Here is a 222,947-nt window from a genome sequence, read left to right as displayed (position 1 = left end):
AACCTCAAGATGCTGTTGTTTTGCGTCCTGCTCTTCAAGGAATTGAGCCATCTCAGAATATGTTGTCAAAATCGAGGTATTAATTGTTTCAGTTCCGCCATAGCCCGGACCTTCTCCAACTGCCTGTGCTGAAGGTAATGCAAATGATACTCCGCCGAATGTAAGTGCGCCAGCTACTGATAATGCGATAACTTGTTTTTTCATTAAATTCCCTCCTAATTTTTGATCATATTTAGCGTATCAAAATAATAGAGAACGCTTCCATCAACCTAAAGATAGATTTTGTTAAAATATAAACCTTTGTTTATGGTATAAAATGGATAAAAATGAACATCGAGATCCTTTTTTTAAAATGACGGACAAAAAATAGCACCTTCCTGAGAAGGTACTATAAATAGGAGATTTTAATGCATCTTACGCAACTGATCTTCAGCCATCTTACCCGCCATCGGCAAGTGATATCTTTCACCCTGATACGCTTTAAACATTAATAATAGCCAAAGAACAAGCGCAACAGGACCGATCAGCAGACTGATGATGAAACCGATGACCGGAATAAAATTGAGTACAATACTCAAAATGAAAATTGCACCAAACACGATGATGGACTGCATTGCATGAAACCTGATTGTTTCATTTTCCTTCTCCACAAGCAGCAGCACGATTCCACTAATAAAACCTACAAGATAAGCAAGCAAACCACCCACATTTTCCTGAAGTCCAGTTGATGATTTTTTCATTCCCGGTGTGCCCTGTACCACAATTTCCTCTCCTTTCAATTTGGGCTAAGAACGAACGCTGCATTAATTAACAAAATATTCTGTCTTTTAATTATATGACAGCCTCCAGTGTTCGTCAATGCGAACTCTGATGAATGTTCCCGAAGCTTCAGGACTTTTATATTTCTTTCTGTTCATAACAATTCAAAACATACCCAAAATTGCTGCTAAGGAAGCATGGTGCTACATTAAGTACAAGAGAAATGCATTAGTTTTTTGACATCTGAAGGAGATGAACACTATGGCAGAAAAAGCGATTTGTATCTTAGGTGCGGGGCCTGGGATTGGTCTTAGCGCAGCAAGAAAATTCGGTCAAATCGGATATTCAGTAGCATTAGTAGCACGTGATGAAAAAAAAATTAACACGTTTGCTGAACAGCTGAATCAGGAAGGCATCGAAGCGATTGCAATCCAGGGTAACGCAATGGCAAATGAAAGTGTCCGCAAAGCGATTCGGATTACTTATGATACCTTTGGCCGCATTGATGTACTGCTTTATAACGCTTTTACTTTCAGAAATGAACTGCCTTCAGAGATGGATCCAATAGAATTTGCAGCCGACATGCAGGTAGATGTGATCGGTGCATTAACTGCTTATAAATCAGTTTTACCTTTGTTAAAGGAAGGAAGCTCAATTCTGTTTACAGGTGGCGGTCTTGGTGTAAAACCAATGAAAGCATTCACTTCTGTTGCTGTCGGTAAAGCTGCAATCAGAGCACTTGCGCTTTCTATCCATCAGGAGTTAAAAGGAAAAGATATTTATGCAGGCACTTTAACTATTAACGGATTTGTAAAAGATGATACACATTTCTCCCCTGAAAATATCGCTGAAAAGTTATTTAAAATGACCGAGAAGCGTGATCAGGGAGAATGGACATTTGACAGAGAACCGATTAAAACCTCTCATAACAAATAGCATCACGAAAAGCCGGCCCAGATGGCCGGCTTTTTATGTAATCATGTTTTTTAGCCGTGCAACAATTACCTGCACTGCCTCATTCATATCATTAATCTGTTGATTCATTTTACTTTCGAAATCTGTGATTAAAAAAGCATCCGACTCTTTTTCATAGTTCACAAGCAGTTTTTGCTGATCTTCGCTGCTGATCGTCTGGGTGATTCCACTTTGGTTATACTGCCTCATTGTCTCCAGCAAGGTCCGAACATGATTTTCGTTCATCATCCATTCTCCTCTGCTTTTATTTCGAATTCAAGATATTACTTTTTGAGTATAATGGAGAAAATTGTCTTGTTCGAATTTGGATGTGCTGGAATTTCAATTGAATGTTTACATATGAAAAAGGATGGGACAATAGATTGTCTCATCCTTTATAAACGTTTCGCTGCGCTGCACTTAGATTTCAATCTTCACTTAATCTGTCTCTTTATAATAATGAATAATCCGCTCACTCATTTTGCTTACTGTTTGTATGCCGGAAGCTTTTTCAAGTGCTGCTGCCGGACCGTCTTGTGCAATCCATTCCTGGAGTTGGACTGCTTCAGGGTCTTCTCTAACATCAAACTTTAGTGCGGCTGCAATCGTTTTTTCAAGGTAGATCGGCTCAATGTTTTGTTGATCCAGCGCTACAGCAGGATACGTCAGACGGTCACCAGCTGAAAGCTTTCTGAGCGGCGCCCGCCCTACACGGTCAAGACCGTCCGAAATATATGGGTTTTTATAACGCTCAATAATTTTTCTGACGTACATTTGATGCGCTTCTTGATCCAGCTCAAATTTGCCCGTCAAAAATGTACTTGTTTCACTCAATACGCCTTCAAGCACATCAAGTATTTCCTGATCATCCATTGCTTCTTTCACTGTATGATAGCCTTTCAGTAAACCGTTATAAGCAATTGAAGCGTGGCCTGTGTTAACTGTCAGCAGCTTTCTTTCAATAAAAGGCACCAGATCCTCTACAAAGATTGCACCTTTTAAGTCCGGCTGTCTGCCTTTCAGGTTTGCTGTTTCAATCACCCACTCAAAATAGCGTTCTACTTCAATTGTTAACAGGTTATCATGCTGCTGAATCGGGACAATACGGTCGACTGCTGAATTTGGGAAACCCGCTATTGTAAAAATGCGCGCTGCTTCATCTGATGAGAGGTGCTTTTCCACTTCACTCTTCAGCTGATCGCTTCCGCCAATCATGTTTTCGCATGCAATGACATTTACTTCGTCTTCTCTTGCACTCAGCCCTTTTGCGATGACTGGTGCAATAAAAGGCAATACATGCGGTCCGACAGATGCCGTGACAAGGTCCGCTTCAGCAACAGCGGCTGCGGCCTGATCAGGATGCTCTTTACTGTTAATTCCGTTCACACCCGTGACAGTAAATGATTCTTTCTTTTCATCTGCAAGCACCACTTCATATGAGTGATCTTCATTCAGACGGTCAATCAATTCTGCATTTACATCAATAAATGTGACGTCATAACCTGACTGTTGAAGAATCGCACCAATAAAACCGCGACCGATATTTCCCGCTCCAAAATGTACAGCCTTCATTATTCTGCCTCCTCAAAAATAGCGATGATCTCCTCTTCTGATTTAGCATTGATCAGTCGTTCTACATTTTCTTCTTCAGAACATGTAATGGCGATTTTCGATAAAATCTCGAGGTGTTCGCCGTCTTTACCGGCAATCCCCACGACAATATTGACTTCATTATCATCAAACATGACGCCTTCAGGAAGCTGCAGTACTGAAATGCCCGACTGCTTCACAAGTTTTTTAGAATCTTCTGTGCCGTGCGGTATCGCAATTTTATTACCGATATAAGTAGTCGAGATCTCTTCACGCTCGAGCATGCTTGTCACATAATCAGCATCTACGTATCCTTTCTCAGCAAGTACCTTCCCTGCCTTTTCAATCGCTTCAGCCTTAGATGATGCACTTTCGTTTAAATAGATGTTTTCCTTCTTAAAAATTTCACTCATGATGAACCCTCCATTAGTTGTTGTGATTTTGTTGTGTAAAATTGGTTCAGTGTTTTTTGCAGGAATTGAAACACTTCCTGCTGATTGCAGTTTCTGATTAGATGCATTGTATATTCCTCCTCCACCAGACTTCCGCTGATTGAGCTGAGTACTTCAGCGCCTTTATGATCCGGATCAGATGGTGAAATCATCAGAATTAATCTGCTGACCTCTGTCGGTGTCCCGTCCATTCCTTGAAGAATATGTGGGGCTGTAAGGTCGTACAGCCTGAACACGGGCTGCCTCACCGCCTGATCTTTACAGTGGTAAAGCGCAAGACCCGTGTCAGGTATCGCCATCCCGCCAAGCGATTCACGCTCCGTCAGCTTTTTGGCAACTGCACCTCTTTTATGAACCAGCTCTTCTTCATAAAGTGAAGTATCAATTTTACTTAATACTTTTTCAAACTTTTTATGATGTTCAACTGTTTCTATCCTGAACTGCCTCAGAATTTGTTCTACTGATGTTGCATATTGATTCATTAGTTTCAGTCTGTGTAAAAATGGGACAGGATCATCAGGTTTCTGCTTCATTGCTGATGGTTTTTTCATCGGCTTAATCGTCTGAATTGCGCCTCTGATCCGGTCTGCATCCTGTTGCGGCAGCAGCGGATTCACAAGCAGGTAATCTTCTGCCAGACCGCTCAGCCCAACCGTCGAGACAATCAGGTCATAATGCGCCTCCTCAAGATGCTTCTCTACTTCACTAATGCTTGAAAGTGTAATAGATTTAAACTCATCAAACTCTTTATTCAGCCTGCTGCCAATCATTTTTGATGTCCCAATACCGCTTGCGCATACGACTAATACATTCAATGAGTCCGGTCCTGTGACACCTTCAAGTGCTGAGCCGAAATGAAGCGCCAGAAATGCGATCTCACCATCTGGAAACTCATAGGCCGGCAGCACTTCTGAAAGCCCCGCCCTGACTGCTTCAAATAGCTCAGGATATTCTTTTCTAATTCTTTTTGTAAGCGGATTGTACGTATAGTTTTTTTCCTTTGCACGCTGAATGCCTGGTTCAATATGAGCGATCAGCCCTTCTATCAGGTCGGGGTCGTCAATCAGGTTCACATTCATCCGGTCGGAAATGGCACGGACGAGCTGATGCACGGTTACTGCGAGCTCCGGATCTGTAAGCTGATCAACAAACTGTTCCTGAAAACGTCTTTTTGCTGTTTTTAAATGGATCGTAATATAGCCGACTTCCTGCTCTTCTATTTCAAGATCAAATGCCGCTGAAATCAGCTGCGTGATCTTTTTTGCAATTTCATATTCCTGCAGCTCTTTGAATTCTGTCAGCAGTTTTTCCTGATGCTCTACTGTCGCACCGGCGCGGATCCGCTCAAGCGACAGGCAGATGTGCAGGAGTAGTGATACATAGGCGCTATCCGTTAGAGGATAAGGAAGACCGCTGATTTCGGGCTTGATCAGCCTGTCCACCTGGTCAAATTCCTCTCTCGATACGATTGAAAATACTCTGTGATCAAGTGTCCGCTGATTAAACAGCTGACCTTCATGAATTGAATAAATGGACGAGCTCTCAAGCTCCTCCATCATTAAGTTTGCAAGCGACCGCCGCTTTGCTTTTTCATCACCGGATAGTTCGATACCATACCCTCTTCTCCGGATAATCGTCACCCCGTAAGGATTCAGAAACTCTTCCAGTTCATCAAGCAGCTGGCTGAGCGTAGCATTTGTCATCTGGAATTCATTTGCAAGGCCCGACTGCTTTACGACTGCATTCTCTTTCATTAGGTAATGGAGCAGCAGAATTTTTCTTTCTCCCGGGTCAAGCTCTGATGAAGGAACCTGGAGCAGCGCAGATTCCAGTTTTTCGAAATCTGCGCTATCACCAGTGAGCCTCATGCCTCTTCCCGCCTGTTTATCGATTTTCAGGTTAAACTGAGTGCAGATATCTTCAAGCTTCTGAAGCTCCCGCTGGACAGTCCGCTGACTCACCTGAAGATGGTCAGCAAGCTCTGCAAGCGTTGTATACTGGTGCTGAGCGGTCAGCAGTATATGAAGCATTTTGCGTTCTCTTCCTGTCATGTACACGCCCAGGCACCTCCTTTTGATTAGGCTTTATTACATTGGCTGATGATTTCCGCTTCAGGGGGACGCTTTCCGCGGCCGGGCGGTGAGCCAGCAGGCTTCGCCATGCTCCGTCTCACCTGTCCCTTCCTGCCGCAGGAGTCGCCCCCTTCCGCTTCAATCATCAGCTGTGAAGAAAAAATAATGGTACTTTTAAACCTTTTATCAAGCTGACTCATTCTTCTTCAGTTCATTTACCAGCTCATCGTACTTTGGACTGCCGAGGAAGTTATCGACTGAAATGTGTCTTGCATCAGGTCGCTTATCTTTTGCACGGTCAGTTAAATCTTTGTGTGTAATAATAATATCTGCATCGTCTGGAATCTGATTGATTGCAGTATTGGAAACCGGGATATCAATATTCGCCTTTTTAAATTTATTTCTAAGAAGTGAAGCTCCCATTGCACTTGAGCCCATTCCGGCGTCACATGCAAAGATGACTTTCTTTACCTCTCCAAGCTCCGCAATTGATGCGTCAGCAGCTACTGGCTCCTGAGATCCTCCAGTCAAATGAGACGCAGCCTGGCTCTTCTTGCCCTTCATTTCCTGCATACGTTCAGTTGCTTCTGTCAGATCACCTTCTTCTTCAGTAGACTTCGTGAATTTTAACAGGAAGCCAGCTGAAGCAAATGATACTGCAGTTGCTGCAAATACACCGGCTAACATACCAAGATAATCCCCACGCGGTGTCATTGCCAGATAAGCGAAAATACTACCCGGTGACGGTGTTGCAACAAGACCTACATCAAACAATGTGAATGTCATAATACCAGTTGCGCCGCCCAGAATCGCTGCAATAATTAAAATTGGCTTCATCAGGATGTAAGGGAAGTAGATCTCGTGAATCCCTCCAAGGAAATGGATCACACCAGCGCCTGAAGCTGATACTCTTGCCATACCCTTTCCAAAAACCATATAAGCAAGCAGGATCCCAAGACCAGGTCCAGGGTTTGATTCAACCATGAACAGGATTGATTTCCCTGCATCCGCTGCCTGATCCAGTGCAAGCGGTCCTAAGATACCGTGGTTAATTGCGTTATTTAAGAATAATACTTTCGCAGGTTCAATAAATACACTTGCGAGTGGTAATAGATTTGCGTTCACAATTGCCTGTACGCCTGTAGCCATCACCTGGTTCAGTCCCTGTACAACAGGTCCGACTCCTGTAAAAGCAACAAGTGTTAAAATCCCTCCGAGAATACCTGCTGTAAAGTTGTTGATCAGCATTTCAAACCCTTGTTTTACTTTCCCTTCAAACAGTTTGTCTATCTGCTTGATCAGGTAACCACCAAGCGGTCCAAGAATCATTGCACCAAGGAACATTGGAATTTCTGTTCCTACAATGGCACCAATTGTGGCAGTGGCACCAAGTACCCCGCCCCGGACACCGTAGATCATATGTCCACCGGTGAAACCGATCAGTAACGGAAGAAGATAATTAATCATCGGACCGACGACAGTTGCTAAATTTTCATTTGGCAGCCAACCTGTCGGAATGAATAATGCCGTAATTAACCCCCACGCGATGAAGGCACCCATATTCGGCATAATCATACCACTTAGATAGGACCCAAACTTCTGAATCTTTGCTTTTACACCTGACTTATTTTCCGCCATCTTCTTTTCCCCCTTAAAATTTTTTTGGCTTAAGTGATGTTGTTAACTTAATAATAAAGCGCTTACTTATATAACACAATGAATAGAAAATTCAACTTTGTCACAGGGGAAGTGGACATTTTTTAATTAACAGTTGTTTGAAATGATCATATCAGGCGTACGCGGGTCAGTGTACATACTAAATAAGCTGCCTGATCATCCGGATCCCGGCAGCTGTAACCCATTATTTTTGATGTGCAATCAGTAATACAATAAATGCGATCGACATACCCATTGGCAAGACAGTCACACCGTACAACCAAAACAGTACGATCGGCACCATCGAAATGGCAAGGAAGCCAGATATCGTGTACTTACGAGTCAATCCAAAAGTGATTCCCATCACAATGGCTGCCGCTGCAAGCGATAAAGGTTCAACCCATAGCGCACCTGCAAGATACACAACAATCCCTTTTCCGCCTTTGAACTGTAGATGTACAGGATAAAGGTGACCCAGCAATACAAATAAAATGGCAGAGAACATCACCCATTCTGAGACGCCAAACCATAACATTCCCAGATATAACGCGATCCATGTCTTAACTGCATCAATCAACACAGTCAGTAAAAACCCTTTTTTCCCGAGCACCCGGCCGGCATTTGTAGCACCAGCATTTCCACTTTCAAGTGTGCGAATATCCTTCTTTTTTAAAAACTTCGTGATATAGTATGCGCCATTTAGACTTCCCAATAAATATGGAAGTATGACTGAAAATAGTAGTGTCATATTGTCAGACTCCAAAGCTTGTAATAGTTATCTATTCTTCATTAAACAGGTTGAATCCTTCAAATGAAAAAAGCACCTCTTAAAAGAGATGCTCATTGCTTAAGCCGGGACAATAATATAATAGATGCTTGCCAGAAATACGAAAGAAAGCAGACTCGAAAGGTAAGCTTTTTTGGCGTCAAATCCCTGCGTTGCTTTTACGATCTGTACACTGATCAGATACATCCAGATCAGACCCGCTGCAAGCAGGACAGCCACTGCCGGATTAAATGTCCCGGTCAGAAATGGCACGCTTAAAATCCCAGGCACTAATGAAACAGAAGCTGCCTTATTCACCTGACCCAGCAGTCCTTTTCCTCCAAAGCCTTTTGAGGATGCCCACAATAATAGAGACAATCCAAGCCTTGTAATAAGTGCCGTCAGCAAACCAAAAATAATAAAGATCGCCGGCACGATGAAAAATTTAAGCGCCTGTGATTCAAAGCTTGCTACATAAGCCCAGTTTGATGCAATGGAAATCATTCCGTACAGGACCCCAACAGCGATCAGCAGAAGACGGCTGATTCTATCTATTTTTGGTGACTGCAGGAAATCATGAAATGCAGCACCATCTAACATCATCATTCTTCCGATCATTTAACCCACTCCAATAAACAGACCGGCTGAGCGCATTGCACTCAGCCTTTCATTTTTACATTCCCCAAGGCATTAGTGCCCAGATTGCAACGGCTACTGAAATCACAACTGTAATCGCAGCTCCGAACGTACTGTTATAGCGATAAGGCTGAACATCCTTCCAGCCATGGATCTGCTCGATCAATTCACTGTCTTCTTTCTTCGTCAGACGACGATCTAACGAAGGAATACGGTTTGTGATATACGAGACAACAATCAGTAAAGCAAAGCTGATTGGTACCGCAAGAAGTGCACCTGAGATTCCCATACCGTCTGTTACTGCATGTCCAGTCAGTACGATATTCGGGAAGACGAATGGTGAAACAATAATATAGATTGCGCCACCCACAACAGCTGCTGCCATTGCACCGTATTTATTTGCTTCCTTCCACCAGACACCCACAATAATCAGCGGCGCATTTGTAACACCAGCAAGTCCGAATGCCCACAGGATACTAACAACAAGGAAAGCAGGTGGTTCGATCGCAAGAAAAATACTGATTACCCCACCAATAAAAATAGAGATATAACCTAATCGAAGGCTGGTCTTTTGTGAGATATTCGGCTTAAGCGTCGAAACGATATCCTGCGAAAGCAGCGCGCCAATTGCAAGCAGGTTTCCACTTAATGTTGAAAGGCCCGCAGAGATCGCTCCTGCAATAACAAGTGCTGTCACCCACTCCGGATTATATACAAGGTTTAAAATGATCGTCAGCTTATCTGCATCAGCAGCTGATACGTCTAATCCCTGTGTTGCTGTTGCGAATACGCCAACGAAGCCCATTGCGTATGTTGCTGAGAATACAAGTCCCAGAATAAAAGCGAACCATACCATCGCTGAACGTGCGCTCTTTAAGCTTGATGCTGTATACACACGCATTGCCAGGTGAGGCAGTCCAAGCGCGCCAATAGTCAGCGCAGGGATAATTGCAAAATACCACTTAGGTGAAAATTGATAATCAAAAAATGTTGGTACTGCTTCAAGCATGGCAGGAACCATATCTGCATAAAGTAATGGCGGGAAATACCAGCCGCTGCCGCCAACAGCTTTCATAATAGCCGCAAGTGGCACAATGAACATCAGCGCCATAATAACCATTTGAATTGCAGCGTTATTCGTTGCCCCAGCCATTCCACCGATGGTTACATATCCTACAATGATTAAACCACCAACGATCAGGCCGGTCATGTAAGGAATACCAAGCAGTGTTTCAAATGTCACGGCAATTCCAATCATCTGTCCAAGTGCATACATAATCGAAACAAGAATCATAAATAAAGCAGCAATAATTGAAGCTTTTACACCATAGCGGTTACGGATAAAGTGTGTTGGTGAAAATGCACCCATGCGTCTGAGACTCGTCCCATAGATAATTGTAATCAAAGGAATTGCTAAAATCAGCTGAATCCATAATAGAATAAATGGTGCCTGTAAATTAAGAATAAGTGCTGTAATGCCAAGAAAAGTAGCAAGACTCATATATGTAGAAGCCATTGCAAGTCCATTTGTAATCGGACCGACATTTGATTTTCCAACGTATAGTTCCTGGGCTGAGGCACTTCTCCTGTTAGAAATGTAACCAACCACGTAGAAAAGTAAAAATGTTAGCCCAACCATTGCAATCCCCATAACAGGATTTGATAACTGCCATCCCTCTCCATTCATCTGTTACGCCCCCTTTGCCTTTTCAGATGATGAAGCCGCTTCATTCTCAAGCTCGATTTCCTCATCAATTTTATTGCCGATCTTACCTGCAACAATCGTCAGGAAGAATACACCAAACCACCCCATCAGGATTGGTACAATATACTTCACCGGAAAACCGAACATCATTGCCTCTGTAGGAAAAATCGAAAAGATCAATCCTACATTCCCCACGAGTACAAATGCAGCAGTCATCCAAATTGTGAACTGGACTTCTTTCTTATAAGCCTTCATTTCATCCCTCCGTTATAAAAGTTTCTCCCATATTGTTCTTTCGACTCGATTGAGCGTTCGCTCGTTTTTCGTGACTGAGCGTTCGCTCAATTTTTAAAAATAAATTTCTCCTTCACATTTTTGTAACAAGTTGATTGTAAGCGCTGTCATATAACACCGTCAATCATTATTTTAAATTTTTAGAAAACTTACTCTAGGACGTTATATTGCTAAAACAAAGGGGATTGAAAGACTTAGACAGCTATTTCTTAAGAATAGTGAAAAATTTAGTTGTAATCAGATTCAACTCTATCTATGGGATTCAGCAATGTAATCGAAGTGCTATTTTAGAAATCTTTAATATGAGGGAGTTTAACAGTGAATAAAAAATGACCACTGCTCCCTAACAGAGCACCAGCCATTTCTATGATTCTATAATGTTTCTGAAAATTTTGCAATCACTTGTTTATACCAGTTGAGGATTTTTTTAACCTTCCGATCCAGATCATATGATCAAAGCCGCCTCCCCAGTAGTCCCGCAGCAGAATATCAGGATCACCAAGCCGCTTTTTCCAATACGTCTGTGAGCTGACAAACCCTGCATCAAGATAGAATGTTGAATGGTTCTTTTTAAGCAGCCATCCCTGCATGTGCTGCAGGAGCGCGTGACCAATCCCTTTGCGCTGATGTTCAGGGTGTATATAGATACTGCCTACTTCAAAGACTCCCTCTTCCGGCTCAAGCCCGCACGTAATTAATTCGCCCGGTATCATACCCGCAATGGTACCGATCACCTGATTATTTTCTTCAGCGACAAACATTGTCTCTTTGTCAGATACTAAAATTCTTCTTGCCACTTTGCACAGGCGCTCAGTCTCTTTTTGAATGAGCCATTCTTTATCTTCTACATTTTCAGCGGAAATCAAGTTCGTCTGACATGCCAAAAGCATGCTGTCCAATGATGAAAGGTCGCTTTTCTTTAATTCTCTGATTTGCATATTCTCACCCTGTTTAGTTCGTGATGCTTCTATTATACTGAAAAACTGCTTATGATTCGCTCTCTTTCACTTCTTTCAAGTATGATATTGAAAAGAGGTGATGAGATGAAGTTTATCGTGATTTGGTTATTGCTCCTTGCATACGCTGTTTTCCTGGCACCCGGGTCTGAAGGATCAGATCCCGTGATGGAGCAGGTGTTATCCGGAAATCTTGATGGCATTGACCCGCTTGTTTTAACGGTTTTTAACTCGTTAGGTGTTTTCCCTTTAGTTTTTCTTACGATTTTATTACGCAATGATCAGCAAAGTTGGCCTGCATGGCCGTTTTCATTAGCTTCATTTGCTGGAGGAGCGTTCGCGCTGCTCCCTTGGTTTGCATTTGGTGACCGTCCAAAAGATCGAGGATTAAGAACACCAAATTGGATACTCCGCATCCTGAGGTCAAAGATCTGGCTGAGCTTATTATTGATCTTCTTTGCTGGCAATCTGCTTACCCTTTTGCAAGGAATATCTCTGTCCGGTTACCGTGAAGCCTTTATGGAATCCAGCCTTGTCTCTGTAATGACAGTAGACTGGTTTATTTTATGGTGGCTGTCTGTGTATGTAATTCACCGGTTTTATCCAGATGCCAAGAAGAAAGGCCTGGCCTGGATACCGATTGTGGGACCGGTGCTGGTGCTGTTTTTTGTAAAAGAGGATCAGTAAAAACTGACCCCGTAGAAAAAAGGCGGGTTATCCCGCCTTTTGCTCCTGCTTTACCATTGACTGTTCTTCTTTTTTCTTCAGATAAAGGGTCAGTAATACTGCACCTGCAACCATAACCGCACCAATCCATGGAGTATGAATCAATCCGATACTGTCTACGATCATGCCCCCCACAAATGAACCAATGGCAATCCCAACATTAAATGCAGCAATATTTAAGGCTGATGCAACATTGACAGCTGTAGGCACGTATTTTTCAGCCAGATTCACAACAAGCACCTGAAGACCGGGTACATTCATGAAAGCAAACAATCCCATTAGAAAAATCATGATCAGACCGGCTATTTTAAATGGGGCTGCGAATGTCAGAAGTACCAGAATGGTTGCCTGCAGCATGAACATGATCGATAAGGCTTTTAAAGGGTTGCGGTTTGCTGCTTTTCCGCCAATCATATTACCTGCTGCTACAGCAATACCATAGATCAGCAGCAGTACACTGACCCATTTCGCATCAAACCCTGTTACTTCCTCAAGCAGAGGTGCCAGGTAAGTGAATGCGACAAACGTTCCTCCGTAGCCTAATGCAGTGATGGCAAATGCCAATAATAGTCTGCTGCTTTTTAATATTTTTAATTGATCTTTGAATGAAGACGGCGGTGCTTCCTTAAGGTTCTTAGGAACAAGAATTGCACTTGCCGCCATACCAATAACCCCAAGAATCGCCACACCCCAGAACGTCGCTCTCCAGCCGAACTCCTGACCAATAAATGTGCCAAGCGGTACACCTGTTACCGTAGCAACCGTTAGTCCTGTAAACATAAATGCAATTGCGCCCGCTCTTTTATGCGGCGGCACAAGGTCTGCTGCAATGGTTGAACCAATCGAAAAGAAAATACCATGTGAGAATGCCGTAATAAACCTCGCTGTCAGTAATAAAACAAAGCTATCCGACATGGCTGCCGCCGCATTTCCAAGAATAAAAACAACCATTAATGCCATTAGCAGCGTTTTTCTGCTGACCCTGTCTGTTAAAGCAGTCAGGATTGGTGCACCAATTGCTACCCCTATTGCATAACCGGAAATTAATAATCCTGCCAAAGTGATTGATATTGATAAATCATCTGAGATTGATGATAATAACCCAACAGGCACAAACTCAGTTGTCCCAATTCCAAACGCACTGATTGCCAGTGCAATTAATGCCAGCGTGCCTCCTTTTTGCTGAGGTTGCTTAATTGATTGTGTATTCATCTTTTATTTCCTCCTTAACAAAAGTGAACACGAAGGCGCCTTTCGTGTAGTCAATCGTTATTATGCATCCCTTCATACCGCTTGAGAAGTACGTACTTTAAAGTGCGATAGGCACTAAAAAGTACCCTATGGACGTTTTTATACCTTTTGTTTATGATGAAGGAAATATGATAAGCGATATTAAAAAAGGAGGAAAAGATGTGGGTTATAACATACCTGTTGAAGCAACGCTTGAGGTAATCGGCGGCAAATGGAAGGTCGTTATTCTCTGCCATCTGGATAAAGGCGAAAAACGCACCAGCGAGCTGAAAAAGCTGATGCCAAACATCACCCAGAAAATGCTGACACAACAGCTGAGGGAACTTGAAGCAGATGGCGTGGTTCAACGCACAGTCTATGACCAGGTCCCGCCAAAAGTTGTATATTCTCTCACTGAATATGGCTGGTCACTCAAGCCGATTCTTGATACGATGTGCAGCTGGGGAGAATCCCATATTGAATTGACTGACAAAGCGCTTGCTGAATAATAGCCGCCTGCCACCTGCAGCGCGGCTTTTTTCAACTGTCTTTCGCAAAAAAAAAGCAGTCTCTATAAAGAGACTGCCCTTTAAAACTTATGCCTCAGAAGAAGATGATTCGTCTGAGGAGTTAGCTGTATGATCAGCTTCACTCGCCGGTGCCGCTTTAGCAGCTGCCTGCTTTTCACCCTGATTTGTGACAACCGTATGCGTGTTACCACGGTTCACCATATCAGACAGAAGCTTGGATACGTCAATACCTGTCAGCTCTTTTAACGGCTCCTGAATCTCAACCATCGTCTGTGTCACACTCTTGCCGTAAGAGGAAACGCCGTTGCCGCCGCCAGTATCGAGAATTTTAACAGAATCGATATTCTCCATTGGCTTCGCAACCTTTTCTGCAAAGACAGGCAGCATTTCAATCAGCTTCTCTGCAAGGATGACTTCACCATGTTCAGCAATCGCTTCTGTCAGCAGTCGTCTTGATTCTGCTTCTGCCTTACCGCGTTCTAAGATAACCTGTGCTTCAGCCAGACCAGCTTCACGCTGAATTCTCGCTTTCGCTTCCCCATCGATCTCTGCTTTACGTGCTTCCGCTTCCGCCTGACGGGTAACAGAGTAGTAATCTGCATCCGACTTGGCTTTACGGATTTTGTTTTCTTCCTCTTCGATTTCAACCTGTCTTGAACGTTCAAGCTGCTGAATACGTAGCTCTTCTTCTTTGCGTTTGGAGATCAGCATTAATTCTTCCTGCTGAACTTCTTTATCAAGCTTTGCTTTTTCAAGCGTATAAGATTGTTCAGACTTCGCACGTGCACGTTCTGTTTCTTCCTTGATCGCTGCGTCTTTCAAGTCTTTATCTTTTTGCGCTGCAGCAATCTCGGTTTGACGCTTATACTCTTCTTCTTTTGCTTCCTTATCTGAATTGGCACGCTGAATACGTGTTTCCTTCTCAGAATTAGCTTCAGCGATTTCAGCCAGCTTGCGGACCTCTGCAATACGCGGACGTCCTAGATTTTCTAAGTATCCATTCTCACTGTCAGCATCACGCAGATCAGTCAGTCCAAGTGAAGTGATACGGAATCCCATGTCATCAAGCTGCTTCTGTGCAACTTCAGTTACCTGTTTGTTAAATGATTCACGGTCTTCATTAATCTGTTCAACTGTCATTTTTGATAAAATGGCACGCAGATTTGCACTTAATACCTCTGCAATTTCATCTTCAAGCTCTGCAGATTTCTTTCCAAGAAACTGCTCCGCATAGTTTGCAATCCCTTTTAACGTATCAGCAACCTTTACCATCGCTACAGCATCAGCGACAATCGGTACGCCGCCATTCGTGTATACGCGTGGTGTTGTCAGCTTCAGCTGGAATGACGTCAGTTCAACCGGTGTAGCGGTCTGGTGCATTCTTAAAAGGTGTCCGCCACCACGGATGATTTTCATTGAACGACCTTCATTATCGGTGAAAATATTTGTTTCCTTCTTAGGGTCACCAAGCTTCGGTCCAGTAATAATCAGTGCCTGATTCGAGCGTGCTGTACGGTAGCGGATTTTATAATAGATGAATACAACTGCTCCCACAATCGCAAGCACAACCAGGATCGGAATAATGATCGATAACGCTGCAAATAATTCCATTTATGTAGCCTCCTCAATAAAATTTGAATCTTCTAACTATATGTACGGTTTAATTGATGAAAGGTTCCATTTTTAGATAAAATTTTCATCTTTCAATTTCAATCTCATCACCCGCTGCTCTCCAACCGGCCCTGTAATCCGTCTGCCTGTATCTTCAAACCCTGTACGCGCATACAGTCTGAAAGCAGCATCATTTTTCAGGTTGACCGATAATACAATTTCATTGCACGAAGGAAATTCTTTTCCAACCCAATCAGGCAGCAATTGCATGGCCTGCTTTGCATAACCTTTTCCCTGCTGACTTTTCGTAATTGATAAAGACGCCAGCAGATAAGCAGATTCATTCTTTGTATAATGCTTTAAGCGCTCTGACTTCTCCATCACGAAAAAGCCGATTGCTTTCTGACCTGCTTTAATGACAACAGGCGACTGTTCTTCGGTGAGACGGATTAATTGATCTGCAGGGTGCGTTGTAAATTGCTCCTGTTCTTTTGGCAGAAGAAAGTTTGTCAGGTCTTCCTGGTATTGATCTGAATAATGTTCCAGTGCAACCTTCATCAACTGCTGACACGCTCCCCATCAAGCACTTCAATCATTTTCTTCATAAACGGAAAGGCAGCAGATTCTGCTCCAAGCATTTCTTCAAGCCAAATGGATTCGGTCTTCAGGAGGTCAACAGTCTTTCTCATTGCCTGCTCATGACGCGCCGGCGTGATGGTTTCGAGTATATCTGTTAATGCATGCAACGGCTCTGCTCCTATCTGCTTATTCATTTCTTCTACCTGCCTTTCTAACATAATAAAAAACCCTGTTCATTCCATTGTAACGAACAGGGTTTCCAACTACTACCTTTTTTAAGTTTTAAACAATAAAAAACGTCCACACAGACAATACAGCAGATACAGTCAAAATAATTAGAAATGGCTTCATGGCACGGCTGCGAATATCCTGCAGGCTTACATTTAACCCGAGCCCAACCATTGCAGCTGTCAGCAGCCATGTTGTCAGACCTGACACAAACTCAAGTACTTCAGCAGATACAGGAATCACTGGTCCAATCACATATGTTCCTGCAATACTCATCAGTAAGAATCCAATCAAAAACCATGGAAAACTTACTTTTGCTTCAGCGGATTCTGCTGATTTTCTATTCATCCAGTACATCAGGATAAAACATAATGGAATCAGCAAAAACACTCTACCAAGCTTTGCGAGAAGGGCCATCGCGAGACCGTCTTCCCCTGCCGGCTCTCCTGCAAGCGCCACATGCGCAACCTCATGCAGACTGAGTCCTGCCCACATGCCGTATTCAAGATCAGTGAGTGGCAGAACGGGACGCAATAATGTATAAATAATGGCAGATATAGTGCCAAGCAGCGCGATGATTCCTACACTCATCGCCGTATCCTTTTCTCTTACCTTTAAAATTGGTGCCACAGCAGCAATCGCCGCCGCTCCGCATACACCAGTCCCGACAGCAACCAGCATCGATATGGCTTTATCTGCCTTAAACACTTTTGCAAGCCAGACCGTTGCAGCAATAGCAAAGACAATGACCGCTGCATCCCTTAACAGCAATCCGAAACCGTCCTGCAGTACAATCTCAATGTTCAGCTTTAGTCCATACAAAACAATCGCTGCGCGAAGCAGACGCTTTGTTGAAAAAGTAATCCCTTTTCTTAATCTATCCGGATACCCGAAGATCTGTCTGTAAAATACCGCAATGACAATGGCGGCAGCCAGCTGTCCTGCGCGGTCAAACCCCGGTACCATCGCAAGAAGATACCCAAGACCTGCAATCAAAAATGTAAATAACACACCTGTCAGCCAGGCTGTTTTCGAAGATTCTCTCATTATCTCACCCCAGACTATACTATACGCGCCGTTGTATGATTAGGAAAATTAATTATAATAATATTAACTATAAGTAAAACCGATAGAGAGGAATGATATGTGTGGATCAGCAGCTCACTGTGTTTATCGCCGTTGCAGAACACCGAAGCTTCTCCCGTGCAGCACAACAACTTCACATGACACAATCGGCAGTCAGTCAGCACATTAAAGCATTTGAGAGAGAAGTTGGCGTCACACTACTGGAGCGGACAAATAAATATGTCCGACTAAATCAGGCCGGTGAAGTCGTCTATCAACACGCGCTTGAAATCACCAACCTTTATAGCAGAATGCAGCGTATCGTCGATGATCTGACAAACCACGCGGCAGGCTTACTTAAGATAGGCGCAAGCTATACATTTGGTGAATACGCACTGCCACCTCTGATTGCGAAGCTTCATCAGCTGTACCCGGATATTGAACCTGTCGTCACGATTGGGAACACAGCTCATATTGTAGAGCTGGTAAAGAACAATCAGCTGGATATCGGAATCGTCGAAGGACATGTAAAAGAAAGCAAATCCCTTACTATTGAAGCATTTGCTGAAGATGAAATGGTGATTGTCGGTGCAGCCGGCAGTCATACTAAGATGGCAGATCCCTCTCAGCTGGCCGAACAATTGTGGGTGTGCAGAGAACCCGGTTCAGGCACACGTGAAGCAGCGGAAGTTGTATTCAGGCAGCTGGGAATCATGCCGGATCGCATGCTGACATTCAGCAGTACACAGGCAATCAAACAGGCAGTAGAGGCCGGACTGGGTCTGACCCTCTTATCAAAGCTTGCGATTCAAAAAGAGGTGGAATATGGGACACTTAAGGTGATCAAAATTGATGGACTTCCATATAAGCGGACGTTTTCCACGGTCAGTGTGTCGGCATTTCAGACGAAGGCACTGCAGGAGTTTTTGCGGCTTTTGTATGAGAAGTAAAACCTTTAGGGAGCTAAGTGTGGTTGCCGGTCATGACCCCAGGACGGCTCCGGCTTTAAAAAACGGTTGAACATTCCAACAGGTAATGTAATGACATCTGCATTTACAATATCAGTGATCAGGTGAATAATAGAAGAAAACTTTTTTAAAAGGAGCAGGTTATGAGTTATTCAATTTTCAGATGGATTCAGATTGTCTTAACGGGCATTATCACCATTCCAATCACTTTATTCATGGCGTCAGGCGCTATTGGGGAGAATGTTGAAAATGAGTTGTTTCCCGTCCCTGGATTCCTCATTTTTATCGCAGTATGGCTGGTTGGTGCAGTTCTGATGTTTTTTAATAAGACGAAAGTCATTGGTGTCATTTTAACGCTACTGCCTGCAATCTTCTATGTGACGATCATTATTTACTTCCTGGTGATTCCTGCGCTGACCATCTGAGTCTGCCTCCGCTTTATGGTTTATAAATCCTGAAAAGTGGAAAGCAGAAAATAATATGCTTTTACAGGAGAGGATGCAGACCATGAAAACCATTGATGAGTATTTTCCGGATACATATGAAGAGTCGAGAGAAACCTTCCGGGGTAACCTTGAAAAAATCAGGTTGTATTGGCCAGGCGCAGAACTGACAACGCGTCCGATCGGTCAAGAAGAGGACAATACAATTGATATGATTTATTCGCCAGGCACTGAAACAAATGAAAGGGTCTTACTGATCACTGCAGGCGAGCACGGGATCGAAGGCTATGCAGGCGCTGCAATGCTTGACGTTTTTGTACAGGAGATGGCAAATCAGATGGATCCGAAACGCACTGGTATCTGTCTGATTCATGCTGTAAACCCATGGGGCATGCGGAACTTCCGACGTGTGACTGAAAACAATGTTGACCTGAACCGCAACTATCTCGTTGACCCAGAGCAGGTACCGCATGATGTAAATGAACATTATGAAAAAGTAATGAAAGTCTTTTTGCCTGACGGGGTGATCGATAATTATCACCTGGCAAGAATTGACCTGCAGACAAAACTTGCGAAAGGACTTGTATCAGAAGGTTATTACGGCCTGACAAAAGCGAAGGGAATGGGTCAGTATGAGTTCCCGACGGGCGTCTATTATGGTGGTAAGGAGAAAGAGGAAAATGCCCAGTTTCTTCAGGCGATTCAGGAAAAACTGCTTTATGAGTATCCACGCGTGATTCATATAGACTGGCACACTGCACTTGGACCAACAAACGAGGTTACAATGTTGATGAGTGAGGATGATGGACGGACGTTAAAAGAACTGAAGAAAACCTATGGGCTGAAAAATATTGAGCAGTTCACTCCTGAAAAAGCCAAAGGTGATTCCACGCACCACTTTTATGCACTAAAGAACCGTCATTATCCCGATACTTATCTGTTTTCAGCATTATTTGAGTTCGGCACATTTGGTACAAGTATAAGCGCTTCGCTGCGTGAATTCATGACCATTATCTTAGAGAACAGACTTCACCATGAAGGTGCTGTTCATGAAAAAGACAGGCAGGCGATTCTGGATGAATTTAAAGCAATGTTTTATCCGGAAAATCACGAGTGGCGGCTTGCTGTACTGACTGAGGGTCGCAAAGCGATGAAGCGTCTGCTGCAGAATGAAGGGCTTTTTACCATTAAGGGCTGATATATAAAAGGGTTTTCCCGGATGTCTGGGGAAACCCTTTTTGAATTGGATGATTAGTCTGGTGATAAGATTAAGCTGACATACAGCATTGGCGTTCGCATGGTTTTCGGATCGGGTTCACGAGCCCATACGCATGAACTCTCTATCCCCAATGACCTCTCCGCTCTTTCTGTAAAAACTCAATAAAAAGATCCACGCCCTGCAGTGCATTATTTCTCACACGTCTCAGATATTCATCTCTATAATCACTATCGCTCTCCGCAATCCTTTTCAGCATAAAATCCTGAGTCTGGGTAACGACTTCTGTCCGTTTCATTTTTGCCTCTTTTGATAAAGCCATGCCAATAGCTCCGAGTACAGCAAATAACAGAATTGCAGGGATAATCTCAGTTGATACCCCAAACGGCAGAATGATTAAAAACAGGTTCAGTACAGATACGACAACAAGCGGCGTGCCCCAGAGTCTGTATTTTAAAAACTGTTTTGTGATCGGCTCGATTTTGTCATTCAGCTTAGATAACTCCTGCTGGATATAAGGCGGGTATTGCTCAAGCTTTTTATCCATCATCTTTACCCCTCCTCTATATATCACATCATAATTTAATTATACTTTTTTCAATCTTCCGACGTCAAAACTGCTGTCTTCTGAAAGTTTTGTTTCACTTTAAAAAATATAATAATAAACCATATGAAAAAACACAGGCGCTGTATAAGTCAGACTATCAACCTTATTAATCGTCTTACTCTCAATCACCCTGCCATTCATTGTTTCTTTTAGAAAGAAATTGCGCTTCAGCACAGACATGACCACTGTTCCGAAAAAGCCTGTGACACCAATGAGAAGCCCGGACAAGATACTGAAGGTAAGAGACATCGGTGTGATATAAGGTGCGATGATCACTGATAATAGAACAGTTCCCGCGACTCCTGCAAGAAACCCTTCCCACGTCAGATCAGGGTTGGCAGAAGCAAGCACTTTCTTTTTGCCGAACTTTTTTGATACAAGCAAGTGAATGACGTCATTCGCCTGTGTAAGCGGAACTAAATAAAGCACCATTAATACCCCATACTGCTCAGCAATCCGCACATCATGCCTCGTAATTTCAGGCATTGTCGCAAAAAGGGCAAGGTGACTGATCCCGAACACAAGCAGCATCAGTCCCCACTGCGTCATACTCACTGACTTTAAAAAACCGGCACTGCCATTCCTGAAAATTCTCACGAGCGGCAGGAATAAGAACACATAAATTGGAATAAAGACAATAAACATTCCGTACCAGCCGATATAAATCCAGAAGAAATTGATCGGAATGGCAAGGTAAGCCCAAATGAAAATCCGCCTGTCCTGTTTTCTTGTTTCAAGCATCGAAAAATACTCACGGAGTGCCAGGAAGCATAAGATCATCAGAGAGATCAATGAGATCGTCGGGTGAAAAGCCATAGAGAGCACGAAAATTATCGCCATACCCCACCAGAGCTTTGTTCTGATCGTTAATTCATCATATTTATCGCTGCCCTTATTTTTCCTTTTATGAAAGTATGTTATAACTGAAACTATAAGACTAGCCAAAATAAGGATTAAGAAAATAAAGTATATGTATTGCAACACATCGTTCAACTGCTTCACCTCAACTTTTCTGAAGGGAGTGACTACTTCTTTGAACACGAAAAAGATTTATATTCTGCTGACAGACACCGGCACCGCTTTTACCAAAACCATTAAACGCTATACAAAAGCACCTTACAATCATGCTTCTCTTTCATTGGACAGGGAGCTGACTCAATTATATAGCTTCGGAAGAAAAAATCCTAATAACCCTTTTAATGGTGGTTTTGTACAGGAAGATGTGTTAAAAGGCACCTACAGAAAATTCCCTAACACGACCTGCGCTGTATATGAAATGACGATCACTACCCGTCAATACGAAAAAATCATCAGAATGATTCGTTTATTTGAGAAAAAAAACCGAAAAACAATTTATAATCTGCTTGGCGTTTTCGGCGTAGCTTTTAAAGAACCGTTTGAACCACACGGCTCTTACTTCTGTTCGCAATTTGTTGCAGAAATTCTACACCGGGCAGGCGTGAAGCTTTGGGATAAACTACCGTCGCTCGTTGAACCGGATGATTTCAGAAGCTCTGATAAAACTGAGCTGATTTACGAAGGACTTTTGACTGCATATGAGCCTGTGTCCAGACGGCAAAAAGCAGAGTGACTGTGCACTCTGCTTGATGTTAAAAATCATATTCTTCAATCATTCTCTTCGTAATCAGTTCATAGCCTTTCTCGTTCGGATGCAGAGCATCACTGAAATACTCTGCGCTTTTCTCTTTTAAAATGCCATCTGTAGCGATAAATTTTACGCTCGGATATTCTTCGACCATACCTTTGCTGAGCTTATTCCAGTTATCAATCACCTGCTGGATTTCTTCATTTTCAGGATAAGGATTGAACAACCCTAAAAACAGAATCGGCGCTTCCGGATTTTCTTCACGAATGATTGATAAAATATCTTCAAGGTTTTTTTCATAATCCTCTTTACCTGCCTGAATACGATCATCATATAAAGGGTTCAAATCTCCACCGTTTGTTTTGATCAAATCATTTGTGCCGATAAAAACAGTAAAATATTCTGCATTCTTTAAGGTTGCTTTGACTTCTTCATCTTCAAGCTGGGCAAGCAATCCATCTGTCTGCTGACCCGGAATGCCGTAATTATAGACAGTCAGCGGTTCTTCTCGATTTTCATTAATGACTTCTTCCAGGTTTTCTGCATAACCTGCTCCTGACTGATCACCAACGCCATAGGTTAGCGAATCACCAAGCGCTACCAGCTCCTGCCCGCGCTCAGGAGTATGACGGTCATATATCCATAACCCGCCGGCACCCGCTGCCAGAACAACCAGTGCCAGGATTGTGATTTTTACTTTATTCATTTAAAAGACCTCCTAAGGAATATGGATTCCCCGGGAGGTTCTGATCAAACATATCTATTCATTTTGTTATTAAAATGTTATATTCTCCTTCGAGCTCCGAGCGCTCATTGCGACCTCCTACTTCTCCTTCACCAGAACAGCTGCATAGCGGTCATGCGCCATACTGCTGCCATCCACACCTTCATATGCTTCTTTATCCTTAAAATATTTAAATCCGCCTACTGTATCACGGTAAGCCATTCGCTTTAACAGCTGTTCAGTCGTCAGTGGAAATCCATCTTCACTTTCAAGCTTCAGCCCCATGGCGCGGTAACCTACTGTCTGCCCGCAGCTTTTCAGCTGAACAAGTTCAAGCCCCCACATGACTGCGGTTGGTGTAACCAATGCGTGAAAAGCTTCATTTTTAATTTTCTTTCTCAGCGCATATTCTACGCCTGCTGTCACAGCACTTGATATTGCCAAGTCAATTAAGATCGCTTTAAGTCTTCTTTTCGTCACATCTTTCATTGCTCATTTGCTCCTTCCGCCGGATACGCTTTCTGTAAAAATTCAATGGACTGTCTGATCAGATCCTTCAGAACGTCCGTGTGTACATCGTCCAGTTTATTGATATACACACAAGCTTTACCCGAAGTATGCTTGCCGAAATCCTTCAGCAGTGCCTCGCGTTCAGTATCCCCTGTCGCAAAATACAGGCTGATCTTCGCCTTCCGCGGTGAAAAGCCTACAAGCGGGGCATCGCCTTCGTGACCGGTCGGATACTTATAGTGATAAGACCCAAACCCAATGATACTCGGTCCCCACATTTTCGCTTCATAGCCTGAGGTTTCCTCAAAAATTTCAAGCAGCCTGTATGCATCCTCACGTTTTTTTGGAGACTCCACTGCTTCAATGAATTCGACCACACTGCCGTCATGTTCTTTTGTTTTTTGTTCATAAGCCACTATCCTTGCACCTCCAGTTTTTTATCAAATGATCCCATACTACACTTCTATACGATTTATGGGAAAGAAAGATTCACCAATTAAGTAAAGTACATTCTACAAAGTACATCTGATATCCTTCATATAAAAGTGTATATTTCGTTTGCTTGCCCAGTCTGAACCAACAGCGTATGCTAAAAAACAGAGACTATCTTCAGGAGGGGCACATATGATTGATTTACGCAGTGATACAGTGACAAAACCGGATGAAAGAATGCGAAAAGCAATGTATAAGGCTGAGGTTGGGGATGACGTGTATGGTGAGGATCCGACCGTTAACCGCTTAGAAAGACTGGCAGCTGAAGTACTTGGAAAGGAAAATGCACTATTTGTGACAAGCGGCACGCAGGGTAACCAGATTGCAGGGCTTGTCCACTGCAGGCAGGGTCAGGAGGTTATCATGGAGTCCCAGGCGCATCTATTTTTGTATGAAGCTGCGGCGATGTCTGCTTTAGCTGGCGTGCAGATCAAGACGCTCAAAGGGAAGCGTGGTGCCATGAATCCGGCTGAAGTTGAAGCAGCGATTCGCGGCGCAGATATCCATGAGCCTGAGACTGGATTGATCACACTTGAAAACACACATAATAAAGCAGGCGGCGCAGTTCTCCCGCTTGAAAATATGCGTGAGATTTATGAGATTGCAACGAAGCATCAGATCCCTGTCCATTTAGATGGGGCAAGACTCTTTAATGCCCAGGCAGCAACCGGGATTTCCGTGAAGAAATACGCACAATATACCGACACCGTTCAGTTCTGTTTATCAAAAGGACTCGGTGCACCGGTCGGCTCCATCATCGCAGGGTCAGATGAGTTTATTAAAAAGGCACGCAAATGGCGTAAGCGCCTCGGCGGCGGTCTCAGACAAGTAGGCGTGATAGCGGCACCAGGAATTATTGCGTTAGAAAATGCAGAGCGTCTGAAAGAGGATAACGCTAATGCAAAGAAGCTGGCGGACGGCCTGCTGAATATTGAAGGTGTAGTGATTGATAATGAAGTGGAAACAAACATTATCCTGATGAACCTGTCTGATTCAGGGGTTGAAACAGCAGTATTTCTTGAGCAGTTAAAAGAAAATGGCATCATTGCAGGCGGTTTTGGACCGGGCATTGTGAGATTTGTTACGAACAATGGCGTGTCGGAAGAAGATATTAATAAGACGTTAAAAGTGGTTGAGAAGATTATGCAAGCATAACTAAAAAAGGTGTCCGGCACTCAACAAGCGCCGGACACCTTCTTCATATCAGGAAGTCATTCTCTCTTCCTCAACAGACTCCGCTTTTACAGCATCTTTTCTTCTCTCTTTTAAAAATAAGACGAGAGCCGCACCAACCAGTGCCATACCGGTTGCGACTGTAAATGTCAGCCCGTACCCTGAATACAGTGCATCAGCTGCCACTGCTGCTTCAAGCTGTTCAGCACCAAGATCTGCGTAATTGGACATGTCCGGTTCAAAATTCAGAGAAACCTGCGTCATTATCGTAATCAGAATCGCCGTTCCAATCGCGGCGCCTACCTGCTGCATCGTATTTGCCATTGCTGAACCATGTGCATTCAGCTTTGCAGGAATCTGATTTAATGCATGCGTCATAACAGGCATCATGCCAAATGATAATCCGAACATACGGATTGCATACACAATTGTGATCGTTGTAACCGATGTTGTCGCGTCGAGCGTTGTGAAAAAGAACGTTGTGACAACGACAATCAGCATGCCTGGAATCGCAAGCTTCTTCACACCGAATCTATCAAAAAGGATCCCTGTAATCGGAGACATAATGCCAATCACAATCGCCCCCGGAAGCAGCATCAGCCCTGAATCTAACGCACTCAGTCCTCTTGCTGTCTGCATATACATTGGCAAAATCGTCTCCGCACTAATCATCGCAATGATCACAAAAACAGAAACAACTAATCCAATAGAAAAATCCCTGTTCTTAAATACTCTGAACTCAAGCAGAGGTGTCTGGAGTCTAAGCTGACGCCACACAAATAGTCCGATAATCAGGAAACCGCCGGCAACACAGGAAATCACAAGCGCATCATCCCATCCGCGTTCAGACCCTGTACTGAAACCGTACAATAATCCCCCAAAACCAAGTGATGACATCACAATCGAAATCACATCAACACGCGGGTTGGTCTGTTCTGTCACATTTTTAATGAAAACAAGCGCCATGATCCACGTCAGAACTGCGATTGGAAGCACCGCGTAAAATAGCATACGCCAGTTATAATACTCAATCAATAAACCGGATAACGTCGGTCCGATCGCTGGTGCAAATGAGATCACAAGCCCCATCAGCCCCATCGCAGTCCCCCGTTTTTCAACCGGAAAAATATTCAAGAGCACCGTCATCATAAGCGGCATCATCACGCCTGACCCCATTGCCTGTACAATTCTTGCTACAAGCAGCAGTGCAAATGAATCGGAAAATGCAGCGACTGCTGTTCCGAACGTAAAAACAGTGATCGCCGTAATAAAGATCTGCCTCGTTGTAAATTTACCGATGAAAAACGCTGAGATTGGAATCATGATTCCGTTTGTCAGCAGAAATGCCGTTGTCAGCCACTGTACCTCGTGCGCACCGATATCAAAATGCACCATAATTTCAGGAAGTGCCGTTGCAAGTAGCGTCTCATTTAATAATGCAAAAAAGGCACCCAGCAGCATAACCGCTACCATCGGGCCTTTTCGTATATGCTGAAAAGATTCTGCCATTCGAATCATCCTTTCTGTATAAAAATCACAACGTTTATCATATAAGATTTAAAGCTGGTTTTGTATGATCAATTTACCTATAATGTACAGATAAACGACAGTGTAGGAGATGTGTCTATGAAAAAAGAAGATTTGCGTGTAAAGAGAACGAGGAAAATGCTGTTTGATTCGCTGATCCGTTTACTGAATAAACCCGGCATGACATTTGAAGGTGTCACAGTCCAGCAGATCTGTGAGGATGCAATGGTCCACCGTTCAACGTTTTATTCCCATTACACCGATAAATACGACTTATTTATCGTGGAGCTTGGGAGGCTGGATGACAGACTGGATGAGGCTGATCGAGTGATGAGGCTGAAAAAGCCTTTCACCATGATGCAGAAGCTGGACTATCTGGAGGAGCTTGAACATGTGTTTTTAGCGAATCAGAATGATACGTATCTGGCTAATCGACTGCAACAGTCCTTTAAGAAGAATATTGAACGAGACCTGACGATGCTGAGCACTGAAGCAGACAGACTGGATGTGCCGCTTGATATGTATGCTGAATTTCATGCAGGTACGGTTGCGATGCTTCATATGTGGTGGCTCAGGCAAGGGAAGGCTTATTCGGCTGAGGAGATGGATGTGTATTTTGAGCGGTTGATGGGGTGAGTTGGTGGTTGGTTCTGGGTAGTTCGTAGATAAATCGTAGTTGTTCTTAGAAAACAGGCTTATGTTCATAGAATAATATGGCTGTTTCGTAGAACAACACGGTCTGTTCGTGGAAAAAACATAATGTTTCTTAGAAAAGTGCCAAAAGACCTATCCCCTTACGCCATCAAAAAAAGCCGCCCTCCGAAAGGCAGCTTCATTCGATGATCACTATCAAGTCCCACAAAACGTCCGGTAAGGCCCCGCATCCGGTTCCGGTCCTGCACAATAAGGCATTTGTTCTTCACTATACGCATATGGATCCCGCAGCACATCAAGCAGCCGCTCCATCACGCTCAGATCTTCGCGCTCAACAGCCGCCGCAATCGCTTCTTCCACACGATGATTACGTGGAATCACATTTGGATTATGACGCTTCATCATCTCCCGCACTTCCTCCGCTGACGCCGCCTGACGTTCAAGGCGCTCATTCCAGCGCTTCAGCCAGTCAGCGAATGCTTCACCCTCAATCGGCACTTCACCAATCGTCAGCTTTCTGAATGTATTTGTAAAATCAGCTTTGTTTTTATGCATCAGATTCAGCAGCTGCTCAATCAGTTGTTCATCCCCAGCTTCCATCTCAAGTAATCCAAGCTTTTTACACATACCGCTGTGCCATGCATCAAAATAAAGGTCTTTATACTTGTTCATCTCATTCTGCGCAAGCTCAATCGCTTTTTCCTGATTATCATCCAGTACAGGAACAAGGCTTTCTGCAAAGCGCGCCAGATTCCATCCGCCGATATGAGGCTGATTCCCATAAGCATAACGCCCTTGCACATCAATGGAGCTGAAGACTGTTGACGGGTCATATTCATTCATGAAAGCACACGGCCCATAATCAATTGATTCACCGCTGATCGTCATATTGTCTGTGTTCATGACGCCGTGAATAAAGCCGACCAGCTGCCATTTCGCAATCAATTCTGCCTGCTTTTTCATCACTTCCTGCAACAGCCCGAGGTACGGGTTTTCATGCTCCTGCACATGCGGATAATGACGCTCAATCGCGTAGTCTGCAAGTGCTTTTACATTTTCAGATTCTGTCAGTCTGACCGCATATTCAAACGTCCCAACACGCAGATGACTGGAGGCAACACGCGTCAATACTGCACCAGTCAGCAATCTCTCACGCATCACCGTCTCCCCTGTGAGTGTCACAGCAAGACTGCGGCTCGTCGGAATCCCGAGTCCATGCATCGCTTCACTGATCATATATTCCCTCAGCATCGGCCCAAGCGCTGCACGTCCGTCACCGCCGCGTGAAAAATTTGTACGTCCCGATCCTTTCAGCTGAATATCCTTCCGTTTTCCAGACGGCGTGATCTGTTCTCCAAATAATAACGCGCGTCCATCTCCAAGCATGGTGAACTGCCCAAACTGGTGACCTGCATATGCCTGTGCAAGCGGCTCAGATCCTTCAGGGACTTCATTTCCTGCAAGGATCTCTTCTTCATCTGCCAATACTTCCGGATCCAGTCCGAGTTCTTTTGCGAGCGGTTCATTCAGTATAAATAACTCCGGACTTGCAACTGAGTTTGGCTCCATTGCTGAATAAAAGATGTCCGGCAGCTTTGTATAAGTCTGCTCGAGCTGCCATCCTGCTTTCGTTCGCTGTGTCATCGTGCATCCCTCCTCTGGCTATTATCTCCTGACTTCAGTGTATCATGCCGGGGAGTCATTTCCGGTTTAAGTGCTTGCTATTTACATTTAAAATAGTCGCTTTAAATCGGTCAATCGCTCAATTTCATATTCAAAATCATCCACTTCTCCAAAACCATATTTCGCATACACAAACGGCACACCGGCTTTACGCGCTGCGTCACGATCGCCCTGTGTATCCCCTACATATACAGGATTCTCCAGGCCATTTCGCTCAATCACAAGCTTAATATTCTCACCCTTGGAAAGACCCGTTCTGCCTGGATTTTCAAAGTCATCAAAGAATCGGTCCAGCTTATGGTACTGATAAAAGGCTTCAATATAGCCTTCCTGGCAGTTACTGACGATAAATAAACGGTATTTACCTGAGAGATACACCAGTATTTCCTCAAGCGCAGGATATAACTCTCCGCCGTTTTCAGCGACATAAGGGATTTCAATCTCTGTTAGATAATCCATGACTTCCTTTTGATCTTCCACACTTAACTGCGGGAAAAAAACTTGAGAAATCTCATGCATCTGCTTTCCCATCGTCTTCTTCAGATCATCAAGCGTCAGCTTTTTATCTGCTTTCGGATGGTCTTCAATTGCTCTATTCCATGAAGTTAACACGGTCTCCCGCGGGTCCCATAGTGTGCCATCCAAGTCAAATATGATACTGTCCATATGTCATTCCTCCAAAAGTGCTTTTGTTTTGGGTTTACCCAAATTTTGCAGTGCGTATGTATAATGATATTTTACATGATAAAAGCCTGACAGCAACGAAACTGTCAGGCTTTTAATTAGCGCTCCCGAAACTGCTTCAGCATTTCAAGACCCATCGTTACGCCATGACTCATGGCAGCCCCCCCGCCGTAAGCTGCTGCGACCATCATGGTTTCGTGAATCTGCTGATCTGAGCAGTCATGCCCGACACATTGATCCATGTGGTAGGCAATACTTGATTCGTCGCCATCACTCACAGCAATCGCAAGTGCGGTCAGATGCTTTTGAGAGCGTTCGATTTCGCCGCTTTCGAATGCTTTTCCTGTGAAGCGGTTATATTCACTCACTGCTTCAGGAAGTGCTTCATGCACCTCTTCAATTCCTTTTCTGTAACGATCTAAAATTTCTTCTCCGTTAATATTCATGTTCCCACTCCTTCACTAAATTCAATATTATGCCATTCCTTTTTAATGACATGGCTAAACGTTTGAATGTGTTCAGGAATTAGGATGACCTGAAGAACATACGTGTATACCTTAATGAATTGAAAAATACAGAAGGCCTGCAATCAGAAGATTCGGCAGTGCCAGCAAAAACGCTCCCTTTGTAATCTCCATGCGGTCTTTTCGGCCTTCTTTGGTTTCAGTCGCATAATTCGCTCTCATTTCACTGCCGCTGACCATCGCGCCAGAAGCAAATACCATCAAGATCAGAAACAATAATCCGAGCCCCGCCGGAATTGTGTAGCTCTCCTCTAAGCCCCAGATGATCCAGGATAGAATGAGTCCGGCAAATGCAAGACCTGTTCCGATACCGATTGTTTTCATTTAATTCCCCCTTCGTTAATAGTAGTGATCTAAGTTATAATACTCTTTCAGTATGTCTGCCATCACCGGGCTCCCATGCAACTCCCCATTTCGGTACTGAAGCATGAACGCCTCGCTGCACTCCTGTTGTGTTAAAGCGAACCCGGTATATATTAAATCTATTTCTTCATTTTCACTTGTCTGATAGCCCCCGGTGCCGAAAATACTGACACAATGGTCGTCAATGGCAGTTCTGTTCCCCGCCTGATCCACATAGAAGTATTGATCTGTCACAGTCCCGTAGTCCATGTCAGGTGTTGAAGTAACATAGTATCCTTCTTCATTAATCGGAATGACTGAATAACCATTCTCTTCTTCGAGCTCCGGTGCTCCTTTCACATTGTAGACAATATATACGTCTCCTGTATAACCTTCAGGCAAAAGAAACAGCCGGTTCGTCACATTTTTTCCTTCATACCATACAATAACGCCAACAATTGTACTCACTATGAGTACAGGACTCAACACACCGGCCATCATGCTGCGCAGCTTCATTTTTCTAAACAGGAGATAGAGTAGATAAGACCCTACAGCAGCGCCAAGAGCATATGGAATGGTGATCATGAACATGAATAGAAAGGAATCCAGTCCGGATAAATAATGAGTACCGGGCTGCTGTTCATCAGCAGGAACTATATCGATGATTGATAAAACGGCAACAAAGACGATCCATACAGCTGTCACCAGTACCATCAGCTTTAAAAAATTCTTCATACAGCAAATCTCCAAATCGATTTTTTAAAACGCACCAGATCCTCCACCGCCTCCACCCACTCCGCCTGCAGAGCCGGTGGACGTTGTTGAAGCAGCTGTCGTTGAAGCCTGGGCATTCGCTGATTCGAACCCTGGTGAAATCGCAACCGATAACAATAGTAACGTTGAAATATCTACGCCACCATGGTTCATCGAAGGGTTGAAACCTGCGAATTTCTTTTCAATCGGTCCTGAAATCTTTTCGTCCTTCGTTCCGATTCCATACAGGTAAACCCTCATTTGATCATCCTCTGACCAATGATCAGTGTCCGGATTCTTTTTCACATACTGCCACTCTCTATTGATCATGACACCTTCAAGTGTTCTCGGATGGTAAGCAAGTATATATGTTACAAATCCGCCGACAAGCAGTATTGAGAAAAACAGTCCTGGCAGTAGGTCATACATTGGAAATAAAACAAGGAAAGGCAGCAATACTGAAGCTGCAGCAATCACCAGTTTGCGATGCGTGCTGATATCCTTACTGAACTGAGCTGCGTCCACTTCTTCTTTTATCGCGGCATGCCACTTCGCTTCATAGTCCTGATAGACCTTCTGGTTAGATTCTTTTTTAGCAAACGCTTCTACTTGTTCAACCGTGAAGGTTTCTCCATCACCAATCGTATCAAACAGCCATTCTGCTAAAATGCGTTCATGATCCAGCAATCCGTCTCTGCTCACGATATGGAATTCACGTTCTGTTTCCTGAATGACATGCCCTCTTCTCACAAGCTCTAAAAGTGCTGCGTTAACGGCCTGCCCTGTCATCATATGATAATAGTTGAACGAAATCGTCCCCATCAATGACAGAATTTCACGCGGAGGTCCGTTTGGCGACAGCTTTTCATCCGCCTTACGCTTCACTCTGCGCGCTCTGATCCAGACTTTGATACAGAGTACAGCCAATAAAATGGCTGCAAGCCCCAGGATGACAATCCCAATATTCATCACCCATCCACGCGTCTCAGCAAAAGCCGCAGCTTCTTCCTCCTGTTTCTGAATGGCTGTCTCAAAGTCGGAACGAATTTCTCCATTACCTTCAGCTGCAAACACATCTGAATTCCAAGCCGCTCTGATGTCACCATTTTCACCGCTGGAGACGTTCCCAAGATTAAACACGACTTTGCCAGATGCATCAGTAACAGCCGTTCCTTCAGCCTCATCATACCCGAGTGCCAGCACATCATCCGTTGGTACTGGAGGCGTCACTGTAATAACCATATTTTCATAATCTGACTCATTCTCTTCACTGAAAAACGGCCAGAAAAACTCACCCATATCTTCATACACTGTTACAGCATTTTCAATGACATAAGTCAGCGTGATCGTCACGGTTTCATCTTTACCACCGCGGTAAATCCGATAAAAATTGTTATCTTCTTCAACGTTTAAAGGCCCCTCATTTTCAAAAGCCTGCACATTCGTAACTTCCGGTCCATCAGCTTTTGATACAAGCGAGCGGGTGATCCCGTTAAATTCACCGTCAAATTCATAAGTATGATTTTCAGTCACATAGACATCCCCGGATTCCTGAACTTCAGCATCTATCATTGATCGCTCAATGGAAAACTCGACTGCAAGCGCCTGTCCTGGGAATAAAAGAAATACCCCCAGCAGGATGGTCATTGTGATTCTCAGTACGTTCATTTTAAGTCACCTCTTACATGAATTACGTGTGTAGAAGGGGAAAGGTTTCAAGTTCCTGTCATTTATATTGATTAATCCGGTCCAGGACAGTCAGATAAAATTCTGCCTGGTGGGGAACAAATGACTCTTTTCCAACAGATTCATCTATGGTGATTTTATTTCCTTCACTGATTTTAAATCCCTGGATCCTGATCCTGTCATCCTCTCCACTGCAAAGTCTGTGGAATGCTGCAAGATCAGTTTTGACAATGCCGATCACCTCTTCATCTTCCAGATCAAAGTCCGCCTCACTGAAAGTCCCTTTTAAAAGAAAGGTGTGGGCAAATTCACGATCAATAAAGCCTTCTCTCTCAGCTGTGCACTCAATCACACCAAGCGGCTGAAGCTGTTCAAATGGAGCCTGAATACCAATCTCCTCCTGCATTTCTCTGACACCATCACGAACGGTTTCTTCTGCCAGCAGATGTCCCGCAGCTGTAATATCAAGCAGTCCCGGATAATCCTTCTTATTCTCGCTGCGCAGTTGAAAATAAAGTGAATCTCCTTCAACGAGCCAGCAATGAAAGGTTTCATGCCAGTAGCCTTTCTCATGCACCTCTGCCCTCGTTTTTTCACCTATGTATTGATGCTGTTCATTAAAAATTTTTAAGCGTTCTGATTCCATGGTGCCTCCTCCTTCATATCCCAAGTTCAAATTCAGTATATAGCTGCTTGATCCACAGTTTTGAATGTTTCCTTTACTTTATATATTTTACCATTCACACTAATTAGGACATATGTCCTTTTGACAGCTGTGACAAAGTTATAAAGTTGGGCTAACAGAAAGGTGGGAAATGAAATGAAAGGTGTAATATTTGCACTGGCAGGCGGATTTTTTCTGACCTTTCAGAGTGTAGCGAATGCAACAATCAGTGATCAGATCGGAACGTGGCAGGCCGCTGCTATGACCCAACTGACAGGATTTGTTCTTGCTGTTCTGATTGTACTCGCACTAAGAGACCGTTCATATAAAGATCTCGGACAGGTGCCAAAGCTGTACGCTTCCGGCGGCGCGCTTGCTGCGATTGTATTATTTAGTAACATTACTGCTGTACACCTGATGGGCGTGACGCTGACAATCGGTATATTTCTAATCGCTCAGCTTGTGGCGGCGATTTTTATTGATAAATTCGGCTGGTTCGATATGATCAAAAAGAATATCAGCAGAACGCAGATTATCGGGGTATGTCTGATGATTTTAGGCGTCATTGTGCTGAAGATCTAGGAGGCATCATGAAAAAGCAGCTTAAGGATTATCTGAAAACGTATCAGCTTGATGAACTGTTCACTCAAAAAGTTTGTGATTCAATGAAATTGGAGACCTATGCAGCCGGAGAGCGGTTGTTTTCGCAGGGTGAAAAGTCAGACAAGATGCACCTGTTAGTGGACGGGAAACTGAAAGTCTCGATGCTGACACCGGAAGGAAAGCGGCTGATTCTTGCTTTCAAAACACCGCTTGATATTGTCGGTGATATTGAGTATGTAAGGGATTGCCCACTTATTAACACTGTTGAAAGTGTCATGGAAACAACCGTAATTGAAATCCCTTATGCCATTTTGCGAAAAGAAATGGCTCAGCATGCGCCGTGGTTGCAGTTTCTGCTTAATACAGTGACAAAGAAATTTGAAATGAAGTCACACACAATGAATTTTAACCTGCTATATCCAGTTGACGTCCGGCTTGCAAGCTATCTGCTTTCCATGACACCCGTTCAACCTGTTATCACATCTGCTTCACTGATTGATATTGCAGATCTGATCGGCACAAGCTACAGACATTTGAACAGAGTGCTTCAGCAATTCCAGCAGAACGGCTGGATCGTAAAGAAGCGGGGGTCAATTGAGATTTTAAATCGCCAGGCGCTACTTGAACTCGCCGGTGAAAACATTTATGAAAAGGAGGCATTCTGATGGTCATAGGAATTTTACTAGCCTTATTAGGCGGAACACTGGTCTGCCTTCAAAATACTTTTAACGCGAACGTGAAAAAGCAGGTCAGCGTCTGGTCAACGACGATGCTTGTCCTTGCACTCGGGTTTCTTGCTTCATTCGCAGCCGGGCTTGTATTTGAAGGAACCGCATTATTTCGCTTTGAAGCAGATTTATGGTTCTGGTTCAGCGGCGTGGTTGGGGTTGGTGTCGTCGCATGTGTCACGCAGGGCGTTCAGTCGCTTGGTCCGGGACGTGCAATCTCACTTGTTATGGTCTCACAAATTTTCTTCGGACTCGTTTGGGATTCGCTTGGATGGTTCGGACTGGAGCAGGTACCTTTTACATTCCAGTCGTTTTTAGGTGTGCTGCTGATTTCTGCAGGGGTCTTATTGTTCCAGCTTGGACCCGCGCTGGAAGAAAAAGTGCGCGGACGCAAGCAGTCAACTGCTGCGAGGCGTACGGTGAAGGTGAATGGATAGGAGTAGCAGGCGTACCGGATATCTTGAGCACCCGGTACGCTTTTATGTGATCATGACTTTTCACGATTCATGAAGTTTTTTTTTGAACTGATAAGCAGTAACACCAATAAATAACAAAAGACCTGCACTAAAATATCTGATTGTTCACTGAATTTATAAATCTCAGATCGTGTACATCATCACGAAATGCAAAACAGCTGTCTCCCCGGCGTGATTGATATAAGCATGCGGCTGATCCGCATTAAACTTAATAGAATCAAACCGCTCAAGCTGGTACTCCTCTTCACCTACCTGCACTGTCACCTTGCCCTCCATCACCGTTATATATTCTTTCACACCCGGTTGGTGAGCCTCAGCTTTATAGATGCTTTCAGGATGTAAAAACCCTTTGTGAGATTCAATTAAACCCTGGACCTGCGTGGTAAAAACCGGCTCAAGCTTCAATGAATGATTTTCACTCATCACACTGTTTCCGCTTTTTTTAAGTAGCGTAACCTCCTGGCTTTCCACGAGCAATGATGAAATCGGGATGCGCAGTCCGTTTGCAATCTTCCAGATAATTGTGAGTGAAGGGTTCGCTTCACCGCGTTCAATTTTTCCAAGCGTCAACTTACTGACCCCTGTCAAATCCGCCAATTCCTCAAGCGTCATCTCTCTTTCTTTCCTCAGTTTTCTGAGGACCTTCCCGACCTGTTTTGTAAAATCATCAGGACTTACATGTGGCATCTCAGTTCCTCCTTTTGTTAAATAAAGCTTGCACTCTTTTATGAAAAGTATATTATAGTATACATTATATCACTTATATATTATCAAAAGAGGTGTTCTATATGAAAGCGCTATTAATTGGCATTTGTTCTTCTATGTTTTTTGCAGTGACGTTTATATTGAATCGTTCAATGGAAGCGGATGGAGGCAGCTGGCTGTGGAGTGCTTCGTTACGGTTTATCTTTATGGTGCCGTTTTTAGTGGTGATTGTGGGTTTAAGAGGAAATCTTCGTGAGCTGTTGAGTGAAATGAACAAGCATCCGTTCGAGTGGATTAAGTGGAGTGTCGTTGGTTTTGTGTTGTTCTATGCGCCTCTGACATATGCAGCGGCATACGGTCCGGGCTGGCTTGTAGCCGGAACATGGCAATTCACGATTGTTGCGGGACTGCTGCTGGCACCTCTTTTTCTGAAGCCTGACGGAAGCAGACATTTTATTCAATTCAGGGCATTACTCATTTCAAGTATCATACTGGCAGGAGTGGTGCTGATCCAGATTCAGCAGGCTGATCAGATGAGCGTTGCCGCATTAGTACTAGGCGCTTTGCCTGTTGTGGTTGCAGCCTTCTGCTATCCGCTTGGGAACCGCAAAATGATGGAACTGTGCGGGGAGCGTCTGGATACTTTTCAACGCATTCTTGGTATGACACTGGCAAGCCTTCCTGTCTGGCTGCTCTTAAGCGTGATTGGGCTGGTGCAAACCGGGCCACCTTCATCAGGACAGCTCACCCAGACATTTATTGTTGCAGTCAGCTCCGGCATTATTGCCACTGCACTGTTTTTCATTGCAACAAACAGCGTCCGGCATGATCAGGGAAATCTTGCTGCAGTAGAAGCCACGCAGGCAACGCAGGTTCTTTTTGTGATTGCAGGAGAGGCTATCCTTTTATCGAGCCCGCTGCCATCAGGCGTTGCAGCAGCCGGAATCGGACTGATCGTTGTTGGGATTGTGGTGCATACATTGAATATGAGAGTAGCTGGGCGCAGGGTGGTTGTAGTGAAAGGGAGCTGATTTTTGCTCGCGCGATTCGGTGGTTCGTAGAAAAATAGCTGATGTTCATAGAACTACGTGGCTTGTTCGGAGAATCTCATTTGACGTTCTTAGAAAAACATACAGAGTTCTTAGAAAAAACGGGGTGGTTCATAGAATAGTGACAATATACCCACCCCAAACCACCACAACACTGCTCAAAAAATCTCCTCCGCATCAACCGGCAGCTCCCGTACACGCCTGATAAAATGCAGCATCCGCCGTTCATCTTTCTTCGCAAAATCTAAAATCAGCGCCATCATTTCCTGCTCTGATCTCATTTCTGCTCCTGCTTTTCTTCCAGCAATGAAATAATCCGGTCCAGCTTTTCATTCGTCTCATCTGATTGTCTGTTTTGTACAGTTCTCGTAACAACCATTCTTCTGATAAACAGACTAAATGAAATGATAAATAAAGCAATGAACCCTAACATTACGAGCTGAAAAATCATATCCCCAAGGCTAAAACCATCCATTTAAATCCCCTCCAATCAACTCATATCAATGATGACCCGTCCCCAATACAGTACACTCATCACTAGAAAAACCACACCAAACGTCACTAGAACGGAAGGCAATTTTGATCTGAAATAAATCAGCCCCAAGCCAATGATCAGATGTACGATAAAAAATAATACGATACCCATGACTCATATTCACTCCAATCTTATAATCTCATCACCCATTGATAGGACACCCGGCTTCCTCACAGTCGCATACATGCCAAAGTTGTTCCCGTGTTTTTGATAAACCGTTTTTAACACTAGTGGATCAATCGCTGTTGTCACAGGATCAATATTGATAATACTGCAGCGCTCACAAGGTCTGACGATTTCAATTTCAGCAGATCCGATCAGTAGTCTCTTCCCTGCAAGGTGCTCTTCTGAAAAAGGGATCTCATCATTCAGTGAAACGACTAGATTTGGCCGAAATCGTCTCCAGTCAATCAGTTTCCCCGTCTCGTCCTCCAACGCTTTCACTGAGTTCTCATTAACAATCAAAACATGCTCTTCTTCTATTGCACCAAGCGGAACGTGTTCAGGCGAATACACTTCTTTTCTCAAAGACTTGCCTGCAAGTTTCTGAAATTCATCCAGACACACATCTTCATCCCAGTAAAAAGCCCGGCCATCTGGTGCAGTGATCCGTACTTTTGGATATTGATCCTCAGACTCTTCTCCTTCAAAAACAGCGCTATACCCAACCATCTTAGGATTTTGAGTCGCTGTATGATAACTTCCTTCTTCTAAAAGCGCATGACTGCGATCTCCATAAACACCATAGGCCATCAGCTTCGTGGACTTCACCTGTTCGCCGCTCAGTGATTTGACCGGGTGACGCATAATCGTGCCAATTATACCAATTTGTTCCATCATCATTCCTCCCCCGGATTTATTTCTTTTGATCTTATCACAATTAACCACCAAATTTTTCTATAACTATGTTATTCTTTTAAACACATTTATTGCTTCGTGCACGATCAGATTAGATTGTTAGGAGACTGACTTACGTAATGAAAAACGTCTTAAAGAAGATGACACTTCCACTATTGATTATATTTGTCGCTACGACGATCGGCTTATATATTCAATACCAATCACAAAAGCAGGAAATTTATTATCAGACATATATTATGACGCAAAATTTTTTAATGCACCTTGATCGTTTCCTTGCCTATCAGAAACCATTAATAGATGCGGAATGGTCAGATGAACTGACAGACGAATATAACGATAGACTTCGTGCAATTGTACTGCACAGCAACGGAACAGTTATGCTGATTGATATGGATGATGAGGAGGTTCAGGAAAAGCGTTTTATTTTCGGTGATATCAGACTGGAACTTTATCAGTTCGGTGAAGTAGAAACCCCTGATGAACGCAAAGATCGCTACGAAAATCTATTGAATATGCGTGATGAACTTCAGGATTATCTCGACTATTTGAACGAAAACTACCCAATACCAGATGCCTAAAAGTTAAAAACAGCATTCGTCTGAGGTGACGAATGCTGTTTTATTACCTTCTAAGCCCCTGCACAAGCACCAACATCACAAATGAAATCCCAACCATACTCGCAACCCACAGCCAGGCCATCTGCATATTGCTTGATTCAATTGCCAGGTAGATCGCTGTGGAAGCGGTCTGTGTCCGTCCCGGAATATTCCCGGCAAACATGAGCGTTGCACCAAATTCACCAAGCGCGCGGGCAAAACTTAAAATAAACCCTGCAATAATCGCTTTCCAGGCAAGCGGAATGGATATGTAGGTGAAAAGCTTCCACTCACCCGCTCCATCCACGCGTCCTGCATGCTCGATTTCTTCATCGATCGACTCAAAGCCGGTCTTAGCAGACTGATACATTAGTGGAAATGCAACAACAACAGCGGCAGTCACTGCTGCCCACCATGTAAAAATAAGCGGCTGCTGAAAAATCCATTCAATCGCCTGACCTGCCGGGCTGTTCCTGCCAAAAATTACAATTAAAAAGAACCCCACAACAGTCGGCGGCAGCACAAGCGGCAGTAAAAACAATGTTTCAACAACGGCTTTTCCTCTAAAATTGCGTACAGCCATCATTCTGCCGGCCGCCAGTCCAAGCATCAGTACAATCAGACTCGCAACCGATGCAATTTCTATTGATAATCTAAGCGGTGACCAAAAATCAACAGGCATAAGTTAGTTCAGCCTTTTGAAACCGAGCTCTTCGAAAAGAGCCATCGCTTCTTCACTCTGCAGATACTCAAAAAATGCCTCAGCATCTTCACGATAATCAGTATCTTCTATGATTCCTGCCGGATACACAATTGGCGTGTGCCACTCCTCTTGTGCAACTGCAGCAATTTTCAGCTGCTCACCTGCCAGTGCGTCTGATTGATAGACTACGCCCGCGTCCACATTGCCTGATTCAACGTATGTTAAAACCTGGCGAACATCTTTTGCAAAAACAATCTGTTCCTGCACATCCTCCCAGATTCCAAGCTCCTCAAAAACTTCCTGACTGTACATGCCCGCCGGAACAGTTTCAGGGGTTCCGATTGATAAGCTTTCCACTTCAGTTAAACCTTCAAATGTTGCAATATCAAAATCATCCCGTGGTACGACGAGCACAAGTTCATTTCCTATTAACCTGACGCTCTCTGATTCACTGATCACACCGTCTTCAACCAGCTCATCAAAATGATTTTCAGCGGCAGAAATAAATAGATCAACAGGCGCACCCTGTGAGATCTGCTGCTTCAGACTCCCTGAGCTTCCATAATTCAATGTCACTTCAATCCCAGTTTCCTCTTCAAACTGCGCTTCAATTTCTCCAAGGACATCCTGAAGACTTGCAGCAGCAGATACTGTTAATTCACTGCTTTTACTCTCTTCCTGCGTAGCTGAACAGCCACCTGCAACCAGAAGCGCACCCAGACTCAAAAATAATTTTTTCATCACAAGTCTTCCTTCCAAAAATAAGTTGCATTAAGTATAGCAGAATTACGCAGGACTGGGTCAGCCCCTTGTACTCTGCCTGTTCAAAAGAAAAACCCTTCCATTTAGGATGGAAAGGTTTCTAGCAGATGATTCAGTCTGCGAGTGTACATGCAGATTCACGATAGCTCATTGATGGCATGAGTACGATATTTGCTTTGCGATTGATCATTAATTTGCACCGTGCCTCAAACTGATGCACAAGTTCAATCATATTTAATACTTCTTTAGCTGAAGGATGAATTAATCGTGCATATTTTTTTAGAAATTTTTCTGTCTGGAGGCTAATGTAGGTCGTGAGTTGAGTTAAATAGGTGGCTTTATAACCCTGGACGATGATATGTGAAGTCAGTACTGAGATTTCACGTTCTTCTTTGATGCTGAGTCCATATCCGCGGTGAACAGAGGCGTTCAGAAGTGAAACCATTGTTGAAGTCCATGATTCAAGTAATTCCTTTGCCGGGTAAAGCCGAAAGTTTTTTTCAGGTGGGCACATGTCTAAAATCATTTCTACTGACAGCGGCATCGCGGAAACTTGCGAATGAACTTTCTGATCAATTCCCATATCATTTTCCTTTCATTGTATATTTAGTCCTATTTTACATCTTTTAGAATATTCAATATACTGTATTACTATTAATTTAATCTTTTTGTAATAATTGTAATGATTTGTATTATTCCCTCCACTTCATCGCTTTTCGCTCCAAGTTTTTCACGAACTGATCCTTGCCGTTCATATATGCTTCTATGTCTCTTGGATAAGATTCAGCCAACTGTTGCTTAAGATTCCCGTATCGTAATGCTTCTTCCGGGTGCGACATGAGATAGTCCCGCACCGCCACATGCCGATCAATTTCATCCTGACCAGACAGATCATACATATGAACATGATGGGTCCGCTTTTCTTTCCCCTTTCTAAAGTATCGTCTGCCTGGAAGTCCGTATTTTCCTAAAGCCTCATAGCCCAGCTTTTCCATTTCACCTGCCAGGCGATCTGCTTCTGCGATTTCTTTTAGCACAGGCATCATATCAATAATCGGCTTAGCCTGAAGACCGGGTACTGATGTACTTCCAATATGATGAATATCAATCAGTTCGTCTTTGAAAATAGATCGGATCTTTTCAGCTTCTTCTTCAAATAACATTGGCCACTTATGATTATATGAGCTTACAGTCACTTTCATTCCTGTGTTCTCCCTTCATTTTATCCATCCTCTAAGCTAAGTTTCTTTTCTCGAAATAGTTTTGTGTAAAGGTTATGACTCTAGTATAATGAAAAATGAAGATTTATTCAGGGAGGATGATCAGATGAAACATTCACTTCCAGACCTAATTGAAACGAAAAGAAATGTCCATGTTCTTTATGCCTACGGTGCCATGCAAACGTATCTACAGACCGTTGTCAGTTATATTCTGGACAGTATTCAGGCAAAAGAAACGATTATTTTAATTGAGAATGAACGTATATATCGTCAAATCAAAAAAGAACTCCAGCCTCTTTTATCAAAAAAAGACATGGAATTCATTCATTTTATTAACAGCTTTGACTTTTACTTTTCGTCTGGAAGCTATCACCCGCCAGCGATCGCAGCTTACTTCGAAAAAACAGTCCAGCCTTACTTAGAGAATCAGGAAGCCTTTCGCTCCTGGGCGCATGTAGAGTGGAGCTCAATGGAAGAACCTCACCACCTGATTGATGACCTCGAAAAAATTATTGATCATGCGGTGAATGAGCTTCAATTTCCATTAATCTGCGCTTATAAAAAAGCAAATATGCCGATTCAGCTTGAAACCATGCTGATTCATACTCATCCGTATAAGCTGATAGAAAATCCTTTGTTAACCTCTGTACCTGACCCACTGACTGTTAAAAAAAGGGTCTCTCAGCGTTAACGCCGGAGGTTGTCCAGCAGATTTCCTGCCGCTTTTAGACCGGACCAATAAGCACTTTCAACCCTGGTGTTCCCGGATGGATCATCAGGTCGCAGGAACACGTCCCCGCAAAGCCATACCGGCTGATCACTCAACTTGTAAAAAGGTGCCTCGAACACCTGCTTCGCCTGTGCATAGCGCCAGCGTTTCAATTGCTTAGATGCAACTTTTAATTCTCCAAGTTCCTGTGATAACAGACGCTCAATTTCAGCGATTGCCTCATTCTCACGTTCATACCACTTTTCACTCCAATCACCCGTCATATATATGCTCAGGATCGGATTTTTAGAAATGCCTTTTTCAAAATTATTCACGATTTTTAAGACCTCATCCGGAAGGTTTTGATCCAGCAGTCCATATTCTCCTGTCGGCACATTATGCGCTAATTCAATTAACCCGACAAATGCAGGTTCAAATATGTAGGACTGCAGCTTTTTATCTTCTTCTGTCAGCAGAATATCTGATGCTTCAAGAAGCTCCATTGCCTGGGGCAGTGGTGCTGTGAGCAAGACTGCATCATACTCATAACACGCTGAGCCGGTTAATGTCATCCCCTCCTCTGTAGCAGTCACATTCACTATTTTCTCATTCAAATGAACATGCAGCGGTTCAGCAAGAAACTTTGCAAGTTTATTCATACCGTTTGTTCCAATATATTTCGGATGAGGATCTGCAGCCCATTTCTTCACTACACCAGCTAATACCCATTCCTGTACTTCCAGATCAAACGCTTCATCGCGTACGGTGAAATAGACTGCGCCATGATCCGCCTGCCCTTCCCCGATTCTTCTAGTTGCCAAGCGTCCACCGACGCTTCTGCTTTTTTCAATCACTTCCACTTCATGGCCTTCAGACTGTAATTTTCGTGCAGCAATCAGACCTGATATCCCTCCGCCAATTACTCCGATTTTCATCAAAAACACCTTCCATTCATTGTCTATTTCCTTAATTTAAACATAAAGCACCCTTTCTTTCATTCAATAATCTGTTGAAGAAGGAAGGGTGCATGATATTTATATTATATACACTGTCTGTTGACCTCTTTATCTTTATACATATTCTGATCCGCTTCAGAAAACAAGGATGTCATTTGTCCTGTTGATGATGGCGTGAAAGCGGCTCCGATTGACAGAAATACTTCTGCTTCCCTGCAGGTCTTTCTGACCCGTTCCATTTGGTCAAGCAGTTCCTGTTCATCAATATTGTGCATTAATACAACAAATTCATCTCCACCGATTCTGGCCGTAATTGCCTCATCTCCTGTCGCAGCTTTCAACTGATCAGCGGCTCTTTTAATCAGCTGGTCACCCACTGAATGTCCAAATGTGTCATTCGTAAATTTCAGCTGGTCAAGGTCACACAGTAATAATCCGGCTGACTGCGACTCATCCTGGTCGAGCTTAGTAAATACCTCTTTAAAATATGTACGGTTGTAAAGATCAGTTAAACTATCATGATAGAGCTGGTACTGAAGCTTTTCCTGCATGACAATCCGCTCATCAATATTTCTGAGCATGCCCTGCAGTGCAACGAGTCTGCCGTCTTCATAAATGGGCGTTGCGTATTCCTCAAACCATCTGTATTCTCCGTTATGATCCTTCCAGCGCTGAATAATCGGCTGACTATAATCAACGTCGCCGCTAATTTTCTTTAACAAAAGCGCCTGATCCTCCGGATGAATGTCTCGAAAAGCCACTTCCGGACTTAGGTACGCATTGTCATTGCTTCCTTTTCCAAAGAAATTTTCGGCTGACGGGCTCAGGTATTTAAATGTGACAACCGGATAAACATCAGCGTAATACATAAAGTCATTCTGCGTTTCAACGAGATGAATGAACTGCCGGTGCTGTTGAGTCAGCTTTTTGTATTTTTGCTTAAGCTGAAGGTATAGCACCAGATTTACCACACCACTGAACAACCCAATGCCTACCGCTAAGATCACAATTTGGATCCAGTCCATCCATTCTCACCGCCTTCTATTTCATAATTTTCCCTGACATTTACTATACTCTGCTAAAGCAGTCAGGGCAACCAGATATTGGCGGTATAAATGAAGATTTATTTAACAGGGAATTTAAAAAAGATGCCCGGCAGTAGACCGGACATCATCTTTTTTGACTTATAAACTTTTTATAGCTTCAGATACTTCAATTTCTCCATTAATCACCTGAAACTCTTTTCTGATCGTTGAATCATTTTCAAGTACGGCAAGCAGGACACGGGCAACATCTTCACGCGCAATTTCGCCGCGATCCACTGATACATCTGCTTTTACTTTGCCTGTACCCTCATCATTTGTAAGTCCGCCCGGATGAACGATTGTGAAGTCCAGTCCTGTGCCGCGCAGCCATTCGTCAGCATAGTGCTTGGCAATGACATAAGGCTTGAATGAATCTGGTGCATTCTGAATTTCTTCACGTGTTGTATCATATGAGCTGACCATCACATAGCGTTTCACGCCTGCTTTTTCTGCTGCCTGAATCGTTTTAACTGCCGCATCAAGGTCGATCGTTGCTGTTTTATCATCGCCTGTATTCGGCCCTGATCCAGCTGTAAATACAATCGCATCAACACCTTCAGCAGCTTTTACCATATCTTCAACTTCACCTTCAAGATCGACAAGTGCAGTTTCAGCGCCAAGATCCTCAAAATATGATTTTTGTTCTTCTTTACGGATCATTGCACGTGCTTCAAAGTGATCTTTCTCCTGAATCATCTTTGTTAAATGCTTTCCTACCTGTCCATTTGCTCCAATTACTAATACTTTCACGTTTAACATCCTCCTAGTCATTTTAACGGTCAACTAAAACATTTCCGTTCTGTTATTTCAGATTTTTTCTGATGTACTGAATGGTTTTTCTCAGTTCTTTTGCATGAGGTCTGCCAAACGGGTTCGTCTGCCTTTGCTGATACAGCACTTTCCCTTCTTCATTTAACAGAAAATATGCCGGCTCAGCATGCTCGCCGTGATCTTCATATGGCGCATCCTCACCGTGATAGTACACGTCATAGCTTTTTAAAAAGCTGAAATCTTCATCAAGCAGTACTGGAAAGCTGAATTGGTGTTCCTTTATCATCTTTTCCAGACTGGTCTTTTCATCATGTGTGATGGTTAACAGACTGATGTTATGTTTGTCAAAGTAGCTGATTGTATCTTCAAGCTCATCCAGTTCCTCCATACATGCCGGGCACCATGAGCCGCGGAAGTAGATCAGCAGAAACCATTTCTCATCATTTTGTTCAAGCATATCTGATAAATGATATTCTTTTCGATCCAGACCTGTCAGCTTAAAATCAGGTGCCTGATCGTTCAGTTTAAATACACTCACCAAACCACTCCTTAAAAAGTCAGTATGTGAGGTGTTTACCCGATTCGAACATTTTCAATCAGATGAATGTGCCGGAGAGATCATCCAACTTAACTGTGTAATACATCCTGATATTCCTCGTGCTTATCAAACTCCGCCTTGGCAAACGGGCAAAGCGGCATAATTTTTTGATGATCTTCTCTCGCTTTTTCAACGATATGTTTGACGAGCTTCCCGGCAACACCCTGCCCTCTGTAGTTATCTTTGACGCTTGTATGATCAATAATCAGGATATTATCTCCTGCTCTGCTGAAGGTTGCTTCTCCTGCTTCATTATGCTCCTGATCATAAGCTGCAAACCGATTTTCTTCCTGTTTAAATGTAAAATCCATCATCCACGCCTCCTTTTTTAATTTGTCTTTTCCCTTTAGTGAAAATTTCAACCCCTGAAAGATTACGCGGATGCTTTACAGGGAATATAGGAGGATACGATCGAAGGAGGATGAACCATGATCAAACACAGTGAATGGAAGGAAACAAAATTTACACTGCATCTCCTCTCTCAAATTCTCGGGAAAATAAAGCTAAAAACTGCGCCGCAGCAGCCTCAGTGGGGCCATGTCACACTGCCGGTCACAGCTGAAGGCTTTTCAACTGGACTGCTTTCGTACAACGACCGCTTTTTTCAAATCGATTTATCAATTTCACAGGCTACAATCATCATTAATGTAGACGGAAGCCTCCATACAATCAGGATGACTGATCAGAAATCAATCAGGGAGTATTATGAAGAGATTTTTTCTGTCCTTCACAAGAATCAAATCAGCCTGACAATCAACACAACTCCACAGGAAATGCCCTATACGACTAAATTTGATGAAGACAACATCCCGCGCGAATTTAATCAGGAAAAAGCCCTGAGAGGATTGAAGCTGTTTCAATTTGCTTATCATCAGGAACTCACCTTTATCAGTCCATATCGCTGCAGAAAGCTGATGCCTGCATTGTTCTGGGGAACCTTTGATATATCAACGCTCATTCTTCACGGTAAGATGGAGCCATTCTCTGAAAATAAAGTGATTGAAAAAGCCGCCTTTGATGAGCATTTTATTGAGTTTGGGTTCTGGCTTGGGGACGACAACACAGATGATCCGTCATTTTTCATTCTTCCGTACCCGTTTCAATTCCATCCGCTCGAGCATGAAGATGATATCGAACCCGAGACAGCTTATTACAATGCAGACGCCAGTGAGTTTTTCCTTCACTTAAAAGAAGAGAATGACATGAATCCAACAGATATTCAGGCTTTCTTCCGTTCTTCTTATCATATTTTAATTCGCGAGCTCGAATGGCAGGGCTGCTCTTATTATGAAATTCCACTGGATATGCCACCTCAGCCTTAGCTGGTCAATACATGTTAAAATAAAGTTATCATTAAGATCAGGGTGGTATTATATGAAACTCGCACTTGGACTGTTTATCTGTTTCATCGGTCTTGTGCTGACCAACTTTACATTCAATGAAGTCAGTCCGACCGGCAACATCGTCATACAAACTGCCGGATTTTTAGTCATCATTTTCGGGCTATACATGATCGTAAAAGACCGGAGGCAAAAATAAAGAGAAGCCTGAATGAAACCAGGCTTCTCTTTAGCGTTTTAACCAGTATTTAATTCTTGCACTTCCTAACACTGCGATAATTAGCAGCGTTACAATCATCAGCGCCCATATGCCCATCTGACCTGCTTCTCTGATCTCCTCTGATTGTGTAAAAACGAAAATCAGCGCGGCGATAAAGGCGATGTAAAATAAGATATTCGGAATAATCCAGAAGATCACTAACCTTTTAGGACTCACAGTCATCACACTCCTTCAGACTGAACGACACCATTCTTCTATATACAGTTCTGGTTTCTCCCTGCTAATTCCTTCTATTTATTAAATATACTGATCTACAAATACCCAAACCTTATTCCAGTAAGCTTCAGGGTCCACTTTTTCAGCTTCGCCATGACCTGCTCCTTCAATAATTAGCTGATCCTTCTCCACATCAGCCGCTTCATACACATCACTCAGCATATCAAAAGGAACAAAGGTATCTGCATCTCCATGGATAAACAGCATAGGCGTTTCACTTTTAGCAACCTGATCAACCGCTGACGCTTCATAAAGATCATAATTGGCACGAATATTCGCTACAGTATTGGCTGCATTTAATACTGGAAATTCAGGCAGTCCGAACAAATCATCCAGCTGGTAGGTAAAGACATCACTGACAGATGAATAACCACAGTCTTCCACAATGACCTTTACATTTTCAGGAAGGTCTTCACCGGACGTCATCATCACTGTTGCCCCACCCATTGAAATTCCGAATAATGCAATCTCGGCATCCGGATTAAGTGCTATTACTTCATCGATCCATTGAAGCATATCCAGGCGGTCATGCCAGCCCATACCTATGTAGTCACCTTCACTGTCCCCGTGCCCACGCAGGTCAGGCGCAATGACATTGTAGCCCTGCTCATAAAAGTTCCGGATATACCTCGTCATCCCTGAGGCATCCATCATATAACCATGTGCCACAATCACCCAGGCGTCACCGGCTTCTTCGTTCTCATAGAGATCAGCAGAAAGGCTAAGACCATCATTGGAAGTAATCGAAACTTCTTCCGGCTGGTGCTCCTGTTCGAACGCTTCATCTGCTGTATCCAGTGCTTCAGCGACTTCAGCCATCACAGCCTCACTTTCAGCCAGATTTGGATTCCCCTCTAAAAACTCTTTTTCATCCTTTGCACTAAGGGCATAATTATAAAAGTAATTTCCGACAGCACCGTACATAACAACTATTAACACGACCACAACTGCAGATATCACAATCCACTTCTTTTTCATCCAGACATCCTTCCATTATTTCCTTGTCATCTAATTATAACTTTAATTGAATGAAGAATCTGCTTTTACTGCTTAAAAAAACATCTCCCACACCTCCAAATTCGTAAATGCAGCATATGTTTTTTAAGATGAAAGCAGGTGGTGATTCATTTGGTTAATCAGCGAAATCGCAAATGGATTATGGGGCAGACCTGGAATGACCTGCTGTTTGCCCATTATCCAGTCGATACTCATGAACTTCGTCAGCTTCTTCCAGACTGTCTGCAAATTGATACTTACCAAGGACAGGCCTGGGTCAGCGTTGTACCTTTTGAAATGAGTGATATTCACTTCAGAGGATTATCCGCAATCAAATATAAAAAGCGTTTCAGTGAACTGAACGTGAGAACCTATGTGACGTTCAACGGAGAACCCGGCATTTACTTTTTCAGTCTGGATGCCAACAGCCCGCTTGCTGTTCAGCTTGCAAACCTGTCTTATGCACTTCCTTATTTACACGCAGACATGGAAGTTTCAAGCACCGGGGACCGGATTCATTTTAAAAGCAGCCGGAAAGACAGGCGTGCTGAACCTGGTGAATTTGATGGACTTTATGCACCTTCAGGAGAACCTTTTCAGACCGAGAAAGGATCTCTTTCCCACTGGCTGACTGAACGTTATGCGTTATTTACCGTAAAGCGTAACAAAGTTTTAAAAGGTGCTATTTTTCATGAACAGTGGACGTTGCAGGAAGCAGAGGCTGCGTTCCGGATAAATGACGTAGCTGAAAGTGCAGGAATCACGCTGCCATCAGAACCGGCACTGCTTCATTTTGCTAAAAGGCTGAAGGTGCGCGTCTGGCCGCCGGAGCAGATTGGGATTTTTCATGATGAAAAAAGATCCGGCACGTAGCCGGATCTTTTGATTAAGACATATTCAGTTCTTCACCTTTAAACATTTGAATAGATAATGGCGCAGCAAGAAATGCAGGTGCCTGTTCAGCAAATGCTTTAAAGTGTGCACTTTCATTGTGACGCTCGACAGCATCCATATCAGACCAGATCTCTACCATTGTAAACATATTTGTCTGCTCTGTATCTTTTTTCAGGTCGTAAGAAACGTTGCCTTCTTCCTGTTTTGAGGCTGCTGTTAAAAGCTTTGCAGCAGCGAGAAATGCTTCTTCTTTTGAAGATTGTATTTGTAAATGTGCAAGTGTAATGATCATATGAATCTCCTCTTTTCTTTTACTTCCACTGAGCGATTTCTTCAATTGGCAGACGGACAGACTGGTAACCTTCTTCTGCTGCTTTCCCAATCGAAATGAGCATAACCGGCTGGTAGCGCTCTTTATCCATGCCGTAGGCTTCAGCAATCTGATCTTTTTCATAACCGCCAATTGGATTTGTATCATAACCGTGAGCACGTGCCGCAAGCATCAGCTGCATCGAAACCAGACCTGCATCGATCAGGTTCATTTCCTTCATTTGTTGTTCAGGTACAGAGCTGAGCATACCCTTGATGCCAGGCACTTGACGATCTCTTACTTCAGCGGGCATAAGTCCTCTCTCAACAGCTGTATCATAAATCTCTTCAATATATGCAAGACTGTTCATGTCTACAAATACTGCAATGACAGCTGAAGATGTTTCTACCTGCTTTTGATTAAACATTGCGAGCGGCTTCAAGGTTTCTTTTCCTTCTTTACTATCAATCACCAGAAAACGCCATGGCTGAAGATTAACAGATGAAGGTGCAAGCGTCGCTTCTGTTAAGATTTCTGTCATTTCTTCTTTACTAATCTTCACTGAAGGATCGTACTCCCGAATTGAGCGTCTGCCCGTAATAATCTCTTTAAAATCGTTTGTCATCGTTGTATTCATGTCAAAAACTCCTTTATTGCTTAATTAATATTCGTTACATTCTGCTGAATTCTTGTCAGCTTGTCTGACAGATCACTGATCTCATCCTCTGAAAAATCCTTTAATACCCGATCAATGAACTGCTGCTTCTCACTTTTAAATGAATCAATCTGATCTCTTCCCTGTTTCGTCAGCCTGACAAAGGTAACCCTGTTATCTTCAGGATTCTTCCTTCTGGCCACCATGCCTTTTTCTTCAAGCTGTTTCAAATGCCTTGTAATAGCTGCGTGATCAATGCTGATTTCTTCACGCAGTGCCGATTGATTAATCTCATCCACTTCAAATAACACATGAAGTAAATCCATCCTCGACTGACTCAACCCTGTACATTGCTCGAATTTCGGGCTCATGAATTTATAAATATCATTTAATTGATAAATAATTTTTCCTTTTTCAGAACAATTTCTCCTCAAAGCATGCACCTCCGATAATCATTGAGGGGTCAATTAATCAGTTAAAGCTTTTCGTAAAAGCTGACTTCGAGAGTATATTACATCACTAATTGATGGGTCAACGTTTTTGCCTGAACATCACAAAAAGCACAAAAAACCGCTTAAAACACAAGCGGCAAAACTCCAATTTGTGCTTTAAGCGGATATGATACGAACTCATTTTAATAATGGTTTTCGTGCTCACCCTCAGCTGTCATTGCATCAGCTTTTGTCTGATGCACAGTGCCAAACGGGTGATTTGGCGGAGCATAAATCGAATACAGCTTGAGCGGCACACACCCTGTGTTCGTCAGATTATGCCAGGTGCCGGCAGGAATGACGATCGCGCAGTCATCGAATACGTGACTCATGTAGTTCATGGCATCCTTCCCGGCCCCCATCTGAACGAAGCCCTGTCCGGACTCAATTCTCAAAAACTGATCAAGGTTCGGGTGCATTTCTACTCCGATACATTCCCCAGGCATCAGACTCATTAATGTGATTTGAAGATAATCCCCTGTCCATAAAGCTCTGCGAAACGCATGGTTCTGACATGCATCTTCATGAATATTTGTCACAAATGGTTCAGGACCATGGTCTCTCAGCTGGTCATAACATGGACAAGTCCAGTGATGCCCCTGCATACCCATCATCTGATAAGGCTGATTCATATGGTGCAATCCACTCAAATCCTTTCACACGTGATAACCTATCATATGCCCGGTTTTTTCAGAGTGTTCATGAATCAATTATAGAATGGAAAACTCATCATTCTTCACGTCAGTGATCAGCATATGACCAGGCGAGTGTGTGATCATCAGACTCGGCTTCACCTGCATGGCCACTGCCTGCGGAGTCACACCGCACGCCCAGAATACAGGTACCTCACCTTCTTTTACAGTCACCGCATCTCCAAAATCAGGATGGTTCAAATTCTGAATGCCTATTTTAGACGGATCTCCTATATGGACCGGTGCACCATGTACGGATGGAAATCGACTCGTTACCTGAACCGCTCTGATCGCCTGCTGTTCGGTCATCGGACGCATACTGACAACGGTCGGCCCTTCAAAACGTCCGGCTTTTGTGCAGGCAATTGATGTTTTATACATTGGTACATTACATCCTTCTTCAATGTGCCTGATTGGAATCCCATTTTTCAATAGCGCTTCTTCAAACGTGAAGCTGCAACCGATGAGAAATCCGACCATGTCATCTGTCCAGATATCCGTTACATCGCTCCGCTCTTCAGTAAACTGCCCGTCACGATAAACCCGATATTTTGGTATATCCATTTTTACATTACTGTCAGGAGCGGCAAGTGCAGCAACCGCAGATCCTTCTTCAATGACATCAATAATCGGACAGGCCTTTGGGTTACGCTGACAGAATAACAGAAATTCAAAAGCCAGCTCTTTTGGCAGTACAGCCAGATTTGTCTGAATGTAGCCGTTCGCCATTCCTGAAGTCGGTTTTGTCCATTCTCCTTTTCTGATCAGTTCCCGCGCCTGTGATGGTGTTAGTTCTGAGATGTTCATTCTGTCGATTCCTCCGATTCTACTTAATCTAATATCATCATGACCTGATCATATCACACCTTCTCTAACTGGCATTTCATTACCTAACTATTTCCATTACAATAGAATCATGATGAATATGAGGAGGAGTTAGATGAAAATTGCGTTCGGGATCTTCATTGCTTTGTTTGGCATATTTCTGATGAACCTTACTGTTAACAGCTTTGGGCAATTAGGAAATGATGTGATGCACGGAGCGGGATTAATCCTGTTGATGGGCAGTATGTACTTTATTTATAAGGGAAGAGAAAAAGCTTCTGATCAGCAGGGGGCACCAAAATGAAGGATCTCACAGTTTCGTATAGAGAAAGCGCTTGAAGGGTTGTACTAATATGAAAAAGTGTCTCAAAAGCAGTCGAATGAGCTTGGAAGCCTTGAGTAAAGCGAAAAGAGAGTAGATTCAACTGTCAGACCATAGATCATTTTTATTTAAATATTAACTATGACAATATGGTTCTTTCTTTATCTTCGGGCGAAAGTGCCTCTGCACCATCATCCGGTTATAAAAACGGTGATGAATTAACTAAAGCAAAAGCATTGTATGTAGATCATGGTTATACATATTGGGAAATGGGGCTCGGCAAAGCAACAGTTTATACAGACCAGGAAAACAAGATTTCATTAATGTTTTGGAGTCAGGAGGATGAAACCATTTCAGGGATTTGGTTATCAGGGGAGTAAAAGGGCTAGAGTGGAGCCGTTTTTATCATACCCACCCAGATTGCGATTTCACACCTTTCCCTCAAAAACCACAAACACCCCTTTGCCATACTTCTTCACTTTCTCCACTTCAAACCCCGCCTCTTTGAAAAGCTGAATCGTCGGACGATTCAGGTGGCAGCCGTCACATACGGCTTTCCAGGCAGGTGTGAGGAGTTCTTGTGCTTTGGCTGCGGTTTGGTGATCGACTTTTACATGTTCAAAAAAGTGAAAGGTTGCGCCAGGCTTGCTGACTCTTTTAATTTCCTGTAGCGCTTTGACCGGGTCAGGTATTGTACAAAAGACAAGCGTACCGGTGATCGCATCGAAGGACTCGTCAGGAAACGGCAGCTGCTCTGCTTTTGCCTGATAAGTCTGGATCGGAACTGATGCACGCATGATTTTAGCGTAGGCCAGTTCAATCATTTCAGCGTTCGGCTCAATTGCTTCTACATATGCCGCATCCCGGTAAAAAGGGAAATTAGCGCCTGTACCAAAGCCAATTTCGAGCACATTTCCTTTTACGTGCTTCAGCAGATTACTTCGAATTCTCGCAAAACCTGCATTTTCAAAGGGTTTCATTGCAACATCGTATACTGAAGTAAATAATTTCCCCATATCCCTCACCCTTTCCTTCGATCAAAAATTTCTACTCATATTATTTCATTCTTTAGCAGGATTATCCAAAACGAAGCTAGAAAGATGTACAGAACCTTTTTCAAAAGGAAAAATATAAAGCGAGGTTATGTAATGAAAAAGTCCACTTGTCATACCGCTATACCGTTTGAGCAGGCTAGAGCTGACAGCAAAGTCTTTCGTACTGCCTACCCCCTTTCAAAAGAGCTGCGCAATCAATTCTTCACAGATGTTTTTAAAAAACTCGAGCAACATGTCATCAAACAATCGATCGCCGGTATCTACCCTGACTTTTTGAGGTTCGCTAAAACCTGTGAAGCCCGCCCCGAAAAGGCAGATGATGCTGCGCAATTATTTTACTGGTGGCGACTCCTGAATGACGCACATCAAAACCCCTCATCTAATATTTTCACGAAATTCCACTATGAGCATTTCACCTTCTTTAAAGATCACCCTCTATTTTTATCCTGGCTTCAGCTAACTCAACATGTCATCCCTGACTTTTTTTACGTAGCAAAAGGTGTTAGCCCTTACGGCTGTTACCTCGTTAATCTGAAAAACAAAGAAACAATCAAAATGATACTCCATGATTCGAATCATGCACTTCCGGAAGTCGGATCTATTATCTCCGCTGTTCTGCTCCCTTTCTCCAATCAGCTTCATCTCCCTGTAGCAATGTATGAATTTGATACGGATGCAACAGAAGACATCGCCCCAACTCTCAAACATCTTTATATCGAATATGCAGAAGAACCTGATCCGTTTCAGGTTTGGCTGAAAACCTTTATGTCACTACTGCTGGTTGAAAAATATTCACTTTCAGGGGAAGAGCCGTGGAAGGATTCGGAAGGTCCAGCAACTTAAATTATGATTAGACACTTATACTTCACTGCGTTAAATCAAAGAAGTAATAAGACTCACTGAAAATCCAATAAATAGAACTCTCGTAGCACTTATTCACTTTTATACGGAAATCGAAATAAAAATTGTCAGAATCTATTGATTTTTGTCTATTCGAACCTCTATAATTTCAATAATCTAAATTTTCGTAAGTCTAAAGATTATAAATTGGGGGTCATTTTTTTGAAGAAACATGTACTTGGGGTTTCTGCTTTATCAACATTTTTACTGCTTTCTGCCTGTGCCGGCGGAAGTGATGAGAGCACATCATCAGGCGTATCATCTGAAGGTGTAAGTGCTGATGAGATCGTCCTTGCGACGATGTCTGACGCTGTATCAATGGACGTTCATATGACAAATGATATTCCTTCTGCCAATATGCAGGTCCAGGTATATGAAAAACTGTTTACACTTGATGAAAACAGTGAAATTCAGCCTCAGCTGGCTGAGGACTGGGAAACAGTTGATGATGTCACGTGGGAATTCAAGCTGCGTGAAGGCATCACATTTCACGATGGTGAACCGTTTAATGCAGAGGCTGTAAAAGCAAACTTTGACCGCATTCTGGATGAAGATATTGCTTCACCACGCGCTGTTCAGTTTGAAATGGTCGACAGTGTGGAGGTTGTGGACGAATATACAGTACGCTTCAACCTGAAGTATCCATTTGCACCGCTCCTTGCCAACCTGACAAATATGGGTGGGTCCATCATCAGCCCGGCAGCGATTGCGTCTGATTATGAAGCAATTGAAAATGGCGGTGAACCGGGTTCTTATATTAATGAAAATCCGCTTGGTACAGGATTCCTTGAATTTGAAAGCTGGTCACCTGGTGAAGAAATGACGCTTGTAAAAAATGAGGATTACTGGGATGGCGAAGTCGCTTATGATTCGTTTGTCTTCCAGATCGTACCTGAAGGCGGAACACGTGTAGCTAACCTTGAAACAGGCTATGCCCACATTATTGATCCGCTTGCACCAAACGAAGCAGCACGCGTCGAACAGATGGACGGTGCATCGCTTGCAACGCAGGATAGTGTTGGCCTGAACTACATTGGATTTAATACTGAAAAAGAACCTTTTGATGATCCAAAGGTCAGACAGGCTGTATCAATGGCAATTAATAAAGAAGAAATTATCAATGGTATTTATGATGGATATGGTGAAGTAGCTACCGGACCTCTTGCGCCGGTGATTCCAAATGCTGCTGACATTCCGGGACTTGAATACAATGTTGAGGAAGCACAGGCTCTTCTTGCTGAGGCAGGATATGAAGACGGCTTTGATACAACAATCTGGACCAACGATAACCCGCAGCGTATGGATATCGCGGTCGCAACGCAGGATGCACTGAGCGAAATTGGTGTCAATGTTGAAGTAGAAGTGCTTGAATGGGGCGCTTACCTTGAACAGACAGGCGAAGGCATGCACGACATGTTCATTTTGGGCTGGTCAAATCAGAATGCGAATGCCGATACGGGTCTATACCCACTGTTCCACTCTTCACAAATCGGATCAGCCGGCAACCGGTTTATGATTCAGGATGAACAGCTGGACGGCTATCTGGATGACGCACGCCAGACAACGGATGAAGCAGAACAGGAGCAGCTTTATGCGGATGCACAGGAGCGTCTGATTGAATTGTCACCTGCCATTTACCTGCAGCACCAGACGTACCTTGCAGGACACCTGGATGAAGTAGAAGGATTCTGGATGAATGCGAGTGGATTGTATCAGTTGAAGGATGTAGAGATAACAGAATAACCTTATAAAAGGAAGTCTGGAATGGTCTAATTCCAGACTTCCTTTGCCATTCAAAACTTCACACTAAACCCGTTAAACTCATGAACACCCGTCCCAAACCTTGCCAGGTCATGCTCTCTCAAAAAGATGGCGGCATTCTTCGCTTCAAGCAGGATCTCAGGCTCTAACCCGACTGAATTATGTGAACCAAATACCTTTTTGACACCCTTAAGCGTAGCAATCTTCTCCCATGACTCAATCAGCGCCTCAGGGTCAGTTGATGGATAAAAAGCATACACTGGCGTCTCATCATATAAAAGATCGCCCGTGAATAAATAACCGTTCGTTTCATCAAACACAGAAATATGTCCTGGTGAATGTCCCGGTGTATGAATAATATGAAGCTTTCTGTTCCCAAGATCCATTGTATCTCCATCCTCAAGCAAACCAGTCGGCTCACCTTTGAATGGCTCATACGTTTCAGGATCAAAGGATGTCGGCAACGGCTTGGTAATCGCTTTTCTGATGCCTTTTCTCACCTGCTCAATAGAAAGCCCTTCAATCCCTTTCACAAGCCATCTCTGATCCGCCTTATGAACGTATATATGTTCAAACGCACCGTGACAGCCGATATGATCTGTATGCACATGCGTGGTTACTACATAGATCGGCAAATCAGTAAGCTGGTCTGTGATTCTTTTAATATCATCAATACCAAGCCCAGTATCGATCAAAACAGCCTTTTTTTCTCCAATCAGCAAAAAAGAATGAACTTTTTCCCAATGACCGTACTCGCTGATCGCATAAGTGCACACGTCAATTTGCTGTATTGTGAACCAGTCGTCTGTGAGCATAAGGAACCCTCCCCTTATTTCAATCATTTTTAAACTTAGTTCTATTATGAATAAATTTTACACTTCTCATACCGAAAAGTGGTAATCGCATCCAATTTAGTCGTTTCTCTAAACCTGTCCCCTCTGTGCATATTTCATGACACTCTAACCTCCGTCCCCACTACGTACACGACAAACAATAACTCCCTCTTCCTTAAAGGTACATACCTCTGTTATAATATCTGATGGAGAGTTTTGAACAACTCTGCGCCATCAGGTTATTCCTGCAAAATAATATGATAGGTGGAAGAAAAAAATGGATTACAGAGTTTTACTTTATTATCACTATACAAAGATCGAAGACCCTGAAGCAGTTGCTGCAGAGCACCTCGATTTCTGTAAGGAACTTGGTCTGAAGGGCCGCATTCTTGTTGCACATGAAGGCATCAACGGTACTTGCTCAGGTACAATCGAGCAGACGGATGCTTATATGGAAGCAATGAAGAACAACCCTCTTTTTGAAGGGATCGTATTTAAAATTGATGAGGCGGAAGGTCACACATTTAAAAAAATGCACGTGCGCCCTCGTCCGGAGCTTGTGAATTTGAGTCTTGAGGATGATATTAATCCAAACGAATTAACAGGCCGTTACCTGTCACCAAAAGAATTTTACGAAGAAATGCAGCGCGAGGACACAATTGTTCTTGATGCGCGTAACACATATGAATATGATGTAGGTCACTTCCGCGGCGCAATCCGTCCGGATGTGGAAACATTCCGTGACCTGCCAAACTGGGTAAGAGAAAACCGTCATATGCTTGAAGGTAAGCGCGTGCTTACGTATTGTACAGGCGGAATCCGCTGTGAGAAGTTCTCCGGCTGGTTAGTGAAAGAAGGATTTGAAGATGCTGCACAGCTTCACGGTGGTATCGCAACTTACGGGAAAGACCCTGAAGTGAAAGGTCAGATGTGGGACGGTCAAATGTACGTATTTGACGAGCGCCTCACTGTGCCGATCAACCAGGTTGAACATGTCGTTGTCGGCCGTGACCACTTCGACGGTACACCTTGTGAGCGTTATATCAACTGCTCAAATCCGGACTGCAACAAGCAGATCCTTGCACATGAAGAAAACGAAGCGAAATATCTTGGCGGCTGCTCAATTGAGTGCGCGAAGAACGTCCGCAACCGTTACAGCATCCGCATGGGGCTGACGGGTGCAGAAGTTGAAAAGCGCCTTGCAGTACTTGAAGAAGAACTGACTGCAAAACAATAAAACCTAAGATAAAGCTGCAACGGAGCCTGTCTCCCTGCAGCTTTTTTTAGTTCATTCTTCAATTGAGCGATACTCTTTGATAAAGGATCTGCCGGCAAAGTATGTGATAACAGTCAGCGCGACCGTCCCTATGATTCCTCCTGCTATCCTATTTTCATCAAAAGTCTGATTGTAAAGGTCAGCAAGTGAAAAACCCAGCCATTCAAACCCCATTGGCACTACAAATAATCCAGTCAATAATCCCAATACCAAGCTCATGAGGTACCTCTTTCTTCTACTCATTTCACTCTCCTCTCAGATTATACCGTGATTATTTTCAGAATTTACTATACAATTGTATCATGTGAGCACTTTACAAAAAATATTTTTCCATATTAATTTTTTAAGTGTTTTTTCTTTTACTTTTTTCAGTAATTTATTATAATTATAATCTGAGAATAGTTATTATATTATTCTCTGTTTTAAATGATCGTAAAATTTTTTACTACTTATTTCTTAATTAAAGAAAGGGGAATAATATTCATGGATAACAACGATATGAACCACAGCAAAGCAGGTGCTGAACAGTGCCCATTCACTGGTCAGAAATCTAGTGAGGAAAGTGCAATCACTACCGCAAAAGTCGGTACCACAAATAAAGACTGGTGGCCAAATCAATTAAACGTAAGTATTCTTCACCAGCATGACAAGAAAACAAATCCGCTTGGTGAGGACTTCGATTATACAGAAGAATTCAAGAAGCTTGACTACGATGCGTTGAAAAAAGACCTTCATGACCTGATGACAGACAGCCAGGACTGGTGGCCGGCTGACTATGGTCATTATGGTCCTTTATTCATCCGTATGTCATGGCATGCAGCCGGTACATACCGTACTGGTGACGGACGTGGAGGAAGCTCAACAGGGCAGCAGCGTTTCGCACCATTGAACAGCTGGCCGGATAATGTAAACTTAGATAAAGCACGCCGTCTACTATGGCCAATCAAGCAAAAATACGGTAACAAGATCTCATGGGCTGACTTACTTGTACTGACAGGAAACGTCGCGCTTGAATCAATGGGACTAAAAACATTTGGCTTCGCGGGTGGACGCGCAGATGTATGGCACCCTGAAGAAGATACGTATTGGGGTCATGAAAAAGAATGGTTGGAAGACAACCGATACTCTGGCGACCGAGAGCTTGAAAATCCTCTTGCTGCCGTTCAGATGGGTCTGATCTATGTAAACCCTGAAGGTCCTAATGGCAATCCGGACCCGCTTGCAAGTGCACGAGACATCCGTGAAACATTCGGCCGCATGGGTATGAATGATGAAGAAACAGTTGCACTTGTTGCAGGTGGACACACATTCGGTAAATCACACGGTGCCGGAGACCCTGAAAAAGTCGGAGCTGCACCGGAAGCAGCTGACATCGAAGAACAGGGTCTTGGCTGGAAGAGCTCACACGGCAGCGGTAAGGGCCGTGATACTATCTCAAGTGGTGTTGATGGGGCATGGACAGCTAATCCTACTCAATGGGACAACGGATATTATGACCTGTTATTCGGATACGAGTGGGAACTGACAAAGAGCCGTTCTGGTGCTCACCAGTGGAAGCCTGTGAACCCTAAAGATGAAGACCTTGCACCTGATGCAGAGGATGCTTCAATCAAAGTTGAAACAATGATGACAACAGCTGATATGGCGCTGCGCATGGATCCTGATTACGAAAAGATCTCTCGCCGTTATCACCAGAATCCGGACGAGTTTGCTGATGCATTCGCACGTGCATGGTTCAAGCTTCTTCACCGTGACATGGGACCAAAAGATCGTTATCTTGGACCAGAAGTACCGGAAGAAGAATTAATCTGGCAGGATCCGGTACCAAAAGTGGATTATGAGCTTTCTGACAGTGAAGTTGCTGATCTGAAAGCAAAAATTCTTGATTCAGGTCTGACAGTAAGCGAGCTTGTTAAGACTGCATGGGCTTCAGCAAGCACATACCGTGGATCTGACTTCCGTGGCGGTGCAAACGGAGCGCGCATCCGTCTTGAACCACAGAAGAACTGGGAAGCAAACGAGCCTGAACAGCTTCAGAAAGTGCTTTCAGTATATGAAGGTATCCAAAGCGGACTTGATAAGAAAGTCAGCCTTGCAGACCTGATCGTACTTGGTGGTACTGCGGCAGTTGAAAAAGCAGCTAAAGATGCAGGCGTACACACTGATGTATTGTTCTCACCTGGACGTGGAGACGCAACAGCTGAGCAGACAGATGTAGAAAGCTTTGACGTACTGGAGCCGGAATCAGATGGCTTCCGTAACTATCAGAAGAAAGAATACACGCTAAGCCCTGAGGAAATGCTTGTAGACAAAGCGCAGCTTCTTGGCCTGACTGGTCCTGAACTGACTGCACTGATCGGCGGAATGCGCGTACTTGGCGCTAACCACGGCGATACGAAGCATGGCGTATTCACTGACCGTGTAGGCGTTCTTTCAAACGACTTCTTTGTAAACCTGCTTGATATGAATGTTGAATGGAAAGAAGTTGGCTTCAACTTGTTTGAAGGCCGTGACCGCAAGACTGGTGAAGTAGTACGCACAGCTACACGCTTCGACCTTGTATTCGGTTCTAACTCAATCCTTCGCGCTTATGCAGAGGTATATGCACAGGAAGATAACAAAGAGAAATTCGTACGTGACTTCGCTGCAGCATGGGTGAAAGTGATGAACGCTGATCGTTTTGATTTGAAATAAGGTTTTGTTGCGGAATCCGGAGAGCGCATTGTGCGCTTTCCGGGTTTTTTGGTTAGGTGTATATTGGGTAAATGTACCCAAAGTGGCGAAGGTGGCGTGTTGAGCGTCGAACACTTGCGACTGAACGGCGAACCGGGGGTATTTCCCGTCGAACCCACGTGATTTCCCATCGTACATCACACCACGAACGTCGAACTCGGTCACTATACAAGCATACCCTCACCCTTCCTCCCCTCCACCCAAACCTGTTATACTAAATAAACGAATCTGAAATAGGAAGTGACACTATGCGTTTAAATAAATTTATCAGTGACTCAGGCAAAGCATCACGCCGCGGTGCTGACCGCCTGATCGAGGAAGGCAAAGTAAAAGTCAACGGTAAAAAAGCCAAAATCGGTATGCAGATCGAGCCTGGCGATGAGGTTCTTGTAAATGGACAGACCATCCGCCTTGCAAAAAACAATGTCTACATTGCACTCAACAAACCGGTCGGGATCACATGCACATCTGAAAAAGGCGTTAAAGGAAACATCATTGACCTGGTCAACCACCCGCTCCGCATCTCACACGTCGGCCGTCTGGATAAAGAGTCTGAAGGCTTGATCCTCCTGACAAATGATGGGGACATCATTAATGAGATCCTTCGCCCTGAAAATGAGCACGAGAAGGAATACATCGTCTCAGTCGACAAACCGATTACACCTGACTTCGTGAAGCAGATGTCTGAAGGCGTTAAAATTCTCGGCACAAAGACAAAGCCTGCAAAAGTCGAAGAGCTTTCCAAATTCGACTTTCAGATCACATTAACACAGGGTATGAACCGCCAGATTCGCCGCATGTGTGAAGCGCTTGGTTATGAAGTGTACCGCCTGCAGCGTACGCGGATTATGAATATCCAGCTGAACAACCTGCCAGTTGGCCAGTGGCGTGACCTGACGAAAAAAGAACGCACACAGCTTTTTAAAGAATTAGATTATGAACCAAAAGAATGGTAATAAACACCCGGACTTCCCCCGATGTTAGATCAGCGGGATGTCCGGGTATTCTTTTACCATTAACGTATTACTTTTGATGGAGGTGAGTACATGTTTTCAGGAGAAGTCCAGGAACGATTTATACTCTTTTCAACCGAACACATTATCATGCTCGCCATCTTCATCCTGATCACCTTCTCAGGGTTAATCCTGTTCCTGCGTAATGATTTTGTGAAGCGCACAAACCGCTGGACGCTCCTCTTCGCCGGCATATTCATCATTTCAGAATTGAGTTATCAGATCTGGGCACTGTCAGTCGGCATCTGGAAGGCTGCCAATTACCTTCCGCTCCAGCTCTGTTCATTCAGCACTTTTTTCGGCTTATTCCTATTATTTAAACCAAACAGACCAATCTTTTATTTCTATTTTTATATCGCGATCTTCCCGCCCATATTTGCACTTTTAACACCGGATCTGGCTTATGCCTTTCCACACTATTTTTACTGGAAGTTCTTTATTCAGCATATGGCGATTCCCCTCTCAGCTATTTTCCTGTTGAGACGTGACAATTACACCCTTCCGAAAAGTTCAATTGTCTATGCACTTGCGCTATTGAACGTATGCGCACTCGGAATCTGGTGGGCGAACACAGTAACAGGCGGTAACTATTTCTTTTTAAATGGACCTCCTGCTTCTGATACAGCGCTCTCCATTTTCGGTGATGGCGTCATCTATATCATCGGGCTCGAAATCACTGCACTCATCGTGTTCATCATTACCTGGTGGCTTGGCAACAGAATGGTTCACCCCAAAGCATCTGAGCGTATTCAAAATTGAACCCCTTCCCCACTGTTATTAAGCTTTAGTTAAAGGAGTTGGACGAGATGGCACGTGAAGAAATCATTGTAATCGGTGGCGGGATTGGCGGACTCACTGCAGGCGCACTGCTTGCTCAGGCGGGCAAAAGTGTAACAATTCTTGAAGCATCGCGGGAATGGGGCGGCTGCGCCGGGAAATTTCAGCGGAACAAGTTTCTATACGCAGCAGGCGCAACACTTGGGATGGGTCTTGAGAAAGGCGGGATTCATGAGAGAGTGTTTCGTCATCTTGGCATTAAAGCTGATGCATTCAGACTTGAAGATGTCATGAAAGTGAAGCGCGGAGAACGTACGCTGACGTTTTATGCTGATCGTAAAAAGCACGTGCAGGCCATGCAGGAGAACTTCCCATCTTACGCAAATGAGATTGCTGATTTTTATAAAGAAGTGTATCAAAAAGCGGCGAAGATTCGCTTATTAATGAAAAAGCTGCCCATTTTACCGATCAACACCGGTAGAGAAGCGCTTGAACTACTAACGTCTCTAAAGGCAACGCACGTGACACTGGCCCCGAACTTTTTCAAAACAGTCCGCTCACTGCTAAAAAAGCATCAACTGCTTGATTGTAAAGACTTCATCCATTTTCTCGACGGTCAACTGATTGACAGTATGCAGACAACGACTAAAGACTGCGCGATGTTGATGGGCGTGCTCGCGCTAGATATTTATCATGAGGGTGCTTATTATGTGCAGGGCGGCCTGTATCAATTCGCTTATGATCTCGCAGATGCAGCAAAACGTAATGGAGCAAAAGCAATCCTTGGCAGACGTGTGACTGAGGTTAGAAAAGTGAGAGACCGCTATGAAGTCGTGGATCACCGCGGCAATACCAGGACTGCAGATCATGTGATTTGTAACGCACCGATTCAGGCGCTTCCTAATCTTATGAATCAGGACCTGTATGATCAACTTTCTTCCGGTTTAAAAAAGCGGTCAAAACAGGATACATGGGGTACGATGACACTTTATATCTCACTTGATGAGACGTATCTGCCGGAAGACTTCCCATTGTTCCAGCAGCTGATGAGTCCTGAAGGCAGCAGTCATGATGAAGGAAACCATCTATTTCTCTCTATTTCCGATCAGTACGACAGAAAGCGTGCACCGGAGGGTTACCGGACGATGACGGTCAGCACGCATATCAACCTGTCTAGCTGGAAAACAAAACTCCAATACGATTTAAATAAAACGCTCTTTACTGAAAAGATGCTGCAGACAATCAGGTACTATTATCCGGCCATTGATGAAGCCATTGTTGATATTTATCCCGGTGCACCAAGAGCATGGGAGCGCTATCCACATCGTCCAGGGGGTGTAGTTGGCGGTTTTGCACAAACAAGAACGCACTCTCTTTTCTTCAGTTTGTCACACCGCACCTCACTGAAAAACTTCTGGCTTTGCGGAGACTCAGTCTTTCCCGGTGGCGGAACAATTGGTGTATCAGTCAGTGGCTATCATTGCTTCCATTCCATCACAGGGCGCAGGTTAATTCAGTGACTGTGCCTTTTTGCGTTTTTAGGCAGGCAATCAGGGGAATGCATACTGTAAAACTTAAAGGACGTGAAGCAGTATGCTGGATACTTTGAAATCAATCCCCTCCAGGACTTACATATTAATAGTGACGGCGCTGGTGATCATCGGCGCTGGATTTTACATTTTCACGGAATTAGGTGAAGATGTCCTGGAAAACGAAAAATTTATGATCGACCAGCACGCTGCTGAATTCGCAGAAAGTATTGCAACCCCTGGGGTAACTGCCTTTTTTGCCTTTATTACTGAGCTCGGTTCAGTATGGGCACTGACAACCGGGTCCATTATTATGATTGCTGTCCTCGCTTATTTTTATAATCGGAAAAAATGGAGAATTATCTATTTTGTCATCGCAATGGGTGGGATTTCGATTCTGATTACGGGGCTTAAAGCAGCTTTTGGTAGAGATCGTCCAAATCTGATTGAGCAATATGACGGTACCGGATACAGCTTTCCAAGCGGTCATTCCACCGGTCCGATTGTGTTTTACGGTTTCATCATTTATCTGGTTCTCAGGAGCCGGATGAATAAGCTTGGAAAATGGATCATCAATATTGCGCTTGGCACCCTGATTCTGCTGATTGCTTTCAGCCGTCTTCCGCTGGGCGTTCATTATTTTACTGATGTGATCGGCGGGTTAACGCTTGGACTGACATGGCTCGTTACCTGTATTGCAATTTTAGAGATTACACTTTGGCGATCCGGGTTGAAGAAGAAAAAGGAATTATGATATCTAACTGGAGATAGAAAAAGAAGGCTCATTTTTCGAGCCTTCTTTTTAGTCAGTCTGAACAACCATTAAGATTGACGCGCTTTAACATCCCTTTTAAGAATGTACGTACTCTGAGACATTTCAGTATGTCCATTCACCTGGGAGTGTGTCCTCTTAGGCCTTGTCCAGTTGTGGTGAAAAAGCTGAGAATGCTGATCCAATTGACCTTTATAGCTCATCTTATCCCACCTCTTTCAAAGGGTTCAAACCTCATATCCCAGCAGGAATATGTACCATAGCTTTTGTTAAAATAAACAGGATTATAAGTGGGCGATAGTGGAAATTCATTTAAAGATAAACGGGAGGTCCAATTTTTGGTATAATCAGTTAAATGCTTATCTGAAAGGAGCAAAACACATGTGGATCTTCTTCAGCTTTATTGCAGGTGTATGATTACTGGGTCTTTATGCAGACCGCAGACAGAAGAAAAACAGGGGGACTGCCAATCATCACCCGGCTGCGCACCCTGACGCAAATCCCGGAAGCAGTTCAACCCATATTGCAAGCATTCATAGAGAAAGCGGAGGGGAAAACAGCGGATTTTAACCCCACTATTCCCCAGCCACTGCAGCTTCTGTACAGGAACCGCCGGGCTCATAGTTTAACTCCATCGCCCGCTCCATATTAGACTGCTCGATATAATTCGACGGTTCATCCTGTTCAAAGCATTCCGGCAGCACATAGGTACCGTCTGTATGATCCAGAATGACCTGCGGATTCGGCTCTTCAGTCATAATGTTATACGTTACAATTCCTCCGATGACAATAATGGCTACTACACTTAAAGTGATTAAAATTTTCTTCATGAAGACTCCCTGCCTTTTAAAAAATAAAACCCTATATTTTTATCCCGTTACAGCATATATCCAATATCTGATGCAGTACTAGGGTATGAAAAGATCATTTTTTTAAGCTCACTGACAGAAATTTGATAACGTATAGCCATTGCAAAATGATTGATCAATTCATCAGCAGACATACTTAATATGTGTGCGCCCAAAATTTGATCTGTATCTTCATTAATAATTAATTTGACTGCAGCATATTTTTCATTTGTTCTTTTATACGTAAACCACTCAGATACATCCATATGATTTACTTTGATATGATCGTATTGCTTCCTGGCTTCTTCTTCGCTCAAGCCCACTGCGGAAAGCTTTGGCACAGTGAACACAGTCGATGGTACCGCTGTATAATCAGGCTCCTTGCTGTTACCATCCAATATATTGGACGCTGCAACATGAGATTCCATACCTGCTAGTGGCGTCAAAGGTTCTCCAATCGTCGCTGAGACATCACCCGCTGCATAAACAATAGGGTTGCTGACGCTCTGAAGATACCGGTTAACAGTAACACCACTTCCTTCATAGTCTACCTGTCCTTTTTCTAAATTTAAACCCTTTACAGCCGGCACTCTTCCAGCACCATGAATAATTGCATCTGCAATAATCGTGTGATCGCCTGCTTTTTCATTATTCACAAAGACAGATAATTGAGTTCCTGACTTTTCAATTTTACTTAAAGAGGTTTCAAGGTGGATATGAATCCCCAGCTCCTCTGATTTCTGAACCAGCAAATGCGTCAGATCCTGATCAAACTTTTTCAAAGGCCGATCACTTCTGTGCACGATATGAACTTCCGATCCTGCTCTCGCCGCAATATGGGCGAATTCAAAAGAAATAAATCCCCCACCAATGAAGACAATCTTTTCAGGCAGTTCTTCAAACTCCAGAAAATCATCGCTGTACTGAACAAACTCTTTCCCTTCAACAGATAGAGGTGCAGGCTCTGCGCCTGTAGCAATTAATATATTCTTTCCAGTGAGCAGGTAATCTCCTACGACAATTTCATTTTCACTTTCGAAAGATGCTTGCCCATGATAGATATCAATTCCCTGTTTAAGAAAACTCTTTTCTTTATTTTCAGGTACCGGGTCAGTAAACTGCCGCTTAAATGCCATTAGTTCGCTCCAGTTAATTGAAGAGCCTGCGACATTCTCATGTCCTTTCATTCGCTCGTTCCAATCAATAAGTTCAGCAGCGCCGACCAGAACTTTTTTAGGGTCACAGCCACGATTAGCACACGTTCCTCCAAATGGGCGTGAGTCGATCACTGCAACACTCCATCCATTTTTTCGTGCTTTAGAAGCTGTAACTGACCCCCCGGAACCAGAACCAATAACAATTAGATCGTATGACTTTTGCATGTTTGCGACCTCCTTACAGAATTTTAGAATCCTATTATAAAAGTAGCACATATTAACAGCAAAATCGTTTTTCTTACTTCCGGTTGTAAGCTATCTTACAAAACTGCGCATCTTAAAACGGTTCATTGTTAGCCAGCTAACTTTTTGAACGTCATTCCCCTGATAGGATTAAGACGTATTAAAGAAAAGGAGATGTTATGTATGGCGAATAAAATGTCATTTGAAGTAAAAGGATCAACTGAAAATATGAAGACAGAGCTGACAAGCGGGCAGCACCTGATGATTATTGATGAGCCACCTAATATGGGTGGGCAGGACGAGGGTCCGGACCCTTTAACAAATCTTCTGGCATCTCTGGCCGGCTGTGAAAACGTCATTGCTAATATGGTAGCAAAAGAAATGGAATTCTCTCTCGATAAAATCGAATTTAATGTACAAGCCGAACTTGATCCCCGTGGCTTAATGGGTGATCCTGAAATAAAACCATATTTTGAACTGGTTAAGATTCGTGCCACTGTGCACACAGATGAATCACAGGAACGCATTGATGAACTAAAAGAAAAAACGGATGCAAGATGCCCTGTTTACACTACTTTTGAGGCAGCTGGCATTCCAATTGAAGCTGAGTGGGTTAAAGCATAAGCTTTATGAATGTGTCGGAAGATCACTTCTATTACAAAGTGACTTTCCGGCATTTCTGCTATTTAACCTTTTTCAATTAACTGCTGAATCTCATCTGCTTTAATCGCATATCCGCGAAGCGTTTTTTTAATGAGGCCTTCTTTTTTGAGGCGGCTCATTAAAAGTGAAATGGATTCCCTTGATGAACCTACCATTGTAGCAAGATCCTCATGTGTCAATTTCATCTGGATCGACTGCCACTCCTTTTCACGCTTTCCGCTTTTCTCACTCATTTTCAGCAGCAAAAACAATGTGCGGAAACGGACATCTGCCAGTGCAATCTTTTCACTGAGATCATACGTTTCTTTCAGGCGGTTGGAAAGAATTTGAATCAGCTTCAATGATACATCTGGTGATGAACGGATAAATTGCTCAAACTTCTCTTTATTCATTGTGCAAATATATGAATCAGTCATTGCTTCTGCATAAGTATCCTGGTCCGTTAATGTAAAAGAATCCGTTTCACCAAAGACATTGCCATCTACCAGGATATCGGTAGTGAACTGTTTTCCATTTGGCGTCATCCGGTACAGTCTGACCTGCCCTTTTTTTAAGATAAAAAGAATATCGAGTGATTGTCCTGGAATTAAAAGCTGTGTCCCTTTTTTAACAGGGGTCATCGTACTGCTTTGATCAATTTTCTTCAATTCATTCATTGGTAATTCATCAAAAAGGTTAATATGGGAAAGGAGCGTCAGTTTGTCCATGAGATTCCCCTCTTTCATTCATTATTCACACACACAATTTTTTACGATACCCGGCTGTTCTGACTGTCAAAAAGCGATCAGCTTATTGCATAATCACGGCATTCCTTTTTCAACTATTCAAGTGTTTGAAAATCGTCAAAAAGCGTTAACGATCCCCTATGAAGTCCGAAAAGACGGGTTCCCCATACTATACTATAAAGATGAGTTTTACTCAGGGGATGACCTGTTCCGTCTATTAGATTCTTTTTCTGAACAAAAAAATACAGATGGGTTTACCCATATAAAATGAATCGCATTTATTTTAATATGAGTCATAAAAATCAGGCTGTCAAAAGGATATTCACCTTACGACAGCCTGAATTTGTCTGCTTAATTCTCCTGAGTTTTGCCCTGTAAATAAGACTTAATCTTTTTTCTGAACAGTAATGGGATAATAAAAATGATCGCGAAAATGGTTACAGCAATGATAATGGTCTCTGCACTGTCTGATCCGGTACTAAACCCGAGAAACGTGTATGCAAAAGTCCCAGGTGCTATTCCGATCAGTGTGGCAAGTGCGAAAGGTAATAATCGCACCTTAGATGCACCCGCTGCATAGCTGATCAGATCGAAGTTAAATATTGGAACAAGCCGCAGCAACAATACGATCAAGAAACCATTATGCTCGAGCTGATGCTGCAGCTTTTCGCCTCTTTGGCCAAGCTTCTCTTCAACCCTTTTCGCTCCCGCTTTCTTAGCAAACATAAAAGCAAGAATGGCTCCAGTTGTCGCACCTGTCATTGTCAGCAGTGTGCCGTACAATGGCCCAAACGCCAGACCTCCGGCCAATGATAAAACAGATGCCGGAAACAAAATGAAAGGCCTGAACGTATAAAGAATGACGTATAAAACTGGTGCAATCATCCCTACTGATAATATCCAATTGCGGATCCGTTCAGGAGATAGATCGAGCACCGTCTGATTTAATATGATTAGTCCTGCGACGATTGCCGCAATCAAAATCCATCCGCCCCACTTTTTCATGCACTTCACCTCATCTATCTACATTATTGTTTATTCAAGAATAAAGCTGTTAAACAGCTCACAAAATATTTTTTCAGAATTGTTAGTTATCTTACTTTTTTAACATTGATATGTGATTAAACTCAAATAAAAAGGAGTGATAGCTTTATGGTAACGGCAAAACGTCCCCCCGTCACATTTCCAGTGTCCAGAACTGTTACAGCCTCTCTTGTTGCAAGTACGGTCGCAGGTATTGCGTTTGGCTTCTTTATGCAGATGATGGGCATGATGGCGATGATCGCTTCGATGGCTGGTTCTGAAAGTCTAGCAGTCGGCTGGACCATGCATATGACAATCAGCTGGATATTCGGCCTTGGTTATGGACTGATGACCCGCTTCTCGAACCGTTATTTATTGCTTGGCATTGCACATGGTGTGCTGATCTGGCTGATTGGTCCAATTATCGTGATGCCACTGATGATGGGGATGGGCACGATGTTAGGTGAGATCTTTACAGGTACCCAGATGATGAACCTTCTAACGCACCTCGGCTTTTCACTCATTACAGCGGCAATATTCCTCGTGCTTACGAAAAGACAACAAGCATAAGTTCTCAAAGCCATCTCTTTGTAGAGGAGAATGGCTTTTTTCATTTTACCTTTACTTGTATACTGGAATTAAAATGGCAGAGGTGACGACATAATTTAATATAAATATATAAAGCTCTTGAAATCAGGCTCCCGGGGGTGTTACAACTATAATCATCAAAACTTGTTATTAATACATATGATAGTTTAAAACAAACGTTTGAACACCAGTGAGGGCACCATATTGTGTGGTGATTCTCTATTTTAAGGAAGGAACTGAAGTTATGGAGACGTTCGGCAGAGGGTGTCTGTATCTTATCATTGGTGCGGCCGTTCTATTAGGGCTCGCATTTATTACGCAGAGCCATATACAAATACCATGTGTCATATTCATTCCACTCGTTGCACTAGCTTTTTACGTGGCGAAAAAGAAAACGGAGAAAAAACGTGAGGACGAATGGTAAAGACTACAAAAAGACGCACTGCAGGCGTCTTTTTATTTTGCTTCTATTTGTTTCTTTCTTATGTAGTGACTGAAAATATATACTGCGATCACACATAGCGTTGTGATGAGCGTTGCACTTAGCGCGTAGTTAACATCAAGTTGTGCCAGACTTGTTGGCTTAGTGTCCCCTATTCCCACCAGCTGATAGGCGATGCCTTTATGGTCGATCACGATTATAGAAACAATGATGCCGATGATCAAACCGGCTGATAATTTCTTTATTGCTCTCACCTCTTCCACTTCGTCATTTTCCATTATTTTACCACAAAAAACCTCGTTTGTTACCAATATATTCTATGTCATGATCGTGCAAATGATGCGAAACATTTATTTCCCTTTATAAAGCGCCAACTTATTCACCGCATCACCATTCACTGTGAAATACCAGTTTTGACCCGACCGGAAGTCTATATCATACGAGTGCTCAACCGCAATGCGCTTATTACCGCTTTTGTCTCCAAGCATAAAAACTTCAAAAGTCCTGGAATCAGGCATCACAACATCTTCCTTTAACAGCTCAATGACCATTGTTTCACCTTTCCCCATTTTGTTACCGTCCGCGTTAACAATCATATGGGAGCTATTCTCCATGTTTACCTCCAGTCCATATACATCGAATCCTGTATTGTTCGTAATGTGAATATATATACCGTTACCTCTTTCTTCTAATCCAGTGCTGCACCCACAGCCTGAGACCAATAGTAAAGTGAACAATGTGAGAAAGACCTTTTTCACGACGCAGCCCCCTTTTCCAATAAATTCATTATATAGGGTTGTTTATTGATTATCAATAAATTATTATTGAATTATAAATAAAATTGATTGATAAGCGGAGGTTCTTTATGAAAAACACTCTCTATGCCTTACTGAGTCTTATGGTCATTACAGCCATCATTTTCATAACAGTATTGGTCCGGCAGTACGAAATCAGATCTGCTGTCCTTGAGCAGGAGAAAGAGGTACAGATTTTATCAGTCGTTCAGCTCGGCAGATGGGGTGAATGGTTTCAGGAGTATTCACTTATTGTTGAGGAGGATGGGCGGAGGTATAGAATTTGGACGGATGGAGATGGGAAAATCGTTGATTCAGAAGTTTTTGGGAGTGATTCAGGAAATAACGAGGGTGGTCCATGAGATTTTGGTGGTGGTTCAGGAGATTACATATGGTGTTCAAGAAATATCAGGTGCGTTTCAGGACAAAGTATCAACGTACCTACGCGGTGAAAAGAAAAAATCCGTCCCGGCGAACCCGGAACGGATCTTTTCTAAGGTTTCACAATGTACATGGCACGGTCATCGCCTTCACCATTCAGTATTAGTGTACCGTCATCTGTAAATCGCGGCACCACTAATCTTTCTTCTATTTCATCCAGCGTATTTAGCGGACGCACCTTCAGTTCATCAAATTCATATAACATGATCGTGTCACTATCACGGTCTGGAACACTTAACGCAACAGAATCCCCTTCAACTGCAAACTCATCAAAGCCCGGCGTTTGAATTTCCTGCACTTCCCCGGTTGTACGGTCAGCCTGGATCAGTACTGGCAATTCATCTTCATTATGCCCCTGACCATAAATATACTTCCCACTCCACTGAACCTGTGTTACACGCTCATATGGCACTTCGATCTCATTGACCTTTTCTAATGTCTGAATGTCATATACGATAAGCCTTGTTACTCCCTGACTTTCTTCAGGAATCACAATAAAGTTCCCCTGCACATCAGCCAAACTGCTGCTGCTAATCCGTTTATCTAATTCATACAGTAGTGCCGATTCCCGGGTTTCAAGGTTCATACGATAATAGCCTTCACTGCCTCTGTGATAAACCAGCGTATCCCCTTCAATGGCCAAGTTGAAATAGTAGTCTCCTTCAAGTGTCATAGTCTCCTGATTCGTTCTATTCATCATATACAGGATAGAATCCCCTTCAGACGGGTCTGTCCAGACAATCCAGTCCTCAGTCGCAGCAAATTCATATGTCACAGAAGATAACTCCGCCAGCTGCTCCTTCGTCCCTGATTCTTCATGATAAGCATATAACCCGTTCTCTTCAGAAAAAACCAGCTCTGACGTCTCATCTATATACAGCGCACGTACGAGTGATGGATATGGCGTATCAGGCACAACCACTTTTTCAATTGTCATATCCTGCGCTGTGCGGTTCGGCATCATTTCAGGCGCAACCAGGATGGCGAGCATGATCAGCGCAATTGCACCTGCTAATGCCGGAAGTACCTGAAACCGCCTTTTTTTCCGCTTATGAATCCGGTTATACACACCTTCTTTTTCAGCAGCAGTGAAATGAAGATTCTCAGGCAAGGATTTCTCAAGTTCCTGCTTAATACTCATAATCACCCTCCTCAATCGAGATTCTTGCAAGCTGCCTTCCTCTCGCAAGCCTCGTTTTAACCGTATTTGAAGAACACCTCAGCACCTCTGAGATCTCATTAATTGATAGCTCATCATAATAAAACAGCCAGATGACCTCTCTATACTTCACCGGCAACTCCTTCACCATTTCTCCGAGTGTGCGATTTCCTTCGCTTTTGATATAGAGTTCTTCTGCAGATGAGCCCTGGTTAAAGGAACGCAGCTTGTCGGTAAACCCTATTTTCCGAAAAGACCAGCTTCTTAAATAATTCTGGGCTTCATTTACTGCGATTCTATAGAGGTATGTCTTAACGGAAGCGCGCTTTTCAAACTGGTCAAAGCGTGAATAGAATTTAACAAATGTGTCCTGCAGGATGTCTTCTGCTTTTTGTACATCTTTTACATATGTATAGATCAGCCTTTTCAAATAGTTTCCGTGGTCCTCCATTGCCTGGTTGAGGATGCGGTCTTTTTCATTGTTTTTCAAGCGGGCGCCTCCTTTCTATATACGTTGGACAAAGTTCAATACATTGAGGTTTCATTTACAAACAAATTCTTTACTTTTCATAAAAATCGGATTATTATATCATTAAGATATATAACTAAAAGATATAGGTGGTGGAACCTTGCCCAAAGAAAATGACACACCTTATGTATTACTTGGCATGATGACAACAGGCTGTAACACCGGGTATTCCATGAAACAGATGATTGACAACAGCCTGAGCCACTTTTGGAAAATCAGCTACGGACAGATCTACCCTTCCTTGAAAAAGCTGACGGATGAAGGGCTTGCAGTGGCAAGAAAAGAACCTCAACAGGATAAGCCGGATAAAATCACGTACGAGATGACACCTGCAGGAAAAGAAGCGCTTGAGAACTGGCTGACTTCTCCGATTGATAGCGGTCTGCCTGTGCAAAAGAATGAATGGTTGCTGAAGCTGTTTTTCAGTAGACATGAAGCACCTGCCTCTGCAATTGAAAAAATCAGGCAGTATGAAAACCAATTGGAAGAGAAGCTCGCAATCTACAGACAGATTGAACATAACATCCATAATGCTGAGATCCGGTCAGAGGATGAGCGATTCTGGTTATTCACACTCCACCACGGTTTCAAGACGACGGCTGCTGCAATTGAGTGGTGCCGCGAAGTCACGGAAGAACTTCAAAACGGGGAGGAATAAAAGATGGGTAAAAAGCTTGAGCAGGGAAGATTTATGGCGACGCACGGTCAAGAGAAGACGGTTTTCATCATCGGCATGAAGATCAATAAACTTTGGGCAATTCATAAGTGGCTTCCGGCATTCATGGCAATGGGTCCGATGCTCAAGGAACTTTATACGCATAAAGAGCTCGGCTTTTTATCCACTGAAACGTTCCTTGGCTGGAGAATGGTCACACTTGTTCAATACTGGGACTCTAAGGATCAGCTCTACGCCTATGCAAAAGGGCAGCAGCATATGAAGGCATGGAAAGACTTTTACCAGAAAGCTGCCAAGTCTGAAGCTGTCGGCATCTTTCATGAGACGTATACGATTGCACCTGGCACATATGAAACTGTTTACAACAAAATGCCGGCTTTTGGTTTATCTAAAGCCATTGGGGTACAGCCTGTTGGAAAGAAAATGGATACCGCAGGAGATCGATTAAAAGCCCAGTGAATTCTGTATGTATAAACTTTTTACTGTTGGGCAGACTAATGATATCCCCTATTTATTAAGCCGGTTTCAATTTAATTGGAGCCGGTTTTTTTATTGGTTTAAACGGTAACTGTCCTTTATCTTTTCAGTGGTTAATTGAGTGATGAAAATCAATACGATGATCATCAAAATAGAGAAACACAGATTAGCTAAACCACTCAGCTGGAGGAAACGGTTCGTGATGGTTCTCAAAATCGTAAAGTAGAGTAGAAAAATAGCTGCAAACTGGAGCAGTAAATAGCCTTTATTACATAAGGCATTCATCGTGATCACTTCTCTTATGATGTCTTCTTCCGTTGCGGGCACGGCGCTTGCAGGAGGCCCCATAAAGGAGCAGGAGAGTATTTGGCACTGCCTCATAAAGCAGTGCCCTCACCTTATTCCAATTCCTCTTCCATCACACGATTCAACATCGAAACATAATCTCCATTATACCTTCCACCACCGCTGTACTTTTCGGTTTGTTCAAGCCTGGAGACTTCTCCTTCGCTATCTAACGCCTGCCATCTGATTGGATACTTCATTGAAAATGCTAAAGATTCAGGTGGTGATTGAGGATTTGTTGTAACTGCCTCTGCCGTTTTTTTCACTTTCTCCGGAAGTTTTGCATAGCCGTAGCTCTCACTTCCCGTGTTGAGCGTTTCGTTTACTTGAACGTGCGGCATATACAATGTCCGTTCATTCTCGCTGCCACGAAAATGCTCTGCATAAGTACGGTTGTATAAAAAGGTAAATTCCCACTTTTCTACCTCATCATCAGGATGTACATTCCAGAAAACATAAGGTCCTCCCTCTGCCTGCAGTAAATGCGGACGCGACGATGTGCTATCACTTACGTACACCCACTCCCCATCCAGCCATTTAAAGACACTGGCTCCATAGACATTTTCATCCGCTATATACGGGACAAAATAAGTCTCTTCATCAATCTGAATCATATCCTGAACCTTTTTATTAGGATTCTCCATAGGTAAGTCAGCTAATATTTCTTCTTCAGTAAGAAATTGATCCGGTACTGCCATTCTGTTGATCAAAAAGATTGATCCCCCGATGATCAATAGAGTGACGAACAAAATAAATCCTTTTAATTTCCAGCTCATTCCTCGCTCACTCCTTCCTCAAAAAAAGAAGCTGATTCAGAACGGTAATAATATTGATTATCAGCTGTGGTCACAAGCATCCCTTTTCCATCAGCCTCCAGGTACACCTGCACACCATAGCCCTCCTTCGCTTCAATACCGGTGATTAAATAAGGGAACTTCTCCTCAACCTGCTCCTGTTCATCCGGCTCTGAAGCATACTTCTGCTCCATCGCATCATCATACCAGCCAATGACATCATCATACTCAGCCTCGAAGCCGGTGATATCTTCTGCAAACTGTTCCACATTCAGTTTACCTCCTTCAGCAGAAGGATGAATGACAAACAGTTCTGCTCCGAATACATCATCCAGATACGTTTCAATTTCTCCCTCAGGATAAAACTGTGAGGAAATAAAGATCGTCAGGAGTGATGCACTCAGGAAAAGATAATTTGCAAAGAATCCGCTCCAGGCATATCTGTTATATACCTCCCAGCGCCCTCTTCTTTTTAAAACAAGATAAGCAACCCCAACACCTATCGGCAGAATGGCCAGTGAGATCATTTCGCCAAACGCAGGGAAGTCTATCGAAAAGGAAAACAGCCCAATCAGAACGATCAGCAGCATTTTCCTTGTAGCAGGCCGCTCTTCAGGATCGTGTTTCTGATAAAGGCTGATCAGCCAAAAAGCCAGTATAGTCCATGCCGCAAGCGCAGTGAAAAATTCCATTATGTTCCATTTGAATACAAAGTAAAATTCAATGATAACACCTCAATTTATGTATCTTTCTACTACCAACTATTCATTAGTTATCCAGTATGAAGCAACTCCCTTTTTTTATCAATCCAACTAAAAAAAGCCGAAACCACATTCGCAGTTTCAGCTCTCCGTTTCCGTATCCTCATCCGGCACATATTCAATGATATCTCCAGGCTGGCAATCCAGCGCTTTGCAGATCGCTTCAAGAGTGGAAAAGCGGATTGCCTTTGCTTTTCCATTTTTCAGGATCGACAGGTTGGCCATGGTGATGCCGACTTTTTCAGTCAGCTCGGTTACGCTCATTTTCCGTTTTGCCAGCATGACGTCTATATGAATGACAATTGCCATGTATGCTCACCTCAGACTGTTAAATCATTTTCTGTTTTAATATCAATTGCACTTCTTAATAATTTTTGGAGCACGTAAGCGAAGACTGCCACTACAAAGGATGCAAAAATAACAGCGATTCCGATGGCAATCACACCAGGTGCATCATCGTATTCTCCGATCATAAAAAAGAATGGCATTGTGGCAATATACACCCCACTGATTGCCAGAGCGCTGAATTTTATCATTCTTAACGCATGAACCGCATGATCTGAAAAGGCTTGATCCTTGTCGATTAAGTTTAAAAGTCTGAACGATTGATATAATGCGAAGTAAAAAGGAATACCCGATGCGTACATCCCAATTATAATACCACGTACCCAGTCAGCAAACATCTCATCACCTGCAACACCCTGCCAAAGTGCCGGCAGCGCAAACATGCATACCGCCAGTACAGCCAGCGCGAGCACCAATACCACAAACTTTAAAAACATTGTTGAACTTTTACTCATCTAGGACACCTCTCACTCATTACAATTGATTGTTCTTCATTTTGCTGATGTTAAGAAAATCTTAGCATGTTATTTATTGAAAAACAATAAATTTTTACTGTTTACATATAAAAAAGCCATACGTATATGGCTTTTCAAATTTTTATGATCATGGTAATGTCCACTCAATAAACTACCTTTCACAGCAAATCATACAGACGCCACACGCTTCTCCAGCAGCAGTCTAATCCACCACATTAAAATCAAACTATAGCCCGCAACTGAAAAAATCGTCCATAAAGCCCCCTGTTGCAATTGAGACAGAAAGAACTCGTATTCATTCTGTTCGATCAGTCTGATAGATGTGGCACTACTTAAAATCGAAATGACAGGTATCAATAACACCAATACTAAAACAAAAATCTCCATCACAAACTTTTCTCTTCGTCCAATTCTGATCAGGGCGGTAATAAAGGTAACAGCTAAAAATCCACTGTAGATCATCCAAAACCAATTGGGCATCGTTTCCCAGTACATGCTTTTCTCCCCCTTCTCCTCAGTCGCTTGTTAAGAGTTAGACTATTGAACGGTAAAAAGGTTTCAGGTATTATCAAAAAACTTATCGCTTTTTCTGTCATTCAATGATCCCTGCCTCTGATACTTCATTACTGCACACCCCCATGTTTTACAAATATATGGGATGCCGAGAAGAAATACAGGACTGAAAATGGAAATTTTTATGTGCTAGAATAGTTATAGAGAAAATGGTAAATGAATGGGGATGAGAAAATGGCTTTGAAAATCATCAGGATCACAGCTGCTATCGTGACCTTTGCTTTTGCCATGCATGGTCTTATTACAGGCAGTAACCTGCTTTTAGGCTGGATGATGCTATCTCTTGGCGTCATGATGCTTGTAATGGAAATTGAAGAAATTCAAAAAGATAAGAAGTTGATTGGCTATGTTAGTCTGGGTGCTTTTGTGCTGATCATCAGTACTGCAATTGAACAAATCATGCACTATTAGAAAAGCAGAACTCATGCTATACCAGCCAGGAATTCTGCTTTTTTGATTCTTCTTTCATTGCTTCAAATTGCCGCTTCTTTTCAAGGTAAGTCAGCCACAGGCCAAATCCCGCCACGACGATGAATAATGGAATCGTCATGAAATCACTGACCGGCGTAATTGAGCCTAAAACTAAGATTGCAAACCCTACAACAACAATAAAAATACCCATTACCTTACCCCTTTCATCAAAAAAACTCATACAATCCATTCTCAAAGTAATCGAACTCCTTAGAACTCAGTCGAAATCGTCCATATCCTTCATAAAATCCTTCAGTCAACTCACGATCAGCCATCACTTTTCTAAGCGCCAGTGACACATCATACCTTGGATCTCCAACAGTCATCCCGGCTACGTCAATAAAAAATGAGACTTTGCCATCCACAACCATCACATTATCAGTCGTACAGTCTCCATGAATCACAGTCTGGCTGATCGCAGGAAGCGGATTTGCCTTCAGTTTTTCAAACAGCGCCCAGCTGCCATCACATTCTCCAGCCTCAAGATACCGTTCTGCTCTCTTCAGCTCACCTTCAAGCCAATTGCCTTCCCGGTTAAAGTAAGGGGTTGTGGTCTCATGAAGCCTGCACAACAGCTCTCCAAAACTTTTCATCAGCTGCTTCTTTTCATCCCGACTGCCTGCATCCCTCAACGCTTTTGTCAGCGTGTTCCCTTCTTCATAAGACATCAAAAGGTGATTCTGATTCATTTCTTCTATGTAATCAATATAGACTGGTACAGGAATCTCCTGCTGACCCTTTAGTTTCTTCAGCACTTCAGCTTCCGTCTTCAGCCATTCGCGGTACTTTTCTTTAAATGAGCTTTTTAAAATAAACAAACCATCTTCTGCAGTAATTTTATGTACAGTTGACGTCCACCCCTGATCTTCAATCAGATCAACCTGCTGGATAACGCCTATTTTATTCTCAATCTTACTTCGCAACTCATCATTCAATTGAAACTTCAATCCCCTTGTCAACGGTGTCCCTCTTCTCTTTTTTATGTTTCCTTTCTCATCACCAAACCGAGAACAAATATAATCCCCCCCTGTTCCAACCAACTAATTCTCCATCTATGCAGGAATCTCCTGTTTTTAACAGAAAGAAATATAGAGTATATTTCTTAAAATTGGATTTAAGGCATTTATTTTACAGACGAAAGCACTATATCATCAAGAATTCATTTATCGAAACGTTTAAAGATCATTTTAATCAGACCAATCTCCCTAATCAGCTGAAGCACGGCACGAGGCTGGTCGGCAGATGGATGCGTGATTAGAAGGATGGCACAACTGAAGTGTTTGCGATTTGGAAATATGACAGTTACGAAGATTATGTAGCGATTGAAACGGATATTAAAAATGATCGGGAGCATGTAGTGAGAATTAAAAAATGGTATGAGATGCACGGCGGCAGAGACCTTGTTATGAGTGAGTACATACTTGAAGTGAGGAATGAAGCGCTGGAAGATACGGTGAAATAAATCTTTCTTAAGCAACTCCGTTGACATTGCCCTTCTATTTGTATTACCTTTAATCCCGACCTGATTAATATGACTTTTAAAAAGTTCAATAGATCAAACAATTTTTAGGAGGGATTATTGTGAAAAAGATTTGGAAAGGCTATTTGGATGCCTCACTGATTCTGAAGGTCACTATTGCACTTGTGATTGGTGCAGCAGTTGGCTTTATTTTCGGTGAACAGGCCTCTGTTCTGACACCACTTGGCGACCTATTGATGAATTTGCTTAACTTCTTAATTCTGCCGCTGATCTTATTCACGCTGATTGTCGGTGTGAACCAGACAAAGCTGAATTCACTGGGACGAATGGGCGGAAAAGTATTTCTATATTATGCAGCAACATCTGCACTCGCGATTATTGTAGGACTGACGGTCGCTTCACTCTTTTCACCTGGAACCGGTATGACACTTGATACAAGTGAAACATTTGAAGCGCCGGAGAACCCTGGTATTGTGAGTGTGTTGCTGAGTATTGTGCCTTCAAATATTGTGACGGCATTCTCTGATTTCAATTTGCTTGGCATTATTTTCACAGCGATTGTATTCGGAATTGCAATCTCTTACCTTCGTTCAAATAAAGACACGCAGGCACTTGGTGAGCAGGTGTACAGTGTTGCTAACGGACTGAACGAAGCAACGATGTTTATCGTAAGAGGCGTGCTTCAATACGTGCCGATCGGTGTATTTGCGATTGTGGCAAATACAGTCGGAACGCAAGGGACAGGCATTCTTGTTGAACTATGGAATGTTGTCATGGTGCTATATGTAGGAATCGCGGTACAGATTTCACTGTATATTTTAGTGATGGTTCTGTTCAAGATCAGTCCTGCTGCTTTCTTCAAAGAAGCGAGAACACCAATGCTGACTGCTTTTGCGACACAGAGCAGCTCAGGTACGCTGCCACTTACACTGAATGCAGCAAAGAACCTTGGACTATCAAAAAGCTTATATGGCTTCAGTCTGCCGCTTGGTGCAACCATTAACATGGATGGTGCAGCGATCCGAATTGCTGTATCAGCCGTTTTTGCAGCAAATGTAGTCGGTGAACCACTCGGATTTTCTGAAATGCTGATGGTGGTACTAGTCGGAACGCTTGCTTCAATCGGAACAGCCGGTGTCCCTGGCGCTGGAATTGTCATGATCGCAACTGTATTTGCACAGCTTGGTCTGCCAATGGAAGCTGTTGCCCTGCTTGCTGCAATTGATGTGCTTGTCGGAATGGGTGCAACGATGCTGAATGTGACAGGTGATCTGGTTGGATCGAATGTGATTAATAAGACTGAAGAAAAGAAAAAAGTTGCTTAATGTGAGAAGCTGTCCTTAAATGGGCAGCTTTTTTTACTTATAGAGAAGATGATAAAACTTACATACACCGAATCTGTACCGGTTACTTGGGGAAAGTCTCCCCCTTCAAAATCTCTAACCTTACAAAATTGTTGAAGTTATACTGTAAAAAATTAATTGAGTCATAGATAAGGAGTGAAGTGATGAAAAGAGTAGATGTTGTCTATTCATTGATTGTTGATAAAAAAGAAGAAAATGTGCTGGTGGTCCATAATATTAAATATGATAACTGGTCTTTACCTGGCGGCTCAGTGGAACCTGGTGAGACACTCGCTGATGCGGCAGTGCGGGAAGCGAGAGAAGAAACCGGCTTAAATGTTGAAGTAGGCCGCATCCTGACGGTAAATGAAGCTTTTATGATGAAGGATCAGCACCATGCGATTTTTATTACCTTTGCTGCCAGCATAATCGGCGGTGACATTGAGATACAGGATACAGAAACCGTTTCAAATGTGAAATGGGTGAGTTTGGATGAGGCTGATGAATTGATGCCTTATTATAAGGGTGGTTTGAAGCAATTATTGAAGGGTGATGCTCCTTATGTTTTTCAGGGGGAAGTGAAGTAGTAGCCCGGACGTCTTAGATTTTTTCCGTTTCTGCATCACTTCTGCAAATTTTGTGGGTAAAGCAATCACAAAGGAGTTGATTGCATGAGTGACTATAAGAAAAATAGCATCACATTAACCGGAGCGGTTGGGCTCGGGACAGGCGTTATGATCAGTGCTGGTATTTTCGCCCTGCTTGGTCAGGTAGCTGAGCTTTCTGGTGCATGGTTTCCGCTGATGTTTATTGCGGGCGGGATTGCAACATCATTCAGCGCTTATTCTTATATTAAAATGAGTAATGAATACCCTTCCGCCGGAGGAATCGGGATGTTCCTCGTGAAGGTTTACGGTGAAACCACGATCACAGCAGGTGCTGCCCTACTAATGGCGCTGTCCATGGTGATTAACCAGAGCCTGGTGGCAAGAACATTCGGTACATACACGCTTCAGTTATTCGGCACGGATTCCGGAAGCTGGCTTGTACCGGTTTTAGGGGTAGGTCTGCTGACTACAGCATTTTTAATCAACATAGCAGGAAATTCATTTATCCAGACCTTCACTTCTATTATGTCGTTGTTAAAAATCGTTGGTTTATCCATTTTTGCCATAGCAGGTCTATGGGCTGCGGGCTTCTCCTTTGAAGCGGCAGAGCCTGGAGGCAACCCTCCTGAACTGTCCCCTGCAAGCTACATTGCTGCTATTGCACTGACAATTTTAGCGTTTAAAGGCTTTACAACAATCACCAACAGCGGCTCTGAAATTAAAGAGCCAAAGAAAAATGTAGGCCGTGCGATTATGATTTCAATTGCGATCAGCCTGTCTATCTATATGCTATTGGCATGGGCTGTATCAGGAAGCCTTTCGATCACAGAAATCATCGAGGCGAAAGACTATGCGCTGGCTGAAGCGGCAAGGCCTGCTTTTGGAGATTTAGGCGTCTGGTTTACAGTCATTATTGCAATCCTTGCTACGGTTTCCGGCATCATTGCCAGTGTCTTTGCAGTCTCAAGAATGCTCGCGATGCTGACTGATATGAAGCTGATTCCTCACAAACATTTTGGCATGCCGGGTGATATTCAGAAGCATACGCTTGTATACACCATTGTTTTTGCAATGGCACTTACGATTTTATTTGATCTAAGCAGAATTGCAGCAATTGGCGTTATTCTTTATCTGGTGATGGATATGATTATTCATTGGGGTGTGCTGAAGAAGCTGAAAGGTAAAGTGCAGGCTAACCGCGGAATTGTGACAGCTGCTTTGATCATTGATGCAGTTGTGCTAGGTGCTTTTGTCTGGGTTAAGCTGCAGCAAGACTGGCTGATTGTGGTGGTGGCTGTTGTAATTACAGCGATTACTTTTGTTGGTGAGAGGTTTTTCTTAAAAGCTGAAGATTAGAATGAAACATAAATACACTTAAGCCGCGATAAGCCTGCATACAATTGGTTGTCGCGGCTTTCTTTTTAATCTTCTTCAATTAACCCCAGTTCTTTTTTTACGTCATGGTTCTTTAGCCAGTTTTCATTTTTCTGTACTGCTAACTCCGCTTTCAGTAATTCATTTAAAAGTTTATTAACGTGTTTATCATTTTCATTGGAAGGCATTCTGTCCAAGAGATTCAACCTCCATCTTTTTATTTTTGTTTATTGTATCATCCACCAAAAAGTCAAACAAAGATATATCAAATTACAAAAAGCCGGTGCGCAAACATATGCGTACCGACTTTTCTTATCAGATGCTATTACACCGCCATCTTACGGCACTCTTCTGCACAATTACGGCAAGCTTCTGCACATTGCTGGCAGTGGTCGTGATCATGCTTTGCACACTCATCTGCACAAGCTTCACAAATCTCCGCACACAATCCGCAAATCTCACGTACATGTGGGCTGTTTGTCTGCATCGCCGTAATGGCAAGTGCACAGATATCTGCACATTCACGGTCTGAACGGATACAATCCGCCATCATCTTCACGTCTTCTTCACTCAGGCAGGCATCAAAACAATGATTACAGGCTTCCAGACACTTCTTACACGCTTCAAGACAATCCTGGTATTGCTGATTCATTTGTAACTCCTCCTTTATGTAGGTTCTAGTACATTCTTTCCCGATGAAATTATTGGTAAACGGGTTCGGTCATATTCATTAAAAAACCTTCGTTTCTGCATATTTTCTGCACAAAATCTGCGTATACTTAATAGAAGGAAAAAGGTGGCGGGTATATGAACAGACTTTCATTGAAAATCAGCTTATTTTATTTAACAGGGATTGCGGTAATTCTGACAATCTCTTTATTTCTCGTGCATAATCATCTCGTAGATCAGCAGGTTGAAAATGAACTTGAGAGGTTACAGCAGCGCGGCGACAGCCACCGGGATGTCCTGACAGAAAATTTTAACCGGACGACAGTCAGCCACGTTGTCATGATGGAAGAAAAGGCACTTACGGAAGTGGTCATTATGAATGAGAATGGTTCAGTAGAAGGTTCTTCCAATCAGGCTGAAGCTTATGTGAAAGACAGCTGGTTAAGAGCACCAGAGGGCATTGCGGAGGACGACTGGCGTAACGAACAGTTTCTAGCTGCGATCAGTCCTATTGAGGGTGGCGGGAGCGTAATCATGCTAGAACCCACCCGTCAGATCCAATCCCTGATCACGGAATTGAATCATCATTTTGCAATTGCGGCGCTATTAACCGGGCTTTTCCTGGTGGTCAGCCTGTATTTCCTGAGTCATTTCATTACAAAACCCCTGCTTTCCATTCGAAAAGCAGCAGGAAAATTGAGTCAGGGTGACGTACTGACTGTTCCTGAAACCAAAAGGAATGATGAAATAGGCGAGCTTGCCCGGTCGATCACAAAAATCTCCGGTGACCTGCACCAGATTCAACAGTCCCGCAAAGCATTTCTGACCTCAATTGCCCATGAACTCAGAACGCCGATCACTTATATAAAGGGATATGCCGGACTATTGAAGAAACAGGATTCGTCTTATGGGAAGATTATTTACGAAGAGGCAGACAGACTTCATCGTCTGATAGAAGACTTATTCGAGCTTGCAAGACTCGAAGAAAACAGTTTTACAATTGAACCTGAAAAAACAAAAATGACAGTGTTTATAAGGTCTGTTATTGAAAGAATGCAGCCGGCTTTTCATAAAGAAAATATCAGCCTCGGGATTACAGCTGAACAGCCTTTTTATAAGATGATCGACCAAAAGCGGCTGGAACAGGTGATGATCATTTTGCTGGATAACGCATTAAAATATACGCCTTCCCAAAAGACAGTCACCGTTTCTGTTGAAAAAGAAAAAATTGAAGTAACAGATGAAGGACCTGGTGTCAGGGAAGATGCACTACCCCATTTATTCGACCGTTTTTACAGGGTGGATGCTTCAAGAAACAGAGACACTGGCGGGACAGGTCTCGGGCTTGCGATCGCAAAGGAGATCGTTGAGGCGCATGATGCCGCTATCTTTGCTGAAAATACAAAAACAGGTTTAAAGATCACCATTGATCTGAAAGGGGTCGCAGATGAAGAAGATCGTACTCGTCGATGATGAACAAAGAATGCTGGATCTGCTGGAACTTTATTTGAAGCCGCTCGACTATGATTGTTTGAAACTCAGAAGCGGTGAAGATGCAATCAGGCTGGTAAAAAATGAAGAGCCTGACCTGATGATTCTCGATGTGATGATGCCTGTCATGGACGGATTTGAAACGTGCCGCATGATCCGCAGGTTTTCAGATGTCCCTATCATTTTATTAACGGCGCTTCATGAAAAAGAGGATATTGTTAAAGGGCTGCAGTATGGCGCAGATGATTACATTGTAAAGCCTTTTGATGAGGAAGAGCTTGTGGCAAGAATTCATGCCGTATTTAGGCGTACTTCTGATGATTTTGCCAGAAGAATTGAGTATGAAGGACTTGTCTGGGATGAGTTTTCACATGAGCTTTCTTATAAAGGCAAACAGCTGAAAGTAACACCGAAAGAATTTTCGATCCTCGGGCAGCTGCTGAAGAACCCCGGACGCGCTTATTCGAGAGAGCAGCTGCTATCGATCATTTGGGGTTACGAGGCATGGACAGATGGACGTACAGTGGATTCACATGTCAGAAACCTCCGGGACAAGCTCAGAAAGAAAGGCTTTCCTGTCGAAGAACATTTACAAACCGTATGGGGAGTGGGTTATAAGTGGATAAAATAAATGCAGGGCTTTTAAGTAGCGTGCTGCTTTTGACAGCGTGCTCGTCAGATGAAGCATTTTTTGAAGAAGTAAATGCAGATACAGGACATGCTCATGTGCATGGCATGGACTATGTGGATGGCGAACTGATGATTGCTACGCATTATGGACTTTTAAAAAAAGAAGATGATACGTGGCTTCACTCGACTGCTAACAACCATGATTATATGGGCTTTACTGCATACGGTGAAGGGTTTTATGCAAGCGGTCACCCCGAACCTTCCACTGATCTTGAAAATCCGCTGGGACTGGTAAAAAGCACAGATCAGGGGGAAACGCTTGAACAGCTGGTCTTCTCCGGTGAAACCGATTATCACTATATGTCAGTCAGTAAAAACACCGGTCGTCTTTACACTGCACTAATGCATGGAAACAGCGAGCTTGAACCCGGATTTTATTACACAGATGATGAAGGAAACGAGTGGTCACCAATGGCGCTTTCAGGTCTTGAAGCAGAATCTATTTTTGGTCTGGCAGCACATCCTGACAATCTGGAGCAGGTTGCAATTCTGACTAACAGGGGAATTTATGAATCTACTGATGCCGGAAAAAGTGTTACTTTATTGCAGGAAACTGAAGGCGCAAGCGCTGCTATGTATACAGAAGATCCGCTTTATACAGTACAAAACCAAACATTTATGTCACAGGATGAAAAACTGGGCGACATTCCGCTGGAGGAACCCGTTCTCTATCTAGCCGTAAATCCATCTGATTTAGAAATGATCTATGCAGTGACCGGGGACGGTGAAGCTGCAGTAACGGAGGACGGAGGAGTGAGCTGGTCCGCTGAAGAAATCATCCCATCAGAATAATGTCCTACTAAAAAAGCTGGGAGTTGAGCCTCTCAGCTTTTTGGTTATTCAGCAGATAATTCGTCCTCTGTTACCCATTTGTGGTTCGTTACTTCTTCACCTGATTGCAGTGTGAAATCAATCATATAAACAGTCGTTTCCTCTGCAGAATCAATCGTTGCAGTTACGCCATTCATCCCTTCCATATGTTCAGCTTCCACCTGTACTTCGTCACCTTCTGCATAAGGTTCCTCTGTCGCATCTGTGATTTCCTCATGAATGATCCACTTATGATCTTCTACACGTTCACCACCATCAGTCGGGTCATATGAAATACTGTAAGCTACGGTATGATAAGCGCCTACGATCGTCGCTTCAGCACCTTCCATCCCTTCCATATGTGCTTCAGTGATGATTGCAGTGTCCCCTTCTTCAAATGTCGGGTTCTCTGCTTCTCCCAACCCTTCCGGCACTTCACCCGAGCCGGACATATTCATGCCTGAGTGATCCATACCTCCCATTGAATCCTCATCTTCCATGTGGTCCATGTCATCCATGTTCTCTTCCATGTTTTCTTCCATATTGTCACTCATATCGCCTGATCCCATCTCATCATCGCCGCCACAGGCTGCAAGCATTGCGCTGAGTGTAAATGCCATCGTACCCATTAACAATTTGTTTTTCATCTGTATGATTCCTCCTGATGTTTAATTTATATATAATTTACCCAAAGAATGTGCAGAAACTTTGCAGAAAAGCAGTTTCGATATGTTGTCACAGATATTTCTTTTTTTGAAATGGGGTCTCGTGTTTGAAGTGATTCAGCAGGCTTGCCTTTGCAGAGTACTGCCAGCGGATGCTAATTCTATCAAATCGAGGTGTTTTCCTTCAGTTTGGTTTTTTATTCCTTCAACCTTGAATTTTATCCATCAATTTAGACCATATTTCTTTCATTCATTGAGCTCTGCTCCACACATATTACCTTCAACCAACGCAGTATTTCCATCAATGTTGTGTGTATTCCCTTCAAATCGTACCACTTTCCCATCACCCGCCTCACAGACCAGCACCTTCACCAATCCCCACCTTTTACATCCACTCACCCTTCCACTACACTAAATACAACAAGTCTCATTTCATGGAGTGATTCCAATGAACGAAAAAGCTTCTCCCATCATCATAATCGGCGCCAACATCGCCGCTGCCGTTGTCTTCATTTCGCTGATCCTCAGGTCACAGGATGGATACGGAGCAGCTGACTTCGCTTTGATGATCCTCATGCTCGCTGTGATCCTCTACATTAAAAAGCTTGAACAGGACACCTTATCTAAAAGAATGAAATTTTACGCAAACGCCGGTTATTATGTGACAGCACTCGTTGCGATCATCGTGTTTTATTGGTAAGAACATTAAAAAACCAGGAGGCCGCCCTCCTGGTTTCTTTATGACTACTTATATAAACTTTCCCATAATCAGCTCATCCACATAATGATCAGGACCAAACTTTACATGCTTCCGCTTACGTCCTTCTTCTTCAAATCCGACATCCTTATACAAATGAATTGCACGCTCATTATCCGCAAACACTTCAAGTGAAATTTTCTCAACCCGGCCATCCTGCTTCGCCCATTCAAATAATGCTTCAAGCAGCTTACGCCCAATGCCCTGATTCGCATAAGCTTCCTGCACACTCATCCCAAACATGCCCTGGTGACTGAACTTTTTCATCGAAGATAAGCGGAAATTCAGCATGCCAATGATCTGATCGTCCATCACAGCAACAAGTACCACCCCGCGCTCTTCATGTGAACGAATCCATCCCTTTTCTTCTTCGACTGTCACACTGAATTCGGATGGTGACGTGCCCATCTTGTCAGCATTTTCAGTAAGAATCTGCTTCACGTGATCTATGAGTCCTTCTGCATCCTCTTCTGTCGCTCGTCTGATCATGAAATTTTGTTGATGCTTCACTCTTCCTCATCCTCCTCCGAAAACAGCTGCTCAAGCATCCGCTCCCTGTGCTGCAGAAAGTATCGCGTAATCTGATAATGATCCGTCATCTCATACTCAATCGGTCTGATCTTACCATCATCAAAGCTTAAAATCTCAGCATCCGGATAACCGAGCAGGATCGGCGAATGTGTTGCAATAATGAATTGACAGCTTCCCTGCTTCTCAAGCTCATGCATCATTTTGAGCAGTGCCAGCTGACGCTGAGGAGAAAGAGCGGCCTCAGGCTCATCCAGCAGATAAATCGCTTTTTGCTGAAAGCGGTTCGCAAAAAGTGCTAGAAAGGATTCACCGTGAGACTGCTCGTGCAGTGACTTCCCTCCATAAGATGCATAACTCCGTCCGTCATCCTGTGCCATTTCATCAAGATGTGTCGCGAACTGATAGAATGATTCTGCACGCAGAAAAAATCCGTTCGTCACTTTCGGCATCCACGAAAGCCTGAGGTAAGGGCCAAGCGCTGAATCTGACGCGTGAAGATCGTATGTATTATTTCTTCCGCCACCAGCCGGATTGAATCCGCACTGGTCCGCAATCGCTTCTAACAGCGTTGACTTACCTGAACCGTTTTCACCTACAAAAAACGTGACGTTCTTATTCAAATCCATTTCTTTAAATGTACTGATCGCGGGAATATGAAACGGATATTGATGTGGATGCTCTATTTCATCCCGTTTCAACGCTACCCTTTTTAAGAACATGCTCTTCACCTCTTTGTATACGTACGGTTCAGCGTACTAAATGTTACGTCAACTTACTCAAATGCTCATGAATCAGCTTCCAGCCATGCTCCGTTTTCACGAAAACGTTTGTCGCCCGTCCGTTCCCAGACACCCGCTTCCCTTCGTAATAGCCTTCATACTGGTACACGTATACACAGGTAGCCGAAGTCTCGTCTGCATGGAGCCATCTGATATCAACCGCCGAATAGACTTCTTCTTTAATCACTGCCCACGTACTTTCAAAATAAGCCTGTATCTCATCATGTGTTCTGCAGGTCTGACTCCTAAACCAGAATAGCGCATCGTCGTGCAGCACCTGTCTGACATTTTCAAAATCATGCGTATTTGTTGCTTCTATGTATGTTTGGAGTGCGTCTTGTGGCGTCATTGATCATTCTCCTTTTTAATCACAAACCCATCCCCAGACGTATTCACTACAATATCGAACGCCTCACGATACCCATGCATAAACACCTCATACTGCACACGGCGCTGATGATGCGACTGCTTCAGATACTCAAGCTCCATCCCGCGTTCCTGAATATCCCGGCCGGATCTTCTCAGGAATTCTGTATCCCCATCTGTGTAGAAATAAATACTGAGATCAAACAGTGATTGATCCAGAAATGCCACACTCATGCCTTCTGCAATCACCGCATTCTTTTCAGATGAAAGCAGCTCAGTCGGCAGCCACTCGGTATCAAGCGTATAAAGATCCATTCCCTTTTCCAGCATCCTGATATCCCTTTCAAGCGAAAGCATATGATGCGCTGCCGGATGACAGGCCGTCATTTTAAATTTGTGAGCCTGATCTTCCCACTCATATGTAATCATCGTGTTCTTTCTAACCGCAGAATCAGTAATGTACGGATCTGTATTCAGTATATTCACCTGATCTATTCCTATCTGCTCAGCCAGCTTCTGTGTAAAAGTGGTTTTACCGGCTGCTCCGTGGCCAGAAATGCCAATCAGAACTCTTCTATTCTCTCTGTTAATGAAACTCAATATCTCTTCAATCAGCTGATCCACCACGTAACCCCCTTGCTATTTTTAACAATTACCATCATACAACTTTTCAACTAAAAATAGTAATTCACCCACAGAACAAATTTCCCGGAACTTCCATCCTCTTCATCCGTATTTTTATTAACTAACCTCTGGAGGGATACATTTGGAAAAGACACTTGAGAAAAAACAGCTGGATCTGAGAAAAAAACTGGATGAAAAGAAGAAACTGGAGAAACGCTTATTAAATGTGCGCTCACAGCTTGTTGAACATAAACAGAAACAACAGGAGCTTGAACAGAGTCTTTCAAAAGAGCAGCTGGACCTTCATCAAATGGACCGCTTTTCTTTAGTAAACATGGTAAGAAAGTGGAGAGGCACACATGAAGAGCTGCGTGAAAAAGAATACGATGAAGCAGCGAAGGCTGAACTGAAATTAAACGAGCATGAACAGATGGTAAATGACCTGCATAATGATGAAGCTGAATTAAAAAGCACACTGACTGCTTACGAATCAGCTGAAAGTGACTGGGAAGCCTTTCTGAAGGAAAAAGAACGATGGATTAAACAAAATGACAGTGAAACAGCACGTGAAATTGATCTGCACCTGAATCATTACGCAGACCTTGATGCACTGCTTGTTGAGATGGAGGAAGCAATCAATGCTGGTCAGAGTGCGGCATCTTCACTCGAAGCCGCGCTGTCAAAACTGAATTCAGCACATGGCATGTCGACATGGGATACGTTCCTTGGCGGAGGTATGATCGTCACTGCGATAAAGCATAGTGAACTTGACCAGTCACAGGATTCACTCCACTGGGCACAGCGAAATCTCCGTAAGTTTGAATCGGAACTGAAGGATATTAAAGACGTCACAGCCGAGTCTATGGATGTGGAGCGAGGCTCATTTATTACGTTTGCAGATTACTTCCTTGATGATATCTTTTCAGAATGGACGATTCATAGCAGAATCAATGATTCAATCAGGAAAGTTGGAGATACCAAGTTAAAGGTTGTCCGGGCTGTCGGTAATCTGCAGAAAGAACGCGGACAGATTCTTCAGCAGCAGAAAGATGTGTGGGCGCGTTATCAGCAATGTATCGAAAATAGATAATACTACCTTACTAAGCGGAATAACCATCATGGCCATTCCGCTTATTTTTTCACATAATGCAGCATCACAATCTGATTATATACCTCTGTCCCTTCAAGCTTCAGCTCTGTATACTTTGTCCCCTTTGGAAAAAGCGGAATTCCTTCACCTAACACCACAGGAATGACAGCAATGTAAAACTCATCAATACTGTCAGACGCCATACAGTCTTTAATCACTTCCCCGCCACCTACAACCCAGACCGGACCGCCGTGTTTTTTCTGCAGATCAGGCAGTAAGCTGTCTACTGATTCAGATGTAAAATGAGCATAACCGTCTTCCTGTTGCGTCCGTGAAAGCACATAAACCGGACGATCCTGATACGGCTTTTCGTCTGTCATTTTCAACACTTCCTGATAGGTACGGTTACCCATCACAACTGACGAGATCCCGCTGTAAAAATCATTGTACCCGTTGTCGCCCTCCCCTTCAGCCTTCATCAGCCAGTCAAGAGAATGGTCGTCTTTTGCAATCATGCCATCAAGACTCATTGCGATGTATAAAATATTCTTACTCATAGCGTTCAGCTCCTTTTCATCCAGTTTACACGAAAAATCCTGCCTGATGATCTTCACCAGACAGGATTTCAATTTTATTTCCTATCAAACGTCCACTCTACCCCATCACGCACCATCGCCATTTCATGCATTTTTTCTGAAATGTTATCAGGCGAGAAATGCGTATCGGGTTTTACAAACCCATTAATCGTCAATGTCCCGACGTAAATATCTTTTGATTTCAATTCCTGATGCAGCGTCATGGCAAGAATGCGCATGGCAGCTTTGCCGACAGAAACAGATGCAAAGTTCTTCATCGGCTTCACGCCAAGTACACCGCCTGTCATCAGGATTGTGCCACCCTTATCCATATAAGGAAGCGCAGCCTGAACGCTTGCAAGTGCACCAACAGCATCCACCTGCAGATCATTCAGTAAATCAGCAGGGTCCGTTTCAGTTGGTGCTCCCTGACGGAATGTGTAGGCGTTATACATGAGAATATCAATCCTCCCATAGAGATCATTCACATATTTGATTGCTGCTTTTAAGCTCTCATTTGAAGCTGCATTTGCATAGAAAGACTCTGCCTCAATATCCAGCTCTTCAAGTTCATCTATAGCTTCAAGCATCCTGTCCTCATCTCTTGCTAATAACGCAATCGTATAACCTTCCTTACCAAACCTCTTAGCTGTGCTCAGTCCAATCCCGGGACCTGCACCAATAATGACCATTACTTTGTCTGCCATCAGGATCCTCTCCTTTTAGATGAAAATAACATTAGCCTGCTTTTAAGCTAGCACGGTCTGTAAAAGAGATTCAATTTTCAATATTCAGGAAAGTGTTTTACTTACGCCAGAACGTCGTACATTCAGCTTTATCTCTCAGGTTAAATTCAATCATTTTACCAAGCAGCTCATAGTCTACCGGCTTACTCCAGGGAAATCTCACAAGCATCTTACTGTGGTCATGACCTGCTTTTCTGATCTCATCTGCAAAATAATCAATTCCTGCTTTTTCAGGAGAAACAGCCAGGTGTTTTTTAGACGTACTGAATGCAATGATAAACGTGCCGTGATGCGTGAACATCGGCTGATTCCACGCCACTCTTTTGCCAAGCTCCGGATAATGTTCACTCACCCAGTCCAGCGCCTCTTTTGTCTGTTCACGGTGATCAGGATTTTCGATTGTTTCCAGAAATTCTTCGAAGGTTTCCATTGTGATGTCTCCTTTATGATCTAAGTTTCCTTTCATGTACTTTCTGCATTTTACTGCTGATTTCCTTCCAGTCGAATGATGCAAGGATTGATTTCACATAGTGATCGCGCATGTCATTTTAAAAGTATGTTTTATTTTAATGATTATATTTTCTAATCCCTACTTGCTTTCTAATGTATGGGTAAAATATACTATCATTAGGTATAGTATGATTTTAGGGGAGATCTTATGTTTATTGCCAGGCAGCCTATATTTGAAAAAGATTTAAGCACTTTTGGATATGAGTTACTCTTCCGTGCTGCTGAAAATGCCTCCGGCTATGACGGGACAGATGCAGACCAGTCAACCATAACTGTCCTACAGGGCTTACTCGAATCAGGGATTGGGAAGATTAGTGATTACTCACATGTCTTTGTTAATTTTACAAGAGAAATGTTACTCAGTGACTTAATCGAAGTAATTCCTCCTGAGCAAATGGTTATAGAAGTCCTTGAGGGAACTGTCATTGATAATCAGCTGATGAGGCGCGTCCGTCATCTTAAGAGGATTGGTTATCAGATTGCTTTGGATGATTTTGATGCAGATTTGATGGGATATGAATTAATAGATGATGCGGATATCGTCAAATTTGATATTCGTTCAACCCCGCTTGATTCAATCAGGCCTCAGGTGGCAGAAGCGCACCTCAGAAAAAAGAAGCTTCTTGCTGAAAAAGTCGAAACACTGGAAGAGTTTGATCTTGCCAAGGAAATGGGGTTTCATTTATTCCAGGGGTACTTTTTCAGTCGACCGAATATTATTACGAGAGCCACCTATAAACGACAATACAAACCTACCTATTTACGCGTACTGCAGGAATTAAAAACACCTGAACCCTCTTACCAGTCATTAACCGAGATTATTGAAACAGATGCTTCTCTCAGTTATCGCCTGATGAAGATTATCAGCCACAGAAAAAAAGGTCCGCTGTCTTATTCAATCAAGCGCGCGCTTGTTGAGATGGGAATTAAAAATTTTGAGCGGTGGATTACTATCCTGATGCTGCAGGATCTTTCTGAGGATAAGCCTGATGAGTTACTGAGACTGTCACTTGTCCGCTCTAAGTTTGCTGAGCAACTGTGTGAAGCCAGCCACCTGAGCGAGCGAAAAATCGACGCAGCTGTCATGGCGTTATTCAGTACCATAGATGCTATTTTGGATGATCATATGGAAAATGCGCTTACAGCTGTTCCTCTATCTCCTGAAATAAAAGCAGCTTTACTGAATGGAGATAGTCTGCTTGCGCCGATCTATCATACAGTGATGTGCTACGAAGCAGGCGAATGGACATGTGTAGAAAAATGGACGCGTGAATTAAAGGTTGATCAGACCCGTTTAAATCATATGTATGTACGTGCAGTTGAATGGGCGAATGAAGTGTATCAGTAACCAGAAACAGGTCACAATCGGGTGACCTGTTTTTGTAAAGTCTTCATTCATCAAAGGCTTCTTCTTTCTCTGGTTTCCATAGAACAGCACAAAAAATACAGGATAGAATCAACATGAAAAGAGCGGCTGTGATAATGGCTTCTCTAAATGAGAACAGGTCTGCTGCCGCTCCCAGCAAGAGAACAAACAACACCTGAAACGTGCTTTGACCAATCTCAAACATACTTGTAACACGGCCCATCATGTCTACAGACCTGCACTGCTTCCGCTGATTTTCATTTTTTACATACATTGCTGCAACCGGCTTAATAATCTGGTTCATGTTCACACTGACCAAACTCCAGCGTGAGAAAAACGATCAGTTAGCTAAGATTTCCAGTGGACTCCACATGGTCAGCACTAAGCTTGATAAGGAATAAATTCAAACAAAAAGGACGGACCCTCATTTCATTCAAAACGAATGAACTCAAAGGTCCGTCCCTTCTATGATTTTCTGATCCGTTGGGGCAGAAGGAATTGTCAGGTTGAGATTTTCAATCGTAATTGAATAAGACGGAGCCAATGCTGTGTTTGTTATTTCGGATGAAAGCTGTTCCTGCAGCGATGCAATCTGCGCCTGCAGGTCGGCAAGTATCTGGTTCTGTTGATCTAGTCTCTTCTGATTTGCAATTTTACTGAGCTCCTCTTCTTGCACGGCTTTAATTGCTGCAATCGTCCCTATGAAATCAGCCAAAGTCGTCAACGCTCCTGCAATCACCGCCAGTCTCGAAGCTGAGATACCACTGGAGTTATCATTTTTTACAGTGTATAAATACGGATCATACATAAGCTTCGCCCTCCCTATTCACACGGACAAAACTGTAATGGTTAGTTTAGTAAATGCATATGGGAAGCAGTTTGTGACACAGGCTTGTTTTATATATGTAATTCATAATGCAGGAATGTTTCATCGCGCTGATAGCCGTTCCGCTCATAAAGCCGCTGTGCCTTTGTGTTGTCCGGAGCCGTGCTCAGACTGACACTGGCAGCACCCGTTTCAATCCCAAACTCCTTCACTCTCTGTAAAAGAAATTCCCCAACGCCTCTTTTCCTTGCTGATGCTTCTACATATAAATCATTTAATACCCATGCCCTCTTCATTGAAATCGAAGAGAAAACTGGATACAGCTGTGTAAATCCGAGCAACTTGTCTCCTTCACTGACAAAAAAGATCACTGACTCTTCTTTTGAGAGTCTTTCAAACAGATAGTTTTCTGCACCCTTCAGATCAGCTGCCTGCTGATAAAACTGGCGGTATGCATCAAATAATGGCGCGAGCCTTGTGCTGTTTTCAACTGAAGCTTTGTTGATATTCAATGTGATTCCTCTTTTCTGGTAAACAATGAATTTATCATTAAGCTATATTGTACATTTCCAAAAGGTAACCCGCCACGAATATTTCCAACAGACAAACGCAAGAATCTGACCACACACCTCACAATATGGTAAACTATTGACAACTACTAAACACGATCGGAGAACAGACGAGTGTAGAATGCGACTTCCACCTTTAGCAAATTGAATACAGAATACAGGCGACCTGTTTGCCCCTGATGTCTCATGTATTGAAGACAACGAAGGGGTTTATGCGCCTTTGTTGTTCCGGGAGGCAGACGGTCTGCCTTTTGAAAAAGGAGCAGGAAGATGAAGAGGCATTCGTTTCGTTTATTACTAACAGGTCAGTCGTTGGCAAATCTGGGTGACGTTTTTTACATCGTGTCACTGATTTCCACAATTTATTTGCTGACAGGGTCAGCTTTTTATATGGCGTTACTGCCATTTTTCAGTATGAGTGCGCGCTTTTTGGGGGCACTTGCAGCACCGCAGGTCATGGACCGGTTTCCTTTACCGCAGCTGATTGCTTATTCCCAGGGGTTAAAGACACTTCTTTTGTTCATTCTTGCTGTCAGCTATGAGCACATGATGCAGGAGACGATTCTGCTGACTTTTGTATTTGTGGCTGCCATTGCTTTTCTGGATGGCTGGGCGTCACCTGCGAGTTATGCGCTAATCCCAAGGCTTCTGGAACGTGATCAGCTTGTGAAGGCAAATGGCATCTGGGGTGTTGTTACACAAACGATCCAGCTGAGTGCATGGCCACTTGGCGGAATTCTGGTTGCATTCAGTTCTGCTGAAACGCTGATATGGATGACTGTTGTTCTGTATATGGCCGCTACGCTTTTAGCCGGATGGCTAGCACAGCTGCAGGATGTGAAAGTTTCAGAAGAGCAGCAGGAGTCAACAGATCGCCGGGCAGGATGGAAGGCGATTTTGAAAAGTCCATTTTTAAAGCTTGTGACAATCGTTGAGCTGATTGAAACAAATGCTGGTGTCGTCTGGATTGCAGCGATCATGTATGTGTATGTCGCTGAGGTTTTTCAGGCAGGAGAGCCATGGTGGGGTTATATTAACTCGAGCTTTTTCGCAGGGCTGATTGCAGGCGGACTGATTGCGATCAGGGCAGACCAGCTGCTTCATAGAAGGGCAAGAATCATCATCATTTTGACAGCTTATTCAGCGGCTCTGGCTACAATGGTTTTCGGACTGATCTCTAACCCTTATGCGGCGCTTTTACTGTCAGTATTATTTGGCTTCGTCACTCAGATCAAAGGAATTACACTGAATACACTTGTACAGATGAATGTAAAAGAGCATCTCCTCCCAAAAGTGTATGCTGCGCAGGAAGCTTTATCTTTATCAACTTACGCATTCATGACCCTGCTCGCAGGGTTTCTGGTGGACCTGATTGGTGTACGGTTTGTATTTATTGCAGCTGGATTGATGCTGCTTTGTTCAGGAATAATGCTTACAGTGTATAAAAAATTTCTTAAAGCAGATGTTCAAATTTGATATCATTTTGTAAGCGTCTGGGGATATGTTTCCAGGCGCTTTTCTACTCTATAAAGGTACTGACCTCTCCACTTTTTTACAAAAAGCTACTTAAGTCCTGCAAATTGTAAATTTCGTTACATATAGCCTCTTATATTTTCATTTACACAACCTTTCAACTATAGATTATTTATTGAGATCCATTACTAAGGGCTTTGTTTATGACAAACACATAAGCCTTATGACTTTCACTTGTCACACATAACCAATCCACCATTTGACAATTAAGCCCTTCCCTATTAAAAAAGTAGTAGTTTAACACTTTTAAAAACAGAGTTAGATCAAGGTCATATGAATTTTTTATATTCTCAAAGTAGTTGCCGATATAAGCCATCATATAAATAAGGATTGTGTCTAACGATATTGGCGTAAAGCTTTAGACTCGCCGTATGTCAGGGTAAAAAAATAGAATAGCAATGAAGAGGTAAAGTTTCCGGATTTATTTGGTGATGTTCCTATGCTTCCTGAGGATGGGACGCAGGAGGAAAAGAATGAATCAGATAATTGAAGATGCGTAACCCGTTGTGGAATAACTTTCAACCTGAAAGGGGTATATCGTGATGGCAGTAAAAACTGAATCGACAGCTGCAGTTGAAAAGAAAGCCAAAGCGTATAAGAGAATACTCGAACATTGTGCTGTTAACCCGCACTTCTGTATCGTCAATGGTGATGCTTATTATCGCGTCGTGTATCAGCGTAACCAGGGAGTTAAAGGCAGCGCCATTTTAACAGCTGGCGAAAGCAGAAAGCCTGATGCAATAACAGTCTTTCCTCAGCTTGTTTTATTTAACGAATTAATTTATTTAATTTACGAGTCAGTAAATCATGCATCCGGAATTCCTGATGAAGTTTTTACTGATCCACTTGATTTGATTAAAGTGCATAATCACGTTGATATGACAGCTTCGAAGAATGTGATTGAGCAGTTATACGACCAGCACCTGGCATTTTCCGAACAGTACAAACGATTTAAAAGCTTCGTTGCTGAACCCCATCAGATTTTTGATGAAGATGTAGAGATTCTTCAGGAGTATGCCGCATACTTTCACCTGCTTCGCTATCACATGTTAAAAATAGCAACAGAACAGGCAGATGTAGTGACAGACTGGATTGATAAAATGAAGAAAGCCGGCGCCTGGCATGAGCTGACAGACCTCCATCGCGGATATTACGAGCAGATTGTCAGTGAACGTGATAAAAACCTGAAGAGTATGCATCAGATAAACGTGAATCCTCTTGATACTGAAGAAGAACAGATTCGCATGATGATGCAAACCGTGATAGCGGATGGCAGGAAGATTCTTGAGGCTGAGCGGCAGCGGTTGAGATGGCCGGAATTATGAAATGGAGTGGGGGATTAGTCCCCTGCTTTTTTGATGTTGAAGTTCGGGTTCCGACTTGTGAATGACGCATGGTGTGCGGTGACTGCGGGATAGATCCGGATTGAGTGTTGTATCCGCCCTGGTGACTGCTCGATACGCCCGGGTTGAGTGCGTTGAGAAACAGATAGACTAACACCACAGTGCTAATGAGTGCTATAACAACAAATTCGATTGCAGGGATCACCAAATACAGACTTTAAAACTACATTTCCAACAAAAACCTATACTTTTTTACTGTATATTAAAGGATATTAGCCTTCTAACGACGAAAGTATACAGGAATTAACATCAGCCATGTGTGATATAAGTTATTTTCATAGTTGGAAAGGTGGGATGATGATGCAGCATGATCGATACTCCAGGTTAGCAGACATTACAAAGATGATTCATCTGAAGCTTGATAAACGTTCTGTTTTAGAGCAGGTTGTGAAAGCCATTTCTGAAGAAATTGTCCGGTGTGATGCGATCGGAATCTATTTACCAATTGCAGAAGATCAGTTTCAGGGGTTTGTAGGAAAACCCGATAACTTTAATGGAATCACACTGGATCAGATGGTTATTAATCTGCAAAATGACCGTTTTGCAGCTGAAATCGTGGAAACCAGAAAGAGCATTTATATTCCCGATACAAGTAAAGATTCTCGCCCTGATCCTATTCCAATTGAGCTTTTTAAAATCAAATCAATATTTGGCATGCCAATTTATTTTGAAGAGTCGTTATATGGTCTTGTATTTCTTTTTGACTACAGCTCCCCTCTCCACTTAAGCAATACAGAGCTCGAGGCCATTGAATCCTATGTCACAATGGCTGCAGTCGCTCTTAGAAACACAGAACTACTTACACACTCACAAAAACTAAATGAAGATAAACAGCTTTTACTTGATGCGACGAGTGAACTCTCTCTATGCGTGACTGTCCAGGAAGCTCTTGAGACAAGCTTTCGTTACATTGGTCAGGCACTGGACAATCATAATATTGCCGCCAACCTGAATGATATGTTCACAAATTCAGCTGTCCCTCGCCAACTTTCATCAGGAAGCTTGTGGAAAGAGGATGAATGGAAAAAAGTTCATAGTGAAGTGAAAATTAATTTTCAGGAAGACCCGGTTTTTCAGGAAGTGATGCGTACGAAAGAGGCAGTGATGATTATTGATACAACCAACGATCCACGCCCTAATCCAAACGCAATCAAACGTTTCGGGATTAAAGCAATGTATATACTTCCTCTTGTCTCACGTGGTGAAGTTCTAGGTACGCTTGATGTTGTGAATTTCTCCGGTCCTAAGTCATATACGCAGGCTGAGCAGCAGCTGGCAACGTCAATCGCTGATGCAACAGCAGGCGTTTTAGATAATCTGCTTCACCTTGAACAGCTGGAAAAAATAATCGAACACAGAACTTATGAACTGCAGGAGAAAAACGAGATCCTCGAAACCATGAATGAAGATCTTCGTCTGCTCAGCAAAAGAAATGAGTCGATCCTGAACTCTGCAGGTGAAGGGATTTACGGGTTAAATAAAGAAGGCATCATTACATTTTGCAACCCTACTGCTGCCACCATGCTCAATTACGAAGTAAATGAGCTTGTTGGAAAGCCACAAGCTGAAGTAATTGCCCACTTTACAAGAGAGGCGGAACTTTATGAGCAAATGAGTTCCCCGATCCACCAATCATTGATGACAGGCGAGAAGATTTATTCCGCTGATGAAAAGTTTGCCAGAAAAGACGGCGAGACGTTTGATGTGGAATATGTTTCAACACCGATCAAAAATGGAAACCACCATAACGGTGCAGTTGTTACTTTCCGGGACGTGACTGAGAGAAAACAGATGGAACAGAAGATTCATAATCAGGCTTACTATGATTTAATTACGCGTCTTCCTAACAGGAGGTATATTGTTCAAAAAATAAGGACCGCTTTAAAAGCAGCTGAGCGAAATAACACTAGATTAGCTGTGCTATTTCTTGATCTGGACCGCTTTAAGCTTATTAATGATTCTTACGGGCATACAATCGGAGATCGCGTCCTTTATGAAGTAGCTGAGCGATTCAGAACGCTTGTATCTGAGAGAATTACTGTCTCGAGGCTTGGCGGAGATGAGTTTATGGTCCTTGTTGAAGATGTAGCGCGGACGGAAGAGCTTGATGAAGTTGCTACACAATTTTTGTATGCTCTGACCAACCCTTTCAGCATCGGTAATCATGAATTATTTACCGGGGCAAGCATCGGCATCAGTATGTACCCGGATGATGCGAAGAATGAAGATGAATTAATCCGCAACGCCGACTCTGCTATGTATGTAGCGAAAGAACAGGGCGGCACTTATCATTACTTTACTAGAATGCTAATGGAAAAAAATATCGAGCGATCCAACCTGCTCAACGCACTTTATCTGGCAATTGAACGAAATGAACTTGAAGTATATTATCAGCCAAAAGTTGATTACAACCTGAAGAAAATCACCGGCGTAGAAGCCTTACTCCGCTGGACGCATCCTGAACTTGGAAAGGTACCACCCGACAAATTTATTCCGCTTGCTGAAGAAACCGGGATCATTTTGAAGTTGGGAAAATGGGTATTAAGTGAAGCAATCAGGCAGCTGAAAGTGTGGCATGATAAAGGACGGATGATTACTATGGCGGTGAATTTCTCCATTAGACAAATTCAACACCCGCGCGTATTTGAGACGGTTAAATCTATTTTAGAAGAAGCTGAAATTGATCCAACATATCTTGAAATTGAACTGACTGAACACACATTGATCCAGTCTCACGATGCGGCGAAGCTCCATGAATTGAAAGAACTTGGCCTTACCCTCGCGCTTGATGACTTTGGGACTGGATATTCTTCTTTAAAGTATATTAAAGACTTTCCAATTGACTGTATTAAAATCGACCGATCCTTTGTGGATAGAATGACACAGGTTCCGCACATTGCTGCGTTGAACTCGACCATTATTCACCTTGCCAAACAGCTTGATTATGGAGTGATAGCTGAAGGTGTTGAAACACAGGAACAGATTGACATGCTGATGGCTGAGGGCTGTCACTGTATGCAAGGGTATTTTTTTAACAGACCTGTGCCAGCAGGTGAGCTGGAGGAGATTTTTGAAAAAGGAATACCCGGAGATAGCAGCCGGCAATCTACGTAGAAAAACAAAGCTGATTTATAAGGGAGGTTATAAAATGACATTATCTAACGAACGACAGACAGAACTGTTATTTGTTTTGAAAAATAGATTTGCAAAACATATGGAACGACACCCTCAAACTCATTGGCAGGATGTAGAACAAAAGCTGCTGACCCAGCCTAAAAAGCTGTGGTCGCTCAATGAAATGGAAGAGAGCCAAGGCGAGCCTGATGTAGTGGAATTGAACATTGAAGAAGATGGTTTCACTTTCGTGGACTGTTCACCTGAGAGTCCAAAAGGCCGCAGAAGTGTATGCTATGACCATGCTGCACTTGAAGCGAGAAAGAAATATCCACCTGAAAACAGTGCGTTGAAAATGGCTGAGGAAATGGGGATTGAGTTGTTATCTGAAGAGCAGTATCGCAGGCTGCAGGAGTTTGGAAGCTTTGACCTGAAGACATTCAGCTGGGTGAAAACACCTGACGATATCCGTAGTAAAGGCGGTGCCCTTTTCTGTGACCGGCGCTATGATGCGGTATTTGTCTATCACAATGGCGCGGATTCCTATTACGCTGCAAGGGGGTTCCGCGGGCTGTTGAAAGTTTGAAAGATTCATTAAATCTTTTGAATTGTAGGATCTGACCCTTACCGTTCACTAAAATGGATCAGCCGCTTCAAAAGCACCTGATCCATTTTCCATCACATGTAACTTGTGATTACTTTTGACTGCTCACCAAGCTTTTCAGCAGAAGAACCGATCATTTCAAAATCCTCGACCGTTGTCTGAATCTGCACTTGGCTCTCATCGACTCTCTTCATGACCATACCTGTGCCGGTTGTAATCTTCTCAACCTCTTTGGTGATTGAGTCCACCGTTGATTGCACTTCACTAATTGATTTTTCTACGCGAACTGACAGCTTTCTAACCTCTTTTGCCACGACATCAAAGCCTCTGCCATGCTCACCTGCACGCGCTGCTTCAATTGTGGCATTCAGTGCAAGGAGATTTGTCTGACTGGCGATTTCACGGATTGTCTTGACAACACCATTAATTTCATTTGTTTTACCATTCAGAAGCTCTAATGTATCAGCATTACCCTCAGAAGCATGCATAATTCCTTCAATGTGCTCAAGCAGCTCACGGCTTCTGAACATGCCCTGCTTTGAACGTTCATTGAGATTGTATGAGACCATTCTCAATTCTTCAGCCATTTCAAGTGTTTTTTTATAGCGATCTGATACATCCATCGCCACTTTAGTAACACCTATGACTTCAGTTTGTTCCAGGTTGTAGACCGGCATATATGTAGCATCCAGCCAAAGCGACCCTCCGTTTCGGTGCTTCCGCTTAATTTTGTCCTGAAATGTTTTACCGTTAAAAAGGTCCTTCCAGAATAATTCGTACTCACGACTGTTAGCAAAATCATCAAAGCACAAATCACGATGATGCTTACCCTCCAGTTCCTGCGCACTGTATCCGACCGTTTGCGCAAAAAGCTGATTCACATAAGCAACTCTCCGGTTTTGATCAAACCTGATAATGGCAAGATTGTTCTCGATGGCTTTTACGACAAGGTCATCTGTTACGGTCTGCTGAGTGTGCATAAGAGTCCTCCCGGTGTTTGAGATTGTATTGCGGAAATATTGATTATTCTTGATAACTTTTATAAATTAAAATTAGCGGATGAATCAATTTAATCTAAGTGATTCCTAAATTTATAACTAATAACTATTTCCACAAAAAGTGATTATATCCCTTTATTTCTACAAAATTCCTCAAAAAAGAAGACTGGACATTCTGTTGTCCCAGTCTCCCAATCACCATTCTGCTATTCAGCTTTTTTCCTGAACAATGCTGTTCATAGACCTGAAGTGCAGGGGCTGACCCTCTATCCTTCACTCCCCAGCAGCCCGTAATGAATCAGATTCACGAACGCCCCATCCTTCTTCACATGCTCTCTCAAAACGCCTTCTTTTTTCATTCCGAGCTTTTCGATGACTTTACCGGAAGCCGGGTTTGTATCAAAACAGCGGGCATAGACTTTATGAAGTCCTTTTTCCCCGAAAGCAAATCTGATCATGGCTTCAGCCGCTTCAGTTGCGTAGCCCTTCCCCCAGTGTTCTTCACCAATCCAGTAGCCGAGTTCGCCGTTATTAAATGCCTTATGTATTGAAATGCCTACTGATCCATACAGCTCACCAGTAACCTTGTCTGTCACGGCTAAATCATACATTCTCTCATTCTTTCGATTCTCATCATGAAATCCGATCCATGTCAGCGCATCTTCTTTTGTATAGGGATACGGAATATTCAACGTATGCTGATAAATGCTAACGTTGTTACACATTCCCGCAACATCCGGGGCATCATTTTCACTGTACATCCTTAATATCAATCTATTGGTCTCTATTTGTTTCATCTGATTCCATCCCCTTTAAGTAGCGAATATCTTTTCTATAATGTTCGATATGTCCTTCTGCTTTCATCTTTTGAAAAGCAGGGTCCCCGGCTTCAGCTTTCGCGTCGATTAATAGACAAAGTGCTTCCAGCCGCTGAATGACAACGTCTAATATATGTTCAAACTCTTTTCCATATGCCTCAGCAAATACACCAATTCTTCTCTCCTGTTCAGCCTGATCAGCGTCTACCTTCTTTCCATTCTCAGCCAGATAAAACCGGCTCAGCGGTACGCAGGTATACAGCGTGTAGGCAACGTCCCAGCTTACAGGACCCGGCGCAGCTACGTCAAAATCAATGACACCGCCTACCTTCCCATCCTGGAAAATCAGGTTATAAATGGCGAAATCGTTGTGACAGATCACTTCACCTGGACCCGGCGTTCCCGGGAGAGGCGTCCAGCGCTCATCAAATGAAAAATCCCGCACAGCCTCATGAAAGTCTCGTAGTATAGCAGCAATCCTCTTCAGATTTTCATCTGACCACATGTATGTTTTAGCAGGATAATTTCCGGTTTCCCCTTCAATAAACGTGAGTATTTCTCTGCCCTGATTATCTATACCGAGAAATCGCGGTGAGTAGGGATAGCCTTTGGATTCCAAGTGAAGGAGGAGCTTGTGAACCCTCTCACTTCCATCTTTTACTTCTCGCCTGACTGTATCGCCGGAGCGCATCACTTTTGAAATATTGCCTCCGGTCAGTTCTGATTCTTTCATGCAATTCACCTCTTTAATAAGGTTCTTTATCAAGCGCGACCGGAGGAGTAACGACGGCTCAAGCTCCTCCGGATATAAAAGGCTGAAGGTGTGCTGCTTTCAAATCCAATACCATCATCAGGCACCACTATCTTTCTCAGGAAAAGGGAGGACAACAGTCAATACGGTACCTTCACCCATTTTGCTTTGAACCCTTACTTCCCCGCCATGCAAATCAATTATTTTTCTTACCAGTGCAAGACCGAGTCCAGTTCCAGCAGCACTTCTGGTCCGATCCACCTGATAAAATCGTTCGAATATACGCTCTATATGCTCGGGAGCAATTCCTTCTCCTGTATCCTGAATCCGCACAATCATCTCATCGTCAGACTTATCCGTTCTAATAATCAGTTTGCCATGCTGAGGTGAATGCTCAACAGCATTTTTCATAATGTTAATCCATACCTGTGACATCAGCTCACGATCACCGGTCCATTTGCATGTCATCAGATCAATCTCAAGCTCAAGCTGTTTTTCCTCCCACTGCGGCTGAAGCATTAAGAGACACTCTCTGATTTGTTCATCCAGCTGATAATGGGATTTTGTCATGTGAACCAGCTTATGGTCAAACTTAGAGAGCTTTAACAATGTGGATGATAACCTGGCCAGCCTCTTTGCTTCTCTCTCGATGACAAGTGCATATTCAATCCGTTTCTCATCCGGGACGTCCATCTTTTTAAGTAATGCTGCAAATCCAATCATAGATGAGACAGGTGTTTTAAATTCATGTGCCATAACAGCTGATAATTCCTTATTCAGATATTCATTCGTCTCAAGCTCTTCGGCCATTTGATTAAATTGACGGGCTAAATCACCAATCTCATCGGTGCCTTTATCCTGTATCCTTACAGTATAATTCCCTTCGTATACTTGACGGGACGCTTTACTGATCCGATCCAGACGTCTTGTCAAAAACGAAATGGCAAATAAAATCAGTATAGACCCGATCAATGCAACTGCAAGAAAGCTGTAAATGGTTGTATTACGGAATTGAGTAATCTGATTGTTATTCAGGTTTGGAGAAATCATATATATCTCTCCACCCAGTTCAAATGCAGCATATGGCAGCTCTCGAAAATCAGAAAGAGCCCCGGTAATGACCTGTCCATCTTCAAGCTGATTGATCTGCTCATCTGTATAATCTGCCTCTCCGGCATTTCTCCAGGCAGCAATTGAATCATAGGATCGGGATACCAGAATGTTGCCGATTACAAGCTCGACAGCCTCTTCTGCTGTGAAAGACTCCGAAGTAACAAGCGTCTGTAAGATTTCTCCCTGATCAGTCAGCTGAAGTTCTACATCCTCTCTGATCCGGTCCAGCTGGATGGTGAAAAGAAGCGTGAAAGAAATGATCATTGGAATGAACAATAAGCCGATGAAGATGATGAGGAAACGCCCATATATCGTGTGGAACAAACGCTTCATAAGCGCACCTCCAACCGGTAACCAAGCCCCCAAACAGTTTTCACTTCAAAGTCGCTGATTCCCTCAAGACGCTGACGGATTCTTTTAATATGCACATCAATTGTCCGAAGATCACTCTCTGCGTCATAACCCCATATGTCATCCATCAGCTGCTGCCGGGTGAATATTTTTGCCGGACTTGATGCGAGTTTAAATAATATCTGAAATTCTTTCATGGGAAGCTCTATTGTAGTTGCACCGTAAGTAATTGTTTTTGAGAATTCATCAATGACTGTATGGCCAATTTTGATTTGTTTTTCTTTTGATATATGAGCTCTTCTGAGAAGTGCACTTACCCGAAGCAGCAGTTCTTCTAATTCAACCGGCTTAACCAGATAATCATCTGCTCCGGATAAAAACCCCTTCTTTTTATCCTCAATGGTTTCAAGTGCTGTCAGCATGAGAATCGGAAAGTCATAAACCTCCCGGAGCTCTGACGTTAACGTTACACCATCCAGGTTCGGCATCATGACATCCGTAATGACCAGATCAATTCCCTGCCGGTCAAGTACATCCAGAGCGTCCACACCATCCTCTGCCTCAACAACTTTGTACCCGGCCTGAGTGAGTCCTTCTCTCAGATAATGACGCAGGGCCTGATCATCTTCTACAATCAATACACGAACCATTTTTTTGCCTCCTATGCGCTGCGGAGCGCTTCAATCGGGTTCAGGCGTGAAGCTTTTCTCGCAGGAATAAACCCGAAGATCACACCAATAATAATTGAAAACCCTGCTGCTAAAACAATTGACGTTCCTGAAAGTGTAAAACCAATTCCCATTACCAGACTGGCGAGGAAGGCAAGCGCGGCACCAAATCCGATTCCAATGAGACCGCCAAGCAGTGACAGAAAAATGGATTCCAGTAAAAACTGAAGCTGAATATAACCCGGTGAAGCACCTAAAGCCTTCCGAAGTCCAATCTCATTTGTACGTTCAGTCACAGATACAAGCATCATATTCATAATGCCAATTCCGCCAACAAGTAGTGAGATAGAAGCAATACCTACTAACAGCATTGATAGCATTGAATTGATCTGGTCAATAGATGCCAATGCATCTTCAAAGTTCGTTACACTGTAAACATTCTCATTCTGGTTAAAAGCATTTTGCAAGATCACTGTTGCCCGATCCACAATCCCGTTCGCATCAGCGCCTGCTTCCATATAGAGATCAGTCTGATTAATGGCAGTGACACCTAAAACCCTTTGCGCTAATGGATAAGGAATCATCACCAGCTCATTAACAGATGTAATAGAGAAGCTGCTTGAAGGCGCCAATACACCGACAACTGTAAAGCTTCTGCCGTTAAGTGTTATCTCTTTATTGATCGGATCTTCAAGCGGAAACCAATCAGCCGCTAATTCTGAGCCAATCACTGCAACAGGTGTTTCCTGCTCGATATCTGCCTGTAGCAGACCTCTTCCTTTTTCGAGTGCATCAGGCGTTTGTTCAAAATAAACTTCACTTCTGCCGGATAGCGAGATATCGTTCGCAGAGACAGGGCTTACAACTGCTCCCTGGACAGTCGGCGATACACCTCTTACCCCTTCAATCTCTGTTAAGTCTTCTATCTCCCCGGCTGTCATTCCTGCTTTTTGTTCTGTTCCCTGAACCTGAATACTGATCCGATCAGCTCCAAAGGTAGAAACTTCCTCATTAATAGAAGCTGTTGCACCATTTACAATGGTCATTAATGCGATGATGGCGCCGACCCCTATGACAATCCCGAGCATCGTCAGAAATGAGCGCATACGGTTTGCCGTAATATTGAGCCAGGCCATTCGAATATTTTCTCTAAACACCCTGACCACGCTCCTCTCTGATTTCTCCATCCAGCAAATGAACAATCCGGCTGCCATATCGTGCAATTTTCTCATCATGGGTAATCATAATGATTGTTTTTCCTTCATGGTGAAGCTGTGTAAACAGCTCCATAATCTGCCTTCCTGTCTGCTGATCGAGTGCACCTGTTGGTTCGTCAGCCAGCAGTAATGAAGGTTCTGTTACCAGCGCACGTGCAATGGCTACACGCTGCTGCTGACCACCGGAGAGTTGATTCGGCTTGTGAGTCAGTTTATCGGCAAGCCCTACCCGCTCGAGCAAATACGCCGCACGATTTCGCCGTACTTTTTTTGATACCTTAGAATAAATCAGCGGAAGTTCCACGTTCTCTATAATGGATAACCGTGGAAGCAGCTGAAATTGCTGAAAAACAAAGCCAATTTGTTTATTTCTGAGGGTAGCAAGTTCAGCTTCATTCATATCAGCTGTGTTTTTGCCTCCTACTGTATATTGGCCGGAGGTCTGCGTATCCAGACAGCCGATCACGTTCATCAGCGTGGATTTCCCTGAACCGGAAGGACCAAGTATCGTAACGAAATCTCCTTGCTGAACCTCTAATTGAATAGACTTCAACACGGTCTGCTGCTGTTCTCCCAACTGATACGACTTTGATAAATCCTTCATTGAAACGATCGTACTCACTGACCCCCACCTCCCATCATTGGAGGAGCAAACCCTCCGGCAGTAGGATCCTCTTCAATGACAATCTGATCACCACTGACAAGTCCCTCAGTGATCTGAACACGCAAGCCATCTGTCACACCGAGCTCAATATAACGTTTAATCAGATCTTCATCGCTTTCTATCCATACAAAAGGCTGGTCCTGATCATCATATTCAATACCGTCAAGAGAAAGAGTCGGGACACCTGCTGCTTCCTCTCTAACAGTTAAGGCTTCGACTGTCATCCCTGCTCTCGTGTTATCTGATTCATCTATTTCTACTTTCGCAGTGAAGTATGCTCGTGCACTTGGTGTACCGTTAGTGATTGCCTCATTTGCAATACTGCCGATTTCTCCATTTAATTCTTCGTCCAGTGAAGAGATGCGCAGCAACACAGATTCCCCTTCAGTCACATATCCAATGTCTGATTCATCAATCTGTATACTTGCCTCCAGGTCATCATAATCTACAATTTCCATCATTGCTGTTCCCTGCATGATTTGCCCTGACTGTACTTTGATGGCATTAATCGTTCCAGTAACCGGCGCTGTGATATTCCCCTGCTCTCCTTCAGCCAGCACATCTCCCTCATTGACGGTCTGACCTTCTTCAACATTAATCATGAGCTGATCCGATCTCTCCGCTGTTATCAAAGTCCGATTAACCGGTGTCAGCGTTCCGGTAAAGCTGTTGTATGTCACAATTGTTTCCTCTGTCACTTCCTCTGTTTTTACAGCAGCTGTGTCCTCCTGAGCGAAAAGTGGAACAGCTACACCAGCTACTGCAATCAACGCGATTGCACCAATGAGCCAGGTTTTTTTCATACTTCTTTTCTTTGTCATGATAAATCCTCCCTGTTATGTGATGAGGAAATCATAAACAAAAGATATGAACTAATTATGAACTGGCAGAAAAAATTTAAGCTTTATGATTAATGATGTTTAGACTGTGCTTTTTATAATCTTGTATTGTGTTTTAATTGATCAGAGCTGCTGTTTATTTTCACTGCGACTTCTTTTGGTCTGACATCAATAGAAGATAGTTCTGCTATATCTATCAGCACTGGCAGATAAGTCCCTCTCTTCCGGGTCATGTCTGTCAATTCTTCACCCTGACCCATTTCCAAACACCCCGCCTGTGATCTGAGCTTCAAAAAAGTACTGCTTCCCTTCATACTCAACTTCAGCCATACAGCTTCCAACACTTACCTCAACGCCCAATTCTTCTAATGCCTCTCTTTCAGCGGCTTGTTCAGGTGTTTCACCAGGCTCGATTCCGCCTCCGGGAAACACGTAATAGGTTTGGTGGTCTCTGACTCTTTTAATCAGCGCCACTTGACCGTCTTGAACGATGACAACTGCGCTTCGGTTTCTCATGAACTGTTCCCTCCAGTTAGACGAACTTTTTCCAAATCATTAAAAATAGTATACTTGCAGATACGAAGGGTGGTAATAACGTTGAAAACGATTGGACTGATCGGTGGAATGAGCTGGGAATCGTCAGCTGCATATTACCGGATGATCAATGAAGCCGTAAAAGAACAGCTTGGCGGCTTACATTCTGCGAAATGCATTTTATACAGTGTGGATTTTGATGAAATTGAACGTTACCAGAGAGCAGGCGACTGGAACTCAGCAGGAAAGAGGCTGGCTGAAGCGGCGCTTTCCCTTGAAAAAGCCAGGGCTGACTTTGTTGTGATATGTACTAATACCATGCATAAGGTCATTAGCATGGTTGAGGAAAACATTGATCTTCCTGTCTTGCATATTGCTGACGCCACAGCAGTACGAATACACCAGGCTGATATCCGTACAGTCGGCTTACTGGGGACGCGCTATACGATGGAGCAGGACTTTTACAAAGATCGCCTGACATCTCAGGACATTCATGTGATCACGCCTGCTGAAGAAGACAGAAAGCAGGTTAACCGGATCATTTTTGAAGAACTGTGTCTTGGTAAAATCGAAGCTAATTCACACGATTATTTTAAAAAAGTGATTTCTCAGTTAATTGCTGATGGAGCTGAAGGTGTCATCCTCGGCTGTACAGAAATCGGGTTGCTGATCAGTCCGGAAGACGTTGCAGTACCTATTTTTGATACAGCAGAGATTCATGCATTAGAGGCTGTCAAAATTGCGCTGGAGGATTCATAGCATGAAAGCAACTTTTCAGTCACTCATCACGACCTTAATCATCATGACTGTCGTGTTCACGCTGGCTTTCCCGGTCCCTGTCAGCAGCATCTCATTCGTAATTTACTACTACTATTTTGCAGGAGGGCTGCTGCTTGTTGCGCTGCCCCTGTCGATCATTGCCGGCCTGATGAAGCTCTGCGCATCGGCCAGACTGGCGTTATACGTGGCAGCAGGATTCGCCCTCACGATCACATTTTTTGGACCGGATTTTATGATTCCCCTTTTCAGCATCATCGCCTGTTTCTGGGTAATAGAAACACTGATCAACCGCTTTTCACATAAGGAAATGGTGATAAAAAGAGTAATAAATCTCTTCATCATTTCAAACATAGCGGCCGTCCTGTTCGTGTTTTTCTTTTCGGTATTCTAATAGAAAAAGGCATACTCTTTCCTTTAGACCTTTATCCCTCAGTTCAGCGAACTTAAATCAAATGCTCCTGTCCATTTAAAAACCTGACCACTCTTTTATCCTCAGTCACTTCAATTAGATGAATACCTGTATCGCCTGTTGGAAAAGCAGCCAGTGTTACAACAGGCAGCTCCAATAATGATTTCAGCAAATTAGAGATCATTTCACCATGCGATACAATCGCCACTCTGTCATATGACTTATAGTCATTTAAAATCTTATGCAACACCTTCTCTGCTCTCATTCGAAATCCAAGCTCGGATTCCCCTCCCTCAATTGGCACATGATTTGGTCTGCCACCTTCGGGAATCGGATACCTTCTGAGCGCCTCTTCTCTTGAGAGACCGGCCAGCACGCCATTATTAAATTCCTTCAGTTCTTCCTCTACAATTATTTCACAGTCAACCGACTCTTTTAATATATTTGCAGTCCCGTGCGCACTTTGAGTGTACTGGCAATGATGACTTAAGGATTAAAATTCACTGCAACATACTTTGCCATCTTCCTTGCCTGTATTTCTTCAAGCTCTGTCAGCGGAAAGTCCGCTCTGCCTTCACGAATATTCAGCAAATCTGCTTCAGATTGCCCATGTCTGATGATTAATTCCATTACATGACCTCCGCTTTCAGATTCCTATCATTTTACATAAGTATAGCAAAATATGGGTGGGAGTGTTTGCACAGTTATTGTAAGAAAGTATTCTGAATAAAAAAATCCGGTCTCCCACATTTGGAAGACCGGACGCTTATTTCTCATCAGAATCTGAAGATTGTTTGTTCGCTTTACTCTGATAAGGCTTAAAGCTCTTTGCTTTCTTCGCTTTTGCCTGCCAGCGGTTCCAGCCTTTTTTGCCGGTACCCTGACCTACGCCGCTCTTTTTTGATTTTGCCATCTATGTTCACTCCAAAGAATAGAATACCACTTTATACATTAGTGACTTGAAATACCGGAAAGCGTTATGACTCCATCCGGTTCCTCTTCATCTTATCACGAACTGAGCCGAGAAGCTTCATCAGTTCGAAATATTCATCTGAAGTCATGGCACAACGTTCAATTGCCTCCTTGATTGCAAGGGCAATCTCTCTTTTACTATCCTTTGCTTTTTCAGTCAGTGAAATGACGACACTTCTTGAATCTCCTGTAGACCGTTCTTTTGTTAACCAGTCATTTGCAGTCATCCTGGTGATCATCGGATTCAGCGTGCCGGTTCCGAGCCTTACCTTTTCACCAATCTCTTTTTGCGCGAGGCCATTATTTTCCCATAACACAAGCAGCACTAAATACTGGGGATAAGTCAGGTTGAACGGTTCGAGCGCCTTTGTGTAAAGCTTATTGAATTCACTGGATGTCTCATACACCGCAAAGCACAGCTGTTGATCCAGTGAAAGGTAGTCGTTCATACAGGTCCTCCTACAATAATGCTTTTATGTCCTCTTCGATGCTTTCCGGAGACGTGGTCGGCGCGTAACGTTTGACGACATTCCCTTCTTTATCAATGAGAAACTTCGTGAAATTCCACTTGATTTCTTTAGATAGCAGCCCTTTCTGCTGCTTCTTCAGGTAATCAAATAGCGGATGGGTTTCTGCTCCATTAACCTTGACCTTCGCAAACATCGGGAAGCTCACACCATAGTTGACCTGACAATGCTCCATCGTTTTTTCTATATCGTCAAACTCCTGATTATTGAACTGGTCACACGGAAAACCGAGTATCTGAAGTCCCTGATCTCCATAATCCTGATGTAGCTTCTGCAGGCCTTCGAACTGTGGAGTGAGTCCGCATTTGCTTGCTGTATTCACGATCAGCATCGGTTTTCCTTTATAAGATTCCAGACTTACCTTTTCGCGATTCGGTTTTTGGACAGTGTATTCATAGACAGTCATCTAAAATTGCCTCCTTTTAGAATATAGATCGTGTACGATTTAATTTTACATTTTCTTTTTAATGGGGGCAAATTTCAATGTAGTTTATGAATAAAACCTGGAGAAAACGTCCTCCGGGTACATCATCTCTATTCATCTTTCATTCGCCTGTTAAATAACACACTTGCAATGACGAGCGTGATCACTGTCCATCCTGCAATCACCACAAGTGAAATGATAATATCTGATGTGTTACCTGCTGCACTATAACCTTCAAGCATAATCAACTGTGCACTTGGCAACCACTTCATCACTTCAAGCACCGGATACGACTCGGCCAGCCCTCTTGCAAGCGGTCCGAGTGAAAATACAGCCATAACCGGAAGAACTGAAACGGACGCTTCCATCACTGTTTTTGTAAAAAGACCGCAAACAATGCCCAATCCGATATAAAAGACGGTAGAGATCATTAGGCCAGCTGTTATAACAAATAGATTTGCCGGGGTGAATCCAAGAATCATAATCGTCAACGCGACAATTGCAAGCGTGATCGAAAAAACAAGGGTACTTTTTCCGATTAATATATCTACCATTGATGCCGGGGACATCATTAGACTGCGTAATGTGTTACTCTCTTTCTCTTCTGCAATCAGGCAGGCCTGAATAAAAGTAGTAACAAGTGCAAACGTCATATTAATTGGAAGAAAATACATATCCAAAGTGGAAGCCCCAGCATTCTGATAGAAGAATGCCATCATTAAAGGCAGTAAAACCATGGTTGATACTGCATAATTACGTGAAAACTCTTTATAATCCTTAATAAAAATCGCGCGCATTCTCTTTACTGACATATTCATCGTAAGTCCCTCCCTGTCATCTCCATAAAAATATCTCCAAGTGTCGGTTCATTTGACCAGATTCGCTGGATCAGCTGATTTCTCATCCACTTTTCAAGTCTTCCGGCTGTTGTCATTTCATTTAATGGCAGTGTGTGCTGTTCACCATTTGTAAGCTCTACAACCATCGACTGATCACTGTGACGCAGTCTTAATTCTGAAGGTGCCCCAATCGCTTTGATTTTTCCCTCATGTAAAAATGCAACGCGATCACACAGTGTTTCAGCCTCTGCCATATCATGCGTCGTCAGAAAGATTGTTGTACCCATTTCGTTCAACTTACGCAGCCCTTTATAAATGTGATGCGTATTCCCGGGATCAAGCGCAGAAGTCGGTTCATCAAGAAACAGCAGTTCAGGCTTATGCATTAATGCACGTGCCAGTGTCACACGCTGAAGCATTCCTTTAGAAAGCTTGGACACCTTCTTTTTACGTGCATCCTGCAGATTTACGAATGCCAAAGCTTCATCAATTGCGCTGTCACTTAATTCATATAAATCTTTATAAAGTGTGAGATTTTCTTCTACAGTCAACCGCTTATACAGGCCACTGTTATCCGTTAATATGCCAAAACGCGCTTTATTCTCCACACGCTTCATTTCATTTACCGGCATGCCAAAAACTGTTGCTTTGCCCCTATTCTGATCCAGCTGTGCAGTCAGAATTTTAATAAGCGTTGTCTTACCTGATCCACTAGGACCAAGAAAGCCAAAAATCTCTCCTTTTTGAACTGAAAAAGATACATCCTCTAAAGCCGTAAACTTGTGAAAACTTTTTCCAATATACTGTACGTTAATTTCTGCTGTCATTTCGCAGCCTCCCTTGTTGATGTCTAACCTAAGTGTAGTCAGATCAACAAAAAAAGCGCTTTAAAATACAGTTCAAATGTAGAAAAATGGTGGTGAACTGTACCCGAAAACTGACGAATGGTCCCCGCATATTCCCCGGGAAATACTAGGAAACGCCAAGAAGTTCCTTTAATTCCGCAAGCTTTGCACGGGACAGGGGAATCACACTGCTTTCTCTATCATTGAGCTTCAGACTATAGCTGTTTTTTGTCCAGGTAATGATTTCCCTCACCTTTTGCAAGTTCACAATGTAGGATCTGTGACAGCGGTAAAAGCCATATGGACGTAATTGTTTTTCAAGCTCCTGAAGTGTCAATGTGCAGTTGTACCCTTTACCGGCCACATTTACCTGTGCTGATCCATCCACACTCTCCACATAATCAATTTCAGGCGGGTTAAACAAAATTGTTTTTCCTTCATGCTTTGTCTGTATTCTTTCAATTCTGATCACAGGTTGTTCTTCTTCAGTGGATAGAGCCGGTTCTTCATTTAAATCCATTTTATGGAATCCAGTTTGATCAATCCGGTAAATGTCTTCTGTCATTAGAAGCAACTCTTCAAGATTATGTCCCAGCAGTAAAATCGTTTTCTTTTCATCTCTCATTTTACTAATCAGATGCGCCATCACTTGTCTGCCTTCTTCATCCAGCCTGTCAAAGGGTTCTTCTATTAACAGAAAGTCTTTAGCATATAAATAAGGTCTGAGAAAAGACAGGCAATTTCTATGACTCTCTGAAAGATTCTTTACCTTTGTTTTTTTAACATGCTGTAAACCAAATAAAGAGAGCATTTCTTCTACAGATGCTGAATCCCCGGAAAGCTCCTTATGATATTTAAACGTTTCCTCTACCGTCAACCGCGTAGCGAGCCCTTCATGATTACCATGAAGATAACCCATATGTTTTAACTGATCCATCATCATTTGCGTCCGCTTAATATCTGTATATATCCCGGTAAGCCCGGCATCAATCGTAAACGCAGGGATAGCCGCATGGCTGCCCTCTTTTACTTCAGTAATTTCAATATTCATGAATTGACTCCTTTATCACGTAACTTCACATGCCTCTTTCATTATTCTACAACTTATTCGCTAACTCCTCCGGTCATTTTACAAATTTTGAGTGAAAATTGAGATCCAAATTCATTCTTGAGAATCAGAAAATGTAAAGCAGCCTTTACGTAAAGGGTGCTTTACATTACACTATAAGTAAGAGGGGAATGTGGCGTATGAAAAATCGAATGAGAGAGTTACGGCAGGAAAATAGCATTTCTCAGGAACAGATGGCAGAGATGCTGGGTGTTTCAAGGCAGACGATTATTTCAATTGAAAAGGGTCGCTATAACCCATCGCTGCCGCTTGCGATCCAGATTGCAAGGTGTTTTAACGCGTATGTGGAAGAGGTTTTTTTATTGGAAGATGAAGAGAATTAGTATGTTTGGAGGTGTTTGTTATGCAGATGAGCAGTAAAGCCGGAAGAAAGACGTTTTTCATATTTGGACTGGTGTTTCTTTCATATGGGATATTAATCAATGTTGTTTCCATTACATCAGGTAACTTTTTTGTCGGGCATGAATTTGTGTATATAGGAACGACGGTGATGTGCTTTTGTCTTTCTTATCTATATCCACAATTTAAGGAAAATGATGAGCGTACTAAAAAAATTAAAGATCGTGGTATGTTTTTCAGTTACTTTTTCATTTTAGGATACATGCTGATCCTGATGACTTTGTTTCAAATTGAAGGTTTTATGCTGGATGGTTACCAGACCGTCAGTTTGCTGGCAGCTTTGTCGATCAGTACGGTTTTTGTTTCTTTTGTGGTTTTGTCGAAGCGTTATTAAAAAGCAGAGACGAGAATCTAATTCTCGCCTTTGCTCTTTTTCAGGTATGATCTTCCAATAACTCAATCAGGGCTGCCACCTCACCAGCATTACCCGTCTCAATATAAACTCTCTCCGTTCCTTCAATAATGTCCTTATAAAAGTTCTCATCCTCTACCGGATAAACACCGTCCCAGCGTTTCGGCACGTTGTAGACATTAATAGTACCGTCTCCATTGCCGCTATATGTAATTGAACCATCTACTAACCTGGATCCCGATAGCTGAATGACGTCTTCAGGGTACACGCCGCTTGTTTCGTCTTTTGGATTCAGCGGTGCGCCTGCAGGAATGCGTTCAACATATAATCCATCAATATCCTGATTTGGTCCGAGCTGCAGCCAGACGCGTGCGTATTCAATTTGTTCATCAGAATACTCCGAAAGGCCCTGCTCCTCTGTTTTAACGGATTCTTCTACAGGCACCATTTCATCAGATTCCGCCGCTGTCTGTTCAACAGCAGTATTACTTTCGGACACTTTATTTTGATCCACTGCTTTGTCAGAGCACCCCACCACTAATAGAAGCAGTAAATTCAGATAGATAACTACCTTCATTTTAAAACACCTTTCTTTAAGCTTTCTTCATCCTTTTATTACTTCTCATTTCTAAAAGCACAGGTGTAATATTCAGTAAGATCGAAACAATTGTCAAAAACCATAATGCTCTTTCCATGCCGGGTACCACGTCCATTAAAGCAGCCAAATCCTCTGCATCCACCCACATGGATACCAGACTGTACTCTGCACAAAGTGTTAATGCCGTAAATGATAACCCCAGCGCCATCGCAAGCTTATAATCCTTTTTCACCGAATACAGATAAAGGTTAATGAAAGTTGCCACAATCGCAATTACACCTAAAATAACCCACATATTTTCACCTCCGATATTTTTTGAGTGAGCGAAGTCTGGGTCAGTCCCAGACTTCGCTCACTCCAGCCTCTTCTGTAAATTAGTAGAAATTGAACAGAAAATGTTACACATTATCTTTATTTTCTTGAAAAATAGTAAACCAGCATGAAGATTTCTTAACAAATATAGGTTCCCTTCTCCCAACTGTTGTCTATTTTTTCAACCGGATCGTGTAAAATCTCATATGCTCAGGATGTCCTTCATACTCAAATACACCTTCTCTGATCAGCTCTTTCAGCCGGTATTCGAGAAATGCATCTCCAATGTGCTGATCCACATATCCAATCATTTCACCAATCAATCTTGCTGACGGAATAAAGTGCTGCTTTTCTTTTTCCTTATGCAACCTTTTTGCGTACTTAGCAAAGTATGGATCCAAGTAGTTTTCAGGTACTTGACGAGTATCGCCATTGTGCCAGACTCTGAGCGTTTCTTTGCTATCAGAAAGAGTGAGCCATTCCTGTTCAAGTTTTTCCCTGTCATGATCTGTCAGCATGTATGCGGGTCCTTCGTTGTAAACTTTCAGCAGTTTTTCAGGTGCAACCTCTCCTGTATGCCGCAGGATATACTGGAGTTCAGTCCTATCAAATAACGTCTGATGGGCAGCGGTAGTATTAATCACCGTAATATCGATATCCTTCTCCTTCAGCAAATACATTACATAACGCAGAGCCGTCTGTTCATGTGAATTGTCGGCTATCCAGATCGTCACATGTTCTCCTGCAGTAATTCCCCGCACCTTTTCAACTGATTTCCTGAATCGCTTGATATAGTCAGGGTAATCATCATATAAACCACTCGTAATCTTTTTCATCCACTCAAACCTGTAATCAAGACCTGTCTCTTCATGCAGTTGCCAGACCGGTCCTACAGAAAATGTATCGTGAAAAGCAACCATCTTCGGCCGCTTCAAGCCGTGCATAAGAGAGCCCGCTGCTATTGATCCGAAAATAATATGAATCACTCTGTTAGTCTCCTTCCAAAACAAACGCCGGGAACTGATGCCCCGGCGTTTGTTTGATACGTGCTATGTGCGGTGAGCGAAGTCTGGGTCTGACCCAGACTTCACTCCACACCAATCTTATCTAAAATAAACGCATAACACTCCGCCGCTTCCTTCAAATGATCAAAACGCCCGGACGCACCAAAGTGACCCGCTCCCATATTGGTTTTCAGCACGAGCGTATTGTCATCTGTTTTATTCGTGCGCAGTCTTGCCACCCACTTTGCAGGCTCCCAGTATGCAACGCGTGGATCGTTCAGACCGGTTGTAATGTACATATGCGGATATTCCTTCTCTTCCACATTGTCGTAAGGACTGTAGGATTTCATATAGGTGTAATCCTGTTCATTCTGCGGATTGCCCCACTCATCCCACTCAAGCGTTGTCAGTGGAATCGTTTCATCAAGCATCGTCGTCAATACGTCCACAAACGGTACTTCAGGTACAATCACTTTAAACAGATCCCCTGCCATATTCGACACAGCCCCTACAAGTAATCCACCGGCACTGCCGCCGCGTGCAGCCATTTGATCTGCAGTTGTGTAGCCTTCTTCAATCAAAAAGCATGCTGCATCAATAAAGTCAGTAAACGAATTGAGTTTGTGGTGTGTTTTCCCATCTTCATACCAGTGTCTGCCCATTTCACCGCCACCGCGCACCTGAGCCGTTACGAATACTACTCCTTTTTCTAAAATTGGCAGACGGTAACCATTAAAGTAAGGATTGCTGTCAGCCCCGTAAGATCCATATCCAGTTAGAATAAGCGGTGCCGGTCCATCATCAAGCGCACCTTTTTTATAGCTGACCATCAGCGGCACCTTCACACCGTCTCTTGCAGTTGCCCACAGCTGATGCTGATGATAGGCTGCAGGGTCATACTCACCATTAACTGCCGCTCTATGGATCGCCTGCTTTTCACCAGTTGCAATTGTCAGGCTGTATGTTGTATCGGGTGTTAAAAGTGATTCATATTCAACTAACAGTTCTTCTGAATCATAGCTTTGACCACTGACAATCGACAGCGTATAGAGTGGCTCATCCCACTCAAGCTGCTGCAGGTCGTTATTTTCAAGCACCCATATCTGCGTCAGCCCACGCTCACGCCCAAGTACAAAAAGCTTGTCCTTCGTCGGATACACAGCCTGCAGGTAACGGTTTTCATCATAAGGAACGACTTCTGTGCGCTTTGACAGATCCGACACCGGGCAGCGTAATAGCTTGAAATTGAGTGCACCTTCATTCGTCAGAATCAGCAGGTCCTCTCCCCAGTGATCCACATCATACTTAATCCCTCTGCGGCGCTCATCAACCAATTGAACCGGTGCAAGCGGATTTTCCGCGTCAACCAGGCGGACTTCCTCTGTCATCGTTGAACTTGAGTGAACTGTGATATACTTGCCACTTTTCGTCTTCGCAATGAATAATGCAAAAGTGACTTCCTTTTCTTCGTATAAAAGCTCATCCGCTTCAGTGCTGCCAACCTCATGACGCCACAGGCGGTAAGGACGCTGCATGTCATCAACCGTCACATAGAAAATATATTTCCCGCACTGACTCCACTCCATGCTCCCGAAAATATAGACATTTTCGATTCTGTCAGAAAGCAATTCACCGGTTTCCAGGTCTTTAATGTAAATTGTATAACGGTCTGATCCATCACGGTTATCAAGATAAGCTAGCCTTGTCTGTTCTTCATTCAAACGCTGCAGTGTCACACTTAAATAATCGTCATCCCCTGCAAGTTCATTCAAATCAAGAATAACCTCTTCTTCTGCCTGTTCCAGCAGCTCACGGCTCTTAGCTTTTTTACGTGCAAAAATCGAATACTGCTTATCCTTTTGCTCACGTGAATAGTAGAAGTAAGGACCATTTTGAACCGGTACCTTCTCTTCCGATTCAGGTACGCGTGCAACCATACCTTCAAAAATTTCATTTGTCTTTTCTTCAAGCGGCTTCATCACTTCACTGAAGTACTCATTTTCGCTTTCCAGATAAGAAACGACTTCCGGATTGGTTTTATCCTTCATCCAGTAATAGTCATCTTCACGAATATCGTTATGTATATTGTGCGTAAAAGGTACGCGCTTTGCGATTGGTGCTTTCATTAAAAATCTCCCCACTTAAACTATTTTTCAACTTGAAATTTTTGTAAATTAGAAACGTATGCAAATTAAGTCTGCTAACCCGTAGGTGACACGATTGAAGATTTGATCCTATTAACTCTGACCGCTATGATGCTTGCCGGCTGCTCATTTGAAATTAATGAAGTGGATGAAGAGCAGGATGATCCTATTTCTTTTGAAGTGATTAAGAATGATAATGAAGAGTAACTCTCTGCCTCAGCTTCTCGTCATCCAAATAAATAATGTTTATTAAAATTCAAAAGCATTATTACTTATTAACATAAAAACCTTCATATGGTTATGATATCCAAAAACCATATAGAATGCTACATTTATCAAAATATCTCGAAATGTCTTTGTATTTATGAAGTCACTCAATCTTTTACTAGAAAAACTTCAATTCAATTTTATTAACATGCCTTATAACATTCATTTTTAATATTGAAAACAACCGGAGAGTATCTGCTCTCCGGTTGTTTTATATTAATGATGATGTCCGCCTGATACCTCATCAGATTCACCTTCAAGGACCATCATCTCTTCATCCGTCAGCTGTCCCAATCCAATATATTTCCCGGGCGTAACAGGCTGACCCTCAATTTCAGTAGACACCCTGACCTCATACAGCCCATCTTTTGCATCAGTAAGCGGCACATGATATAAACCACTGCTTACGTATTCAGCTTGCTCACTCCAGCGCACTCCTTTATACGTAATCTCAGCTGTCACATCGAGTTCATCTACCGGCTCTTCGCCCTGTCTAATATAAAATTGAAAAACCGTATTGTCATTCTCATCATTTCCGGCACCGATTTCTACACTGATTCGCCCAGTACGATGATAGTCTTCTGCATTATCCGGTGCATCAAGCAGACATCCACTCAGAAGGAACGTGAATAAAAAGAGCACAAGCATTTTCTTCATCATTGGTCCTCCTGTCGTATGTTAAAAAATCTGCGCATCCATGGCACTCTTTTAAGCAATAGCAAATCGAGTAGAAAAACAGCGAGCACCGACAGTCCTACAAGCGGGAAAAAAAGCGAGAAGCCTATCAGAATCACAAATGCCCATTTAACTTTTCGGATTGGTAATGACTTAGGCGCGCCAATGCTGTCTGACGGCTTCCTGTTCAGCCACATCCATAATCCTGAGATGACAATGGTGATCAGACCCACACAGATCGCAAGCCCGATCAATTGATTCCATATCCCGTATTGAAGGCCTTTATGAAGCGTAATGCCAATGGCCATCATTTTTCCGACAGGCTCGTAGTGCTGGTAACGATAATCGGCAAGCACAGCCCCCGTATATTGGTCCAAATGAACAGTTGCTTCATCTTCAGCACGGTCCGGAAAAGCAGATAAAGTGTAAACCCCCTCCGGTCCACCAGGGAAGTAAACCTGATAACCCGGGTAGATATCCAGGCGCTCTGCCTGCTCTACAGCCTGATCAATTGTGACAGGTATGTATGCTTCACCTGTGACTGATTCCGGAACCGGTAATTTTTCCGCTGCCCAGACAACATCAGCCACATCCTCTGTACTCACCTCCGACACCGGGGCATCTCCCACCCAGACTGATGGCGGATAACCGACCCCTGCATTCGTGGCAATCCTCTGAACACCGTCTCCCCAGAAGCCTGTCCAGAGCATACCGGTCATCAGCAGAAAGACAAGTCCAACTGATATCCATACTGCCGGTACCACGTGAATATCACGAATGGTTGTACGCTTATTCTTTTTTAGACGCGGCAGCAGTGTGCCCCAAAGCGAAGGCTTTCCTCTTGGCCAGAAAAGATAATATCCTGTTACAATTAGATTAATCGTCCAGCCCGCCACAAGTTCAACAATCCGGTCCCCAATCGTTCCTGCCATTAATTCTCCATGAAGCTTTTCAATGATATCCATGATTCGCTCGTCATCATTTAACTCGCCAACCATGTAACCATTATACGGATTCATAAAGATTGTCTTTGACACGCCATTATCTGATATGCCAATCTCTGCTGACCGCTCAGGAGAATCCCCTGGCCGGTAGCGGGTAATCACTGCATCATCATATAACGCCTGTACATTTGATACCAGAACAGAAGGCGCGACCTGCTGCCCTTCATCTTCAATCACGTACAGGTCCTCATACAAATAGTCCTCGATGTTCCATTTAAATAAATACACTGCCCCAGTGACAGCAAGCACAAGCAATACAGGCGCCATTATAATTCCTGCGTAAAAATGCCAGCGCCAGATTGTCTGATATGCCTTCACTGATTTCTTTCTATTATCAGCCATCCATCTTCCTCCTGTCGTATGCATAAGTATAGCGGAAGAAGATGAAATCAGTGTGAAATTTACTGAGAAATTCTGATGAGTTTGTCTAAATGCGTAACTTTGTGCTTAACCTATTCGTATTTAACAGAATGGAGGGATTATATGAATCCAAAAAAATTAATCTTTGCGGTATTTTTTATTATCAATCCGATTCTTTATTTTCTTATCTTCGCTTTCATCATGCCATATTTAACGGTGGTTCTATCCTGGAGTCAGGCGACACAGCTCTCTCAAACATTGCCATCTACTCAGTTACATTAGCAATTTGCTGGCTCATCAGCTCAGATAAATTGGAAGAGGCAATTGAGACTGATAGAAAAGCGAAAGAAGAGAGTCAGGTCTGACTTTGCAAGCAAATCATTATCATCAAATGTTCATCCACGTTAAAATATGGGTATTGTACATAGACATTTATTGGAGGGATTAGACGATGCAAAAGACAATTCACTTAGTTAACCGCCCGAAAGGTACACCGACACATGATGATTTCAAATTTGTAGAAACGCCGATCGGTTCACCTGAACAGGGCGAAGTACTGATCCGCACAGTCTACATTTCAGTTGACCCGTACCTTCGCGGCAGAATGAACGAAGGCAAATCATATATCGAACCATTTAAGTTAGATGAAGTACTCACGAGCGCTGTCATCGCCCAGGTTGAAGAATCCAAATCAGACCGTTTTTCAAAAGGCGATGTTGTCATCGGATCACTCGGCTGGCAGGAGTATTCTGTTGTAAAAGACAATGAAATCCGTAAAGTCGACCACAACCAGGCACCTGCTTCCGCTTATCTAAGCGTGCTTGGCATGACCGGTCTGACTGCTTACTTCGGTCTGATGGATATCGGTAAGCCTAAAGAAGGCGAAACCGTTGTTGTATCAGGCGCTGCCGGAGCGGTTGGTTCTGTCGTGGGACAAATCGCTAAGCTTAAAGGAGCACGTGTCGTTGGGATCGCAGGGTCTGATGAAAAGATCAGTTACCTGAAAGATGAACTTGGATTTGATGCTGCGATTAATTATAAGACTGAAAACGTCTATAAAGCATTGAAGGAAAACTGTCCTGATGGCATTGACGTATACTTTGAAAACGTTGGCGGTGAAATCGGCGATGCTGTACTGCCACTGCTGAACAACTTTGCCCGAATCCCTGTCTGCGGTGCAATCTCAGGCTACAATAAAGCTGATCGTGACATGGGGCCACGCGTTCAGGGCTATCTGATCAAGACAAGCTCACTCATGCAGGGCTTTACAGTCGGCAACTATTCTTCACGCTTCAAAGAAGGCGCAGAAGCACTTGCTGGATGGCTTGGTGAAGGAAAGCTGAAGTATGAGGAGACTGTAACTGAAGGCTTTGATCATACGATTGATGCGTTTCTTGATCTTTTTGAAGGAGCAAATCTGGGTAAAGCTGTGGTAAAAGTCAGTGAGATAAAATAAGTGGAAAGCTCCCTGTTGTTATTTTGACAGGGAGCTTTTGTATGACGTTTATTATGATAAAACGATCTTCTTGCACGCAGTGCGATACCGCCTTATAAGAATATCCAGCAAAATAAGTGCCGGGTACAAGATATCCTATTGATAACATGTTGTTTACGCTGTGAAATTACCATCATAGCTGAGCATGATTGCAGATTTGACACTTGCAAGTTCTGAAATCCGTGATATAAAGTCCATATCAGTATCTTTAACACGTACTTCATAGGTTACTTCATATTCACGCCCTTCTTGAACAGACTTCGATTTAATCAGGTGTTTACGTACACTTGCGGAAACCAGTTGCTCTAGTGAACGTTCAATTGAATGATCCTCGTATTTTACAATTAATAAATATGGGTTCTCAATTTTAATTTTATTAATGAAAACAATCAGCACAAGTCCGATTAAAAGCGAACCGAGAATTGCAAGCAATATAAACCCTGCTCCGCAAAGAATACCGGCTATAATTGTCCAAAAAAGATACACCAAATCCATCGGGTCTTTAATAGGTGTACGAAAGCGCACAATCGATAAGGCTCCTACCATACCGAGTGATAATAGCACGTTAGTTGAAATCCCCATGATGATCAAAGAGGTCGCCATCGCCATGACAATTAATGAGATATTAAAGCTATGAGAATAAATGACACCCGAGAAAGTTTTCTTATAAACCGTATAGATGAATAAACCGATGATAAAAGCGACAAAAAGACCGATAAGGGAATCAGTCAGCGAAAAACTGCTGGTATTTTCCAAAAAACTTGATTTAAAAATATCACTGAAATTTATATTTTCCATATTTATTACCTCCATTTATCCTTCTACTAATAGACCGGCATATTATCCATACATCCGGCTGATCTGATACTTTGAGTAAGCTCCCGCCCGCAAATCACTTACTTGAAGCAGCTGGCGGATGACACCAGGAAGAAACTCATCATATTTTACTTCAAGCAGGACAACATCTGGATTCGTATGAACCATTGTGATGTTTGGGTTTAGCACATCATTATTACGCAGGCTTGTTCGGATATTGCTGTCAAAGGTTACTCGGACATTACCGTACTTGTAGATGAACACTTCTCTTTCATAATCAACAACTGTTATTGGTTTTAATTGAAGCATTACCATTTGCCAGTATAGATCTCTCATTAGTGGCCTTTCATCATTCTCCATCCAATCGATCTCTCCAGATCGGATCTGCTCATATTCTTTTGCGTCAATGCGGCATTTTTGCTTATAAGTCAGGTTATTCCGTTTACTCTTTTTCTCGAGGTTGAGAAACGCTGTATTGCCATCATATAGACGTACACGGAACTTATCCCGCTCAAACATTCCTTCTTTTTTCTGGTTCATCACTTTGTTATCAAAGTTATCGAAATAGACGCTGCGTATCATATACGTACCATTTTCTTTTGCATGTGAATCAACGTCCATATAATGTTTCAATTTATTTCGCAGTAAATAACACTCCATTTGAGTCATTTCGTGTTTCAATTCTCTGCGCCCCTGGACGCCATTTAAGTTCATCGCTTTCATCTGTTCTCTCCTTTATCGCATGAAATATTACCTGTGAAGCGCTTGAAATCGATTATGCAGCACTTTCCTTAAACAAACCTTAAAACAAAAAAATCGCCCTGGGGCGATTTTTATGTCGGTAATTTCACTTGAAAGACAGTTCCCTCCGGCTTATTTTTAGACGCGGTGATCGTGCCTCCATGACTCTCAACAATCCATTGAGCAATAGACAAACCAAGACCGATTCCACCGGTTTCCCGTGATCTGGCTTTATCCTCCCTGTAAAAGCGATCAAAAATATATGGCAGGTTTTCTGCCTTGATTCCGGCTCCTTCATCGCTTACCTCAATCACTATGTAACGTTCATCGGCATAGCTGTTAATACCAATCCGTTCTCCAGGGGCTGTATATTTCAAAGCATTATCCAACAAAATCACCAGTAACTGATGAATCCGGTGTTGATCTGCTTCGAGTTCAGTATTTGTCTGCAGGTTAAGCTGGAAATCCTTACTTTGAGATTCTGCGATTTCCTTGTATGGCGCAACGGCTTCACGGATAAATGTATCCAATCTGATTGTTTCTTTTTGCAATTGAATTTCAGCAGAATCAGCTCGCGCAAGGGTTAAAAGATCAGTAGTCAACTTTGATAAACGTCTTGTTTCGGATAAGCTCGCAGCAATGTTTTCAAACTTATCCATAATTTTAGCCTGCGGTACGGTTAATAACATTTCCATCTTATTTTGAATGACGGTCAGCGGTGTGCGCAGTTCATGTGAGGCATTCTCAACAAATTCGGCCTGCTTATTCCAGGATTGAATAATCGGTTTGACCATTTTTTTTGATAATATATAACTTGCTGAAATAGACAGCACAACAAAAATCAGTGAGCAAATGATCAACAGCTGCCCAAAGTTATCAATAATCGTCTGTTCAGGATCAATATTCACTAAGAGCTGTGTATAAGCTATTCCCATGGAGGAATCGTGATTTTCAAATAAAAGAGAGCGGTAATGGTAAGTGTCGTCAAATACCATATTAATGATCGTGCCTTCATTTTCAGCTTCTAACGTGAAATCCTCAAAATAGTTTTCATACAGGAGTGTTCCGATTTGATCTTCATTTGCGATCTCCCCCCGATCGTTCCAGTGCAGAATAGTGACCCGTGGATTCGGGTTACCTCTTCTATTTTCTAATGTCTCATTTTGAGTACTATCTTCTAAAGGTGCCGGCCTTTTTTCAAGAAAAAAGTCTTCTTCCACCATTTGTTTGACCTGCCTTAGTTCTTCATCTGTTTGTGAAAAAAGTGTATGTTGCACCTGGTTAAAAATAATAATGCCAAACAACGTAAATATCATGATAAAAGCAAATAAATTCAAAAGCATAAAGCGAAATTGCTGCCTTTTAACAATGGCGTTCCTATTCATCGTCTGATGCCCCGTCTGACAACATATAGCCCAATCCGCGAAACGTCTTAATATAAGTATCGTAATGAAACTGCTTCAGGTTTTTACGCAGATTGCTGGCATAGACCTCGACAACTGTCGTAGAGGTATCTGATTCAAATCCCCAAATCCGGTCAAAAATCTGCTCTTTTGTCAAAATGATATTTTTATTGGTCAGCAGATATTCAAGCAGATCAAATTGTTTTCCGTTGAGTTTGAGCGTTTGATTGTCAATAGTGGCCGTCTTTGTTTTGATGTTCAGTTTCAACGCTTTAAAACTTAAGATGTTCTCTTTCAGTTCAACACCTGTCCGCCGGATGATTGCTTCCAGCCTGAGTAATAATTCTTCCCGGTGAAACGGCTTAACGAGATAATCATCCGCTCCGGATTTGAATCCTTCGATTTTGTCTGCGATTCCGTCTTTTGCCGTCAACAGTAGAACAGGCGTCGTATTGCCTGATGCACGCAAATTTTTCAAGACCTCATAACCATCCATTCCAGGCATCATAATATCTAAAATGATTCCATCGAATATGTTTTGCTCAGCCAGGTATAGTCCTTCTTCGCCATCAAAAGCTTGTGCAGGGTCAAATAATCCTTCTGTCGTTTCCTTAATTGTATCTGACAATTGCCGATCATCTTCTATAATCAATAGCTTCATTTGAAACCCTCTCTTCCGCCTCTGATAATAGGTTTGATTATAGAACGAAAAAAATAAATTGCAACCGCTCATTTCTTTTAAGGTTTTGTTAAGGTATATCTCCCACAATAGAGGCAATGAGAGAAAGACGTGCTTTTTCTCAATCTAAAAGGAGTGAAAATAATGAAAAATAAACGTATCTTCCAAACAGCTGTTGTTGCTTTATCCACCAGCCTGTTATTCGCCTGCAATCATGTAAAAACGGAAAGTGAAAATCTGGCTAGTGCTGCTGATCAGCAACAAATTCAGACCGACGTCACGGCTGCGGTTACTTATTCAAATGAAGATGATTATGAAGCAGTAGAAAATGCGGAAATAATAGAATTAAATGGATCTGATGCAGTGTTCGATTCTTCCGCCGCTGTTCTTTTTGAAGAAGGAACCCTGACAATTAAAGCGGGCGGAACCTATCTATTAACAGGAAACCTCGACGGCCAGATCGTAATTGATGCCGAGGATAAAAACACAGTACGTCTTGTACTTGATGATGTAAGCATCCGATCAGATGAAACGTCAGCCATTTTTATACAGGATGCTGAAAAGGCAATTATTTCACTTGAAGAAGGCAGTGAAAACCTGGTGGCCGATGCCGCCGACTATACAGTTCATGAGGACTCAGATGAACCAAACGCCGCTATTTACAGCAAGAGTGATCTGACTATCAACGGAAGCGGTCAGTTAGTCGTCGAAGGGAACTACAATAACGGGATCTCCAGTAAAGATTCCCTTAAAATCACAGGCGGCGAAATAGATATCACAGCAGTAGATGATGCTTTGATGGGACGGGATCTCGTGGCAGTAAAAGACGGGCTCATCAACATCGAGGCCGGAGATGACGGCATTAAAACAACCAATGATGAAGAAACCACAGCAGGAACCATTGTCCTTGAAGGTGGTACGTATTCAATACATTCAGGTGGTGACGGCATCCAGTCTGCAGCGACAGCCCTCATTACCGATGGCACCTACACGATCCAAGCAGGAAGCGGCAGTCCTGAATCAGTAAAGACAAATACACCTGGTCCAGGTCAAGGTTCAACTTCAACCGAAGACGAATCAGAGACAGGCAGTGCAAAAGGTCTTAAAGCAAATGCTACCCTTTCAATCGGCGGCGGCACCTTCATGATCGATTCACTTGACGATTCGATCCATAGTAATGAAGAGATCTTAATCAGCGGTGGCGATTTGACATTATCGACAGGTGAAGACGGTATCCATGCAGATCAGGCAATGCTCGTCAATGCCGGTTCAATCGATATTGCGAAAAGTTACGAAGGCTTAGAAGCTGCCCAACTAACAATTAACGGCGGAGACATCATAGTGAAGGCAACTGACGATGGCATTAATGTGAGTGATGGATCTTCGTCTGAAGTGAGTCATGCATTGGCAGAAAACAATCCAGATGATGAAACCGCCTCATCAGAACCATTGTTAACGATTACAGATGGCTTTGTAGCTATTGATGCTGGCGGTGATGGTTTAGACGCAAATGGATCGATCGATATGACCGGGGGAACCGTATTAGTGAACGGGCCAACTACTGATATGGAAGGTGCTATAGACTATGACAATACCTTTACCATGGACGGCGGTCTGCTGGTTGCAGCCGGAAGTGCAGGTATGGTACAAAGCATTGCTGAGAATTCAAGCCAAGCTTCTGTCGTAATGACTTTTCCGGAAATTCAAGAAGCCGGTACACTTGTCAATCTTGCAGACAGCACAGGTACAACAATTGTGAGCTTTGCTCCGGAAAAAATGTTTCAGGCGATTTTCATTGGATCCCCCGATTTGGAAATCGGATCGAGCTATACGCTTTCTACCGGTGGCTCTTCTACAGGTGAAGAAACAGAAGGACTATTTATAGGCGGTACCTATCAGGGTGGCACAGAGATACTGAGTTTCGTTCAGGAAGAAACAGCTACATGGCTGAACGAAAATGGCATAACTGAAGCTAGCCCGGAACATGCAGGAGGTCCTGCCGGTCAAGGTGGACGTCCGAAGCTGGAACCTGGCACTGTGCCTGGGAATGCCGGAGGCCCAGCTGGAACCAGTATGAGGGAGGAGCTTGACGAAGAGACAACCGAGCAGATAGATGCTATTCTGAGTCAACTGGCGGATGGTTCCCTCACGCAGGAAGAAGCAGAAGCAGCACTCGAGGAATTAGGTATCCGTACACCTATAAGACCACAAGAAAATAATACGCCAGAGTGATCGATGCAGCCGTATTTAATAAGCCCCGTGTAATGGAGTGTCAGCTTCGTTACACGGGGCTTTTCTTAAAAAATACTAACGCCATCAAGGCTTTCTCTTCGGCATCCAAACCCGATTCTGGTTTTTCGTTTCCGGAAATTTTTCTCCTGCCTCCAGCCTGATCTGTTGTGGATCATTCACCTGGCTGCCGGTTTCTCCAATCTCAACATAAGATCCATTATTCGGCGCTTTCTGACCTGGTTTAAATTGATGATTTTGCCCCATGTTCTTCACTCCTTTTCCCGGTTAGTATGACCTTGCGTTTTAAATTTATCTTTCAGTGACAACAGACCTGCTCCTGCCCGGACAATGCCAAGTGTAAAGGCATATTGCCAGGTGATATTAAACTTTTCAGGAAGGGTGACTTCCTGAAAATATGATGCCACGTCCCCTTTATACCACTCTTCATCAATATAAAGGTGCTGTTTATTATTCCACACCGACTGTAACGCCGGACTATACACACTTCTACCTCTGTCGTTCGAAAAAACCTGTGGCCAATAATCAGACCTGGACCCTGTATGCGGCTTGTTCCAAGCAAAACGCAGAATGCTTTTCAGTTGATACGGCGAGGCATACAGCATGCCATATAATTTCTTTCCAAACTCAATTCTTTGTTCAAGCGGTGCAAAATGACTGACATTCAGACCGATTACCTTCACCCGCTTCTCTATTTCATAAGGAAAAATCACGTGGTTCAAATGGAAGAACTCCTGATATTTGAACAAACGCGATTCATATACACGCGTGCGGTAATAAGCATTCGATATCAGACGCAGTTCGATGTAGTGCTGTTCGTTGATAATGAGCCCGGTCGTCAGGAGCTCTGAATTTTGCTGCTTCAGAAATGACTTCCACACAGGTTCCATAAAAGCTGATACGCCGAATTGAGAAAGCAGATGCATATAGCTCCTTTTATCTTCCTTACTTTTTTCATATAAAAGCAGCTGCGGGTAGGCATCATGAAAGATGAAGGCATTAGCTTTCTCCAGAAAATCAAAAAAATCTGTTCTCTCTCCTTCGTTGAAAAAAGTTTCAAGGAGACTACCCTTAAGATCAGTCATATTCCATCCGCCGTTTCTCGAGACCAGATGTGCCAGAAGTGCCCAGTGAACTTCTGGATGCTTACAGTAAAATTGAAAATAGGCTTTTGTTCGGGTCACATTATTGAGGTTCAGATTGACAACTTTTTTTTAATGTCTGAAACGATCGCTTCCTCTTTATGATTGAGAGGGTGAACCTTTTTTTCGTTAAAATACATTAGCACATAACCTTCTTTCACCGAAAAATAATTAGTGAAGCTGATTTAGCTTTTCTTTGCTTTGTGCCAAAGTGTCCTGCAATTCGAGAATCGATTGACTGCTTCCTCTCGCTTGAATAGCATTCGTGCAGCTACGCTCAGCCGTTTCAATCTTTTCAAATGCTTCCTTGATCCGCTCTTCTACTGGATTTGTTCGCGCCTGCCTCACTGCTTCTTCTGCATTCTCAACTGAATTGTGAAGCTGAATGATCACCTGGTCTTCTTTCCAGCTCATTTCTGAATGTGTCTCCATTATTAATCCCTCCACTGTTTTCTATTTATTACGATGGCTGTCAGGGATCATTTTTATGCGTGAGGCTGAAAAATTTGGATGAACATTTAATAAATAAAATCAGCAAGGCAGTCCATATTAGTAAGGTACCTTATTACACAAGGAGGTTTTTCTGTTGAGTCGTTCAAATCATCAAACGCCATCAAAAAACAAAAGATCTCTTCCTCAGACGCCAAAGGGAATGAAGTTAGACCACGATAGAAATAGAACTGAGGAGTTTGCTCAGGAACTGGGTCTTCATGGTGATACTGATTCCGGTTGCGGGTATGGGGTTAATAAGGACAAAAAGCATAGCGAAAGATAAACGAAAAAGCCAGGTTTGATCCTGGCTTTTTTGTTTTATAACTATGGATATTTTGACGTGATAAAAAATAATTCCTAGTAAATGAAACTGTTTTTATTCTTCTTGCACTTAAACTTCTATCTGGATAGTCAGCCCCTCTATCACTAACTCATTTGAACTTTCTTAAATCAAGTGCTGCACAATTTTCCCTTGACCATTCTCCACTTCCACCTCAGCATACGCCCCGTTTACAAACGTAACCTGAGGCGGCACGTGACCGCAGTCAATGTCATAGACGATCGGAATTTTAAGTTCCTCTGAAAGATCCTTGTATACATCCTCTATGGTATACCCATCAATCGTAAGATTCGCATCGCTTCTGCCAAATAGAATTCCTGAACAATGCTCAAACCATCCGGCAAGCTTCATATGCATAAGCGAGCGCCTAAGGTCAGTCGTTGACAATTCACAGTTTTCAAAGAACCAGAGAATTGGTTCATCAGGAATGTGCGTTTTACGAAAAATAGCGACATTTCCATAAGGCGTGCCGACTAAATGCCTGATGACATCTACACAGCCGCCGAGCAGACGTCCCTTCAATATCTCAGGATTTCCCGACACTGTTTTCCAATTGGTCGTTTCTGTTAGATCAAAAATATGCGGTGTCGGATTCTCAAAATCCCATTCTTTTTGATAAAGGACGGATGAATGTTGCTTAACAGACTCTCCTGCTTTTGTAAACAGTACGTTTTCCCACATCGCTGTTGTTGCATCCATGGATTCGCCTCTGAGATCAACCAGATTGGTCCCGTGAGCAGTCGCGATTCCTTTAGTCAGCGTGATCGCAAGGAGCAGGACGCTTGTATCTGAGTAGCCGAGTATCCATTTAGGAGGAATGAGATCAAAGTTAAGGTGCTCGAGTGTTTCCAACAGTAGCTCGCCACCCCATGGCGGGATGATGAGATCTACATTTTCGTTTTGGGTCAGCGCGTGAAAATCCTTTGCGCGGACATCTGCAGGTGCTGACTTTGCCTTATGCTGGATCCAAGCTGTTTCGCCGAATAGTAGCTGATAACCTCTCTTCTGCAGCTGGTTTTCTGCTTCTTTTAAAAGGTGGTGCAACGCTTCCGGCACGCCAGATGATAAAGCTGTGACGCCGATTGTTGCCGGTTTATGTAGTGTTGGATAATGAATCATATGAAAACCTCCATTAGTTTAAAAGCTTCGACATATAATACTCATCAACCATACTTCCGTTGATCTTCAGTGACTGCCTTTTCGTTCCTTCAATTTCAAACTCCTGTTTCTTATAAAGCGCCAGACCTGCTTCATTTGCCGTAACAACTGTTAGTTCAAGCCTTGTACAACCCGCTATCAGGATATCTGCATCAGGCGGTTACCTAATTTCAAGTTCATTAAGGTCACCCTTTTAAAAGGTTAAGCACGTAAAATCTTCTCCATCTTTTTCCCCTTCGCAAGCTCATCAATCATCTTATCCAGATAACGGATCTCCTGCATAACCGGCTCTTCTATATCCTCTACCCGCACCCCGCAAATAACGCCTTTGATCAATTTGCGTGATGCGTTTAACTCAGGTGCTTCTTCAAAGAAAGTTTCAAAATCAGTCTCTTTCCCTATCAATGCTTCTATCTCTTCCTGGCTGTAGCCTGTATGCCAGCGGATAATTTCATCCACCTCTGATTTTGTACGGCCTTTTCTTTCCGCTTTGTTAATGTAATGTGGATAGACACTTGCAAAGCTCATTGAGTAGATTTTGTGTTTGGTCATCTTTACTCATCCTTTCTGGTTTTTTGAGGGAATGAATGCAGGGTTCTTTTTATATATGTAAATATATTGTAGCAAAAAAGGCTTATCTTCTGGTTAATGTTTTATAGAGTTGAAGGGCTGATACAACTGTGGCACGGATTGCTACAAGTTCCCGGGTGGATCGCTACGTCCTCAGCAGGAATGGCTACAACTCCAGCTACTATTGCTACATTCGTACGCCGCCCTGCATGCACTTGGGTAACAGACTGTAATTTCACATGCAAAAAGCCGGTACCCTCGACCGGCTTTTGAATTTTAGACAAACGATACCTTCAGCTCTTTGACAGTTTTAAATAACGTGGGTAAGAAAAGAGTGCAATTCCGATAAAAACAGCCGCATATCCCAGCAGAATGATCAGTGATTCCCATATATCAAGGAGGTTGCCCCCATCCAGAATGACAGTCTGATAACCCTGAAGTGCCCAGTAGTGCGGTAAGAATGTTGCGATGTTCTGCATCACTTCCGGCATGAACTCAACCGGCATCCAGAGGCCCCCAAGCATGGCACCACCAAGTGCAATCACCTGTGTCAATGCAATCCCCATGTTTTCAGTCTTTGCAAGTACTGCCATCGCCATGCCACAGCCTGTGGAGACAAAAGCAAGCGCGATAGATATAACAATCAGCGCAAGTGCGTTACCAAGCGGCATCTCATAGACTGCTACTCCAAAACCGAACAGCACCGCAATCTGAATCAGCACAATCAATATGAACGGAATCCATTTCCCCATAAAGTACTGCAGCCTTGGAAGCGGTGTGCTGGCGATCCGTGCAGTCATGCCACTGTCACGGTCTTTGATAAAGACGATGACCATTGAAATCATGATATAAAATGAAAACATGACCGTATAGCCCGGTACAATCTGTACGACCAGCTGCTCCGGATCTGCACCTGTATTGCCGCCAAAAATCGTTATAAATCCCACAATAAAAACAATCGGCAAAATGAATGTCCAGAACCACAGACCCTTATCCTGAATCTTCTTTTTGAACTCAAGCATTGCAATAGCACTCATGTTACTTCCCCCTTATCCTTTATCTCTCAACTGCGTACCTGTTAACTCAAAAAAGATATCCTCAAGCCTGGTCTGGCTGAGCTCAAGCCGCGTGGGCTGAACCCCATGACTTTGCAGAGCATGCGCAACCTTCTCCAGTGTCGAGAGCGGATGTTGACTTGTGATCACATAACCTCTTTCACGTTCAACGATTTCCCCAAAAGGTGCAAGTACTTCCATGGAAACATATTCTCCTTCAATAAAAATTGAAGAATGGCGATGCTTTGCAAAAACCTCTTTCATTGTTCCGTGTTCAACAACTGTTCCCTGATCAATAAAGCCGATACTGTCACAAAGCTGTTCAACCTCTTCCATATAGTGACTTGAATAGACGATGGTTTTTCCTTCAGCTTTCAGCTCGTGAATCAATTTAAAGATTGCGTGACGGGATTGAGGATCTACTCCGACTGTTGGCTCATCCAGAATAATGATGTCAGGTTCATGCAACAGCGAACAGCCAATATTGAGCCGGCGTTTCATTCCCCCGGAAAATGTAGAGACAATGGATTTTTCACGCTTTTCCAGCCCAATTAATTGCAGTACATGTCTGATACGTTCATTCAGTTCCTTTCCTGACAAACCGTACAGTTTGCCAAACAGCAGCATATTATCCCGTGCAGTCAGTATCTCTTCAAGACAAATGTCCTGCGGCACGTAGCCAATTTTACGCTTAGTGTTACGCCGGTTCTCATTCGCGGGTCTGCCGTCTATCTGTATAGAGCCATTGAATTCTTCCAGTACACCTACTAAGATTTTCATCAGCGTTGATTTACCGGCACCATTTGGACCGACCAGACCGAAACAACTGCCTTTTTCAATGTGCAGCTCTACATGCTCTAATGCCTGAATAGCGCCATATGTTTTGCTGACTTCCTGTATATGAATCATGTTTGATCCCCTTTCTGTGATCCTACCGTCTTGTTTGAATCGAGTCGTTCATCTTTTTTTCAAGCCGCTTATAATATGAATGCCACCCGAACCAATTCAGAATATAAGTGACTGTAAAGACAGCAAAGCCAATCATAAGAGCACGTGCGTTGAACGGAAACCATCCTGTCAGTAATGTAAACACAGGGAACATTAACACAAGCGACAAGCTGTAGTGTATGATGGTCTGCTTCAGCATACTCCAGTGTTCAATACTAAAGATTAATGCAGCTACGCTAAAGTAAGCACCCGTAATCATGCTGCCTAACAGATTAAGCGTCATGGCAGTAGCACCGATCTGATCAGATCCTTCAAAAGCCACTAGTAACACTACCAGTGTAAAAACTGCTCCAACCCCAAAGCCGCCAAAAATGCGAAGAATGATATTACTCACCACGCTGTCCACCTCCATCCAGCAGCTGTTCTTTCAAACCATTCACATATTTCCTCGTCACATACTCCTTGCTGCCTGATTTAAAATAAACACAAAGATTGCCATTGAATGAAAGTTCGAATCGGTCAATCTGATCCAGGTTACCAATCACTGATTTTGAGAAGCGGATAAACCCATGGGCTGATAAGACTTCTTCCAGTTCATATAGCTTTAATTTCATTTCCAGAGCGCGACCTGCCGCCATTGCAAACACCTTCCGCTTTTCGGCAAACACATAATCGATCTCTGACGGCTGAAGTAAAATTGATCGATCTTCTTCAACTGCAACAATACGTTTCGGCTGAAAGCCGGATTTTGTATCATTTGAATCCGCCTCATGATGTCTCAACATTTTCACTACAGCCTCTACTTCATCTGTCCATTCCTTCACCTGTATGGTGATGACAGGCGTTTCCTCATATTGAGGGTCAATGTCAATTTTTATCTTCATTGTACCTCCCCTTCTTCTACCTCATTATGTAATTTATTTCTCAACCCATGTTTATTTCTGACATCACATGCCGGTTTCAGAACATAAGATGCCTGAATTAACACATGAGCTGCATATACTCTTTTAATATGATTCTCGACATTTGAAGCAGATTCCTTTATCAAGTGACTTCTATATCACTTGATGGTGTTAATAGAAAATACTGAACACTTTCAACAGCAGCAAAAAGCCAGTTAAGATGAGAGAAAGCCTTGAATAAAATTAGATATTAATGAAAATGTGTGAGAAAATTAAAACCAATGGTTTTTTCGATTAACCTACTTATGGAACATGCAAATTTTATAGTGCGCCTTTTCCAATATACGGTTTTGATACATTTTTTTGAGGGAATAGATACTAAAACAAGTCAGTACTTTACAACGTACTGGAAAGGAAACAATTATGCCGAGAGAAAAGGAACTGCATACATTTCTATGTAATAAAGCAGATATGCTGACTGAAGAATGGTATGATTCTTTAGATAAAAGCAAAGGCGGAGTATACGGATCGACTGATCCGGATGCAATTCAGAAAATCAAAGGTCAGAATAACGCTTTCCATAGGCGTTTTTGCAATATATTCCAAGCTGATAGTGAGGACTATATCGAAAGCTTTCAAGACTGGATTGAAAGTATTGCAATGGATGAAGCCCACCAGTCTACTGCACTTGAGGACATTATTCAGGAATTCTTCAGAACGCAGCAGCAATACCTGAATCTGATTGAAACGTTTGTCTTACAGACTTCAGAAGAGGTTACATATCAGGAAATGATGAAGTGGACTAAAAAAGTGGTGGAATCGATTAATCAAATCATTTTTGAATTCACCCTTCAACACTCTAAAGTTGCAGAAAGAAGACTCCATGCCCAGCAGGAAATGATTATCGAAATGAGTGCACCTGTTATCTCATTAACTAAGGATATCGGTTTTCTTCCACTAGTCGGTGAAATCACGACTCACCGCGCACAAGTGGTCTTTAGTCAGACTCTTACACAAAGCGCAAATCAGCAGCTTAAGAAACTATTTATTGATGTATCAGGTGTTCCGATTATTGATACAATGGTCGCGCAGCAGATCTTTCAATTAATCAGCGGGTTAAAGCTGATCGGAGTCCAGACAGCCATGTCAGGGATCAGCCCGCAGATTGCACAGACTGCTGTTCAGTTAGGTTTAAATTTCAAAGATATCGAAGTTTACAGTACGCTGGCTCAGGCAATGAAGGCAGAAAAATTCAATACCTAATCACAAGAATGCCTGGATGTCCAACGAGGATTTCCGGGCATTTTGATATTTAGAATGCCTAGTCTACCCGAAAATCCCACAAATTGTATGATATGTTGTTATTATTAAACTTTTTTGCTAAAAGGAGATGTCTTCATTTTTTTAAATTGCTCCTTTACTTTTTTTCTATCAAAAGTATAAGATGAGGTTAAACAATATTTGTAAAAATGTATAAGATCATACAGACTATATTATTGATAGTAAGGAGTGTTGCGGATGGCTGAAGTAAAGGAAAGCTCATTCATGCAGGAAGAGGATAAGAAACCTAGGATTAAGGTGGAGCGAAAACCGGGTGAACCGACGCCAGCTTTTAAAGGCGCCAGCTGGGCAGCACTCGCAATCGGACTGTCTGCTTATCTGATCGGTCTTTTCAATGCTTCTATGGAGCTGAATGAAAAAGGTTACTATTTTGCTGTTTTAGTATTTGGATTGTACGCAGCGGTTTCCTTGCAAAAAGCAGTCCGGGACAGAGAAGAGGATATCCCGGTTTCAGGTATTTACTACGGCCTCAGCTGGCTCGCTGTTATTATCGCGATTCTGCTGATGGCGATCGGTCTTTACAACGCCGGCAGTATCATTCTGAGCGAAAAAGGCTTTTATGGGATGGCATTCGTACTCAGTCTGTTTGCTGCGATTACAATTCAGAAAAATATCCGTGATACGCAGCAGGCGAAGTACCGAGCTTAATTGATTAAAACTCCTGAAATCAGGAGTTTTTTTACATCAAATTTCGGCTGACGAATCCACTTATTCATAAAAAGTCATATGTGGCTTCTCTGTAATACTTCATACGTTCCTCAAGCGTCCCGGAATGAAATTCAAACTTATGTCCATCCGGATCTGTAAAATAAATCGATTCCTTATCCTGTTTAGCTCTTTTACGTCCTGATAAGATTTTCACTCCCAGGCTCACTAGCTTGCTATACACCATATCAATCTCATTTTCATCTATCGAAAAAGCAATATGGGTATAGGACTGCATGATCTCATCACGCGGAATATCCTTCTCTTCATTTAACGCCAGCCAAATCCCATTCAGATCAAAATAAGCTGTGCTTCTGCCCTCCACTAAAAGCTTTGCGTCAAAAACGTTCTGATAGAATTCAATTGATTTGTTAAGATCTGAAACTGAAAATAACAAGTGGTTGATCCCTTGGATGGTCATCTTCTCACTCCAAAGTCATTTACTCCATTCTTCTTTGTATTCAACATAAGCTTCAGTTCAATGATATGACTGTACTTCTAATATCATTTTGGACATAGTTTATTCCAGTCATTCTCACACACGATACAGATCGAGTGAATTGGATACTTCATTAAGATCATTAATCAAATATTTTATAATACAAAACGGTAGGATCTAAATTTCCATCCGCAGACATCGCATATGAGGGTATCTCTCCTGCAAAGTTATAGCCCATAGACAAATAAAGATGATTGGAACGATCACCTTTTCTAGTATCAAGCACAATCAGTGTCCGGTTACGAGCAATGGCTGCTTTCTCAGCTTTTTTCATTAAAAGTCTGCCGATTCCTCTCCCCTGATGATCAGGATGCACCATCAGTTTTGCAATCTCGGCTCTATGAAGTCCATTCGGCTTTGTGGACAGCACCAACTGAACCGTCCCAAGCACTTCCCCGTTTACTTCCGCTGCAAGCAGAACGGTATTTGTATCGGTCACCTGATTCCAATACTGTCTTGCTAGTGTGTCATCAAATGGCGGTATAAAACCGATTGATGCACCTTGGTTGACAACTTTAATAAGAATACCTGAGAGTTGATCTATACATGTGTTTATTTCAGTTAATTCTTTAATAATCATGTTATTCTTCAATCAAATCACTCCATCTTTGCAGATAAGACTTGTATTACTCATAAGCTTCTCCAGTTGCAATGCCTTCATTTAGCGTCAGATCCTGACTTTGTGTGACCCCATACTTTTTATATGTGATCCTCAGCTCTCAGATATCGTTCTCAGCTAAATCACTTGCATCGTCCACACGAATAACCAGATGAAAAGCGTCCTTCGGCTGAAATTCATTCACAGCTCGAAGTTCCTCAGTAAGTCCTCCTTTTTCAACCGATTCCCCGTCCATCACACCAATTATATTTGTGGTTGCAATAAAGGATTCAGCCAGATGAGTATCAGCGATTGTTCCATCTCTTCTGATCATTTCAATGCGCTCCAGCGTCGGGGTACCCGTGCCCTCCCACTTTATGCCGTAGCTGAGGTAGATAGGGTTAGCGTCATCCAGTAATTCCTGGCTTGCAGATGAATCACTCTCCAGCGTGAATTCTCCACTGTGACTGAGATAGTCAAATCCAATCCACATGCCGATAAACAGCATTAGCGTGACAGCTGTTAAAACGAAAGATTTTTTCAATATCTCACTCCCGCTCTACAATAGGCCGCGTCATACACTCAATCTTCCGGAACTTAAATTTCCTGTAAAAATCCTGCGCATCTGATGTAGCCAAGGCAATGGCAGTATATTTAATATCCGGGTGCTCAAGTACACAGTCCATCAGCCACTCGCCTAACCCTTTTCCTCTATAATCAGCATCAATCACCACATCCATGATCCATGAAAACACAACGCGGTCTGTCACGACTCTTGCAAAGCCGATTTGTTTCCCTTCTTCATACATGCCAAAAGAAATCGAGTGCTTAATACTTTGTTCAATCACTTTTCTGGTTCTATTTGAAGCCCAGTATGTATTGACCAGCATTTGATAAATACTCTCCACGTCCAGCAGCTCAACATCATCACTCACAATGTAATGCTTTTTTGACCATTCCAAAACGATTCCCTCCTATATGATTGTTAACCTGTATTCCCTTACCCTTTTACACAGAAAATAAATACATCCTGAGGATTCCAGACGTGCAGGACATCTGCTGTGTAACCTCTCAGCCACAGCTCCCCGTCCATTCGTCTTAAGTAAAAGCCTTTCGGAAAATCATCGTTTTTATATAATGGTGCTGATGCAATCGTGACTGCACCTGATGGCGCCTGGTTTTGTACATGAGATGTATGCTCAGCCTGATCTGTGTAAGCCAGCCTCAAAAATGGCCCCAGCTCCATTGAACAAAGTCTCAATCCAATTTCATTCGCTCTCTTGTACAGTTCAGCTGTATTTGCACCCTTATGGAAGCCAAGTGAATGCACGGTTACTTCTACAGTTTCTATACAATATTTAGTTTCAGAGATCAAAAACTTTTCATCATGCAGCAGCTTGTCTCCAAATTCATTTAAACGGATAGCGGATGCATTAAGCTGTTGAATCAACTCCTGCTTTGTCATGCCTCCAACTTCTACAGTACGCTTCACAAATGAAAAGTCCGTATTTGTACGAACCCGGTTTTCGGTCATGTGCATCCCCATGTAAAGTGAAACCGCTTATCTCCACATAATACCATGACTTTCTACATTTCAAGAGTCAGAAATTATTTATTTTTCTGTAAATTAGCGAGATGCAAATATGGTAAAGTCTAGTTATTACCTATTGATCAGGAGGTTGAGCATGGGTAGACTTTTTTCCACTTTGTCATTGATCTTTATTATATTGGGTACAATTAACATTATCTCTTTAGCCAACAGAGGCAACATGATTGAAAGGCTGACGTTCAGCACAACCGGCGCCGCTTTTATCATGATGATTAACCTTTATGGTGTACTTGCATTTATAAGTGCGATTTTTGGAAAAAAATAGTTACAGGATTTTATTAATCGCGGGAAGTGTTATTCTGATTGCGGTTAACCTGACGCTGACATCGGTAGCTGTGTATGAGTTTCAGCAGCCTTGATGAACGAAGCGTCCTGGGCAGCAGGTTTAGTACCGTAGTCTTACATATACGCTGAAGTGATTATGTTAAAATATGTAGGCAGCCAATATTGTACGGGTGGATGGTTGTCATCTTTTCCTTTTCCTTTTTTGGGAAAGGGGGTGATAACTATAGACATTTTTCTGGAGTTTACAAGAGAAGTACTGAAAGGTATTACGCGCGCAGTGAGTGCGTATCTCTTTCATAAGGCTTTTCTGGACGAAAAGAAAACCACCCTGCGCCGTCGGAAGCAAAAGGGTGGTTCTCACAAATAACATTTGATTGACAACCACCACCCTGACGGTAGAGGCTGCAAGGGAGAAGAGTTCGCCGCTCTTCTCTTTTTATTATAATCAGTTTAACGTAAAATCATGCGAAATTCAATTCAGTACGCTACTCAGCAGGAGCATAGCTACACATCATTTTTATTCAATGATCTGTGGCTATGCTTTTTATTATTTCCAAAAAACCGTTGCAATTATATATCAACCATAATATAGTGTGTATATAGATATACACACTTATACACTAAAAAAAGGAAGTGATTAATTGATGAATACGTTACGTCAGGCGTTATGGCTGGCCGGAATTGAGTTTAATGTTTCTAAAAAACATTATCTTACTATCCTGCTAATGGCTGGTATTTATACATTTTTCTTTTATCTGTCGATGCCATCTTATCTCGAAGAACATATTTATATATTTGATGTACTTTTGATTATTTATATTGGCACGATCTCTTTTGCAATCAAACCGAAAAATTTTCAGTATCAAAAAATGAATGACAATTTATACGGCTCTCCATATTTCGTTATGCTGAATCAGCTGCCAATCAAACGGACTGTCCTTATTATGAGCCGCTTTATCCTGCCCTACACTTCTATCACGATCGGAATCGTTCTGGCACTGACGGGAACTTACCTGTTCTCATCTGAGCTTCAGAACGCTGTTAACCCGCTTCAGTTGGTGGCAATGATTGTGATGTGGATCTGTATCAGCTTTTGTATAGGCGGACTCTTCCCTGCGAGCGATCCCGGGGATAAGATCAAGCGCTTCACTTTCTTCTGGTCATATGCCAGCATCGTCCTATTTTTCGCTGGTCTGTACCTGATCTTTCAGGTATGGCTGGATACAGGGTTTTTTAAATGGACGATCTACCTGGCAAATGAATTCACTTTCCTATCAATCGTCATTTCTATTCTGATCGCATGTCTCGTCACACTTTACTGGTTCCGTCATGCGAACAGACAAATCACAAAAATTGATTACTTACAATAAAGGAGGACTGTTATGAATCTTCCAATCCGGCTTTCCAAGTCCTCCCGCGAACCGATTTATCATCAGATTGAGCATCAGATTAAAGCACTGATCGCAAGCGGACAATTAACAACAGGAGACCCGCTTCCTTCTATCAGACTGTTAGCAAAAGAACTTGAAATCAGTTCAATTACAATCAGAAGAGCTTATCAAAACCTTGAATACAGCGGGTTCATCCAGACTTCTCAGGGAAAGGGAACATTTGTGGCCGACGTAGACGCTGATATGAAGACGTCAATGGCCAGTCAGGCAGTTGAAGAAGCCATTTTAAAAGCAATTTCTACAGCGCGGCAGCATGAATTAACGAACGATGACATCATCCGTATGGTAGAAACCCTGCTTCAAAAGGAGGATAACCAATGACATTGCCATTAGTGATCAGACAGATCGGGAAATCGATTGATGATTTTCATCTGAACATACCGGAGCTTGCCATTGAAGAAGGCACCATTACAGCGGTCGTCGGAACAAACGGTGCCGGTAAGAGTACATTTTTCAAAATGATTATGAACCTTGTGAAGCAGGATACCGGAGAGATCGAGGTGTTCGGTTATTCCGTAAGAGATGATGCTGACAGTTGGAAGCAGCAGATTGCTTATCAGGCGCAAACGATGACGGGCTGTGACCCTTTCACAGGAGAACAGCTGCGCAATCTGATGGCAGAGCTTTATCCATCGTGGGACGAGGCGCTGTTCAGAAGGTTTTCTGAAAAACTCAATATTCCGTTGAACAAAAAGGTCCAAAAGCTGTCACCCGGCGTCAAGACAAAACTGAACATCGCGCTTAACTTTGGTAAGAATACACCGCTGCTGATTCTTGATGAGCCGACTGCTGCGATGGATATTCCATCAAGAAACTATTTTATTCAGTTCTTACTCGAGCTGATGGAAAAAAGCGATCGAACCGTTTTGATTGCCTCCCATCAGGCTGATGATATAAAAAAACTGGCTGATTATCTTGTATTTATTAACGATGGCAGGGTGTCAAAGCTGCTTGAGAAAGATTCACTCGCCTCCTCCTACCGCCTGTTCTGGTTAAAGGAAGAGCCGCCGTTAAGCAGGATTCCCGGTGAAATCAAGCGGACCTATAAAAAAGTCATATTATCAAATCAGCCTGAGGCTACGATGGCTTACCTTTCTCAACACAACCTGGTCATTGTGGATGAACAAATACCTGAGCTTGAGGATATTATTCAGGAAATTTTAATGGAAGGGGAAATGATCAATGTCTGAAATTGCACTTACCGTTCAAAGCCTTCAAAAGTCATTTAAAGACCAGCAGGTACTTCATGACGTTTCATTTAATGTAAAAAAGGGAGAAATCACTGCCCTTCTCGGTCCAAACGGCGCCGGGAAATCAACGACCATCAGAAGTATCATGGGGATTCTCTATCCGGATCACGGAACAATCAAGTTTCACGGTGAAAAGGAAGGTCAGATTCCGAAGCACAAAATCGGCTACCTCCCTGAAGAACGCGGACTTTATAAAAACGTAAAGATTATGGATATCCTGCTCTACTTTGCAGAGCTCAAGGACTACCCGCTTAAAAAAGCAAAAGAGCGTGCCCTGTCCTATCTGAAGAAGTTTGGTCTTGAAGGAAAAGACAAGGTTTCGATTGAAGAGCTGTCAAAGGGAATGGGACAAAAAGTTCAATTTATTGCTTCCATTATCCATGAACCCGAGCTGCTCATTCTGGATGAGCCGTTCTCAGGTCTTGATCCTGTCAGTCAGGAAGTGTTCAAGGAGGAGATCAGGGAGCTTGCCAGAAACGGTACTGCGATCCTGCTCTCTGCCCACCAGATGAATCTGGTAGAGGAAATGGCAGACCGTCTGATTATGATTCATAAAGGCCGTGAAGTCATCAGCGGGACAATGGATGACGTCAAAAGAGAATACGCAAGCTTTAAATGTACAATTCACGGTCAAAATGAAGAGAAAAAACTGCAGTCGATCCCTTATGTGAACCGGGTTGAACAGCAGGACAATGTGTCTGTTCTTTTCCTGGATCAGAATCTGAAACCGGCAGAGTGGATCCGCAAGCTGCCTGTAGACATTCACATTGAGGAATTCAGACTGGACCGGATTTCGCTGCATGAAATCTTTATTGATGTTGCCTCAGACCGGACACTTGCAGCAGAGGAGGAAGAAAAATATGCGTAACAGCTTAAAAGTCGCCCGCTGGGAATTCAAGCGAAATGTTAAAAATAAGTCATTTGTGATCTCACTTCTTTTAACACCAGTGCTTTTCATCTTATTTGCTACCCTGCCGACGCTATTATCAGGCTCCGGTGATGACCCAGACCCTGTCAATATTGCTGTATCAGATCCATCAGGTATCTGGTCAGAACAAATTGAACCTTTCGTCAACAGCGCAGATCTGAATTGGGAAACGAGTGTTGTCAATTCCTCTCCTGATGAATGGGAAGCAGGATTGGAAGAAGACGAAAGCGCGGTGTACCTTGCGCTTGATGAGGATGCCCTTCGTAATGGACAGATCACCTATTATACAACAGAGGAAACACCTGACTCATTTGCAAGTGAAGTCCAGCTGCTTGCAGCTCCTCTGCAGCAGCTGAATTTGCAAAATGCGGGATTATCTGAAGAACAGATGGCTGCTGTGGCAACCGGCATTCAGTTTGATGGCCAGGAGCTGGGGACTGAACAGGCGTCAGCTGATTCAGGTCTGAATGAATTAGCCCGGATTATACCAGGTGCATTCGCCGGTTTGATCTTATTCTCGATCGTGATGACCGGAATGATGATCTTCCAGAGTGCTTCACAGGAAAAGAAGGAAAAGGTTTCTGAGATTGTCCTTTCTTCTCTGACACCAAGTGACCTGATGCAGGGTAAAATTATCGGCTACTTCTGGCTTGGTATGCTTCAGGTTGGCGTATGGCTCCTGATTGCATTCCCGTTTGCCGTCTGGAGATTTAACGACCTGCCGATTATGAAATACCTGTTTGTACCGGAGCTTGCCCTGCTGATTGTGATTGCGTTAATTGGTTACCTGTTATTCGCCGCTCTGTTTGTAGGACTCGGCGCAACAATAGAAGATATGAGTTCAACAAGTAACTTCCAGGGTCTCGTGATGATGCTTCCGTTTTCACCGATTATTCTGATTGGACCTGTCCTATCTGACCCAAATGGGCTCGCAGCACAGGTGGGAAGCTATATCCCATTCACCTCTCCTGCCGTACTGATTATGAGATTATCAATGCTTGAGGAATGGCCATGGGTTGAAATCGCAATCGGCATGACGATTCTGGTCCTGTCAGTATGGCTCTTCATGAAGCTTGCCGGAAAGATTTTCGAAGTCGGCATTCTGCTGTATGGGAAGAATGCTTCGATTGGTGATATGGTGAAATGGGTTCGATCTTAAGTTAGTCATATCGCGTTACAGGAGGCTGGGACAGATGTTGTCTCAGCCTTCTGTAATACTTTAAAAGCTCTTATACACCTCGCCTATAAGCCCTTCCATCTGATGCTTCCCAGTATCTGCATTTGTCATGATGACGATTCCGTTTTTCTCATGCGGATATGCCACCATCATGCATTGAAAGCCCATCCCCCATCCAAGAGAAGAAATTTCAACTGATTGACCCACACCCTCTAAAAATAATCCAAGCCCCGCCCAGTCGTTACTTTCCTGCGGACTGATCATCGCCTCCGCAGCATCTGAAGTTAGACCAATTCTACTTTCACCCCGCAGTGCATTCATGAATTCAATTAACAAAGCGGCTAAATCTTCAGATGTTGTCCATAATCCTGATGCAGCAGGATAAGGATAGACCGGGTAACGCCCCAGCACTATTTCTTCCTTTCTATTGTGTCCGGAAGCAAAACATCCCTTTTCTGAAATAACGGCCGGAAATGCACTGTGGTTCATATTCAATGGTTCAAAAATATGTTCTTTCACTACTTTTTCAAAAGGTTCCCCTGTGATATCTTCAATCAGCAGCTGGATCATGCAATACCCCGCATCCGAATACTGAAAGTCACTGCCAGGCTCATATTTTACTTTAACCGGCTCCCGGCAGTAAGGGGTTCTGCCTGCCAAAACGTCAGCCATTGAAGGAGCCCGGTCTCCAGCATTCAGTTCAGAGAAACTGCCTTCTGGATCAGTAACTCCTGACTGATGACTCAGTAAATAACGAAGTGTAACCTCATATTCATTAGAGGGAACTCTCCAGGACACAAGATAGTTATTCACATCCTCATCGAGATCAATCAAGCCCTGTGAACTTAACTTCATCACAAGAACCGACGTTAGAAACTTACTGATTGAACAGGCATTAAAGATCGTATCACGCTGAACCTCCCGCTCTGTTCCGGCTTCAAGCAAGCCAAAATAATCAGTGCTCAGCGCACCATTCCTGATAGTCGCAATACTCATTCCCGGTACGTAATGATGCTTCATTCTTTCATTAATAGTTATACGTGAAAGCGCCATTTGTCAGCCTCACTTTTCATTTATACTTATTGCATGCTTCTTAAAATAAATTTTATTCATAGTCACGAACAATTAAATCAGACGAAACCGGCTTTCTGCCAATCTCACGCGACCAGACAGATAACTGTCCGATATGATGAATCTCATGAGTGATCAGGTGACTGATCACCTTTTCGTATGTAAAAGAATGAACCTTCCCATTCCTGCTGGTGATCTGAATGCTTTTGTTTTCAATTCCATCGCTCCATGCTGAAAGTGTTCGCTGTGTGATGTCTCTGGTGAAATCCGAATACACAATGATCTCTTCTAACGTACTGATCATTTCCCTTGGTTCATAAGTGACCGGTTCCTTGGCCAGGTAGTTCATCCACAGAAGCTCACAGTCAATCATATGGACCAGATTCTGAAACAGACTGCCCATCCCGCCTGTACGCTCTGCATGCAGCTCTTCTTCCGGCAGAGATTTGCACCATACAAACCACTCTTCCCGCACCTGCCAGTTATATAAAAATAAATCAATCACATGACCTGCTCCTTTTTGTAAAAGATTGGTTTTATTTTACCTTATTGGCTGTGCGTTTGGTATAATTTGTTTAATAGTACTTATGGAGGTGTCACGCATATCTGATGAAACATCATCCAAAAGCACGAAGTATTCAGCAGAAATACAGAAAAAAGGTTAAATACAATAAAGAGAAGAATCAGCATACAATTAGAACGACTGTAATTGTTTTCAGTTTGATTCTGATTGCGCTAATACAGTGGCGTTATGACGATTCACCCGAACCTACTTTAGCAATTGGTCCAGAGTACAGGTGGTTTGAAGCAGTACCGGAAATTGATGCAATGTTAAAGACGAGGTATATGGAATATAAAGGCGTTGCACTTGATTTTAATCCTGAACCAACAAAGTTCATTTTGAAAACATCGTTTGAGAAATCAGCCTTGAATGTCGAGGACCGTCTAACAGAGCTTGTTCATGTGACGAACGATTTATTAATGAACTCAGGAGACATACCCATAGATGAAACTTACGTCATCATCGTGAGAGGGGAAAATCAGGAAGAGTTGATAAATAAAACGTTTAATGGCAAGTAGCTCAGGCGCTTCATCTGTTCTTGAGCATCTTGAAAATACTTATATTACAACCTCTCTATCATCTAACTAAATAAGGAGCGTGACTGTGATGATTCTTGTCGTTTTATTCATCTGCGCATTTGGTATCTGGATCTACTTTAAATACGAGGTTCAATCAATGAGCCTGCTTAGCCGGCTGCTGGCCAAGGGCTGGGATGGTGTGAATGCGGAGGAATCACGGTATATCCGCTGCTCGGGTTGTGATGGTGTAATTAAGAGAGGACACACGACGCCTTATTGTGTAACATGCAGACGGTTTACTTAAGTTACATGTCTGGAGACCGACAATGACGATCAGATATATTGCGATTTTGATCTTAGGGTTTATCATGACGTATTTTATTCCAGGGGATTTATTTGAGCATCCAAATATTTGGGTTGGTTTATTGATGAGGCTCTGTGCTGCTTTGATATTCTTGTTTTTAACGTGGCTACTGCAGCCTAATCCCTCGGAAGAAAAATCAGAATAAAAGGAATGAGCACAGACCTCCCCGTTCATTCCTTTTTCCACCATTTTCATTTTCCTAATGCTAGGAAAAAAGAATTAACTATAAAAGCGGTGAAATCATTCACTAATCAGCACCTGCTTTTTATATCTGCAATGAATAATGCATTTAAAAATAAAAATACAGATGGTCAGTAACACATCAAAAAATCACCATAGCTGCCACTCCAAGTATAACAGTCTTTAGCGTAAGCCATATTCCAAACATGACGATACCAGGCAGAATGGTGATATAGTTTCCAAATGGCAAAAAGATGGATCGGATCGCCCCTGAGCTTGATCATGAAAAAATCGTTTTAACCTGACCTATCGCTATATATGCCAAGCCTTTATATGACAAGAAATAGAAGTGTATTTCATTTGAAAATCATCTGAAGATATAAAAAGCTCCTTCATTAACTTCCTAAATACTCTGAAAATATTTCATTGAAGTCGGGTTCACTTTTAAAATAATGTTCTCCAAAATTATAACCATTCATACGATACTCTCCGTTTTTAGATTTTAGTTTTACCATCCATGAATATCCTTCTTTTTCTTCTGCTGACGGAATTTCCTCTAGCTCCATCTTTTCCAACTCTGCTGAAAAATTGTTTATTGCAGCCTGTTCAGAAATTACTACGCTTTCGCCTGTAGCTCCGTTTACAATTTCCACTTCAGTTATGTCGCTAAAAGAAGCAGTATAGACGTCAGACAGATGTAATTCTTCAGATTGAGAGAAATTCAAATTTCCGCAGGCAATCAACAATAGCCTGCGGAAACAATAGCCAAAGAATAAATTTTCTTCACGTTACTACCTCCTGCATGTATATTAATTGAACTTCTACTCTTTATTCCAAATACGCATCAGCCAGTTCTTCACGTATATATCTAGCCATACCGGTTTTCAGCTTCCGGAAGCCCAGCTTCTTATAAAAACCTTCATTCCCTGTTGTAGCTATTAACTGGACACAGGAAACCGTACGAAATTCCACCATTAATTCCTCAACTAATATCCGCGCAATGCCTCTCCCTTGAAAATCTTTATGTACAACCACATCATAAATAGCCGCGTTAAAAATACCATCTGACAGGGCCCTGGAAAAACCGATCATTCTAGACTCTTCAAATGCAAAGATATGGTGAGTACTGGCTTCAAACACTTTTCTGATCGTACCCTCATCATGTTTCATCCAGCCGACAGACTGATAAATTTCTTTTATAGTTGAGATGTCCTGCTCTTCCAGGTCATATTTTATTAAAACCACACCTTTGACCTCCTTTGATTAAGTATGGGTGTCAGCTATAGAAGCACTCACTCCCTGATAAGCACCTGCTTTTTAAGTCTGCGATTCACAAAGAAATTAAAAATGATCATACAGATCGTCAGCAATACACCAAAAAACAAAATCATCATAGCGGCTATTCCAACCCACCCGATCGTGACAGAAAGAATCAGGTTATGAAGCAGCACAGAAGTAACGAAGGTTAAAGCAGCAACATGGCAAGGAGCAATTCTTTTCCATAATAAGATCAGCAGCACAACAAGGAATAGAGAAACGAGTGCGTACATCAAGGTTTCATCAGATGAAAAGCCGAACCTGAATTGTCCTGTATCAGGTCCTCTGCGGGGATATGCGGTTTCGTAGAATGTGAATGCTGTGAAAATCAGTCCTGACAATAATGCAGTAACAAACACAACCCAGTTTGTTCTTTTGATCTCTATGCGATTCATTCAGACCCCTCCACTTATTTGGTTAACATTTCTCCTTTTTCATCAAAACTATGGTACGCTTAAATCAACTAAAATTATCCATATACCTATACTATGCTGTTTAATATTTGAAATAGCAAACATCGTTTAATATCTGGCTTTTCAAAAAAGGGGGATACAATGAGAAATTTATTGTTGATTGGAGTAGTTTTTGTTGTCTTAGGTGTCTATTTCTATATGGAAAATCAGGCGAGAAGTTCTTCCTATACTACACCTGAAGAGGCGGTATTTAATACATCAGATCCTTCTTTAGAGGTACAGCAGCTCATTGAGACAAAAACCTATGATCAGACTGCGTACGTGTTTTTCTACACCCAGGTTGGTGAAGAAGAAGGAAATTATTTGGCAGTGGCCAAAGTGAATAAAAATGAAGATGGATGGCGACTGGAAGAGGCGGTTGGACTCGGGGACATGAATCAGCGGCAGGAAGGTTCCGCTACTGGCACAGATCACTTTATTGCTGCTTACGCCAGTCCGAAAACTGCACGGGTTACATATGGACCTTATGAAGCTGAAGAAATTGACCTGGACCATAACCTGATCAGATTATTTTTTCTGCACGGCTTAGAGGAGGGCTTAGAAAGCGATGATCAGTTCAGTTATTTTGATGAGAGTGGAAATGAACTGCCTCAACAATAAAAAAATCAGCCTTTCCGCATTAATGAAAATAGATGATGAGGTAGTGGAACAACCATTCAATCCATTACCTCATGATTTGCTCTCTTCACCCTCACACTATAATGCCTCATGCTTTTCGGAATGCCTTTGATCTCAAACACACCTTCATATACCAGACTTCTCACCCTGTACTCTAAAAACATCACATTCACCACATCATCAATACGCCCTAATGCTTCCCCAATGATTCTGGCTGCTTTGACAAACCCGTCTTCCTGATCGTCAGTCGCTTTCTCACAGGCAGCTATGATGATTGAGTCATAGTAGTTTTCATTGACAGCCTGAATCTGCTGATCCTTCCAGACCCTTAACGTGCCGCCCAGTCCTGAGAGCGACTCCCACTCAAGTTCATAGCGCTCTCTTTCTTCTTGCGTTAAAGGTTTGATGGCTTTTTCAAGATAGATCTGCTGCAGGTTTTCCGGTTCAAGTCCACCAGTATGCCGTTGAAACTCCTCAAGCGTTTCATTGGGAAACAGCTCTCTAAATGCGCTGGTAGAGTTGATCAGGTAAACAGGATTCTCTTTTGCACGCATGACATACAAAAAGTAACGCACACCCGTCTGTTCATCTGCGTTATCAGCACTCCACAACACAATTGGCACCTCTTTTGGGATATCCACGATTTCTTTTAAAGCTTTCGCAAACCGCTTTTCATATTCATTCTCATAATATTCATCCTCTACATTCATATGGTCCTTTAACCATTCAAAGCGCTGCTTCTGACCGTTGGTTTGGTGAAGGTAACTGATGGGTCCATCACCAAAGAAGTCAGGAAACCCAATCACTTTCTGATGGCGATCAAGTCCAACTTTCAGTGAACCTGCCGGAGATTCACCACAGACGAGATGAACGGTTTGATACGGTCTTTCAACGTATGTATGCTGATTCTTTGCCATACGGAGAACCTCCTGCTGCCAATGAACCAACTCATCGATCACTTTCTGATGGTCCCCAACCTGCTCATGAATCATCTGGATGCGGATCATGGACTGCAGCAGCACACTCTTTGCGTGCTCTTCTGATAAGTGTTCGATTGCTTTTTTGATATCGTCGATCATTTGCATCACCCTTTTTAAAGTAAATTGAAGCGAACTTATAGCTTTCTGAACAAAGTATCCGCGATAAACTGTAAAGCATCGCTGATTTGTCCCACTTCATAGGCGATGACCGATAATATGATTAATAGAGCAATACTTCCTATGTAAATCATGCTTTTATCAAGTTTATTCATGGTTGACCTCCTGAAGCTGAATTTCCCTTTGTTAGTTACTTAATCTCTCTATTTTCCAGACTGGATTTTGACGCCGGCGCTGAAGTACTAAGGATCTTATAATAAGAAAACATAATTGTAGCAAGACCAATTCCGAACAGCACGCCTCCGGCAACAATGAAGTTTTGAATATAGCTCTCTATGGCAATGAGGTACTTCGCTGTGTCTGCACTGCCTTGTTGCATTAACCAAACCTCAGCAAGCGCTGTTCCAAAATTCACGCTGAAAAACAGCAGAATCAAACCAACCATAACGCTCATCATACTGAAAACAATTAAACTATTTAACTTTTCTCTAGTCATGTGGCTCTCCTTTTCCATTTAGGCAGTAAATTATGTCATAATATTCTTATTATAAATGAAATTGTATAGCATTTGAGGGTTAAAATGGAAATAACATTAAAGTGATTTCACGTAAAGGAGGAGAGAGTGTGCCGTATAACGTTATATCGATCATAGGGGTTTTTATCGTTATGATGATGATAGGAGGCTTCCTAAACATCATGTTGAATACGACTGCCAGAAAACATTGGATGGGGCTGATCTTTTTCAGCATGATTTTTTCAATGGTCTTTACAGCCATGTTGAATGCTGGTTGAGCAGTGAAAAAAATACTCCCACACCATTTGCTCGAGGAAGCGGATGATGTGGGAGTTGATTCTGCCAAAAGGTCAGTATTGAACGCTGCCGGAAACCAGGCTTTTGCGCCGGTATACACTTAAGACGATTCCAATCAGAAATGCATTAAACAGCGTCGGCATCAAGCCATAGCTGATAAATGGCAGTGAAATTGACGTTAGTGGCAGCAGGCCAAGCATCATTGCGATATTATAGACGAACTGAACAATAAAAAGCGTCATGCTGCCTACCAGAAGCAACTTGCCAAATGAGGAGTTCATATATTTGGTGATCATGATCATTCTGACAGCGAAAAGCGACAGAACCACAACAAGAACCATCGCAAATGCATAACCGTAGTAAAACGTCATTGTGGCAAATACAAAGTCGGTATGTGCAGAAGGGATAAACCGAAAACCATCAGTTGTACCAAACCACCCTGCTGAAGAGAATACCTCTTGCAAACGTAGGTATATATAGCCTGCACTATCTGCATGCTCTTCAGGGTAGAGATACCCAACCAGCCGCTGCATTTGATATTCTTCTGTCCTAAAGAAGAACAGCAATCCTACTGATGCGATTAACACGAATGAAACAACAGTCATCATCAGCTTATTTTTCTTACTGAATTGACTCCACCACAACATCACAAATACCATCACAGTATAGATCAATGCAGTTGAAAGGTTAGGTATTGAAAAGAATAAATAGAGTGAGAAAATGTACAATAGTGCAATCTGCCAAATTTTCATCTTTGGATTGTTGAAGAAAGATGCCCAGGCTAAAAAGAAGAATGGCAGTGCCATTAAGCTTTCAATTGTTATTGCGCCAAACGCGATAAACGATTGTCCATTAATCATAGTAGTTGGAAAAGTCCTTAACACCAGTAAAAGTACTACACCAATTATATAAAATAGCCATCCCAACCGCTCAATCTTCCGGTAATCAAACAGCATTATGCCAATAGCTACCGCAATACCAAGCAGCACAATAATGATCTTACTCAGCAGAAAAGCCTCTGTATAATCAAGGGCAAAAATCGGAAGAAAACCAAACCCCAATGCAGCTGCCAAAAGCGTCATCAGCATCCAGTCAACTTTAGGCTTATGCAGCTTATTCAGATCCTGCCCCAGCCTGACAGGACTACCCATTTGCTCAACCGCCTTTTCCTCGGCTGTTTCATCACTGAAACCCTTCTCCTGCCAAAAACGCTTCGCCTTCTTCAGGTGAAATGATAACTCAGCAGTGACAAACGCTTTTGCTTCCTTTGATTTAATATGACCTGCTACCTCTTTTAAAAAATGATCTTCACGTTTATTCACTGCCGCCTCACTCCTGTGTCAATTCTTTCAGTTCAAACCGCTTCTTACCAGCTGATTTCTCTGATTTTTGCAGTATCTTTTTCCCTTTATTGTTCAGAAGGTAATATTTTGCGCCATCATGATCCCAGCCTGATCTGATCAGCTGATCCTGTTCCATGCGGTGCAGCAGAGTATAAAGCGCACCTTCATTTCCTTCAAAAGACTGAATACCTCTTCCGCGCAGCAGCTGAGACAAATCATAGCCTGTCTTTTCATGAGCGAGCAGCTGCATAACTGCTAATAGAATATCTTCTTCTCTTTCACTGGACTGGGCGATTTTTTCGTGTACCTTTTTACGAATCTGATCGGAAAAATCCAACTCTTTAAAGGTGGTCTGCTCCATTGATTTCCGCAGCCTTTTCAACCGTTCCTCCATCACATCATTCCTCCAGTTCTTCCTTCAGAAGCTCCTTGGCTCTTCTGAGTCTTGTTTTCACCGTATTCTCTTTTACCTCAATGCATGAAGCAATCTCTTTGATTGGCAATTCTTCGAAATAAAACAGATAGATGACTTCACGGTACTGAATGGGTAAGTTCATTACAGCTTCAGCCAGCACATGATCTTCTTCATTCCGGATGACGGTCTGCTCCACCCCGCTTTCCTTTTCAACGGCGGCCCCAGGTTCTCTTTCTGTTACAGTCACCTTTTTGTGATACCAGCTTTTGACGTAATCCTTACAATGGTTCATCGCAATTCTCCACAACCACGTCCTCAGCTTCGCTTGTCCTTTGTATGTATGAAGAGACTGATAGCATTTCACGAATATGTCCTGCGTCAGGTCCTCTGCAATCTCTTTGTTATGTACGTATGAATAAACCAGCTGTAAGATTTCCTGTCCATACCGGGTCATGATCTCATCCATCACAGCTGCTTTATCTTCTATGTCAAACATTTCCGCTATCGATTCATCCACTTCAGTGCCCCCTTTCGAATTAATAGACGACGCAAGGTGCTGAAAAGTTTTTAAGTTTATGGCTTTTTAAAAGTTGGCTGTTGATTTCCGCTACAGGGGGACGCTTTCCGTGGCCGGGTGGTGAGCCAGCAGGCTTCGCCATGCTCCGTCTCACCTGTCCCTTCCTGCCACAGGAGTCGCCCCCTTCCGCTCCAATCAACAGCTGTGCAAAAACAACAATGGACTTCAACAAAGCGTATAAAAAAGACGCACACGCCAAATCATTCGATTCGCATTGTACGTCCCGTCACTTTAATTGAATCAATATGTTTTATTGCTCCTTCAACACTGAATACTTCTGGTACGATTTATAATAACTGATGCTAAATAGCACAACCAGGATTAAAGGCAACAGCTTTAAAAGAACAAATGGTGTTTCAAATAGCAGGGCCTTCCAGAATAACGAGCCATTCATGCTCCAAAGTCCCTCATGATATAATCCCGAATCACTGTAAAGCAGGAAGGAAAACACCAGACACATCGCCCCCAGCCAAAATGAATACGTCATTAACCTCTTATAATAACTGCCCGTTGACTCACGATCAGAGAAGATTTCATTTTGCCCATCATCTTCTTTTTGCCAGTATCTGATGCCGCTCATCCAGGATCCGTTCATGTAGCTCCAGCCGAAATCCTCATAAGTTGCTTTGTATTCTTCAAGCTTGTGCTTTGATAAACGATCCTGATAGTCAAGGCGCATCACATAGTTCCTGTCAGTTTTTTCGAAAGTATAGAAGCCTGATGAGCTGATATTTGTGCAGCGATAACCTTTTTGCAGCTGCTCATTCAGCCACTTTTCTTCTTTCTCCACATCAAAAAAGAATTTAAATTTTTTCACTGATTTCACTTCCTTCATACAGGGATATAATATGCAAAAGCCTCTCCTGCTCTGCCTGCAAAACGGATATGCCCTCTGCAGTAACTTTATAAATCCTTCTGCGTCCTTCACTGCCAATCGGTTCAATCCAGCCGTGTTTACTTAAGTTTTCTATCGCGCCATATAACGTACCGGCAGCTAAAATCACGGCACCATTACTCATCTTTTCTATCTCCTGCATGACGGCATAACCGTGGCGCGGCTCACGCAGTGCCAATAAAATGTAATGCATCGTCTCAGACAATGGTAATAATTTATGTTTCATACTCTCACCCTTTACTCAGTCAGACTATATAGTTCAACTTAGTAATTATGTTAATACAGTTGAACTATATAGTCAAACAGAATTTTGTCAGAGAAGAAATTTTTAACAATCATTACTTTCACGCTCAAATACCATACAATGAAAGAACAAAAATTAAATGAATGACCCTGAGTTAGAAACAAATTTCACACAATTCGTTCTGATTATATAAACAAGAATCATGGTTTTCAGTTCAGGAAGTATCTTGGTATGAAAGAAATTTTTTGAAACAATTGCTAGAAGTATTACGTATTTTAATTAGGTCAGAACATATTGAATTAAGAATTGAAGGGAGTTTTTTGATGGAGCGTCAGGAAGTGATCCGGCTCGAACATGTAACGAAACGATTTGGGGATAAGCTCGTGTTGGAGGATATTGATCTGTCTGTGTATGAAGGGGACATTATTGGATATATCGGACCGAATGGAGCAGGGAAAAGTACCACGGTTAAAATGATGCTCGGGCTTGTAGATGGGTACGAGGGCAATATCATGATCTTCGGGGAAAACCTGAAAAATCAGGATCATACATATAAAAGAAGGATCGGATACGTTCCGGAAAATGCGGAGCTCTATGATTCGCTGACTGCACAGGAATACCTCGCATTTATTGCAGGACTATACGGTCTTGAAGAAGATTTGGCCCGTGTGAAAGCGCATCGTTTGATGATGAAGTTTGAGATTGATCATGCGATGCATGCCAGGCTATCCTCTTTTTCTAAAGGAATGAGGCAAAAGGTCCTTATTATTTCAAGCCTGCTGCACAATCCGGATGTTTTATTTCTCGATGAACCGCTGAGTGGACTGGATGCGAACAGTATGCTGATTGTAAGAGAGATTCTCGCTCAGCTGTCGGCACAGGGAAAAACGATTTTTTACTCTTCTCATATCATGGATATCGTAGAAAAGATCAGTAACCGGATTGTGCTGATTTCAGGTGGGCATATTGCTGCTGACGGGACCTTTGATGAACTGAAGGAGCAGAATCAGAAGGGATCTCTTCAGGATATATTCAATAGTCTTACCGGCTTCAATCAGCATAAGGAAATTGCAGCCGATTTCGTTGCCATCGTTCAGGAGGAATCGGCATGAACGATTTCGCCACGCTCAGACTGCTGGACCGTTTCGCGCCTCTTTTCAGGCGAGCGGGTATCGATTACCCAATGCTCCGGCTGATTCTTGGCATGAAACTGACGATGGATACAAGAAGGGTCCCGACGGTTTTCACCCAATCAAAGGTAAAGGAAGGGAAAAACTATTTTATCCGCTCGCTTTGGCTGTATGCGCTATATGGACTTGCGGTCATTCCGTTTTTGTTTATTGATGACTACTTTTTTCAACTGAGCATTATTTTCGGCATTCTCATGTTCATTTTAATGACTTCAATGATCTCTGATTTTTCATCTGTTCTGCTTGATGTCAGAGACCGTAATATGATGATGCCAAAGCCGGTTGATCAACGCACGTTCAGTACGGCCAAAATGCTTCATATTACATTGTATATGTCACTGTTAACGATTGCGACGACAGGTATTCCACTGTTTGTCTCACTCTATGTGAATGGTTTCGGATTTTTCCTGCTGCTTCTGGCAGAGCTGATCCTTTTGAACTTTCTTATTTTGATGATGACTGCACTCGTTTACTTTGCGATTCTGCAATTTTTCGACGGCGAAAAATTAAAAAACGTCATTAATTTCATGCAGATTGCTTTATCACTCGGAATCATTATTGGTTATCAGCTTGTGGCACGCTCTTTTCAATTTTCAGAGCTGGATTGGACATTCACCCCGGTCTGGTGGCAGCTTTTCACCCCGCCTGTCTGGTTTGGTGCACTGCACGAAGCGCTTCTGAATGGGGAACGGAGTTTATTTGTTCTCGTGCTGGCGGGATTAGCTGTGATTACTCCTGTGGTTGCCATGATGCTTTACGTCAAAATGATCCCGGCATTCGAATCCTCTCTTCACAAGCTTTCTACAGTTGAGCAGGGGAAAGAAAAGCGGATCAATCGTGTGAAGCAGGCTTTTCTTCGCTTCATTGCGCCGGATCAGGAGGAGAGAAATTTTATGAACTTCTCTTTTGCAATGATGAAAAATGAACGTGAATTCAAGCTGAAGGTTTACCCTCAGGTCGGCTTTACATTTGTGATTCCGTTTCTGTTTATGTTTACGACAACTGAAAGCGGCTCTTTTGAAGCGGTGAGAGAAGGCAGCTCCTACTATTTGTTTTATTTCACGCTGCTGGTAATCCCGACTGTCATTTCGATGGTGAAATATTCAGGAGCTTATAAAGGATCCTGGATCTATGGGGTGATGCCTTTGAAAGATCGGCTGTTAATTGACAGAGGTTTGACGAAAAGTGTGCTGGTGATGTTTTATCTGCCCGTGATGCTGATTTTAGCACCGGTTTTCATCTGGATTTTCTCCGGGAGAATCTGGCTGGACCTTGTCGTGATCATTGCGACTGCGATTCTTTATGCGGCGATCTGCACACTCGTACTCAACGGAAAAAGCCTGCCGTTCAGTCAGCCTTTCTCCGTCTCACAGCATCAGGAGGGCATCAAGGCTTTTGTGATGATGCTTGTTATCGGTGGCTTTTGTCTGGTACATGTCCTGTTTAACAACTGGGCATGGGATCTTGAGATTTATGCCGTGATTCTGTTGATTGCCCTTCTGTTGGTGTGGACATTTGGATTCAGAAGGAACCGGGTTGAAGCGTGAATAAATTGGTGACAACTCCCACACAATTCGTTTGGATTAACAAAATTGCGTGGGAGTTGGTTCACCATCTCTTTTTTGCGCTGGCAACAATTTATTTTAAAAGGTGGATTAAATACACATGAAGGAAGTTCCAACATACATCTATGACTTCATTAACGCCGTGATTTTTTTCGTTTTGGCTATTGTACTTTCTCAATTTAATTTTAATTTTTATATTACTATGATCATTTTCGGTACAGGCGCGCTGTTTTATTTATTCCGTGGGATTTATTACTTTCGGAAAGCAGCAAATAGTGAGTGACGTTTGGAGTGAATGCCCCTGTGTCAGAAGCAACTCCCACGCAATTCATTTAGCTTATATAAACAAGTAAAATTGGGTAAGAATTGTGTTCAACACAGGAACAACTTCAAAATGACATGCGTTCACACAGTAATCATCATGAGGTTTTTCTTTTATCTATCAGCAATCCAGCGATTAATCCAAGTAATATATTGGTGATTAAAATCGGGTTTACCGGTTCTACACTATTGATTAGAATAAATGTTAAAATCCCTGCAACAAACGCAAATAATATAGCATTCAAAGACAACAAAATCCCTCCTTCACACGATCAATTATTGACCGATAGATCATAACTATCCAGCACGTATTTTACTGTAAACCCAACAGATTTGTACAGATTGATTGCCGCTGTATTCTCAGCTGATACACAGATCGTAATCTCATCAATGCCCGGGTATGAGAAAAGCTTTTCCAACGCAGCGATGATCAGCTCTTTTCCAATTCCTTGACCTCTGAATTCCGGTGAAACGGCAACATACTCAATATTTCCTTCTCCATGCTCAGGGTTCGCTTCTATGTATACATAGCCTTTTATTTTCGACTCATTTTCACTGATCACGAGCAGATGATGATTGTGATTTAGTCTGTTTAATATAGAGTCCGCATTGTAATAGGTCTTTGGAAAAACTTCGTTATGTAAACCAGCAAATGAATCATAGAACACTTTGTCTATTGAAGCTGAAGTCGTGATGGATTCATTAGCAAATGTCATTCTTGTGATATTAAGCACCTGATCTGCGCCTGAATATTGAGCGTTATTTTGTAAGGCAAATTCTTTTGCAAATGTATTGTTTTGATTAATAAAAAAGCTGCAGGACTTAACCTTTTCAGGTATGTTAAGCATCAATTTGTTCCATAATGCCTGTGCAACATCCGGATTTTCATCCGTGACAAATGGTCCCCATATATCCGCATAGCCCCCATCCAAATCTACATCCAACCCAATCGCACCAACGATATCAGATTGATCATATGCAACTGCAAACGAAACTTGTAATGCTAAATCAGAAAAGTCATTCATTAAAGTATCGTATATTTCTTCATGCTGTTCTCCACAAAATCCTACATGACTTCTGCTTTGTGTGTTCATTTTTTCAAGATAAACAGATAATTCTTTTGCATCGTTTGGTGAAATGATTTTAACGTTCATTGTAATCTCCTTTGATTCATTGACCCTGTGTCAGATATAAATGTCTGTCCGGGGATTAAGAGTAGTCCAACTCAAAATATTCACTAAGCGAGCATATCCGCCCTTCCTGATCCCATTGATGATACGCCTCAAACACTGCCAGAATATCATGCTGAAAACGGACTTCCACCAGATGTTTCACATACAGGTAACTTCTCCAGTAATCGAACATGATACTTGATAAGCTGGATGTGTACGAACCGCTACCGAACTGGTCAATTGAGCGGTTTCCGTATTCCCCTGAAAACACATCTACCAACTCTTCCTCAACTGCTGTAATCTCGCTAAATTCCTTTTCAGTTAAAAGAAACTTTCTAGATAAATACTCGCACATACCTTCCTCAAACCAAATGCCGTCTTCACGCTCGTCATCAAAGTCATCAAGAAACAGATCAGAGTGATGCGTTAACTCGTGGCCCAGGATTTGCAGAATGTGATTCTCTGAAAGCTCCTCATAAAAACGCTCGATGTGCGGAAGGTCTTTCCCGTCTAATTGCTGCACAAAAAGCCTTCTCCAGTTCGCTGTGTCAGGGGTAATGTATATTGTATTTTTACTTGTAAACGCTGGAATTGGAATGTCAGAAAACACAGTGGTGGCTGCTTCTGCTGATGTCCATACAATTCCTTTTGGCTGATCAAGTAACAGATAGTCTTTTTCCAGTACGTCCTGATATTCTCCGAGCCGCGTGCTAAAATGTTGGATAATGTCTTTATATTTTTCATATTCTTTTAAGTCTTCAAAAGCATAGATGTGTTTCATATTAAACAACCCTTCTTTTAGGTAATCAGGAGGAAGCTTAACGGAAATGCAGTTCACACAAAAATCGTTCGACACCTGGATATTTTTCTCCTAGACTGGTGGTCTTGAATCCGTATTTCTCATAAAACGCGACTGCGTCTTTATCTGTTTCTGCAAATATATAATCTATCGGGTATAGGTCACTCATATACCTGATCATTTCGCTCGCAATTCCATTTTCTCTCATTATTGGAGAGACGGCTATATGCTTGATTTCACAAAGATGAGGATTATTAATTTCCACGCCTATGCATCCAACGGTTTCTCCCTCAAACTCGAATCCATATAGCTCTCTATTTTGAGATTGAATGTACTTCACATATTCCTTTTCAACGTTAGAAGTGGCATAGGATAGTAACTCTTTCATTGGAACGCTTTTATCCTTTGAAACAATTTTTTTCAAGTGAACAACCTCCGCAATACTTCCTGTTCGCTGAATTATACACTGTAAATATAATGATATAATTAGAAATTTTAACCTTTTTATAAAAGCTGTTGGAAAATACTGTTCAATGTCAGTATAAATTCGGTGAGGCCTTAACTTAAAAAGATGTTGTACAAAATAACGACAATGATGATAAGAATGACAATGCCCCCGCCTATTGTAGGGGTTCCGTACAATGTTCGATTAAAGCTATCTTCGGTTTGAATTTTGCTTTCGTTTTCCTTATCGTCTTTATGCATCACTGTACACGCCCTTTTCTGTTATTCACGTGAATGACAAACGCTTAAACTCACATTAGCCTTACACCAATAACTCAGCCTTCAATATACTAAGGTTCTGTTCATAAAAAGATCTGTTTTTCTCAATCCCACGCCTTTGGCACCAGCCAATACTATTAAAAGCATCAGTGAAACGGTAGAATTCCAGCACATGATCCAGGTCTATCAGCGGACGGATACTCCGGTAGCCATCCTGATACGCCTGATTAAGTGATGGGTCCAGACTTAAAAAATCCCGATGAATTTTTGAGAAGTCCATTTCTGTTGCACCAAAACGGACGCTTTCAAAATCAATGGCACCCATGACGCGGTCATCCTTTACTAATATGTTAGCCGGACGGAAATCCATATGGATGAAAGCAGGTCCATCCGGTGCCGGAAGCTCACTTTTCATTTCAATATATTTTTGAATGGAATGTTCATATAAGGAAGGGTTAACTACCTTTTTCGTATCCTCTGCAAAGCCATAAAACATGCGATCCATGAACGCCGACCATTGCGGAAATTCATTGTCTATATGAATGAGGTCCATTCCAGCGGGCGGCTGAATGGCATGCATCGACGCATGATAAATACCCGTTTCATAAGCAAGCGCAGTTGAAAGCTTTGGCGTAAGAGGCTCACCTTCAAGCTCCGACAGCAGCAGCGCACCAGCTGTGTCGTCATCTCCCTCCCAGACATCCAGCAGGCGCGGCACTGAAATCTGCCCTTCAAGTATGCTGTATGCTTCAATTTCTCTGCGAAACTTCAATTCACTGAACGGAATCTTTATGTATACTGTTTCCCCGTTTAATAGAACCACTTTATGTACAGTTGAGCTGTGCGAATCGGCTACATCACTGATTGACTGAGTGAATAAGCCGAAGTGTTTGATGATGGTGGTTAGTGTCATATTTTATGTGTCCTTTCTGATAGGTCATGAGTACATAGAGGCTGGGACAGACCCCAACTTCAGCATTTTACATCCAATTCACTCCATATAAGCTCTGAATCAAAGCCATATAGAGAACCATGACAATACTGAAGCTGATAAAAAGCCCGATCATCCCTCTATAGCGATCTGTTTTTCGAAACGCCATGATCAGTATGAACAATACGGTGGCTGTCACAGCGTAAAACACAAAAAACATGGCATATACAGTGAACGGTCCCACATACAAACTGAGGACTGACAGCTGCAGCAAGAAAGCGGCTATGGCGCCCGCTGCCCACTTCGACCGCCCTTTCACCGCCGCCATATTCCAAATCGCAAAGATCAGTAACACAGCAACAAGTGCGTAATAACTCCATTCGAACACCCAGAAAAGACGCTCTTCATGAACAGCTAACTGATATCCCACGACAAATAACGGCAGCATAGGAGCATCAGCCAGGCGTTTGTTTGAATTCTACTTGCTTCAGTCATATCGGTTCTCCCCTCCCGATTACTCCGGCTTTTCCACAATCACTTCTCCATTCTCGTCCAGCAGCGGCGTTAATCCTCCGCTCTGTCCCATCCACGTATGCATATAATGCACACCTGTTTTCTTATCAACCAAAACGGTTATTCTTCCGTAATCAGGTATACTTTGAAATGATTTAACTGCAAAACGATCAACTTCTTCATAATGATTCCCACGAAACATCACTTTTCATCACCTCATTGATTTCACTTATTTTCTACCAACTGTCATGAATCACTATCCTGCAGCCATTCCAAATAAAGCACCCGGTCCTCCGGAAATGCCAGGGGCAGCTGTCCAATTTCATCTGCACTTTTCCACGCGATCTCATGGATCAGTTCATCCGGATCCTGAATCACTGCACGCCCGCCTGTGCATGTGACAGCATAATAATGAACCAGCACCTCAAACCCTTCAAGTAGGGTTTCCTTTTTATAAATAGAGGCTTTCACCTTCGTCGTATAGCCGGTTTCCTCGAAAATTTCTCTTACACAGCATTCCTCAAAAGTCTCAGTTTTCTCTTTACCACCAGATGGAACCGTCCACTTCTGATCCTCACCCGGTGCTGCCTGCAACACCATTAACAATTCATTACGGTCATTCACACAGACGCCCGCCGCTCCCTGCCAGCTCTTCATTATAACCCTCTTTTCGATGTAGTAATATCTACCATTATAACAGTTTTCTGAAAATTGATCTTTATCTAAATGGCATCTACAGCTGGGGAGAAAAAAGAGCAATTTGAAGGAATCAGTCCGGGGTTTGATCAAGGGGTATATTGAATATAAGCATAATATCCAGCGGAAATTGAAATGAATAAAGTAAATCAACAAAAAAGAAGCTATTCCATGATACTTGAACAGCTTCTTTTCACCTTCATTATTCTCCAATTTCAATCGCAACATTATGTCTAGCACTATCCTGATTCGTCCATGTAACCACAGTACCCGGGGCAACCGTAATGTCTTCACTGAATTCATAGTCTGCGATATCTAACTCGATACTACCTTCAATTTCTGCACCCTCTTCAACTGTAACCGTCATTTTCATTACAGGGTGCGGATCACAGTGAATATTGTAAATGCCTTCTTCCTGAAATGTGAAAACAGCCGTTTCACCTTGTGCTAAAAGTGGTGACGCTACATCTTCTGTTACAACATTCTCTTCTTCAGTCCCGTTGGCACTTTCCGTATCATCCGTTGTTTCTTCCTGGTTCATTTCCTGATCACTTTCTTCTGTAGCTTCTTCATGATCCATCTCTTGATCATGCTCTGTTTCGGTCTCTTCTGTTGCTTCTTCTTCGTTTGTCATGGTATCTTCTGCAGTTTCAGTTGTCTCTGTATCACCATCGGACATGTCTGCCGGTTCAGAGGAATCATTCGCATTACACCCTACGAGCAATACCGTGAAAACCAACAATAAAAGCAAAGGAAAGAACAAACGTTTTTGTGTCTTTTTCATATTTCCCACCCTTTCCAGGTTGTATTAATAAGTAAACGAAGAGTAAGTGAAAAAAGATCAGTTATTTGTTAATATTTCAGAAATTTTATTTCTGGAGCTTTTTATTCTGCTATTTTCAGTATGATCATATGCCATACTGTTGTTAGGTTGTCTATTTTATATATGAATTCACGATGAAAGATTGCTGTGCTGAATATCACTGCAGAAGGTAAATCATAACAGTCTGCAGCACTTATAGGGAGATGATAAAAAATGGCTGCACAATTAAAAGACATTTATACAAAGGATTTTTTGTTGAATTTCAGTAGAAAAGTCCAATCGGTATACCCTGCTTTTTATCAAGCAGACTTTATTAATTCAATCATGGATGAAACATGGGACGAGCTGGCACTCAAGGCTCGCACCCGCAGAATATCAGAGAAGCTGGGAGAATTTTTGCCAGACAAATATGAAGATGCGTTAGACGTATTGTTTAACATTGCGGATGATTGTGTGGGGTTCCCCTACCTGTTCTTCCCGGATTTTGTAGCTGTCTACGGACAGGCAGAAGAACATTGGGATCTATCAATGACAGCACTTGAAAACTTCACGCAGAAATCATCTGCTGAGTTCGCCATCAGACCATTTTTACTGCGTGACCCTGACAAAGTCATGAATCAAATGACCACATGGGCAAAGCACCCCAATGAGCACGTCCGGCGATTGGCCAGTGAAGGCTGCCGGCCCCGTCTTCCGTGGGGTGAGTCACTGCCTATGTTCAAAAAGGATCCGACGCCTGTTTTGTCTGTTTTAGAGATTCTCAAAGAAGACGCTTTGTTATATGTTCGCAAAAGTGTCGCCAACAACCTGAATGACATCTCAAAGGATCACCCTGACCTTGTACTTGAAACAGCGCGCCAGTGGACAGGTAAAAATCCTGATACAGACTGGATCATCAGACATGGCTGCCGAACATTAATCAAACACGTAAATCCTGAAGCGATGGCATTATTCGGTTATGCAATGGAAACGACCCTCACTAACCATGCTTCAATCTCAGCACAGCCTGACGCATTGACAATAGGTGAGAAATGCGAGCTCCATTATCAATTGACGATCCGGCCGGGTGAACCCGTATATCTCCGGGTAGAATATGCAATCGACTTTATCAAAACCAAGGGACAGACAAGCCGCAAATCCTTTCTCCTGTCGAATAAAACGGTATCCGGTGGTGCACACCTTACAGGAACACGAACTCACAACTGGTCAGATCTGACGACTCGCCGCCACTATCCAGGCGAACATCGCATTGTGCTTTTGGTTAATGGGCAGGAGGTTGCTGATACTGTGTTGGATATACGTCAGCAAACAGATGAATAAAGTATTTTAAGTGTCCCTGTGTCAGAAACAAATCACACACAATTTATTCTGGTTATATAAACAATTGAACTTGTATTCAGCATAGAGAAACTGAGCTAAATTTTTTACCCCTCTTCAAAAAAATTCAAGTAAAAAGAGCCCTTGCAATGGCATGGGCTCCTTCCTATGGTTGTACCAAATTAAACATAATCTCTATAAAACACCCTACTCCAAATAACCCATCTCTTTCAAATCCTCATACACAATCTCAGAATATACTTTTCTTCCCTTTTTATTAAGATGGTCCGCATCAATGAAGTATTCCTGCTGATCGCTGAAGCGTTCATCGTTCATGTAGTTGAGCATTGGAACATCCAGGTCAAGTTCCTCAAGGTGTTGAAACACGAGCTCGTTCATCACGTCTTCATCAAGATAAGCCCCGTAAGACTCGTGAACTGGCTCCATCGTCAGAACGACAGGATAGCCGTTGGCGTTGCAGTGATCAATGATGGCTTTGAGATAGGCCATATTCTCCTTGATGATGTCATTGTCGACGGCCCCTTGATACTCGTCTTTCACTTTTTGAAACTTCCGCATGGCATAATTATCGCCACCGTTTACCCACGGCTTATGATCGTCCCAGCGGAACTCTTTGAATCGCCCTGCGACAGCAGAGAGAAAACGTCCGGTGTTGGCCCCTGGCAGGTACAGGTACGTGTAGTAATCAATCCAGTTAAACGGATCGATGTCTGCACGGTCCAGGATTTTATAATAGTTGCCGATGTAATTGTTTTCTGTATTTCCGAACGTAATCTGAGAGATCGACACAAGGATGACACCATTTGGCTTCACGTATTCGCCGTATTCTTTTAAAAGCTTGTAGTCATATTCAATCGTCTGTGCAGGTAGCGCCAGATCCAGGTGCTCAAGGCCTGTTGACTTGAAATTATAACCATACATAGCGTGAGAGGCACCAAGGTTGATAATGTCAACCTGATGCGGGTCTTCTTTAAATGCCACGATGGAATGGTTGATGTTGTAATCATGTGAGATGCCGACGAAATGATTGATCGGCAGGAACAGCAACACACCAGCCACTACCACTGTGAACATTTTGAGAACTAACGGTCGCATGATGCGTTTAGAAGTTCCCATAGATGAATCCACCTCCTGTCATCCCAAAGACAATGATTGACAGCACGATGAATGTATAGGCAGCAAAACGCGCTCCAAACGGTCGTGCAGATAGCCACTTCCACGAACAGACATGCTTTCGTTCGATATAGTGGAACAGTTGGACGACGACAAAAAACACTGTGAAGATCACAAGATCAAGGAGTGAAAACAGTTCAAGCGCTTCAAACAAACCAAACGGATTCCAGGAAGCAGGATTTACAAAGAGAAGCGCATTTTGAAATGCACCTTCCACCGTCTCCGAACGGAAAAACACACGCGAAAAGCACACGAGCAGAAATGTTACTGCAATCTTCCACCATTTGTGCAGCGCAGGATGCTGGTCAATCCGTACAATGGATGCCATTTTCACACGCGAATGCTTTGTATAGTCACTAAACACGCGGTAGAAGCCGTGCAGTAACCCCCATATGACAAACGTCCACGCCGCTCCGTGCCAGATGCCGCTTACCAGAAACGTGATCATAATCGCCACGTAGACCTCTCCACGCTTTTTCTTCCCTTTACACAGCGGGATAAAGATGTAGTCGCGAAGCCACATGGATAACGTAATGTGCCAGCGATTCCAGAAATCAGCGATTGAAGTGGCGAAATGCGGCTGTTTAAAGTTTTCTGTAAGCCTGATACCCAACATCCGCGCACAGCCAATCGCAATATCTGCAACGCTTGAGAAGTCAGCGTACAGCTGGATAGAAAACAGAATCGTAGCGACAACAAGCTGAGAACCTGTCGGGTCCGGTGAATCGTATACACTGGCCACGATCGGTGCCAACCGGTCCGCAATCAGCGTCTTCTTGAAAAATCCCCAAGCAATGCGCTTCATGCCGTAGGTGATGTTGCCTGTGTCAAACCTTTGTTCCGTTTTAAACTGCGGCAACAACTTTCTCGCGCGTTCAATCGGCCCTGCGACCAGTTGCGGGAAAAAACTGAAGTAGATGGAAAAGTAGCCGTAGTGACGCTCGGCTTTCTGCTTCCCGAAGTAAATATCCGCGAGGTAACTGATCGCCTGGAATGTATAAAACGAAATGGCAAGGGGCAGCACAATGTCCTGATACGGCAATGCGTAATTAAAGCCCACCTCAGCGGCTAGTCTACGCAGCGTATCACTCACAAAATTCAAGTATTTGAAAAAGCCGAGCGCAAAAAGGAGGACCACAATTCCTCCAAGCATCACGCGCTTTTTCTGTAGTTTCGTTTCCTGCTTTTCGATCCAGATCCCGGTGGCGTAAGTAAATGCCGTACTGATGAGGAGCAGCGGGATGAACTGGATGCTGAGCGTGGCATAGAATATGTAGCTTGCCACGAGTAACAGCATCCACCTGAAGCGATGTGGCAACGCATAATATGTCACGACAACGATTGCTATAAAAATAAGAAATTCAATTGATATAAAAGCCATGGGATCACCTTATTAAAATCAACGCAGCTCCGAATAGAGGATCTTGCCGTACGCATTACGAGGCAGGTCGTCTCGTTTTCGAATGGTAAAACCTTTTACGTGCAGTTGTTCTTTCATTGTTTTTTGTATCGCGTCCGTATCATCGTTCACTGTGTAAATGATGAGTTCATCATCGCTACCCGTGCAGACGCAGTCGTAACCGTGGTCATGCAGCACACCTTCGACTTCATCAAGACTGATGCGTGTACCGTATAGTTTGATGATGCGTTTCAAGCGGCCTGTGATAAAAAAATCGCCGTCTTCGTCCAGGTACGCAATGTCTCCAGTACGAAGCACACCTTGATTATCATCACCGCTTGCCAAATCTTTGATCGATTCCGCGTAACCAAGGGAAACGTTAGGACCTTTGTAGACTAATTCACCGGTGATATGATGATCACTAATCCCATTCCCCTCTTCGTCCTGCAGGGTCAATTCACCACCCGGGATGGCACTGCCGATACTATCTGGTTTATCGAAGAGTTTTGCATGTGGTAGGTAACTCATGCGTGCTGTAGCTTCCGTTTGTCCGTACATGGTAATGAACTCAATTCCTTTTGCCTGACAAGTTTCAGCAAATTTGAGGGCAAGCTCCGGCTTCATTTTGCCGCCAGCTTGTGTGAGTGTTCGCAAGTGAGGCAGCTCCATCTTGTCGAATTTCAACTTGTCGAGCATTTCATAGACAAATGGCACGCCGCCGAACGTCGTGGCACGCTGTTCGTTGCAAAGTTGCCAAAAGTCTTTTGTGACAATCGACGCATCCGTCAAAATGATCGTCGCACCTCGTATAAGATGACTGTTCAAGATCGACAGTCCGTATGAGTAGTGCATAGGTAAAGTCGTGATTGGCCGGTCTTCTGATGTGATATTGAGGTACTCTGCAATGGACTCCGCGTTACTGAACAAGTTGTTGCTGCTTAAGCGTACAAACTTTGGGCTCCCCGTGCTGCCAGACGTTGTGAGAAGTAAAGCCAGTTCCTCGTTCAGATCGTGTTCTGCAGGTGCCGGATGGCGAAACAGTGTATAATCCGCATACGTGAATGTGCCTTCCATCGATTCACTGAGAGCCGGATGTGAGCTGTTTGCCCAAACGAACGCAGGTTGATAGAGATCGATCAGTTTCTCGAGCTGATCATGTCTAATCGCTGCATCCAGTAACACCGGGACGATCTGATTACGAAGAAACCCGACGTAGCCGAATACAGATTCTTTATTGTTTGCACAGAGCATAAAAACGAGCGTGCGCTTCCCGACCGCATCCGCTACCGTGTCTGCGATCCCGATCATTTCTGAGTAAGAATAATCGCGTTCTGCATGCAGCGCAATCTGGTCACTAAATACTTCAAGTGACTTAAAGTCAGTCATTGCTAAAATCAACACCCAGATCCTCAAGAAGCTTCATACCCGCTTCATAAGTATTAAATTCTGTAAGTACTTCATAGTCGATCGACACGTCAAATAGCTCCTCCATCTCAGAGATCAGTCCTATATGCGCAATCGAATCCCATTCGTGCGTGACGCCAAGCGCCAGCCCCTCATTTACTTGTGTTTCGTCGATTTCGAGTATATCTATAAAAGCCTGGTTATATTTTTGGATGTTATTCATCAGTATGTTCCTTTCAGTCGCGCATAATATTGAGAATGATTATCATTTCCGTTTTTGATTTTAGCACGCGAAAGGATCATGGTCAATTAAGTTTTTAAGGAGGAATGCAGCAGGCGGAGGGTTTTTGTAGGAGTAATGCCTCTGCGCAGGAAATAAATTCTAGCAAATTCATTTTAGTTATATAAACAAGTGGAATTGTGTAAGAGTGGTGTTCAACACAAGGACATTAAGCTACCAAAATGAGCATGCCACTTTCTACTTAATTTTTGCGACTTGATAAGTACAAGGTCATCGTAACTGTGATATCACTTACCATAATGCGCATCCAAATAATAAGAACCCATATTGCACTTCAATTATGTAATTTATATTATAAAATTATTATATACATTAAATGTATTTTAATTGAAATAAATGCAAATGATTCGGTATAATCTTCATGTTGTTTAGATATAAGATATTCATTTATAATAAATATCCATTACTTGGTGATTGGTGAAATCAAAAAACATCTTACTAGAAGGTTCTGTAAATTTTAAGTGACATGTGAGAGCATATTTACATTACCTCTAACTGAGCCAAGTTCATACAGGAGGGTAATAAATGATGAAAAGATATATCGTTATAGGTGTCATTCTATTTGCTAGTATATTTACATTGCTAGCCATTAACTTTGATACTGATAAAACAATATATATTAAAATGCAAGATACTGTTCAAGATCATACCCAAGACAATAGTTCCAATGAGAAAGTGACTGAAGAGTGGGCTGCAGAGGAATTGTTTAGATACTTAGAGAAGCAAGATCATCCGTCCAACAATTTTGAGCTTCACTTAGAAGAACAAGAAAAAGACAGCTATGTTATGCAAGCTTATAACGTAGTTGGAGAAGATGATTCTCAATCCAAAGAAAAAATAGGCTTGTACGCTGTAAGTAAAAGTACCGGTGAAATAACATTACTTAATTAAGTGAGTCACTCATGTAGGAAAAGCTCTCATCTCTGAATATTTGCACCAGTGTCTCCACGCAAAAAACCCTTACAAAACCCCCACCTCCTCCAAACCCTTACCACACCTAGCCTCAACCCACCTTTGCGCATCAGGTTGATGGAATGAAGTTTTACAGAAAAAACGCCGATTTCTAACGAAATGAATGAAAAAACGTCCGAGAAAAGATGCCGAAAATGTAATGAAGTTTTACAGAGGGAACAGGGTAAAGGATCGGATAAAGATTAGGGTTAAGGTAGATCTTTCAGTGAGGGAACGGGACATTTTCAGGGAGAAGAGAAGCTGGCTTTCACTCATGCTTTTCTTCTCTCTTTTCCTTCATGCTTGTTGATACGGCGGTCTTTCTCATGCTTTCTCCTCTCTTTTTCCCTCCTGCTTTTTCTCTCCTGCTGTTCATTTGTTGACGCAAAAAAAGACCGAACAGCGTACCAGATGGTACGTGTTCAGTCCTCTTTTTTCATGCTATTTCATGCCCTGTTTCGCTCGTTTTTTCCTCACGTTCTGTAAGACTTTATTCCATTTGGTAAGAGTTTATTACGTTTGGTAAAAGTTTTTTGCGTGGGGACATAATAGGTTTAAGGTTAGCTAGCCTTTTATTCTTCCATCAATTCATATTGCGTGGTTACTAAATTATTTGTCCCAGGAATAAATTCGATTTTCAAAACATCTCCTGCTTCGAATAAGTCTAACTTCTTTTTTGTTTTATTAACGTCTTTGATAACTAGATTGTCATATGTTGATGTTCTTAGAATATTTTTAATAAGTACGCCAAATAAATTAATTGATATATATTCTTGACCTGTTAGTACAATTGGAGGGTTATCAGTTCCATCTAAATGTTCCATCAAACCATCTACCGCTACAAACTTTATTCCAACATTCTTTATATTATACTCAATATCTTTTTTCTGTACGAGTGCAGTAAGTATATCAATTGCTTCAAAATCGTTTGAATGCATTTTGTCAGGGATTTCAAACTGCACATTTAATTCTTGCTCTATAATGAGTAATTCCGATAGAAGTTGGATTCTATCTTCAACTGCTTCAATAGCCTTTGAATCGTTGAACTCAATTCCTTTAGCAGAAAGTATATTTTTCTTACTCTCTAAATCGATTAAAAATAATTCTGAGTCTTCATTTTCATATTTGAACATATCAAGAAACATTTTTTCTGCAATTACTTTTCTCTCAAAACCTTCCCGAATTCTTAAGTTTATTTTGGTCACTTGATCATTAGTTTTAAATTTGTTGAATACATCATTGAGGATAATCGAAAAAACGATAGGAGATTTTATTTGACGAGCATTACTTAGAGTCACAGTCACATTCCCCTTATTACTGGCGTAATCTGTAACTTGTAATTCTAAATAATCATAAACTGTCTCAGTTTTATTTATATAAGATATAGTCAGTTTTGCTTTCAATGGAGGAGGTAACTTATCAGGTAATATGTACCACTCTCCTTTTTCTGAAGCATATCTTTCAAAAGAGTTCGGATGTTCGACAAGGTGATTACCTATCCATGTTTCAATATGCTTTATATTAACTTTTACTTTTTCTTGCGCAAAATACTTTTGTGTTAACAAATCATTAAATTTATCGAAACTTGAGATTTTCTCATCTTTAAGAGATAAGACACCTTTGATTTTAAGCGGGAGATTTTTGGCTTCATCTTTCTTTTCTATTGAATGTTTAAATACAATGTCTTCTCCAATCATTAAAGGCTTATAAGAATATACAGGATAGAACGGATGCATCTTTTTCTTTTCATTCAACATATTTTCAAGTAGTTCTGTAGCCTCTTCTAATTTCCCCTGTTTTCTATAACGAGACATTACCTTGTATGGATCATTTATGATTGTAATTTCATTTTTGTTTGAATTTATATTTGCGATATTAACTTCTGCATCACCTTGCCTTATCTCTTTCTTCATTTGAACTTTCCCCCTCAATTCTTATAGAATTATTTTTGGAGTTTTTAAGAGCGATATTATTTTTACTATTTGTTTGATATATAGTTGTATCTTTAGAATTTTTCTTTTTGAATTTCCACAAAATCCCACCACCTCCAAACAAAAGAGCAACTATAATTCCACCTAAAACGCTTATAGATAAGTCAGTTAGCATACTTTTCTTCCTTTCAAAAAATCTAAAATGCTTCATAAAATAGCATGTAATAATGAATATTTTACATGCTATTTATATTGTAAAAACAGTATTATTACTCGTTATCTTCATGTTCTAAAATGTCACGCTCTTCTTCTGAAACCTCATTTTTATTTATAAGAGTTTGCGCAACTCCTGCACCTGCAAGGATTAATGTCCCACCTATCACATTAGCAATAGTTAACCAAAATTTCTTATTGTCCGCATCTAGCTTACTTGCCATTTTGGCAACTTCAAGGATTTGCTCTCCTAATTTCATTCTTTCTTCTGGTGTTAAATCTTTACTATTCTCAGATAAATAATTTTGTAACCCTTCACGTGTCTCTTTAAAAATCTCAAATGCTTTATCAGATGAATGCTCATTACTCTTTACTATATCATTTAAAGAGTCTAAATAATTCTCTACCATTTCAGGAAAAAAATCTATTTTAGCTATTTCTTTTAAATACTTTTCTGAAAGTTTTTTATCTTTAGAAAGAACATTTAATACTTCATTCCCATCATGATCTTTTAATGCTTCTACAAATTTTCTCTCCAAATAGTTTGTCTTGATGCCCATGTTAATTCCTCCTTTTATTCATTAAAAGATTCAAAAATAATACCTTCCATTCCTTCATTCTCTGATGGATCACTACTTGTTAAGCCTAAATTAAATAATATCCATTGTTTAATTTTCATAAATGTTGAAAACTGTGAATGCCAAAAAGTAAGGAAGTGTCTTCTAGTATTGGAATCCATGAAAGTTACTTTATTGTCTTCTTTTAATATCTCAATATTTTTTTGGGCGTTTAAAATTGAAAAATCAAGGTGATTAAGAATCAACACAATCTTTGCTCCTGAAAACACCTTCTTTTTAAACTCTTCAACATCGTAAGATTTCCTATTAAAAGTATCACTTATATAGCTTGAAGTTGTGTCGACAGCTACATTTGTAGCATAAATAGAGATTTCATAATTTTGTTTTTCAATTCTATAATCTTCTCCTATATCTTCTAGCGGGAAATGAGGATGCCCGACAATATATCCATATCTATCTAAAAAGTCTAATATCTTTTGAATTTTAGCCCCCCTTTGTGTAGTTTTTTTAATCGAACCATAATCGCTCATATTTTACCAAACCTCCTTAAAACCATTTTAATGCCTAAGAAATGATTTGTAAATAAATAATTACATACAAAATAAATAATATACAGTTTCTTTTATAAATAAGTGATGCATGCTGTTATCCTTACTTCTTTTTAATGATATTTGATCGAAAAGTGTTTTTTTAATCATTTATGTGAAAGATTTAAATACTTCTGCACGAAAAGACCGAACAGCGTATGAAAATATACGTGTTCAGTCTTCTCAACTCGACTTCTTCATTTACTTAGTTCGCACACATAAAACTATTCTAGTATCCTTTGAAATTTCGGCCTAAATAAACTCTTCTATCCAATTTGGATCTACTATAGTTGAATGTGAAGTTTCCTTCAAATTTTTATTACTCGTTAAAATATAAGTTTTAAGGTGTTTTATGTCATATTGACTCACAATAACCATCAATATATTTTCTCGAAATTCTAAAGGAAAATAATTTGCCAGCTTTTTTATAGCCTTTATGTCTTTCTGACTTGGATTTAAATTTTTAGAAGGATGAGTATGCCAATCCCCTAAAAAATACAGCATATAATCAGATTTTTTATTTATGTCATTACAAAACTTTGTAACGTGTTCTTTATCAAATTCAATAGAACTATAGGTCATCTTAGCGCTCTTACCAGGAGAGGAGGCATGTGTAATTATTAGAACCTCTCCTTTTTGATATCCAACTAAAGCGCCTCCAAACTCAGTTCCCTTTTTATGATTTTGTAAAAACTCTTCTATTTGGTTCAAACTGTTTTCAGTAAACAAAACTTCCTTAATTGTCATTGCAAATACCACAACTATCTAATCTGGGATTTTCAAAATGATTCACACTATAACTTCTATTTCCCTCATGATCTTTCTCACTCCATATAATGTAGTGTTTTTCATCAATATTTTTATTCAATAATGTATCAATCGTCCTTTGTGCTATTAAACCACTTGCAATGTTGACACTTGATACCCCTCCAATAAATGTTGGTTGATCACAACCTGGAGCAAACTGTTTCCCATTTAATGGCGCTCCAGGAGGGGTATGATGCCCATGGCTATGATGCCAGCAACCCCAGCAACCTGAACTTCCTGGAATATAGTTGATCACTTCAGCACTCCACGCTCCATTAGTTACCGAACCAATTATTAGTGGCTGTTTATTTTTCACACAAAAGCGATTCAAATAATGAGTTACGCTATGTTCTCCTGTGGTATCTATGATAATGTCAGAGGAGATTAACGACTCTTGGATTTGATGTTGTACTTCGATATGGTTTCTTCCACCTATTACTCCTATGATAGGAATAACTTTCGTAGTTGGAGATAAATCCTGTATTCTGTGTTTTACTCCAATGACTTTAAAAGTTCCAAAATAACTTTGTTTTACCTGATGTCGTATGGCATTAGATGGCTCATATTCATCATAATCTATTAAGGAAAAGTTTTTGATACCCTCTTGTGCTAATGTTGTTGCTACTAGAGAACCTAAAGAGCCTACACCAATAACTGTAACTTTTTTATCGCTTAAAAACTTACCAGTTGGTGTTCTAATTTCAGAATCGTCCGTGCTGACAAGATAGCACTGAATCCACTCAAATTTCTCTTGTGTAATTTTCAAACCAATCCATGCAAGGCGCTTATTGCCGCTCGTCCCCCATTCATCCTCGAAGACAAAAAAAATAAATTGATTATTATTTTTCTTTTGAACTCGGATTTTTTGATCCGCTAGCCACTTTTGAACATCATCTGAACGAAGTGGTGGAGGTGTGTCAACTCGAAAAATTTCTACTTTGTTTAAAGGAGATTTCCCGAACCACTTTTCATAACCTGAGTGAAGGTCGAACTGGCATTCTTCACTAATTATTGATTTTAAAATACCTCTCTTGGATTGAGGGTCAACTCTCATATAACCTTTGCTTTTATTAGGTATTTCCGAGACTTTCAGGTCTCCAAAAGGAAGTGGTATAAGAAGACCTCCCCTACTATAATCGTATTCATTTATTATTGGCTCAGGCACATCATCTTGAACTGCATATTCAGGCTCAAAAGTTTGTGGTGAATAATTTGCAATTAAATCTTCAGCTTCGTGAATAACTTCTCTGGCTGTGAGATTTGCTCGCCATCTTTCAGAAGAAAAACCAAAGCAACATAACACTTTTGAAAGTTTCCGTTGATGCTTGACTAATAATAATTCATCTCCTACATCACTTATGACTGTAGGCGGAAAGGAAGGGAAACCCTCTGGATATATTACTCTCAATGGATATTCAGGAAGTATTTTAGATCTACCTGAAAACTCTACCGTTTTGTTGATAATTTTAAGAGTGAAACCCTTTTCTCGCATAATCTTTCTTTCTCTATTAAATATTTCAGGCATTTCTTCATACCACAACATTTGATTAGCCATATCTACGCTCAGGTTGTTCCCCCCAGTCTTCCATATTTCGTCTTACAGTTGGTCTGTCGGAATTGTGACTACTGTTTTCAGTATGAGTAAAATCATTAAATACTTTTTTCCATTCAGCAACGCCTATTGAACCTTTAGATTCATCAATGTAACTCAAGCAATTAATCGCAGTTGATTTCATTAGTGACTTTTTAACACTATCAATAACATCTGCTACATTATTGGCTGAATTGGCAGGATCAATTAAGTTAACACTTTCAACATTACTTTCTATATATTCTAGAACTTCCTTGGTTTTATCTTTAGTGCTAGTAGCGCTTGAATCCTTTAATGCTTGAATAACTAACAATTCAAGTGCGAATGATTTAAATTTCAAGTTCCATCTGTCTCGCCAAATTTTAAAAATTTTGATGATATCACGACAGCCACTTTCAGTAATATGAGACTTATGTGTTTCAATATTCGTCTTAATCCTACTATCAGTGTCTGACCTATATAGGTATACATTATTGTCTTCACTTTTGTCAGAAATTCTTCTGCCTGGCACAACGTCAACTTCAAAATCTGGAATCCCTATAGACACCTTTTGCTTTCTTACTTCGTAATTTTTTTCTAGGAAATCATACACATCTTCATACATACTAGCCAAAGTAGCATAAGACTCTTTTTTGAAGTGGACTGCTAAATCAATATCCTTACTTGAGTTAATTGCTGTTTCCTTTGCAATTGAACCCGAGTATTTTACAGTCTTTATTTTAGAACCAAATTCTCCTCGCAAAAGACTTTCAACCTCGTCTCGTTTTTCTTTTATTTTCTCCTTATCTTCTGGTTGAATTTTCTCATCATCTAAAAGTTCTGAAAGATATTCATTAATAGTCACGCTATTCTCCCCCATCGTTATAAGATAAAATATTTGTTAATGAAATCATGTTACTTGTAAGAGTAGTTGGTAGATTAGCTAGTACAGAAAATGGATAATCATGTATCATAATTTCATCGTTTTTTGTAACTCGATCAGATTTAGCATAAATGACTATAGGTACTTTAGAATCTTTATTGCGCAAATAATCTATATATTTACCTAAAAAAGGATCTCCATTTTCTATTGATTGTTTGTAAGCATAAACTAAGATATCAACGTCTCCAGTATCCATTCTAGTTTCAAAGTCGTCGTACTCTTCAACAATTAGTGTTTCTACACTCTTAACGAGCTTTCGAACTCTTTCAATTTCAAGCATGTCCATTTCTTCTTTTTTATCTTCAGGAGTTATGAATAACACTCTACTTTGTCGAATTGAATATTGAGCATTCATAAACCTCTCAAGCTCTGTATATTTACCTTCAAGATCTTTAACAGCCTCTCCTGACAACTTAAGGATCTCATTCTTCACATCACTTTTAATTTCTTCTACAGATGACTTTAAAGTCACCTCTGCATTTTCCTTGACTTCAGATTTAGTTTGACCAAATATCCAATAAAGAACTATGACGCCAGCTGTAACTAATATTCCTAACGCCACAAAGAATGTGTTTACTAAACTTATAAAACTATCTGTATTACTATTAGCCATATCTTTATAGTTAGAAAACTCTTCTCTTAATAGATTTACTGTAGCTTCTGAACCGCCTTCACTTTGCAATTCATTCTCTTCTTGTAAGAGACTAATTTCTTTTTGTAAAGTTGTAATGTCTTCTTGCAAAACATGCTCCATAGTTCTTGCTGAATTAGCTAGATATATTAAGAAAAAAAGATTGCAGGCGAGGGTAATAATTATTAGAATCGGTAGTATTGAGAATTTATTTATTCCAGATTGGTTCTTACTATGTTTGTCCTTACTCAAAGTTCTCCTCCTAGCATTTCACTTATAGATATTTTTTATTTATTCAGAATTTTACACTTTTGTATTATATCATATATCCCGATCCTATTTACCCTTTAAGATTACATAAATTAACACATACATTTGTATTCACTTATTTCTATAACTTATTTCTTTTTTGATCTTCTCCATATTTAATCACCGTTCCAACATCCACCCCAAGCCTCCGACCAACTTCTCGATAACTTAATCCCTCTCCTATCAATCTATTTGACTCCTTTTCCCACACTTGACCGAAATTCATGACTTTAGAGATCTTAAATCGGTCTTCACTCACTTTATCAGCACCTTTTCTCGTATAAGTAAATCCACATTCTTCACATTTAAAACTGCCAATAGGTTTTCTCGTTCTTTCACATGTTCTGATTGCTACATGCTTAATAACGTTTACTTTGTAACTTGAACAGACTTTATTTAGACATGGCCAGTTAGGACTGCCAAACGGCTCAACTTTCAATGAGGTTTTCTTGAAAACGTCTTTGACTTGTTTACATAGAAAGTGAAGCAGAAGGATATGATGATATGGATGAAACGTTTTTCTATGCTTCCTAGTGATTGATGTTATCCAGGACTCTTCAGAAGAAATAGTTGAGTTCAAAAAAGTGAAAAGTTCTAATGAATAATTCAACTTAAAGTCTTTGATTAGATTTTTTTGACGCACATGTCCCTTTAAAGTGGAATAACCGCTTTCGAATAAGCATTTCTGATAAAAATCAGTTAACCATGAAAATGAAGTGTGGGGAAATGATTGATTTAGGAGGGTTTGCATCTCTGATATGACAGGGATGAATTCTGCCACTAACTCAGGATTGACAAGATTCTTTCTTTCAAGATCACAGTTCTCATTTGTGGGCAGAATATATCCGTGTGGATTTGATTGCTGTAAAAGAACTGTACTGTCCTCTAACCAGCTTTCATGCTTTAAGCATATAAGGTTACCAGGAAGCTGATGCATTCGATGCCAATACAGTTCCCCATAGTGACCTAGATCTTCCTGAAAGCATACAGGGCAATATTTAAAATATTGATTTTGAGGAATCATACTCGCAACAATTCCTGACTGAGTGTGAATACCTTTTCCATCGTTGCTTTTCATTGCCTTATAAATTAACTCTTTTTGATTCCCTGGCATAAAAGCAGTATAAAATGGAAACATAGTATGTTGATTAATGAATATATCTGCAGTTAAAGTTGTGCATTGCGGAAGTTGTCCAACAAGCGCATCAATATTGGAAGGTAGCAATGCGGTTGCTCTCACCGTCCTTCTGCAGTATAGGTCATCCAGCGTATGCTTCAAATAGAGATTCCCAGACCTGATATGATACCTTCCTAGAACACTGTATAAAAGTTCATCTGGATACGGAGTTGGAAATTGTATAATCATCTCTTCCAGTCCTTTCAATATTCTTGTCTTATGATCCCCGCACCTTGTAGTGCTTCATATGCATTTAGTCCGTTTTCTTTTCCACACGTGACGACTTCTCGTAAATCGTTTTCGATTTGAGACGTTGGTGATGTTGCTTTGATAACTCTATAAGCCTCTTCTAAAATCTCCCTCAGCCCAACGATTCCTTTTGAATACAAATTTAATACGGTTTCTCTTGCAACATCATTAGAAATTCCAAGCAGAGAAAGCCTACTGATTGCATCCTCGACCACTTTAGACTGTACTTCTTGTCTTTCAATACTGTTTTTTAGCGAACCCAGTACATCCTTGTCTTCAAGTTGGATTACTTCTCTTTGGATGTAGGCTTCAATATTCGGGAAAGTGATATCATCATAGTCAGCAAGTCTTTGAATGTTATTGCTTCTGAGCGCTTGCAACATTGGTTGAACCATTTGCAATTCTTCTTTACTGACTCTTCTGATGAGATCAGGTGTAATTGATTCTTCGCCATCACTAATTGCACGTAGCTGAACCATCATGAAGAGCTTCACTGCAATATCAGCAATCCCCTGGCTTTCATCATAAAGAATAGAAGAAAACTCATCACTGAAATTTACTGGCTCTCTCGTCCATTGATATTTCCACAATCCTTCAATGAATAGATCCCAGATTTCATCCTTTTTCATTCGATCCCATAAGATGTTCCCAGCATTAGTGCTTCTTCTCGCTTGTCGGAACTGAGATTGAAGAATATCAATAGATTTGGGTGTGCCAATAATGATTAAAGGTATCTTCACTTGATTTATTAATGTAGTAAAAAAGTTCAGTAACTGAATGGAATTCTTACTCTTTACTCCCTTTAGGTGTTGGAGTTCATCAATTACGATAACACCTACATTTTTTGCGATTTGCGCCATGATAGGCATGAGTTGGCTCGTAGATAATCTACTGTTAACATATTTCTCGAAATATTTAGTACCTGTGAGTAAGTCAAACTGCAAGAAAAAATCAAAGATGATTGTCTTCACTGAGCCATCAAAAGGCGTTTGAATAGTTAGGTGTGTAATTTGGTATTGATTTAAAGGCTTTCCATCATAAGAAGTATGAGATATCACTTGAGGGATCGTTTCCAATATTTTTTGTACGGTACGTGTTTTTCCAACTCCGCTTACACCAATAATACTGAGTGTTTGACTCGTCTGAATCGCAGTATTTTCAAACTTATGGTGTTGGATGTTAATCCAATTATCTACGTAGTCTTTAGCATGCGCTCTACTTAATGGGTTTCTAGACATATATCCTGCCCTAAGAAGTCGGTCAATAGAAGATTGTATGTGTAAATGTACAGGTAAAGGCTGAAAGTAATGCATCACTCTCGAAAGAAGATGCAATTTTTTATAATCCGCTAAGAACCGTTCTTCAGAATGAAAAGGAGGATATACACTCAATTGATCAATAACTTCCTGCTGTGAAAAGATAGGTGGTAGTGCTTCTATAAATGGATTACGTTGATACTCAAGGATATCCTGTTGGATATAATTCGCTACTTGAGCATGAGTGCCATTTGGCAGTTCAATGATCTTCATGGTTCAACCTCTCCCTTTGCTTTTTACGGAACAGATCAATATCTTTTACTTTCTTAGTGATTAGACTGTCATCAACTTTTTGATTCAAAGTATTTCTCTTATAATCTACTGCACTTAAATGCTTTTCTTCTATGCGATTCTGTCGAATGTTTTTGAGGCCTTTGACTGAGTCATTTCTATTTAGCTGAGCATCACTTTTAGCTTCTTTTACAATGCCCTCAATTTGCTGAGCTAATTTGACCTTTCCGTTTAACTCTTTAATCTGGAAGTCAATTTCTTGTTGGCGCATACTTTTCTCGTGCGCTTCAACTTCTTCAAGCGTTGCAGATTCATACATTCTGTATTGATCAATCAATGAGCATTTCTCATACTGATTTCGACCTAGCTTGATATAGATATTCGATAAACTCATGGGATTGTAGTGAGCGCTGACTTTCCACGATCCTTGTTGGCGGGCATGCGAAAACCATCCCTCTTTTAGTGAAGTTTTTGATGAATAGTAAAGTCCATTTACTAGGATTCCTTTACTGGTTACAGTAGCTTGCTTTACAGGATAGACGGTACTCTTGATGACATCGGGTGTTAGTGTCTTTAGGATGCCACTTCCTTTACTCAAACCCCATTTAAAGATTTCTATTGGAATAGGACGAACACCATCCTCGATCATACCTTTTGAAAGAGGATAGTTTTTCAAGTAATGCTCATTGTTGAAATGAATAATACAATGTAAAACTACCTTGGTGTATTCCTGCAACGTTAGTACAGCTGATTTGCGATAATCCTGCGCTCCTCTCTCACCAAAATCTTTATAAACAGATCCAGGCAAAAACGGCTTCATATATGATTGCAACATGTGAAAACTCTGTTCAACAATCCCTTTTAGCTCTGGACGGTATGAGGCAGTATTTTGCACTTTCAGATGTAGATCATCAACTATTTGATCAAGGTCTTTCGAAATTAGCTCACTACCTCTGTCTGCAAGAATTGTATGCGGCACGTAAGAGATTGGCCAATCATTCTTTCCAATGTAAAACCCAAGCGTTTCCTCACAAAATTTTTGTTTATCTTCCAATGCATTTGCAATTGCCATACGAAGAGACGTTCCTGCCATGTTTTCAATAGAAACATTTACACCTGTGATGCAACGTGAATGTATATCAATAAGCAGGTAAATAATTGGACGACCTATCACTTTATTTCGATCAAGACATGAAACGAGATAAATATCCGCTATCGTACCGTCTACTGCATACAGACCAATCCCCATTGAATCTTCCGTTGCAGATCCAATAATTGCACGATGGTTCTGCAGATAAGCTCTGTGTCCTTTTCTTTTATATACTGCATAATCTGTCTGATACCATTTCCTATACCAGTAATAGAATTGATCATAGGTTGGAATAGCAACTTCAGTATTCAATGCCTTCTGCTCAGATAAGTCATCTTTCTTCACTGAAAAATGCTCTTTAATCATCTGATGATAAGCATGCTTCAATGAAGGAGATGATCTCACAAAATAAAACTTCTCCAATGAAGAACGGAAAATCTTTTTCCATTCATCAGTGACGTTTGAGCGCTTAATTGAGGTGTGATATACAGCTGGTCTCCCTGATTTGCTGTTGAAATGTTTTCTTTCCCCTTTTCCACAATGAAAATAATCTGGAAGGAGTGAATTTTTGGTAAGCCCTCTTGTCCAATATTTTATGAGATAGTTATAAACCGTCTTTTGGCTAACACCACTCTGTTCTGCTACTTCTTTAATAAGAGACCACCTATGCTTAGCATCAAAAATTCCTGGAACACGATGAACTTTTTCAACGATCCCCCATGCTTCCTCCCTCTTTTTTCGTTCTGCTTCCGTCAATTCTTCTCTTGCATCAATAAAGAAAGGATCTTCATCCGCTACTTTAAGAAGTCCGTTCTGAACCTGTTGTACAATGACGTTTACTTCTAAACGGTATGGGAATGTTGGTTTATTGATGTTTACTAGAAAACAAGATTGAGTAGTTGCATCTATCCAAACCACCCTTTCAAGTTTGGTTTCATCATGTTCACTTTGTAACAGCATATTAACCGCCAACTGCATAATCATCTCTCCTGACGTCATCGTTGTTGATTTCGATCTCAAACCACTCAACATTGTTAGAAGGATCTAGCTTTCGTGCCATATTCACACTAATTTGTTTAGTAGCGATCAGATGTTTAAACAGAACAAGCCCTGTCCCATCATCTAAGTGATATGCGCTTTCTATTCTTTGTAAGACTTTCTGTAATTTCTCTGCGGGATAATTATAAAGATGGCTCTCCAAATCACTCTTGATAGCTGAGATGTTCTTATTCAAATCTGGATAATCCCTAATATCAAACGCAGTCATAACCCAACCTATATTTCTGGACAGTTCTTTATTGATCTCTTTTTCAGTGACCACACCAAAATCAATCCCTTTTTGTTCGAAATATCTCCGTTGTATTTCTAAACGATCAATGGTTGCTTTTTTATCAAGTTCACTAGACAACTTGATTGCTCTGGCTTGTTGAAACTCCTCACCTTTTTCATTCAGTCTTGTGATTAAAAAGGTAACAATTTGCATATGAGGGACGTGTGTTTCTTTATCAAATATTCTTTTTTGGAGATCTTTGTCTAGCCCCAAGTCCAGCTCATGAAAATCCAGAAGTGGAAACTGCTCTTTAAATTCCAAAATATGACTATCGAATTCTAGACAATTAAAGTAATTTAGCTGAAGGTCACTCATTAGATGAACGACACGTTGCAATTTATGACTGAACACACGTGTAGATCGACCTTGGGAAGATATGTCCTGCACTTGAAGCCAGGGCTTATAATCAGTTCCTCTACCTGTTCCACGTCCTTCTTTCAAAAAGCGCTTCAGTGTTGATTCCGTCCACTCTCGATACATAGTCATCACTCCATTTGCAAAAAAGCAAAATAAAAACCACGATTGCCATCAGGCAAAGCCATCTGTTTTTTTTAACAGGCTTTCCTCACGACATCGTGGTTTCATTCTTTATATTTTGTTGTAGATTCACCGTTGAAGCACTCCTTTCAATATGTTTAACCTTTCGATAAAAAGATGAACGAGAGATATCTAGCTTTTTATAAGTAGATACAGCTGTTTGTTCACCGCTTTTCCATTTCTGATATTCTGACATGAATATATGATCCACCTGTATTGGGGGTCTCCCGAATGGCACACCATTTGCTTTTGCTAACTCTATTCCCTCTCTTTGACGCTGTCTAGTGCTTTCTCTTTCGAGTTCATAAAGCGCTCCAAATACTGTGCAGATGAACTTCCCTTGAACTGTTGCTGTATCAATATTTTCTTTCAAGCTAATGACTTCTACTCCTTTTTCAGTTAAGTCATAAACAATCTCCAGAAAATCTTTGGTATTACGAGCAAGTCTAGATATAGACTCAACGACCAGCGTATCTCCTTCTCGAATAAAATTCATCATGTCCTGAAGTTGAGGTCTGTTTTTATTTTTACCACTTAGCTTATCCATAAAGATCTTCTCTGCACCTTTTTCTTCAAGCGCCACAATTTGTCGTTGCGGATTCTGACCTTGAGTAGAAACTCTACAATATCCAATCTTAATCTCGATCCCCTCCCGAATATACGTTTGCTTTTATTATAATTTGTATCAAAACGTCTGTGAAGGGCCTGCAACATCTCAAATATATGTATAGGGCTTTTTGGCACATAGTAAATGATGTATCGCAATAACTACACTTTTTGTGATAGTAGATATTAAAAAAGTTAATAAGCGAGCATTTTCCATTTCAAAATGCTCGCTCTGATGCTCACTTATTCCATATATCAGCATTTAATAATAATGTTAATTCTTTCCTCCCTAGATCAACTCCATGGTCATCTAAGAGCGCTACAAATTTAAGAGCTTCCTTGTAGAAGGTTTTAAATATTAAAGCATCTTGCTCTTCCGAAAATAAGAGACCCTCTATTTCAGCTTGAATCCAGACTTCTTCTGAATCTCCTAGGAATGAATGCAACTCCTCAAAAACTTCGACTAACTCAACAAAACTCGGGTCTCCATAATCTCTCATCAATATATAGCCCCTCAGAATTTCACTTGATGAGTGATTTCGAGGTTCAAATTCAGCATCTCTTAGCATCTCTAAATGATAGTTATCTTTTTTGATCTTAGTAATCTCCATTTTGTTAACTCCAAACTTTTATTTAATCATTCGCAATTCTCTTTTAAATAATTTAGATATCCAAATGCCAGTTTCTTCTGCAGAATAATAACATTCATTACTTCCTTATAAGTTGCCTCCTCTATTACACCTCTTTCAAATAACTCTGTTATTTGGACTTCGAGGTTTTGACAAAATTCAATTGATTTTCGTAAGTCTTCCTTTCGAAGGTTTGAATCTACTTGATGAAAAGCTGAAGCTATTTTAGAGATAGTTTGAATTGTAGTTTTTCGAAGAATGAAACTATTAATACCTATAGTTGTAGGGAGATTTTGTATGAGGTTATGGATGCACTCAACTATATTTGTGGCATTTGTATAGACTTTAAGTGAGTCTAATCCTCCAACTGACATCATTCTTTACACCTCCAATCTGCGTGAAGGTAAGCAAGCAGAGCTGTAAGAATAAGATTAATATTACCTGTCACTTCAAGGATTCTTTCGCACTCTTTTTCAGTGACATATTTTGCACCTATCGCCATTTCAACAAGTGAGATGCATTCTGCATTACTACCAAGTGCTGTATTAAGTGCCTGAAATTCTCTCCCCTCACAGCTACTCCATTTTGTTTGAATGTTGTCCGTTACCGATCGTGAAGCTCTTAATAGCTGGTCTTTTATAATGAATTCTTCACTTTTTGGGAGTATATTTAAAAGTTTTTCTGTTTCTGATGGGAGAAACAGTGCAGTATCAAGATGAAGTGGAAATAATCGAACCGCCACTCCGAAGCGAAAAACTTTGATGGGTTTCGAAGGTTTTATATTTGAGGTTATTGCTGAATTTTTTCTTATCAAACTGTTCAGCTCATTGATAATGTTATTGCATATTAATCTCAGATTTTCATATTGAACCACTTCAATATATCTGAGCTGAAATGCAATGTTAATTAATCCGAGAAGTTCCCCAGCTTTACTGAGCGATATTTTCCAATGATATAATTCACGTTCGTAATAGAAATTAGCACACCCTTCGGCTATATTGCTGACAATACTACAGCTACTCTTCTTCATCGTATGAGCAATGAATCTTGACTCATCAGAAATCATCTTTTTAGTGGCTTCATAAATATCTCTATTCAACGCTAGCGAAGTGTTTCGCACTTTGAGATCTTTGAAGTTTTGCAAGTCCTTTTTAACCTTTGACATATATTACTTCCTTTCTATATTTATAATGTTTATTGTTCAAATCTTTACATGCACATGAGATCATCATATAGTTGTTGATGTCTGTATTTTATTGTAAAATGTTCTATCATCAAGGATTCCATTAGTGTCAGATCTAGCATTTCTGAGAGACACCAAATCATACCAGCTTCTGCATAACTCAGCAAAATCAGCTCAACATCCATAATGCTAAAGCAGACATTTAACCTTTCACTTCGATAATTATTTTGAATATCTTCTATTACATTTTTCATTTACTTTCCACCTCCTTTAGTTAACCATATCGATGATACTGCTACTCAATATGGTATGTACGCCCCCCTCCCCCTTGGAATGAGAACCATTGGAAGTCCACAGGAGGGGGGGACTGAGGGAATAGAGGGTTCAATTCGCATAAATTCCTTTTTTGTTTCCACTACCTCTATTACCATTTACTAAAAACTCTCTATAGATTTGTGGTTACCCTCTTTTGCTTAAGCAGTCATTGAATTTTGCTGTGGATATCCATAAAGAGTTGTGGTCATTTACTTTAGCGTTATACCTTTGAAAGCAATCACCCTATTGGCATTCTCAAACTTATGAATGGCAGGGTACTCCATCAGCAGTGATTGATTAAATTTCTTTTTGGATATTGCTTGTTTGCCTTCAGCAATACACTTGGATTCATAGGCTTTGAAGAGTTGTTGTCCTGTGATTTTAGCTTCATAGCTCATTTTGCAGTAGTCCTCAACAAACCAAATCACATTGTTAGTGTTCTTTTTATAATCTTTCAAGAGGTTGTCTGTGGAATCACTCCTCGAGAATTGATAGTTGTTCTCTACCAATCGCTTAAGACCTCTTAGCGCCCAGATGACAATGCCAGCCTTTTCAGTTAGGAGTTTTTCAAATAGATGTGGATCAATTTGATTTTCTGGAATTTTCTTTGTGAGTGGAATAAGTTGAAGTCTTCTGAAGAAGCCTTCTGATCTATCCACGTAATTTAGAGGGAGTTCATTACATGAAAATAGAAGGCGTGCAGTATTGTTGAATTTGAACGGCTGTTGAAATTTGTTTTCTGCCTGCACACCGTCTCCAGAGACAAGTATTTTGAACAAACTTGTGTCTTCAAATGGTTTTGCTGGCAGATCTGCAAAGGTATTCAACAATTTCCCGTGTAAGTTTGCAATGGAGAATCGCTTTGAGAGATCTTGCATGGACACGTTGCTTACATATTCACTACCTAGAATCTGTTCAATTATTTTGATAATAGTGGACTTTCCATTTCTCCCTGGCCCATACAAAATGAATGCTTTCTCAGCTTTATTAGAAGCTGTTAACAGATACCCGATCATTTCTTGAATGATTGGAATATCTTTTTCATTTAATACACTTCTGAGAAATGCTTCAAATTGTGGACATTCAGCATCTGCATCATATGAAACATTAAGTTGAAGAGCTGTCTTGAGTTCACTAGGATGTGGACGAAACTCTCCTTCAAGGACATGATACATTCCATTAATAAAGTTGATATTACCGTTGAGACTTTTGACATCGAAGAGATCTCCTAGATATAAAACATTTAGCTTTAATAACTCAAGAGTATCTTTGATATATCTTGGTCGAATATGACCTTTTAACAAGTGGTTTTTGATTCTTAATTCAACTTGCTTTTCATCATTGATCTTTCGATATACACCTCCCTTCTTTTCATAGAAATAAGGTTGGCTATAGAGCAGTGTGCCGTCTTTTGTCATCTCATCAGCCAGTATATCTGGAATAAACTTTATTGATCCCTTATGACCCTCTTCATACCAATCTGGTAGTTTTTTGTCTGTCAGCTCTGCAATTTTTGGTTTCTGACCGATAGATCCAATACGAGGCAGAAGATTACCTCCATATACACTGCTGACACCTTGAACAGCTTTTTCAATTGTCATTTGCCCATATGTCCTCCCATCAGAAGAACGCTTAGAGTCCCACTTTGCTCGATATAGACCTGATGAACGAAATATCTGATCCATCATGTGTGTATCTTTTTGTGTGTAGAACGCTAAATGATTGCAGAGCGCTAAGTCAGCACTACTATGGTCTCCATAGTACGCCGAAGTGTCACCATTCAGCAATTGCTGAATTTCTGTTCCTCTTTCGCTACGAATCATTACCTGTAATATATCTTCTGAGTTTGGGAAAAGTGAAGCGGGTTGTTGATGTTTGGGGGAATCCAGGAAATACGCTTTTTCAATTTCATACAAGTTATGAGCGTATCCTATTTCAGATGGGGAACTAATTACATCACCAGTACATGTTAGGAAGCGTTGATCGGTGTAAATCTCAACATTATAATCTGAGTTTCTATTTTTACTGTTTCCTCTGTGACCTTTGAAAATTAAATGGAGTCCTTTACCACTCGGGGACTTTTCAATATAAGCCACTTCTCTTAAAAGGTTCACAATATGGCTAGCAACTTCATTAAACTCTCCATTGTTATCAATGCAGTCATCTATATCGATGCCAATCAAATCATGCTCTCCAGTTAGTACGATCCCCAAGCCATCAACTTTAGGATTGTTGATGTTAAGAGCGTGTAATGCTTCTTCAAAGCTGAGTAATGCTTGAGGATCTTTTACACTTACATTATTTCCTGTTATTGGATCAAACGGCACTTTAGAGAGTTTTCCATTGTTTCGTGGCATATTCCTATAGTTCACAAAGCGGCCTTCTCTTTTTAATTCTTCGGGGAGATTGTTTAGGGGTAAATTGATTGCTGTAACTATTTTCGCTCACTCCTTCAATATGATTTGAACAATTTGTTATTGTTCATGAGTCAACTTTAATACTATGATTTTCAATAGTCAATAGTTTTTTAATTATTTTCTTTAAAAAATTTTTATTTTGTTTAATGATGTTTTCAAGCAAACATCATTACGCTAAATAGTATAAAAATAAGTTAATAGCGTTACTCTGGCAACAAAAAAAGAACTAGCAGGATAGCCAGTTCTGTTTACACTTTATGAATTTTTGATTTCTTAGTCAGTAGAAATAGGTCATAGTTTTCTTTGCGTGCCAGCCATTCTTCTCCACCAACTTCTAATTCTATTATTCCTTGAGACAAATCAAGCAATGTATTGTAATTTTGCTTTATGAATTCACTGATGCTTTTTCGCACGGCTTCAAATTCTTTCTCACCAATGTGTAATACACTGTCAAGGTGAACTGTATACGTTGATGAATAATAGGATACCTCAAACGCATTTCGAATATTGGCTTCATTCTTTTGTACGGTCTTAAGGTATTCTGCAGTTTTCAAAACTGTAATAAGGTCATCTGTTTTATTGCCAACATCACTTGTGTACTGAAAAACTGCCTCCATCAAACTTAAAATTGCTTCTTTTTCTTTATTACTAAGGTTTCTTCTTATACTCCTGTTTTCATCCATTATGCTGATATTATGCAAACGCATTAAATCATTGAAGTCATAATTAGAACTGGAATCACGCTCCATAATGAGTTGTTCAAAGCCATACGCTCGGAAAACTTCACGCATATCAAGATTTAAAACTGAAGATAATATCGCAACAATTGTAAATGATGGATTGATTTGTTCTTTATTTTCAATGCGAAATATATACGAAGGATTGATTTGTTCCCCGTTATTAAACGGCATTACAGCTTCCGATAGTTTTTTCAGACTCATACCTTGCTTCAATCTTTCTCTTTTAACAATTTCTCCAAAGCTATTGCTTTTCATCATGCCACTTCCTTCTACAATAATTGATTTAATTACAATCTAATATCGCCACGGCTACACTTATGAAAATTTATGAACCTGAGGCACACTACATCAAATTATTTATGAATTTTTCTTATATTCTAGTTGAACCTGCATACAATATATCAAACTACTAAATGAAAGGAGAGAAAAAGATGAAAGAAAAAATTTTTATTGCAATTGATAGTGGAAAGTACAATACGAAAGGGATATTGCAATATCGGCAACAGGAATTTATGGTTATATTCAGAACGAAATTACAAAAAGCGAATGACCTGGGGATGGAATTAGGAGAAAACTCTTTTAAAATTGAGTTCGAAGGTCAACAATATTTGCTAGGGGATGCTGTTTCAGAGAATTATAGCAACCATGACCTAAGTAAAGAAAGCATTCACCACAAACTTGCTATATACACTGCTATTGTTTTATTGATGAACAAAGCAAAACTCCCTCTTCACACCTCACAGATCCACGTAGCTGTTAACGCACCAATTAATATTTACAAAAACCAGTCCTTGAAAGAATCCTATAAGCGCTACTTGGAACATCATAACAACAGAATTACTATGCGCATCAATGAACAGCTTTTTAACTTCTTCCTAAAGGATATCACTGTTTGCTTTGAAGGAATGGGTTTGGTATACAACCAGCAACAGTTATTCAGAGAACAATCCACTGCAATTATTGACTTAGGCGGTTTAAACTCTACTTTCTGCACCTTCCAAGGGCTTCAACCTGATTTTAATAGCATGGCAGTATCAAACATCGGGAGTAGCGCACTCAAAGGCAATATAGAACGGTCACTCGTTGAAAAATACGGGTTCTCGTTATCCGCAAATGACTTAGAGAGAATTATAATAAAAGGCTTTTTAACTCACTTCGGACATAAGGTCAACGATAGCGCAGACCTGATTAAACAAATTAAACTGGATCATTTAAGTAGCATCATCAATTACGCCAAACAGCATGGATACACCTTCAATCAAGACCAAATATGTTTTGTAGGTGGAGGATCATTATTATTAGGAACAGAGATCCGTTCAACATTTCCACATGCAAAGATTGAGCCTAACCCGTTCTTTTCAAACGTTAAATCATTCCTCTCAATTCTGAAAGTTAAGTACGGGTCATGAAACATTGCAATAAAATCACAATCAGTTTCTTGCCTCATGAAGAGGAGCTTTGGCAATATGTGCAGTCTAAAAAGAAGATAGTAAACTTGAGTAAGTACGTGCGTGATTTAATTAGGAGTGATATGCAAAAATCTTCTCCAAATGAAAATACGGAGTCTATTCTAAAAGAGATACTATTAGCAGTAAGGGATACAAACATTGCAAAACAACATGTGGATTTAGATCAAACTGAAAGTAGTAGCCTGACAGAGGAAGGACAAAATGTGATTAATAAATTGTTTTAAAGTAGGTTCTATTCATCATCAGAACCTACTTTATTATTGTATTCATCAAAAATACTTAGTTGTTCGGATCTTTTACTGCTCTGATTTATTAATACGTCCTTTTTATCTTCTTTTCCTTGAAACAACTTTTTATAATTCTCTACTGAACTTAGCGCCTCTTTTAGCAAACCTGCTCGATTCAAGGAAACAAATAGCGCAACCGACCTCGCCTGACAATTAATAGACTTTTGAGGGTTAAATTCAATATCAGTAAAAGCATCATACTTTAGGACTTCTTCTGCTAAATCTGTATTAATAGCTAGAGCATTCATATAAAGCCAATCATAAAACAATGTTTTAGGCTCTAAATCCCATTTTCTATTAAAAAACTGAAAATACTGTAGCTCCCCGCTGGTTTTTAATCTTGAATCTTTTTTTGCCTCCCTAGAGGTTTTTTCGTAAAGGTCCAAATACGGCCCTCCACCAGTGAATACTTTACTAGCTTGAAAAGCCGTCTCTACACTGAACTTCTTTCCATTATTTGTGGTTATATTCAGGTTAAATGCGCTCAATGAAATCCCTAAAGGCTTATCAGACTTGCTTGATACTTCAAGAATCTTAATTGTATTCATATTCTCTTTTGCATTTGCATGAAAGGATTTAATAGATCTTTGCTTTTGCTTAACTGAAAAGCCAGGAAACCATTCAAATTCTATTAATTTTTCAGTTACAAATTCAGGTAAATGTCCAGTTACTAAAAATATCGGTCGCTTAGCCATGTGTCCTCCTTTCTCCTCCAATGTTCATCATCTATTCTGCACTCAAATAATTTTTTTGATACTCTAGCTTTTATTGTTGGCGGTATAATGGCTCTATAATTATTTAAAGTGTACTGATTTTCAAACGCTATACCCAATATATCATCTAATCCAATCTCATCGAAGACTAACACTTCAGCTTGGGGATGTGTAGGATAACTGTCATTTATTTTGAGTTCTTTTCTTGAAGGTTTTCCAGGGTACTCTTGGTAAAGATTTTGCAAACCTCTTAATCCTTTTTTATCGTATGCTGGTGTGTTTTTCATTTTATTGGAAGCCGCATTTTCTACACAGTACATGCAATGTTTCTCCCATAAGACTGATGCTCTAATCCCTAATATAACCCAATCTTCACTCCAATCTCTACACCTATATTTATAAAACATTTTATAGTTCGGAAACTGGATCGATAAACAACTGGCATCTAAGTAGCCGTCCATTCTTTTTTCATCATTAAAATTATAAGCTAATTCTTTATTTGTGAGAGTTTGAACAGGTAATAAACCCTCAGTAAGAATATTATAAAGATTCTTTGCTTTAGTGAAATGTACCAAGTACCTTATATCCCTTCCTTCTACAAACTTTTTTATCTTTGCTTTTTCATCTGAATAGATCAATATTTCCCCTCCTTATTTATCACAGTAGTATTCCTCATAACTCAACCTTACTGCCTTCATAGATAAAAAAAGACAGCTCCAATAATCATAACGATGATGGAACTGCCTCTTAGGTGTAAGTTACTTAATGATAGTATTCAATTTTCTTGATTATAAATCTCTCACAATCTCCTCATCCAATATTGCCTTCCTCTTCTCCCAGTCGGGCATCAATGAATAAAGCATATTGTAAAAGCTGTCTCCATGATCATTGTATTTAAAGTGAATTAGCTCATGGAGAACGACATAGTCAATACAGTGTTTTGGCGCTTTGATCAGATTCAAGTTCAAAAGAATCGCATGCGGATCTAATAGAGCAGATCCCCAGCGTGCTTTCATCAGTTTAATCTGAATAGTAGGCTTTTCGATGCCATATTTTTGAACAGCAGGATACATTCTGTCCAATGATTGTTGAAAAGTAATACGGGCTTTCTCTCTGTACCACTCTTCCAGCAACTTTTCTTTATTTTTGAAGTTGCTTGCATCCTTTACATATAGATATATAAACCCTCTGTAATATTTCACTCTCTCTTTATCTTCTGCACGCTGAACTTTCAAGCGATACTGCTTTCCCAAATATTTATAGGATTCACCGCTGACATACTCCCTTTTGCTTTGTTTTTCGGGTTGTACGTCTTCAAACTGTTTGATGTGCTTTAAAATCCACGTCCGCTTCTTTTTTACAAAGTCACAGATGAAATCGATTGGCACATTTTCATTTGCTGATACTTCTACAGTCATATCAGGCTTAATGTTGAGATTAACGTTTTTGACATTCTTTCTTTTCACGGTAAACTCAATGGTATTCTCACCATGTTTAATACGGTGAATTGTCATTTGTATCACACCTTAGTAACGTCTGATGGCGACTGTCTTAATCTGTTCGATGATTTTATCTATGATGTCAAAGTCTAGATTATCGTCATGCTCTTTAGAAAAATCGTAGAGCAAGTCATCCAGCTCCTGGGCAATACGGTTGTGTATTTCAATATTATCATGCCAGTCCACTTTCTGATGGGATTCAACTACTTCATGCATCTTCAGTGCCAGGTCTCCTATCACATCCTTTCCATATGTATCATTTGTATCTTTTACTTCAGAGAGAATATCCATTGTTACGCCATAAAAAGCCTGAGCGTGGGAGTTATCTTTAATGACCGTAGGGTACTGTTCACCAGATTCCCCCTGTCGATACTCTTCCATGATATCTTTCATTTTACTGAGATACTCTGCTTCCGAGATGCGCTTATCTTTGTATTGCTGAATTGCCTCCTGGATACGCTCAGAAAACCTCTTATAATACGCAGGATTCTCATCCCACTTAGCATGTACACTCTTTGTTAAACGAGTTCGAATAGCATCAGCTCTCGCTCTCTTTGTCTCAAGCCGATCCAATTCTTCATCAAATGCTTGCTCATTTAAAATATCTACAGGCTTAGTGATACGAATCACCTGCTCAGCGGAGATATACTGATCCATGAGTTTCTGCATTTTTGCTTCATACTCTTTATGATCAATTGAATCGGAATACCTCAACTTCACATTTTTTCTTAATTCCTGATAAAACTTCAGTTCTTTCTTATAAGTAGCAAGCTCTTCTGCAGACAATGCTTCGTAAATTTTTTCTGATTCCAATGCAATACCTAGGTTTCGTCCAAACTGACTGAGGGATTCATAAAACGAGTCTCTTTTCTCTTCATCTTCTAACAAGACCTCATACTCTTCCATGTCCTCTATATTTTTTATGGATGAAAACAATTGCTTAATGTCAGAGTGATGCTGTCTAAGAGAACCAATTACACTAATCACATCATAAATTGCACCCTGCAAGTCTGTCGGGTCAAAATTTTCAAGCCCTGCTCCTGAATACATTTGAAGCGCCTCGTCCAGCTTAGATAAAAGGCCTCGATAATCTATGATTAGCCCAAAGTCCTTTCCTTCATAAAGGCGGTTTACCCTGGCGATTGCTTGTAAGAGTGTATGTTCTTTCATTGGTTTGTCGATATAAAGTATAGATGCTCTAGGCGCATCAAATCCCGTCAGGAGCTTATCTACGACAATCAAAATATCTACATCATCGCCATTGACAAACTCGTCTTTAATAGCATCCTCATAGTTTTCAGGTGTACCGTAACGGTTCATCATGCGTTTCCAGAAACGCTGAATCTTATCCTGGGATTCCTCATCAACTGCTACATACCCCTCACGCTGATCAGGAGGTGATACTACGACTGCACAATTTAAATCTCCCAGGTCCTCAAATGCTTCTAAATAACGAATGGCTTCACTTTTACTGTTTGTTGCAAGCATTGCTTTAAATTGAGAGCCTTGCGTCTTGTAATTCGTTAGAAAGTGCTGATTGATATCAAATGCAATCATACTGATTCGTTGTTCTGAAGATGCGATCCGTTCAAAATGACTCCATTTTTTCATCACTTCATCTTTTTGATTATCGTTGAGGTGACGTGTAATCATGGACAGGCGATTATCAATCGCAGTTTTATTGACAGTCTGATCGATCATCTTTCCTTCGTATAAAAGCGGAACAATTGCACGGTCTTTTACACCATCAGCAATCGTATATTTATGAATCATCTTCCCGAACTTCACCATGGTGCTTTTTTCTTTCTTCATCAGAGGTGTACCTGTAAATCCAAGATAGCAGGCATTCGGAAAGACTTTTTTCATTTTGATATGAAGTTCGCCATACTGGGTACGGTGTGACTCATCGACCAGCACAAAAATATCTCTTGATTCAATCGGTTCTTGTTTTGTAGAAGCTGTATCAAACTTGTGGACTAGTGTCGTTACAATATCAACATTTCCATCGTTAATAAGTGATATCAGGTTGTTTCCTGACTCTGCTCGACTAGCTTTAAGCCTGGTGTGATTAAACGTGTTATGAATTTGTTTATCAAGTTCGACACGATCAGTCACCACAACGACCTTTGGATGATCTTCTGATAGCTCAGATAAAATATAGCGTGCTAGCATCATCATCGTAAGAGACTTACCAGATCCTTGTGTATGCCAGATCACCCCTGACTGACGATTTCCATGCTCATCTGATTGCTGAATCGTTCTGATGATTTCTTTAATAGCAAAATACTGCTGGTAGCGTGTAATTTTTTTAATATCCTTTTCAAATAGCACAAAGAAGTGGCTTAACTCCATTAAGCGCTCTGGATGAAACAGAGAAATGATATTCTGATCCTGAACAGTTGGCATACGACCTGTTACTGCCTGGTCAAGCAAGTTTTGCATCCATGCCTCTTCTTCCTCTTTCCAGACAGACCAGAATTTTTTCGGAGTTCCACACGTAGCATACTTCGTTTCATTCTTATTTGTTGCCATGACAACCTGGATGAATTTGAAAAGATGAGGTGCATAATCATGCCCCTGATTACGAATCATCTGGCTAATTCCCTGTTCCATTGAAATAGACGCTTTCTTACACTCAATCACGCCAAATGGAATCCCATTCACAAACAGCACAATATCAGGACGAATCGATCCCCTGCCATCCATACGCTCAACAGGATACTCTTCTACCACATGAAAAACATTATTCTCTATGTTCTCCCAATCAATGAATTGAATTGTGAAGGATTTCTTTGAACCATCAGGCAAAAACTCTGTATAGCTTCTACCGAGCATCAATGATTCATAAATGCTCTCATTCGCCTTCACCAAACCATTCGTCAGTGGCTCATCCAGGTCACGTATCGCCTGTTGGATGTTGGATTCACTAAACTCGTATGTTTCACCTTTATATTCATAGCTGTTCAACTTTTTCAATTTTGTTTTCAATACTGTTTTCAAGAGAACATGATTGAGGTTCTCACGCATTGCCAGAGTCTGATCTGTAGGTACATAGTGATAGCCTAGTTGCTGTAAGACATCAATAGCAGGTTGTTGACTAATATAGCGCTCATCATAGCTTTGAGGGATCGACATGTTTTCACCTCCATATTAAAAAGTGTAAGATTTATACTTTAACTCTTATTTTTCCTGTTAGAAGATTTTGCATTAGTCCCTTTTTTTGGTGTTTAATTTCTTTAAGTTCTTTTTCTAAAAGATCGATTTCAGTATCTGCCAATAATAATAATTCACTAATAGCTTTCTGCTCATCATACTCTACTGGATATTGGCATTTGACACTGTAAACGTCATTAGAATTTAAAGATGGTAAAGCTCCTATATTTGAATATCTACTAATCTTTGTATTTAGCATTAAGTAATATACAAATATTGGATCAATAGTTTTTAATGTTGTTAATGCCATCATATTATTATCAATCAAAGAATCTTTTGTTAATATCCTTTTTCTCTCTAATAATAAAGCGGCCCCAACTTTGGCAAAGACAATTGACCCTTTTGGAATAACCGTCCCTTTGATCTCTGTTTTTATAGAATTCGAAATGTAATTATTTGCATTTAGCATATACATCTCATTATTCTCATTGTTCATGTCCGAAACTTTAAAAAAAGGGTACTCTCCTACTTTCTCATTCTGAAACTTTTCTGGAAATCCATTTCCTCCTTTTAAGACACCTAAGTCTCTCAAAGTCCCTTTTTTCCATTCTCCCTTAAAACCTGCGATTCTTTTCTCTCCCGTCAGCAACTTCTGCATCAACCCTTTTTTCTGCTCTTTTTTCAGCGCAATGAGCTTTTCTTTTAAGTCGATTGCTTTGTCCCATGTTGAGAGGATAGAGGCGATTTTTTGCTGTTGGTTTTTTTCAGGGATTTTAATCTCAGTTTCTCTTACCTGTTTCAAGCTAATTTGCGGATACGCTTGACCTGTCTTAATAACATTAAAATAATTTCGGACAGATTTTTGATTTAACCAATGATATACATATTCGCTAACAATATCTTCATCAATAATTCTTATCCTCGCCATATGTTGATTGATGTTTGCTTCATCAATCGAATCAGGTAAAATAGCAACTTTCCCTATATCTCCAGTAATAGTCATAAGAATATCGCCTTTTTTTACCTTTGATCGTTCTAAGGAATTGTGCGCTTCTTTACTAATGTGCTTATAATGTCCATATACGAATTTCCCATCTTTGATACAGTCGCTTTTGAAAAACAAAATTCCTGCACTCTCCCATTTATATCCGTATGTTGTAGGAGTTGTACCCTTTGTTATGAACTCAGAAATATCTTTCAATTTTCTTACATACAAATTTGAATCTTTTATATTCACTTTTTCAATGTTGGATTTCATTTTCACACCTACAATCCTAACTCCTCTAAAAATTTTTCCATGTCTAATTCAACTTTTTGAATTTTTTGTTTTACAATTTTTATCTCTTCTCTATTTCTTTCTAAATTAATTAATTCTTCTGTTTCAAAAGTATCCACGTATCTTGGGATATTTAAATTAAATTCATTTTCCTTTATTTCTTCGTAAGATGCTACATATGAATATTTATCCTCATTTATTTTGTTTTCGTATGTTTCAATAACTTTTTGTAAATCCAATTCTCGCAATTGATTTTGATTTTTTCCTTTATCAAAGTTCCCTTCACTAGAAGCATCGATAAACATCACATCTTTAGTAGAACGATTCTTTTTAAAAACTAAAATACATGCTGGAATACCTGTCCCAAAAAATAATTTCTCTGGTAACCCAATTACTGTATCCAACAAATTCAGCTCAATAATCTGTTTACGAATCTTGCCTTCAGCTGAACCTCTAAACAGCACTCCATGTGGTAAAATCGTCGCCATTCGTCCATTTTCAGCCAATGAATAGAGCATATGCTGAACAAAGGCAAAGTCACCTTTCGAACTTGGTGCAACACCCCATTCAAAACGTCGATGTGGATCAAGGCTTGCATCCATTTTGAACTTACTGTCGCTTGTTCCTTCTCCAGCAAAGCCCATTGCCCATTTATCAAGTGAGAATGGAGGATTTGCCACAATCGCTTGGAACTTCATTAACTTGCCGTCTTCTAAGTGAAGGGGATTCGCCAATGTATCTCCCCATTCAATTTTCGCATCGTCTATTCCGTGCAAATACATGTTCATTAAAGCTAAAGAATGTGTCGCTCCATTCCGCTCCTGTCCATAAATTGCAACTTTCTTATTTGGCACTTGATTAGCTACACGGATCAGAAGTGAACCCGATCCACAAGTCGGGTCATAGATACGATCATTCTCCTGTGGCTTTACAAGACGTGCCAGAAGCTCAGAAGCCATGGAAGGTGTATAGAACTCTCCACCCTTTTTCCCAGCGTCAGAAGCAAAGCGTTCAATCATATATTGGTAGGCATCACCAATCACATCTTCACTACCTACAACAGATGGTTTCAATGTGAGCTTATTGAAATCTTCAAGCAGTGAACGAAGCATCGAATTTCGTTCTTTTGCTTTCCCAAGAATTGATTCACTATTGAAATCAATATTGCGGAATACGCCTCGGAGTTTACCAGTGTTCTCATTTTCCAAATGCTCCAATGCTTTATTGATGATCTCGCCGATTTCAGCATCATTTCGTTTACTGTATAGATAATCAAATGTAGATAGTTGATCCATGACAAAACGTTCTCTAGAAAGCGCACGTTGAATACGTTGCTCATCACCGTTATAACGCTCTTTGTATTCTTCAAGATGCTCTTTATATGCATCACTAAGATACTTAATGAAAAGCATCGTCAATATGTAGTCTTTATATGTACTTGAATCAATTTTCCCTCTAAAGGTATCCGCGGCTTCCCACAATACCCTGTTGATTTGATCTTTTGTTACTTTTTCACTCATAATATACTCTCCTACCTTATCTAATGATGTTTCTATTGTAACAATATCACATTGACTGTGGGCAATTTCCGCTCAAATTTTGTAAAAATATACATCACTTTGACCAATTGAAACAAAACAAAAAGCCCTCATGATGAGAGCTTTATCTTTTTCATTATTTTCAGTTTTTCCTGCTCTACTTTGATTGCAGGCTCAACAATTTTTAGTACACGTTGTAATCGATCACTGATCACATCTACTTTCTGACGAAATGGTAAATTTCTAGGGACTGGAAAAGTAACCACTAATTCTTCCACCAGTATCTCCTTATCTGTGAATTCTATTTTTAGCTTTTCTTTGATTTCAAGGAATAACCTTTCATGCTTGAAAGTAACCAACCTGAATTTCAAGAAAGCTAGATACCTCATGTTCTCCATACTGATCACGTATTCAAAGCCACTTAGCCCTCCACCAAACTGCAACTGTCTATTATCCAAGTTAGATTTAGATCGATGGATATTGCGAAAGTAAGGTAGTTCTTTTTTTAAGTGTCTCAGCAGATATTCATTAGAAGCCCGAACCCCCATTATGTCACTCTGAACTTCAGCTATAAACTCACCTTTATACCCTTTTGGAATCAATGAAATCTTATTAGTAACTTTTAGTTCTGGTAAAGGAATATCTGTGGCAATCATTTTTCTCCATCGCTCATAGGATGACTCATTTTCCAACGCAGATAAGAAAGGTGTATATTCTACAGGATACTCCACTAAATACAAGTCGATAGGTTTCAAAATGCTGAAATGCATCATGGTGTGTAATTCCTGGATGATTTCCTTTGAGTGAGCTGAAGCCACCCAAATGATAATACCCTCATCAACCATATCAATAATCTTCTTCACCTGATCAATGTGTAGCTGATCCGCTTTATTCAGCTGAGTTTCTATATAAACGGGTAATTTAGAACGTTTATTATATCCATGCAAGTCTATATAACGTCCCCATTTATACATTTCCTGCTCTAGGTGTTCATACTTCCTTTTAATCAATTTTGAGACAATCTCAGGATAAGTCATCAAAATTGTATTTAAAATATGTTCTTTACTAGAACCATATAAGCTCATATCCTCACCTCCTCTCATCTGTGATGACCAACTCCTTTTATGGTTGAGCCTTTCCAGGTTGAGCGATATTAATAATTTCATGTAACAGCTTAATCATGTCTCCTAGCTTTAGAAGATCATTGTATTTGCATGAAACATCCATCTCGTTAACAATTACAGAAATAATCTTTGCCATAATTTCATTCACTTCTATTGGTAGATTTCTCTTACCTTTTATACTGTATTCATTCTTTAATAACAGCATTTCAATAGGTACTGCATTATCTTTTTTTCGATCAGCGACCGCAAAAAGATCATGTAAGTCAATATCCAGCACCTCTGCCAATTCCATCACGATAGCAATAGACGGATTTCTTTTTTCATACTTCTCCAGTCGGTGTAAGTAACTAGGATTCACATCTAATTTTTCTCCAAGTTCCTTAAGTGTGAGACCTTTCTGTTTACGTTTCTCCTTAATTAACAACGCAAATTGGGTGGAAATAACCCTCTCGCTCTTGTTAATAGGTAGCGCCTGTTTTTTACTTGATTTGCGTCCTCGATTTGTCATAAATGATCCTCTCCTTTTTAATTTTTTCCTTCGAATCTGTCACGATGACTCCTGGTTGTTCTTAAAGCTGATATATTATACTGACTACAGCCTGCTTTTATCACCTCTTATCATTGTCTTTCAACAATCTTTTTATAAATATTGTTTCAATATTAACAAACATACGTTCCTCTAACATAATCTTGCATAAAGAAAATTTATAACTTTTTTTGCATTTAGACATAAACCTTAAAAGCATTGATATTATTGCGTTTATTAGACATTTTGCTAATTATAATCAGATTAATTTTTTTCAATTTCGATATAGTTTTATGTTTTAGACATTAAGTGAGACCAGTATATTTGTGAGCAACAAATATAGCTGATCTCATTGGTGTTATATAGACAACTTCATTGAGGTGACTTTTAGTTCAGTATATCTTCTTAAATTTTTATAAGTGTTTGACACACAATTTTTTAAACCAATTAAAAAGATCGAGTAAAGCGTCATTTATACGCTACTCGATCTTTTCTACGTTATTCATGCAATATTCTTTATTGTGTACCGTCATCCAAGTTACCTGTTTATACTTTCGAGTTTTACAACACATAATTTTAATTTTATGTACGCTTTCTAATAAAGTGAACGCTTTCAGTGTGCCTTATCAGGTATAGACGTTCACTTTATCGCTTACATCCTTAAGTAAAAAAATCAATCAAAGCATTCTTTCAAACCATTATCACGATGAATTCCTTGCCGTTCTTTTCTTACGCATCTGAACAATAAAAATAAATTTTACGGGCAAAGGATTAATGGGGATTCAGGTTGAAGAATATAAGAAAAATCATGTCTAAGTAAAGTTAGCTTTAACTAATGCTTTCTTTATTAACGCCAAAAAACTCAATTCCACAATATATTATGGTACAAGCCCATTTTCTTTTCCCATTCCTATCAATACCTTAAATTGCTCGTAGTTATAATATTAGGATATGAAAACGTTTATCCGTCTATTGATCTAAACAATTATTATTTATTGTGAATTCTATTTAGATCGGCCTCTAATCGCTTATTTTTTTCTTTATATTCTTCTAGTTCATTTAAAATTTTCGTAACATCATCTACAACTCCTTCCATTGTGTCGAGTCTATCCTTTCTGTTATCTAAACTTATTTTAATTACCGTCAATCCGATTGTTATAAAGGCTATTGCAGGACCAGCTATTTCTAAAAGTTGAACATCGATATTAATAATAAGATATGGTCCTCCTATAAGCATGATTGTTCCTATAAATAAACTGACATACCACAAAAACCTATATAACCTTACCCACTTAAGTCTATCCTTTCCCAAAGCTCTTTTTGCATCCCAATCCTCGCAATAATACTTAAAAAAATCACTTAGAATATAAAACATACCAGAAAGAGAAAAACTTACTAAGGCTATTGACGTTAGTTCTACAACTTCTAGTAAGTATCCAATTCCTAATAATAAAAAAGCAATTCCTATAAACCTAATCAGAACACTGTTGTTTTCTATTTGTTCAACTAAGTGAATGTTTCTTGATAGCTTATTCAAAAATTTATTATATAAACTTTTCTTCAATATTTTTACTCCTAACACTTTTTATAGTGCGCAAATAAATTCATTATAATCTTGACTTCTTTGAACGGAATTATTTATTGAAATGAATAACGAGTCCCTTGCCACTCTATAAATGAAATTAAATTAAGCAAATCATATCACATAAATGGTATAAATAAACTAAATAAAATAAATATTAGCATCTAAAATATTATCTTTTCTGTTACTAGTATACTATTCAATATTATGAATCAAGCGTGAACCAAGCCAACTTAGAACATTATCTAAAGAGAAGTTTTGATAATTCTTCTTTATAAATTTAGGAGGTTTCTATTATCGGATCTAAACCATATGAAGAATTGGACGATTATAATGATTTTTTTAAGGACAATTTCAAATTAGCTTTAGATGAGTCTATGAATGATGAGAGAAATAAGGAGATTCTATATCTAAGGTTTGGATTGTTAGACGGTGAGTTTTATACCCTCCAAGAAATAGGAGTAATTTATAATGTCACAAGAGAAAGAATTCGCCAAATTATTAATAGTGCGATAAAGAAAATAAGGTATCATTCTAACAGAGGGTTTGTAAGTTGTAGGTATTTTATAAACAGTATTTATGACTGGGTAGCAATCGGAAGCGAAAAAGAACTATTGAATATTGCTCTTTTAATTATAAGATTAAATAATTTCCCGAAAACATTAATCACTAATCTTTTATGCAAGTTGTGTTTACAAAGCAGAGGTGATAGCAACACAAATGAGAAGATTGTTTCGAATTATGTAGTTACTATACAGAAAAGTTTACTGGAGTCAGCATTTGAGAAGAGGCGACAAAAAGAACAGTACGAAAAAATTTTTAATCAGGTTATTTGGCATGAATATCGTATGAAGTTTCTACCTTCTGAATTAGACAGTATTTTACCAAAAAGAACAGTAAATCATAGCTCCACACATTACTCGGGTTCTTTTTATAGCGCTAAAAATAACAAGGAGATAGAATACGAGTCATTACTAGAATATAATTTCTGCATGTACCTTGAAGAAGTAGATAAAGTGATTGCTTACGTTCATCAACCTGTCAAAATAAATTATAGATTTGAAAATGGTGACCATGTTTACTATCCAGATTTTTTAGTGGTACTAGAAGACGGCAGTGCTGTGTTAGTAGAAATTAAAGGGCGCAATAGGATGGCATTATTCAAAAATTTAATAAAGTTTAATGCTTTACATCGCTATTGTGAATTTAAAGGTTTAGGTTATTTAATCATAGAAAAGAATCAGTCTTTCTTAGATTATGTTAATCGCAGGTTAGATCCTCAAAAAGAAACGAGTTTTTTGAATCAGATCCAACAAAAAGATATGGACTGGTATAGCTACAATAAAATTAGAGTTGAACTTGGTATAACCACAGACGAATTTATTTCTCTTATTGTCAAAAATAATTTGAAGTGGACTTTGTCTCCATTTTTAATTTCAAAGAATAATCCTGTCAGTTGGAATTTCGCAGAAAAACAATCCTAAATGTTGTATTGAACAGGGAGCGTCTCACACAAAGTCGCTCCCTTACTTTCTTTTGAAAATGCTCAAATGCTCCTCTACAAACTTATAACTAAAGTTTCTATAAAGTCGTTAGAGTCTAATAATTCCACCCTCTGTACTTGACCCCATTTTTCAACTTTAATCGGCTGATCAAAGGATTTTAATATTTCTATTCTCCGAAAGTGTCTATATAGTTTGCGACTATTGTCAAATTCATAATCACTTATAATTCTTCCGATAAGTTGCATGTTAAATTGTGTTGTTTGTCCAACCCCGATGATTACATAGTCACCTTTTTTCATCCACTTACAAAACTGATCAAACCTTCTAACGAGTCTAGGATTATCAAGAATTGAAGTTAGTTGCGTCTTGTCATAAGTAGTGAATTCATTATCAACATTCTGTTCATCAATGCCGATCTCCGAGTTGTTTTGAAATTCATTAGCCCACTCTTTATAAGTTTTCATTGCCCAGTATTTAGTCAATTGAATCCTCTCCTTCAACTTAGAATTTGCATGCCTCTTATTTATTTAAGTGTCTTAAAAGCTCCTTAGTTGCCTCTAATCTAACAGTTTCATCTTCAGCATGATTCATTAAATGACTTAACACTTCCACAGCATTTTTTAACAAAGGATCATTTTCATCTATCTTCTTATTAGCAGTTCCAAAGTCTAGATGCTGTGCTGAAATATGTTGTTCGAGTGCTGATTCTTCTAATTTCCCCTTGAACTTACTGATTGTACGAATATTTTTTAACAACGATTGTAATGGCGCATTTAATTCCTCAAATGGAACTTGCCCTAACCACTCTACCGAACGTGTGTGTGACATAAATTCAGGCTCATATTCTTTTTTCCACTTGTACTCTCCTACCTTACCGATGTGGACAATTTCTTGCTCCCGTATTAATACAATATCGCCAACCTTCATTGTATGAATGAAGCTATTTACCAATCCTAGATTTGTTAACAAAGACTGCCCTGAATACCCTAGATCAGATAAAATTGTACGAATACCTTCTTTCGTTACCCCAGTCAGGTCTCCCGTCTCACTCCAACCAATTGCAATTTCATTCTTTTTCAAAAAGTGATCAATGCGCTGAATGTTATGAGGCTTACTTCTCAACATAAAAATATTCAATTAAATCCACCCTTTCTAATTAGTAGGTAACTAAGTTGTAACTAATTAGATAATATAATGACCTTCATGATCTGTCAACAAATAATTTTCTTCTTTAAATCATCATCGGTCTTTTCCTTTCCCCTACTATGTCTCCACGCAAAAAACCCTTACAAAACCCCCACCTCCTCCAAACCCTTACCACACCTAGCCTCAACCCACCTTTGCGCATCAGGTTGATGGAATGAAGTTTTACAGAAAAAACGCCGATTTCTAACGAAATGAATGAAAAAACGTCCGAGAAAAGATGCCGAAAATGTAATGAAGTTTTACAGAGGGAACAGGGTAAAGGATCGGATAAAGATTAGGGTTAAGGTAGATCTTTCAGTGAGGGAACGGGACATTTTCAGGGAGAAGAGAAGCTGGCTTTCACTCATGCTTTTCTTCTCTCTTTTCCTTCATGCTTGTTGATACGGCGGTCTTTCTCATGCTTTCTCCTCTCTTTTTCCCTCCTGCTTTTTCTCTCCTGCTGTTCATTTGTTGACGCAAAAAAAGACCGAACAGCGTACCAGATGGTACGTGTTCAGTCCTCTTTTTTCATGCTATTTCATGCCCTGTTTCGCTCGTTTTTTCCTCACGTTCTGTAAGACTTTATTCCATTTGGTAAGAGTTTATTACGTTTGGTAAAAGTTTTTTGCGTGGGGACACTTAGCTCATCAGGATTTTTATAATTATTCTACAGTAACACTCTTCGCAAGGTTACGTGGCTTATCAACATCACAATCTCTATGAAGCGCTGCATAGTAAGCAATCAGCTGCGTAGGCACGACTGACACCAGTGGTGCAAGCAGTTCGTGTACGTGTGGGATTACGTAGCTGTCACCTTGTTCTTCCAGGCCTTTCATTGAGATGATGCATGGGTTGGCGCCGCGGGCTGCTACTTCTTTGACGTTTCCGCGGATGCTCAGGTTGACGTTTTCCTGTGTTGCAAGGGCAACGACTGGTGTGCCGTCTTCAATTAGTGCGATTGTTCCGTGCTTGAGCTCGCCGCCTGCGAAGCCTTCAGCCTGGATGTAAGAGATTTCTTTCAGTTTAAGCGCAGCTTCCTGAACGACATGGTAATCCATTGAGCGTCCGATGAAGAATGCGTTGCGCGTTGTGCTTAGGAAGTCGCGTGCGATTTGTTCGAATGCTTCTTTGTCGTCTGTCAGTGTCTGGATTGCGTTAGCAACGATACCCATTTCCTGAACAAGGTCGAATTTCATGTCGAAGCCTTTTGCTTTACCTGCAGCTTCAGCTAGGATTGCTAGGACTGCGATCTGTGCAGTGTACGCTTTTGTTGATGCTACTGCGATCTCTGGTCCTGCATGCAGCAGAAGTGTGTGGTTTGCTTCACGTGAAAGTGTTGAACCAGCTACGTTTGTTAGTGTCAGTGCAGGGTGTCCAAGTTCTTTGACGTGTACAAGTACGGCACGGCTGTCTGCTGTTTCACCACTTTGAGAGATAAAGATGAATAATGGCTTTTCAGATAGTAACGGCGTGTTGTATACGAACTCACTCGCTACGTGTACTTCAGTCGGGATTTTCGCTGTTTTTTCAAGGTACTCTTTCCCTACAAGTCCTGCATGGTAGCTTGTTCCGCAGGCAATGATATAGATGCGGTCAGCTGCGTTTACAGCATCAAGTGTGTCTTTTTCAATTGAAAGCTCGCCTTCTTCATTCTGGTAAGCCTGAATGATTTTACGCATAACTGCCGGCTGCTCGTCGATTTCTTTCAGCATGTAGTGAGGGTACGTACCCTTTTCGATGTCGCTTGCATCGATTTCTGCTTTGTAAGAATCACGCGCAACAGTTTCGCCATCAAGCGTTTTAATTGTTGTGCTCTCTTTAGTTACGATAACCATTTCTTTGTCCATTAGTTCAACATACTCATCAGTTACCTGAAGCATAGCCATTGCATCAGACGCAACAACGTTGAAGTCTTCTCCAAGACCAACTAACAGTGGGCTCTTGTTTTTCGCAACAAAGATTGTGTCTTCGTTCTGGTTATCTAAAAGCGCGATTGCATATGAACCTTTCAGTTCTTTTAGTGCTTTTGCAAATGCAGCTTCTGTTTCAAGGCCTTCTTTGACAAACTTTTCGATCAGCTGAACGATGATTTCTGTATCTGTTTCAGATACTAGCTCAACGTCTGCAAGGTGCTCACGCTTCAGTTGTGCATAGTTCTCGATGACACCATTGTGTACAAGCGTAAAACGGCTTGTTGTACTCTGGTGAGGGTGTGCGTTCACCTGGCTTGGTTCACCGTGTGTTGCCCAGCGCGTATGGCCGATTCCGATGTTTGCGCTCACGCTGTCGTCCACGATTGCACGAAGGTCTGCGATGCGTCCTTTTTCTTTGAATACTGATACGCCGTCGTCATTTTTCACTGCGATTCCAGCAGAGTCATAACCGCGATATTCAAGTTTTTCAAGACCTTTCAGCAAGATTTCCTTCGTATCATTAGATCCAATATATCCTACAATTCCACACATAATTAGTTTCCTCCTGTGATGATAAGGAGGGCATGACCGTATAAGAGGACGGACGTGCCCTCTTTATCTCTCTATTAGTTTTTAAGTTTTAACTTTATTAAATGGGACTTGTGATTTCCGCTCCAGGGGAACGCTTTCCGCGGCCGGGCGGCGAGCCAGCAGGCTTCGCCATTGCCTCACCTGTCCCTTCCTGTGAGCCGTCCCCTTCCGCTACGATCACCAGCTGTGCAATCTCTTTGATTGTAGATTTAATAAAGTTTAGTTTTTTAGGGTGTTGCATTCCTGTTTTCTTTGTCCACTGAGTCGCCTCTGTGATTTCAAAAAACAGGTTTTCGGCTGTGCAATCATCAGCCGGAAGGCATCCGCCGAACACTCGATGCTCCTTCTCCTCGTCAACTGCCACGTCTCACGGGCAGTCCTGGCGCTTTTTGATCCTGTTGGTCTACCTTACAACCCTCTCTTTCTCTTCTTGAATAAAAGTGCGACTTTTCCTGTATACCCTATTTTGGGAAAATTACACTTACCTTATCATACGTTATGAATGAAAATTACGTCAATTAAATTTTCTATGACGCACAAAGAATAGTATACCACGTTCATTTGTTACGTTGGTTACAAGAAATTTTCATTTTCGCGAATCAGCTTCATTTGGAACATTTTTATTGCCAGGACCTTTAAAATTATTGAGCAATGAAAAAGAAAGTGAGCATATGTTAGAAAATACGTCATCACTGCAAAGTTGCTGCTTATTCAGTTGAGGAAGTAAGAATACGCGTATGGATTCAGCTGCATAATGATGTGACAGCAAATGAAGTATTGCATTATTCCTTTACCGCCTGCCCACTCACTCTTGTACATCCTCGTAAGCCCCGCCAAGCCCACATAAAAAGGAGAAATACAACTGCACGATCACAGTGTATCTCTCCTTTATTAAAAGAATCTATATTAAGCTTTAACGCCCATTTCATTCTCAACCACTTCTGCAATGCGATTTACATACTCTTCGCAAAGCTCTTTTGTCGGTGCTTCTGCCATCACGCGGACAAGCGGCTCAGTGCCTGATGGACGTACGAGAATGCGGCCGTTGCCATCCATCTCTTTTTCCACCTGCTCAATAATCGCTTTTACTTCAGCGTTATCCGTTACACCATGCTTATCGCTTACGCGGATATTCACAAGCTTCTGCGGGAAGATCTCCATTTCAGCAGCAAGCTCAGAAAGCTTCTTGCCAGTCAGCTTCATAATATTCACAAGCTGAAGACCTGTTAGCAAGCCGTCACCTGTTGTGTTGTAATCAAGGAAGATAATGTGTCCTGACTGCTCACCACCAAGTGTGTAGCTGCCTTTTCTCATTTCTTCTACTACATAACGGTCACCAACTGCTGTCTGGATACTTAAGATTCCTGACTCTTCAAGGCCCTTATGGAAGCCGAGGTTACTCATGACAGTTGATACGACTGTATTCTGCTTCAGACGTGATTCGCTCTTCAGGTGCTTGGCACAGATGAACATAATCTGATCTCCGTCTACAATCTGTCCGTTTTCATCTACTGCGATGATACGGTCGCCATCTCCATCAAATGCAAGGCCGACGTCTGCACCTTTTTCTTTTACAAAATCAGCAAGTGCTTCGGGGTGTGTTGACCCTACACCTTCATTGATGTTCAAACCGTTTGGTGATGCACCCATTGTTGAAAGGTCTGCATCAAGGTCTGCAAAGAGGTGTGTAGCAAGCGCTGACGTTGCACCGTGTGCGCAGTCGAGTGCGACATGAATATCGCTGAAGTCTTCATCAGCAGATTGCTTCAGATACTGAAGGTACTTCTGTCCGCCTTCAAAATAATCTGTCACAACACCAAGGTTTTCTCCTGTTGGACGAGGTGTTGTATCTGTCTCAGCATCAATTAATGCTTCGATTTCATTCTCCTGCTCGTCAGTCAGTTTAAAACCGTCCGGACCAAAGAACTTGATTCCGTTATCCGGCACCGGATTGTGTGAAGCTGAGATCATGACGCCAGCCTGTGCGCCCATTGCCTTTGTCAGAAATGCCACACCAGGTGTTGAAATGACACCAAGACGCATAACTTCTGCACCGATTGATAGAAGACCTGCGACTAGCGCACCTTCTAACATATGACCTGAAATTCTTGTATCACGTCCAATTAACACTTTCGGGCGTGTTGTTTCTTTTGTCAGCACGTAGCCTCCGAAGCGTCCAAGCTTAAATGCCATTTCCGGCGTAAGCTCAGCGTTTGCTACTCCACGGACTCCGTCTGTTCCAAAATATTTACCCATGATAAACATCGCTCCTTCTTATAAACGGCCCCTCCCAGGGCTTATGCAGCTGCCAGTGAAAATGTAATACTGGACTGCGATAAAATATATGTCACATTGGAAGGTCCCTCGATCTGGACTTCCATCTCATGTTCGCCTTCATCTAAACCTTCCGCATCTACAAACAGTGAAACGTCGTCTTCTGACAACTCTTCAAGCGCTTCCGGTTCTCCGGTCACGCGTAAGTTAAGCTCCCCGCTGGCAGGACTTAGGTACATTGCCTGCAGTTCATCGCCTATATTGCGCATTTCAACAGGAAGAGCCGACAATGTCAGCTCCTCTGTTGAATTATTATTATCATTTGATGCTGTATCATCAGCAGGTTCTTCATCTTCCTCAGGTGCTGGTGTCTCAGCTGTACCTTCACTTTCTTCTGCCGCAGCGCCCTCATCTTCTGCTGATTCAGCAAGAGAGATCACACCTGCTACTGTTTCACTTGATAACTCTGTGATCCCTTCCGGAACCGGAATTGGCACTTCTACCCGTGAACCATCGCTGGATACACCCGAAAGATCAAATGGTACTTCAATTTCACTGATATTGTCAATCACAGTCGTTGGACCGTAAATGGTCACTGTCTCATTTGCGAGTGCAATTGACTCAAGCTCAAGTCCTTCAGCAAGTGTTCCTGAAGGTGTTGCAACAAGTGTTACTTCCTTGCTTGGCTGCGTTACGCTGATGTTCAGGTTAACCGTCTGAGGCTCCACTGTAACTGGTAGCTTATCCAGACTTGCATTTAACACCTGAACCGTAGACTCAATGGTCTGTTCATCTTCTACCTGTCCATCTATGTCAACAGATGCTCTGACATAACGGATTGATTCAATGACGTTCCTAGCACCCGTAACCTGAACCGTTGCAGGATCCGACTGAATTTCTTCAAGCTCAAAACCATCAGGAATGATGGACTGATTAAATTCAGCATCCACTGCAAATTCCTCCGTCACGCGTTCATCAATCGTAACATTGGCAACTTCAGGAGAAATTGTCACAGTCAGCTGAGAGGAGAAACCTTCAGCCTGCAACTGAACTTCATGTGTACCAAGATCCAGGTCTGCAAGATTAATAAATACACGGAAATCCCTCACCGCATTGGTTCTGGTGACAACCTGAGTAGGACCCGTGATTGTAACGTCAACCGTGTTTGGCACACCGGTTACAACAAGATCCTCTTCGTTATACATCGTATCGACAGGCACACTCTCAATCACTTCTACATCACTTTGTGAGCCTGCAAATGTGTTGGTGCCTTCTTCTTCTGTATTGACTGTGATAAACATCAGTACAGCCACCAGTAAAGCAAACCCTCTCAGGAACCAGCGGCTTTCAAGGAATTTATCCATTATTCTTCTTCCCCCTCCAGTTCCATCGTGCTGAAGAGTCTGCTGTTTCTTTTTCACCGAACCATTCACGGCGGATGATCTTACTGAATTCATCCAGCTCCAGATCACGCTGAAGCTCTCCGTTGGTTGTGACAGAGATCGCACCTGTCTCTTCTGAAACCACGACTGTAATACTGTCGGTTACTTCACTGACACCAAGCGCTGCCCGGTGACGTGTACCAAGCTCTTTGGAAATAAACGGACTTTCAGACAGCGGCAGATAACAGGCAGCCGCTGCAATGCGATTTTTCTGGATAATCACCGCTCCATCATGAAGAGGTGTATTAGGAATAAATAAGTTAATTAACAGTTCGGAAGTAAGATTTGAATCCATCGGGATACCTGTTTCAATATAGTCTCCCATCCCTGTCTCACGTTCAAATGTGATCAAGGCACCGATTCTACGCTTTGCCATATAGCTGACAGACTTTGTCACAGCTTCAACTAAGCGGTTACGTTCCTCTTCTTCCTGGAGGTTACCTCTGGCAAATAATTTCCCCCGTCCCAGCTGCTCAAGTGCACGACGCAGCTCAGGCTGGAAAATGATCATAATGCCCAGAACCCCCCAGAGCATTACCTGCTCCATAATCCACGCCAGTGTATTGAAACCTAACAGCTCACTGACAACGCGGACAACAACAATTACAAAAATTCCTTTTAACAGCTGTACAGCTTTTGTCCCTCTGATCACCGTGATCAGCTTATATAAAACAAACCACACGAGGAGTATGTCAATTGCATGAACAGCAAGGTCTAACACCGTTAAATCTGAAAACTGGTCGGCAAACGGCATGTGACTTCCTCCAATTATCTATTTAAAAAATCTTTTTCAACCCAACAAATTTAAACCACATCATTATAACACAATCACACTGCCGAAGTCTTATATTGATTAACTGAAACAAGAACTTAAAGCTTGTTACAAGGCATACAAATAAGGCAAAATTTCATCATTATTTAAAACTGCACACGCTCTCCCACTTTCTTTGGCCAGATAAAGACGCGAGTCGGCAAGTGCAACCACCTCTTCAACCCCTGCACCTTCGTCGCCTGTAGCATGTCCAAAACTCAGGCTTAACTGCCAGTCTTTCTGTTTGATCTCGACTTGCTCAATTTCATTTCTCAACTCATATAAAAAGTCCTCGACATTAAAATCTTTCCCGGGAAATAAAAAGACAAATTCCTCGCCGCCATAACGATAAGCAGTGCCGTTATGAGCATACGTTACTCTTTTTAAAACCGGACCGATTGAAGCAAGTACCTGGTCTCCAAATAAATGACCATATTGATCATTCGCCACTTTAAAAAAGTCGATATCTCCAATTAAAAGGTGAAACGGTTCATTCGTCTGATCTAGCGCTTTCATTTGTTCCTTAAAAAAACGGACATTATAAAGCCCTGTCAGATAATCCAGCTTCAATTCATTTCCGAGTGATGCTGCCTGAGTAAAATATCTGCGTTCCCTTATCACCAGTACCGCACTGAACGTACTCATCACAACAAGTACAAAGGTCTGCACCACCCCGGTTACTACTGCTTCCTCCGTGTAGCCGGTTGAATAATATGGCGCTGACCATAGACCGACAATCAACGCGGTCGTCATCCAAATAGCCCCCCGCTCTTTCCAGTGCACCATCGCATGCATCAAAATGACATACATGATTGGAAGGAAATCACTCTGAATCCCTCCTGTGATCGCAACCAGCCAGATAAAAGCCCCATAATCAATCCACACACCACTTCTGAAGAGCAGAGGGAAATACGTCTGCTTCTTTTCATTTACATGAAGCTGCCACTGCGCCACAACAGTAAACGTAAAGAACAACGTAATCAAAACATAAAAAGACTCCCCTTCATAACCGATCCTCTCATGTAAGAAAGGAATCAGATAGGTGACCAGGACAGCAATCAAAAAGATCCATCTCAAATACGAGAAGATCTGCTCTGTTTTCATCGCTTTCAACCCGCCAAAACCTCCTTATTTTACATAAATTTTATTTTTATCCATATAAAAGATTAATTTTACCTATTTATTGTTTATTACCTAGCTTTCTAACCATTAGATCAACCTTATTCCTATGATATAAGAATTCTCGAAATAATAATAGAATTTTCTGTCATTAAATATAAGAATCTTTCTATTTTGTTCGCTAACAGAAAACTAAATACAGTTTTATTTACTATTTAACTGATCTTTTTATTAAAAAAGTACTCCTTTAACGAACATTCAAAAATTCCGCTGCAGATTGAACGCAAAAAAAATTGCGCCGGCAATGTCTCTGCCGGCGCAATGCTTATTCTTCAGAATCCTGACCAATACCTCCGAGCTCTTTTGCTGCTGACTTAATCGAGTACCACAGCCACTCAAATGCTTGATCAATTTCTTCGATTTCACCAGTAACATCGCCCGCACCAGCCATATACTGGTCTCCATTGACGATCGTTACATTCCCCTCTACCGTTCCTTCAATGCGAAGGTCACCGTTGCGTACTGTCAGGTCACCCTGAACCGTTTTCCCTTCAGGAACCACAACTGTATTCCCTTCAACAACGACCTGCTCACTTTGTGTAAAAGAAAGCTCTTCTCCGCCATTCCAGTTAGTAAATAAACTTCCGCCCATTAGCAAAAAGAACACAGCAGCCGCGGCCATTAGCGGATGGCGGTGGAACCAGCGCTCAACTCCCGCCTTTTTCTTTTCTTTCGGCAGCTTCGCCATTACATTCTGTGTAAAATCAGACGGTGCTTTTATATGTGAAGTGCTTTGAACAAGCGCAACTGTCTTTTTCAATTCATGAAAATGAGTTTTGCACGCTTCACAAGACTGAAGGTGCGCCTTTAACTCCTTTTCGTTTTCTTGTGAAATCTCTTCATCTAAATAATCATGCATTAAAAGCACGATTTGTTCAGGACAAGTGTTCACTTTACTCACCCTCTCCTATATTGATCTTAATTGCTTTCGGAGCGCTTCTCTGCCTCTGTGAATTCTCGTTTTGACTGTCCCGATTGGCAGCTCAAGAATTTCACTGATCTCTTTCAAAGAAAGCTCCTCTATATATTTTAATACGATAACAGAACGATATTTGTCGGGTAATCTGGAAATTTCTTTTTGAATTGATTCCTGTAATTCCATCGACTCAACTTCCTCTTCAGGAAGTGGACCGTCTGTTTCAACCTTAGAATACATCGTCAGGCCATCTGTACCGGAAACTTCTGCATCAAGATAATAGTCCGGTTTCTTCTTTCTGATCCGGTCAATACACAGGTTCGTTGCAATACGGAACAGCCACGTCGAGAATTTCCGGTCAATATCAAACGTGTGAATGTTCGTGTACGCCCTGATAAATGCTTCCTGTGCGATATCTTCTGCTTCATGACGGTTCCCGAGCATCCTGAAGCACACGTGGTACACTCTGTCTTTAAAGAGTTCCACGATCTCACCGAACGCATCCTGATCTCCCTTCCGCACCTGCTGTATTCGCTTTTTCACTATGGATTCCATTATTCTATACCTCCGCTCCATGCGGCTCTAACCTATTTACGTAAGAGTTGCGCAAAAGGTTTCACGCTTTTTTATTTTTATTTTGAGATTTTTTATGTAAAGGAATTTTGTCGAAATTGATTATAAACACGCATTTCTATTGTACTACTTTTTATAGTACAGTGTCATCCAGTTATTGCAAAAATGTTAGAAATTATTGGAATAGCGGGTGGGGGTATTTGGGATGGCGAGTGTTGTTTGGTGGACGTGATGGTGGCGGGGGGTTCGTAGAAAGATGGGTGTTGTTCGGAGAATCGTAGGTTGTGTTCTTAGAAGAGCAGATGATGTTCTTAGAAAAATATGGTCTGTTCGGAGAAAAAACATCTTTATTCGTAGAAAGGTGTAAATATACCTACATTCATTTCATTGAAAAACCGCCAATGACTGATACTCCGACGCTTGGCGCGTCATTTGGAGGGGTGCTTGGTTATGTGGTTCAGGAGATTATGTGTGTCGTTCCGGAAATTACAAAGCTTATTCAGGACATTACGGCGGCCTTTCCGGAAATTTTGCCGGTCGTTCCGGAAATCATGTCATTAGACCTGCATCCATACCAAGAAAAAACCGCCTGCAGCACTCCCCACAGACGGCCCACATAATTATAGAAGCTTCTCGCCAAACAGTGATCCTGCCAGCGCAACAGCAACCGTAGCTGTCTTATTCTTTTCATCCAGAATTGGATTGACTTCTACAAATTCAGCTGACGTCAGGATATCAGCTTCTGCAAGCATCTCCATTGCAAGATGACTCTCACGATAGCTAATTCCTCCGATAACTGGCGTGCCGACGCCAGGCGCATCATTTGGATCGAGTCCGTCAAGGTCTAGCGACAGATGAACACCGTCTGTACGGTCCTTCAGATACTCAATCGACTCTTCCATCACCTTTGTCATACCCATGCGGTCCACTTCATGCATCGTGTACACGCGGATTCCTTTTTCCTTGATCAGTTCTCTTTCACCCGCATCCAATGAACGTGCACCGATAATCACAATGTTCTCAGGCTTCACTTTCGGCGTGTAGTCATGGATGTTCACAAGATCCTCATGACCAATCCCAAGACTCACTGCTAGCGGCATCCCGTGAATATTCCCTGATGGTGACGTATCACCTGTATTTAAATCACCGTGTGCATCATACCAGATCACACCAAGGTTCTCATAGCTGCTGCTGATACCTGCTAGCGAGCCGATGGCAATACTATGGTCTCCACCTAAAATCAGCGGGAAGTCGCCATCTGTTTTTACCTTTTTTACCTGATCCGCAAGCGCCGTGCTACCTTTTACTACAGCATCAAGGTTTCTCAGGTTTGTATCTGCCGTATGTACGCGCTCAGGCTGATCAATCTGAATGTCGCCAAGATCCGTCACAGTATGACCGATCGCCTCTAAGCGCTCAAGCAAGCCGGCATAACGGATGGCACTTGGTCCCATATCTACTCCACGGCGCATCTGCCCTAAATCCATTGGCACACCGATCACTGAAATGTTCTTCTTCTGCATCTCTTTATACCCCCTGAAATTTGTCTCACCTCGTTATTGTAACGCTTACATTTCAAGTGGTTCAACTGTGCAGGATAATGTATGAATATGCATAGGGGCAGTACGTAAAGGTAAGGGGGTAGGAATCACAGAAAAGGCGATGGAATTAATCCCCTACGTCACTGCTCACCACTAAAAAAAGCCCTCCCCGTCCATCACAGAACGAAAAGAGCTCTCCATCAAACTTATTTAACCACCATCACCGGCGCATCAATGTGCTTCACAAGCTTATGACTCACACTGCCAAGCACCATCGTCTGGAACTTGTTGCGCCCACGGCTGCCGACAAGCACCAGGTCATAGTCATTACTGTTGGCGTGATCAATTAATACTTCCTCAGGGTCACCATGCTTAATCAGCAGATTTGCTTTAATCCCTTCTGCTTCCACCAAGTTTACACTTTCCTTAAACTTCTTCTCCCGTTTATAGCTTGCTGTATCAGAATCACCGTAATGAAGGACATCAGATTTAGAAGTCTCCCCGTCCACCACATACATGAGATCAATCACAGCCTCTTCATCTTTAGCGGCAATGTCAATCGCTTTTAATAAAGCTCTTTTTGCATACTCTGAACCATCTGTAGCAACTAGAAGTTTTTTCATTTAAATAGACTCCTTTCATAACAAATCAGTAAACTAAGCTTCTTTCCTGCACACAGCAATACCCATCTGATAATTCATACCCTCTCTTAAAGGCTCAACCAGCACACCGGACTGATAATAAAAGTCCTTTTGTACATATGAATATTGGTCAAACAACGCTCTGAATTCTCTCCTGGTAATCTGATGAATATGAAACGGTTCTGAAGAAGGCTTTCCTCTTCCTTCACCAAATGGCGTCGACAACACCAATATGCCACCAGGCTTCAGCATTCGAAATAGATTGTCCAGAAACACTTCTTCCTCAGCAATATGTTCATAGGTTTCAAAAGAAAGGATACAATCAAACTGACCAAGCTTTTCAGGTAGTGATGGATCAACTGCATCATGACATTCATACGAGATCATCGGATGATGGTATCTTCCCCGGGCATACGTCAGTACCTCTTCAGAAACGTCCACAGCGACCATCTTGCTGATCTTACGTTTTGACTGTCTTGTTGCCATCACACTGCCGTACCCTGAACCGCATGCCAGATCCAGCACTCTTCCTTTCACATAAGGAAATGCAAATTGATATCTTGCCATATGCTCAAGCAGCATCATGTTAGAAGGCTTCATTTCATCCGGAATAATTCTTTCCCCGGTATCTTTTAGTTTCAAACCCTGTTCACGCCTCTCATTATAAGCCATCTCTCTCGCAACAGTATAACATGTCAGAAACCCCTTCTACTCTGACCAAATAAAAAAAGCTTCCCAGCGATGTTGTCATCGCTGAGAAGCTTTGTGAGTGAGCCATGAAGGACTCGAACCTTCGACCCTCTGATTAAAAGTCAGATGCTCTACCAACTGAGCTAATGGCTCGTATGGCTGGGCTAGCTGGATTCGAACCAACGCATGACGGAGTCAAAGTCCGTTGCCTTACCGCTTGGCTATAGCCCAACGCTTAGAGGTAATATACCCGAAAAAAACGAAAAGACACCTCAAAAGCATGTCCTTTTTTAAAAAAATGGTGGAGGGGGGCAGATTCGAACTGCCGAACCCGAAGGAGCGGATTTACAGTCCGCCGCGTTTAGCCACTTCGC

Annotated in this window: 270 protein-coding genes, 2 tRNA genes and 3 pseudogenes (1 of these 275 running past the window's edge); 80 read left to right on the top strand and 195 right to left on the bottom strand. The window is 41.7% G+C overall.

All coding sequences use genetic code 11. The annotated features are described in order from the left end of the window. Both ACH6CZ_RS12205 and ACH6CZ_RS12200 read right to left on the bottom strand, forming a co-directional pair. On the bottom strand, positions 1–204 hold the start of the coding sequence (locus ACH6CZ_RS12205; protein ID WP_374097727.1) for a M14 family zinc carboxypeptidase. The gene continues 843 nt to the left of window position 1, outside the view; 204 of the gene's 1,047 nt are visible here — the first part of the coding sequence; it begins with the start codon at positions 202–204; its stop codon lies beyond the left edge, outside the window. Between the two features lie 200 nt (positions 205–404). Next, positions 405–761 carry a DUF4870 domain-containing protein gene (locus ACH6CZ_RS12200; RefSeq protein ID WP_374097726.1) on the bottom strand — a complete coding sequence of 119 codons (357 nt, stop codon included), beginning with the start codon at positions 759–761 and terminating at the stop codon, positions 405–407. Between the two features lie 259 nt (positions 762–1,020). Between ACH6CZ_RS12200 and ACH6CZ_RS12195 the strand changes: the two genes are divergently transcribed. Then, positions 1,021–1,695, top strand: a complete 675-nt coding sequence (locus tag ACH6CZ_RS12195; RefSeq protein WP_374097725.1) for an SDR family NAD(P)-dependent oxidoreductase — start codon at positions 1,021–1,023, stop codon at positions 1,693–1,695. Between the two features lie 33 nt (positions 1,696–1,728). On the opposite strand, the gene ACH6CZ_RS12190 is transcribed toward ACH6CZ_RS12195, so the two are convergent. The 10 genes from ACH6CZ_RS12190 to ACH6CZ_RS12145 all read right to left on the bottom strand — a co-directional run bounded on the left by ACH6CZ_RS12190 (position 1,729) and on the right by ACH6CZ_RS12145 (position 11,822). Beyond that, complete coding sequence (locus ACH6CZ_RS12190; protein ID WP_374097724.1) at positions 1,729–1,959, bottom strand: hypothetical protein; 231 nt, start codon at positions 1,957–1,959, stop codon at positions 1,729–1,731. A 192-nt stretch (positions 1,960–2,151) separates the two neighbouring features. Continuing rightward, complete coding sequence (locus tag ACH6CZ_RS12185) at positions 2,152–3,285, bottom strand: mannitol-1-phosphate 5-dehydrogenase (RefSeq protein WP_374097723.1); 1,134 nt, start codon at positions 3,283–3,285, stop codon at positions 2,152–2,154. Continuing rightward, positions 3,285–3,716 (bottom strand): PTS mannitol transporter subunit IIA, encoded by a 432-nt coding sequence (locus ACH6CZ_RS12180; RefSeq protein WP_374097722.1) that lies wholly within the window; start codon positions 3,714–3,716, stop codon positions 3,285–3,287. The genes ACH6CZ_RS12185 and ACH6CZ_RS12180 overlap by 1 nt, the downstream gene beginning before the upstream one ends. Next, positions 3,713–5,806: a BglG family transcription antiterminator gene (locus ACH6CZ_RS12175; RefSeq protein WP_374097811.1), complete on the bottom strand. Its 2,094-nt coding sequence runs from the start codon at positions 5,804–5,806 to the stop codon at positions 3,713–3,715. Before ACH6CZ_RS12175 ends, ACH6CZ_RS12180 begins: the two co-directional genes overlap by 4 nt. Positions 5,807–6,013: 207 nt before the next feature. Beyond that, positions 6,014–7,465 (bottom strand): PTS mannitol transporter subunit IIBC, encoded by a 1,452-nt coding sequence (locus ACH6CZ_RS12170; protein ID WP_374097721.1) that lies wholly within the window; start codon positions 7,463–7,465, stop codon positions 6,014–6,016. A 223-nt stretch (positions 7,466–7,688) separates the two neighbouring features. Continuing rightward, a complete protein-coding gene (locus ACH6CZ_RS12165; RefSeq protein WP_374097720.1) occupies positions 7,689–8,231 on the bottom strand; it encodes a glycerol-3-phosphate acyltransferase in 543 nt (180 codons plus the stop codon). Between the two features lie 99 nt (positions 8,232–8,330). Beyond that, positions 8,331–8,867: a hypothetical protein gene (locus ACH6CZ_RS12160; RefSeq protein ID WP_374097719.1), complete on the bottom strand. Its 537-nt coding sequence runs from the start codon at positions 8,865–8,867 to the stop codon at positions 8,331–8,333. Positions 8,868–8,922: 55 nt separating this feature from the next. Then, positions 8,923–10,572, bottom strand: a complete 1,650-nt coding sequence (locus ACH6CZ_RS12155; protein WP_374097718.1) for a solute symporter family protein — start codon at positions 10,570–10,572, stop codon at positions 8,923–8,925. 3 nt (positions 10,573–10,575) lie between these two features. After that, complete coding sequence (locus ACH6CZ_RS12150; protein WP_374097717.1) at positions 10,576–10,845, bottom strand: hypothetical protein; 270 nt, start codon at positions 10,843–10,845, stop codon at positions 10,576–10,578. 437 nt (positions 10,846–11,282) lie between these two features. Continuing rightward, positions 11,283–11,822 carry a GNAT family N-acetyltransferase gene (locus ACH6CZ_RS12145; protein ID WP_374097716.1) on the bottom strand — a complete coding sequence of 180 codons (540 nt, stop codon included), beginning with the start codon at positions 11,820–11,822 and terminating at the stop codon, positions 11,283–11,285. 105 nt (positions 11,823–11,927) lie between these two features. Here ACH6CZ_RS12145 and ACH6CZ_RS12140 point away from each other — a divergent pair, with 105 nt between their 5' ends. After that, positions 11,928–12,527, top strand: a complete 600-nt coding sequence (locus ACH6CZ_RS12140; RefSeq protein WP_374097715.1) for a hypothetical protein — start codon at positions 11,928–11,930, stop codon at positions 12,525–12,527. 27 nt (positions 12,528–12,554) lie between these two features. Here ACH6CZ_RS12140 and ACH6CZ_RS12135 read toward each other — a convergent pair whose 3' ends face one another. Further along, positions 12,555–13,778: an MFS transporter gene (locus ACH6CZ_RS12135; protein WP_374097714.1), complete on the bottom strand. Its 1,224-nt coding sequence runs from the start codon at positions 13,776–13,778 to the stop codon at positions 12,555–12,557. A gap of 167 nt (positions 13,779–13,945) precedes the next feature. On the opposite strand from ACH6CZ_RS12135, the gene ACH6CZ_RS12130 reads away from it, so the two are divergent. Next, positions 13,946–14,305: a winged helix-turn-helix transcriptional regulator gene (locus tag ACH6CZ_RS12130; protein WP_374097713.1), complete on the top strand. Its 360-nt coding sequence runs from the start codon at positions 13,946–13,948 to the stop codon at positions 14,303–14,305. A gap of 87 nt (positions 14,306–14,392) precedes the next feature. Here the strand turns inward: ACH6CZ_RS12130 and ACH6CZ_RS12125 are convergent, their stop codons facing one another. From ACH6CZ_RS12125 to ACH6CZ_RS12110, 4 genes are all read right to left on the bottom strand, one after another. Further along, on the bottom strand, positions 14,393–15,937 hold the full coding sequence (locus ACH6CZ_RS12125; protein ID WP_374097712.1) for a flotillin family protein: 1,545 nt from the start codon (positions 15,935–15,937) through the stop codon (positions 14,393–14,395). 72 nt (positions 15,938–16,009) lie between these two features. Further along, the gene (locus tag ACH6CZ_RS12120) at positions 16,010–16,495 is read right to left on the bottom strand and encodes a GNAT family N-acetyltransferase (protein WP_374097810.1); all 486 of its coding nucleotides are present in this window, start codon (positions 16,493–16,495) and stop codon (positions 16,010–16,012) included. Further along, complete coding sequence (locus ACH6CZ_RS12115; RefSeq protein WP_374097711.1) at positions 16,495–16,710, bottom strand: hypothetical protein; 216 nt, start codon at positions 16,708–16,710, stop codon at positions 16,495–16,497. The genes ACH6CZ_RS12120 and ACH6CZ_RS12115 overlap by 1 nt, the downstream gene beginning before the upstream one ends. Positions 16,711–16,798: 88 nt before the next feature. Further along, positions 16,799–17,791 (bottom strand): YeiH family protein, encoded by a 993-nt coding sequence (locus ACH6CZ_RS12110; RefSeq protein ID WP_374097710.1) that lies wholly within the window; start codon positions 17,789–17,791, stop codon positions 16,799–16,801. Between the two features lie 101 nt (positions 17,792–17,892). Here ACH6CZ_RS12110 and ACH6CZ_RS12105 point away from each other — a divergent pair, with 101 nt between their 5' ends. The 3 genes from ACH6CZ_RS12105 (at position 17,893) to ACH6CZ_RS12095 (ending at position 20,418) form a co-directional block, all read left to right on the top strand. Continuing rightward, a complete protein-coding gene (locus tag ACH6CZ_RS12105; RefSeq protein WP_374097709.1) occupies positions 17,893–18,759 on the top strand; it encodes a LysR substrate-binding domain-containing protein in 867 nt (288 codons plus the stop codon). Between the two features lie 161 nt (positions 18,760–18,920). Beyond that, complete coding sequence (locus tag ACH6CZ_RS12100) at positions 18,921–19,202, top strand: hypothetical protein (RefSeq protein WP_374097708.1); 282 nt, start codon at positions 18,921–18,923, stop codon at positions 19,200–19,202. Positions 19,203–19,284: 82 nt separating this feature from the next. Then, positions 19,285–20,418, top strand: coding sequence for a M14 family metallopeptidase (locus ACH6CZ_RS12095; RefSeq protein ID WP_374097707.1), 1,134 nt, complete (start codon positions 19,285–19,287; stop codon positions 20,416–20,418). A 142-nt stretch (positions 20,419–20,560) separates the two neighbouring features. Here the strand turns inward: ACH6CZ_RS12095 and ACH6CZ_RS12090 are convergent, their stop codons facing one another. Further along, positions 20,561–20,986, bottom strand: a complete 426-nt coding sequence (locus ACH6CZ_RS12090; RefSeq protein ID WP_374097706.1) for a DUF5392 family protein — start codon at positions 20,984–20,986, stop codon at positions 20,561–20,563. Between the two features lie 96 nt (positions 20,987–21,082). Beyond that, positions 21,083–22,036 carry a phosphatidate cytidylyltransferase gene (locus tag ACH6CZ_RS12085; RefSeq protein ID WP_374097705.1) on the bottom strand — a complete coding sequence of 318 codons (954 nt, stop codon included), beginning with the start codon at positions 22,034–22,036 and terminating at the stop codon, positions 21,083–21,085. 40 nt (positions 22,037–22,076) lie between these two features. Here ACH6CZ_RS12085 and ACH6CZ_RS12080 point away from each other — a divergent pair, with 40 nt between their 5' ends. Then, complete coding sequence (locus tag ACH6CZ_RS12080) at positions 22,077–22,634, top strand: hypothetical protein (RefSeq protein WP_374097704.1); 558 nt, start codon at positions 22,077–22,079, stop codon at positions 22,632–22,634. A gap of 19 nt (positions 22,635–22,653) precedes the next feature. Here ACH6CZ_RS12080 and ACH6CZ_RS12075 read toward each other — a convergent pair whose 3' ends face one another. From ACH6CZ_RS12075 to ACH6CZ_RS12065, 3 genes are all read right to left on the bottom strand, one after another. Continuing rightward, a complete protein-coding gene (locus tag ACH6CZ_RS12075; protein ID WP_374097703.1) occupies positions 22,654–23,355 on the bottom strand; it encodes a DUF459 domain-containing protein in 702 nt (233 codons plus the stop codon). Between the two features lie 117 nt (positions 23,356–23,472). Further along, positions 23,473–23,862, bottom strand: coding sequence for an RDD family protein (locus ACH6CZ_RS12070; protein ID WP_374097702.1), 390 nt, complete (start codon positions 23,860–23,862; stop codon positions 23,473–23,475). After that, positions 23,859–24,299, bottom strand: coding sequence for a DUF1801 domain-containing protein (locus tag ACH6CZ_RS12065; protein WP_374097701.1), 441 nt, complete (start codon positions 24,297–24,299; stop codon positions 23,859–23,861). The genes ACH6CZ_RS12070 and ACH6CZ_RS12065 overlap by 4 nt, the downstream gene beginning before the upstream one ends. A gap of 208 nt (positions 24,300–24,507) precedes the next feature. On the opposite strand from ACH6CZ_RS12065, the gene ltaE reads away from it, so the two are divergent. Beyond that, the gene (gene ltaE / locus ACH6CZ_RS12060; protein ID WP_374097700.1) at positions 24,508–25,530 is read left to right on the top strand and encodes a low-specificity L-threonine aldolase; all 1,023 of its coding nucleotides are present in this window, start codon (positions 24,508–24,510) and stop codon (positions 25,528–25,530) included. Between the two features lie 48 nt (positions 25,531–25,578). Here the strand turns inward: ltaE and ACH6CZ_RS12055 are convergent, their stop codons facing one another. Beyond that, a complete protein-coding gene (locus ACH6CZ_RS12055; protein ID WP_374097699.1) occupies positions 25,579–27,057 on the bottom strand; it encodes an MDR family MFS transporter in 1,479 nt (492 codons plus the stop codon). A gap of 117 nt (positions 27,058–27,174) precedes the next feature. On the opposite strand from ACH6CZ_RS12055, the gene ACH6CZ_RS12050 reads away from it, so the two are divergent. Further along, complete coding sequence (locus ACH6CZ_RS12050; RefSeq protein ID WP_374097698.1) at positions 27,175–27,711, top strand: TetR/AcrR family transcriptional regulator; 537 nt, start codon at positions 27,175–27,177, stop codon at positions 27,709–27,711. Between the two features lie 213 nt (positions 27,712–27,924). Here the strand turns inward: ACH6CZ_RS12050 and ACH6CZ_RS12045 are convergent, their stop codons facing one another. From ACH6CZ_RS12045 to ACH6CZ_RS12015, 7 genes are all read right to left on the bottom strand, one after another. Beyond that, positions 27,925–29,373 (bottom strand): protein adenylyltransferase SelO, encoded by a 1,449-nt coding sequence (locus ACH6CZ_RS12045; RefSeq protein WP_374097697.1) that lies wholly within the window; start codon positions 29,371–29,373, stop codon positions 27,925–27,927. Positions 29,374–29,460: 87 nt separating this feature from the next. Further along, entirely contained in the window at positions 29,461–30,078 is a 618-nt protein-coding gene (locus tag ACH6CZ_RS12040; protein WP_374097696.1) for an HAD family hydrolase, read from the bottom strand. Between the two features lie 116 nt (positions 30,079–30,194). Beyond that, entirely contained in the window at positions 30,195–30,542 is a 348-nt protein-coding gene (locus ACH6CZ_RS12035; protein WP_374097695.1) for a carboxymuconolactone decarboxylase family protein, read from the bottom strand. Positions 30,543–30,653: 111 nt separating this feature from the next. After that, complete coding sequence (locus ACH6CZ_RS12030) at positions 30,654–30,944, bottom strand: DUF5316 domain-containing protein (RefSeq protein WP_374097694.1); 291 nt, start codon at positions 30,942–30,944, stop codon at positions 30,654–30,656. A 15-nt stretch (positions 30,945–30,959) separates the two neighbouring features. After that, positions 30,960–31,697, bottom strand: a complete 738-nt coding sequence (locus tag ACH6CZ_RS12025; RefSeq protein WP_374097693.1) for a DUF6843 domain-containing protein — start codon at positions 31,695–31,697, stop codon at positions 30,960–30,962. A gap of 24 nt (positions 31,698–31,721) precedes the next feature. After that, positions 31,722–33,383 (bottom strand): DUF2207 domain-containing protein, encoded by a 1,662-nt coding sequence (locus tag ACH6CZ_RS12020; RefSeq protein WP_374097692.1) that lies wholly within the window; start codon positions 33,381–33,383, stop codon positions 31,722–31,724. 58 nt (positions 33,384–33,441) lie between these two features. Next, entirely contained in the window at positions 33,442–34,047 is a 606-nt protein-coding gene (locus ACH6CZ_RS12015) for an NUDIX hydrolase (protein ID WP_374097691.1), read from the bottom strand. Between the two features lie 174 nt (positions 34,048–34,221). Here ACH6CZ_RS12015 and ACH6CZ_RS12010 point away from each other — a divergent pair, with 174 nt between their 5' ends. From ACH6CZ_RS12010 to ACH6CZ_RS12000, 3 genes are read left to right on the top strand one after another with little or no spacing between them, the layout of a single operon-like run. After that, a complete protein-coding gene (locus ACH6CZ_RS12010; protein ID WP_374097690.1) occupies positions 34,222–34,647 on the top strand; it encodes a DMT family transporter in 426 nt (141 codons plus the stop codon). Between the two features lie 8 nt (positions 34,648–34,655). Beyond that, a complete protein-coding gene (locus ACH6CZ_RS12005) occupies positions 34,656–35,333 on the top strand; it encodes a Crp/Fnr family transcriptional regulator (protein WP_374097689.1) in 678 nt (225 codons plus the stop codon). Continuing rightward, positions 35,333–35,833 (top strand): DMT family transporter, encoded by a 501-nt coding sequence (locus ACH6CZ_RS12000; RefSeq protein ID WP_374097688.1) that lies wholly within the window; start codon positions 35,333–35,335, stop codon positions 35,831–35,833. Before ACH6CZ_RS12005 ends, ACH6CZ_RS12000 begins: the two co-directional genes overlap by 1 nt. A gap of 162 nt (positions 35,834–35,995) precedes the next feature. On the opposite strand, the gene ACH6CZ_RS11995 is transcribed toward ACH6CZ_RS12000, so the two are convergent. Next, positions 35,996–36,559: a helix-turn-helix domain-containing protein gene (locus ACH6CZ_RS11995; RefSeq protein ID WP_374097687.1), complete on the bottom strand. Its 564-nt coding sequence runs from the start codon at positions 36,557–36,559 to the stop codon at positions 35,996–35,998. A 101-nt stretch (positions 36,560–36,660) separates the two neighbouring features. Here ACH6CZ_RS11995 and ACH6CZ_RS11990 point away from each other — a divergent pair, with 101 nt between their 5' ends. After that, positions 36,661–37,608 (top strand): DMT family transporter, encoded by a 948-nt coding sequence (locus ACH6CZ_RS11990; protein ID WP_374097686.1) that lies wholly within the window; start codon positions 36,661–36,663, stop codon positions 37,606–37,608. A gap of 176 nt (positions 37,609–37,784) precedes the next feature. Here the strand turns inward: ACH6CZ_RS11990 and ACH6CZ_RS11985 are convergent, their stop codons facing one another. The 4 genes from ACH6CZ_RS11985 to ACH6CZ_RS11970 are packed head-to-tail and all read right to left on the bottom strand — an operon-like array spanning position 37,785 to position 38,998. Continuing rightward, positions 37,785–37,907: a hypothetical protein gene (locus ACH6CZ_RS11985; protein WP_374097685.1), complete on the bottom strand. Its 123-nt coding sequence runs from the start codon at positions 37,905–37,907 to the stop codon at positions 37,785–37,787. Further along, positions 37,904–38,101 carry a DUF4083 domain-containing protein gene (locus ACH6CZ_RS11980; protein ID WP_374097684.1) on the bottom strand — a complete coding sequence of 66 codons (198 nt, stop codon included), beginning with the start codon at positions 38,099–38,101 and terminating at the stop codon, positions 37,904–37,906. The genes ACH6CZ_RS11985 and ACH6CZ_RS11980 overlap by 4 nt, the downstream gene beginning before the upstream one ends. A gap of 15 nt (positions 38,102–38,116) precedes the next feature. Then, on the bottom strand, positions 38,117–38,272 hold the full coding sequence (locus tag ACH6CZ_RS11975) for a hypothetical protein (RefSeq protein ID WP_374097683.1): 156 nt from the start codon (positions 38,270–38,272) through the stop codon (positions 38,117–38,119). 9 nt (positions 38,273–38,281) lie between these two features. Continuing rightward, positions 38,282–38,998, bottom strand: a complete 717-nt coding sequence (locus ACH6CZ_RS11970) for an MOSC domain-containing protein (protein ID WP_374097682.1) — start codon at positions 38,996–38,998, stop codon at positions 38,282–38,284. A 140-nt stretch (positions 38,999–39,138) separates the two neighbouring features. Between ACH6CZ_RS11970 and ACH6CZ_RS11965 the strand changes: the two genes are divergently transcribed. After that, complete coding sequence (locus ACH6CZ_RS11965; RefSeq protein ID WP_374097681.1) at positions 39,139–39,600, top strand: hypothetical protein; 462 nt, start codon at positions 39,139–39,141, stop codon at positions 39,598–39,600. Between the two features lie 43 nt (positions 39,601–39,643). Here ACH6CZ_RS11965 and modB read toward each other — a convergent pair whose 3' ends face one another. From modB to ACH6CZ_RS11945, 4 genes are all read right to left on the bottom strand, one after another. After that, positions 39,644–40,300, bottom strand: a complete 657-nt coding sequence (gene modB / locus ACH6CZ_RS11960) for a molybdate ABC transporter permease subunit (RefSeq protein ID WP_374097680.1) — start codon at positions 40,298–40,300, stop codon at positions 39,644–39,646. A gap of 3 nt (positions 40,301–40,303) precedes the next feature. Next, positions 40,304–41,065, bottom strand: a complete 762-nt coding sequence (modA, locus tag ACH6CZ_RS11955) for a molybdate ABC transporter substrate-binding protein (protein WP_374097679.1) — start codon at positions 41,063–41,065, stop codon at positions 40,304–40,306. A gap of 130 nt (positions 41,066–41,195) precedes the next feature. Further along, the gene (locus tag ACH6CZ_RS11950; RefSeq protein WP_374097678.1) at positions 41,196–41,666 is read right to left on the bottom strand and encodes a hypothetical protein; all 471 of its coding nucleotides are present in this window, start codon (positions 41,664–41,666) and stop codon (positions 41,196–41,198) included. Positions 41,667–41,775: 109 nt separating this feature from the next. After that, positions 41,776–42,285: a GrpB family protein gene (locus ACH6CZ_RS11945; protein ID WP_374097677.1), complete on the bottom strand. Its 510-nt coding sequence runs from the start codon at positions 42,283–42,285 to the stop codon at positions 41,776–41,778. A gap of 124 nt (positions 42,286–42,409) precedes the next feature. Between ACH6CZ_RS11945 and ACH6CZ_RS11940 the strand changes: the two genes are divergently transcribed. Continuing rightward, positions 42,410–42,994, top strand: coding sequence for an MEDS domain-containing protein (locus ACH6CZ_RS11940; RefSeq protein ID WP_374097676.1), 585 nt, complete (start codon positions 42,410–42,412; stop codon positions 42,992–42,994). On the opposite strand, the gene ACH6CZ_RS11935 is transcribed toward ACH6CZ_RS11940, so the two are convergent. The 5 genes from ACH6CZ_RS11935 to ACH6CZ_RS11915 all read right to left on the bottom strand — a co-directional run bounded on the left by ACH6CZ_RS11935 (position 42,991) and on the right by ACH6CZ_RS11915 (position 46,784). Next, positions 42,991–43,947 carry an NAD(P)/FAD-dependent oxidoreductase gene (locus tag ACH6CZ_RS11935; protein WP_374097675.1) on the bottom strand — a complete coding sequence of 319 codons (957 nt, stop codon included), beginning with the start codon at positions 43,945–43,947 and terminating at the stop codon, positions 42,991–42,993. The genes ACH6CZ_RS11940 and ACH6CZ_RS11935 overlap by 4 nt on opposite strands. Before the next feature lie 104 nt (positions 43,948–44,051). Beyond that, on the bottom strand, positions 44,052–44,993 hold the full coding sequence (locus ACH6CZ_RS11930; RefSeq protein ID WP_374097674.1) for a sensor domain-containing diguanylate cyclase: 942 nt from the start codon (positions 44,991–44,993) through the stop codon (positions 44,052–44,054). A gap of 159 nt (positions 44,994–45,152) precedes the next feature. Then, positions 45,153–45,812 carry an SDR family oxidoreductase gene (locus tag ACH6CZ_RS11925; RefSeq protein ID WP_374097809.1) on the bottom strand — a complete coding sequence of 220 codons (660 nt, stop codon included), beginning with the start codon at positions 45,810–45,812 and terminating at the stop codon, positions 45,153–45,155. A 43-nt stretch (positions 45,813–45,855) separates the two neighbouring features. Continuing rightward, entirely contained in the window at positions 45,856–46,362 is a 507-nt protein-coding gene (locus ACH6CZ_RS11920) for a peroxiredoxin family protein (RefSeq protein ID WP_374097673.1), read from the bottom strand. A gap of 89 nt (positions 46,363–46,451) precedes the next feature. Next, the gene (locus ACH6CZ_RS11915) at positions 46,452–46,784 is read right to left on the bottom strand and encodes a GNAT family N-acetyltransferase (RefSeq protein WP_374097672.1); all 333 of its coding nucleotides are present in this window, start codon (positions 46,782–46,784) and stop codon (positions 46,452–46,454) included. Between the two features lie 66 nt (positions 46,785–46,850). Here ACH6CZ_RS11915 and ACH6CZ_RS11910 point away from each other — a divergent pair, with 66 nt between their 5' ends. Beyond that, a complete protein-coding gene (locus tag ACH6CZ_RS11910; RefSeq protein ID WP_374097671.1) occupies positions 46,851–47,744 on the top strand; it encodes a DUF5996 family protein in 894 nt (297 codons plus the stop codon). A gap of 52 nt (positions 47,745–47,796) precedes the next feature. Next, positions 47,797–47,961: a hypothetical protein gene (locus tag ACH6CZ_RS11905; RefSeq protein WP_374097670.1), complete on the top strand. Its 165-nt coding sequence runs from the start codon at positions 47,797–47,799 to the stop codon at positions 47,959–47,961. Positions 47,962–47,991: 30 nt separating this feature from the next. Here ACH6CZ_RS11905 and ACH6CZ_RS11900 read toward each other — a convergent pair whose 3' ends face one another. Together ACH6CZ_RS11900 and ACH6CZ_RS11895 are read right to left on the bottom strand one after the other, a co-directional pair. Then, positions 47,992–48,198 (bottom strand): hypothetical protein, encoded by a 207-nt coding sequence (locus ACH6CZ_RS11900; protein WP_374097669.1) that lies wholly within the window; start codon positions 48,196–48,198, stop codon positions 47,992–47,994. Positions 48,199–48,279: 81 nt separating this feature from the next. Then, the gene (locus ACH6CZ_RS11895) at positions 48,280–49,182 is read right to left on the bottom strand and encodes an alpha/beta hydrolase (RefSeq protein WP_374097808.1); all 903 of its coding nucleotides are present in this window, start codon (positions 49,180–49,182) and stop codon (positions 48,280–48,282) included. A gap of 234 nt (positions 49,183–49,416) precedes the next feature. Between ACH6CZ_RS11895 and ACH6CZ_RS11890 the strand changes: the two genes are divergently transcribed. Then, the gene (locus ACH6CZ_RS11890) at positions 49,417–50,127 is read left to right on the top strand and encodes a YqjF family protein (RefSeq protein ID WP_374097807.1); all 711 of its coding nucleotides are present in this window, start codon (positions 49,417–49,419) and stop codon (positions 50,125–50,127) included. A gap of 13 nt (positions 50,128–50,140) precedes the next feature. Here ACH6CZ_RS11890 and ACH6CZ_RS11885 read toward each other — a convergent pair whose 3' ends face one another. From ACH6CZ_RS11885 to ACH6CZ_RS11865, 5 genes are all read right to left on the bottom strand, one after another. Beyond that, positions 50,141–50,440 (bottom strand): putative quinol monooxygenase, encoded by a 300-nt coding sequence (locus ACH6CZ_RS11885; RefSeq protein ID WP_374097668.1) that lies wholly within the window; start codon positions 50,438–50,440, stop codon positions 50,141–50,143. A gap of 19 nt (positions 50,441–50,459) precedes the next feature. Beyond that, positions 50,460–51,095: a nitroreductase family protein gene (locus ACH6CZ_RS11880; protein WP_374097667.1), complete on the bottom strand. Its 636-nt coding sequence runs from the start codon at positions 51,093–51,095 to the stop codon at positions 50,460–50,462. Positions 51,096–51,115: 20 nt separating this feature from the next. Further along, positions 51,116–51,547: a MarR family winged helix-turn-helix transcriptional regulator gene (locus ACH6CZ_RS11875; RefSeq protein WP_374097666.1), complete on the bottom strand. Its 432-nt coding sequence runs from the start codon at positions 51,545–51,547 to the stop codon at positions 51,116–51,118. Between the two features lie 200 nt (positions 51,548–51,747). Further along, positions 51,748–52,218 (bottom strand): cupin domain-containing protein, encoded by a 471-nt coding sequence (locus tag ACH6CZ_RS11870; protein ID WP_374097806.1) that lies wholly within the window; start codon positions 52,216–52,218, stop codon positions 51,748–51,750. A gap of 96 nt (positions 52,219–52,314) precedes the next feature. After that, positions 52,315–53,103, bottom strand: a complete 789-nt coding sequence (locus tag ACH6CZ_RS11865) for a putative hydro-lyase (RefSeq protein ID WP_374097665.1) — start codon at positions 53,101–53,103, stop codon at positions 52,315–52,317. A gap of 133 nt (positions 53,104–53,236) precedes the next feature. Here ACH6CZ_RS11865 and ACH6CZ_RS11860 point away from each other — a divergent pair, with 133 nt between their 5' ends. Together ACH6CZ_RS11860 and ACH6CZ_RS11855 are read left to right on the top strand one after the other, a co-directional pair. After that, complete coding sequence (locus ACH6CZ_RS11860) at positions 53,237–53,425, top strand: hypothetical protein (protein WP_374097664.1); 189 nt, start codon at positions 53,237–53,239, stop codon at positions 53,423–53,425. Positions 53,426–53,592: 167 nt separating this feature from the next. Beyond that, positions 53,593–53,823 (top strand): hypothetical protein, encoded by a 231-nt coding sequence (locus ACH6CZ_RS11855; protein WP_374097663.1) that lies wholly within the window; start codon positions 53,593–53,595, stop codon positions 53,821–53,823. Positions 53,824–53,871: 48 nt separating this feature from the next. Here ACH6CZ_RS11855 and ACH6CZ_RS11850 read toward each other — a convergent pair whose 3' ends face one another. Beyond that, positions 53,872–54,459 carry a class I SAM-dependent methyltransferase gene (locus ACH6CZ_RS11850; RefSeq protein ID WP_374097662.1) on the bottom strand — a complete coding sequence of 196 codons (588 nt, stop codon included), beginning with the start codon at positions 54,457–54,459 and terminating at the stop codon, positions 53,872–53,874. 132 nt (positions 54,460–54,591) lie between these two features. Here ACH6CZ_RS11850 and ACH6CZ_RS11845 point away from each other — a divergent pair, with 132 nt between their 5' ends. Next, positions 54,592–55,341, top strand: coding sequence for a hypothetical protein (locus tag ACH6CZ_RS11845; protein ID WP_374097661.1), 750 nt, complete (start codon positions 54,592–54,594; stop codon positions 55,339–55,341). 219 nt (positions 55,342–55,560) lie between these two features. Further along, on the top strand, positions 55,561–57,141 hold the full coding sequence (locus ACH6CZ_RS11840) for a glutathione ABC transporter substrate-binding protein (protein WP_374097660.1): 1,581 nt from the start codon (positions 55,561–55,563) through the stop codon (positions 57,139–57,141). 50 nt (positions 57,142–57,191) lie between these two features. Here ACH6CZ_RS11840 and ACH6CZ_RS11835 read toward each other — a convergent pair whose 3' ends face one another. After that, positions 57,192–57,974 carry an MBL fold metallo-hydrolase gene (locus ACH6CZ_RS11835; RefSeq protein ID WP_374097659.1) on the bottom strand — a complete coding sequence of 261 codons (783 nt, stop codon included), beginning with the start codon at positions 57,972–57,974 and terminating at the stop codon, positions 57,192–57,194. Positions 57,975–58,269: 295 nt separating this feature from the next. Between ACH6CZ_RS11835 and trhO the strand changes: the two genes are divergently transcribed. Further along, positions 58,270–59,229 (top strand): oxygen-dependent tRNA uridine(34) hydroxylase TrhO, encoded by a 960-nt coding sequence (gene trhO, locus ACH6CZ_RS11830; protein ID WP_374097658.1) that lies wholly within the window; start codon positions 58,270–58,272, stop codon positions 59,227–59,229. A 51-nt stretch (positions 59,230–59,280) separates the two neighbouring features. Here trhO and ACH6CZ_RS11825 read toward each other — a convergent pair whose 3' ends face one another. Next, a complete protein-coding gene (locus ACH6CZ_RS11825; protein ID WP_374097657.1) occupies positions 59,281–59,487 on the bottom strand; it encodes a hypothetical protein in 207 nt (68 codons plus the stop codon). A 264-nt stretch (positions 59,488–59,751) separates the two neighbouring features. On the opposite strand from ACH6CZ_RS11825, the gene katG reads away from it, so the two are divergent. From katG to ACH6CZ_RS11800, 5 genes are all read left to right on the top strand, one after another. Then, the gene (katG, locus tag ACH6CZ_RS11820) at positions 59,752–61,962 is read left to right on the top strand and encodes a catalase/peroxidase HPI (protein ID WP_374097656.1); all 2,211 of its coding nucleotides are present in this window, start codon (positions 59,752–59,754) and stop codon (positions 61,960–61,962) included. 287 nt (positions 61,963–62,249) lie between these two features. Then, entirely contained in the window at positions 62,250–62,957 is a 708-nt protein-coding gene (rluF, locus tag ACH6CZ_RS11815; RefSeq protein WP_374097655.1) for a 23S rRNA pseudouridine(2604) synthase RluF, read from the top strand. 90 nt (positions 62,958–63,047) lie between these two features. Next, positions 63,048–63,773, top strand: a complete 726-nt coding sequence (locus tag ACH6CZ_RS11810) for a YwaF family protein (RefSeq protein WP_374097654.1) — start codon at positions 63,048–63,050, stop codon at positions 63,771–63,773. Positions 63,774–63,820: 47 nt separating this feature from the next. Beyond that, entirely contained in the window at positions 63,821–65,311 is a 1,491-nt protein-coding gene (locus ACH6CZ_RS11805; RefSeq protein WP_374097653.1) for a phytoene desaturase family protein, read from the top strand. A gap of 73 nt (positions 65,312–65,384) precedes the next feature. Continuing rightward, positions 65,385–66,074 carry a phosphatase PAP2 family protein gene (locus ACH6CZ_RS11800; RefSeq protein WP_374097652.1) on the top strand — a complete coding sequence of 230 codons (690 nt, stop codon included), beginning with the start codon at positions 65,385–65,387 and terminating at the stop codon, positions 66,072–66,074. A gap of 68 nt (positions 66,075–66,142) precedes the next feature. Here the strand turns inward: ACH6CZ_RS11800 and ACH6CZ_RS11795 are convergent, their stop codons facing one another. The 3 genes from ACH6CZ_RS11795 to ACH6CZ_RS11785 form a co-directional block, all read right to left on the bottom strand. Then, positions 66,143–66,295 (bottom strand): YpzG family protein, encoded by a 153-nt coding sequence (locus tag ACH6CZ_RS11795; protein WP_374097651.1) that lies wholly within the window; start codon positions 66,293–66,295, stop codon positions 66,143–66,145. A 372-nt stretch (positions 66,296–66,667) separates the two neighbouring features. Next, positions 66,668–66,922: a hypothetical protein gene (locus ACH6CZ_RS11790; RefSeq protein WP_374097650.1), complete on the bottom strand. Its 255-nt coding sequence runs from the start codon at positions 66,920–66,922 to the stop codon at positions 66,668–66,670. Positions 66,923–66,969: 47 nt separating this feature from the next. Then, positions 66,970–68,322, bottom strand: a complete 1,353-nt coding sequence (locus ACH6CZ_RS11785; protein ID WP_374097649.1) for a dihydrolipoyl dehydrogenase family protein — start codon at positions 68,320–68,322, stop codon at positions 66,970–66,972. A 201-nt stretch (positions 68,323–68,523) separates the two neighbouring features. Between ACH6CZ_RS11785 and ACH6CZ_RS11780 the strand changes: the two genes are divergently transcribed. Further along, positions 68,524–68,964 (top strand): OsmC family protein, encoded by a 441-nt coding sequence (locus ACH6CZ_RS11780; protein WP_374097648.1) that lies wholly within the window; start codon positions 68,524–68,526, stop codon positions 68,962–68,964. Positions 68,965–69,026: 62 nt separating this feature from the next. On the opposite strand, the gene ACH6CZ_RS11775 is transcribed toward ACH6CZ_RS11780, so the two are convergent. Beyond that, a complete protein-coding gene (locus ACH6CZ_RS11775; protein WP_374097647.1) occupies positions 69,027–69,710 on the bottom strand; it encodes a Crp/Fnr family transcriptional regulator in 684 nt (227 codons plus the stop codon). Here ACH6CZ_RS11775 and ACH6CZ_RS11770 point away from each other — a divergent pair. After that, positions 69,709–69,999 (top strand): glutaredoxin domain-containing protein, encoded by a 291-nt coding sequence (locus ACH6CZ_RS11770; protein WP_374097805.1) that lies wholly within the window; start codon positions 69,709–69,711, stop codon positions 69,997–69,999. The two genes, ACH6CZ_RS11775 and ACH6CZ_RS11770, sit on opposite strands and share 2 nt — an antisense overlap. 80 nt (positions 70,000–70,079) lie before the next feature. On the opposite strand, the gene ACH6CZ_RS11765 is transcribed toward ACH6CZ_RS11770, so the two are convergent. After that, the gene (locus tag ACH6CZ_RS11765) at positions 70,080–70,733 is read right to left on the bottom strand and encodes a TVP38/TMEM64 family protein (protein ID WP_374097646.1); all 654 of its coding nucleotides are present in this window, start codon (positions 70,731–70,733) and stop codon (positions 70,080–70,082) included. A gap of 147 nt (positions 70,734–70,880) precedes the next feature. On the opposite strand from ACH6CZ_RS11765, the gene ACH6CZ_RS11760 reads away from it, so the two are divergent. Beyond that, positions 70,881–71,321, top strand: coding sequence for a hypothetical protein (locus ACH6CZ_RS11760; RefSeq protein WP_374097645.1), 441 nt, complete (start codon positions 70,881–70,883; stop codon positions 71,319–71,321). Between the two features lie 262 nt (positions 71,322–71,583). Next, positions 71,584–71,763: a hypothetical protein gene (locus ACH6CZ_RS11755; RefSeq protein WP_374097644.1), complete on the top strand. Its 180-nt coding sequence runs from the start codon at positions 71,584–71,586 to the stop codon at positions 71,761–71,763. A 32-nt stretch (positions 71,764–71,795) separates the two neighbouring features. Here ACH6CZ_RS11755 and ACH6CZ_RS11750 read toward each other — a convergent pair whose 3' ends face one another. Next, positions 71,796–72,035, bottom strand: a complete 240-nt coding sequence (locus ACH6CZ_RS11750; RefSeq protein ID WP_374097643.1) for a hypothetical protein — start codon at positions 72,033–72,035, stop codon at positions 71,796–71,798. 96 nt (positions 72,036–72,131) lie between these two features. Then, on the bottom strand, positions 72,132–72,539 hold the full coding sequence (locus tag ACH6CZ_RS11745; RefSeq protein WP_374097642.1) for a hypothetical protein: 408 nt from the start codon (positions 72,537–72,539) through the stop codon (positions 72,132–72,134). A 107-nt stretch (positions 72,540–72,646) separates the two neighbouring features. On the opposite strand from ACH6CZ_RS11745, the gene ACH6CZ_RS11740 reads away from it, so the two are divergent. Beyond that, on the top strand, positions 72,647–72,937 hold the full coding sequence (locus ACH6CZ_RS11740) for a hypothetical protein (protein ID WP_374097641.1): 291 nt from the start codon (positions 72,647–72,649) through the stop codon (positions 72,935–72,937). A gap of 131 nt (positions 72,938–73,068) precedes the next feature. Here the strand turns inward: ACH6CZ_RS11740 and ACH6CZ_RS11735 are convergent, their stop codons facing one another. Both ACH6CZ_RS11735 and ACH6CZ_RS11730 read right to left on the bottom strand, forming a co-directional pair. After that, on the bottom strand, positions 73,069–74,157 hold the full coding sequence (locus tag ACH6CZ_RS11735) for a hypothetical protein (RefSeq protein ID WP_374097640.1): 1,089 nt from the start codon (positions 74,155–74,157) through the stop codon (positions 73,069–73,071). Then, the gene (locus ACH6CZ_RS11730) at positions 74,147–74,665 is read right to left on the bottom strand and encodes a sigma-70 family RNA polymerase sigma factor (protein ID WP_374097639.1); all 519 of its coding nucleotides are present in this window, start codon (positions 74,663–74,665) and stop codon (positions 74,147–74,149) included. The genes ACH6CZ_RS11735 and ACH6CZ_RS11730 overlap by 11 nt, the downstream gene beginning before the upstream one ends. Positions 74,666–74,804: 139 nt before the next feature. Here ACH6CZ_RS11730 and ACH6CZ_RS11725 point away from each other — a divergent pair, with 139 nt between their 5' ends. Both ACH6CZ_RS11725 and ACH6CZ_RS11720 read left to right on the top strand, forming a co-directional pair. Continuing rightward, positions 74,805–75,362: a PadR family transcriptional regulator gene (locus ACH6CZ_RS11725; RefSeq protein ID WP_374097638.1), complete on the top strand. Its 558-nt coding sequence runs from the start codon at positions 74,805–74,807 to the stop codon at positions 75,360–75,362. A 3-nt stretch (positions 75,363–75,365) separates the two neighbouring features. Continuing rightward, the gene (locus ACH6CZ_RS11720; RefSeq protein ID WP_374097637.1) at positions 75,366–75,839 is read left to right on the top strand and encodes a DUF4188 domain-containing protein; all 474 of its coding nucleotides are present in this window, start codon (positions 75,366–75,368) and stop codon (positions 75,837–75,839) included. Between the two features lie 416 nt (positions 75,840–76,255). Here ACH6CZ_RS11720 and ACH6CZ_RS11715 read toward each other — a convergent pair whose 3' ends face one another. The 5 genes from ACH6CZ_RS11715 to ACH6CZ_RS11695 all read right to left on the bottom strand — a co-directional run bounded on the left by ACH6CZ_RS11715 (position 76,256) and on the right by ACH6CZ_RS11695 (position 79,073). Continuing rightward, the gene (locus ACH6CZ_RS11715; protein WP_374097636.1) at positions 76,256–76,978 is read right to left on the bottom strand and encodes a hypothetical protein; all 723 of its coding nucleotides are present in this window, start codon (positions 76,976–76,978) and stop codon (positions 76,256–76,258) included. Continuing rightward, on the bottom strand, positions 76,975–77,688 hold the full coding sequence (locus ACH6CZ_RS11710; RefSeq protein WP_374097635.1) for a hypothetical protein: 714 nt from the start codon (positions 77,686–77,688) through the stop codon (positions 76,975–76,977). The genes ACH6CZ_RS11715 and ACH6CZ_RS11710 overlap by 4 nt, the downstream gene beginning before the upstream one ends. A gap of 150 nt (positions 77,689–77,838) precedes the next feature. Beyond that, complete coding sequence (locus ACH6CZ_RS11705) at positions 77,839–78,066, bottom strand: helix-turn-helix domain-containing protein (RefSeq protein WP_374097634.1); 228 nt, start codon at positions 78,064–78,066, stop codon at positions 77,839–77,841. Positions 78,067–78,077: 11 nt separating this feature from the next. Further along, complete coding sequence (locus ACH6CZ_RS11700; RefSeq protein ID WP_374097633.1) at positions 78,078–78,557, bottom strand: DUF2975 domain-containing protein; 480 nt, start codon at positions 78,555–78,557, stop codon at positions 78,078–78,080. A gap of 189 nt (positions 78,558–78,746) precedes the next feature. Further along, on the bottom strand, positions 78,747–79,073 hold the full coding sequence (locus ACH6CZ_RS11695) for a hypothetical protein (RefSeq protein WP_374097632.1): 327 nt from the start codon (positions 79,071–79,073) through the stop codon (positions 78,747–78,749). 252 nt (positions 79,074–79,325) lie between these two features. Between ACH6CZ_RS11695 and ACH6CZ_RS11690 the strand changes: the two genes are divergently transcribed. Beyond that, entirely contained in the window at positions 79,326–79,562 is a 237-nt protein-coding gene (locus tag ACH6CZ_RS11690) for a DUF3953 domain-containing protein (RefSeq protein ID WP_374097631.1), read from the top strand. Between the two features lie 16 nt (positions 79,563–79,578). On the opposite strand, the gene ACH6CZ_RS11685 is transcribed toward ACH6CZ_RS11690, so the two are convergent. Next, positions 79,579–79,773, bottom strand: a complete 195-nt coding sequence (locus ACH6CZ_RS11685) for a hypothetical protein (protein WP_374097630.1) — start codon at positions 79,771–79,773, stop codon at positions 79,579–79,581. A gap of 16 nt (positions 79,774–79,789) precedes the next feature. Continuing rightward, a complete protein-coding gene (locus ACH6CZ_RS11680; protein WP_374097629.1) occupies positions 79,790–80,581 on the bottom strand; it encodes an aminoglycoside phosphotransferase family protein in 792 nt (263 codons plus the stop codon). A 149-nt stretch (positions 80,582–80,730) separates the two neighbouring features. Here ACH6CZ_RS11680 and ACH6CZ_RS11675 point away from each other — a divergent pair. The 4 genes and pseudogenes from ACH6CZ_RS11675 to ACH6CZ_RS11660 all read left to right on the top strand — a co-directional run bounded on the left by ACH6CZ_RS11675 (position 80,731) and on the right by ACH6CZ_RS11660 (position 84,409). Continuing rightward, positions 80,731–81,084 (top strand): annotated as a pseudogene (locus ACH6CZ_RS11675) (NIPSNAP family protein). A 119-nt stretch (positions 81,085–81,203) separates the two neighbouring features. Beyond that, positions 81,204–82,427, top strand: coding sequence for a dicarboxylate/amino acid:cation symporter (locus ACH6CZ_RS11670; protein WP_374097628.1), 1,224 nt, complete (start codon positions 81,204–81,206; stop codon positions 82,425–82,427). Between the two features lie 182 nt (positions 82,428–82,609). Beyond that, positions 82,610–83,032 (top strand): NUDIX hydrolase, encoded by a 423-nt coding sequence (locus tag ACH6CZ_RS11665; protein WP_374097627.1) that lies wholly within the window; start codon positions 82,610–82,612, stop codon positions 83,030–83,032. 84 nt (positions 83,033–83,116) lie between these two features. After that, a complete protein-coding gene (locus ACH6CZ_RS11660) occupies positions 83,117–84,409 on the top strand; it encodes an APC family permease (protein WP_374097625.1) in 1,293 nt (430 codons plus the stop codon). A 65-nt stretch (positions 84,410–84,474) separates the two neighbouring features. Here ACH6CZ_RS11660 and ACH6CZ_RS11655 read toward each other — a convergent pair whose 3' ends face one another. Both ACH6CZ_RS11655 and ACH6CZ_RS11650 read right to left on the bottom strand, forming a co-directional pair. Then, complete coding sequence (locus tag ACH6CZ_RS11655; RefSeq protein WP_374097624.1) at positions 84,475–84,624, bottom strand: hypothetical protein; 150 nt, start codon at positions 84,622–84,624, stop codon at positions 84,475–84,477. A gap of 128 nt (positions 84,625–84,752) precedes the next feature. Beyond that, complete coding sequence (locus ACH6CZ_RS11650; protein WP_374097623.1) at positions 84,753–85,079, bottom strand: four-helix bundle copper-binding protein; 327 nt, start codon at positions 85,077–85,079, stop codon at positions 84,753–84,755. A gap of 155 nt (positions 85,080–85,234) precedes the next feature. Here ACH6CZ_RS11650 and ACH6CZ_RS11645 point away from each other — a divergent pair, with 155 nt between their 5' ends. Genes ACH6CZ_RS11645 through ACH6CZ_RS11635 form a run of 3 tightly spaced genes read left to right on the top strand, consistent with a single transcriptional unit; the run spans position 85,235 to position 88,069 of the window. Further along, positions 85,235–86,569 carry a sensor histidine kinase gene (locus tag ACH6CZ_RS11645; RefSeq protein ID WP_374097622.1) on the top strand — a complete coding sequence of 445 codons (1,335 nt, stop codon included), beginning with the start codon at positions 85,235–85,237 and terminating at the stop codon, positions 86,567–86,569. After that, complete coding sequence (locus ACH6CZ_RS11640; RefSeq protein ID WP_374097621.1) at positions 86,544–87,218, top strand: response regulator transcription factor; 675 nt, start codon at positions 86,544–86,546, stop codon at positions 87,216–87,218. The genes ACH6CZ_RS11645 and ACH6CZ_RS11640 overlap by 26 nt, the downstream gene beginning before the upstream one ends. Continuing rightward, on the top strand, positions 87,206–88,069 hold the full coding sequence (locus tag ACH6CZ_RS11635) for a F510_1955 family glycosylhydrolase (RefSeq protein ID WP_374097620.1): 864 nt from the start codon (positions 87,206–87,208) through the stop codon (positions 88,067–88,069). Before ACH6CZ_RS11640 ends, ACH6CZ_RS11635 begins: the two co-directional genes overlap by 13 nt. A gap of 44 nt (positions 88,070–88,113) precedes the next feature. Here ACH6CZ_RS11635 and ACH6CZ_RS11630 read toward each other — a convergent pair whose 3' ends face one another. Both ACH6CZ_RS11630 and ACH6CZ_RS11625 read right to left on the bottom strand, forming a co-directional pair. Beyond that, complete coding sequence (locus ACH6CZ_RS11630) at positions 88,114–88,734, bottom strand: YdhK family protein (RefSeq protein ID WP_374097619.1); 621 nt, start codon at positions 88,732–88,734, stop codon at positions 88,114–88,116. A gap of 264 nt (positions 88,735–88,998) precedes the next feature. Next, positions 88,999–89,124: a hypothetical protein gene (locus tag ACH6CZ_RS11625; RefSeq protein ID WP_374097618.1), complete on the bottom strand. Its 126-nt coding sequence runs from the start codon at positions 89,122–89,124 to the stop codon at positions 88,999–89,001. 76 nt (positions 89,125–89,200) lie between these two features. Here ACH6CZ_RS11625 and ACH6CZ_RS11620 point away from each other — a divergent pair, with 76 nt between their 5' ends. After that, positions 89,201–89,452 (top strand): hypothetical protein, encoded by a 252-nt coding sequence (locus ACH6CZ_RS11620; RefSeq protein ID WP_374097617.1) that lies wholly within the window; start codon positions 89,201–89,203, stop codon positions 89,450–89,452. A 48-nt stretch (positions 89,453–89,500) separates the two neighbouring features. Here the strand turns inward: ACH6CZ_RS11620 and ACH6CZ_RS11615 are convergent, their stop codons facing one another. From ACH6CZ_RS11615 to ACH6CZ_RS11600, 4 genes are read right to left on the bottom strand one after another with little or no spacing between them, the layout of a single operon-like run. Further along, positions 89,501–90,019, bottom strand: a complete 519-nt coding sequence (locus ACH6CZ_RS11615) for a GNAT family N-acetyltransferase (protein ID WP_374097616.1) — start codon at positions 90,017–90,019, stop codon at positions 89,501–89,503. Continuing rightward, positions 90,016–90,759 carry an AAA family ATPase gene (locus tag ACH6CZ_RS11610; RefSeq protein ID WP_374097615.1) on the bottom strand — a complete coding sequence of 248 codons (744 nt, stop codon included), beginning with the start codon at positions 90,757–90,759 and terminating at the stop codon, positions 90,016–90,018. The genes ACH6CZ_RS11615 and ACH6CZ_RS11610 overlap by 4 nt, the downstream gene beginning before the upstream one ends. A 43-nt stretch (positions 90,760–90,802) precedes the next feature. Further along, positions 90,803–91,168 (bottom strand): YybH family protein, encoded by a 366-nt coding sequence (locus ACH6CZ_RS11605; RefSeq protein ID WP_374097614.1) that lies wholly within the window; start codon positions 91,166–91,168, stop codon positions 90,803–90,805. Then, on the bottom strand, positions 91,165–91,809 hold the full coding sequence (locus tag ACH6CZ_RS11600) for a uridine kinase family protein (protein WP_374097613.1): 645 nt from the start codon (positions 91,807–91,809) through the stop codon (positions 91,165–91,167). The genes ACH6CZ_RS11605 and ACH6CZ_RS11600 overlap by 4 nt, the downstream gene beginning before the upstream one ends. Before the next feature lie 142 nt (positions 91,810–91,951). Between ACH6CZ_RS11600 and ACH6CZ_RS11595 the strand changes: the two genes are divergently transcribed. Continuing rightward, a complete protein-coding gene (locus ACH6CZ_RS11595) occupies positions 91,952–92,899 on the top strand; it encodes a hypothetical protein (protein ID WP_374097612.1) in 948 nt (315 codons plus the stop codon). A gap of 41 nt (positions 92,900–92,940) precedes the next feature. On the opposite strand, the gene ACH6CZ_RS11590 is transcribed toward ACH6CZ_RS11595, so the two are convergent. The 3 genes from ACH6CZ_RS11590 to ACH6CZ_RS11580 form a co-directional block, all read right to left on the bottom strand. Further along, positions 92,941–93,456, bottom strand: a complete 516-nt coding sequence (locus ACH6CZ_RS11590) for a dihydrofolate reductase family protein (protein ID WP_374097611.1) — start codon at positions 93,454–93,456, stop codon at positions 92,941–92,943. 74 nt (positions 93,457–93,530) lie between these two features. Then, a complete protein-coding gene (locus ACH6CZ_RS11585; RefSeq protein WP_374097610.1) occupies positions 93,531–94,181 on the bottom strand; it encodes an SDR family NAD(P)-dependent oxidoreductase in 651 nt (216 codons plus the stop codon). Between the two features lie 97 nt (positions 94,182–94,278). After that, a complete protein-coding gene (locus ACH6CZ_RS11580) occupies positions 94,279–94,650 on the bottom strand; it encodes an iron chaperone (RefSeq protein WP_374097804.1) in 372 nt (123 codons plus the stop codon). A gap of 228 nt (positions 94,651–94,878) precedes the next feature. Between ACH6CZ_RS11580 and ACH6CZ_RS11575 the strand changes: the two genes are divergently transcribed. Continuing rightward, complete coding sequence (locus tag ACH6CZ_RS11575; RefSeq protein ID WP_374097609.1) at positions 94,879–96,078, top strand: EAL and HDOD domain-containing protein; 1,200 nt, start codon at positions 94,879–94,881, stop codon at positions 96,076–96,078. 43 nt (positions 96,079–96,121) lie between these two features. Here the strand turns inward: ACH6CZ_RS11575 and ACH6CZ_RS11570 are convergent, their stop codons facing one another. The 3 genes from ACH6CZ_RS11570 to ACH6CZ_RS11560 all read right to left on the bottom strand — a co-directional run bounded on the left by ACH6CZ_RS11570 (position 96,122) and on the right by ACH6CZ_RS11560 (position 97,434). Beyond that, positions 96,122–96,406, bottom strand: coding sequence for a hypothetical protein (locus ACH6CZ_RS11570; RefSeq protein ID WP_374097608.1), 285 nt, complete (start codon positions 96,404–96,406; stop codon positions 96,122–96,124). A 138-nt stretch (positions 96,407–96,544) separates the two neighbouring features. After that, positions 96,545–96,904, bottom strand: a complete 360-nt coding sequence (locus ACH6CZ_RS11565) for a hypothetical protein (protein ID WP_374097607.1) — start codon at positions 96,902–96,904, stop codon at positions 96,545–96,547. Positions 96,905–96,993: 89 nt separating this feature from the next. Next, positions 96,994–97,434 (bottom strand): GNAT family N-acetyltransferase, encoded by a 441-nt coding sequence (locus tag ACH6CZ_RS11560; protein WP_374097606.1) that lies wholly within the window; start codon positions 97,432–97,434, stop codon positions 96,994–96,996. A gap of 327 nt (positions 97,435–97,761) precedes the next feature. Between ACH6CZ_RS11560 and ACH6CZ_RS11555 the strand changes: the two genes are divergently transcribed. The 4 genes from ACH6CZ_RS11555 to ACH6CZ_RS11540 all read left to right on the top strand — a co-directional run bounded on the left by ACH6CZ_RS11555 (position 97,762) and on the right by ACH6CZ_RS11540 (position 104,127). Next, positions 97,762–98,967, top strand: coding sequence for an MFS transporter (locus ACH6CZ_RS11555; RefSeq protein WP_374097605.1), 1,206 nt, complete (start codon positions 97,762–97,764; stop codon positions 98,965–98,967). 599 nt (positions 98,968–99,566) lie between these two features. Then, positions 99,567–100,349: a hypothetical protein gene (locus tag ACH6CZ_RS11550; protein ID WP_374097604.1), complete on the top strand. Its 783-nt coding sequence runs from the start codon at positions 99,567–99,569 to the stop codon at positions 100,347–100,349. A 378-nt stretch (positions 100,350–100,727) separates the two neighbouring features. Further along, positions 100,728–103,541 carry a bifunctional diguanylate cyclase/phosphodiesterase gene (locus ACH6CZ_RS11545; RefSeq protein WP_374097603.1) on the top strand — a complete coding sequence of 938 codons (2,814 nt, stop codon included), beginning with the start codon at positions 100,728–100,730 and terminating at the stop codon, positions 103,539–103,541. 34 nt (positions 103,542–103,575) lie between these two features. Next, positions 103,576–104,127 carry a DUF4256 domain-containing protein gene (locus tag ACH6CZ_RS11540; RefSeq protein ID WP_374097602.1) on the top strand — a complete coding sequence of 184 codons (552 nt, stop codon included), beginning with the start codon at positions 103,576–103,578 and terminating at the stop codon, positions 104,125–104,127. Positions 104,128–104,219: 92 nt separating this feature from the next. On the opposite strand, the gene ACH6CZ_RS11535 is transcribed toward ACH6CZ_RS11540, so the two are convergent. The 9 genes and pseudogenes from ACH6CZ_RS11535 to ACH6CZ_RS11495 all read right to left on the bottom strand — a co-directional run bounded on the left by ACH6CZ_RS11535 (position 104,220) and on the right by ACH6CZ_RS11495 (position 112,080). Continuing rightward, a complete protein-coding gene (locus ACH6CZ_RS11535; RefSeq protein ID WP_374097601.1) occupies positions 104,220–105,125 on the bottom strand; it encodes a methyl-accepting chemotaxis protein in 906 nt (301 codons plus the stop codon). 284 nt (positions 105,126–105,409) lie between these two features. After that, positions 105,410–105,940, bottom strand: a complete 531-nt coding sequence (locus ACH6CZ_RS11530) for a GNAT family N-acetyltransferase (RefSeq protein WP_374097600.1) — start codon at positions 105,938–105,940, stop codon at positions 105,410–105,412. After that, positions 105,918–106,694, bottom strand: coding sequence for a phosphotransferase enzyme family protein (locus tag ACH6CZ_RS11525; RefSeq protein ID WP_374097599.1), 777 nt, complete (start codon positions 106,692–106,694; stop codon positions 105,918–105,920). Before ACH6CZ_RS11525 ends, ACH6CZ_RS11530 begins: the two co-directional genes overlap by 23 nt. 117 nt (positions 106,695–106,811) lie before the next feature. Next, the gene (locus tag ACH6CZ_RS11520; protein ID WP_374097598.1) at positions 106,812–108,158 is read right to left on the bottom strand and encodes a sensor histidine kinase; all 1,347 of its coding nucleotides are present in this window, start codon (positions 108,156–108,158) and stop codon (positions 106,812–106,814) included. Further along, on the bottom strand, positions 108,155–108,826 hold the full coding sequence (locus ACH6CZ_RS11515; RefSeq protein ID WP_374097597.1) for a response regulator transcription factor: 672 nt from the start codon (positions 108,824–108,826) through the stop codon (positions 108,155–108,157). The genes ACH6CZ_RS11520 and ACH6CZ_RS11515 overlap by 4 nt, the downstream gene beginning before the upstream one ends. Before the next feature lie 11 nt (positions 108,827–108,837). Next, a complete protein-coding gene (locus tag ACH6CZ_RS11510) occupies positions 108,838–110,001 on the bottom strand; it encodes an ABC transporter permease (protein WP_374097596.1) in 1,164 nt (387 codons plus the stop codon). Next, complete coding sequence (locus ACH6CZ_RS11505) at positions 109,994–110,674, bottom strand: ABC transporter ATP-binding protein (RefSeq protein ID WP_374097803.1); 681 nt, start codon at positions 110,672–110,674, stop codon at positions 109,994–109,996. Before ACH6CZ_RS11505 ends, ACH6CZ_RS11510 begins: the two co-directional genes overlap by 8 nt. 5 nt (positions 110,675–110,679) lie before the next feature. Continuing rightward, on the bottom strand, positions 110,680–111,546 hold the full coding sequence (locus ACH6CZ_RS11500; RefSeq protein WP_374097595.1) for an efflux RND transporter periplasmic adaptor subunit: 867 nt from the start codon (positions 111,544–111,546) through the stop codon (positions 110,680–110,682). 113 nt (positions 111,547–111,659) lie between these two features. Next, positions 111,660–112,080 (bottom strand): annotated as a pseudogene (locus ACH6CZ_RS11495) (NUDIX hydrolase). 81 nt (positions 112,081–112,161) lie between these two features. Between ACH6CZ_RS11495 and ACH6CZ_RS11490 the strand changes: the two are divergent. Together ACH6CZ_RS11490 and ACH6CZ_RS11485 are read left to right on the top strand one after the other, a co-directional pair. After that, entirely contained in the window at positions 112,162–112,857 is a 696-nt protein-coding gene (locus ACH6CZ_RS11490; RefSeq protein WP_374097594.1) for an aspartate/glutamate racemase family protein, read from the top strand. A gap of 1 nt (position 112,858) precedes the next feature. Continuing rightward, positions 112,859–113,269: a hypothetical protein gene (locus ACH6CZ_RS11485; RefSeq protein ID WP_374097593.1), complete on the top strand. Its 411-nt coding sequence runs from the start codon at positions 112,859–112,861 to the stop codon at positions 113,267–113,269. A 52-nt stretch (positions 113,270–113,321) separates the two neighbouring features. On the opposite strand, the gene ACH6CZ_RS11480 is transcribed toward ACH6CZ_RS11485, so the two are convergent. The 8 genes from ACH6CZ_RS11480 to ACH6CZ_RS11445 form a co-directional block, all read right to left on the bottom strand. Continuing rightward, on the bottom strand, positions 113,322–113,699 hold the full coding sequence (locus ACH6CZ_RS11480) for a histidine phosphatase family protein (protein ID WP_374097802.1): 378 nt from the start codon (positions 113,697–113,699) through the stop codon (positions 113,322–113,324). Positions 113,700–113,773: 74 nt separating this feature from the next. Beyond that, a complete protein-coding gene (locus ACH6CZ_RS11475) occupies positions 113,774–113,917 on the bottom strand; it encodes a phosphoglycerate mutase family protein (RefSeq protein ID WP_374097592.1) in 144 nt (47 codons plus the stop codon). Positions 113,918–114,053: 136 nt separating this feature from the next. Further along, positions 114,054–114,200, bottom strand: a complete 147-nt coding sequence (locus ACH6CZ_RS11470; RefSeq protein ID WP_374097591.1) for a DUF3934 domain-containing protein — start codon at positions 114,198–114,200, stop codon at positions 114,054–114,056. A gap of 64 nt (positions 114,201–114,264) precedes the next feature. Continuing rightward, on the bottom strand, positions 114,265–114,708 hold the full coding sequence (locus ACH6CZ_RS11465; RefSeq protein ID WP_374097590.1) for a MarR family winged helix-turn-helix transcriptional regulator: 444 nt from the start codon (positions 114,706–114,708) through the stop codon (positions 114,265–114,267). A gap of 10 nt (positions 114,709–114,718) precedes the next feature. Next, positions 114,719–115,192 (bottom strand): glutathione peroxidase, encoded by a 474-nt coding sequence (locus ACH6CZ_RS11460; RefSeq protein WP_374097589.1) that lies wholly within the window; start codon positions 115,190–115,192, stop codon positions 114,719–114,721. Positions 115,193–115,320: 128 nt separating this feature from the next. Beyond that, on the bottom strand, positions 115,321–116,028 hold the full coding sequence (locus ACH6CZ_RS11455; protein ID WP_374097588.1) for an ABC transporter permease: 708 nt from the start codon (positions 116,026–116,028) through the stop codon (positions 115,321–115,323). After that, positions 116,025–116,876, bottom strand: a complete 852-nt coding sequence (locus ACH6CZ_RS11450; protein ID WP_374097587.1) for an ABC transporter ATP-binding protein — start codon at positions 116,874–116,876, stop codon at positions 116,025–116,027. Before ACH6CZ_RS11450 ends, ACH6CZ_RS11455 begins: the two co-directional genes overlap by 4 nt. Before the next feature lie 145 nt (positions 116,877–117,021). After that, positions 117,022–117,945: a LytTR family transcriptional regulator DNA-binding domain-containing protein gene (locus ACH6CZ_RS11445; RefSeq protein WP_374097586.1), complete on the bottom strand. Its 924-nt coding sequence runs from the start codon at positions 117,943–117,945 to the stop codon at positions 117,022–117,024. A 197-nt stretch (positions 117,946–118,142) separates the two neighbouring features. On the opposite strand from ACH6CZ_RS11445, the gene ACH6CZ_RS11440 reads away from it, so the two are divergent. Further along, positions 118,143–118,346 carry a helix-turn-helix transcriptional regulator gene (locus ACH6CZ_RS11440; RefSeq protein ID WP_374097585.1) on the top strand — a complete coding sequence of 68 codons (204 nt, stop codon included), beginning with the start codon at positions 118,143–118,145 and terminating at the stop codon, positions 118,344–118,346. 20 nt (positions 118,347–118,366) lie between these two features. Continuing rightward, positions 118,367–118,756 (top strand): hypothetical protein, encoded by a 390-nt coding sequence (locus ACH6CZ_RS11435; protein WP_374097584.1) that lies wholly within the window; start codon positions 118,367–118,369, stop codon positions 118,754–118,756. Between the two features lie 40 nt (positions 118,757–118,796). Here the strand turns inward: ACH6CZ_RS11435 and ACH6CZ_RS11430 are convergent, their stop codons facing one another. The 4 genes from ACH6CZ_RS11430 to ACH6CZ_RS11415 form a co-directional block, all read right to left on the bottom strand. Next, a complete protein-coding gene (locus tag ACH6CZ_RS11430) occupies positions 118,797–119,351 on the bottom strand; it encodes a hypothetical protein (protein WP_374097583.1) in 555 nt (184 codons plus the stop codon). Positions 119,352–119,367: 16 nt separating this feature from the next. Next, on the bottom strand, positions 119,368–119,667 hold the full coding sequence (locus tag ACH6CZ_RS11425) for a hypothetical protein (protein ID WP_374097582.1): 300 nt from the start codon (positions 119,665–119,667) through the stop codon (positions 119,368–119,370). 190 nt (positions 119,668–119,857) lie between these two features. After that, positions 119,858–120,670 carry a DUF1835 domain-containing protein gene (locus tag ACH6CZ_RS11420; protein WP_374097581.1) on the bottom strand — a complete coding sequence of 271 codons (813 nt, stop codon included), beginning with the start codon at positions 120,668–120,670 and terminating at the stop codon, positions 119,858–119,860. A gap of 101 nt (positions 120,671–120,771) precedes the next feature. Next, the gene (locus ACH6CZ_RS11415) at positions 120,772–122,814 is read right to left on the bottom strand and encodes a S9 family peptidase (RefSeq protein WP_374097580.1); all 2,043 of its coding nucleotides are present in this window, start codon (positions 122,812–122,814) and stop codon (positions 120,772–120,774) included. Between the two features lie 102 nt (positions 122,815–122,916). On the opposite strand from ACH6CZ_RS11415, the gene ACH6CZ_RS11410 reads away from it, so the two are divergent. Further along, positions 122,917–123,039: a hypothetical protein gene (locus ACH6CZ_RS11410; protein WP_374097579.1), complete on the top strand. Its 123-nt coding sequence runs from the start codon at positions 122,917–122,919 to the stop codon at positions 123,037–123,039. 276 nt (positions 123,040–123,315) lie between these two features. Here ACH6CZ_RS11410 and ACH6CZ_RS11405 read toward each other — a convergent pair whose 3' ends face one another. Both ACH6CZ_RS11405 and ACH6CZ_RS11400 read right to left on the bottom strand, forming a co-directional pair. Continuing rightward, positions 123,316–123,756: a hypothetical protein gene (locus tag ACH6CZ_RS11405; RefSeq protein WP_374097578.1), complete on the bottom strand. Its 441-nt coding sequence runs from the start codon at positions 123,754–123,756 to the stop codon at positions 123,316–123,318. Beyond that, positions 123,756–125,120, bottom strand: a complete 1,365-nt coding sequence (locus ACH6CZ_RS11400) for a PepSY-associated TM helix domain-containing protein (RefSeq protein WP_374097577.1) — start codon at positions 125,118–125,120, stop codon at positions 123,756–123,758. The genes ACH6CZ_RS11405 and ACH6CZ_RS11400 overlap by 1 nt, the downstream gene beginning before the upstream one ends. Positions 125,121–125,209: 89 nt before the next feature. Between ACH6CZ_RS11400 and ACH6CZ_RS11395 the strand changes: the two genes are divergently transcribed. After that, positions 125,210–125,503, top strand: coding sequence for a hypothetical protein (locus ACH6CZ_RS11395; protein WP_374097576.1), 294 nt, complete (start codon positions 125,210–125,212; stop codon positions 125,501–125,503). A gap of 86 nt (positions 125,504–125,589) precedes the next feature. Beyond that, complete coding sequence (locus ACH6CZ_RS11390) at positions 125,590–126,594, top strand: NADP-dependent oxidoreductase (protein ID WP_374097575.1); 1,005 nt, start codon at positions 125,590–125,592, stop codon at positions 126,592–126,594. A gap of 153 nt (positions 126,595–126,747) precedes the next feature. Here the strand turns inward: ACH6CZ_RS11390 and ACH6CZ_RS11385 are convergent, their stop codons facing one another. From ACH6CZ_RS11385 to ACH6CZ_RS11370, 4 genes are all read right to left on the bottom strand, one after another. Then, the gene (locus ACH6CZ_RS11385) at positions 126,748–127,431 is read right to left on the bottom strand and encodes a DUF4956 domain-containing protein (RefSeq protein WP_374097574.1); all 684 of its coding nucleotides are present in this window, start codon (positions 127,429–127,431) and stop codon (positions 126,748–126,750) included. Between the two features lie 42 nt (positions 127,432–127,473). Next, positions 127,474–128,172 (bottom strand): polyphosphate polymerase domain-containing protein, encoded by a 699-nt coding sequence (locus ACH6CZ_RS11380; RefSeq protein WP_374097572.1) that lies wholly within the window; start codon positions 128,170–128,172, stop codon positions 127,474–127,476. Positions 128,173–128,282: 110 nt separating this feature from the next. Beyond that, the gene (locus ACH6CZ_RS11375) at positions 128,283–129,575 is read right to left on the bottom strand and encodes a sensor histidine kinase (RefSeq protein WP_374097571.1); all 1,293 of its coding nucleotides are present in this window, start codon (positions 129,573–129,575) and stop codon (positions 128,283–128,285) included. Continuing rightward, complete coding sequence (locus tag ACH6CZ_RS11370; protein WP_374097570.1) at positions 129,568–130,254, bottom strand: response regulator transcription factor; 687 nt, start codon at positions 130,252–130,254, stop codon at positions 129,568–129,570. Before ACH6CZ_RS11370 ends, ACH6CZ_RS11375 begins: the two co-directional genes overlap by 8 nt. Positions 130,255–130,416: 162 nt before the next feature. Between ACH6CZ_RS11370 and ACH6CZ_RS11365 the strand changes: the two genes are divergently transcribed. Next, positions 130,417–132,504, top strand: coding sequence for a carbohydrate-binding domain-containing protein (locus tag ACH6CZ_RS11365; protein WP_374097569.1), 2,088 nt, complete (start codon positions 130,417–130,419; stop codon positions 132,502–132,504). Positions 132,505–132,588: 84 nt separating this feature from the next. On the opposite strand, the gene ACH6CZ_RS11360 is transcribed toward ACH6CZ_RS11365, so the two are convergent. The 3 genes from ACH6CZ_RS11360 to ACH6CZ_RS11350 form a co-directional block, all read right to left on the bottom strand. Further along, positions 132,589–132,768: a YjzC family protein gene (locus ACH6CZ_RS11360; protein ID WP_374097568.1), complete on the bottom strand. Its 180-nt coding sequence runs from the start codon at positions 132,766–132,768 to the stop codon at positions 132,589–132,591. 5 nt (positions 132,769–132,773) lie between these two features. Further along, complete coding sequence (locus tag ACH6CZ_RS11355) at positions 132,774–133,721, bottom strand: DUF2515 family protein (protein WP_374097801.1); 948 nt, start codon at positions 133,719–133,721, stop codon at positions 132,774–132,776. 114 nt (positions 133,722–133,835) lie between these two features. Then, positions 133,836–134,096, bottom strand: coding sequence for a hypothetical protein (locus tag ACH6CZ_RS11350; protein ID WP_374097567.1), 261 nt, complete (start codon positions 134,094–134,096; stop codon positions 133,836–133,838). A gap of 154 nt (positions 134,097–134,250) precedes the next feature. On the opposite strand from ACH6CZ_RS11350, the gene ACH6CZ_RS11345 reads away from it, so the two are divergent. Then, a complete protein-coding gene (locus ACH6CZ_RS11345) occupies positions 134,251–134,439 on the top strand; it encodes a YfhD family protein (protein ID WP_374097565.1) in 189 nt (62 codons plus the stop codon). 162 nt (positions 134,440–134,601) lie between these two features. Here ACH6CZ_RS11345 and ACH6CZ_RS11340 read toward each other — a convergent pair whose 3' ends face one another. The 7 genes and pseudogenes from ACH6CZ_RS11340 to ACH6CZ_RS11310 all read right to left on the bottom strand — a co-directional run bounded on the left by ACH6CZ_RS11340 (position 134,602) and on the right by ACH6CZ_RS11310 (position 139,111). Next, positions 134,602–135,615, bottom strand: a complete 1,014-nt coding sequence (locus ACH6CZ_RS11340) for a S66 family peptidase (protein ID WP_374097564.1) — start codon at positions 135,613–135,615, stop codon at positions 134,602–134,604. Positions 135,616–135,628: 13 nt separating this feature from the next. Beyond that, positions 135,629–135,778: pseudogene (locus tag ACH6CZ_RS11335) on the bottom strand (GNAT family N-acetyltransferase); the annotation flags it as partial. A 77-nt stretch (positions 135,779–135,855) separates the two neighbouring features. Next, positions 135,856–136,206: a DUF2200 domain-containing protein gene (locus tag ACH6CZ_RS11330; protein WP_374097562.1), complete on the bottom strand. Its 351-nt coding sequence runs from the start codon at positions 136,204–136,206 to the stop codon at positions 135,856–135,858. A 311-nt stretch (positions 136,207–136,517) separates the two neighbouring features. Beyond that, positions 136,518–137,261 carry an ABC transporter permease gene (locus ACH6CZ_RS11325; RefSeq protein WP_374097561.1) on the bottom strand — a complete coding sequence of 248 codons (744 nt, stop codon included), beginning with the start codon at positions 137,259–137,261 and terminating at the stop codon, positions 136,518–136,520. A 12-nt stretch (positions 137,262–137,273) separates the two neighbouring features. Continuing rightward, complete coding sequence (locus ACH6CZ_RS11320) at positions 137,274–138,188, bottom strand: ABC transporter ATP-binding protein (RefSeq protein WP_374097560.1); 915 nt, start codon at positions 138,186–138,188, stop codon at positions 137,274–137,276. Positions 138,189–138,210: 22 nt separating this feature from the next. Continuing rightward, positions 138,211–138,621 (bottom strand): DUF3021 domain-containing protein, encoded by a 411-nt coding sequence (locus tag ACH6CZ_RS11315; protein ID WP_374097558.1) that lies wholly within the window; start codon positions 138,619–138,621, stop codon positions 138,211–138,213. Beyond that, positions 138,614–139,111: a LytTR family DNA-binding domain-containing protein gene (locus ACH6CZ_RS11310; RefSeq protein ID WP_374097557.1), complete on the bottom strand. Its 498-nt coding sequence runs from the start codon at positions 139,109–139,111 to the stop codon at positions 138,614–138,616. Before ACH6CZ_RS11310 ends, ACH6CZ_RS11315 begins: the two co-directional genes overlap by 8 nt. Positions 139,112–139,552: 441 nt before the next feature. Between ACH6CZ_RS11310 and ACH6CZ_RS11305 the strand changes: the two genes are divergently transcribed. Together ACH6CZ_RS11305 and yiaA are read left to right on the top strand one after the other, a co-directional pair. After that, positions 139,553–140,392, top strand: coding sequence for an STAS domain-containing protein (locus ACH6CZ_RS11305; RefSeq protein WP_374097556.1), 840 nt, complete (start codon positions 139,553–139,555; stop codon positions 140,390–140,392). 255 nt (positions 140,393–140,647) lie between these two features. Continuing rightward, on the top strand, positions 140,648–141,118 hold the full coding sequence (gene yiaA / locus ACH6CZ_RS11300) for an inner membrane protein YiaA (protein ID WP_374097555.1): 471 nt from the start codon (positions 140,648–140,650) through the stop codon (positions 141,116–141,118). A 64-nt stretch (positions 141,119–141,182) separates the two neighbouring features. Here yiaA and fosB read toward each other — a convergent pair whose 3' ends face one another. The 5 genes from fosB to ACH6CZ_RS11275 all read right to left on the bottom strand — a co-directional run bounded on the left by fosB (position 141,183) and on the right by ACH6CZ_RS11275 (position 143,806). Beyond that, entirely contained in the window at positions 141,183–141,596 is a 414-nt protein-coding gene (gene fosB, locus ACH6CZ_RS11295) for a metallothiol transferase FosB (RefSeq protein ID WP_374097554.1), read from the bottom strand. Between the two features lie 160 nt (positions 141,597–141,756). After that, complete coding sequence (locus ACH6CZ_RS11290) at positions 141,757–142,254, bottom strand: GNAT family N-acetyltransferase (RefSeq protein WP_374097800.1); 498 nt, start codon at positions 142,252–142,254, stop codon at positions 141,757–141,759. A gap of 139 nt (positions 142,255–142,393) precedes the next feature. Then, positions 142,394–142,816, bottom strand: coding sequence for a hypothetical protein (locus ACH6CZ_RS11285; RefSeq protein WP_374097553.1), 423 nt, complete (start codon positions 142,814–142,816; stop codon positions 142,394–142,396). Positions 142,817–142,820: 4 nt separating this feature from the next. Then, the gene (locus tag ACH6CZ_RS11280; RefSeq protein WP_374097552.1) at positions 142,821–143,234 is read right to left on the bottom strand and encodes a GNAT family N-acetyltransferase; all 414 of its coding nucleotides are present in this window, start codon (positions 143,232–143,234) and stop codon (positions 142,821–142,823) included. Between the two features lie 38 nt (positions 143,235–143,272). After that, positions 143,273–143,806 carry a helicase gene (locus ACH6CZ_RS11275; protein ID WP_374097551.1) on the bottom strand — a complete coding sequence of 178 codons (534 nt, stop codon included), beginning with the start codon at positions 143,804–143,806 and terminating at the stop codon, positions 143,273–143,275. Positions 143,807–143,957: 151 nt separating this feature from the next. On the opposite strand from ACH6CZ_RS11275, the gene ACH6CZ_RS11270 reads away from it, so the two are divergent. The 6 genes from ACH6CZ_RS11270 (at position 143,958) to ACH6CZ_RS11245 (ending at position 148,954) form a co-directional block, all read left to right on the top strand. Further along, entirely contained in the window at positions 143,958–144,146 is a 189-nt protein-coding gene (locus tag ACH6CZ_RS11270) for a hypothetical protein (RefSeq protein ID WP_374097550.1), read from the top strand. A gap of 664 nt (positions 144,147–144,810) precedes the next feature. Continuing rightward, on the top strand, positions 144,811–145,536 hold the full coding sequence (locus ACH6CZ_RS11265) for a hypothetical protein (RefSeq protein ID WP_374097549.1): 726 nt from the start codon (positions 144,811–144,813) through the stop codon (positions 145,534–145,536). Positions 145,537–145,548: 12 nt separating this feature from the next. Then, the gene (locus ACH6CZ_RS11260; protein WP_374097548.1) at positions 145,549–145,938 is read left to right on the top strand and encodes a GntR family transcriptional regulator; all 390 of its coding nucleotides are present in this window, start codon (positions 145,549–145,551) and stop codon (positions 145,936–145,938) included. Further along, positions 145,935–146,807 carry an ATP-binding cassette domain-containing protein gene (locus ACH6CZ_RS11255; protein ID WP_374097547.1) on the top strand — a complete coding sequence of 291 codons (873 nt, stop codon included), beginning with the start codon at positions 145,935–145,937 and terminating at the stop codon, positions 146,805–146,807. Before ACH6CZ_RS11260 ends, ACH6CZ_RS11255 begins: the two co-directional genes overlap by 4 nt. Next, a complete protein-coding gene (locus ACH6CZ_RS11250) occupies positions 146,800–147,735 on the top strand; it encodes an ABC transporter ATP-binding protein (protein WP_374097546.1) in 936 nt (311 codons plus the stop codon). Before ACH6CZ_RS11255 ends, ACH6CZ_RS11250 begins: the two co-directional genes overlap by 8 nt. Next, positions 147,728–148,954 carry an ABC transporter permease gene (locus tag ACH6CZ_RS11245; RefSeq protein ID WP_374097545.1) on the top strand — a complete coding sequence of 409 codons (1,227 nt, stop codon included), beginning with the start codon at positions 147,728–147,730 and terminating at the stop codon, positions 148,952–148,954. Before ACH6CZ_RS11250 ends, ACH6CZ_RS11245 begins: the two co-directional genes overlap by 8 nt. 60 nt (positions 148,955–149,014) lie before the next feature. Here the strand turns inward: ACH6CZ_RS11245 and ACH6CZ_RS11240 are convergent, their stop codons facing one another. Beyond that, the gene (locus tag ACH6CZ_RS11240) at positions 149,015–150,025 is read right to left on the bottom strand and encodes a serine hydrolase domain-containing protein (RefSeq protein WP_374097544.1); all 1,011 of its coding nucleotides are present in this window, start codon (positions 150,023–150,025) and stop codon (positions 149,015–149,017) included. Positions 150,026–150,077: 52 nt separating this feature from the next. Continuing rightward, the gene (locus ACH6CZ_RS11235) at positions 150,078–150,548 is read right to left on the bottom strand and encodes a DinB family protein (protein WP_374097543.1); all 471 of its coding nucleotides are present in this window, start codon (positions 150,546–150,548) and stop codon (positions 150,078–150,080) included. Between the two features lie 104 nt (positions 150,549–150,652). Between ACH6CZ_RS11235 and ACH6CZ_RS11230 the strand changes: the two genes are divergently transcribed. From ACH6CZ_RS11230 to ACH6CZ_RS11220, 3 genes are all read left to right on the top strand, one after another. Continuing rightward, complete coding sequence (locus ACH6CZ_RS11230) at positions 150,653–151,123, top strand: hypothetical protein (protein ID WP_374097542.1); 471 nt, start codon at positions 150,653–150,655, stop codon at positions 151,121–151,123. Positions 151,124–151,211: 88 nt separating this feature from the next. Next, positions 151,212–151,427 carry a hypothetical protein gene (locus ACH6CZ_RS11225; protein ID WP_374097541.1) on the top strand — a complete coding sequence of 72 codons (216 nt, stop codon included), beginning with the start codon at positions 151,212–151,214 and terminating at the stop codon, positions 151,425–151,427. 22 nt (positions 151,428–151,449) lie between these two features. After that, positions 151,450–151,632, top strand: coding sequence for a hypothetical protein (locus ACH6CZ_RS11220; protein WP_374097540.1), 183 nt, complete (start codon positions 151,450–151,452; stop codon positions 151,630–151,632). 430 nt (positions 151,633–152,062) lie between these two features. On the opposite strand, the gene ACH6CZ_RS11215 is transcribed toward ACH6CZ_RS11220, so the two are convergent. The 3 genes from ACH6CZ_RS11215 to ACH6CZ_RS11205 all read right to left on the bottom strand — a co-directional run bounded on the left by ACH6CZ_RS11215 (position 152,063) and on the right by ACH6CZ_RS11205 (position 153,379). After that, on the bottom strand, positions 152,063–152,410 hold the full coding sequence (locus tag ACH6CZ_RS11215) for a hypothetical protein (protein ID WP_374097539.1): 348 nt from the start codon (positions 152,408–152,410) through the stop codon (positions 152,063–152,065). A gap of 85 nt (positions 152,411–152,495) precedes the next feature. Further along, positions 152,496–152,912 carry a GNAT family N-acetyltransferase gene (locus tag ACH6CZ_RS11210; RefSeq protein WP_374097538.1) on the bottom strand — a complete coding sequence of 139 codons (417 nt, stop codon included), beginning with the start codon at positions 152,910–152,912 and terminating at the stop codon, positions 152,496–152,498. Positions 152,913–152,959: 47 nt separating this feature from the next. Then, positions 152,960–153,379, bottom strand: a complete 420-nt coding sequence (locus ACH6CZ_RS11205) for a hypothetical protein (RefSeq protein ID WP_374097537.1) — start codon at positions 153,377–153,379, stop codon at positions 152,960–152,962. 159 nt (positions 153,380–153,538) lie between these two features. On the opposite strand from ACH6CZ_RS11205, the gene ACH6CZ_RS11200 reads away from it, so the two are divergent. Next, complete coding sequence (locus ACH6CZ_RS11200) at positions 153,539–154,057, top strand: hypothetical protein (RefSeq protein WP_374097536.1); 519 nt, start codon at positions 153,539–153,541, stop codon at positions 154,055–154,057. A 56-nt stretch (positions 154,058–154,113) separates the two neighbouring features. Here the strand turns inward: ACH6CZ_RS11200 and ACH6CZ_RS11195 are convergent, their stop codons facing one another. The 3 genes from ACH6CZ_RS11195 to ACH6CZ_RS11185 are packed head-to-tail and all read right to left on the bottom strand — an operon-like array spanning position 154,114 to position 155,668. After that, a complete protein-coding gene (locus tag ACH6CZ_RS11195) occupies positions 154,114–155,154 on the bottom strand; it encodes a DUF1835 domain-containing protein (protein WP_374097535.1) in 1,041 nt (346 codons plus the stop codon). Positions 155,155–155,189: 35 nt separating this feature from the next. Continuing rightward, on the bottom strand, positions 155,190–155,327 hold the full coding sequence (locus tag ACH6CZ_RS11190; protein WP_374097534.1) for a hypothetical protein: 138 nt from the start codon (positions 155,325–155,327) through the stop codon (positions 155,190–155,192). A 35-nt stretch (positions 155,328–155,362) separates the two neighbouring features. Further along, on the bottom strand, positions 155,363–155,668 hold the full coding sequence (locus ACH6CZ_RS11185) for a hypothetical protein (protein WP_374097533.1): 306 nt from the start codon (positions 155,666–155,668) through the stop codon (positions 155,363–155,365). A gap of 128 nt (positions 155,669–155,796) precedes the next feature. Here ACH6CZ_RS11185 and ACH6CZ_RS11180 point away from each other — a divergent pair, with 128 nt between their 5' ends. Continuing rightward, positions 155,797–155,964, top strand: coding sequence for a hypothetical protein (locus tag ACH6CZ_RS11180; protein WP_374097532.1), 168 nt, complete (start codon positions 155,797–155,799; stop codon positions 155,962–155,964). A gap of 72 nt (positions 155,965–156,036) precedes the next feature. Here ACH6CZ_RS11180 and ACH6CZ_RS11175 read toward each other — a convergent pair whose 3' ends face one another. The 5 genes from ACH6CZ_RS11175 to ACH6CZ_RS11155 form a co-directional block, all read right to left on the bottom strand. Further along, on the bottom strand, positions 156,037–157,305 hold the full coding sequence (locus tag ACH6CZ_RS11175; RefSeq protein ID WP_374097531.1) for an FtsW/RodA/SpoVE family cell cycle protein: 1,269 nt from the start codon (positions 157,303–157,305) through the stop codon (positions 156,037–156,039). A gap of 7 nt (positions 157,306–157,312) precedes the next feature. Continuing rightward, entirely contained in the window at positions 157,313–157,720 is a 408-nt protein-coding gene (locus ACH6CZ_RS11170; protein WP_374097530.1) for a PadR family transcriptional regulator, read from the bottom strand. A gap of 4 nt (positions 157,721–157,724) precedes the next feature. Beyond that, positions 157,725–158,258, bottom strand: coding sequence for a sigma-70 family RNA polymerase sigma factor (locus tag ACH6CZ_RS11165; protein ID WP_374097529.1), 534 nt, complete (start codon positions 158,256–158,258; stop codon positions 157,725–157,727). A gap of 310 nt (positions 158,259–158,568) precedes the next feature. Next, entirely contained in the window at positions 158,569–159,135 is a 567-nt protein-coding gene (locus ACH6CZ_RS11160; RefSeq protein ID WP_374097528.1) for a DUF2812 domain-containing protein, read from the bottom strand. Further along, a complete protein-coding gene (locus tag ACH6CZ_RS11155) occupies positions 159,122–159,439 on the bottom strand; it encodes a PadR family transcriptional regulator (protein WP_374097527.1) in 318 nt (105 codons plus the stop codon). The genes ACH6CZ_RS11160 and ACH6CZ_RS11155 overlap by 14 nt, the downstream gene beginning before the upstream one ends. A gap of 341 nt (positions 159,440–159,780) precedes the next feature. Between ACH6CZ_RS11155 and ACH6CZ_RS11150 the strand changes: the two genes are divergently transcribed. Then, on the top strand, positions 159,781–160,569 hold the full coding sequence (locus ACH6CZ_RS11150) for an ABC transporter ATP-binding protein (RefSeq protein WP_374097526.1): 789 nt from the start codon (positions 159,781–159,783) through the stop codon (positions 160,567–160,569). After that, positions 160,566–162,194, top strand: coding sequence for a hypothetical protein (locus tag ACH6CZ_RS11145; RefSeq protein WP_374097525.1), 1,629 nt, complete (start codon positions 160,566–160,568; stop codon positions 162,192–162,194). Before ACH6CZ_RS11150 ends, ACH6CZ_RS11145 begins: the two co-directional genes overlap by 4 nt. 437 nt (positions 162,195–162,631) lie before the next feature. On the opposite strand, the gene ACH6CZ_RS11140 is transcribed toward ACH6CZ_RS11145, so the two are convergent. The 9 genes from ACH6CZ_RS11140 to ACH6CZ_RS11100 form a co-directional block, all read right to left on the bottom strand. Beyond that, positions 162,632–162,784: a hypothetical protein gene (locus ACH6CZ_RS11140; RefSeq protein WP_374097524.1), complete on the bottom strand. Its 153-nt coding sequence runs from the start codon at positions 162,782–162,784 to the stop codon at positions 162,632–162,634. A 21-nt stretch (positions 162,785–162,805) separates the two neighbouring features. Further along, positions 162,806–163,687: a GNAT family N-acetyltransferase gene (locus ACH6CZ_RS11135; protein ID WP_374097523.1), complete on the bottom strand. Its 882-nt coding sequence runs from the start codon at positions 163,685–163,687 to the stop codon at positions 162,806–162,808. A 55-nt stretch (positions 163,688–163,742) separates the two neighbouring features. Continuing rightward, positions 163,743–164,486: a hypothetical protein gene (locus tag ACH6CZ_RS11130; RefSeq protein WP_374097522.1), complete on the bottom strand. Its 744-nt coding sequence runs from the start codon at positions 164,484–164,486 to the stop codon at positions 163,743–163,745. Positions 164,487–164,523: 37 nt separating this feature from the next. Then, on the bottom strand, positions 164,524–164,928 hold the full coding sequence (locus ACH6CZ_RS11125) for a GNAT family N-acetyltransferase (protein ID WP_374097521.1): 405 nt from the start codon (positions 164,926–164,928) through the stop codon (positions 164,524–164,526). Positions 164,929–165,270: 342 nt separating this feature from the next. After that, the gene (locus tag ACH6CZ_RS11120) at positions 165,271–166,140 is read right to left on the bottom strand and encodes a phosphotransferase family protein (RefSeq protein ID WP_374097520.1); all 870 of its coding nucleotides are present in this window, start codon (positions 166,138–166,140) and stop codon (positions 165,271–165,273) included. 67 nt (positions 166,141–166,207) lie between these two features. After that, positions 166,208–166,606, bottom strand: a complete 399-nt coding sequence (locus tag ACH6CZ_RS11115; protein WP_374097519.1) for a hypothetical protein — start codon at positions 166,604–166,606, stop codon at positions 166,208–166,210. A gap of 66 nt (positions 166,607–166,672) precedes the next feature. Next, positions 166,673–166,873, bottom strand: coding sequence for a DUF6440 family protein (locus tag ACH6CZ_RS11110; protein WP_374097518.1), 201 nt, complete (start codon positions 166,871–166,873; stop codon positions 166,673–166,675). A gap of 44 nt (positions 166,874–166,917) precedes the next feature. Continuing rightward, positions 166,918–167,328 (bottom strand): NUDIX hydrolase, encoded by a 411-nt coding sequence (locus ACH6CZ_RS11105; RefSeq protein ID WP_374097517.1) that lies wholly within the window; start codon positions 167,326–167,328, stop codon positions 166,918–166,920. A gap of 241 nt (positions 167,329–167,569) precedes the next feature. Continuing rightward, positions 167,570–168,151: a plastocyanin/azurin family copper-binding protein gene (locus tag ACH6CZ_RS11100; protein ID WP_374097516.1), complete on the bottom strand. Its 582-nt coding sequence runs from the start codon at positions 168,149–168,151 to the stop codon at positions 167,570–167,572. A gap of 252 nt (positions 168,152–168,403) precedes the next feature. Between ACH6CZ_RS11100 and ACH6CZ_RS11095 the strand changes: the two genes are divergently transcribed. Next, positions 168,404–169,510 carry a DNA alkylation repair protein gene (locus ACH6CZ_RS11095; RefSeq protein WP_374097515.1) on the top strand — a complete coding sequence of 369 codons (1,107 nt, stop codon included), beginning with the start codon at positions 168,404–168,406 and terminating at the stop codon, positions 169,508–169,510. Positions 169,511–169,714: 204 nt separating this feature from the next. Here the strand turns inward: ACH6CZ_RS11095 and ACH6CZ_RS11090 are convergent, their stop codons facing one another. From ACH6CZ_RS11090 to ACH6CZ_RS11075, 4 genes are read right to left on the bottom strand one after another with little or no spacing between them, the layout of a single operon-like run. Then, complete coding sequence (locus ACH6CZ_RS11090) at positions 169,715–170,644, bottom strand: hypothetical protein (protein WP_374097514.1); 930 nt, start codon at positions 170,642–170,644, stop codon at positions 169,715–169,717. Further along, positions 170,631–172,082, bottom strand: coding sequence for an MBOAT family O-acyltransferase (locus ACH6CZ_RS11085; RefSeq protein WP_374097513.1), 1,452 nt, complete (start codon positions 172,080–172,082; stop codon positions 170,631–170,633). Before ACH6CZ_RS11085 ends, ACH6CZ_RS11090 begins: the two co-directional genes overlap by 14 nt. An 18-nt stretch (positions 172,083–172,100) precedes the next feature. Continuing rightward, complete coding sequence (locus tag ACH6CZ_RS11080) at positions 172,101–173,501, bottom strand: AMP-binding protein (protein WP_374097512.1); 1,401 nt, start codon at positions 173,499–173,501, stop codon at positions 172,101–172,103. Continuing rightward, positions 173,479–173,727, bottom strand: a complete 249-nt coding sequence (locus tag ACH6CZ_RS11075) for an acyl carrier protein (RefSeq protein ID WP_374097511.1) — start codon at positions 173,725–173,727, stop codon at positions 173,479–173,481. Before ACH6CZ_RS11075 ends, ACH6CZ_RS11080 begins: the two co-directional genes overlap by 23 nt. A 603-nt stretch (positions 173,728–174,330) precedes the next feature. Between ACH6CZ_RS11075 and ACH6CZ_RS11070 the strand changes: the two genes are divergently transcribed. Further along, the gene (locus ACH6CZ_RS11070; RefSeq protein WP_374097509.1) at positions 174,331–174,696 is read left to right on the top strand and encodes a hypothetical protein; all 366 of its coding nucleotides are present in this window, start codon (positions 174,331–174,333) and stop codon (positions 174,694–174,696) included. 632 nt (positions 174,697–175,328) lie between these two features. On the opposite strand, the gene ACH6CZ_RS11065 is transcribed toward ACH6CZ_RS11070, so the two are convergent. From ACH6CZ_RS11065 to ACH6CZ_RS10975, 19 genes are all read right to left on the bottom strand, one after another. Beyond that, on the bottom strand, positions 175,329–176,669 hold the full coding sequence (locus tag ACH6CZ_RS11065) for a hypothetical protein (RefSeq protein ID WP_374097508.1): 1,341 nt from the start codon (positions 176,667–176,669) through the stop codon (positions 175,329–175,331). Then, positions 176,644–176,862, bottom strand: a complete 219-nt coding sequence (locus ACH6CZ_RS11060; protein WP_374097507.1) for an LPXTG cell wall anchor domain-containing protein — start codon at positions 176,860–176,862, stop codon at positions 176,644–176,646. The genes ACH6CZ_RS11065 and ACH6CZ_RS11060 overlap by 26 nt, the downstream gene beginning before the upstream one ends. Before the next feature lie 94 nt (positions 176,863–176,956). Then, positions 176,957–177,460 (bottom strand): hypothetical protein, encoded by a 504-nt coding sequence (locus tag ACH6CZ_RS11055; protein ID WP_374097506.1) that lies wholly within the window; start codon positions 177,458–177,460, stop codon positions 176,957–176,959. A 14-nt stretch (positions 177,461–177,474) separates the two neighbouring features. Beyond that, positions 177,475–178,008 carry a hypothetical protein gene (locus tag ACH6CZ_RS11050; RefSeq protein WP_374097505.1) on the bottom strand — a complete coding sequence of 178 codons (534 nt, stop codon included), beginning with the start codon at positions 178,006–178,008 and terminating at the stop codon, positions 177,475–177,477. 309 nt (positions 178,009–178,317) lie between these two features. Further along, positions 178,318–178,812, bottom strand: a complete 495-nt coding sequence (locus ACH6CZ_RS11045) for a Mov34/MPN/PAD-1 family protein (protein WP_374097504.1) — start codon at positions 178,810–178,812, stop codon at positions 178,318–178,320. After that, the gene (locus tag ACH6CZ_RS11040) at positions 178,802–180,427 is read right to left on the bottom strand and encodes a HesA/MoeB/ThiF family protein (RefSeq protein ID WP_374097503.1); all 1,626 of its coding nucleotides are present in this window, start codon (positions 180,425–180,427) and stop codon (positions 178,802–178,804) included. The genes ACH6CZ_RS11045 and ACH6CZ_RS11040 overlap by 11 nt, the downstream gene beginning before the upstream one ends. Then, the gene (locus ACH6CZ_RS11035) at positions 180,420–181,307 is read right to left on the bottom strand and encodes an SMODS domain-containing nucleotidyltransferase (RefSeq protein WP_374097502.1); all 888 of its coding nucleotides are present in this window, start codon (positions 181,305–181,307) and stop codon (positions 180,420–180,422) included. Before ACH6CZ_RS11035 ends, ACH6CZ_RS11040 begins: the two co-directional genes overlap by 8 nt. Position 181,308: 1 nt before the next feature. After that, positions 181,309–182,268 carry a hypothetical protein gene (locus tag ACH6CZ_RS11030; RefSeq protein WP_374097501.1) on the bottom strand — a complete coding sequence of 320 codons (960 nt, stop codon included), beginning with the start codon at positions 182,266–182,268 and terminating at the stop codon, positions 181,309–181,311. 139 nt (positions 182,269–182,407) lie between these two features. Then, the gene (locus ACH6CZ_RS11025) at positions 182,408–183,691 is read right to left on the bottom strand and encodes a TnsD family Tn7-like transposition protein (RefSeq protein WP_374097500.1); all 1,284 of its coding nucleotides are present in this window, start codon (positions 183,689–183,691) and stop codon (positions 182,408–182,410) included. Positions 183,692–183,705: 14 nt separating this feature from the next. Then, on the bottom strand, positions 183,706–185,280 hold the full coding sequence (locus ACH6CZ_RS11020) for an AAA family ATPase (RefSeq protein WP_374097499.1): 1,575 nt from the start codon (positions 185,278–185,280) through the stop codon (positions 183,706–183,708). Beyond that, the gene (locus ACH6CZ_RS11015) at positions 185,267–187,366 is read right to left on the bottom strand and encodes an integrase (protein WP_374097498.1); all 2,100 of its coding nucleotides are present in this window, start codon (positions 187,364–187,366) and stop codon (positions 185,267–185,269) included. The genes ACH6CZ_RS11020 and ACH6CZ_RS11015 overlap by 14 nt, the downstream gene beginning before the upstream one ends. Then, positions 187,350–188,198 carry a TnsA endonuclease C-terminal domain-containing protein gene (locus tag ACH6CZ_RS11010; RefSeq protein ID WP_374097497.1) on the bottom strand — a complete coding sequence of 283 codons (849 nt, stop codon included), beginning with the start codon at positions 188,196–188,198 and terminating at the stop codon, positions 187,350–187,352. Before ACH6CZ_RS11010 ends, ACH6CZ_RS11015 begins: the two co-directional genes overlap by 17 nt. Before the next feature lie 85 nt (positions 188,199–188,283). After that, on the bottom strand, positions 188,284–188,889 hold the full coding sequence (locus tag ACH6CZ_RS11005; protein ID WP_374097799.1) for a recombinase family protein: 606 nt from the start codon (positions 188,887–188,889) through the stop codon (positions 188,284–188,286). Between the two features lie 211 nt (positions 188,890–189,100). Continuing rightward, on the bottom strand, positions 189,101–189,472 hold the full coding sequence (locus ACH6CZ_RS11000; RefSeq protein WP_374097496.1) for a hypothetical protein: 372 nt from the start codon (positions 189,470–189,472) through the stop codon (positions 189,101–189,103). Positions 189,473–189,498: 26 nt separating this feature from the next. Then, positions 189,499–189,867, bottom strand: coding sequence for a hypothetical protein (locus tag ACH6CZ_RS10995; protein WP_374097495.1), 369 nt, complete (start codon positions 189,865–189,867; stop codon positions 189,499–189,501). Continuing rightward, complete coding sequence (locus tag ACH6CZ_RS10990) at positions 189,864–190,655, bottom strand: four helix bundle protein (RefSeq protein WP_374097494.1); 792 nt, start codon at positions 190,653–190,655, stop codon at positions 189,864–189,866. Before ACH6CZ_RS10990 ends, ACH6CZ_RS10995 begins: the two co-directional genes overlap by 4 nt. A gap of 44 nt (positions 190,656–190,699) precedes the next feature. After that, a complete protein-coding gene (locus ACH6CZ_RS10985) occupies positions 190,700–190,927 on the bottom strand; it encodes a hypothetical protein (RefSeq protein WP_374097493.1) in 228 nt (75 codons plus the stop codon). A 270-nt stretch (positions 190,928–191,197) separates the two neighbouring features. Further along, positions 191,198–193,360 (bottom strand): phage/plasmid primase, P4 family, encoded by a 2,163-nt coding sequence (locus ACH6CZ_RS10980; RefSeq protein WP_374097492.1) that lies wholly within the window; start codon positions 193,358–193,360, stop codon positions 191,198–191,200. Between the two features lie 293 nt (positions 193,361–193,653). Beyond that, entirely contained in the window at positions 193,654–194,403 is a 750-nt protein-coding gene (locus tag ACH6CZ_RS10975) for a helix-turn-helix domain-containing protein (RefSeq protein WP_374097491.1), read from the bottom strand. 173 nt (positions 194,404–194,576) lie between these two features. Here ACH6CZ_RS10975 and ACH6CZ_RS10970 point away from each other — a divergent pair, with 173 nt between their 5' ends. Next, positions 194,577–195,554, top strand: a complete 978-nt coding sequence (locus tag ACH6CZ_RS10970; protein ID WP_374097490.1) for a ParM/StbA family protein — start codon at positions 194,577–194,579, stop codon at positions 195,552–195,554. 86 nt (positions 195,555–195,640) lie between these two features. Then, positions 195,641–195,838 carry a hypothetical protein gene (locus ACH6CZ_RS10965; RefSeq protein ID WP_374097489.1) on the top strand — a complete coding sequence of 66 codons (198 nt, stop codon included), beginning with the start codon at positions 195,641–195,643 and terminating at the stop codon, positions 195,836–195,838. 8 nt (positions 195,839–195,846) lie between these two features. On the opposite strand, the gene ACH6CZ_RS10960 is transcribed toward ACH6CZ_RS10965, so the two are convergent. The 9 genes from ACH6CZ_RS10960 to ACH6CZ_RS10920 form a co-directional block, all read right to left on the bottom strand. Continuing rightward, complete coding sequence (locus ACH6CZ_RS10960) at positions 195,847–196,596, bottom strand: DarT1-associated NADAR antitoxin family protein (protein ID WP_374097488.1); 750 nt, start codon at positions 196,594–196,596, stop codon at positions 195,847–195,849. Further along, complete coding sequence (locus ACH6CZ_RS10955) at positions 196,572–197,252, bottom strand: DarT ssDNA thymidine ADP-ribosyltransferase family protein (RefSeq protein WP_374097487.1); 681 nt, start codon at positions 197,250–197,252, stop codon at positions 196,572–196,574. The genes ACH6CZ_RS10960 and ACH6CZ_RS10955 overlap by 25 nt, the downstream gene beginning before the upstream one ends. Positions 197,253–197,402: 150 nt before the next feature. Further along, positions 197,403–198,128 carry a M48 family metallopeptidase gene (locus tag ACH6CZ_RS10950; protein ID WP_374097486.1) on the bottom strand — a complete coding sequence of 242 codons (726 nt, stop codon included), beginning with the start codon at positions 198,126–198,128 and terminating at the stop codon, positions 197,403–197,405. Between the two features lie 12 nt (positions 198,129–198,140). Further along, positions 198,141–201,248 carry a type I restriction endonuclease subunit R gene (locus ACH6CZ_RS10945; RefSeq protein WP_374097485.1) on the bottom strand — a complete coding sequence of 1,036 codons (3,108 nt, stop codon included), beginning with the start codon at positions 201,246–201,248 and terminating at the stop codon, positions 198,141–198,143. A 31-nt stretch (positions 201,249–201,279) separates the two neighbouring features. Further along, positions 201,280–202,524: a restriction endonuclease subunit S gene (locus tag ACH6CZ_RS10940; protein ID WP_374097484.1), complete on the bottom strand. Its 1,245-nt coding sequence runs from the start codon at positions 202,522–202,524 to the stop codon at positions 201,280–201,282. An 8-nt stretch (positions 202,525–202,532) separates the two neighbouring features. After that, entirely contained in the window at positions 202,533–204,062 is a 1,530-nt protein-coding gene (locus tag ACH6CZ_RS10935; RefSeq protein WP_374097483.1) for a type I restriction-modification system subunit M, read from the bottom strand. Between the two features lie 128 nt (positions 204,063–204,190). After that, positions 204,191–205,165, bottom strand: coding sequence for a hypothetical protein (locus tag ACH6CZ_RS10930; RefSeq protein WP_374097482.1), 975 nt, complete (start codon positions 205,163–205,165; stop codon positions 204,191–204,193). 37 nt (positions 205,166–205,202) lie between these two features. Then, on the bottom strand, positions 205,203–205,712 hold the full coding sequence (locus ACH6CZ_RS10925) for a helix-turn-helix domain-containing protein (protein ID WP_374097481.1): 510 nt from the start codon (positions 205,710–205,712) through the stop codon (positions 205,203–205,205). 1,006 nt (positions 205,713–206,718) lie between these two features. Then, positions 206,719–207,294 (bottom strand): hypothetical protein, encoded by a 576-nt coding sequence (locus tag ACH6CZ_RS10920; protein ID WP_374097480.1) that lies wholly within the window; start codon positions 207,292–207,294, stop codon positions 206,719–206,721. A gap of 395 nt (positions 207,295–207,689) precedes the next feature. Here ACH6CZ_RS10920 and ACH6CZ_RS10915 point away from each other — a divergent pair, with 395 nt between their 5' ends. After that, entirely contained in the window at positions 207,690–208,796 is a 1,107-nt protein-coding gene (locus ACH6CZ_RS10915) for a sigma factor-like helix-turn-helix DNA-binding protein (protein ID WP_374097479.1), read from the top strand. 74 nt (positions 208,797–208,870) lie between these two features. Here the strand turns inward: ACH6CZ_RS10915 and ACH6CZ_RS10910 are convergent, their stop codons facing one another. From ACH6CZ_RS10910 to sigW, 10 genes are all read right to left on the bottom strand, one after another. After that, complete coding sequence (locus ACH6CZ_RS10910) at positions 208,871–209,299, bottom strand: hypothetical protein (protein ID WP_374097478.1); 429 nt, start codon at positions 209,297–209,299, stop codon at positions 208,871–208,873. A 37-nt stretch (positions 209,300–209,336) separates the two neighbouring features. Further along, on the bottom strand, positions 209,337–209,954 hold the full coding sequence (locus tag ACH6CZ_RS10905) for a hypothetical protein (RefSeq protein ID WP_374097477.1): 618 nt from the start codon (positions 209,952–209,954) through the stop codon (positions 209,337–209,339). A 710-nt stretch (positions 209,955–210,664) separates the two neighbouring features. Beyond that, the gene (gene glmS / locus ACH6CZ_RS10900; RefSeq protein ID WP_374097476.1) at positions 210,665–212,467 is read right to left on the bottom strand and encodes a glutamine--fructose-6-phosphate transaminase (isomerizing); all 1,803 of its coding nucleotides are present in this window, start codon (positions 212,465–212,467) and stop codon (positions 210,665–210,667) included. Between the two features lie 97 nt (positions 212,468–212,564). Then, a complete protein-coding gene (locus ACH6CZ_RS10895) occupies positions 212,565–212,870 on the bottom strand; it encodes a hypothetical protein (protein ID WP_374097475.1) in 306 nt (101 codons plus the stop codon). A gap of 542 nt (positions 212,871–213,412) precedes the next feature. After that, positions 213,413–214,762 carry a phosphoglucosamine mutase gene (gene glmM, locus ACH6CZ_RS10890; protein ID WP_374097474.1) on the bottom strand — a complete coding sequence of 450 codons (1,350 nt, stop codon included), beginning with the start codon at positions 214,760–214,762 and terminating at the stop codon, positions 213,413–213,415. A 41-nt stretch (positions 214,763–214,803) separates the two neighbouring features. Beyond that, positions 214,804–216,144: a CdaR family protein gene (locus tag ACH6CZ_RS10885; protein WP_374097473.1), complete on the bottom strand. Its 1,341-nt coding sequence runs from the start codon at positions 216,142–216,144 to the stop codon at positions 214,804–214,806. After that, on the bottom strand, positions 216,137–216,976 hold the full coding sequence (cdaA, locus tag ACH6CZ_RS10880) for a diadenylate cyclase CdaA (RefSeq protein ID WP_374097472.1): 840 nt from the start codon (positions 216,974–216,976) through the stop codon (positions 216,137–216,139). Before cdaA ends, ACH6CZ_RS10885 begins: the two co-directional genes overlap by 8 nt. Before the next feature lie 126 nt (positions 216,977–217,102). Continuing rightward, complete coding sequence (locus ACH6CZ_RS10875; protein ID WP_374097798.1) at positions 217,103–218,137, bottom strand: GGDEF domain-containing protein; 1,035 nt, start codon at positions 218,135–218,137, stop codon at positions 217,103–217,105. Positions 218,138–218,477: 340 nt separating this feature from the next. Further along, positions 218,478–219,104, bottom strand: a complete 627-nt coding sequence (locus ACH6CZ_RS10870) for a zf-HC2 domain-containing protein (protein ID WP_374097797.1) — start codon at positions 219,102–219,104, stop codon at positions 218,478–218,480. A 15-nt stretch (positions 219,105–219,119) separates the two neighbouring features. Next, positions 219,120–219,683 (bottom strand): RNA polymerase sigma factor SigW, encoded by a 564-nt coding sequence (sigW, locus tag ACH6CZ_RS10865; protein WP_374097471.1) that lies wholly within the window; start codon positions 219,681–219,683, stop codon positions 219,120–219,122. 302 nt (positions 219,684–219,985) lie between these two features. Between sigW and ACH6CZ_RS10860 the strand changes: the two genes are divergently transcribed. Then, the gene (locus tag ACH6CZ_RS10860) at positions 219,986–220,321 is read left to right on the top strand and encodes a hypothetical protein (RefSeq protein ID WP_374097470.1); all 336 of its coding nucleotides are present in this window, start codon (positions 219,986–219,988) and stop codon (positions 220,319–220,321) included. Here the strand turns inward: ACH6CZ_RS10860 and rocF are convergent, their stop codons facing one another. The 5 genes from rocF to ACH6CZ_RS10835 form a co-directional block, all read right to left on the bottom strand. Then, positions 220,322–221,224 carry an arginase gene (rocF, locus tag ACH6CZ_RS10855; RefSeq protein ID WP_374097469.1) on the bottom strand — a complete coding sequence of 301 codons (903 nt, stop codon included), beginning with the start codon at positions 221,222–221,224 and terminating at the stop codon, positions 220,322–220,324. It lies immediately after the preceding gene. A 224-nt stretch (positions 221,225–221,448) separates the two neighbouring features. Next, positions 221,449–221,865, bottom strand: coding sequence for a universal stress protein (locus ACH6CZ_RS10850; RefSeq protein WP_374097468.1), 417 nt, complete (start codon positions 221,863–221,865; stop codon positions 221,449–221,451). A gap of 33 nt (positions 221,866–221,898) precedes the next feature. Further along, positions 221,899–222,525 carry a class I SAM-dependent methyltransferase gene (locus ACH6CZ_RS10845; RefSeq protein ID WP_374097467.1) on the bottom strand — a complete coding sequence of 209 codons (627 nt, stop codon included), beginning with the start codon at positions 222,523–222,525 and terminating at the stop codon, positions 221,899–221,901. A gap of 128 nt (positions 222,526–222,653) precedes the next feature. Then, positions 222,654–222,726 (bottom strand) — tRNA-Lys (locus tag ACH6CZ_RS10840). A 3-nt stretch (positions 222,727–222,729) separates the two neighbouring features. Then, a tRNA-Gln gene (locus tag ACH6CZ_RS10835) sits at positions 222,730–222,804 on the bottom strand. Between the last annotated feature and the right edge of the window lie 143 nt (positions 222,805–222,947).

The organism is Jeotgalibacillus sp. JSM ZJ347 (genome assembly GCF_044383825.1).
GTDB lineage: Bacteria > Bacillota > Bacilli > Bacillales > Jeotgalibacillaceae > Jeotgalibacillus.
This window is presented reverse-complemented; position numbering and strand designations above follow the sequence as displayed.

Bases quoted from the DNA above. Each gene is read 5' to 3' on its own strand.
- ACH6CZ_RS12130 (WP_374097713.1), top strand. From the start codon at position 13,946: ATGATAAGCGATATTAAAAAAGGAGGAAAAGATGTGGGTTATAACATA.
- ACH6CZ_RS11965 (WP_374097681.1), top strand. From the start codon at position 39,139: ATGAAAAACGTCTTAAAGAAGATGACACTTCCACTATTGATTATATTT.
- ACH6CZ_RS10990 (WP_374097494.1), bottom strand. From the start codon at position 190,655: ATGTCAAAGGTTAAAAAGGACTTGCAAAACTTCAAAGATCTCAAAGTG.
- ACH6CZ_RS11700 (WP_374097633.1), bottom strand. From the start codon at position 78,557: ATGAGTAAAAGTTCAACAATGTTTTTAAAGTTTGTGGTATTGGTGCTC.
- ACH6CZ_RS10975 (WP_374097491.1), bottom strand. From the start codon at position 194,403: ATGATGAAAAGCAATAGCTTTGGAGAAATTGTTAAAAGAGAAAGATTG.
- ACH6CZ_RS11805 (WP_374097653.1), top strand. From the start codon at position 63,821: ATGGCACGTGAAGAAATCATTGTAATCGGTGGCGGGATTGGCGGACTC.
- ACH6CZ_RS11385 (WP_374097574.1), bottom strand. From the start codon at position 127,431: ATGGAAAATATAAATTTCAGTGATATTTTTAAATCAAGTTTTTTGGAA.
- ACH6CZ_RS11975 (WP_374097683.1), bottom strand. From the start codon at position 38,272: ATGGGTATCGTATTATTTTTTATCGTACATCTGATCATTGGCTTGGGG.
- ACH6CZ_RS11320 (WP_374097560.1), bottom strand. From the start codon at position 138,188: ATGATTCATATACAGGAAGTCAGCAAAACATATGGCGCTATTCAGGCA.
- ACH6CZ_RS11045 (WP_374097504.1), bottom strand. From the start codon at position 178,812: ATGACAATTAAGGAAGTTTTGTTTACTGAAAACAGTTTGAACCAAATA.
- ACH6CZ_RS12035 (WP_374097695.1), bottom strand. From the start codon at position 30,542: ATGAATATTAACGGAGAAGAAATTTTAGATCGTTACAGAAAAGGAATT.
- ACH6CZ_RS11095 (WP_374097515.1), top strand. From the start codon at position 168,404: ATGGCTGCACAATTAAAAGACATTTATACAAAGGATTTTTTGTTGAAT.
- ACH6CZ_RS11430 (WP_374097583.1), bottom strand. From the start codon at position 119,351: ATGAAGGTAGTTATCTATCTGAATTTACTGCTTCTATTAGTGGTGGGG.
- ACH6CZ_RS11740 (WP_374097641.1), top strand. From the start codon at position 72,647: ATGAAAAACACTCTCTATGCCTTACTGAGTCTTATGGTCATTACAGCC.
- ACH6CZ_RS11290 (WP_374097800.1), bottom strand. From the start codon at position 142,254: ATGATTATTAAAGAATTAACTGAAATAAACACATGTATAGATCAACTC.
- ACH6CZ_RS11720 (WP_374097637.1), top strand. From the start codon at position 75,366: ATGGGTAAAAAGCTTGAGCAGGGAAGATTTATGGCGACGCACGGTCAA.
- ACH6CZ_RS11240 (WP_374097544.1), bottom strand. From the start codon at position 150,025: ATGGCGCTTTCACGTATAACTATTAATGAAAGAATGAAGCATCATTAC.
- ACH6CZ_RS11545 (WP_374097603.1), top strand. From the start codon at position 100,728: ATGCAGCATGATCGATACTCCAGGTTAGCAGACATTACAAAGATGATT.
- ACH6CZ_RS12115 (WP_374097711.1), bottom strand. From the start codon at position 16,710: ATGAATAAGCAGATAGGAGCAGAGCCGTTGCATGCATTAACAGATATA.
- ACH6CZ_RS12150 (WP_374097717.1), bottom strand. From the start codon at position 10,845: ATGAAGGCTTATAAGAAAGAAGTCCAGTTCACAATTTGGATGACTGCT.
- ACH6CZ_RS11415 (WP_374097580.1), bottom strand. From the start codon at position 122,814: ATGAAAGCACCAATCGCAAAGCGCGTACCTTTTACGCACAATATACAT.
- ACH6CZ_RS11530 (WP_374097600.1), bottom strand. From the start codon at position 105,940: ATGAAACAAATAGAGACCAATAGATTGATATTAAGGATGTACAGTGAA.
- ACH6CZ_RS11540 (WP_374097602.1), top strand. From the start codon at position 103,576: ATGACATTATCTAACGAACGACAGACAGAACTGTTATTTGTTTTGAAA.
- ACH6CZ_RS11230 (WP_374097542.1), top strand. From the start codon at position 150,653: ATGAAACATCATCCAAAAGCACGAAGTATTCAGCAGAAATACAGAAAA.
- ACH6CZ_RS11855 (WP_374097663.1), top strand. From the start codon at position 53,593: ATGGTTCTTTCTTTATCTTCGGGCGAAAGTGCCTCTGCACCATCATCC.
- ACH6CZ_RS11620 (WP_374097617.1), top strand. From the start codon at position 89,201: ATGAACGAAAAAGCTTCTCCCATCATCATAATCGGCGCCAACATCGCC.
- ACH6CZ_RS11865 (WP_374097665.1), bottom strand. From the start codon at position 53,103: ATGAACATCTCAGAACTAACACCATCACAGGCGCGGGAACTGATCAGA.
- ACH6CZ_RS11930 (WP_374097674.1), bottom strand. From the start codon at position 44,993: ATGGACTGGATCCAAATTGTGATCTTAGCGGTAGGCATTGGGTTGTTC.
- ACH6CZ_RS12075 (WP_374097703.1), bottom strand. From the start codon at position 23,355: ATGAATAAAGTAAAAATCACAATCCTGGCACTGGTTGTTCTGGCAGCG.
- ACH6CZ_RS12145 (WP_374097716.1), bottom strand. From the start codon at position 11,822: ATGCAAATCAGAGAATTAAAGAAAAGCGACCTTTCATCATTGGACAGC.
- ACH6CZ_RS11605 (WP_374097614.1), bottom strand. From the start codon at position 91,168: ATGACGCCACAAGACGCACTCCAAACATACATAGAAGCAACAAATACG.
- ACH6CZ_RS10930 (WP_374097482.1), bottom strand. From the start codon at position 205,165: ATGAGCTTATATGGTTCTAGTAAAGAACATATTTTAAATACAATTTTG.
- trhO (WP_374097658.1), top strand. From the start codon at position 58,270: ATGGATTACAGAGTTTTACTTTATTATCACTATACAAAGATCGAAGAC.
- ACH6CZ_RS11520 (WP_374097598.1), bottom strand. From the start codon at position 108,158: ATGAAGCGTTTGTTCCACACGATATATGGGCGTTTCCTCATCATCTTC.
- ACH6CZ_RS11250 (WP_374097546.1), top strand. From the start codon at position 146,800: ATGTCTGAAATTGCACTTACCGTTCAAAGCCTTCAAAAGTCATTTAAA.
- ACH6CZ_RS11440 (WP_374097585.1), top strand. From the start codon at position 118,143: ATGAAAAATCGAATGAGAGAGTTACGGCAGGAAAATAGCATTTCTCAG.
- ACH6CZ_RS11065 (WP_374097508.1), bottom strand. From the start codon at position 176,669: ATGAAGAAAGAGATAAGGCAAGGTGATGCAGAAGTTAATATCGCAAAT.
- ACH6CZ_RS11660 (WP_374097625.1), top strand. From the start codon at position 83,117: ATGAGTGACTATAAGAAAAATAGCATCACATTAACCGGAGCGGTTGGG.
- ACH6CZ_RS11055 (WP_374097506.1), bottom strand. From the start codon at position 177,460: ATGGGCATCAAGACAAACTATTTGGAGAGAAAATTTGTAGAAGCATTA.
- ACH6CZ_RS11685 (WP_374097630.1), bottom strand. From the start codon at position 79,773: ATGGGTATTTTTATTGTTGTTGTAGGGTTTGCAATCTTAGTTTTAGGC.
- ACH6CZ_RS11590 (WP_374097611.1), bottom strand. From the start codon at position 93,456: ATGAGTAAGAATATTTTATACATCGCAATGAGTCTTGATGGCATGATT.
- ACH6CZ_RS11020 (WP_374097499.1), bottom strand. From the start codon at position 185,280: ATGAAGATCATTGAACTGCCAAATGGCACTCATGCTCAAGTAGCGAAT.
- ACH6CZ_RS11155 (WP_374097527.1), bottom strand. From the start codon at position 159,439: ATGAAACATAAATTATTACCATTGTCTGAGACGATGCATTACATTTTA.
- ACH6CZ_RS11555 (WP_374097605.1), top strand. From the start codon at position 97,762: ATGAAGAGGCATTCGTTTCGTTTATTACTAACAGGTCAGTCGTTGGCA.
- ACH6CZ_RS12175 (WP_374097811.1), bottom strand. From the start codon at position 5,806: ATGACAGGAAGAGAACGCAAAATGCTTCATATACTGCTGACCGCTCAG.
- ACH6CZ_RS11710 (WP_374097635.1), bottom strand. From the start codon at position 77,688: ATGGAATTTTTCACTGCGCTTGCGGCATGGACTATACTGGCTTTTTGG.
- ACH6CZ_RS11465 (WP_374097590.1), bottom strand. From the start codon at position 114,708: ATGAACGACTACCTTTCACTGGATCAACAGCTGTGCTTTGCGGTGTAT.
- ACH6CZ_RS12190 (WP_374097724.1), bottom strand. From the start codon at position 1,959: ATGAACGAAAATCATGTTCGGACCTTGCTGGAGACAATGAGGCAGTAT.
- ACH6CZ_RS12195 (WP_374097725.1), top strand. From the start codon at position 1,021: ATGGCAGAAAAAGCGATTTGTATCTTAGGTGCGGGGCCTGGGATTGGT.
- glmM (WP_374097474.1), bottom strand. From the start codon at position 214,762: ATGGGTAAATATTTTGGAACAGACGGAGTCCGTGGAGTAGCAAACGCT.
- ACH6CZ_RS12180 (WP_374097722.1), bottom strand. From the start codon at position 3,716: ATGAGTGAAATTTTTAAGAAGGAAAACATCTATTTAAACGAAAGTGCA.
- cdaA (WP_374097472.1), bottom strand. From the start codon at position 216,976: ATGCCGTTTGCCGACCAGTTTTCAGATTTAACGGTGTTAGACCTTGCT.
- ACH6CZ_RS10940 (WP_374097484.1), bottom strand. From the start codon at position 202,524: ATGAAATCCAACATTGAAAAAGTGAATATAAAAGATTCAAATTTGTAT.
- ACH6CZ_RS10960 (WP_374097488.1), bottom strand. From the start codon at position 196,596: ATGGCTAAGCGACCGATATTTTTAGTAACTGGACATTTACCTGAATTT.
- ACH6CZ_RS11810 (WP_374097654.1), top strand. From the start codon at position 63,048: ATGTTTTCAGGAGAAGTCCAGGAACGATTTATACTCTTTTCAACCGAA.
- ACH6CZ_RS11220 (WP_374097540.1), top strand. From the start codon at position 151,450: ATGACGATCAGATATATTGCGATTTTGATCTTAGGGTTTATCATGACG.
- ACH6CZ_RS11010 (WP_374097497.1), bottom strand. From the start codon at position 188,198: ATGTATCGAGAGTGGACGGAATCAACACTGAAGCGCTTTTTGAAAGAA.
- ACH6CZ_RS11225 (WP_374097541.1), top strand. From the start codon at position 151,212: ATGATTCTTGTCGTTTTATTCATCTGCGCATTTGGTATCTGGATCTAC.
- ACH6CZ_RS11800 (WP_374097652.1), top strand. From the start codon at position 65,385: ATGCTGGATACTTTGAAATCAATCCCCTCCAGGACTTACATATTAATA.
- ACH6CZ_RS11690 (WP_374097631.1), top strand. From the start codon at position 79,326: ATGGCTTTGAAAATCATCAGGATCACAGCTGCTATCGTGACCTTTGCT.
- ACH6CZ_RS11330 (WP_374097562.1), bottom strand. From the start codon at position 136,206: ATGACCAAACACAAAATCTACTCAATGAGCTTTGCAAGTGTCTATCCA.
- ACH6CZ_RS12070 (WP_374097702.1), bottom strand. From the start codon at position 23,862: ATGAAAGATGTGACGAAAAGAAGACTTAAAGCGATCTTAATTGACTTG.
- ACH6CZ_RS11085 (WP_374097513.1), bottom strand. From the start codon at position 172,082: ATGGCTTTTATATCAATTGAATTTCTTATTTTTATAGCAATCGTTGTC.
- ACH6CZ_RS11205 (WP_374097537.1), bottom strand. From the start codon at position 153,379: ATGAATCGCATAGAGATCAAAAGAACAAACTGGGTTGTGTTTGTTACT.
- ACH6CZ_RS10885 (WP_374097473.1), bottom strand. From the start codon at position 216,144: ATGGATAAATTCCTTGAAAGCCGCTGGTTCCTGAGAGGGTTTGCTTTA.
- ACH6CZ_RS11535 (WP_374097601.1), bottom strand. From the start codon at position 105,125: ATGCACACTCAGCAGACCGTAACAGATGACCTTGTCGTAAAAGCCATC.
- ACH6CZ_RS11060 (WP_374097507.1), bottom strand. From the start codon at position 176,862: ATGCTAACTGACTTATCTATAAGCGTTTTAGGTGGAATTATAGTTGCT.
- ACH6CZ_RS11375 (WP_374097571.1), bottom strand. From the start codon at position 129,575: ATGAATAGGAACGCCATTGTTAAAAGGCAGCAATTTCGCTTTATGCTT.
- fosB (WP_374097554.1), bottom strand. From the start codon at position 141,596: ATGACCATCCAAGGGATCAACCACTTGTTATTTTCAGTTTCAGATCTT.
- ACH6CZ_RS11425 (WP_374097582.1), bottom strand. From the start codon at position 119,667: ATGTGGGTTATTTTAGGTGTAATTGCGATTGTGGCAACTTTCATTAAC.
- ACH6CZ_RS11340 (WP_374097564.1), bottom strand. From the start codon at position 135,615: ATGATTCATTATCCAACACTACATAAACCGGCAACAATCGGCGTCACA.
- ACH6CZ_RS12120 (WP_374097810.1), bottom strand. From the start codon at position 16,495: ATGAAGGTTGCACTGGAACATTATTCAGATCAATACCAGGAAGACCTG.
- ACH6CZ_RS11770 (WP_374097805.1), top strand. From the start codon at position 69,709: ATGAGATTCCCCTCTTTCATTCATTATTCACACACACAATTTTTTACG.
- glmS (WP_374097476.1), bottom strand. From the start codon at position 212,467: ATGTGTGGAATTGTAGGATATATTGGATCTAATGATACGAAGGAAATC.
- ACH6CZ_RS11715 (WP_374097636.1), bottom strand. From the start codon at position 76,978: ATGAGCTGGAAATTAAAAGGATTTATTTTGTTCGTCACTCTATTGATC.
- ltaE (WP_374097700.1), top strand. From the start codon at position 24,508: ATGATTGATTTACGCAGTGATACAGTGACAAAACCGGATGAAAGAATG.
- ACH6CZ_RS11515 (WP_374097597.1), bottom strand. From the start codon at position 108,826: ATGGTTCGTGTATTGATTGTAGAAGATGATCAGGCCCTGCGTCATTAT.
- ACH6CZ_RS11360 (WP_374097568.1), bottom strand. From the start codon at position 132,768: ATGGGGCAAAATCATCAATTTAAACCAGGTCAGAAAGCGCCGAATAAT.
- ACH6CZ_RS11190 (WP_374097534.1), bottom strand. From the start codon at position 155,327: ATGAATAAACTTGATAAAAGCATGATTTACATAGGAAGTATTGCTCTA.
- ACH6CZ_RS11265 (WP_374097549.1), top strand. From the start codon at position 144,811: ATGAATACGTTACGTCAGGCGTTATGGCTGGCCGGAATTGAGTTTAAT.
- ACH6CZ_RS11500 (WP_374097595.1), bottom strand. From the start codon at position 111,546: ATGACAAAGAAAAGAAGTATGAAAAAAACCTGGCTCATTGGTGCAATC.
- ACH6CZ_RS12050 (WP_374097698.1), top strand. From the start codon at position 27,175: ATGAAAAAAGAAGATTTGCGTGTAAAGAGAACGAGGAAAATGCTGTTT.
- ACH6CZ_RS10915 (WP_374097479.1), top strand. From the start codon at position 207,690: ATGAATGATGAGAGAAATAAGGAGATTCTATATCTAAGGTTTGGATTG.
- ACH6CZ_RS10995 (WP_374097495.1), bottom strand. From the start codon at position 189,867: ATGATGTCAGTTGGAGGATTAGACTCACTTAAAGTCTATACAAATGCC.
- ACH6CZ_RS11940 (WP_374097676.1), top strand. From the start codon at position 42,410: ATGAAACATTCACTTCCAGACCTAATTGAAACGAAAAGAAATGTCCAT.
- ACH6CZ_RS10925 (WP_374097481.1), bottom strand. From the start codon at position 205,712: ATGACAAATCGAGGACGCAAATCAAGTAAAAAACAGGCGCTACCTATT.
- ACH6CZ_RS11885 (WP_374097668.1), bottom strand. From the start codon at position 50,440: ATGATCATTACACTTGCACATTTACAAATACAATCTTCAAAAGAAGAA.
- ACH6CZ_RS11455 (WP_374097588.1), bottom strand. From the start codon at position 116,028: ATGAATATGTCAGTAAAGAGAATGCGCGCGATTTTTATTAAGGATTAT.
- ACH6CZ_RS12125 (WP_374097712.1), bottom strand. From the start codon at position 15,937: ATGGAATTATTTGCAGCGTTATCGATCATTATTCCGATCCTGGTTGTG.
- ACH6CZ_RS11650 (WP_374097623.1), bottom strand. From the start codon at position 85,079: ATGAATCAGCAATACCAGGATTGTCTTGAAGCGTGTAAGAAGTGTCTG.
- ACH6CZ_RS11325 (WP_374097561.1), bottom strand. From the start codon at position 137,261: ATGAGTGCTATTGCAATGCTTGAGTTCAAAAAGAAGATTCAGGATAAG.
- ACH6CZ_RS11485 (WP_374097593.1), top strand. From the start codon at position 112,859: ATGAAAGCAACTTTTCAGTCACTCATCACGACCTTAATCATCATGACT.
- ACH6CZ_RS11130 (WP_374097522.1), bottom strand. From the start codon at position 164,486: ATGAAACACATCTATGCTTTTGAAGACTTAAAAGAATATGAAAAATAT.
- ACH6CZ_RS11400 (WP_374097577.1), bottom strand. From the start codon at position 125,120: ATGGCTGATAATAGAAAGAAATCAGTGAAGGCATATCAGACAATCTGG.
- ACH6CZ_RS11935 (WP_374097675.1), bottom strand. From the start codon at position 43,947: ATGAAAATCGGAGTAATTGGCGGAGGGATATCAGGTCTGATTGCTGCA.
- ACH6CZ_RS12165 (WP_374097720.1), bottom strand. From the start codon at position 8,231: ATGACACTACTATTTTCAGTCATACTTCCATATTTATTGGGAAGTCTA.
- ACH6CZ_RS11245 (WP_374097545.1), top strand. From the start codon at position 147,728: ATGCGTAACAGCTTAAAAGTCGCCCGCTGGGAATTCAAGCGAAATGTT.
- ACH6CZ_RS10935 (WP_374097483.1), bottom strand. From the start codon at position 204,062: ATGAGTGAAAAAGTAACAAAAGATCAAATCAACAGGGTATTGTGGGAA.
- ACH6CZ_RS12095 (WP_374097707.1), top strand. From the start codon at position 19,285: ATGAAAACCATTGATGAGTATTTTCCGGATACATATGAAGAGTCGAGA.
- ACH6CZ_RS11115 (WP_374097519.1), bottom strand. From the start codon at position 166,606: ATGCTGCCGTTATTTGTCGTGGGATATCAGTTAGCTGTTCATGAAGAG.
- ACH6CZ_RS11105 (WP_374097517.1), bottom strand. From the start codon at position 167,328: ATGAAGAGCTGGCAGGGAGCGGCGGGCGTCTGTGTGAATGACCGTAAT.
- ACH6CZ_RS11050 (WP_374097505.1), bottom strand. From the start codon at position 178,008: ATGAGCGATTATGGTTCGATTAAAAAAACTACACAAAGGGGGGCTAAA.
- ACH6CZ_RS11200 (WP_374097536.1), top strand. From the start codon at position 153,539: ATGAGAAATTTATTGTTGATTGGAGTAGTTTTTGTTGTCTTAGGTGTC.
- ACH6CZ_RS11370 (WP_374097570.1), bottom strand. From the start codon at position 130,254: ATGAAGCTATTGATTATAGAAGATGATCGGCAATTGTCAGATACAATT.
- ACH6CZ_RS12155 (WP_374097718.1), bottom strand. From the start codon at position 10,572: ATGAATGGAGAGGGATGGCAGTTATCAAATCCTGTTATGGGGATTGCA.
- ACH6CZ_RS12055 (WP_374097699.1), bottom strand. From the start codon at position 27,057: ATGGCAGAATCTTTTCAGCATATACGAAAAGGCCCGATGGTAGCGGTT.
- ACH6CZ_RS11925 (WP_374097809.1), bottom strand. From the start codon at position 45,812: ATGTTAAACGTGAAAGTATTAGTAATTGGAGCAAATGGACAGGTAGGA.
- ACH6CZ_RS11150 (WP_374097526.1), top strand. From the start codon at position 159,781: ATGGAGCGTCAGGAAGTGATCCGGCTCGAACATGTAACGAAACGATTT.
- ACH6CZ_RS11705 (WP_374097634.1), bottom strand. From the start codon at position 78,066: ATGGCAATTGTCATTCATATAGACGTCATGCTGGCAAAACGGAAAATG.
- ACH6CZ_RS12185 (WP_374097723.1), bottom strand. From the start codon at position 3,285: ATGAAGGCTGTACATTTTGGAGCGGGAAATATCGGTCGCGGTTTTATT.
- ACH6CZ_RS12015 (WP_374097691.1), bottom strand. From the start codon at position 34,047: ATGGAATCAGAACGCTTAAAAATTTTTAATGAACAGCATCAATACATA.
- ACH6CZ_RS11835 (WP_374097659.1), bottom strand. From the start codon at position 57,974: ATGCTCACAGACGACTGGTTCACAATACAGCAAATTGACGTGTGCACT.
- ACH6CZ_RS11795 (WP_374097651.1), bottom strand. From the start codon at position 66,295: ATGAGCTATAAAGGTCAATTGGATCAGCATTCTCAGCTTTTTCACCAC.
- ACH6CZ_RS11640 (WP_374097621.1), top strand. From the start codon at position 86,544: ATGAAGAAGATCGTACTCGTCGATGATGAACAAAGAATGCTGGATCTG.
- yiaA (WP_374097555.1), top strand. From the start codon at position 140,648: ATGGCTGAAGTAAAGGAAAGCTCATTCATGCAGGAAGAGGATAAGAAA.
- ACH6CZ_RS11790 (WP_374097650.1), bottom strand. From the start codon at position 66,922: ATGAAGAAAATTTTAATCACTTTAAGTGTAGTAGCCATTATTGTCATC.
- ACH6CZ_RS11435 (WP_374097584.1), top strand. From the start codon at position 118,367: ATGCAGATGAGCAGTAAAGCCGGAAGAAAGACGTTTTTCATATTTGGA.
- ACH6CZ_RS11405 (WP_374097578.1), bottom strand. From the start codon at position 123,756: ATGAAGAAAATGCTTGTGCTCTTTTTATTCACGTTCCTTCTGAGTGGA.
- ACH6CZ_RS10970 (WP_374097490.1), top strand. From the start codon at position 194,577: ATGAAAGAAAAAATTTTTATTGCAATTGATAGTGGAAAGTACAATACG.
- ACH6CZ_RS10985 (WP_374097493.1), bottom strand. From the start codon at position 190,927: ATGAAAAATGTAATAGAAGATATTCAAAATAATTATCGAAGTGAAAGG.
- ACH6CZ_RS12010 (WP_374097690.1), top strand. From the start codon at position 34,222: ATGAAAGGTGTAATATTTGCACTGGCAGGCGGATTTTTTCTGACCTTT.
- ACH6CZ_RS11950 (WP_374097678.1), bottom strand. From the start codon at position 41,666: ATGGGAATTGATCAGAAAGTTCATTCGCAAGTTTCCGCGATGCCGCTG.
- ACH6CZ_RS11395 (WP_374097576.1), top strand. From the start codon at position 125,210: ATGCGTAACTTTGTGCTTAACCTATTCGTATTTAACAGAATGGAGGGA.
- rocF (WP_374097469.1), bottom strand. From the start codon at position 221,224: ATGCAGAAGAAGAACATTTCAGTGATCGGTGTGCCAATGGATTTAGGG.
- ACH6CZ_RS11015 (WP_374097498.1), bottom strand. From the start codon at position 187,366: ATGCAGTTGGCGGTTAATATGCTGTTACAAAGTGAACATGATGAAACC.
- ACH6CZ_RS11910 (WP_374097671.1), top strand. From the start codon at position 46,851: ATGATCAAACACAGTGAATGGAAGGAAACAAAATTTACACTGCATCTC.
- ACH6CZ_RS12025 (WP_374097693.1), bottom strand. From the start codon at position 31,697: ATGAAGAATTTTTTAAAGCTGATGGTACTGGTGACAGCTGTATGGATC.
- ACH6CZ_RS11120 (WP_374097520.1), bottom strand. From the start codon at position 166,140: ATGACACTAACCACCATCATCAAACACTTCGGCTTATTCACTCAGTCA.
- ACH6CZ_RS11775 (WP_374097647.1), bottom strand. From the start codon at position 69,710: ATGGACAAACTGACGCTCCTTTCCCATATTAACCTTTTTGATGAATTA.
- ACH6CZ_RS10850 (WP_374097468.1), bottom strand. From the start codon at position 221,865: ATGAAAAAACTTCTAGTTGCTACAGATGGTTCAGAGTATGCAAAAAGA.
- ACH6CZ_RS11195 (WP_374097535.1), bottom strand. From the start codon at position 155,154: ATGATCGACGATATCAAAAAAGCAATCGAACACTTATCAGAAGAGCAC.
- ACH6CZ_RS11550 (WP_374097604.1), top strand. From the start codon at position 99,567: ATGGCAGTAAAAACTGAATCGACAGCTGCAGTTGAAAAGAAAGCCAAA.
- ACH6CZ_RS11610 (WP_374097615.1), bottom strand. From the start codon at position 90,759: ATGTTCTTAAAAAGGGTAGCGTTGAAACGGGATGAAATAGAGCATCCA.
- ACH6CZ_RS11390 (WP_374097575.1), top strand. From the start codon at position 125,590: ATGCAAAAGACAATTCACTTAGTTAACCGCCCGAAAGGTACACCGACA.
- katG (WP_374097656.1), top strand. From the start codon at position 59,752: ATGGATAACAACGATATGAACCACAGCAAAGCAGGTGCTGAACAGTGC.
- ACH6CZ_RS11475 (WP_374097592.1), bottom strand. From the start codon at position 113,917: ATGGAATTAATCATCAGACATGGGCAATCTGAAGCAGATTTGCTGAAT.
- ACH6CZ_RS12160 (WP_374097719.1), bottom strand. From the start codon at position 8,867: ATGATCGGAAGAATGATGATGTTAGATGGTGCTGCATTTCATGATTTC.
- ACH6CZ_RS11945 (WP_374097677.1), bottom strand. From the start codon at position 42,285: ATGAAAGTGACTGTAAGCTCATATAATCATAAGTGGCCAATGTTATTT.
- ACH6CZ_RS11090 (WP_374097514.1), bottom strand. From the start codon at position 170,644: ATGGGAACTTCTAAACGCATCATGCGACCGTTAGTTCTCAAAATGTTC.
- ACH6CZ_RS11765 (WP_374097646.1), bottom strand. From the start codon at position 70,733: ATGAAAAAGTGGGGCGGATGGATTTTGATTGCGGCAATCGTCGCAGGA.
- sigW (WP_374097471.1), bottom strand. From the start codon at position 219,683: ATGGAATCCATAGTGAAAAAGCGAATACAGCAGGTGCGGAAGGGAGAT.
- ACH6CZ_RS11040 (WP_374097503.1), bottom strand. From the start codon at position 180,427: ATGGCTAATCAAATGTTGTGGTATGAAGAAATGCCTGAAATATTTAAT.
- ACH6CZ_RS11575 (WP_374097609.1), top strand. From the start codon at position 94,879: ATGTTTATTGCCAGGCAGCCTATATTTGAAAAAGATTTAAGCACTTTT.
- ACH6CZ_RS11695 (WP_374097632.1), bottom strand. From the start codon at position 79,073: ATGTACTGGGAAACGATGCCCAATTGGTTTTGGATGATCTACAGTGGA.
- ACH6CZ_RS11380 (WP_374097572.1), bottom strand. From the start codon at position 128,172: ATGAAAGCGATGAACTTAAATGGCGTCCAGGGGCGCAGAGAATTGAAA.
- ACH6CZ_RS11905 (WP_374097670.1), top strand. From the start codon at position 47,797: ATGAAACTCGCACTTGGACTGTTTATCTGTTTCATCGGTCTTGTGCTG.
- ACH6CZ_RS12045 (WP_374097697.1), bottom strand. From the start codon at position 29,373: ATGACACAGCGAACGAAAGCAGGATGGCAGCTCGAGCAGACTTATACA.
- ACH6CZ_RS11970 (WP_374097682.1), bottom strand. From the start codon at position 38,998: ATGGAACAAATTGGTATAATTGGCACGATTATGCGTCACCCGGTCAAA.
- ACH6CZ_RS11995 (WP_374097687.1), bottom strand. From the start codon at position 36,559: ATGCCACATGTAAGTCCTGATGATTTTACAAAACAGGTCGGGAAGGTC.
- ACH6CZ_RS11760 (WP_374097645.1), top strand. From the start codon at position 70,881: ATGGTAACGGCAAAACGTCCCCCCGTCACATTTCCAGTGTCCAGAACT.
- ACH6CZ_RS10950 (WP_374097486.1), bottom strand. From the start codon at position 198,128: ATGACAATTCACCGTATTAAACATGGTGAGAATACCATTGAGTTTACC.
- ACH6CZ_RS11275 (WP_374097551.1), bottom strand. From the start codon at position 143,806: ATGACCGAAAACCGGGTTCGTACAAATACGGACTTTTCATTTGTGAAG.
- ACH6CZ_RS10945 (WP_374097485.1), bottom strand. From the start codon at position 201,248: ATGTCGATCCCTCAAAGCTATGATGAGCGCTATATTAGTCAACAACCT.
- ACH6CZ_RS12005 (WP_374097689.1), top strand. From the start codon at position 34,656: ATGAAAAAGCAGCTTAAGGATTATCTGAAAACGTATCAGCTTGATGAA.
- ACH6CZ_RS11565 (WP_374097607.1), bottom strand. From the start codon at position 96,904: ATGTATGATCCGTATTTATACACTGTAAAAAATGATAACTCCAGTGGT.
- ACH6CZ_RS11145 (WP_374097525.1), top strand. From the start codon at position 160,566: ATGAACGATTTCGCCACGCTCAGACTGCTGGACCGTTTCGCGCCTCTT.
- ACH6CZ_RS11630 (WP_374097619.1), bottom strand. From the start codon at position 88,734: ATGAAAAACAAATTGTTAATGGGTACGATGGCATTTACACTCAGCGCA.
- ACH6CZ_RS11780 (WP_374097648.1), top strand. From the start codon at position 68,524: ATGGCGAATAAAATGTCATTTGAAGTAAAAGGATCAACTGAAAATATG.
- ACH6CZ_RS11870 (WP_374097806.1), bottom strand. From the start codon at position 52,218: ATGATGGGTATGCAGGGGCATCACTGGACTTGTCCATGTTATGACCAG.
- ACH6CZ_RS12040 (WP_374097696.1), bottom strand. From the start codon at position 30,078: ATGGACAGTATCATATTTGACTTGGATGGCACACTATGGGACCCGCGG.
- ACH6CZ_RS11270 (WP_374097550.1), top strand. From the start codon at position 143,958: ATGGGTAGACTTTTTTCCACTTTGTCATTGATCTTTATTATATTGGGT.
- ACH6CZ_RS11310 (WP_374097557.1), bottom strand. From the start codon at position 139,111: ATGAAGATAAAAATTGACATTGACCCTCAATATGAGGAAACGCCTGTC.
- ACH6CZ_RS11755 (WP_374097644.1), top strand. From the start codon at position 71,584: ATGGAGACGTTCGGCAGAGGGTGTCTGTATCTTATCATTGGTGCGGCC.
- ACH6CZ_RS11100 (WP_374097516.1), bottom strand. From the start codon at position 168,151: ATGAAAAAGACACAAAAACGTTTGTTCTTTCCTTTGCTTTTATTGTTG.
- ACH6CZ_RS11135 (WP_374097523.1), bottom strand. From the start codon at position 163,687: ATGAACGTTAAAATCATTTCACCAAACGATGCAAAAGAATTATCTGTT.
- ACH6CZ_RS12135 (WP_374097714.1), bottom strand. From the start codon at position 13,778: ATGAATACACAATCAATTAAGCAACCTCAGCAAAAAGGAGGCACGCTG.
- ACH6CZ_RS11260 (WP_374097548.1), top strand. From the start codon at position 145,549: ATGAATCTTCCAATCCGGCTTTCCAAGTCCTCCCGCGAACCGATTTAT.
- ACH6CZ_RS11255 (WP_374097547.1), top strand. From the start codon at position 145,935: ATGACATTGCCATTAGTGATCAGACAGATCGGGAAATCGATTGATGAT.
- ACH6CZ_RS12020 (WP_374097692.1), bottom strand. From the start codon at position 33,383: ATGAACGTACTGAGAATCACAATGACCATCCTGCTGGGGGTATTTCTT.
- ACH6CZ_RS11585 (WP_374097610.1), bottom strand. From the start codon at position 94,181: ATGGCAGACAAAGTAATGGTCATTATTGGTGCAGGTCCCGGGATTGGA.
- ACH6CZ_RS12100 (WP_374097708.1), top strand. From the start codon at position 18,921: ATGAGTTATTCAATTTTCAGATGGATTCAGATTGTCTTAACGGGCATT.
- ACH6CZ_RS11470 (WP_374097591.1), bottom strand. From the start codon at position 114,200: ATGGCAAAATCAAAAAAGAGCGGCGTAGGTCAGGGTACCGGCAAAAAA.
- ACH6CZ_RS11895 (WP_374097808.1), bottom strand. From the start codon at position 49,182: ATGTACGGTGCTGTCGGAAATTACTTTTATAATTATGCCCTTAGTGCA.
- ACH6CZ_RS11890 (WP_374097807.1), top strand. From the start codon at position 49,417: ATGGGGCAGACCTGGAATGACCTGCTGTTTGCCCATTATCCAGTCGAT.
- ACH6CZ_RS11460 (WP_374097589.1), bottom strand. From the start codon at position 115,192: ATGACTGTCTATGAATACACTGTCCAAAAACCGAATCGCGAAAAGGTA.
- ACH6CZ_RS11735 (WP_374097640.1), bottom strand. From the start codon at position 74,157: ATGAGTATTAAGCAGGAACTTGAGAAATCCTTGCCTGAGAATCTTCAT.
- ACH6CZ_RS12170 (WP_374097721.1), bottom strand. From the start codon at position 7,465: ATGGCGGAAAATAAGTCAGGTGTAAAAGCAAAGATTCAGAAGTTTGGG.
- ACH6CZ_RS12090 (WP_374097706.1), bottom strand. From the start codon at position 20,986: ATGATGGATAAAAAGCTTGAGCAATACCCGCCTTATATCCAGCAGGAG.
- ACH6CZ_RS11980 (WP_374097684.1), bottom strand. From the start codon at position 38,101: ATGGATGGTTTTAGCCTTGGGGATATGATTTTTCAGCTCGTAATGTTA.
- ACH6CZ_RS11445 (WP_374097586.1), bottom strand. From the start codon at position 117,945: ATGAATATTGAAATTACTGAAGTAAAAGAGGGCAGCCATGCGGCTATC.
- ACH6CZ_RS11845 (WP_374097661.1), top strand. From the start codon at position 54,592: ATGAAAAAGTCCACTTGTCATACCGCTATACCGTTTGAGCAGGCTAGA.
- ACH6CZ_RS12110 (WP_374097710.1), bottom strand. From the start codon at position 17,791: ATGAGAGAATCTTCGAAAACAGCCTGGCTGACAGGTGTGTTATTTACA.
- ACH6CZ_RS11350 (WP_374097567.1), bottom strand. From the start codon at position 134,096: ATGGAGACACATTCAGAAATGAGCTGGAAAGAAGACCAGGTGATCATT.
- ACH6CZ_RS12000 (WP_374097688.1), top strand. From the start codon at position 35,333: ATGGTCATAGGAATTTTACTAGCCTTATTAGGCGGAACACTGGTCTGC.
- ACH6CZ_RS10875 (WP_374097798.1), bottom strand. From the start codon at position 218,137: ATGAAAACAGAGCAGATCTTCTCGTATTTGAGATGGATCTTTTTGATT.
- ACH6CZ_RS11985 (WP_374097685.1), bottom strand. From the start codon at position 37,907: ATGAGATCAGAGCAGGAAATGATGGCGCTGATTTTAGATTTTGCGAAG.
- ACH6CZ_RS11850 (WP_374097662.1), bottom strand. From the start codon at position 54,459: ATGGGGAAATTATTTACTTCAGTATACGATGTTGCAATGAAACCCTTT.
- ACH6CZ_RS11665 (WP_374097627.1), top strand. From the start codon at position 82,610: ATGAAAAGAGTAGATGTTGTCTATTCATTGATTGTTGATAAAAAAGAA.
- ACH6CZ_RS11185 (WP_374097533.1), bottom strand. From the start codon at position 155,668: ATGACTAGAGAAAAGTTAAATAGTTTAATTGTTTTCAGTATGATGAGC.
- ACH6CZ_RS11170 (WP_374097530.1), bottom strand. From the start codon at position 157,720: ATGGAGGAACGGTTGAAAAGGCTGCGGAAATCAATGGAGCAGACCACC.
- ACH6CZ_RS11305 (WP_374097556.1), top strand. From the start codon at position 139,553: ATGCCGAGAGAAAAGGAACTGCATACATTTCTATGTAATAAAGCAGAT.
- ACH6CZ_RS11450 (WP_374097587.1), bottom strand. From the start codon at position 116,876: ATGACAGCAGAAATTAACGTACAGTATATTGGAAAAAGTTTTCACAAG.
- modB (WP_374097680.1), bottom strand. From the start codon at position 40,300: ATGCCTGTTGATTTTTGGTCACCGCTTAGATTATCAATAGAAATTGCA.
- ACH6CZ_RS12140 (WP_374097715.1), top strand. From the start codon at position 11,928: ATGAAGTTTATCGTGATTTGGTTATTGCTCCTTGCATACGCTGTTTTC.
- ACH6CZ_RS11365 (WP_374097569.1), top strand. From the start codon at position 130,417: ATGAAAAATAAACGTATCTTCCAAACAGCTGTTGTTGCTTTATCCACC.
- ACH6CZ_RS11785 (WP_374097649.1), bottom strand. From the start codon at position 68,322: ATGCAAAAGTCATACGATCTAATTGTTATTGGTTCTGGTTCCGGGGGG.
- ACH6CZ_RS11580 (WP_374097804.1), bottom strand. From the start codon at position 94,650: ATGGAAACCTTCGAAGAATTTCTGGAAACAATCGAAAATCCTGATCAC.
- ACH6CZ_RS11645 (WP_374097622.1), top strand. From the start codon at position 85,235: ATGAACAGACTTTCATTGAAAATCAGCTTATTTTATTTAACAGGGATT.
- ACH6CZ_RS11070 (WP_374097509.1), top strand. From the start codon at position 174,331: ATGATGAAAAGATATATCGTTATAGGTGTCATTCTATTTGCTAGTATA.
- ACH6CZ_RS11110 (WP_374097518.1), bottom strand. From the start codon at position 166,873: ATGTTTCGTGGGAATCATTATGAAGAAGTTGATCGTTTTGCAGTTAAA.
- ACH6CZ_RS11860 (WP_374097664.1), top strand. From the start codon at position 53,237: ATGAAAATTGCGTTCGGGATCTTCATTGCTTTGTTTGGCATATTTCTG.
- ACH6CZ_RS11000 (WP_374097496.1), bottom strand. From the start codon at position 189,472: ATGGAGATTACTAAGATCAAAAAAGATAACTATCATTTAGAGATGCTA.
- ACH6CZ_RS11825 (WP_374097657.1), bottom strand. From the start codon at position 59,487: ATGAGCTTGGTATTGGGATTATTGACTGGATTATTTGTAGTGCCAATG.
- ACH6CZ_RS11075 (WP_374097511.1), bottom strand. From the start codon at position 173,727: ATGAATAACATCCAAAAATATAACCAGGCTTTTATAGATATACTCGAA.
- rluF (WP_374097655.1), top strand. From the start codon at position 62,250: ATGCGTTTAAATAAATTTATCAGTGACTCAGGCAAAGCATCACGCCGC.
- ACH6CZ_RS11525 (WP_374097599.1), bottom strand. From the start codon at position 106,694: ATGAAAGAATCAGAACTGACCGGAGGCAATATTTCAAAAGTGATGCGC.
- ACH6CZ_RS11880 (WP_374097667.1), bottom strand. From the start codon at position 51,095: ATGAATACAACGATGACAAACGATTTTAAAGAGATTATTACGGGCAGA.
- ACH6CZ_RS12030 (WP_374097694.1), bottom strand. From the start codon at position 30,944: ATGAAAACAATCGGTATCGGAACAGGTCTTGCATTTGCCGGACTCATT.
- ACH6CZ_RS11025 (WP_374097500.1), bottom strand. From the start codon at position 183,691: ATGATTATACAATTTCCAACTCCGTATCCAGATGAACTTTTATACAGT.
- ACH6CZ_RS11990 (WP_374097686.1), top strand. From the start codon at position 36,661: ATGAAAGCGCTATTAATTGGCATTTGTTCTTCTATGTTTTTTGCAGTG.